Annotated in this window: 168 protein-coding genes and 1 tRNA gene (1 of these 169 only partly in view); 93 read left to right on the forward strand and 76 right to left on the reverse strand. The window is 68.9% G+C overall.

Going from position 1 to position 175,685, the window contains the following annotated elements; all coding sequences use genetic code 11:
* Positions 1-296: the 3' portion of a TIGR03557 family F420-dependent LLM class oxidoreductase gene (locus ACIQF0_RS35955; protein ID WP_401037228.1), read on the forward strand. The gene continues 655 nt to the left of window position 1, outside the view; the window shows 296 of its 951 coding nt (coding positions 656-951); its start codon lies off the left edge, out of view; its stop codon occupies positions 294-296.
* Positions 297-383: 87 nt separating this feature from the next.
* The gene (locus tag ACIQF0_RS35960) at positions 384-716 is read left to right on the forward strand and encodes a hypothetical protein (protein WP_401037231.1); all 333 of its coding nucleotides are present in this window, start codon (positions 384-386) and stop codon (positions 714-716) included.
* 74 nt (positions 717-790) lie between these two features.
* Here the strand turns inward: ACIQF0_RS35960 and tuf are convergent, their stop codons facing one another.
* Positions 791-1,972, reverse strand: a complete 1,182-nt coding sequence (gene tuf / locus ACIQF0_RS35965; RefSeq protein WP_360043855.1) for an elongation factor Tu — start codon at positions 1,970-1,972, stop codon at positions 791-793.
* Between the two features lie 220 nt (positions 1,973-2,192).
* Positions 2,193-3,050 carry a LysR family transcriptional regulator gene (locus ACIQF0_RS35970; RefSeq protein WP_401037234.1) on the reverse strand — a complete coding sequence of 286 codons (858 nt, stop codon included), beginning with the start codon at positions 3,048-3,050 and terminating at the stop codon, positions 2,193-2,195.
* Between the two features lie 70 nt (positions 3,051-3,120).
* Here ACIQF0_RS35970 and ACIQF0_RS35975 point away from each other — a divergent pair, with 70 nt between their 5' ends.
* The 6 genes from ACIQF0_RS35975 to ACIQF0_RS36000 all read left to right on the forward strand — a co-directional run bounded on the left by ACIQF0_RS35975 (position 3,121) and on the right by ACIQF0_RS36000 (position 7,075).
* The gene (locus tag ACIQF0_RS35975) at positions 3,121-4,116 is read left to right on the forward strand and encodes an FAD-binding oxidoreductase (protein WP_401037236.1); all 996 of its coding nucleotides are present in this window, start codon (positions 3,121-3,123) and stop codon (positions 4,114-4,116) included.
* Positions 4,117-4,121: 5 nt separating this feature from the next.
* Entirely contained in the window at positions 4,122-4,742 is a 621-nt protein-coding gene (locus ACIQF0_RS35980; protein WP_401037238.1) for a response regulator, read from the forward strand.
* Positions 4,743-4,818: 76 nt separating this feature from the next.
* Positions 4,819-5,181 (forward strand): ATP-binding protein, encoded by a 363-nt coding sequence (locus ACIQF0_RS35985; protein WP_401037241.1) that lies wholly within the window; start codon positions 4,819-4,821, stop codon positions 5,179-5,181.
* A gap of 16 nt (positions 5,182-5,197) precedes the next feature.
* A complete protein-coding gene (locus ACIQF0_RS35990; RefSeq protein ID WP_401037243.1) occupies positions 5,198-6,223 on the forward strand; it encodes a PAS domain S-box protein in 1,026 nt (341 codons plus the stop codon).
* Complete coding sequence (locus ACIQF0_RS35995) at positions 6,220-6,588, forward strand: response regulator transcription factor (RefSeq protein ID WP_360043872.1); 369 nt, start codon at positions 6,220-6,222, stop codon at positions 6,586-6,588. Before ACIQF0_RS35990 ends, ACIQF0_RS35995 begins: the two co-directional genes overlap by 4 nt.
* Before the next feature lie 103 nt (positions 6,589-6,691).
* On the forward strand, positions 6,692-7,075 hold the full coding sequence (locus tag ACIQF0_RS36000) for an STAS domain-containing protein (protein ID WP_360043875.1): 384 nt from the start codon (positions 6,692-6,694) through the stop codon (positions 7,073-7,075).
* 18 nt (positions 7,076-7,093) lie between these two features.
* On the opposite strand, the gene ACIQF0_RS36005 is transcribed toward ACIQF0_RS36000, so the two are convergent.
* The 7 genes from ACIQF0_RS36005 to ACIQF0_RS36035 form a co-directional block, all read right to left on the reverse strand.
* The gene (locus tag ACIQF0_RS36005; RefSeq protein WP_401037247.1) at positions 7,094-8,239 is read right to left on the reverse strand and encodes a glycosyltransferase; all 1,146 of its coding nucleotides are present in this window, start codon (positions 8,237-8,239) and stop codon (positions 7,094-7,096) included.
* 36 nt (positions 8,240-8,275) lie between these two features.
* Positions 8,276-9,370, reverse strand: coding sequence for a nucleotide disphospho-sugar-binding domain-containing protein (locus ACIQF0_RS36010; RefSeq protein ID WP_401037250.1), 1,095 nt, complete (start codon positions 9,368-9,370; stop codon positions 8,276-8,278).
* A 9-nt stretch (positions 9,371-9,379) separates the two neighbouring features.
* Positions 9,380-9,898 carry a TetR family transcriptional regulator gene (locus ACIQF0_RS36015; RefSeq protein ID WP_401037253.1) on the reverse strand — a complete coding sequence of 173 codons (519 nt, stop codon included), beginning with the start codon at positions 9,896-9,898 and terminating at the stop codon, positions 9,380-9,382.
* A gap of 78 nt (positions 9,899-9,976) precedes the next feature.
* A complete protein-coding gene (locus ACIQF0_RS36020) occupies positions 9,977-10,897 on the reverse strand; it encodes a hypothetical protein (protein ID WP_401037254.1) in 921 nt (306 codons plus the stop codon).
* Positions 10,898-11,040: 143 nt separating this feature from the next.
* Positions 11,041-13,800: an AAA family ATPase gene (locus ACIQF0_RS36025; protein ID WP_401037257.1), complete on the reverse strand. Its 2,760-nt coding sequence runs from the start codon at positions 13,798-13,800 to the stop codon at positions 11,041-11,043.
* Positions 13,801-13,886: 86 nt separating this feature from the next.
* Positions 13,887-14,816, reverse strand: a complete 930-nt coding sequence (locus ACIQF0_RS36030; RefSeq protein ID WP_401037260.1) for an LCP family protein — start codon at positions 14,814-14,816, stop codon at positions 13,887-13,889.
* Complete coding sequence (locus ACIQF0_RS36035) at positions 14,813-15,319, reverse strand: SigE family RNA polymerase sigma factor (protein ID WP_401037263.1); 507 nt, start codon at positions 15,317-15,319, stop codon at positions 14,813-14,815. The genes ACIQF0_RS36030 and ACIQF0_RS36035 overlap by 4 nt, the downstream gene beginning before the upstream one ends.
* A gap of 162 nt (positions 15,320-15,481) precedes the next feature.
* Here ACIQF0_RS36035 and ACIQF0_RS36040 point away from each other — a divergent pair, with 162 nt between their 5' ends.
* Positions 15,482-17,095 (forward strand): ricin-type beta-trefoil lectin domain protein, encoded by a 1,614-nt coding sequence (locus ACIQF0_RS36040; protein ID WP_401037265.1) that lies wholly within the window; start codon positions 15,482-15,484, stop codon positions 17,093-17,095.
* Here ACIQF0_RS36040 and ACIQF0_RS36045 read toward each other — a convergent pair.
* The 4 genes from ACIQF0_RS36045 to ACIQF0_RS36060 all read right to left on the reverse strand — a co-directional run bounded on the left by ACIQF0_RS36045 (position 17,092) and on the right by ACIQF0_RS36060 (position 22,650).
* Complete coding sequence (locus ACIQF0_RS36045; protein ID WP_360043901.1) at positions 17,092-17,895, reverse strand: SAM-dependent methyltransferase; 804 nt, start codon at positions 17,893-17,895, stop codon at positions 17,092-17,094. The genes ACIQF0_RS36040 and ACIQF0_RS36045 overlap by 4 nt on opposite strands.
* A 58-nt stretch (positions 17,896-17,953) precedes the next feature.
* Positions 17,954-18,988 (reverse strand): tol-pal system YbgF family protein, encoded by a 1,035-nt coding sequence (locus ACIQF0_RS36050; protein ID WP_401037268.1) that lies wholly within the window; start codon positions 18,986-18,988, stop codon positions 17,954-17,956.
* The gene (locus ACIQF0_RS36055) at positions 18,981-19,460 is read right to left on the reverse strand and encodes a sigma-70 family RNA polymerase sigma factor (RefSeq protein ID WP_401037270.1); all 480 of its coding nucleotides are present in this window, start codon (positions 19,458-19,460) and stop codon (positions 18,981-18,983) included. Before ACIQF0_RS36055 ends, ACIQF0_RS36050 begins: the two co-directional genes overlap by 8 nt.
* Before the next feature lie 118 nt (positions 19,461-19,578).
* On the reverse strand, positions 19,579-22,650 hold the full coding sequence (locus tag ACIQF0_RS36060; RefSeq protein ID WP_401037273.1) for a TIR domain-containing protein: 3,072 nt from the start codon (positions 22,648-22,650) through the stop codon (positions 19,579-19,581).
* A gap of 274 nt (positions 22,651-22,924) precedes the next feature.
* Between ACIQF0_RS36060 and ACIQF0_RS36065 the strand changes: the two genes are divergently transcribed.
* On the forward strand, positions 22,925-23,404 hold the full coding sequence (locus ACIQF0_RS36065) for a DUF4262 domain-containing protein (protein ID WP_401037275.1): 480 nt from the start codon (positions 22,925-22,927) through the stop codon (positions 23,402-23,404).
* On the opposite strand, the gene ACIQF0_RS36070 is transcribed toward ACIQF0_RS36065, so the two are convergent.
* Positions 23,362-24,360 carry a helix-turn-helix transcriptional regulator gene (locus tag ACIQF0_RS36070; RefSeq protein ID WP_401037278.1) on the reverse strand — a complete coding sequence of 333 codons (999 nt, stop codon included), beginning with the start codon at positions 24,358-24,360 and terminating at the stop codon, positions 23,362-23,364. The two genes, ACIQF0_RS36065 and ACIQF0_RS36070, sit on opposite strands and share 43 nt — an antisense overlap.
* 82 nt (positions 24,361-24,442) lie before the next feature.
* Between ACIQF0_RS36070 and ACIQF0_RS36075 the strand changes: the two genes are divergently transcribed.
* Positions 24,443-24,916: a VOC family protein gene (locus ACIQF0_RS36075; protein WP_401037281.1), complete on the forward strand. Its 474-nt coding sequence runs from the start codon at positions 24,443-24,445 to the stop codon at positions 24,914-24,916.
* Here ACIQF0_RS36075 and ACIQF0_RS36080 read toward each other — a convergent pair.
* The 5 genes from ACIQF0_RS36080 to ACIQF0_RS36100 form a co-directional block, all read right to left on the reverse strand.
* Entirely contained in the window at positions 24,900-25,070 is a 171-nt protein-coding gene (locus ACIQF0_RS36080) for a hypothetical protein (RefSeq protein ID WP_401037284.1), read from the reverse strand. The two genes, ACIQF0_RS36075 and ACIQF0_RS36080, sit on opposite strands and share 17 nt — an antisense overlap.
* A gap of 128 nt (positions 25,071-25,198) precedes the next feature.
* Positions 25,199-26,566 carry an NAD(P)/FAD-dependent oxidoreductase gene (locus ACIQF0_RS36085; protein ID WP_401037286.1) on the reverse strand — a complete coding sequence of 456 codons (1,368 nt, stop codon included), beginning with the start codon at positions 26,564-26,566 and terminating at the stop codon, positions 25,199-25,201.
* Positions 26,567-27,784, reverse strand: a complete 1,218-nt coding sequence (locus tag ACIQF0_RS36090) for an MAB_1171c family putative transporter (RefSeq protein WP_401037289.1) — start codon at positions 27,782-27,784, stop codon at positions 26,567-26,569. It abuts the gene before it with no gap.
* A complete protein-coding gene (locus tag ACIQF0_RS36095; protein WP_360043930.1) occupies positions 27,771-28,328 on the reverse strand; it encodes a hypothetical protein in 558 nt (185 codons plus the stop codon). The genes ACIQF0_RS36090 and ACIQF0_RS36095 overlap by 14 nt, the downstream gene beginning before the upstream one ends.
* Positions 28,329-28,392: 64 nt before the next feature.
* A complete protein-coding gene (locus ACIQF0_RS36100) occupies positions 28,393-29,100 on the reverse strand; it encodes a hypothetical protein (protein WP_360043933.1) in 708 nt (235 codons plus the stop codon).
* Between the two features lie 241 nt (positions 29,101-29,341).
* Here ACIQF0_RS36100 and ACIQF0_RS36105 point away from each other — a divergent pair, with 241 nt between their 5' ends.
* Positions 29,342-30,244 (forward strand): GGDEF domain-containing protein, encoded by a 903-nt coding sequence (locus ACIQF0_RS36105; RefSeq protein WP_401037292.1) that lies wholly within the window; start codon positions 29,342-29,344, stop codon positions 30,242-30,244.
* 3 nt (positions 30,245-30,247) lie between these two features.
* Here the strand turns inward: ACIQF0_RS36105 and ACIQF0_RS36110 are convergent, their stop codons facing one another.
* Positions 30,248-31,558, reverse strand: a complete 1,311-nt coding sequence (locus ACIQF0_RS36110; RefSeq protein ID WP_360043939.1) for a DUF2252 domain-containing protein — start codon at positions 31,556-31,558, stop codon at positions 30,248-30,250.
* A gap of 303 nt (positions 31,559-31,861) precedes the next feature.
* On the opposite strand from ACIQF0_RS36110, the gene ACIQF0_RS36115 reads away from it, so the two are divergent.
* The gene (locus tag ACIQF0_RS36115) at positions 31,862-32,641 is read left to right on the forward strand and encodes a hypothetical protein (protein WP_360043942.1); all 780 of its coding nucleotides are present in this window, start codon (positions 31,862-31,864) and stop codon (positions 32,639-32,641) included.
* A 2-nt stretch (positions 32,642-32,643) separates the two neighbouring features.
* On the opposite strand, the gene ACIQF0_RS36120 is transcribed toward ACIQF0_RS36115, so the two are convergent.
* Both ACIQF0_RS36120 and ACIQF0_RS36125 read right to left on the reverse strand, forming a co-directional pair.
* The gene (locus ACIQF0_RS36120; RefSeq protein ID WP_401037295.1) at positions 32,644-34,713 is read right to left on the reverse strand and encodes an ArnT family glycosyltransferase; all 2,070 of its coding nucleotides are present in this window, start codon (positions 34,711-34,713) and stop codon (positions 32,644-32,646) included.
* Positions 34,710-35,927, reverse strand: coding sequence for a glycosyltransferase (locus ACIQF0_RS36125; RefSeq protein ID WP_401037298.1), 1,218 nt, complete (start codon positions 35,925-35,927; stop codon positions 34,710-34,712). Before ACIQF0_RS36125 ends, ACIQF0_RS36120 begins: the two co-directional genes overlap by 4 nt.
* Positions 35,928-36,078: 151 nt before the next feature.
* Here ACIQF0_RS36125 and ACIQF0_RS36130 point away from each other — a divergent pair, with 151 nt between their 5' ends.
* From ACIQF0_RS36130 to ACIQF0_RS36140, 3 genes are read left to right on the forward strand one after another with little or no spacing between them, the layout of a single operon-like run.
* Positions 36,079-36,744 carry a response regulator transcription factor gene (locus ACIQF0_RS36130; protein WP_360043951.1) on the forward strand — a complete coding sequence of 222 codons (666 nt, stop codon included), beginning with the start codon at positions 36,079-36,081 and terminating at the stop codon, positions 36,742-36,744.
* Positions 36,741-38,084, forward strand: a complete 1,344-nt coding sequence (locus ACIQF0_RS36135; protein WP_401037301.1) for an ATP-binding protein — start codon at positions 36,741-36,743, stop codon at positions 38,082-38,084. Before ACIQF0_RS36130 ends, ACIQF0_RS36135 begins: the two co-directional genes overlap by 4 nt.
* A 51-nt stretch (positions 38,085-38,135) precedes the next feature.
* Positions 38,136-40,220 (forward strand): M6 family metalloprotease domain-containing protein, encoded by a 2,085-nt coding sequence (locus tag ACIQF0_RS36140; RefSeq protein WP_401037303.1) that lies wholly within the window; start codon positions 38,136-38,138, stop codon positions 40,218-40,220.
* Here the strand turns inward: ACIQF0_RS36140 and ACIQF0_RS36145 are convergent.
* Both ACIQF0_RS36145 and ACIQF0_RS36150 read right to left on the reverse strand, forming a co-directional pair.
* The gene (locus tag ACIQF0_RS36145; protein WP_401037305.1) at positions 40,217-40,690 is read right to left on the reverse strand and encodes a hypothetical protein; all 474 of its coding nucleotides are present in this window, start codon (positions 40,688-40,690) and stop codon (positions 40,217-40,219) included. The two genes, ACIQF0_RS36140 and ACIQF0_RS36145, sit on opposite strands and share 4 nt — an antisense overlap.
* Before the next feature lie 56 nt (positions 40,691-40,746).
* Positions 40,747-42,141: an LLM class flavin-dependent oxidoreductase gene (locus ACIQF0_RS36150; protein WP_401037307.1), complete on the reverse strand. Its 1,395-nt coding sequence runs from the start codon at positions 42,139-42,141 to the stop codon at positions 40,747-40,749.
* Between the two features lie 64 nt (positions 42,142-42,205).
* Here ACIQF0_RS36150 and ACIQF0_RS36155 point away from each other — a divergent pair, with 64 nt between their 5' ends.
* On the forward strand, positions 42,206-42,688 hold the full coding sequence (locus tag ACIQF0_RS36155) for a MarR family winged helix-turn-helix transcriptional regulator (RefSeq protein WP_401037310.1): 483 nt from the start codon (positions 42,206-42,208) through the stop codon (positions 42,686-42,688).
* Here ACIQF0_RS36155 and ACIQF0_RS36160 read toward each other — a convergent pair.
* Positions 42,685-43,434: a hypothetical protein gene (locus ACIQF0_RS36160; RefSeq protein WP_401037313.1), complete on the reverse strand. Its 750-nt coding sequence runs from the start codon at positions 43,432-43,434 to the stop codon at positions 42,685-42,687. The two genes, ACIQF0_RS36155 and ACIQF0_RS36160, sit on opposite strands and share 4 nt — an antisense overlap.
* A 103-nt stretch (positions 43,435-43,537) precedes the next feature.
* Between ACIQF0_RS36160 and ACIQF0_RS36165 the strand changes: the two genes are divergently transcribed.
* Entirely contained in the window at positions 43,538-44,047 is a 510-nt protein-coding gene (locus tag ACIQF0_RS36165) for a YbaB/EbfC family nucleoid-associated protein (protein WP_360043978.1), read from the forward strand.
* Between the two features lie 17 nt (positions 44,048-44,064).
* Entirely contained in the window at positions 44,065-44,898 is an 834-nt protein-coding gene (locus ACIQF0_RS36170; protein WP_401037317.1) for a hypothetical protein, read from the forward strand.
* Positions 44,899-44,929: 31 nt separating this feature from the next.
* On the opposite strand, the gene ACIQF0_RS36175 is transcribed toward ACIQF0_RS36170, so the two are convergent.
* Positions 44,930-45,640 (reverse strand): hypothetical protein, encoded by a 711-nt coding sequence (locus tag ACIQF0_RS36175; RefSeq protein WP_401037318.1) that lies wholly within the window; start codon positions 45,638-45,640, stop codon positions 44,930-44,932.
* Positions 45,641-45,666: 26 nt separating this feature from the next.
* On the opposite strand from ACIQF0_RS36175, the gene ACIQF0_RS36180 reads away from it, so the two are divergent.
* Genes ACIQF0_RS36180 through ACIQF0_RS36195 form a run of 4 tightly spaced genes read left to right on the forward strand, consistent with a single transcriptional unit; the run spans position 45,667 to position 52,385 of the window.
* Entirely contained in the window at positions 45,667-46,617 is a 951-nt protein-coding gene (locus ACIQF0_RS36180) for a hypothetical protein (RefSeq protein WP_401037320.1), read from the forward strand.
* On the forward strand, positions 46,599-49,580 hold the full coding sequence (locus ACIQF0_RS36185; RefSeq protein WP_401037322.1) for an enterotoxin A family protein: 2,982 nt from the start codon (positions 46,599-46,601) through the stop codon (positions 49,578-49,580). The genes ACIQF0_RS36180 and ACIQF0_RS36185 overlap by 19 nt, the downstream gene beginning before the upstream one ends.
* Positions 49,577-50,134 carry a hypothetical protein gene (locus tag ACIQF0_RS36190; protein WP_401037325.1) on the forward strand — a complete coding sequence of 186 codons (558 nt, stop codon included), beginning with the start codon at positions 49,577-49,579 and terminating at the stop codon, positions 50,132-50,134. Before ACIQF0_RS36185 ends, ACIQF0_RS36190 begins: the two co-directional genes overlap by 4 nt.
* 34 nt (positions 50,135-50,168) lie before the next feature.
* Positions 50,169-52,385, forward strand: coding sequence for a type VII secretion system-associated protein (locus tag ACIQF0_RS36195; protein ID WP_401037327.1), 2,217 nt, complete (start codon positions 50,169-50,171; stop codon positions 52,383-52,385).
* Positions 52,386-52,561: 176 nt separating this feature from the next.
* On the opposite strand, the gene ACIQF0_RS36200 is transcribed toward ACIQF0_RS36195, so the two are convergent.
* Positions 52,562-53,338, reverse strand: a complete 777-nt coding sequence (locus tag ACIQF0_RS36200; RefSeq protein ID WP_401037330.1) for a hypothetical protein — start codon at positions 53,336-53,338, stop codon at positions 52,562-52,564.
* Between the two features lie 222 nt (positions 53,339-53,560).
* Positions 53,561-53,635, reverse strand: a tRNA-Arg gene (locus ACIQF0_RS36205).
* A gap of 165 nt (positions 53,636-53,800) precedes the next feature.
* On the opposite strand from ACIQF0_RS36205, the gene ACIQF0_RS36210 reads away from it, so the two are divergent.
* Positions 53,801-54,709 carry a cation diffusion facilitator family transporter gene (locus ACIQF0_RS36210; protein WP_401037333.1) on the forward strand — a complete coding sequence of 303 codons (909 nt, stop codon included), beginning with the start codon at positions 53,801-53,803 and terminating at the stop codon, positions 54,707-54,709.
* 262 nt (positions 54,710-54,971) lie between these two features.
* Here the strand turns inward: ACIQF0_RS36210 and ACIQF0_RS36215 are convergent, their stop codons facing one another.
* Positions 54,972-59,210, reverse strand: coding sequence for a GH92 family glycosyl hydrolase (locus tag ACIQF0_RS36215; RefSeq protein ID WP_401037336.1), 4,239 nt, complete (start codon positions 59,208-59,210; stop codon positions 54,972-54,974).
* A gap of 151 nt (positions 59,211-59,361) precedes the next feature.
* Between ACIQF0_RS36215 and ACIQF0_RS36220 the strand changes: the two genes are divergently transcribed.
* Complete coding sequence (locus tag ACIQF0_RS36220; RefSeq protein ID WP_401037339.1) at positions 59,362-60,531, forward strand: ROK family protein; 1,170 nt, start codon at positions 59,362-59,364, stop codon at positions 60,529-60,531.
* Between the two features lie 220 nt (positions 60,532-60,751).
* Here the strand turns inward: ACIQF0_RS36220 and ACIQF0_RS36225 are convergent, their stop codons facing one another.
* A complete protein-coding gene (locus tag ACIQF0_RS36225) occupies positions 60,752-62,626 on the reverse strand; it encodes an acyl-CoA dehydrogenase family protein (RefSeq protein ID WP_401037341.1) in 1,875 nt (624 codons plus the stop codon).
* Positions 62,627-62,740: 114 nt separating this feature from the next.
* A complete protein-coding gene (locus ACIQF0_RS36230) occupies positions 62,741-63,283 on the reverse strand; it encodes a LuxR C-terminal-related transcriptional regulator (RefSeq protein WP_401037343.1) in 543 nt (180 codons plus the stop codon).
* A gap of 149 nt (positions 63,284-63,432) precedes the next feature.
* Between ACIQF0_RS36230 and ACIQF0_RS36235 the strand changes: the two genes are divergently transcribed.
* The 3 genes from ACIQF0_RS36235 to ACIQF0_RS36245 are packed head-to-tail and all read left to right on the forward strand — an operon-like array spanning position 63,433 to position 66,412.
* Positions 63,433-63,609: a hypothetical protein gene (locus ACIQF0_RS36235; RefSeq protein ID WP_401037345.1), complete on the forward strand. Its 177-nt coding sequence runs from the start codon at positions 63,433-63,435 to the stop codon at positions 63,607-63,609.
* A 2-nt stretch (positions 63,610-63,611) separates the two neighbouring features.
* The gene (locus ACIQF0_RS36240; protein ID WP_401037347.1) at positions 63,612-64,955 is read left to right on the forward strand and encodes a hypothetical protein; all 1,344 of its coding nucleotides are present in this window, start codon (positions 63,612-63,614) and stop codon (positions 64,953-64,955) included.
* A gap of 29 nt (positions 64,956-64,984) precedes the next feature.
* Entirely contained in the window at positions 64,985-66,412 is a 1,428-nt protein-coding gene (locus tag ACIQF0_RS36245) for a glycoside hydrolase family 19 protein (protein WP_401037349.1), read from the forward strand.
* Positions 66,413-66,470: 58 nt separating this feature from the next.
* Here ACIQF0_RS36245 and ACIQF0_RS36250 read toward each other — a convergent pair whose 3' ends face one another.
* Positions 66,471-67,691, reverse strand: coding sequence for a hypothetical protein (locus ACIQF0_RS36250; RefSeq protein ID WP_401037351.1), 1,221 nt, complete (start codon positions 67,689-67,691; stop codon positions 66,471-66,473).
* 95 nt (positions 67,692-67,786) lie between these two features.
* On the opposite strand from ACIQF0_RS36250, the gene ACIQF0_RS36255 reads away from it, so the two are divergent.
* Positions 67,787-70,651, forward strand: coding sequence for a BTAD domain-containing putative transcriptional regulator (locus ACIQF0_RS36255; protein WP_401037354.1), 2,865 nt, complete (start codon positions 67,787-67,789; stop codon positions 70,649-70,651).
* A gap of 57 nt (positions 70,652-70,708) precedes the next feature.
* Here ACIQF0_RS36255 and ACIQF0_RS36260 read toward each other — a convergent pair whose 3' ends face one another.
* Both ACIQF0_RS36260 and ACIQF0_RS36265 read right to left on the reverse strand, forming a co-directional pair.
* Positions 70,709-71,413 (reverse strand): DUF305 domain-containing protein, encoded by a 705-nt coding sequence (locus ACIQF0_RS36260; RefSeq protein ID WP_360044038.1) that lies wholly within the window; start codon positions 71,411-71,413, stop codon positions 70,709-70,711.
* A complete protein-coding gene (locus ACIQF0_RS36265; protein WP_360044058.1) occupies positions 71,413-72,237 on the reverse strand; it encodes a DUF3105 domain-containing protein in 825 nt (274 codons plus the stop codon). The genes ACIQF0_RS36260 and ACIQF0_RS36265 overlap by 1 nt, the downstream gene beginning before the upstream one ends.
* Positions 72,238-72,406: 169 nt before the next feature.
* On the opposite strand from ACIQF0_RS36265, the gene argS reads away from it, so the two are divergent.
* The 6 genes from argS (at position 72,407) to rho (ending at position 81,038) form a co-directional block, all read left to right on the forward strand.
* Positions 72,407-74,044 carry an arginine--tRNA ligase gene (argS, locus tag ACIQF0_RS36270; RefSeq protein ID WP_401037356.1) on the forward strand — a complete coding sequence of 546 codons (1,638 nt, stop codon included), beginning with the start codon at positions 72,407-72,409 and terminating at the stop codon, positions 74,042-74,044.
* The gene (gene lysA / locus ACIQF0_RS36275; protein WP_401037358.1) at positions 74,045-75,463 is read left to right on the forward strand and encodes a diaminopimelate decarboxylase; all 1,419 of its coding nucleotides are present in this window, start codon (positions 74,045-74,047) and stop codon (positions 75,461-75,463) included.
* A 3-nt stretch (positions 75,464-75,466) separates the two neighbouring features.
* Positions 75,467-76,783 (forward strand): homoserine dehydrogenase, encoded by a 1,317-nt coding sequence (locus tag ACIQF0_RS36280; RefSeq protein ID WP_360044046.1) that lies wholly within the window; start codon positions 75,467-75,469, stop codon positions 76,781-76,783.
* A complete protein-coding gene (gene thrC, locus ACIQF0_RS36285) occupies positions 76,780-77,832 on the forward strand; it encodes a threonine synthase (protein ID WP_401037360.1) in 1,053 nt (350 codons plus the stop codon). Before ACIQF0_RS36280 ends, thrC begins: the two co-directional genes overlap by 4 nt.
* Positions 77,829-78,683 (forward strand): homoserine kinase, encoded by an 855-nt coding sequence (gene thrB, locus ACIQF0_RS36290; protein ID WP_401037363.1) that lies wholly within the window; start codon positions 77,829-77,831, stop codon positions 78,681-78,683. Before thrC ends, thrB begins: the two co-directional genes overlap by 4 nt.
* Before the next feature lie 321 nt (positions 78,684-79,004).
* Positions 79,005-81,038: a transcription termination factor Rho gene (gene rho, locus ACIQF0_RS36295; protein WP_401037366.1), complete on the forward strand. Its 2,034-nt coding sequence runs from the start codon at positions 79,005-79,007 to the stop codon at positions 81,036-81,038.
* A gap of 597 nt (positions 81,039-81,635) precedes the next feature.
* Here the strand turns inward: rho and ACIQF0_RS36300 are convergent.
* Complete coding sequence (locus ACIQF0_RS36300) at positions 81,636-82,022, reverse strand: hypothetical protein (RefSeq protein WP_401037367.1); 387 nt, start codon at positions 82,020-82,022, stop codon at positions 81,636-81,638.
* Between the two features lie 243 nt (positions 82,023-82,265).
* Here ACIQF0_RS36300 and rpmE point away from each other — a divergent pair, with 243 nt between their 5' ends.
* From rpmE to prmC, 5 genes are all read left to right on the forward strand, one after another.
* Positions 82,266-82,478 carry a 50S ribosomal protein L31 gene (gene rpmE / locus ACIQF0_RS36305; RefSeq protein ID WP_191301393.1) on the forward strand — a complete coding sequence of 71 codons (213 nt, stop codon included), beginning with the start codon at positions 82,266-82,268 and terminating at the stop codon, positions 82,476-82,478.
* 85 nt (positions 82,479-82,563) lie between these two features.
* A complete protein-coding gene (gene prfA, locus ACIQF0_RS36310; protein WP_401037370.1) occupies positions 82,564-83,628 on the forward strand; it encodes a peptide chain release factor 1 in 1,065 nt (354 codons plus the stop codon).
* A 22-nt stretch (positions 83,629-83,650) separates the two neighbouring features.
* On the forward strand, positions 83,651-84,859 hold the full coding sequence (locus ACIQF0_RS36315) for an acyl-CoA thioester hydrolase/BAAT C-terminal domain-containing protein (protein WP_401037372.1): 1,209 nt from the start codon (positions 83,651-83,653) through the stop codon (positions 84,857-84,859).
* Between the two features lie 11 nt (positions 84,860-84,870).
* Entirely contained in the window at positions 84,871-86,256 is a 1,386-nt protein-coding gene (gene lpdA / locus ACIQF0_RS36320; RefSeq protein ID WP_319977829.1) for a dihydrolipoyl dehydrogenase, read from the forward strand.
* A 20-nt stretch (positions 86,257-86,276) separates the two neighbouring features.
* A complete protein-coding gene (gene prmC, locus ACIQF0_RS36325; protein WP_360047874.1) occupies positions 86,277-87,143 on the forward strand; it encodes a peptide chain release factor N(5)-glutamine methyltransferase in 867 nt (288 codons plus the stop codon).
* A 5-nt stretch (positions 87,144-87,148) separates the two neighbouring features.
* On the opposite strand, the gene ACIQF0_RS36330 is transcribed toward prmC, so the two are convergent.
* Both ACIQF0_RS36330 and ACIQF0_RS36335 read right to left on the reverse strand, forming a co-directional pair.
* Positions 87,149-87,472, reverse strand: coding sequence for a hypothetical protein (locus tag ACIQF0_RS36330; protein ID WP_319977827.1), 324 nt, complete (start codon positions 87,470-87,472; stop codon positions 87,149-87,151).
* Complete coding sequence (locus ACIQF0_RS36335) at positions 87,469-89,022, reverse strand: hypothetical protein (protein WP_401037376.1); 1,554 nt, start codon at positions 89,020-89,022, stop codon at positions 87,469-87,471. Before ACIQF0_RS36335 ends, ACIQF0_RS36330 begins: the two co-directional genes overlap by 4 nt.
* 338 nt (positions 89,023-89,360) lie before the next feature.
* Here ACIQF0_RS36335 and ACIQF0_RS36340 point away from each other — a divergent pair, with 338 nt between their 5' ends.
* Positions 89,361-90,314 (forward strand): TIR domain-containing protein, encoded by a 954-nt coding sequence (locus ACIQF0_RS36340; RefSeq protein WP_401037379.1) that lies wholly within the window; start codon positions 89,361-89,363, stop codon positions 90,312-90,314.
* 108 nt (positions 90,315-90,422) lie between these two features.
* Here ACIQF0_RS36340 and ACIQF0_RS36345 read toward each other — a convergent pair whose 3' ends face one another.
* The 9 genes from ACIQF0_RS36345 to ACIQF0_RS36385 form a co-directional block, all read right to left on the reverse strand.
* Positions 90,423-91,016: a hypothetical protein gene (locus ACIQF0_RS36345; RefSeq protein WP_401037382.1), complete on the reverse strand. Its 594-nt coding sequence runs from the start codon at positions 91,014-91,016 to the stop codon at positions 90,423-90,425.
* Positions 91,013-92,227, reverse strand: a complete 1,215-nt coding sequence (locus tag ACIQF0_RS36350; RefSeq protein WP_401037384.1) for a hypothetical protein — start codon at positions 92,225-92,227, stop codon at positions 91,013-91,015. The genes ACIQF0_RS36345 and ACIQF0_RS36350 overlap by 4 nt, the downstream gene beginning before the upstream one ends.
* A complete protein-coding gene (locus ACIQF0_RS36355) occupies positions 92,224-92,526 on the reverse strand; it encodes a hypothetical protein (RefSeq protein ID WP_401037386.1) in 303 nt (100 codons plus the stop codon). The genes ACIQF0_RS36350 and ACIQF0_RS36355 overlap by 4 nt, the downstream gene beginning before the upstream one ends.
* Positions 92,523-93,002, reverse strand: coding sequence for a YbaB/EbfC family nucleoid-associated protein (locus tag ACIQF0_RS36360; protein ID WP_401037388.1), 480 nt, complete (start codon positions 93,000-93,002; stop codon positions 92,523-92,525). Before ACIQF0_RS36360 ends, ACIQF0_RS36355 begins: the two co-directional genes overlap by 4 nt.
* Complete coding sequence (locus ACIQF0_RS36365) at positions 92,999-93,751, reverse strand: ESX secretion-associated protein EspG (protein WP_401037390.1); 753 nt, start codon at positions 93,749-93,751, stop codon at positions 92,999-93,001. The genes ACIQF0_RS36360 and ACIQF0_RS36365 overlap by 4 nt, the downstream gene beginning before the upstream one ends.
* Positions 93,748-95,001: a hypothetical protein gene (locus ACIQF0_RS36370; RefSeq protein WP_401037393.1), complete on the reverse strand. Its 1,254-nt coding sequence runs from the start codon at positions 94,999-95,001 to the stop codon at positions 93,748-93,750. Before ACIQF0_RS36370 ends, ACIQF0_RS36365 begins: the two co-directional genes overlap by 4 nt.
* 22 nt (positions 95,002-95,023) lie before the next feature.
* A complete protein-coding gene (locus ACIQF0_RS36375) occupies positions 95,024-95,557 on the reverse strand; it encodes a DUF3558 family protein (protein WP_401037395.1) in 534 nt (177 codons plus the stop codon).
* Positions 95,557-95,988, reverse strand: a complete 432-nt coding sequence (locus ACIQF0_RS36380; protein ID WP_401037398.1) for a hypothetical protein — start codon at positions 95,986-95,988, stop codon at positions 95,557-95,559. Before ACIQF0_RS36380 ends, ACIQF0_RS36375 begins: the two co-directional genes overlap by 1 nt.
* A gap of 174 nt (positions 95,989-96,162) precedes the next feature.
* The gene (locus ACIQF0_RS36385; RefSeq protein WP_401037401.1) at positions 96,163-97,431 is read right to left on the reverse strand and encodes a hypothetical protein; all 1,269 of its coding nucleotides are present in this window, start codon (positions 97,429-97,431) and stop codon (positions 96,163-96,165) included.
* Positions 97,432-97,546: 115 nt separating this feature from the next.
* On the opposite strand from ACIQF0_RS36385, the gene ACIQF0_RS36390 reads away from it, so the two are divergent.
* Both ACIQF0_RS36390 and ACIQF0_RS36395 read left to right on the forward strand, forming a co-directional pair.
* Positions 97,547-98,197, forward strand: coding sequence for an L-threonylcarbamoyladenylate synthase (locus tag ACIQF0_RS36390; RefSeq protein ID WP_319977819.1), 651 nt, complete (start codon positions 97,547-97,549; stop codon positions 98,195-98,197).
* Positions 98,198-98,278: 81 nt separating this feature from the next.
* Positions 98,279-99,421 (forward strand): glycosyltransferase family 4 protein, encoded by a 1,143-nt coding sequence (locus tag ACIQF0_RS36395; RefSeq protein ID WP_093592693.1) that lies wholly within the window; start codon positions 98,279-98,281, stop codon positions 99,419-99,421.
* Between the two features lie 9 nt (positions 99,422-99,430).
* Here the strand turns inward: ACIQF0_RS36395 and ACIQF0_RS36400 are convergent, their stop codons facing one another.
* Positions 99,431-99,817: a hypothetical protein gene (locus tag ACIQF0_RS36400; protein ID WP_401037404.1), complete on the reverse strand. Its 387-nt coding sequence runs from the start codon at positions 99,815-99,817 to the stop codon at positions 99,431-99,433.
* A 123-nt stretch (positions 99,818-99,940) separates the two neighbouring features.
* Here ACIQF0_RS36400 and ACIQF0_RS36405 point away from each other — a divergent pair, with 123 nt between their 5' ends.
* The 12 genes from ACIQF0_RS36405 (at position 99,941) to ACIQF0_RS36460 (ending at position 112,485) form a co-directional block, all read left to right on the forward strand.
* The gene (locus ACIQF0_RS36405; protein WP_401037407.1) at positions 99,941-100,708 is read left to right on the forward strand and encodes a BTAD domain-containing putative transcriptional regulator; all 768 of its coding nucleotides are present in this window, start codon (positions 99,941-99,943) and stop codon (positions 100,706-100,708) included.
* A 49-nt stretch (positions 100,709-100,757) separates the two neighbouring features.
* On the forward strand, positions 100,758-101,204 hold the full coding sequence (locus ACIQF0_RS36410; protein WP_093592702.1) for a hypothetical protein: 447 nt from the start codon (positions 100,758-100,760) through the stop codon (positions 101,202-101,204).
* Positions 101,205-101,353: 149 nt separating this feature from the next.
* On the forward strand, positions 101,354-102,130 hold the full coding sequence (gene atpB, locus ACIQF0_RS36415) for a F0F1 ATP synthase subunit A (protein ID WP_360047850.1): 777 nt from the start codon (positions 101,354-101,356) through the stop codon (positions 102,128-102,130).
* A 64-nt stretch (positions 102,131-102,194) separates the two neighbouring features.
* Complete coding sequence (locus ACIQF0_RS36420) at positions 102,195-102,449, forward strand: ATP F0F1 synthase subunit C (RefSeq protein ID WP_093592708.1); 255 nt, start codon at positions 102,195-102,197, stop codon at positions 102,447-102,449.
* Positions 102,450-102,473: 24 nt separating this feature from the next.
* Positions 102,474-103,022: a F0F1 ATP synthase subunit B gene (locus ACIQF0_RS36425; protein WP_401037410.1), complete on the forward strand. Its 549-nt coding sequence runs from the start codon at positions 102,474-102,476 to the stop codon at positions 103,020-103,022.
* A 3-nt stretch (positions 103,023-103,025) separates the two neighbouring features.
* A complete protein-coding gene (locus tag ACIQF0_RS36430) occupies positions 103,026-103,859 on the forward strand; it encodes a F0F1 ATP synthase subunit delta (RefSeq protein WP_401037554.1) in 834 nt (277 codons plus the stop codon).
* A gap of 46 nt (positions 103,860-103,905) precedes the next feature.
* On the forward strand, positions 103,906-105,552 hold the full coding sequence (gene atpA / locus ACIQF0_RS36435; RefSeq protein WP_401037413.1) for a F0F1 ATP synthase subunit alpha: 1,647 nt from the start codon (positions 103,906-103,908) through the stop codon (positions 105,550-105,552).
* A gap of 8 nt (positions 105,553-105,560) precedes the next feature.
* Positions 105,561-106,475 (forward strand): F0F1 ATP synthase subunit gamma, encoded by a 915-nt coding sequence (locus ACIQF0_RS36440; RefSeq protein ID WP_360047845.1) that lies wholly within the window; start codon positions 105,561-105,563, stop codon positions 106,473-106,475.
* Positions 106,468-107,904 (forward strand): F0F1 ATP synthase subunit beta, encoded by a 1,437-nt coding sequence (gene atpD, locus ACIQF0_RS36445; RefSeq protein ID WP_360047844.1) that lies wholly within the window; start codon positions 106,468-106,470, stop codon positions 107,902-107,904. Before ACIQF0_RS36440 ends, atpD begins: the two co-directional genes overlap by 8 nt.
* 165 nt (positions 107,905-108,069) lie before the next feature.
* Positions 108,070-109,236, forward strand: a complete 1,167-nt coding sequence (locus ACIQF0_RS36450) for an aromatic acid/H+ symport family MFS transporter (protein ID WP_360047843.1) — start codon at positions 108,070-108,072, stop codon at positions 109,234-109,236.
* Between the two features lie 16 nt (positions 109,237-109,252).
* Positions 109,253-110,758 carry an ABC transporter transmembrane domain-containing protein gene (locus tag ACIQF0_RS36455; protein WP_401037417.1) on the forward strand — a complete coding sequence of 502 codons (1,506 nt, stop codon included), beginning with the start codon at positions 109,253-109,255 and terminating at the stop codon, positions 110,756-110,758.
* Complete coding sequence (locus ACIQF0_RS36460) at positions 110,755-112,485, forward strand: ABC transporter ATP-binding protein (RefSeq protein WP_401037419.1); 1,731 nt, start codon at positions 110,755-110,757, stop codon at positions 112,483-112,485. Before ACIQF0_RS36455 ends, ACIQF0_RS36460 begins: the two co-directional genes overlap by 4 nt.
* Here ACIQF0_RS36460 and ACIQF0_RS36465 read toward each other — a convergent pair.
* Positions 112,482-113,708 carry a hypothetical protein gene (locus ACIQF0_RS36465; RefSeq protein WP_401037422.1) on the reverse strand — a complete coding sequence of 409 codons (1,227 nt, stop codon included), beginning with the start codon at positions 113,706-113,708 and terminating at the stop codon, positions 112,482-112,484. The two genes, ACIQF0_RS36460 and ACIQF0_RS36465, sit on opposite strands and share 4 nt — an antisense overlap.
* The gene (locus tag ACIQF0_RS36470) at positions 113,699-114,187 is read right to left on the reverse strand and encodes a SigE family RNA polymerase sigma factor (protein ID WP_360047836.1); all 489 of its coding nucleotides are present in this window, start codon (positions 114,185-114,187) and stop codon (positions 113,699-113,701) included. The genes ACIQF0_RS36465 and ACIQF0_RS36470 overlap by 10 nt, the downstream gene beginning before the upstream one ends.
* 106 nt (positions 114,188-114,293) lie before the next feature.
* On the opposite strand from ACIQF0_RS36470, the gene ACIQF0_RS36475 reads away from it, so the two are divergent.
* Together ACIQF0_RS36475 and ACIQF0_RS36480 are read left to right on the forward strand one after the other, a co-directional pair.
* Positions 114,294-114,659, forward strand: coding sequence for a F0F1 ATP synthase subunit epsilon (locus ACIQF0_RS36475; RefSeq protein ID WP_089921576.1), 366 nt, complete (start codon positions 114,294-114,296; stop codon positions 114,657-114,659).
* Positions 114,660-114,681: 22 nt separating this feature from the next.
* The gene (locus ACIQF0_RS36480) at positions 114,682-115,113 is read left to right on the forward strand and encodes a DUF2550 domain-containing protein (protein WP_360047835.1); all 432 of its coding nucleotides are present in this window, start codon (positions 114,682-114,684) and stop codon (positions 115,111-115,113) included.
* Between the two features lie 475 nt (positions 115,114-115,588).
* Here the strand turns inward: ACIQF0_RS36480 and ACIQF0_RS36485 are convergent, their stop codons facing one another.
* Positions 115,589-116,161 (reverse strand): cob(I)yrinic acid a,c-diamide adenosyltransferase, encoded by a 573-nt coding sequence (locus tag ACIQF0_RS36485; RefSeq protein ID WP_360047834.1) that lies wholly within the window; start codon positions 116,159-116,161, stop codon positions 115,589-115,591.
* Positions 116,162-116,196: 35 nt separating this feature from the next.
* On the opposite strand from ACIQF0_RS36485, the gene murA reads away from it, so the two are divergent.
* A complete protein-coding gene (murA, locus tag ACIQF0_RS36490; RefSeq protein ID WP_330272875.1) occupies positions 116,197-117,465 on the forward strand; it encodes a UDP-N-acetylglucosamine 1-carboxyvinyltransferase in 1,269 nt (422 codons plus the stop codon).
* On the opposite strand, the gene ACIQF0_RS36495 is transcribed toward murA, so the two are convergent.
* Positions 117,455-117,742 (reverse strand): hypothetical protein, encoded by a 288-nt coding sequence (locus ACIQF0_RS36495; protein WP_401037426.1) that lies wholly within the window; start codon positions 117,740-117,742, stop codon positions 117,455-117,457. The genes murA and ACIQF0_RS36495 overlap by 11 nt on opposite strands.
* Positions 117,743-117,845: 103 nt before the next feature.
* Here ACIQF0_RS36495 and ACIQF0_RS36500 point away from each other — a divergent pair, with 103 nt between their 5' ends.
* Together ACIQF0_RS36500 and ACIQF0_RS36505 are read left to right on the forward strand one after the other, a co-directional pair.
* The gene (locus ACIQF0_RS36500; protein WP_360047832.1) at positions 117,846-119,840 is read left to right on the forward strand and encodes a protein meaA; all 1,995 of its coding nucleotides are present in this window, start codon (positions 117,846-117,848) and stop codon (positions 119,838-119,840) included.
* A gap of 17 nt (positions 119,841-119,857) precedes the next feature.
* Positions 119,858-120,616, forward strand: a complete 759-nt coding sequence (locus ACIQF0_RS36505) for an enoyl-CoA hydratase-related protein (RefSeq protein WP_360047830.1) — start codon at positions 119,858-119,860, stop codon at positions 120,614-120,616.
* Here ACIQF0_RS36505 and ACIQF0_RS36510 read toward each other — a convergent pair.
* The gene (locus tag ACIQF0_RS36510; protein WP_401037429.1) at positions 120,531-121,385 is read right to left on the reverse strand and encodes a helix-turn-helix transcriptional regulator; all 855 of its coding nucleotides are present in this window, start codon (positions 121,383-121,385) and stop codon (positions 120,531-120,533) included. The genes ACIQF0_RS36505 and ACIQF0_RS36510 overlap by 86 nt on opposite strands.
* Positions 121,386-121,487: 102 nt before the next feature.
* Here ACIQF0_RS36510 and ACIQF0_RS36515 point away from each other — a divergent pair, with 102 nt between their 5' ends.
* The gene (locus tag ACIQF0_RS36515; RefSeq protein ID WP_401037432.1) at positions 121,488-122,186 is read left to right on the forward strand and encodes an SDR family oxidoreductase; all 699 of its coding nucleotides are present in this window, start codon (positions 121,488-121,490) and stop codon (positions 122,184-122,186) included.
* On the opposite strand, the gene ACIQF0_RS36520 is transcribed toward ACIQF0_RS36515, so the two are convergent.
* Positions 122,183-122,590: a hypothetical protein gene (locus ACIQF0_RS36520; RefSeq protein ID WP_401037435.1), complete on the reverse strand. Its 408-nt coding sequence runs from the start codon at positions 122,588-122,590 to the stop codon at positions 122,183-122,185. The two genes, ACIQF0_RS36515 and ACIQF0_RS36520, sit on opposite strands and share 4 nt — an antisense overlap.
* On the reverse strand, positions 122,587-123,165 hold the full coding sequence (locus ACIQF0_RS36525; RefSeq protein WP_401037438.1) for a DJ-1/PfpI family protein: 579 nt from the start codon (positions 123,163-123,165) through the stop codon (positions 122,587-122,589). Before ACIQF0_RS36525 ends, ACIQF0_RS36520 begins: the two co-directional genes overlap by 4 nt.
* A 109-nt stretch (positions 123,166-123,274) precedes the next feature.
* Here ACIQF0_RS36525 and ACIQF0_RS36530 point away from each other — a divergent pair, with 109 nt between their 5' ends.
* Complete coding sequence (locus ACIQF0_RS36530; RefSeq protein ID WP_360047822.1) at positions 123,275-124,192, forward strand: helix-turn-helix domain-containing protein; 918 nt, start codon at positions 123,275-123,277, stop codon at positions 124,190-124,192.
* Here ACIQF0_RS36530 and ACIQF0_RS36535 read toward each other — a convergent pair.
* Positions 124,183-124,719, reverse strand: a complete 537-nt coding sequence (locus ACIQF0_RS36535) for an NUDIX hydrolase (RefSeq protein ID WP_360047820.1) — start codon at positions 124,717-124,719, stop codon at positions 124,183-124,185. The genes ACIQF0_RS36530 and ACIQF0_RS36535 overlap by 10 nt on opposite strands.
* 54 nt (positions 124,720-124,773) lie before the next feature.
* Here ACIQF0_RS36535 and nucS point away from each other — a divergent pair, with 54 nt between their 5' ends.
* Positions 124,774-125,433 (forward strand): endonuclease NucS, encoded by a 660-nt coding sequence (gene nucS, locus ACIQF0_RS36540; RefSeq protein WP_093592765.1) that lies wholly within the window; start codon positions 124,774-124,776, stop codon positions 125,431-125,433.
* On the opposite strand, the gene ACIQF0_RS36545 is transcribed toward nucS, so the two are convergent.
* Positions 125,434-125,643, reverse strand: coding sequence for a hypothetical protein (locus tag ACIQF0_RS36545; RefSeq protein WP_401037442.1), 210 nt, complete (start codon positions 125,641-125,643; stop codon positions 125,434-125,436).
* A gap of 192 nt (positions 125,644-125,835) precedes the next feature.
* Here ACIQF0_RS36545 and ACIQF0_RS36550 point away from each other — a divergent pair, with 192 nt between their 5' ends.
* The 4 genes from ACIQF0_RS36550 (at position 125,836) to ACIQF0_RS36565 (ending at position 130,607) form a co-directional block, all read left to right on the forward strand.
* The gene (locus ACIQF0_RS36550; protein WP_360047890.1) at positions 125,836-127,527 is read left to right on the forward strand and encodes a sodium:solute symporter family protein; all 1,692 of its coding nucleotides are present in this window, start codon (positions 125,836-125,838) and stop codon (positions 127,525-127,527) included.
* Between the two features lie 11 nt (positions 127,528-127,538).
* Positions 127,539-127,775 (forward strand): hypothetical protein, encoded by a 237-nt coding sequence (locus tag ACIQF0_RS36555; RefSeq protein ID WP_401037444.1) that lies wholly within the window; start codon positions 127,539-127,541, stop codon positions 127,773-127,775.
* A 227-nt stretch (positions 127,776-128,002) separates the two neighbouring features.
* Complete coding sequence (locus tag ACIQF0_RS36560) at positions 128,003-129,013, forward strand: hypothetical protein (RefSeq protein ID WP_401037447.1); 1,011 nt, start codon at positions 128,003-128,005, stop codon at positions 129,011-129,013.
* Between the two features lie 88 nt (positions 129,014-129,101).
* Positions 129,102-130,607, forward strand: coding sequence for an aldehyde dehydrogenase family protein (locus tag ACIQF0_RS36565; RefSeq protein ID WP_401037450.1), 1,506 nt, complete (start codon positions 129,102-129,104; stop codon positions 130,605-130,607).
* Between the two features lie 22 nt (positions 130,608-130,629).
* Here the strand turns inward: ACIQF0_RS36565 and ACIQF0_RS36570 are convergent, their stop codons facing one another.
* Positions 130,630-131,622 (reverse strand): ABC transporter substrate-binding protein, encoded by a 993-nt coding sequence (locus ACIQF0_RS36570; RefSeq protein ID WP_401037453.1) that lies wholly within the window; start codon positions 131,620-131,622, stop codon positions 130,630-130,632.
* Positions 131,623-131,767: 145 nt separating this feature from the next.
* Between ACIQF0_RS36570 and dhaK the strand changes: the two genes are divergently transcribed.
* The 6 genes from dhaK to ACIQF0_RS36600 all read left to right on the forward strand — a co-directional run bounded on the left by dhaK (position 131,768) and on the right by ACIQF0_RS36600 (position 137,572).
* Positions 131,768-132,760 carry a dihydroxyacetone kinase subunit DhaK gene (dhaK, locus tag ACIQF0_RS36575; protein ID WP_401037455.1) on the forward strand — a complete coding sequence of 331 codons (993 nt, stop codon included), beginning with the start codon at positions 131,768-131,770 and terminating at the stop codon, positions 132,758-132,760.
* 1 nt (position 132,761) lies between these two features.
* Entirely contained in the window at positions 132,762-133,388 is a 627-nt protein-coding gene (dhaL, locus tag ACIQF0_RS36580; protein WP_401037458.1) for a dihydroxyacetone kinase subunit DhaL, read from the forward strand.
* Entirely contained in the window at positions 133,385-134,092 is a 708-nt protein-coding gene (gene dhaM / locus ACIQF0_RS36585) for a dihydroxyacetone kinase phosphoryl donor subunit DhaM (RefSeq protein ID WP_401037460.1), read from the forward strand. Before dhaL ends, dhaM begins: the two co-directional genes overlap by 4 nt.
* A 32-nt stretch (positions 134,093-134,124) precedes the next feature.
* Positions 134,125-134,319, forward strand: coding sequence for a hypothetical protein (locus ACIQF0_RS36590; protein ID WP_401037462.1), 195 nt, complete (start codon positions 134,125-134,127; stop codon positions 134,317-134,319).
* Positions 134,320-135,159: 840 nt separating this feature from the next.
* Positions 135,160-136,935, forward strand: a complete 1,776-nt coding sequence (locus ACIQF0_RS36595) for a 3-hydroxyacyl-CoA dehydrogenase family protein (protein WP_401037465.1) — start codon at positions 135,160-135,162, stop codon at positions 136,933-136,935.
* 43 nt (positions 136,936-136,978) lie between these two features.
* Positions 136,979-137,572 (forward strand): DUF3558 family protein, encoded by a 594-nt coding sequence (locus tag ACIQF0_RS36600; RefSeq protein WP_401037467.1) that lies wholly within the window; start codon positions 136,979-136,981, stop codon positions 137,570-137,572.
* Here ACIQF0_RS36600 and sigJ read toward each other — a convergent pair.
* Entirely contained in the window at positions 137,569-138,438 is an 870-nt protein-coding gene (gene sigJ, locus ACIQF0_RS36605; protein WP_401037470.1) for an RNA polymerase sigma factor SigJ, read from the reverse strand. The two genes, ACIQF0_RS36600 and sigJ, sit on opposite strands and share 4 nt — an antisense overlap.
* A gap of 71 nt (positions 138,439-138,509) precedes the next feature.
* Here sigJ and ACIQF0_RS36610 point away from each other — a divergent pair, with 71 nt between their 5' ends.
* A complete protein-coding gene (locus ACIQF0_RS36610; protein ID WP_401037472.1) occupies positions 138,510-138,881 on the forward strand; it encodes a hypothetical protein in 372 nt (123 codons plus the stop codon).
* On the opposite strand, the gene ACIQF0_RS36615 is transcribed toward ACIQF0_RS36610, so the two are convergent.
* On the reverse strand, positions 138,878-139,084 hold the full coding sequence (locus ACIQF0_RS36615) for a zinc ribbon domain-containing protein (protein ID WP_360047801.1): 207 nt from the start codon (positions 139,082-139,084) through the stop codon (positions 138,878-138,880). The genes ACIQF0_RS36610 and ACIQF0_RS36615 overlap by 4 nt on opposite strands.
* Before the next feature lie 32 nt (positions 139,085-139,116).
* On the opposite strand from ACIQF0_RS36615, the gene ACIQF0_RS36620 reads away from it, so the two are divergent.
* Positions 139,117-139,410 (forward strand): hypothetical protein, encoded by a 294-nt coding sequence (locus ACIQF0_RS36620; RefSeq protein WP_319977781.1) that lies wholly within the window; start codon positions 139,117-139,119, stop codon positions 139,408-139,410.
* Between the two features lie 3 nt (positions 139,411-139,413).
* On the opposite strand, the gene ACIQF0_RS36625 is transcribed toward ACIQF0_RS36620, so the two are convergent.
* Both ACIQF0_RS36625 and ACIQF0_RS36630 read right to left on the reverse strand, forming a co-directional pair.
* Positions 139,414-140,106: an alpha/beta fold hydrolase gene (locus tag ACIQF0_RS36625; protein WP_401037476.1), complete on the reverse strand. Its 693-nt coding sequence runs from the start codon at positions 140,104-140,106 to the stop codon at positions 139,414-139,416.
* Positions 140,106-140,651, reverse strand: a complete 546-nt coding sequence (locus ACIQF0_RS36630) for a GNAT family N-acetyltransferase (protein WP_401037479.1) — start codon at positions 140,649-140,651, stop codon at positions 140,106-140,108. The genes ACIQF0_RS36625 and ACIQF0_RS36630 overlap by 1 nt, the downstream gene beginning before the upstream one ends.
* Positions 140,652-140,675: 24 nt before the next feature.
* On the opposite strand from ACIQF0_RS36630, the gene ACIQF0_RS36635 reads away from it, so the two are divergent.
* Entirely contained in the window at positions 140,676-141,203 is a 528-nt protein-coding gene (locus tag ACIQF0_RS36635) for a histidine phosphatase family protein (RefSeq protein WP_401037482.1), read from the forward strand.
* A gap of 103 nt (positions 141,204-141,306) precedes the next feature.
* Here the strand turns inward: ACIQF0_RS36635 and ACIQF0_RS36640 are convergent, their stop codons facing one another.
* Together ACIQF0_RS36640 and ccrA are read right to left on the reverse strand one after the other, a co-directional pair.
* Positions 141,307-142,731 (reverse strand): chromosome segregation protein, encoded by a 1,425-nt coding sequence (locus ACIQF0_RS36640; protein WP_401037485.1) that lies wholly within the window; start codon positions 142,729-142,731, stop codon positions 141,307-141,309.
* A gap of 36 nt (positions 142,732-142,767) precedes the next feature.
* On the reverse strand, positions 142,768-144,081 hold the full coding sequence (gene ccrA / locus ACIQF0_RS36645; protein ID WP_360047793.1) for a crotonyl-CoA carboxylase/reductase: 1,314 nt from the start codon (positions 144,079-144,081) through the stop codon (positions 142,768-142,770).
* Positions 144,082-144,246: 165 nt separating this feature from the next.
* On the opposite strand from ccrA, the gene ACIQF0_RS36650 reads away from it, so the two are divergent.
* Together ACIQF0_RS36650 and ACIQF0_RS36655 are read left to right on the forward strand one after the other, a co-directional pair.
* Positions 144,247-144,606 (forward strand): SPW repeat protein, encoded by a 360-nt coding sequence (locus tag ACIQF0_RS36650; protein ID WP_319977776.1) that lies wholly within the window; start codon positions 144,247-144,249, stop codon positions 144,604-144,606.
* A gap of 61 nt (positions 144,607-144,667) precedes the next feature.
* Positions 144,668-145,225 (forward strand): TetR/AcrR family transcriptional regulator, encoded by a 558-nt coding sequence (locus ACIQF0_RS36655; RefSeq protein ID WP_401037489.1) that lies wholly within the window; start codon positions 144,668-144,670, stop codon positions 145,223-145,225.
* Here ACIQF0_RS36655 and mce read toward each other — a convergent pair.
* Positions 145,197-145,634, reverse strand: coding sequence for a methylmalonyl-CoA epimerase (gene mce / locus ACIQF0_RS36660; protein WP_401037492.1), 438 nt, complete (start codon positions 145,632-145,634; stop codon positions 145,197-145,199). The genes ACIQF0_RS36655 and mce overlap by 29 nt on opposite strands.
* Positions 145,635-145,759: 125 nt before the next feature.
* Between mce and ACIQF0_RS36665 the strand changes: the two genes are divergently transcribed.
* The 5 genes from ACIQF0_RS36665 (at position 145,760) to ACIQF0_RS36685 (ending at position 150,821) form a co-directional block, all read left to right on the forward strand.
* Positions 145,760-146,950 carry an acetyl-CoA C-acetyltransferase gene (locus ACIQF0_RS36665; RefSeq protein ID WP_401037557.1) on the forward strand — a complete coding sequence of 397 codons (1,191 nt, stop codon included), beginning with the start codon at positions 145,760-145,762 and terminating at the stop codon, positions 146,948-146,950.
* 11 nt (positions 146,951-146,961) lie between these two features.
* Positions 146,962-147,912: a methylmalonyl Co-A mutase-associated GTPase MeaB gene (meaB, locus tag ACIQF0_RS36670; protein WP_360047787.1), complete on the forward strand. Its 951-nt coding sequence runs from the start codon at positions 146,962-146,964 to the stop codon at positions 147,910-147,912.
* Complete coding sequence (locus ACIQF0_RS36675) at positions 147,909-148,517, forward strand: hypothetical protein (RefSeq protein ID WP_401037494.1); 609 nt, start codon at positions 147,909-147,911, stop codon at positions 148,515-148,517. Before meaB ends, ACIQF0_RS36675 begins: the two co-directional genes overlap by 4 nt.
* 151 nt (positions 148,518-148,668) lie before the next feature.
* Entirely contained in the window at positions 148,669-150,177 is a 1,509-nt protein-coding gene (locus ACIQF0_RS36680; protein WP_401037497.1) for a GAF domain-containing sensor histidine kinase, read from the forward strand.
* A complete protein-coding gene (locus ACIQF0_RS36685; protein WP_360047783.1) occupies positions 150,168-150,821 on the forward strand; it encodes a response regulator transcription factor in 654 nt (217 codons plus the stop codon). Before ACIQF0_RS36680 ends, ACIQF0_RS36685 begins: the two co-directional genes overlap by 10 nt.
* A 4-nt stretch (positions 150,822-150,825) precedes the next feature.
* On the opposite strand, the gene ACIQF0_RS36690 is transcribed toward ACIQF0_RS36685, so the two are convergent.
* From ACIQF0_RS36690 to ACIQF0_RS36730, 9 genes are all read right to left on the reverse strand, one after another.
* Positions 150,826-152,343, reverse strand: coding sequence for an alpha/beta hydrolase (locus tag ACIQF0_RS36690; protein WP_401037500.1), 1,518 nt, complete (start codon positions 152,341-152,343; stop codon positions 150,826-150,828).
* A 10-nt stretch (positions 152,344-152,353) separates the two neighbouring features.
* Positions 152,354-153,871, reverse strand: coding sequence for an alpha/beta hydrolase (locus ACIQF0_RS36695; RefSeq protein WP_401037503.1), 1,518 nt, complete (start codon positions 153,869-153,871; stop codon positions 152,354-152,356).
* Between the two features lie 13 nt (positions 153,872-153,884).
* Positions 153,885-155,378, reverse strand: a complete 1,494-nt coding sequence (locus ACIQF0_RS36700) for an alpha/beta hydrolase (RefSeq protein WP_401037506.1) — start codon at positions 155,376-155,378, stop codon at positions 153,885-153,887.
* A gap of 225 nt (positions 155,379-155,603) precedes the next feature.
* Positions 155,604-156,578, reverse strand: a complete 975-nt coding sequence (locus ACIQF0_RS36705; RefSeq protein ID WP_401037508.1) for an ABC transporter substrate-binding protein — start codon at positions 156,576-156,578, stop codon at positions 155,604-155,606.
* A 16-nt stretch (positions 156,579-156,594) separates the two neighbouring features.
* Entirely contained in the window at positions 156,595-157,632 is a 1,038-nt protein-coding gene (locus ACIQF0_RS36710) for an ABC transporter permease (RefSeq protein WP_401037510.1), read from the reverse strand.
* Entirely contained in the window at positions 157,632-158,396 is a 765-nt protein-coding gene (locus ACIQF0_RS36715) for an ATP-binding cassette domain-containing protein (protein ID WP_401037512.1), read from the reverse strand. Before ACIQF0_RS36715 ends, ACIQF0_RS36710 begins: the two co-directional genes overlap by 1 nt.
* The gene (locus tag ACIQF0_RS36720) at positions 158,393-159,391 is read right to left on the reverse strand and encodes a class I mannose-6-phosphate isomerase (protein ID WP_401037514.1); all 999 of its coding nucleotides are present in this window, start codon (positions 159,389-159,391) and stop codon (positions 158,393-158,395) included. The genes ACIQF0_RS36715 and ACIQF0_RS36720 overlap by 4 nt, the downstream gene beginning before the upstream one ends.
* Positions 159,392-159,420: 29 nt before the next feature.
* Complete coding sequence (locus ACIQF0_RS36725; RefSeq protein ID WP_330272916.1) at positions 159,421-160,404, reverse strand: LacI family DNA-binding transcriptional regulator; 984 nt, start codon at positions 160,402-160,404, stop codon at positions 159,421-159,423.
* Positions 160,405-160,550: 146 nt separating this feature from the next.
* Positions 160,551-161,261, reverse strand: a complete 711-nt coding sequence (locus tag ACIQF0_RS36730; protein WP_401037517.1) for a BTAD domain-containing putative transcriptional regulator — start codon at positions 161,259-161,261, stop codon at positions 160,551-160,553.
* Positions 161,262-161,624: 363 nt separating this feature from the next.
* Between ACIQF0_RS36730 and ACIQF0_RS36735 the strand changes: the two genes are divergently transcribed.
* From ACIQF0_RS36735 to ACIQF0_RS36765, 7 genes are all read left to right on the forward strand, one after another.
* Complete coding sequence (locus ACIQF0_RS36735) at positions 161,625-162,563, forward strand: hypothetical protein (protein ID WP_401037519.1); 939 nt, start codon at positions 161,625-161,627, stop codon at positions 162,561-162,563.
* Positions 162,564-162,803: 240 nt separating this feature from the next.
* Complete coding sequence (locus ACIQF0_RS36740) at positions 162,804-165,011, forward strand: GH92 family glycosyl hydrolase (protein ID WP_401037521.1); 2,208 nt, start codon at positions 162,804-162,806, stop codon at positions 165,009-165,011.
* 28 nt (positions 165,012-165,039) lie between these two features.
* Entirely contained in the window at positions 165,040-167,286 is a 2,247-nt protein-coding gene (locus ACIQF0_RS36745) for an ATP-binding protein (protein ID WP_401037524.1), read from the forward strand.
* A 95-nt stretch (positions 167,287-167,381) separates the two neighbouring features.
* Positions 167,382-168,176, forward strand: a complete 795-nt coding sequence (locus ACIQF0_RS36750) for a hypothetical protein (RefSeq protein WP_401037526.1) — start codon at positions 167,382-167,384, stop codon at positions 168,174-168,176.
* Between the two features lie 78 nt (positions 168,177-168,254).
* Positions 168,255-169,166, forward strand: coding sequence for an ABC transporter ATP-binding protein (locus tag ACIQF0_RS36755; protein WP_401037528.1), 912 nt, complete (start codon positions 168,255-168,257; stop codon positions 169,164-169,166).
* The gene (locus ACIQF0_RS36760; RefSeq protein ID WP_401037531.1) at positions 169,163-170,206 is read left to right on the forward strand and encodes an ABC transporter permease; all 1,044 of its coding nucleotides are present in this window, start codon (positions 169,163-169,165) and stop codon (positions 170,204-170,206) included. The genes ACIQF0_RS36755 and ACIQF0_RS36760 overlap by 4 nt, the downstream gene beginning before the upstream one ends.
* A gap of 50 nt (positions 170,207-170,256) precedes the next feature.
* Positions 170,257-170,580, forward strand: a complete 324-nt coding sequence (locus ACIQF0_RS36765) for a DUF3817 domain-containing protein (protein ID WP_093592884.1) — start codon at positions 170,257-170,259, stop codon at positions 170,578-170,580.
* On the opposite strand, the gene ACIQF0_RS36770 is transcribed toward ACIQF0_RS36765, so the two are convergent.
* Genes ACIQF0_RS36770 through ACIQF0_RS36780 form a run of 3 tightly spaced genes read right to left on the reverse strand, consistent with a single transcriptional unit; the run spans position 170,552 to position 173,187 of the window.
* Positions 170,552-171,592 carry a phosphotransferase family protein gene (locus ACIQF0_RS36770; RefSeq protein ID WP_401037534.1) on the reverse strand — a complete coding sequence of 347 codons (1,041 nt, stop codon included), beginning with the start codon at positions 171,590-171,592 and terminating at the stop codon, positions 170,552-170,554. The genes ACIQF0_RS36765 and ACIQF0_RS36770 overlap by 29 nt on opposite strands.
* Complete coding sequence (locus ACIQF0_RS36775) at positions 171,589-172,644, reverse strand: phosphotransferase (protein ID WP_401037536.1); 1,056 nt, start codon at positions 172,642-172,644, stop codon at positions 171,589-171,591. The genes ACIQF0_RS36770 and ACIQF0_RS36775 overlap by 4 nt, the downstream gene beginning before the upstream one ends.
* A gap of 45 nt (positions 172,645-172,689) precedes the next feature.
* The gene (locus tag ACIQF0_RS36780) at positions 172,690-173,187 is read right to left on the reverse strand and encodes a MarR family winged helix-turn-helix transcriptional regulator (protein WP_093592887.1); all 498 of its coding nucleotides are present in this window, start codon (positions 173,185-173,187) and stop codon (positions 172,690-172,692) included.
* A 51-nt stretch (positions 173,188-173,238) separates the two neighbouring features.
* Here ACIQF0_RS36780 and ACIQF0_RS36785 point away from each other — a divergent pair, with 51 nt between their 5' ends.
* The 3 genes from ACIQF0_RS36785 (at position 173,239) to ACIQF0_RS36795 (ending at position 175,438) form a co-directional block, all read left to right on the forward strand.
* Entirely contained in the window at positions 173,239-173,544 is a 306-nt protein-coding gene (locus ACIQF0_RS36785) for an MTH1187 family thiamine-binding protein (protein ID WP_401037539.1), read from the forward strand.
* Between the two features lie 101 nt (positions 173,545-173,645).
* Entirely contained in the window at positions 173,646-174,470 is an 825-nt protein-coding gene (locus ACIQF0_RS36790; protein ID WP_401037541.1) for a hypothetical protein, read from the forward strand.
* On the forward strand, positions 174,467-175,438 hold the full coding sequence (locus ACIQF0_RS36795; RefSeq protein WP_401037543.1) for a tetratricopeptide repeat protein: 972 nt from the start codon (positions 174,467-174,469) through the stop codon (positions 175,436-175,438). Before ACIQF0_RS36790 ends, ACIQF0_RS36795 begins: the two co-directional genes overlap by 4 nt.
* Positions 175,439-175,685 lie beyond the last annotated feature (247 nt).

A 175,685-nucleotide genomic window follows, 5' to 3' on the forward strand; every position in this document is an offset into this window, starting at 1 on the left:
CCGAGGAGGACGCGGTCGCCACCGCACACCGGTTGTGGCCCAACGACTGCCTGCCCGGCGAACTGGCCCAGGTGCTGCCGACGCCCCGCCACTTCGAGCAGGCGTCGGAGCTGGTGACGCCCGAGATGATCGCGAAGGCGATCCCGTGCGGCCCGGATCCCGAGAAGTACGCGGAGAAGGTCAGGGAGTTCGCCGAGGCCGGGTTCGACGAGGTATACGTGCAGCAGATCGGGCCGAACCAGCAGGAGTTCTTCGAGTTCTGGGCGAAGGAAGTCGTGCCGCTGCTGGACGTGTGACGGGCTAGGATCGCGGCATGACCACCAGAAAGGGCCATGCCGCCTAGGCGCCCCGTCCGCGAGCAGCGGACCAGTCAGATCCCCCGATTGTCTTCGGCCGCCCTGCGCGCGATCGCGACGATCGAGCGCACGCACCTGACACCAGGCGAGACCGCCGAGGCACTCGACGGCTGGGCACGGTTCGTGCACGGCCCCGTCCGTGCCATCACCGGCTATGAGCCCGACGACTGCCCCTGCCCTGGTTGTGAGCGGGACGATCCCGTCGTTCGCCGTGCGGCGTTGGGGACGGTCCTGCGTGCTCTGCCGGGCAGACCGGCTCGTGAGTTGCGCGCACTCGTCCGGCCGCTCGACGAGCTCTACCTGGCCCGCTCGCTCCCCGTCCCCGAACACGCCCACATCCGTGCGTTGCTCAACGCGTGAAAGCGCGGCGGGACAAGGATGTCCCGCCGCGCTCCAAGGCAGCGCGACCACCTTCTCGGGCCGTCACCGCCGCCTTATACGAGGATCTCGCCGACCGTGCCGGCACCCACGGTCTTGCCGCCCTCGCGAATCGCGAAGCCCAGCCCGGTGTCCATCGCCACCGCCTTGCCCAGCTCCACCGTGACCTCGACGGTGTCACCTGGCAGGGCCAGCGTCCTGTCGAGCTCCACCACGCCGACGACGTCGCCGGTGCGGAAGTGGAACTGCGGGCGGTAGTTCGACGCGATGCCCGTGTGCCTGCCGCCCTCGGCGTGCGAGAGCAGGTACACGGTCGCGCGGAACCGGGTGTGCGGCGCGACGCTGCCCGGCAGGGCCAGGACCTGGCCGCGCCGGACGTCGCCGCGCTTCACCCCGCGCAGCAGGATCGCGGCGTTGTCTCCCGCCTGGGCCTGCTGCATGGGCTTGCCGAACGTCTCGATGCCGGTGGCCACCGACGACACGGCGTCGCCGAGACCGAGCACCTCGACCTGGTCGCCGAGGCCGAGCACGCCGCGCTCCACCGCGCCGGTCACGACGGTGCCGCGGCCGGTGATGGTCAGGACGTTCTCGATCGGCATCAGGAACGGACCGGAGATGTCGCGCTCCGGCACCGGCACGTGCGAGTCCACGGCGTCGAGCAACGACACCACCGACTGCACCCACTCGGGGTCGCCCTGCAACGCGCGCAGGCCCGACACCCGCACGACCGGGGTGGCGTCGCCGTCGAAGCCGTACTGGGAGAGCAGGTCGCGGATCTCCAGCTCCACCAGGTCGAGCAGCTCCGGGTCGCTCACCGCGTCGGCCTTGTTCAACGCCACCACCACGTACGGCACGCCCACGCGGTGCGCCAGCACCACGTGTTCGCGCGTCTGCGGCATCGTGCCGTCCTCCGCGGACACCACGAGGATCGCGCCGTCCAGCTGCGCCGCCCCTGTGATCATGTTCTTCACGTAGTCGGCGTGGCCGGGCATGTCGACGTGCGCGTAGTGACGCGTCGGCGTCTCGTACTCGACGTGCGCGATGTTGATCGTGATGCCGCGGGCCAGCTCCTCCGGCGCCCGGTCGATCCGGTCGAACGCCGTGAAGGTCGTGCCCGAAGGGTCCTTTTCGGACAGAACCTTGGTGATGGCCGCGGTCAGCGTGGTCTTGCCGTGGTCGACGTGCCCCATGGTGCCGATGTTGAGGTGCGGCTTGGCGCGCACGAACTCTTGCTTCATTGTCCTATGTCCTCGGGAGTCACAGCTGGAGGTTCAGAACCGATGGACCGCTACAACCCTCCTCCAGTGGTCCTGAAGGATGGACTGGAGAAGGGTCAGAGTCGGGCGCCGGCCAGCTGTGCCAGGACAACGGCGAGCGCGTCCGCAGGAACACCTGCGTACGTGTTGTGCTCAGCCGTCAGGAACATGCGTTGATCGTGACAGGCGGTCTGATCCGCTGTCACCTGGTTTTCGCGAGCCCGATCAACGCCCGCGCTGCCGGGCTGTGCGGACCCTCCGCGCGCCAGGCGAAGGCGAGCCGGCTGTGCGGCACGGGATCGGTGATCCGCACGGCGTGAAGGTCACCGACCATCGACTCCGCCAGGATCGCCGGACCGAGCCCGCGCTGCGCCAGCGTGATCACCATTGGCGGCGCGGAGGCCTCGAACGCGATCCGCGGCCGCCGTGATCCGCACGCCGCGTCCAGCGCGCCGCGCAACCCCGTGCCTGGCGGCAGGCTGATCAACCCGCGTTCCAGCAACTCGTCCAGCGGCACGGACTCCCTGCCGTGCCAGGGATCCGAGGCGCAGACCGCGGCCACGAGCGGTTCGTCGGCCAGCACCCGGACCGACAGCCCCTCCGGCTCCCGCCCCGCGTAACCGACGAGGGCGAAGTCCAGCTGACCGTCCACAAGGGACGAGATCAGCGCGTCGGAGTTGGCCTCCGCCAACGTGATCTCGACAGCGGGGAACGAAGAGTGGAACGCCGAGAGCAGCTCGGGCAGGTCCATGATCCCGCAGGACACGACCATCCCGACGCGCACGGCACCGCGCACCAGCCCGGCCATCTCCTCCACGGTCCGCCGCGCCGCCTCCACCGATCCCAGCGCCGCCCGTGCCAACGGCAGCACGGCCGCACCGACGTCGGTCAGCGTGACGGAGCGCCCCGACCGGTCCAGCAGGTCGTGCCCGAGTTCCCGCTCCAGCCGTCGGATCTGCGCGCTGACGCCGGGCTGCGCGACGTGCACCCGTTCCGCGGCTCGCGTGAACGAGCCCGACTCCGCGACCGCGACGAAGTACTCCAGCTGCCGAAGCTCCATAACTAACGATTATAGAGACCAGCACAACCAGATCTTGGACTTATAACACCAGGCCAGCGAAGCTGAAGACATGCAGATCTTCCATCCCGGAGACACCGGCTACGACGAGGAACGCAGCGGTTTCCAGACCGGGCTCCGCCACGAACCACAGGTGATCTTCGCCGTGGAGAACGAGCAGGACGTCGAGGAAGCCGTCGGCCACGCCGAGACCCACGGCCTCGAGTACGCGATCCAGACCACCGGTCACGGCCTGACCACGGCCACGACCGGCGTCCTGATCTCCACCAGGCGCATGAACGACGTCGAGATCGACGTCGGGACCGGCACCGCCAGGGCCGAAGCCGGCGCGGTGTGGCAGCAGGTGATCGAGAAGGCCGCGCCGCACGGCCTCGCCCCGCTCAGTGGCGACGCGAGCGACGTCGGTGTCGTCGGCTACACCCTCGGCGGCGGATTCAGCGTGCTGGCCAGGGAGTTCGGCTTCGCGAGCGACCGCGTCCGCAGGACCGGGAAGGTCGGCGACGTCGTCACCGCCCTGGAGTTCGAGCTCCTGCCGATCGACCAGGTCCACGCGGGCGAGATGTTCTTCGAGGCGCAGCACGCGCCCGAGGTGTTCGAGGCGTTCCACGGCTGGGACCTGCCGGACCACGTCACCCCCGCGCTCACCACCCTCGGCGACGTCGTGCGCGTCACCTTCGCGAGCACGAAACCGTTCGACGTCGACCACCTGCGCGTCGCACCCGCGCTGAAGGAGGAGTTCAGCGCGAAACCGTTCGCGCAGGCAGCCGGCAAACCACTGCCGCCGCACACCTATCAGGGCGACAACGTCCTGCTGAGCGACCTGCCGTTGGAGGCACTGCACAACGCCAGGGAGGCCGCCGCGCGCTCCAGCGCCGAGATCTTCCTCGGCGTGCTGCCGCTCGGCGGGGCTCTCAAGACCGAGGCCACCCACCTCGTCAAGCTCATCTCACCCCGGCTGGGTGTGGAGGAGCAGCACGAAGAGGTGTTCGACCAGCTGCGACCGTTCGTGGTCGGACGGTCGCGGAACTTCCGTTACGCCGTAGGCTGACCGGTATGACCAGTGTGGTTCTCGTGGAGGACCACGACATGGTGGCCGAGGCGATCGGACAGGCGCTGGAACGGGCCGGGTTCACCGTGATCGCCCGTGCGTCCAGTGTCGCCACCGCCCTCGCGGAAACCGTCCGCAGGAGTCCCGACGTCGTCCTCCTGGACCGCCGGCTGCCCGACGGCGACGGCACCGCGCTGATCCCGGACCTCGTCCGGGCCGGCGCCAAGGTGCTGGTGCTGACCGGCGAGGCGACGGCGTCGGTCGCCGCCCGCGTCGCCGAGGCCGGTGGAGCGGGGCTGATCCTCAAGTCGGCACGGCTGGACGACCTGGTCGAGGCCGTGCGCAGGGTCGCGGCGGGCGAGGTCGTGTTCGACTCGCGGCTGCTCGCGGGGGTGCTCGACCGGCTGACCGGCCGGGTCAAGGCCGCCGGTGCCACGCTCACCGCACGCGAGCAGGAGACGTTGTTGCTGCTCGCGGACGGTGCGGGCACCGACCAGATCTCGACCAGGCTCGGCGTCGCCCGCAACACCGCGCGCAACCACGTGCAGCGCGTGCTCGACAAGCTCGGCGCGCGTTCGCAGCTCGAAGCGGTGTCGATCGCCCGCCGCGAGGGCCTGCTCGACTGATGCACCTGCACCAGACGGCCTGATCCATCTGCGTCTGCCCAGATCAGTGCCGTTGGTGCACCGTGGTGGAGTGGCCATGGGTCCGCTCATCGAAGCCGTCTTCTCCCTCCCGGAGAACGACCGGCGCGGCGGCGTGGCACTGGCCAGGGACTTCGCCCGCCGCACCGCGCTCGTCTGCGGCTATCGCGGCAACCACGAGGACGTCGTGCTCGTCGTCAACGAACTCGCCACCAACGCCGTCCGCCACGGCAGCGGCCGCCCCGTCGTGCGTCTCTTCGTGGGCGAAGAACAGGTGCTGGTCGAGGTCGCGGACGACGCCGCAGACCTCGGACCCCGCGCCGGCGGCTGGGGCCTGCAACTCGTCGCGACGCTCGGCGAGAGCTGGGGCGTCACCGAACGGGCAGGTCAGAAGGTCGTCTGGTGTGAGCTGACGGCGTAGGCCGCAAGATGAGGCCGTGCAACCGGACGCCTGGCGCGACAGCGATCTGTTCCGCCTGCTCGTGCAGGGGGTCCGCGACTACGCGATCTTCGCGCTCGACCCCCGCGGGCACATCGTGAGCTGGAACGCCGGCGCCGAGCGCATCAAGGGCTACACCGCCGAGGAGATCATCGGACGGCACTTCTCGGCGTTCTACCCGCCGGAGGACGTCAGCTCCGGCAAGCCGGAGTGGGAGCTGCGGGTCGCGAAGGCCGACGGCGCGATCGAGGACGAGGGCTGGCGGGTGCGCAAGGACGGCACCCGCTTCTGGGCGAACGTGATCATCACGGCGCTCCACGACGACGCCGGTGAGCTGCGCGGGTTCGGCAAGGTCACCCGCGACATGACCGAACGGCGGCGCTCCGAGCAGCAGCTCACCGACCGGCGCCGGTTGCTCACCCACCTCGTGGAGGCGCAGGAGCAGGAACGGCAGCGCATCGCGTGGGACGTCCACGACGACACCATCCAGGCCATGGTCGCCGTCGACATGCGGCTGCAACTGCTCGCCCGCAAGCTGCCGGAGGAGCACCGCGAGATGGTCGGGCAGCTCGACGGGGCGGTCCGCGCCACCATCAGCAGGCTGCGCAACCTGGTGTTCCGCGTTCGCCCGCCCGGTATCGAGCGCCAGGGTCTGCGCGACTCGCTGGCCGCGTACCTCGCCGACACCTCCATGGTGGGGGAGATCCGGTACGGGCTCGACCGCGAGCCGGGTGGTGACGCGGCCATCACGATCTTCCGCATCTGCCAGGAGGCGCTGACCAACGTCCGCAAGCACGCGCGTGCGTCGTCGACCGTCCTCGATCTGTCCACTGTGGACCGGGGATTCCTGGTCCGGGTCGTGGACGACGGCGTCGGGATCGCCGGCCTCGACCTGAACACGAGCCACTTCGGCCTGATCGAGATGCGGGAGCGGGCGGTGGCGTCCGGAGGCTGGTGCACCGTGATGGCACGCGAGAGCGGGGGCACTGTCGTCGAGTTCTGGCTGCCGGACGTGCGGCCGTGATCGTCCGCGTGCTGATCGCCGACGACGATCCCCTGATCAGGGACGTTCTGCGCGACGTGCTCGACGACGAGCCGGACCTGGAGGTGGTGGCGGTCGCCGCCGACGCCCGCGAGGCCGTCGAGCTGGCCGAACGGCACGCGCCGGCGGTCGTCGTGCTCGACGTGCGGATGCCGTTCGGCGGTGGCTCGCACGCGGCGTCCGAGATCCTGCAGCGTGCGCCCGGCACGAGGATCCTGGCGTTCTCCGCCTACACCGACGTGGGCGCGGTCGACGAGATGCGCCGTGCGGGCGTCACGGACTACTTGGCCAAGGGTGTGCGCAACACCGAACTGGTCGCCGCCGTCCGGCGGTTGGGAGGACGATAGGTTGTGATGGGGAAGCAACGGCCGTAACGTCGGGGCGGTAGCCGGGTTCAGCAGCGTGCTCGGAGTCCGAGTCTCGTGCGCCTTCGGCCACCGGGGAGTGCTGGTGAACGAAGAAGAGTTCAAGGAATCGCCGCTGCTCACGGTCCGTGCCGCGACTGTCGCAGGGATCGTGGTCATCGCCGTGGAAGGTGAGATCGACGTCGACACGGCCGACGAGGTGCTGGACGCGGTGCGCCGCGCCTTCGTGACCGCCGGGCCCGCGCTGATCGCCGATTTCACGCAGGTCAGCTTCTTCGGCTCGACCGGCATCTCGACGTTGATCACGGCCCACGAGCTCGCCGACGAGCTGGGCAAGAAGCTGCACGTCGTCGCGCCGCAGCGGGCCGTGAGACGACCGCTGCAGGTCACGGGCGTCGCGGACGTCCTCGCGCTGCACGACTCCGTCGAGGACGCGTTGTCGGCGTTGAAACCGGTGCCCAGCGAGTAGGCACCGGTTCGCAGATCGTCAGCCGGCCAGTTCGACCAGCTTCGGCACCACGTCGTCGGGGTGCGGCATGGCGGCGATCTCCGCGGCGATGGCGGCGTTCGCTGCCCGAACTTCGTTGTCCTTCAACAACTTCTGTGCGGTCTCCTGCACCGCGTCCGCCGTGAAGTCCTCGCCGACGAGCCGGCCGCCCAGGCGGGTGTCCTCGACGATCTCGGCGTTGCGGAACTGGTCGGCCCCCTGCGGCAGGATCAGCTGCGGGAGGCCGTTCGTCATCGCGGCGACCGTGGTGCCGGCGCCGCCGTGGTGCACGACGAGATCTGCGTGCGCGAGCAGATCCGCCTGAGGCACCCACGGCAGCACGTGCACGTTGGCCGGCACGTCGGTCAGCACGGACGGGTCGACCTGCGGCCCGGTCGCGACCAGCACCTCGGCGTCCACCCCGGACACCCCGGCGATCGCGGTCTTCAGCACGTCCGGGCTCGAGAACGCGGTGCCGAACGTCAGGTAGACGAGCGGCCTTTCGTGCGCCACGACCCAATCGGGCAATTCGCCCGGCTCGGCGAAGGGAACCGGACGCATCGGAATTCGATCCACGTCCGAGAGATGGTCGAGGTCCTGCAAAGACGGCGGGAAGACGTCCAGATAAGTCGATCCGAGTCCGTAATGATGCCCATCGGGCAACGTGATGCCGAGTTCGGCGACGTACTCCAAAAGGAGGTCGCTCATTGCCTCCGGAACGAGGTTCTCGTCCATCTTGCCGAAACCGTGGCACACCGCCGGAATCCCGGCGCGCATGGCGGCGAGGCCGGCACCTGGGTTGATGAGCTCGAAGACGACCAGGTCGGGCTTGTCCCGTTCGAGCACCGGCTCCAGATCGTTCACGAAGGCCCTGGGCAGCAACGACCCGAACGCGTCGACGGCCGTCTGGCGCAGCATGTCGCGCCGGAACTCGCCCGTGCCGTGCAGCTCGTTGGCCTGGCGGAACGCGTCCCAGATGCTGATGCCCGCGTCGACCACCGTCAGCCCCAGCTTTTCCACAGTCGCGTGGAATCCCGAGTCGACGGCGTAGAGAACGTCATGTCCTTGCGCTCGCGCGGCGATCGCGAGCGGGAGTATCGGATAAACGTGTCCGTGTGAGCCTAGGCTCGAGAAGAGAATGCGCACCCGGCCAGATTAGGTGCTCTTCTTTTCCTTCGGGAGTCAATCCCGCGAATCTTGACCCCGATGCCGGATACTTTCCCACTGCCGAGCCAGGTCGGAGGGTGAGGTCATCGCGGCGATCTCCGCGCGCACCTCACCCGCCGCTCGCTGCAGCTTCGAGTCCTCGACGAGCCGGGTGAGCAGCTCCGGCGTGACCTCCCGCGGCTCGGCCCGCAGCCCCGCTCCACGCCCGGTGATCGCGGTCGCGTGCACGGTCCGGTCGCCGGGCCCCGGCTCGACGAGCTGCGGCACCCCGGCCGCGAGCGCGCCGAGCAACGTCCCCGCGCCGCCGTGGTGCACGATCCCGTCGCAGAACGGCAGCACGCGTGGAATCGGCACCCACCCGACCGTCCGGACGTTGCCGGGCAGCCCTTCGGTGCGTTCCGGCCGCACCAGCACGAACTCGGCGTCCACCTGCTCGGCCACCTTGACCACGGCCGCCATCCTCCGGCCCGCGCCAGGACCGGGCGCGGTGCTCCTGCTGACGAGGATGCGCGGCTTGCCGGAGGGTTCGGCGAGCCACTGCGGCACCTCACCGTCACCGCTGTACGGGACGAACCGCATCCGTTCGCCACCGGGGAACTCCGCGAGCGACGGCGGTGCCGTGCGCAGAACCGTTGCGGGAGAACGCACTCCGGCCTTCATCCGCGCACCGACCGCGGCCGTCAGCTCCAGTCCGTCGAACAACGACACGTCGTGCACGATCGAGGGCACGCCCAGCGCGGACCCGGCGGCCGCGAGCGGCTCGTGCACCACGACGTCCGGCTTCCACGTCCGGGCAAAGGCCTGCAACGGCGCTGTCATCGCGTCACCGACGGTGCCGAACAGCCGTGACACGAAGTCGAGCCGGCCGCTGCCGCGCAGTTCCCTCTTGGCCACCAACGGATGCGTCAGCATGATGCGCAGCGCGATCGGTCCGAAGCGGACGTTCGCGGGAACCACGTCCTCGACGTGCAGGCCGGAGTCGCGCACCCGGAGCGCCTCACCACCCGTGGCGACCACGACCTCGTGTCCCGCGTCGCGCAACGCCAGGGCCAGCGGCATCAACGGGAAGACGTGACCCAGGAGGGGAGCGGCGACGACGAGAACACGCATGGATCCAGGCTACGTCTCCACCAGCCGGCGCACGGCGTCCTCGACGGTCCGCCGCCGCTCCCCGTGATCGGCGCATCCCGCGGTGGTCGACCACGTCGACGCGATCGCCAGCACCAGCTGCAACAGGTGCTCGGCGCTGAACCGCGACGACACCAGTCCGGCCTCCTGCGCGGAACGGATCGCCTCGACCTCGGTGACCCGGCTGACGCGGCCGCGCCGTTCCAGCCGCTGCCAGGTCGCGAGCCGGGCGAACTCCGGGTGCCGGTGCTGCAGGTCGTACAGGCGAGCGGCGTATCCGGGCAGGTCACGGGCGTCGAACTCCACGGCGGCCGCGCTCACCACCTCGGACTGCACGGCGTCGAACAGCTCGTCCTTGCCGCCGTAGTAGGTGTAGGCGAGTCCCGCGGAACACCGCGCGATGCGGGCGATGCGTTCCATCCGCGCCCCGGCGATCCCGTAGGCGGCGAACTCGACGAACGCGGCGTCCAGCAACCGGCGGCGGGTGCGTTCCCGATCGCGGCTGGGCATGGAACCCAGGCTATGGCGAAGGGCCGCACCCCTGAAGGGATGCGGCCCCGAAACCGGGCGCTACCGGAACTCCGAGAGCTACTTGGCCATGTCGAACCAGTTGAAGCCCTCGACCATCTGACGGGTGGTGTCGCTGACGTAGCGCTGGCCGGTGAGCTCCCAGCGCGTCACGGTGCGGTAGGTGCCCGGCTCCAGCGACTCGTCCTCGCGGGTGTTCTCGTCGTCCTTGACCGGCACGTACTCCTTGATGGACCGCTTGGTCAGGGTGACGTCGAGCGACTCGTACGCGGACTGCGTGTAGAGGTAGTTGCCCTCACCGCTGTCCTGCGCGCGGCCAGGGTCGGCCAGCTTCAGCTGGATCGTGCTGCCGTTGAACGAGCCGGTCGCGGACACGACGGTGACGATGTGGCCGCCGCTGCGCTGCAACGAACCGGCGGTGGGGCCGGCCTTGTAGCGGCCGTAGACGAGCTGCAGCGGGCCCTCGTTGAGCTTCTTCGCGAGCTCACCGGCGAAGTCCGGGTTCTCGTGGGTGCTCACGGCGCCCGCGGAGGTCGTCCACCCGGCGTCACGGGCGGGCTTGGTGGCGATGTCCCACGCCTTGCGCAGGTTGGTGAGGTTGGTGCCGCCGTTGTACTTCGCGTCGACGCCGATGCGCCCGATCGAGTTGGTGATGACGCTGTAGTCGGCGGGGTCCTTGGGGTTGAGGTTGCCGACCTTGGTGGTCAGCCAGCCGACGGGGGCGTCCTTCTCGTGGCCCCAGTAGTGCAGGACGTTGTAGAGGGAGGCCGGGCCGCAGTACGCGTTGCCGTTGTTCTCCAGGCCGGCGCGGAACTGGTCCACATCGCTGACGCCGCACTTCTTGACGTTGAACTCGCTGCCGGCCAGGTCGGAGGCGCCGACGCACGGCGGCGGCGTGCCGATGATCGGGTCCGCCACCGCGGTGGCGGGAGCGACGACGGCGGTGAGAGCGGCGGCGGCGATCAGAGCGTTGCGGATCATTTCGTTTTCCCCTTTGAGTTCCTGTGTTCCCCTGCGGTGACACAAGATTCGCCGAGGCGAACCCCCAAAGGCATGAGGGGAGATCCCTCAACCCTCCTGCGGAAAAGATGGGTGTATCAGGCACACCCCCACGTCGCTCTGTTCTAGGCGAGGACGCGGGCGAGATCCCTGCGACCTGCGATTCCGAGCTTCGTGTAGATCCGGCCGAGGTGGTTCTCGACGGTCTTGGGCGTCACGAACAGCTCCTGCGCGATCTCCCTGTTCGCCCGGCCTGCCGCCGCCAGGTCGGCCACGCGCCGTTCGGACGCGGTCAACGCCTCCGCGCCCAGGGTGATCTGACGTCGTGGCCGGTCGCCGAGCGCCTCCAACGCCTCGACCGCCCGCGTCTGCAGCGTTGCCGAGCCGCATGTCCCGGCCAGTTCGATCGCCCTGTGCAACGGCTCGCGCGCGTCCGTCCGGCGTCGGTCGACCCGGAGCGCTTCGCCCAGGTCGACCAGCGATCGAGCGAGCTCCAGGCGGGAAGGCGACGCCTCCAGCACGGTCACGGACTCGGTCAGCAGCTCCAGCCGTGCGTCCGCGTCGGCGTTCGAGAGCAGCCGCAGGGCCGCGCCCACCTCGGTCGCCGCGCCCCACTTGCGGGCCACGTCGAGCTGTTCGGTGGCCAGTTCCAGCGCGAGTTCGTGCTGGTTGAGGAGCAGTGCGGCGCGCGTGGCCACCGCACGCCACGGGATCGTCGGCGGATCCACGTGCACCTCGTGCATCGCGTCGCGCTGGCGGTAGGCCTGGGACATCGCACGCCGTGCGTCACCCTCGGCCAGTGCGATCAACGCGCGCACTTCGTGCAGCCAGATCATCGGCATGGTCAGCCGGGCATCGGCGTGCTTGCTGTCGAACGCCGTGATGAACGCGTTGGCCGCCGCGACGTCGCCTCGTTCAAGGGCCGCGTAGACCGCGAAGTGCGTCGAGGTCGCGCGCAGGCTGATCACCTCGGACACCGGGTCCTCGTGCGCGACGGCGGCCAGCGCGCCCTCGGCCTCCGCCTCGACGACCTGCATGTTGCCGCAACGCCAGTTCAGGAACAGCGACGCGTTCGCCACCATCGCGAACTCGATCGGCGAGCCGTGCGCCCGCACCTTCAACCTGGCTCGCTCGATCTCGTGCCGTGCGGTGTCCACGCCGTCTGCGGCCATCAGCGCCAGCAACGCCACCAGCCACGCGACCATGGCGTCCGTGCTGCCTGTCGCGTCGTCCAGGTAGGCGCCGTTCGCGAGCGCGCGCGTCGCGGTCGTGGCGACCTCGTCGTGCGGCCACACCTCGTAGCGGCCCATCTGTGCGAGGAGGCCGAGCAACGTGCGTTCGTCCGGGGTGCCGCCCGGGAGGCCCGCGTAGCCGCTGAGGTGCGCTGACGCGACCTGGCGCTGGTCTGGGAGGAACGAGCGGAACACCGCGAGCCGTGCTTCGAGGTGCAGCCGTGACTCGCCGTCCGGGCGAGCCGCGATGGCCTCGGTCAGTTCCGCGATGGCCGCTGCCGGGCCTTCCAGCGCCGCCGTGGCCGAGGCCGCCGCTGCCACCAGTTCCGCGTCCGGAAGTCCTTGTGCCGCGGCCTTCAGGTGCCGGTGCGCGTTCACGGCGTCGCCGACCCGCAGCAGCGCGCGCCCGAGTTCCGCGCGTAGTCCCGCGTCGCCCGGCTTCTCGTCCACCGCCCGCGCCAGATGTCCTGCGGCGGTGCGGGGATCTCCGGCCGAGAGCAACGTCGCCGCGGCTTTCCTGAGCACCTCGGCGGCGTTCGGCAGTGTCCCTTTGGGAGCGTGCACGAGATGCGCGGCCACTCGGTCGGCCGGGGCGTGCGACTCCTGCAACGACTTCGCAGCGCGCGCGTGCAACGAGGCGCGCGCGATCGGCCCGAGACCGGTCAGCACCGCTTCACGCACCACGGGATGCACGAACTCCAGGTGCTCGCCGGTGATCAGCACGTTCGCCGCCGTCAACGCCTCGACCGCGGCCGGGAGATCACCGACTTCCGCCAGTTCCGCCGCCTGCCACGGATCGGCGTGCGTGCCGAGCACGGCGACCGCGCCCGCGAGCGCCACCGCTTGCGCGGGCAGCCTTCCCAGCGTGGCGCGGAAGACGGTGCTCGGCCCGAGCGTGCCGACCTTCTCCGCCGTCGCGGCGTCGTCCAGCGGCAGCCCGAGCGCCGCGAGTTCGTCGACCAGGACGCCGGACAGGAACGGGTTTCCGCCGCTGGCCTCGTGCAGCGCGGTGATCACCTCGGGGTGCCCGCCGACCAGCGCGCTGAGCGCGTCCGTGGTGAGCGGGCGCGGCAGCAACCGGTCGGCGGACACGCTGAGCTGCGCGAGCGGCCCGAAGTTGTCCATCGGCGGCCGGGTCGCGACGACCAGCGCGATCGGCAGGTCCGCGATCCGGCGGGACAGGTACACGAGGAACTGCAGCGACGAGTGGTCCGCCCAGTGCGCGTCGTCCACCGTGATCAGCAGCGGGCGGGTGGACGAGAGGTCCACCGCGACCCACCACAACGAGTGCAGCGTGCGGGCGAGCTCGGCCTGACTGGGGTCCAGCGCGGCGTCGTCCAGGGCCTTCAGCGCCGCCCCGGACGGCCCGGCGAGGATCTTCTCGCGCAGTGCGCCGGAGTACCGCGACACCGACCGCTCGACCATCTGCCGGACGACGCCCCACGCCATGGCGCTCTCCAGGCCGTCACCGACGGCCTGCAGCCGCCCGAACCCACGCTCCTTGGCCAGCTCACGGCACTCGTGCACGAGCCTGGTCTTGCCGATGCCCGCACGGCCCTCGATGACGACGACGCGACCCTCACCACGGGTGGCTGCGTCCAGAGCTTCACGAATGTGCGCGATCTCGGAGTCACGTTCAAGTGGTTCACGCACGAATTGATCGTAGCGGCCGTCCGGCGGGCTACATGCAGGTCATCGGCTGCGCAGAAGGGCGACTTGATGCTCCATTGGAGTGATCGTCAGTTCACGCAGCTGTCCCCGCCGGAGTTGTCGCCCTTGTCGAGGGCCTTGTCGACGAACTCCCTGGCCTTGGCCGGATCGACCTCGTAGCCGAACACGGTCTCCCGCTGCACGGGCTCGTCGACCGGCAGCGTCGTCACCCCGATCGCCATCGGACCGGTGAACCGCTGGGCGAACTCCAGCACGTCCCAGCCGTCGTCCACCTTGATCGACCCGCTGGCGCCGCGCGCGAGGGCTAGGGCCTTGTCCTTGGTGATCTGCGAGGCCAGCCCGACGAGGAACATCTGCTGCCGCTTGGCGCGGTCCAGGTCGCCGTGGGGCAGGCCGTGGCGCTGGCGCAGGAAGGCGAGAGCCCACTCGCCCTGGAGCACCTGCTTGCCGGCCGGGAAGCCGACCTTGGTGATCGGGTCGCTCGCCGCCGCTTTCAGGCAGACCTCGACCCCGCCGACGAGCTGCGAGATCGGGCCGAAGTCCGACATCCGCAGGGCGGCGTAGTGGTCGACCTTCACCCCCGTCGTCTTCTCGACGGCCGCGGTCAGCTTGGCCGGGTTCTCGGCGAACAGACTGTTGAGCTTCACGCCGTCCACGAAGATGTCCCGTGGCAGCGACACGACCATGACCGCAGCCCCGTCCCCTCGGAACCGCGCGAGCAGCAACGCGTCGGTGTTGCCGACGTCGTCAGCGCCGATGAGCAGAACGTTCTGCGCTTCCGCGCTGGGGGACACCGCGGGCGGAGCGGCCTCGGTCTTCTTGATGGTCGTCGGGATGACGACGGCCGCGGCCGCAGCGGCGGCGGTCAGCGTCGCGACACCGACGATCAGGCCGAGCGGCTTGCGCTTCTTGGCCTTGTGCAGGTTGGCCAGCACGGTCCGGGAGTCCACGCGCTCCTCGGCCTCAGCGGCGATGGCCTGGCGGATCAGGTCGTTCATGAGTGCACCCCCAGGGTGGCGGACCGGGCGAGTTCGTGAGTGCGCAACGTCTGCAGCGCACGAGAGAGTTGGCTGCGCACGGTCGATTCCGCGCACCCGAGCACCTGTGCGATCTCCGCGTCGCTGCAGTCCTCGTAGAACCGCAGTACCAATGCGGCGCGTTGCTTGCGCGGCAGGATGGCGATCCGTGCGCGCATTGCCTCGCGTTCGGCGTGCGCGTCGGCCGGATCGGCCATCGACGGCACGTGCCCGGCGAGCTCACTGCGTTCCATGGCGATCTCTCGAGCCGCCCTGCGGTGCCGCCACGACAGGTAGTCGTTGGTCACCATGCGCTTCACGTAGAGATAGGGCGCGTCCATCGCCCCGATGCGTTCCCACTTGCCCTGCGCGCGCATGAGCACGTTCTGCACGATGTCCTGCGCCAGGTGTTTGTCGCACGTGATCGCGGTGGCATAGCCCAACAGCCGATCCAGCCGATCAGCGACGAACTGGTCGAACCCCACGCCGCCCCCTTCTCCTCTGTGGTCGCTTGCGGATCGGGAAACCCCTCCCACCGCTCGATCCGCTGCATCGACTTGTGTGGTCCAGCCCACAGATGTCTCGGTTTGGACGGATTTCGGTGTGAATCCTTTTCATGTTCACGTCCATGGACGAACCTTCACCCCATGCGCATCATCCCTGCACTCGCGCTGTTGTCGCTGCTCCTCGTCCCCGTCGACGCGGTCGCGGCCCCCAACGGCAACTACTACCTGCAAAGCGCCGTGACCGGCCAGAACGCCGCCGTGTCCGGCTCCTCCGTGGTCCAGCACCGCCCCAAGGGCAACGAGGACCGCCAGCAGTTCTCCTGGAACGGCAGCACGCTGTCCGAGGGCGGCCAGTGTCTCGGCCGCAACGGCGACGCCGCCCAGGTGGTCAGCTGCTCGAGCGCCGAGGCCCAGTGGACCGGGCTCCTCGACGACCAGGACAGATACCGCTTCAAGGACCCCGGCGCCGACCGCTACCTGATCGCGTCCGGCACCGACCAGATCCGCGTCGGCACCGGCAACGACACGTGGTTCCTCACCCCGGTCAACCCCGTCCGCGTCCAGACCCCCGCCGACCCGCGCCTGGACGAGATGACGTTCCTGACCGCGCACAACGCCTACGCGAACGGCGTCGACGGCGGCTTCATGTTCGCCAACATCGCCCCGAACCAGTCGCGCGGCATCGTGCAGCAGCTCAACGACGGCGTGCGCGGCTTCATGCTCGACATCCACCAAACCCCCGACGGCGCCATCCTCTGCCACAACAGCTGCACGGCCGTCAGCAAGCCCGTGGCCCTGAACGTCGACATCCAGCGCCTCGTCGACTTCCTGAGGTCCCGCCCCACCGAGATCGTCACGGTCTTCCTGGAGGACTACGTCTCGGCCGACGTCCTGCGCTCCGAACTCGCGCGCGTGAACGGCCTGAACGACGTCCTGTACCGCGCCGAGGGCGTCCGGGAGAACGGCTGGCCGACGTTGTCGCAGATGAGGGCGTCCGGCAAGCGTTTGCTCATCTTCACCGACCACGGCCGCGACGGCCGCGAGAACTCCGGCGTGCTCTACCAGCGTGACTGGACCGTCGAGAACTACTGGTCGATGGGCTCAGGAGCCGGCGCCTCCGACTGGTCCTGCTACTCCCGCTGGGGCGAGAAGCCACTGACCGCGACGGAGGCCGGCTTCCGCCCGTTGTTCGTGATGAACCACTTCCGCGACGTCCCGATGCAGGGCACGGTGTCCACCGACAACTCGAAGTTCGTCAACCGGGCCCAGCGCTTCTGCGAACCCGCGGCCCGCAAGACCCCGAACTACCTGGCCGTCGACTTCTACCACCTGAACACGCCGTCACTCCCGGCCGAACGCCACCCGTCCGGCACGGGTTCCGTCGAGCTGTCGGCGAACTCCGCGCTCTGCCTGGACAACAACGCCGGCGGCACCGAGAACGGCAACCCCGTCCAGATCTGGGGCTGCAACAACTCCTACGCGCAGAAGTGGCGCGTCGTCGCGGACGGCACGATCGCCATCTCCGGCAAGTGCCTCGACATCGACAACGGCGGCACCACCAACGGCACGATCGTCCAGCTGTGGCAGTGCAACGGCACGGGCGCGCAGCAGTGGCGCGTGCGGTCGGACGGGTCCGTGCAGAACCCGCAGTCGGGGCTGTGCCTGGACAACCCCAACGCGTCCACCACTCCCGGCACGCGCCTGAACATCTGGAGCTGCAACGGTTCCGCGGCCCAGGCCTGGAAGTTCCGCTAGGCCTTGCGGCCGATGCCCACGTAGACGTCCGCAGGGCCGCCTTCTCCGGCCGGGCCGAGTTCCGGGTGCCACTGAGGCGCCGAGACGACGCCCGGCTGGAGGAGTTCCATGCCGGCGAACATCGGCTCGAACTGGTCGTGCGAACGGAAGTACATCGGGTCGCGGCTGTGCTTCATGGCGTCGACGACGGCGCCCATCTCCTGCGGCTTGAAGTCGGCAGTGAGGTGCGACAGGGCGATCAGGCTGCCGGACGGCATGGCGTCGCGGTAGCGGGCGACGACCTCAGCCGGGCCCTTCTCGTCCGAGACGAAGTGCAGCACGGCGACCATGAGCAGGCCGACGGGCCGGGAGAAGTCGATCAGGTTCTTCACGACCGGGTCGGCGAGGACGTCGTCCGGGCGGCACATGTCCGCCTGCACGACGCCCGCGTTGTCGTTGCCCTCCAGGATGAGCTGGCTGTGCGAGACCGCCACCTCGTCGTAGTCCACGTACACGACTCGTGCGTCCGGGTTTTCCTGTTGCACGATCTCGTGGACGTTGCCGACCGTGGGGATGCCTGAGCCGAGGTCGAGGAACTGCGTGATGCCCTGCTGCATCATCAGCAGGACGGCACGGCGCATGAAGGAGCGGTTCGACGAGGCGATGGCACGGCCGTCGCGCAGGACCTGCAGCACCTTGTCACCGACTGCGCGGTCCGACGCGAAGTTGTGCCCGCCTCCCAGCAGGAAGTCGTAGACCCGTGCCGCGCTGGGCACGTCCGTGTTGATTCCCGCGGGCACCCAGGAGAAAGGCTCGGCCATGCCGAAGAACTTACTCGAATGCGTGCAAGCGTGTGGCGTCCCGGATCGGGTGAAAGCGTCATCCAGAACGCGCGCACCGGGCCGAAACCTGCTCTGCCAGCACAGATGCGCCGGCGCGCCGGGCTTCCTGGCCCAGCCGGCGCAGCTGGTCGTCGGCGCGTGCCGAACGCAGGTTCCGTGCGGACGCCACGGCTTCGCCGGCGAATTCGGTCGCCACAGCTATGTCGCCGAGCGCGAGATGATTGCGGGCCAACGCCGTCAACGCGAGAGTGCGGGCCCGGCCTTCGCCATACGTGCCGACCTTTGTGGTGAGCGAGGCGATGGCCCGCTCGGGATCGTCCACCGCGCACCGGTCTGCCCACGCGTTGTGCGCTGCCACGACACCGAGCTGGAACGCCCTCAGGGCGTCGTCGGGTGCGTTGTGGTGCAGGAACATCCGGCCGGCCCGGGTCAGCACGGAGGCGATCAGCGACTCGTTCTCCGCCTGGCGCGCCAACGTCAGAGCCCTGGCGAAGTGCGGCAGCGCGACCCCGGGCTGTCCGCTGTCGAACGCCGTCCAGCCCGCCAGCTCGTAGACCTCGGCGACGGCGGCCCACGTCGGAGCGTCGCCGACGAAGATCATCGGTTCGACGGCGGAGAGGTGCTCCAGAACCGAGGCGTGGCAGGCTATCCCGCCGTAACGCCGGTCCAGCGCGCGCAACGCCTGAGTGCGCGCCGCGATCACCTCCGGCGAGACGCGAACCAACGGCATCCCGGACGGCAGCCAGTCGAACGTGGGCGCGCCGACCAGGATCCGAGCCGCGTGCTCCAGAAACCGTTGCCGCGTCTCGGAGTTGTCCCTGATCAACTCCGCTGCCTCGGGAAATCCGTCCGCCACGGCGGCCAGGCACCACTGCGCGGCCTCGGCCGTCTCGCCCAGGGCGAACAGGACGTGCGCCAGCCGCACGGCCGCGTCACCGAGGCGTTGGTCGGCGGCGACCCGGAAGTGCACGGCCGCCTCGCGCAGGCGACCGGCCCGTTCCGCGGCCTCGCCCAGGCGGTACATCCGCTCGACGGCCTCGTCGAGCTCGAACTGGCTCAGCAGCTCACTCATCACTGCCTCCGAGAATCCGCCGCAGCTCGGCCCGGCCGCGGGTGAGGTGTGTGCGCACGGTGGACTCGCCGACCATCAGCACCACGGCGATCTCGCTGACCGAGTACCCGAGCAGGTGATGCAACGCCACTGTCTCGCGGTGCCTGGGGGACAGCTCGCGCAACGCGGAGTGCAGCGCCTCCACGTCGTGCACGGGCTGAACGACCTCAGGCACCTCGGCGAGCGGCGTTTCGTGTCCGTTGCGCTGCTGCCACCGCCGCATGAGCCGTATCGCGACCTTGAGCACCCACGCCTCGGGCTTGTCGTACGCGTGGATGTCGCCCCATCGGTGCCGTGCGATCACCAACGCGTCCTGCGCGATGTCCTCGACGACGCGAGTGTCGCCGCTCAAAGCCGTCAGCGTCCTCGTGACCACGGGCAGGCACCCGCGGAAGAACTCGGCGAAGCCCTGATCCGGCTCCGGTGTGCTCAACGGCCTTCCCTTCAGCGTCCGCTCACGTCGTTCACCGCCCTGAGGCGACCTTCAACGGTGACAGGCGCTGAAACCAGCCAAGGCTGACAGCCAAGGCCGAATTCACCCGTTCGGAGTCCTACGGGAGCAGATGACGGAAGGCGTTGACCAGCAGCATGCGTTGCTGGTCGACGTCCAGACCCTCTTCCGGCAGCGGCCGGAACTCCTTGTTGCCCTGGGAGCCACGCGGGCCGTAGGACTCGACGCGGACCGCGATGTCCACGACGTCGGAGGTGAGTTCCACAGTGGACTGATCGTCCGGGATCGGCTCGTTCTGCTGGTAGAGCTCGTAGGTGAACCGCATCCCGATCGCGCCGTCGAACGTGGCCTGCTCGGTCGGCAGCTGCATCGCGTCGAACACCGACCGGTACAACGCGGCGCCGGTGAGGTGCAGCGGGGTCATCACGACGTGCGTGGTGCCGAGGTCGTGGCTGCGCACCGAGATCGCGACGGTCGGGCCGTCCGGCGTCGGCGGGACGGGCTGCGGGAACACCGGGAGCTCCGACTTGCGGTCGGAGCGCCAGATCGCCACGAGGCGGTCGGCGGCGTCCACGAGGTCGATGTGCTTGCGCGGCGCGAGAAGCGCGGGCAGCGGTTCCTCGTCGAGCCGCACGATGAACAGGAACGCGCGGCGGCGCGTCATCTCCAGGTTGAACGCACCCGTCCACTCCTTGGCGACCCACTCGCGGTGCGGGGTGTTCGCCGACCACAGCAGGACGTAGTAGTCGGAGGTGGCCAGCGCCTCGTCGATCGCGGCCATCACGTTGTCGCCGGGCGCGATCTCGTTCTCGTCCAGGTAGGCGTTGACGTTGCGCGCTTCCAGTTCGGCACGGAGTTGCTCGGCGTGCGGACGGTCCTTGCCGGCGAACGACAGGAACACCTTGGGGCGGGTTTCGAGCGGCACGGGGTCTCCGTTCTTCCTGAGTCTTCTGCGCAGCGGGCCCGCTGAGGTCTGAACGCCCGCGTCGCCGTGCAGGGACCAGCACGCCCAGTCGGCCGGGTGCCGGTCGGCGACTTCTCTCAGTGCGTGCTGCAGAGCGCGATCTCTCGGGAGCTTCGCCAGATGGCGGTCGAACGCGTCGAGCACCTTCCGCGTCACCTCGTCGCCGGTCCGCCACCGGGCCGCGACGACCGAGGCGGCGCCCGCGCTGATGGCCGCGCGGACGAACCCGGCTCCTTCGTCGTGGCCGCGTTGCTGCGTCATGCCGGACTCGCAGGCGCCGAGCACGACCGTGCCGCACGCGCTGAAGTCCAGCTTCCCCAACGCTTCCACGGACATCCGGTCGTCGCGGAACTCCAGCCACGACTGGCCGGGGTTCATGCGGTCGTTCGTACCGTGGGCGTCGATGCGGACGCGGGGGAAGCGGCCCAGATTCCGTTGCAGCTCAGCGGCTTTCCGGAAGAGCGCCGTCTCGTCGCCCCGTTGCCCGCGCGAGCGGCGGTGCAGCGGGCGCAGCGCGGACAGGCAGGGCAGGCTGGACAGCGCGTGGGTCACGCCGAGGTGGCGGTTCGTGCCGGGGACGGGCAGGCCCGCCAGCGGGACGTCCGCGAGAACGTCACCCGCCACCACCGCGATCCGGGTGACCTTGGGCGGCAGGGCCTCGATGACGTCGTCCAGCGCGATCAGGCGGGCCAGCTCGCCGAGCAGGGTGCCGAGGATCGCGTTGTCGTACTTGGGTTTCCACGACTTGAGCCGGCGGATCGTGTCGGTGAGATCGCCGATGTGGACGTCGGTCGTGACGTGCGTGATCCCGCGGCCGATGATCACGTGGTGGAGCTGGTCCGGTGTCGCGTGCATCATCCACACGACCTGGTCCTTCGGCAGCCGCCTCGTGGTCCTGGCGAGCCAGCGCCTGGACGCCGGCAGGTCGGCGAAGCTCGGGAGGTTGCGGGGCTCGGTGAGGATCGCCGCGCCCCGGGCAGCCTCGACGGCGACCACCAGGCCCGCCAACGCCTTGCGGCCGTCACGCCGGACGCGGCGGACCGCGGCGCGCACCCGGCCGTCGTGTTCGTCGGGGGCGGCGCGCAGCATCCGGAGCTTGCCGCTGGGGCCGTCGTGGTGGTCGGCGGAGTTCTCCTCGATGCGGTGCGACTCGGCCCAGTGTTGTGCGGCAAGGTCTTCGTGGCCCGCGTCGGCGAACGTGTCGCCGAGTTTGCGCAGTGCCAGCGCGGTGAGCTCGGCGTGACCCGATCGGCTCGCGACCTCGAAGTGCCGCGCGGCCTGTTCGAGCCGGCCCTGCGCGTAGGCGAGTTCGGCGGCGGTCAGGTGCCACAGCGGGGAGTTCCCCTCGCCCAGCATGCCTTCCGCCTTGAGCAGCTCGTCCTCGGCGATCAGGCGGCGGACGTGACTGAGCCGCCGTTCCGGCCGGAGCGTCTGGGTGGCGTCCGGGAGCTGGGCGATCACCTCGGGCCCGGCCGCGGCGACCAGCAGCGGGAAGAGCCGGCGGGCCGCGCCGGCCTGCCTGGTCATCACCAGCAGCACCGTCAGCTCGTAGAGGACGGCGAACCTCAGCGCGGCCTCGATCTGGTAGCTGGTGAGGCATCTCGTCATCAACGCCAGCGCTTCCTCGTACCGGACCTCGCGCCGCAGCGCGGCGGCCCGTCGCAGGAAGTCGGCCGGATTCCGTGGAGCCTGACCGCCGATCTTCGTGACGCGGGTGCCCCTGCGCACGTCCAGCAGGACCCGGTCCCGGCCGATGTGCTCCAGCTGTTCCGGGCGTCCGGCGCGGCGGAAGTGCCGTTCGGCGGCGTCGAGTTCGCTTTCCGCGGTGGGGTAGTCGTAGCGGTCCGCGGCGGCCAGCGCGGCCACTCGCGCGAGCCTCGCCTGTTCCAGTTCGGTGAGCTTGAGCTTCCGCAGTGCGCGCACGTCCCGCTCGGCCGCGACGTGATCCGTCGCGGCACTGCGGATCTGGGCTCGGAGGACTCTCAGCGTGATGTCGTTGCCCGCGCTCAGATATTCGTCGCAACGTTGCGCGGCCCTGGCGACCGCGCCGAGGTTGAGCAGCGTGGCGCAGTGGTCGTGGGCGACGAGCGGACTGATCTTCGCGGCCTTCGCGTAGGCGAGGTCGACGCCGAGCACGTTGCCGCGCAACGCGGCGGACCGGGCGGCCTTGACCGCGTCCGCGAGTGGGGTGCCGGGTTCTATCTGCATTCAAAGCCCTCTGCGGAGGACATAGCGGGGTTGTATCTCGCCCATTGCTCCATCTGATCGGGCGCGACCACGATGCCCGCGGCCGCGCCAAGCACAGCCGCGACCAACGCGATGAAATGCGTTCGTTGGCGCATGCACGATCCTCCGTGCGTCGCAGATTAACGATCCAGACGGCCCACAGATCGTTTGTCCGCTTTCTGTCAATGAACTGCTCAAACGATCTTGTCGGTGCTCCTCGGCACACTGGATCCACCACCGATCCGAGGAGACCGCCATGTGCTGGGACTGCGACCACCCCGCCGACCGCATGGAAGAACACCTGGCCACGTTGCGCCGCTGCATCGACGCGCGAGGCTGGGCCGTGCAGGCGATAGAACGGGACCGAGCCCATCCGCCCTGGGCCTACACCGTGGGCCTCACCCCGCGCGGCCTGCCGGAGCTCGTCGTGACGGGAATGCCTGTCCTGGAAGCAGGTCGCCTGCTCGACGACATGGCCGAGCACCTCGCGCACAGCTGCCTGCCCGCCCCCGGCCGCCGCTTCACCGTGCCCGGCGGCCCGCTGCTGGAGGTCGTCCGCGTGGCGCGCCCGTGGGCCCACCTGCTGGTGTCCGCACGGCTGTACGGCGAGGGCATCCAGGCCCTGCAACTCGTGCACGCCGACGAGTCCGGGCACTGGCCGTGGGACCGCTCGTACGAGGGCGTGGTGGGAGGTCAGCCGGTGCTGGGCGTGAGAGCGGGACCACCAGGCGGGTGAGCCTCGCCCACCGAGCGGCTGATCCGCTCACCCAGCCCCCGCAGGTGCTCCACCAGTTCGTCCGGCCCGTGCACGACGAAGTCGCAGCCCAGCGAGGTCAGGCGGAACGCGAGGTAGTCGATCGTGTCCTCGCCGCTGTGCCACGAGCACGAACCGTCGTCGAGGGCGATCAGGTCGCAGGCGTTGTCCGCCAGCCGGGCCCGCGCCAGTTCCACCGGTAGCCGCAGGGTCGCACGGGCCCGGAAGGTCGGCGCCGAGTCGTACATCTTCCGCGTCACGAACTCCGTCGCGTCCCCGCCGGGCGGCACGCGCGGAGCGAAGCGAGCCCCGGTGGCGAGCGCGGAGGAGACGCGGTCCAGCCGGAAGATCCGCCAGTCGTCCCGTTCCACGTCGAAGGCGAGGAGGTACCAGCGCCGGCCGAGCGCTACCAACCGAACTGGCTCCACGTGCCGCTTCGAGACCACGTTCTCGTTGGCCACGTAGGCGAACCGCACCCGTTCGCGGGCGGCGACCGCGCCGGCGATCACGGTCAGCTGGCCGGGGTCGACCAGTGAGGCCTCCGAGGGTGCCGCGGGTGCGGTGGCCGAGGTCAGCGACGCGACCCGCCGGGCCAGCCGGGGCGGCAGCACCTGCTGCAGCTTCGCCAGTGCGCGCAGCGACGCCTCGGCGATGCCCGCCACCGGTTGCCGCGCGGCCGTGCGCAGGCCGACCGCGATGGCGACGGCCTCCTCGTCGTCGAGCAGCAGCGGTGGCATCGCCGCACCCGCGCCGAGCCGGTAGCCGCCGAGCGCACCCATCGACGCCTCGACGGGATAGCCGAGGTCGCGCAACCGGTCGACGTCACGCCGCACCGTCCGCGGCGTGACCTCCAACCGGGCAGCCAGTTCGCTGCCGGGCCACTCGCGGGGCGTCTGCAACAACGACAGCAGGCGCAACAACCGGGCCGCATCACTCATGCCGCAAACCTAGGCCAGAACTAGGACCGATCTCGTCCTACATGCGCCATACGGTCACTCCAACGAGCAAAGGGGAGACCAAATGGACGTCGTGCCCGAGGGCTACCACACCGTGACGCCGTGGCTGATCACCGCGGGCCGCACGGCCGAGCTGATCGACTTCATCACGGAGGTGTTCGACGCCACCGAACTCGGCCGCGTCGGCGAGGCACCGCGGATCGGCCACGCCGAGGTCCGCGTCGGCGACTCGGTCGTGATGCTGTTCGACGTGCCGGACTGGCCGCCCACACCCGCGTTCCTGCGCCTCTACATCGCCGACGACGCGACCGTCCTCAAGCGCGCCGTGGCACTCGGCGGCAGGATCGTCACCGAGCCCACGGAGCTGTTCTGGGGTGATCGGGTCAGCCGGTTCGCCGACCCGTTCGGCAACCTGTGGTGGCTGCACCAGCGGGTCGCGGAGCCCACCGAGGCCGAGCTGGCCGAGCGGATGCAGGACCCGGTCTTCGTCGAGGCCATGAAGTACGTGCAGAGCGCGGACTTCACCCCGCGGACGTGACCCGGTCCTCGGTGTCGCGGTGGCGGCCGAGCCCCGCGGCGTCGAACTCGTCGTGGTGCTCGCCCTTCGCGACACCGAGCCGCCGAAGCGTGCGCGAGATCGGCGAGACGTCGGGCACCGGGCCGTCCTCTTCCCGCACCAACGGTCCGAGCACGCCGCGGCCCTGTTCCCCGGACCTGGGCCCGTTGCGAGCCGGTGCCGCCGAAGAACTCCGCGTCCACGAACGCGACCGGCCCGCGCAGCGACCACTCGGCCAGCTGCCCCGGCTCGCGAAAGGACCGGTCAGCCGGTGACCCTGTCGCGTTCGTCCGCGGTCAGCGTCGGCTCCGGCGAGGCCGACCGCGGTCCGCGCAGGGTCGCCCAGACCATCTTGGGACTGACCAGGTTCGCCATCGGCGCGGACAACGTGAACGCGTCCAGGAACGCCCGAGTCACCGCGGCCTCCGTGGTGGCCGTGCGCACCAGACGATCCACGTAGCGCTGCAGAACCCGCCCGGCCAGCGGCAACGGCTTCCCGACCGCGCCCGGATACAGGATGTCCTGGTTGGTCGCCATCGCCCAGGCCCCGTCGACGACCTTGCCGATGCCGCGCTGGATCTGCTGGGCCGAGTGCCCGGCGGCAAGACCGGCGTCCAACGCCTGCGCGCTCTGCGCCGCGATCGACATCCCGTGCCCGTACACGGGGTTGTAGGTGGCCACCGAGTCGCCGAGAGCCAGTAGGCCGGAAGGCCAGGACTTCAAGCGCTCGAAGAACATCCGCCGGTTCGCGGTGCTGTGCGACCCGTACACCGGCGACAGCGGTTCGGCCGAGGCGATCAGTTCACCCACGACCGGATTGCGCACCGACCGGGCGAAGCCGACGAACTCAGACTCGTCGGTCGACGGCTCACCGCCGCGCGTCCCGGACAACGTGACCAGCCACTTCCCGTCCTCGATGGGCAGCAGGGTCGCGGTGCACCCGGGATGCGGGTCACGCGGGTTCGCCTGCACGTTGACGATCGGGAAACCGGAGGACGCCGTCGGCGGCGCCTGGAAGATCCTGGTGGCGTAGGCAAGTCCGGAGTCGACGCTCTCGGAGTGCACGGCGGGCAGCCCGAGATCGACCAGCCACGCGGGCAACCGGGAGCCGCGGCCGGTCGTGTCCACGACCAGGTCCGCCTCCAGCGACACCTGCTCGTGCGAGATCCGGTCCTCGACCAGCACCCCGGACACCGCGTTCCGATCACCGAGCAGCGACACCGGCTCGGTCCCGGTCAGCACGGAGATCTTGTTGTCCCGCAACGCCTGGCTGCGCACGACCCAGTCCAGCAGCCCGCGGCTGCACGAGACGATGAACTGCATCTCGGGGAACCGCGGCACCCAGCCCTGGGCGCTCAGCGACACCAGGTCGTTCGGCACGCCGATCCGGTGCGCGCCGGCGGCGAACAACGCGTCCAGCGTGCCCGGCAGCAACGACTCGATCGCCCGCGCGCCACCGGACATCAGCAGGTGCGCGTGCCGGGCCTGAGGCACGCCGGAGCGCGGCGCGGGGCCGTCCGGCAGCTTGTCGCGCTCCACCACGGTGACCTCGTCCACGTGCCGGACGAGGACGGACGCCGCGAGCACGCCCGCGAGCCCGCCGCCGAGCACAACGGCGTGTGTGGGTGCCATCTAATCCATTCCCCCTGCTGCTTCCACGCGCGCTGCGTCGGCGACGGCGGCGTCGACTATCGGCGAGTGCTGGTACGCACGCGAGATCCGGACCCACCGGTCGTGCTCGGCGGCGAGGTCGGTGCCGTCGACGATCTCCGCGGCGGGACGGCGCTTGGGGGCCCGGGAACGGCCACCCGACGAGCCCGCGGCCCGCAGCTGGGCGGCCTCCACGACGGCGGCCACCTCGTCCTTGGCCAGTGAGGCGTCGCGCGCGAGAGAGGTCGCGGCCTCTCCGACGGTCAGGTCGAAGTACGGCGTGAGCGCCCAGCGCCAGTCGTTGAGCTCGATGATCTGCCGGCGCACGCGGTGGTGCGGGTTGAGGAACTTGCCCGGCGCCACCAGCACGATGCCGGGGTTCACGTGCACCAGCGCGCGGTGCAGCGGCCGCAGCGCGAAGTACGTGCGCCAGCGCCGCACCCACAGCGAGGGCGACGGGCGGCGCGGGCCGAAGACCGGCAGCGCCATCGCGATCACCAGCGGGAAGATCGCCAGCGACGCCATCAGCGGCGCGGCCAGGCTCAGCACGTCGAAGCTGCGCTCACCGAACCAGTTCATCAGCAGCACGAACAGCTTGATGACCGCGAACGCCACCGGGAACAGCCCGGTCGCGCTGTACCAGCGCAGGCCGCGGGCGAGCCAGGGGCGGGCGGAGATCGCCTCGTCCCTCGCACCCTGCCAGCAGTGGTAGGCCTGGCCGCCGCAACCGACCGCGGACGCCACCAGGTAGATGAACAGGAACACCGCCACCGTGGGCTGCGTCGCGTAGAAGGTGTCGAAGTCGACCTGGCGTTCCTCGTCGACCTCGGACTTGAAGAACAGCACGATCATCGCCGCGATGATCGAGCCGTAGCTGACGACGATCAGCCGGACCCGTTGCCACGCCTGGACTGCCGGATAACGCCAGAACAGCACGAGCGCGAACGACGACCCGGCGAAGCCCACCACCAGGCTGTAGACGAGCAACGCGGCGAAGTTCGGCACGCCGCTGACCCAGTTGATCCAGGTGATGTTCGCGGGCGCGGCGAAGAGGATGGCGAACGCGGAGAAGGAGACCGTGGAGATGAGCGCGACGACACGGGGGCTGCCCCAGCTCGACCGCAGTGCGCGGATCTTGTACGCGAGGAGGAGCAGACCGACGATGCCGCACGAGAGGTAGATCAGGTTAAAGATCGCCACGACGCACCCAGCGAGATCTTCCTTCGAGAGACTCGGCCACCCGGCGGACGTGCGCGGGCTCCTCGGTGGTGGCCGTGTCGGCCCACACCCGGTGTTCGGTCAGGCGTTCCAGCAGGTGGTCGGCGAGGTTCTCGGCCTCGCGTTCCTCGTCCTCGGTCAGCGTCGTGCGCCCGGCGATGATCTTCGCCATCCGCGGCAGCAGGTGCGGCGCGAGCTTGCGCATGCCCTCGTCACGGGTCAGGGCGACGGGCTGGTGCTTGAGGAGCACGTGCGCGAACTCGTGCAACAGCACGTGCAGGCGGTGGTACCAGGACGGCGAGTCCGCGCAGATGACGAGGTACGTGCCGTTCTCCAGCAACGCGGTCGCGCCGCTGAGGCAGACCGCGTTCGTGATCGCGGCGAAGCGGACGTCGACGGGACGATCGAGCCGCTCACCCATGAGCTCGCAGACCCGGCGGCTCGCCTCCTGGTGCGTGGCGTCGGGCGGCAGGCCGAGGTCTCGCGCGACCTCGTCGACCAGCTTGCGCAGTTTCCTGCGGTTCACCCGTCGCCTCCTCTCGATGTCGTCTGCAGCGGTCCAGGCTGAGATCTTCACGCCGGCGTCGTCATCAAGTGTGGTCCGCGGAGGTGCGACGGCTGTTCAGCGGGAACGACCACCCTTCGCCGACTTCGAGCGCCTGCCGGAATCCTTCTACCGCAGCGGCCCTGGCCTGAGGGGACAGATCGCCGGTGCGTTCGGCCAGACGGGTGACGAACTCGACGACGCCGAGTTCGCGCAGTGCCAGGAAGTCTGTCAGCTCCGAGTCGACCCGTGCGGCCAGGTCGTCGTCGAAGAAGTACGCCGGGTCGGCGCCGAAGTGGTCGGCCAGGCCGAGGATGTGCTTGAGCCGCGGGTTGTCGCTGGTGTTGCTCAGCAGTTCGCGGATGTAGCTGGCGGAGATGCTGCCGAACTGGCCGGACGAGCTGATCGACGCCGCGACCTCCTCCGGCGACCACGGCCCGCGGTCCGGCGGGTGCACGGCCTCGAAGAGCGTGCTCACGGCCGTCGGCCGCCATCCTGGCTGTTCCGCGGGGTGCAGTTCGCGGCGTCCGCCAAGGAACACCGCGGGGTGCACGCCGAGCGCGCCGGCGAGGTCGACGATGGCCTGGCAGGTCGGGTTGTCCTTCACACCGAGCCGCAGCTGCGAGATGTAGCCGTGCCCGATGTCCCCGCCCCGGGACTTCACCGCGGCGGCGAGGGCGACGTTGGTAACCTTGCCCCGTCCGTCGGGCGGGTTGTTGCACAGCTCGTTGAGGACCTCGGTGAACGGCCTCACGCCACACCTCCGCTGGAGCGACTCAGGGCCAGCGATCATTCCACTGTTGTGGAACCAAGAGAGCATATGACATCACAGGGGTTGAATCCACCTGTCCGTAGTCCTATGATCACACTCCGCCGCTTGCACTGATGTGTCGCGTTTGATCCGAACGACGTCACTTCAGTTGAAAGAGGCAGATCGGGCCAGTCAGAGCTGCAGTCTGGGGGGACTCATGGCGACTGTGCGAATGGGGTCACCGGTGGACCACGGTTCTCTGCGCCTGCACGACGAAAGCGCTCCCACGCGCTGCGGTTCGTGCGCACAACCAGTCGGCGCCTGGGCGACGGACCGCCTCACGGGCCTCCTCGGCCGATGGGGCTGGGACGACCAGGCACCCGCGACGTACCGCCGCGCCCAGCGCCGGTGGGAGCAGGTCGCGCTGCTCATGATCGACCTCGACCGCTTCAAGAAGATCAACGACGAATACGGCCACCCCGCAGGCGATGTCGTGCTCACCGACGTGGCCGCGGTGCTGGCGGCCCACACGCGCCCGACGGACCTCGTGTGCCGCTACGGCGGCGATGAGTTCCTCGTGCTGCTGCCCCGCACCACGGGCGGAGAAGCCGCCGCCGTGGCCGAACGGATCCTGCGCGGCATCCGCTCACTGCAGACCGAGATCACCACGAACGACGGCTACCACCTCACGCTGCACGGCCAGACGGCGTCCATCGGCGTCGCGGCGCACGTCCCGAGCGCTGAGGGCACGCTGATCGACCTGGTCCGCGACACCGACGCGGCACTGCAACGCGCGAAGCGAGGCGGCCGGGCGCGCGTCCAGCTGCACGACCCGAGCGCGTTCGCCGCCGAGCGCGCCGCCGACTCCTCGGCCCTGCATCACCTGCTCGCGTTGCAGGACCTGATGAGCAGCGACCAGCTGCCGCAGGTCCTGGTCGCGCTGTCCGACGGCGCCAAGGCGGCGGAAGACCTGGTCCCGGTCCTCGGCACGAGGGTGATCGTGACGCTGGAACGCCTGCAGGACAACGGTTTCGTACTCCGCCGCGCGGCCCGCTACGAACTGACGGCCGCCGCCCGCGAGTGGATCACGGACGTGCTGCCGGCCGTCGCCGCGTGGACGAACCGCCACCACGGCCTCGTCCACTGACGCTCAGGCCGTCGAGCCGACACCCTTGATCCGGCCGTCCCGGAACGCGTCCACGAACAGCCGGTGGTCCTCCCGCGTCTGCCGCGCGTAGTCGAGCGCGAACTCGACGATGGCGTCGGTGAAGGCCTCCTCACGGTCCCCGATGACCGAGGCGATGGCCTCCTCGCACTGGAAGTCGACGAGGGTCTGGGACGAGTCCGAGTCGGCGACGCAGTGCATCTTCGCGGTGGCGCGGCCCAGGTAGCCGAGCACGGGGAGCATGTCGGAGGGCTCGGTGAGGTCGGACCAGTCGAGGTCGGCCTCGTAGGGGGAGAGTTCGGCGACGACGTAGCCGACGCCGTCGATCTCGGTGTGGCCCAGCCACGGGTCGGCGTGGGCCTGCAGGGCCCGCTGGGAGACGGCGGTGCGGTGGCCGTGGTCGGTGAAGTACTCGCGGATCCTGCTGTCGGAGACGATGCGGCTGGGGGCGGCGATGTTCGCCTGCTTCATGGACAGCACGACGTCGTTCTCCAACGCCTGGGAGCGGCCCTCGACCAGGATGTTGTAGGCGTGCAGGCCCGCTGAGCCGATGCCGAAACCGCTGCGGCCCACCACGTCCTTGACGGCGTAGGTGCGGCTCGACGCGCGCTTGCCGGTCGGGATGGTGTCCAGGTAGGACGCGAAGGCGCGGGCGACGGACTCCAGCGTCTCGGACGACAGTTCGTGGGTGCCCTCGCGGTCGCGGCGGAAGCGGCGTTCGTAGTCGACGATCGCGGTCTTCTCGTCCAGCAGGCCGATGCGGGTGGCCAGGCGGGCCCGTTGCAGGACGCGGTGCAGGGCGCCCTCGGTGCTGTCGAGGCGCAGGCTGAAGAGCTCGTCGTTCGGGTGCTCGGCGAACGTGCGGACCTGGGCGACGTACGCGGCGACGTACGTGCGGATCAGGTCGGTGATCACGCTGTCCGGGAGGGCCTTGCGCCAGCCGAGCAGGGCCATCGAGGCGGCGAAGCGGCGGAGGTCCCAGGTGAACGCGCCGAGGTAGGCCTCGTCGAAGTCGTTGACGTCGAACACCAGCGTGCCTTCGGAGTCCATGTAGGTGCCGAAGTTCTGCGCGTGCAGGTCGCCCTGGATCCAGATGCGGCTGGTGCGCTCGTCGGTCCACTCGTCGGGCAGTTCGGCCATGTCGGCGTAGAACAGGCAGGCGCTGCCCCGGTAGAACGTGAACGGCTCGGCCGCCATCTTGCGGAACTTGTGCCGGAACGCGGCGGGGTCGGCGGCCATCAGGCCGGCGAAGGCCTCCTCCAGCACGCTCACGATGCGGTCGCCGCGATCAGTCATGGTGCATCCCAACACGCGAATGTCCGAGAGAGAAGGCGGGCGCGCGCAAATTCGCCGGCAGTTCGGTCCGAGTTGGCCGCGAAACCTGGCCAAACCGGAAGAGCGAGCAGGAATCGAGAAGCCCGGACGAGGACGGCACGCCTAACGTCGCGGGCATGTGCTTCATGTTCGGTGCGAGCGAGGAACAGATACGCAGCGTGCTCGCGGACGAAGCGAGTCGTGAGGAGGAAGTGCCGGTCACCGCTCCCGAAGACTGGTCGCGGGACTAGGGATCGCGTTCATGTCCGGGGCGAGACTCCGGACATGAACGGATCGATGTCGCGCCGGAGCATTCTCGCCGCGGGTGTGGCGGGCTCAGCGGCGGTTCTGCTCGGCACCGGGAGCGCCTCCGCGGCGACCCTCGTCACCCAGAGCGAGATCAACTCGCAGCCGACCTTCTACGAGGTGAACGGCGCCGCGTCGTCGTTCCGCTACGACCCGGGGTTCTACGCCCGGCTGGAGACCTGGCACGTCCACTGGCGGAACTGGACGCCGTACCACTGGACCGCGCCGCACAAGATCTACTCGTACGGCGCCTACGTGAACAAGGAGGGCATGCACGGCGAGGGCAGGGCGTTCGACCTCGCGCGCATGCTCATCACGAACCGCGACACGGGCGCGACGTTCACCGCTTTCAACGGCCGCTACGACCAGTGGAAGAACTCCACCGGCGACGCCCTGCGCACCGCCCGGATCCGGTACTGGGGAACGATGGCGTCCCTGCACTACCACTTCCGGCATGTCATCTCGTACCTGGACAACGCCGAGCACCACAACCACGCCCACATCGACAACGCGATCTCGGGCAGCGGCGACTCCAGCTTCAACACCGGCTCGGCGACCCAGACGTACTTCGTCCAGGCCGCCTGCCAGTACATCTGGGGCATCACCACCGGCATCGACGGCGACTGGGGCCCGCAGACGCAAGCGAACTCCTCAGCGGCCCTCGCCCGCGCCGGTTCCGACGGCGCGATCACCACCCAGAGCCGCTGGCTCGCCTTCTGCAAGGCCAGTGCGCAGCAGGCCTGGGCGCTCGTGCCCTGACCTCACGCACGGCACTCCAGCAGTTCCATCCCCGACCCACCGCCATAAGCGCTCGGGTCCACTGTGGAGCAATGCGCGGTGATCCACTCCTGGCGGCCGTTGTCCCCCCGGCCGCCAGGTCCGCGACCGCCCATCTGGTCGCCGCCGCCGAGCACGAACTTGAGCTTGCCCTCGGCGACCCACGACTGCAGCTGGTCGACCGACGGCGCGTTGTCCGAGCCGGAGAACCCGCCCATGCCGATCACGACCTCGTCCGAGCCCATGATGAACGGCCCTGCCATCTGCGCGGAACCGGCGACCGCCAGCGTGATCTCCGCGCCGCCACTGTTCTCCTTGGCGTAGTTGAGGATCCGCTTCTGCTCGTCGGTGAGGGTGGTCTGGCCGCCAGGGCCGCCCATTATCGGTCCCCGGTTTCCCCGGCCGGTGGGCGGCTGCGTCCCGTTGGGCAGCTGCGTGCCGCTGGGTGGCTGCGCCCCGTTGGGCGGTTGCTGCCCGTTGCGGAAGATCTGGAAGCCCCCGTTACCGCGCTCGTTAGGCCCAGCCGCGGGCATCACGCCGTTGGAGCTGGCTGTCGCGGCGACGGCGGTCGACCACACGGCAGGTACCAGCAGCATCGCGACCACCGCCGCCACCAGCCCGGCCCGCCGCAGACCCACCAGCAGCACCACGACGGCGACCGCGGCGACCCCGAGCACCGCCCATCGCGTCCAGCCGTGGAACGAAGTGTCGCGCGAGACCAGGACGAACGCCCACCCGGCCGTGATCGCGACCGACAACGGCAGGAGGAAGCGCACGAAACTCCTGGCACGCCAGAACATCACGATCCCGGCGGCGCCGATCGCCGCGACGGCCGGCGCGAGCATCGTCGTGTAGTACGGGTGGAAGATGCCCTGCGCCAGGCTGAACACCAGCGCTGTCACCAGCAACCAGCTGCCCCACATGAACCAGCCGGCGCGTTCGGCCGGAACACCCGGAACCCCGCGCCGCCACCGCAGCACGCCCGCGACGGACACCACGACCAGGACCAGCAGGCACAACGGCAGCAGCCACGAGATCTGCCCGCCGACCGAGGCGTCGAACATGCGCGTGATGCCGGGCTGACCGCCGAACATCCCACCGCCGCCGGGGCCTCCGAACTCCATCGGGCCCTGCCCGGACGGCATCTGGCCGGACGGCAGCTGACCCGAGGGCAGCTCACCGGGCGCCATGCCGCTGCCGCCGGGGTTCCCCTCACCGCCGAACACCCGCCCCAGGCCGTTGTAGCCGATGATCAGGTCCCACGCGCCACCGTCCGTGCTCCCGCCGATGTACGGCTTGGCGCCCGGCCAGAACGCGTGCAGCGCCACCCACCAGAACGACGACGCCACCAGCACCCCGCCGGCCGCCAGCAGGTCGAGGATCCGGCGCTTCACCGGCGCGGAGGTCCCCACCAGGTAGGCCAGCGCGAACCCGGGCACCACGATCCACGCCTGCAGCATCTTGGTCAGGAACCCGCAGCCGATGAAGAAGGCGCACCACAGCAACCACTTCGTCCGCGGCCTGCTCTCCGCGGACTGAACCGACCGGGTGAAGGCGTAGGCGGAGGCGACGAGCAGCAACACCAGCAACGTGTCCGGGTTGTTGTCGCGGTTGATCGCCACGGTGATCGGCGTCAGCGCGAGGATCAGCGCGGCGAGCAGCGCCACCTTCTCGTCCGCCCACAGCCGGACGGTGCGGTGCAACAGGAACACCGCCGCCACGCCCTCGATCACCTGCGGCAGCAGCACCGCCCAGCCGTGGAACCCGAAGATCCACACGGCGATCGCCTGAGGCCACAACGACATCGGCGGCTTGTCGACCGTCACCACGCCGGCCGGGTCGAACGAGCCGAACAGGAAGTTGGTGAACGACGTCGACATGGACTTCGCCGCCGCCGCGTAGTACGAGTTGCCGACCTGTCCGGCGCCGATCGCCCACACGTACAGCGCACCGGCCAGCGCGCAGATCGCCACGAGAGCCCAGACGGGCCAACGGGGTGAACGCGAGCCGGTCGGCACGTCGGCGGGGGCGGCCACTTCGGCCGTGGCGGTCATGCCTGGTCCTTTCGGTTGTCCCGGCGGAACACCCAGCTCCGCAACAGGAAGAAGCGCCCCGCGGTGCCCAGCGCGGAAGATCCGAGCAGCACCACCAGTTCGAGAGTGCGGGGCGGGTCGGGGGAGACCGCGTGCAGCACGAGCAACGCGGCCGAGGTGAACGCGTAGTAGAGCCCGAACACCACGAGGCCCTGCAGATGTGTCTTGCCACGGGCGGTGTTGCGGGCCGTGAAGGTGAAGCGGCGGTTGGCCTCCGTGTTGAACAGGGTGGTGATGACCAACGCCACCAGGTTGGCCACCAGCACCGGCCACCACAGCCGGAAGACCCCGTACAGAGCCAGGTTCGCGAGCGTGGAGATCACGCCGATCACCGCGAACGAGAGCACCTGCCAGGAGAGCCCGCCCTCGCTGCGGCTGAGCACGGCGTCCGGGTGGATGGCACGGGGCTGAGGTCGCCGGGGCAGACCGTTCACCCGTGCGGTGCCGTTGGCCTTCGCACGAGCCACGCGGATCAACCCCTTGATGTCGTCGATGGCGGTGCCGACGACGTCGACCCGGCTGTCCACGTCCTCGACCCAGTCGACCGGCACCTCGTGCACGCGCAAACCGTTGTGCTCGGCCAGAAGCAGCAGCTCGGTGTCGAAGAACCACGCCTCGTCGCGGGCCTGGCCGAGCAACGGCCGGACGACCTCGGTGCGCGCGGCCTTGAAGCCGCACTGGGCGTCGCTGAACTTCGCGCCGTGCGTCAGTCTGATCAACGCGTTGTAGGCGCGCGACACCAGTTCCCGCCGCGGTCCGCGCACCGTGCGCGAGCCCGGTGCCAGCCGGGAGCCGATCGCCAGGTCCGAATGGCCGTTGAGCAACGGCGCGACCAGTGGCAGCAGCCCGTCCAGACCGGTCGACAGGTCGACGTCCATGTAGACGACGACCGCGGCCTCGCTGGCGCCCCACGACTCCCGGAGCGCCAGCCCGCGACCCTTGCGGTCGAGGTGGTGCACGCGCACCCGCTCGTACTTCTGAGCCAGCTCCCAGGCGACCTCCAGGGTCGAGTCCGTGCTCGCGTTGTCCACGACCACGATCGACCAGTCGAACGGGAACTGCTCGGTCAGGAACGCGTGCAGCACGTCGACGCATCCCGGTAGTGCGCGTTCCTCGTTGTAGACGGGAATCATGATGTCCACCGTCGCCGTGGCCTGTGCAGTGCTCACCGCCATGTCATCTCCGTTCCACTGTGGACACAGCTGTGACCGTTGTGAGACCGAGCCTGCTGACGTTGTCGTGAGAACGTCCTTGGCTTCTGCTGAGAGAATCGTTAGAGCGCATACACACAGCTCGCTCACAGCGAAGAGCCCTACCGTCTTCCGCATGCGACTGCTCGTGGTGGACGACGACCCGGACGTGCGGGACAGTCTGCGGCGCAGCCTCGAGTTCGAGGGCTACGAGGTCACCACCGCCGCGGACGGGGCCGAGGCACTGGTCCGGCTCGCGGGCGCCGACCTGGCGATTCTCGACCTGATGATGCCGAATCTCGACGGTTCGGAGGCCTGCCGGCGGTTGCGCGCGGCCGGGGAACGCCTGCCCGTGCTGATGCTCACCGCCCGCGACGCGCTGGGCGACCGGGTCACCGGCCTGGACGCCGGCGCCGACGACTACCTGGTCAAACCGTTCGCACTCGAAGAACTGCTGGCCAGGGTCCGCGCGCTGCTCAAGCAGAACCGGCGGCGCACGGCCCCGCGGACGCTCCAGTTCGCCGACCTGGGGATGGACCCGGACGCCCGCGAGGTCGTGCGCGGCGGCACGTGGCTCGACCTGACCCCGACCGAGTTCGACCTGCTCGCGGTCTTCCTGGGCAACCCTGAGCGGTTGCTGACCAAGCAGCACCTCAAGCACGCCGTGTGGGGCAAGGACAACGGCACGAACAACCTCGACGTGTACATCGGCTACCTGCGCCGCAAGACCGAGGCCGGCGGCCGCGCCCGCCTGCTGCACACCGTGCGGGGCATGGGTTTCATCCTGCGCGAGTCGCCATGAGCGGTCCGGTCCTGCTGCGCAGCAAGCTCGCGTTGATCACCGCGTGCGTCGTGGCGGTCGCGATCGCCGGAATCAGCGTGGTCACCTGGCTCGCCACCGAGCACAACCTCCGTTCCCAGCTCGACAAGTCGCTGCTCGCGAGCGTGCCGCCGCGGATCGGCCAGCCGCTGGAACCGGGGGAGCGCCGCGAGTTCAAGATCCGTTGCGACCAGGGCGTTCCGACAGAGGGACTGCAACAGGTCCTGCAGGGCATCCAGACCCTGAACGCCGACGGCGGCACCTGCGCGCCGCCCGGCGTCGACCCGGTCGTCAACCTCCCCGGCGACTTCGTGACGACACCGACGTTCCGCGACGGCATCACCAGGTCCGGCGCCGAGGCACGCGTTCTCCTGCAACCGATGGACACCGGCGAGGTGCTCATCCTGAGCCGCAGCACCACCGAGATCGACTCCACGCTGACCACGCTGGGCGGAGTCCTGGTGGCCGTCTCGATCCTCGGCGCGCTGCTCGTGGCGGGCACCGGACTCTGGCTGACCCGCCGCGCCCTGGACCCGATGGAACGCCTCACCGAGACCGCCGAGCACATCGCGCGCACCCAGGACCTGACGACCGCGATCACGGTCGACGGCCAGGACGAGGTGGGCCGCCTGGGCCGCGCCTTCACGTCGATGACCGCCGCGCTGGCCGACTCCCGCCGCCGTCAGAAGGACCTCGTCAACGACGCCGCGCACGAGCTGCGGACCCCGTTGACCAGCCTGCGCACCAACATCGACCTGCTGGTGCGCAGCGAACGAACCGGCCGCGAACTGCCTCAGCGCCGCGAGGTCCTCGACCGCCTGCAGGCCCAGAGCCAGGAGTTCGGCGACCTCGTCACCGAACTGGTCGTGCTCGCCCGCGACGAACACGAACTGGCCACCGAGCCCGTCGACGTGGCCGCGGTGATCGACAGGGCCGTCGAACGCGCCCGCGGCCGTGCCCACGACCACCTCTTCGACGTCGACCACGCGGACTGGTCGGTCGTCGGCGACGCGGGCGCGCTGGAACGCAGCGTGCTCAACCTGCTCGACAACGCGGTGAAGTTCTCACCGGCCAGTTCCACGATCACCGTCCGCTCGAAACCGGGCTGGCTCACCGTCAGCGACGAGGGACCGGGAGTGCCGTTCGAGCACCGGAACTCGGCGTTCGAACGGTTCTGGCGCGCGCCCGACGCCCGCGGCCTGCCCGGATCCGGCCTGGGGCTCGCGATCGTGGCGGACGTCGTGGCCGTGCACGGCGGCAGCGTGCGGTTCGTGCCGAGACCGCGCGGTGCGTCGGTGCGAATCGAGCTGCCCGCCAACTGATCAGACGATCGGCGCTGGTTCGCACGGGCCGTTCTGCACCACGGTGGTGGTATGGACCGCAGACACCGGCGCCCTGCCCTGCTGATCACCGCGTTCCTCTCGGTCGCGATGTTCACCGCCGGCAACTCCGCCGCAGCTCCCCCGGAAGAACCGTCGAACCACTGGCAGTACGACCACTGGCCGCAACAACAGCCGTGGCAACAGTCCCGGGACACCGCGCGTGTGCTGGCGCAGAACGGATTCCCCGGCCCGATCGACCCGCAGAACTGGGTCAACCCCGACCACATGACGTGGGAACGGGACTACAGGAAGATTCCCGGTACCAACTGGGCCGACCCTGCGGTCAAGGGTTCGGTGCGCACCTTCAAGGGCGCGCTGGTCCTGCTGGACTACCCGAACCAGCCGTTCGTCGTCACGCAGGCCAAGAACTCCACGGTGTTCGGCAACCCGAGCGCCGAGGCCAGCGACGTGCCGCGCGCCCAGGTCGGGCAGTTCTACCAGGACTTCCTCAACAAGCCGAACGGCCTCAACCGCGGCCACACCGTGCACGAGTACTGGATGGAGACCTCCGGCGGGCGCTACGGCGTCGACCTGAAGGCGTTCGGCCCGTACACGATGCCGGGCAAGGACCACGAGTACGCCATGGAGTTCCAGGGCGGAACCGCCTGTCCCGCAGGCGATTCCTGCAACCGCAACATCCGCACCGACGGCCGGGCCGCGTGGGTGGCCGACGTCGGCGCCGAGGTGCCCGCGGGCTACGACTTCACCTACTACCTGTCGGCGGGCCAGGACGAGTCCGGTACCTGGCAGGAGTTCGGGATGATGAAGTTCCGGACCAAGGAGGACGTGACCGACGCCTTCGGCCCGCCGGACCCCGCGCTGCCGAACTGGTCGAACACCCGGTACGTGGACTGGACCTCGTGGGCCGCGGGCTCGTCGATCTGGCCCAACGCGGGCGGCGGCTCGTCCACCCAGGCCGAGAGCTCCGGCCAGGGCGTGTACGCGCACGAACTGAGCCACATCCTCGGCATCGGCGACAACTACAACAACCCGTACGGCAGCCCACCGCGCCGTGACTACAGCGGCCCGTGGGACATGCTGTCGCGCGGCTCGTTCAACGGACCCGGCGGCCCGCACTCCCGCTGGACCATCCCGGCGACCGGTGGCGCGTCGCTCGGCGCGCAGCAGACGTTGCGCAACAAGATCAAGCTCGGCATCGTGGACGAGAAGAACGTCCTGCGGTTGTCGCGCGAAGCCCTGGCCGGCTCCGGCACGGTCATCGCGAAGATCACCGCGCGCGAGGTCAACCCCGGCAGCACCGGCCTGACCGGCATCAACCTCGCGCTGGGCACGGGCGACAAGACCCCGTCCTGCAACGTGTCCACCAACCCCTTCTGCGACGGCGGCGGCTACAACAACTACACGCTCGAGGTCGTGGACCGGATGGGCGCCGACTCGTTCACCCCGGACTCCGGCGTGATGCTGGCCAAGACCAAGAACGCCGACGCGGCGCCGTTCACGTGGGTGATCGACGCGAACCCGCAGGACATCGGCATGACCGACTACGTCCTGCCCGACGGCACCAGGGTCCCGATCACGATCGGCGACTACCGCCAGCTGTCCGACGCGCTGCTGCACGCCGGCACGAACTCCGGCAGCGAGTTCGAGTTCGTCGACACGGCCAACCGCCTGCACTTCTACGTGCTGGACCTGCAACGCGACTCCCGTGGCGTGCTGTCCTACACAGTGGCGGTCCGGTCGCTGGACGGCGCGGGCCCGCAGCAGCGCGGCGTGCGGGTCAATCCGGCCGCCGCCCGTGTGGGTGCGGACGGCGTGGCGACGTGCCGCTTCCCGTTGACCAACACCGGCCGCACGGCACCTCCTGGTGGACAGCACCCGGAGCCCGTCGACCAGTACCTCAACGGTGACGTCTACCGCGTGACGGCGAAGGCGGAGAACGGCTGGACCGTGTCGGTGCCCAACGCGCTGGCCACGGCCAAGTTCGGCGCGACGGTCGACGTTCCGGTGCACGCGCAGCGGGGCAGTGGGCCGGTCATGTCCAAGGTGACGCTCACGGCCGTGTCGGAGAGCAATCCCGCCAGGTCCGCGACGTCCACCTGCACGGTGACCGGCTAACGGGGACGGCTCCGGACCGGCCTGCGCCGGTCCGGAGCTTGCCGCTGCGGAACCGGCCCTGACGTCAGCATCACGAAGCACACCAACAGCAAGATGGTGCCGCACGCCAGCCACGTCAGCGTCTGGACCGTGGAGACCGGGGCGATCACGCCGATGCTGAACAGCAGCAACGGCATGCCGAGCGAGTAGCAGACACCGGCCGCGAACGTCCGCCCCGAGCCGTTGACCAGCAACGGAACCGCGGCGATCCCGGTCAGCACCGCGAACAGCAACCACGCGTACGTGAGCCCGGTGTGCAGCGCGATCGTGACGTCCAGGCCGTCCTTCGCGCGGATCGCGGACTCCGTCTCGGCCGCGTGACTGAGCCCGACGGCGGCCCTCGTCCCCGCGGCGACGGCTGTGAGCAGCAACGACGCCCCCAGGATGGTGCGACCGCGCCGGACGGGATCGACTCGCTTCCTGGTGTCCACGAACCCAGTCTGTTGGCAGGTCCCGGTCGCGCGGCGCCGCACACGCCCAAGTGCACTCAGTGGTGGTACGCGATTCGGGCCATCGGCTCGATCAGTTGATCCTCCTCGTAGGACAGGTGGGAGAGCAGCGTGTCCGTGAGCAGGTCCACCGATTTCTGCACCTCACCGATCCGCTGCGGCTCCGCGACCGTGGCCACCAGCGCCGCGTCGAGGCGTTCGAGCACCTCGTGGATCACCTGGTGCTCCTCCGACAGCCGGTCGAGGACCGGCCCGAGGCGCGCGTCGCCCTCCCTGAGCTGCGGGTAGAGACTGGTGTCCTCGAGCGTGTGGTGGATCGTCACGAGCCGGCAGTAGGTCTCGCAGTACGCGCCCATCGTCCAGTTGTTCTGGCGCATGGTCATCGTGTTGATCTCGGACCGCGCCTCGCCGATGCCGATCATGCCGTCCGCGGCCTGTTTGACGACCGAACGGATCTTCTGCAGTTCGTCGCGCAGGTGGTTGTGGACGCCGACCAGTTGACGGCCCATCGCCCTGCCCGAAGCGGTGTAGACGGCGTCCGCTTCAGGCGCCGGGCCTTTTGGGCGCGTCGACTCGTCCCACAGGAGTTGTGAACCGCGTTCGTTCTGCACGATCTCGCGCACGGCCGGTGCGACCTCCTCTGCGAACGCGCGCAGCTCGTCGTCGGTGTTGACCATCAGGATGAAGCCGCTCATACCGTCGTTGAGTGCCAGTTCGGCGAGTTGTTCCGCGGTGAACTCGGAGCCGATGTTGTAGATCCGGCGGATGTCCTTGGGCTCACGCCCGGCTTCTTGCGCGGCCTCGTCGATGATGGCGTTCATCGTCTTGAGTTGTTGTGGTGGCGCGTATGGACTCGACGGCAGCCAACCGTCGGCCAGGCGGCCGGTGAGCTGAAGCATCCGCTTCTTGTAGGCGCCCAGCCAGATGCCTATGTCGTGCGCGGGGAACGGTCCGGGGCGCGCGCCGTTGAGCGAGTAGTGCTTGCCGTGCAAGCGAACGCCGCGACCGGGTGTCCACAGTGCCCTGATCACCCCGATGGCTTCTTCGAGTGCCTCGACCGACTCGGCCGGGGTGCGATGCGGTCCGTCCATGGCGGCGATGGCGTCCCAGAACGCGCCCGCGCCGAGCCCCAGCTCCACGCGACCACCGGTGATGACGTCAAGACTCGCCGCCGCGCGCGCAAGCACGGCCGGCGGCCGGAGGGGCAAGTTCGCGACGTTGGGGAACACGCGGACGTTGGTGGTGGACGCGGCGATGACCGACAACGACGTCCACGTGTCGAGGTTCGCGGCGTTGTAAGGGTGGTCCTGGATGCTGACGAGCTCCAGTCCGAGCACGTCAGCGGCCTGCGCGAGCCGCAACGTGTCCTCGAACCGCCCGGCGTCGGGCGGCAGGAACACCCCGAACTCGAGTGGGTGGCCGTAATCTGTCATGCCGAAAGTATGCCACGCAGATGTTCTGCCTCGCAGACGTTCTGCCCGGGCTATCATTGGCCGGGTGACCGCGCTTGAGGACGACTTCGGCTGGACCCTCGGTGTGGTGTTCCGCGCCTTCGTGAAGGCGACGAACCAGGCCGTCGGCGACCTCCCCGGCGGCCACCGCGGCTACCAGATCCTCACCGCCGCCACCCGTGACCAGCCGGAAAGCCAGTCCGCGCTCTGCCAGCAACTGGGCATCGACCGCACCGTCATGACGTACCTGCTCGACGACATGGAGCGAGCGTCGCTGGTCGAACGCCGCCCCGCGCCCGCCGACCGCCGCACCCGCCTGGTCGTGGCGACCGACGTGGGCCGTGCGCGGCTGGAAGAACTGGATCTCCGGCTGTCGCACGCCGAGGCGCACGTGCTGTCCGGGCTGTCGGCTTCGGACCGGGAGACGTTCAAGGGGCTGCTCTGCCGGCTGGCCGGGCACGTCAACGAGCTGGACCCGGTGCCGAGCGCTTGCGCGGCGGTCCAGGACATCGCGGCGAGCACGTCCTAGCCGATCCGCAGCCTGCTGGTGAGCCAGACCCGGAACGCGCGGTGGTTCACCTTGACGCTGATCCGCGCGAGGTCACCGTCCGGTCCCGCGACCGGCCGGCCGGTGTCGTCCAGCACCACGCGTTCGCGGCGCAGCGCTACGAACGGCAGCTGGAGTGCGGTGGCGAGAGTGAGCCCGTCCGGGCTCCGCGAGGCCTCCGGCTCCTGCACGGTGTCCGGCAGCACGAGCTTCGGCAGGTTCCCACCGGTCAGCAAGGCCTTCGCCGCGGCAGGGTCGCGCCGGAAGTTCGGCACGGAGACCTCTTGCGTGACGACCAGCCGTGCGGCCAGGGCCGGATTTCCGGTGAGCAGCGCGGCGATGTTCGTCGCCGGTCCAAGGCCTGCCCAGCGGACCGGTCCGTCCGCGCTCGCCACGACCCGTGCCACCGCCTCGGCCGGCCGAGGCGACTCGGCGTGAAGCACCGGACCGGCGACGACCGGTACGTCCGTGCGCCCGAGCCGGTCGAGCAGATGTCTGACGAACCGCGCCCGGCCGTCGTTCGCGGTGATCACGAGCGCCAGCGCCGGTTCGGTAGCGGCCACGACCAGCGCGACGGCACCGTCCGGGCCGCCGACGTCCGTGTCGACGATCAAGGGCGCGCCCTCCTGCGACGGGGGGAACGGCTCGCCCGCCACCGTCTGCGGCAGTCCGAACCGCTGTGCGAGGCCCACCAGTCGCCGGCGTTCCCGGTTCAGCTCCTCGCTCATCGCGTCCTTCCTCGTGGCACGTCGATCAGGACGTTCGCACAACGCGTCCGGCGCGGTTGTGGAATCCTTTGGACCGTACGGCCGAACGTGAACTGGGGGACAGGTGAAGACGCCCGAAGAGTGGATGCGGGACTTCGAGGCGAAGATCGCCGACGCACAGGCGAAAGCCGCGGCGGTCCAGGAAGGACTGGCGCAGGCGGGCGGTTCGGCGTCGTCGAACGACGGGGCGATCACGGTGACCGTCGCGCCCAACGGTGCGCTGACCGGCCTTGAGCTGACCGCGGACGCGATGCGGAAGTCGCACGCGCAGTTGTCCGGCGAGATCCTCGAGATCGCGCGCAAGGCGCAGCGCGGTGCGGCGGTGAAGGTCGCCGACACGTTCGCGGCCGTCGAGGGCGAGGGCTCCGAGACCTATCGCATGATCACCGAGTACCTGCCGCCGCCAGAGGAAGAAGAGCAGCCGAAGCCGGCGGGGTACGCGTTCAACGAGGAGTACGAGGAGCGCGCCGCGACCGCAGCGCCGCCGCCTCCGCCGCCCGTTCGTCGTCCCGCGCCACGTCCGAGCGACGATGACGACGACTTCGGCGGCGACTCGATCTTCAAGAAGCAGTAGAGCGGTCTGGGGGAGCAGTGGCAGAGGAGAACAGCACGACCACGTGGTCGACCGGCGCGGGTGTCGTGGACAGCGTCGCCGGCTTCGTCGACTCGCTGACGTCGGAGTCCGAAGGCGAAGGGCCTGACGTCATCGACGTCGCGCTCGGCGGTGCCGGCGTGGTGGTGGACGTGGTCGCCACGATGGCGAACCCGTTGGGAATGCTGGCATCCGCGGGTGTCGGCTGGTTGCTGGAGCACGTCGACTTCCTGCGCGAGCCGCTGGACGCGTTGCTGGGCAACCCCGACGAGATCAACGCGAACTCCGACCAGCTCAAGCAGGCCGCGCTGCAGATGAAGATGGTCGCCCAGGAACACCGCGAGGACATGCGGTCGGTCGCCGACTGGCAGGGCGACGCGGGCGACGCGTTCAAGCGCGAGATGGAACAGATGGCGGGCGAGTACGACGCGCTCGGCAAGACCATGGACGGGACCGCGGCGATCTACGCGTTGTCCGGCGCGCTCGTCTGCGAGTTGCGGTCCCTGGTGTTCGGCTGGATCTCCGACCTGATCGGCGAACTGATCGCGAGCGCCCTGATCGCCGCCGCGTCGGCCGTGGTCACGCTGGGCAGTTCCATCGCCGCGTTCGCCGGCTACGCGGGCACGCGCGCCGCCATGATGGCGACCAAGATCGCAGGCAGGCTGTCGAAGCTCGCGTCCGCGATGGCGCGCTTCGGCGGCCGCATGGCCAAGCTGGCGGAGAAGATGGAGGGCCTGGTCAAGGGCTTGGAGCGGTTCGCGGAGTACGGCGGCTACGCCAAGTCCGCGTACGACGCCGTCAAGCCTTACGACATGCCTCCCGCCAACGCCTGATGACCGGCCGGACTCGGGGGTCCTCCTCTCATCACGGCGGTAGCTCGCACAGCAACAGCACACCGACGCCGTCGACACCGTCGTCCTCGCCTTCGCCGGGCGGTGTCGGTGGCCGCGGTACCCGGATGGACCCGGACGCCGTCGAGTCGCTCGGCGGCAAGATCACCAGCCGCGGCGACCAGGTCCGTTCCTCCGTCGCGAGCAAGCTGAACATCAATGCCACCTCGGGCAGCGCGGGCGTGTTCGGCCAGGTGGCGATGCAGCACGCCGACAAGGCGATCCAGACGGCCCGCGGCGGCGCCGAGCAGGCAGCCGCCGCCGCGGACCACGCGGGCACCAAGACCAGGGAGACCGCTCGCACCGCGCGCGACGCCGACCAGTCGGTCGCGTCGTCGATGAACCGCATCCAGCCGAAGGCGCCGGCCCAGACCTCCGGCAACTCCTCCAGCAGCACACCTTCTTCCTCTTCGTCGTCTTCGTCCGCGGGCAACCGAGCCTCGGCACCGCCCACGATGGCGGGCGGCACCTCGAGCAACGGCCCCGCCAGGACGCCCTCCCCGTCCGGCCCGCCGGTGAAACCGCCCGACAGGCCAGGCGGCCCCACGACCACGTCGGCGACCGCTCCGGGCAGGCCTTCGACCCCCGCGGCACCGCCTGGCGGACGCCCTTCCGCGCCCGGACTGTCCCCGTCCGCTGCCGGTGGCGCACCACCGCACACTCCGAACCCGGCGAGTCCCGGCACGGCACCGGCCGCGGGTGGACAGGGCCGTGCACCCGCAGCCGGGCTGCCGGCGGGTGGCGCGCCTCGGCCTGGCGGTCAGGGTTCCGGCATGGCACCGGCTGCGGGTGGACAGGGGCGTGCGCCTGCAGGGGGTGCGCCTCGCCCGGCCGGCCCGGGCTCTGGTGTGGCAGCCGCTGGTGGTCCGCCCGCCGGAGGACAGGGGCGTGCGCCTGCGGGCGCCCCGTCTGCGGGTGGTGCGCCTCGTCCGGGCGGCCCGAGTTCTGGTGTGGCAGCCGCTGGTGGTCCGCCCGCGGCTGCACAGGGCCGCGCGCCTGCCGGAGGTCCACCTGCTGGTGGCGCACCTCGTCCCGGCGGTCAGCCACCTGGCACGGCATCGGCCGGCGGTTCGCCTGCGACTGGTCAGAGGCGCGCACCTGGTGGCGCTCCGCCCGTCGGCGGGCAGGCGACCGGTGGCCAGACCCGGCCGCCGGGCATGCCCGCGCACCCCACTGGCACAGCCGGTCCGGGAACGCCCGCTCCTGGCGGGCCCGGTCGAGGCGCACCTGGTCAGGTCCCCGGCGCACCCGGCCAGACTCCAGCGCAGGCCCGCTCGAACCCCGGCGGACCGCCTCCTCACACCTCTGCTCAAGGTTTCGGCGGTCCGGGAACGCCCCATCCCCACGGCCCTGGAACTGCGGGGGCGTTCGGACCGAACGCCCCCGGACGCAACGGCCCGATGCCGGGCGGCGTCCCCGGCGGGCAGGGCACGCGCCCCGGCACACCCCTGGGTGGTCACGGCACGTCGCCCGGTGTACCTGGCACGCGTCCCGGCACAGATCCGAACGGCAACGGCGTGCCGCCTGGGGGACCTGGCACGCGTCCCGGCGGTCCGGGGATGCAGCCGGGAGGCCCAGGCATGCGCCCCGGCGGACCTGGTGTGCCGCCTGGTGGTGCGCACAATCCGCCAGGTCGCCCCGGGATGCCCGGCGACGGCCTGAACACCCGCCCCGGCGCACAGCAGGGTGGACAGAGCCCTCACCCCGGCACACAGCCCAGGGGGCAGAACACCTACCCCGGCTCCCACCCCGGCGTTCCGAACGGCCCCGGCGCTCGTCCTGGCGGCCCGCCTCCGGGCTTCCACCAGCAGGCCCCGGCGGGGCACGCTCCCCCCGCGCACCGTCAGCCCGGCGTCCCAGCGCACGGCAACGCGCCCGTTCCGCACGGTGGCGAGCGGCGTCCCGGTGTCACGCCGCAGTCGTTCGCGCCTCCGGGACGTCCTCAGGGCGCGCCACCTTCCGGCCCGCCGGGCATGCGGCACCCCGGCACCACCGACACCCGGCCGGCACAGGGCACGCACCAGCCCACGCCGGCCACGCACCAGCCCACACCGGAAACGCACCAGCCGGTGCCGGACGCCCACCAGCCTCCGCCGGTCGTTCCGCACCCGTACTACGAGTCGCCGTCCTCGAGCCCCGACGGCGAGCCGCCGGTGGCCATGCGGCACCTCGACTCGTCCAGGTACGGCGTGGACCCGTCGAAGGTCGAGTACCGGGACGTCCCCGGCTGGATGCGGGACGAGAACGCCCTCTACCGCGGCGACACGCGCTCGCCGGAGGAGATCAAGGCGGCCGGTGGGTTCGACGTGCCGCGGCAGGAGGAGAAACCGGATTTCCTCAAGCACGTAGACGGGCACACCAACGCGTTCGTCAGCACCACTTCCGAGCAGCACGTGGCGATGGAGCGGTCCGGCGTCGGCGAAGGAAAGGTGTACGTCGTCAAGGCGCCGGGCGGCATCATGACCGACGCGACGCTGCAGAACGTCAGCCACGGCCGCAGTTACGACGAGAGCGAGACGCTCTTCCCCGGTGGCATCGACTGGCGTTACGTCGAGGGCTGGCACCAGGTCCGGTACGAGACGGGCGGGCGGGTGCTCGGGCCGTTCGTGCCGAACCCGGACTTCGTCGGCCACCGGACCACCTCTGACAGCACCACCGCGCAGGCGGACCAGCACCACGCGGACACCCGCGAGGACCGGACGCCTCCGGCCAGGGAACCGGTCACGCCGCAGCACAGCGACACCCCGGCCAAGACCGACACCTCCGAACAGCGCCCGCAGGGGCCGACGCAGCCGCTGCCGTCCCAGCCGCGCCAGTCGGACCTGCCCCGCCCCTCCATCTCGGAACGGCTCAGCACCGCGCCGCCGTCCCAGCCGACGCCGCACCGGCAGCCGGCGAACGAGTCACCCGACCACGCCGGCCGTCCGTTCACGCAGTCGGCGCTCGACCGCCTGAACGGACAGGAATCCGCAGACCGGCAGACTCCCCACACCCCGCGGGACACGCCACCGCAGAGCGACCCCCGGCCCGAGGCCGCGCGGACCGACGTGCCGCACAAGCCCGAGGACCGCCACCACCAGGACATCCCCCAGGACCGCCACCACCAGGACCCCGTCCAAGACCGGCCCCAGGACCGTGCGGACCAGGCCCCGCCTGAACGCTCGCAACACCAGGACACGCAGGACTCGCCGAGGCACGACGACACACCGTCCGAACAGGACGATCGCGGTCGCCCCGGCGAAGAACCTCCGCAGCGCCCGCAGAAACCGCTGAGCGACCGCCTCCACTCGCTCAGCGAGAATCTCGACCCGGTCGTGCGCGACCACGTGCGCAGCACCCCGGCCGGCATGTCGATCTTCGACAGGACGACCGACAACGGCGGGTACTACACGGCCGAGGCGCTGCCGAGGATTCCCGGCCACTTCGTGGTCGACGTGCACAGCACCGCGCAGAACGCGCAGGTGGGCAACCACCCGCTCAGCCCGAGGGACGTCGCTGACGTCATCCGCGCGAACCCCGACTACAAGGGCGATCCGATCACGCTCGTCGGGTGCGAGGCGGGCAACCGCGACAACGGGTTCGCGGCACAACTCGCCCAGGAACTCGGCGTGCCGGTCACGGCGCCGAACACGGACGCCTGGGTCGACTACAACGGCAACCTCTTCGCCACCAGCAACCGGGACGGCGAGCCCGGCTGGCCACCGAACGGCGAGTGGCGCACGTTCGGCCCCGACGGAACGCAGAACATCCACGAGGGTCCCTACCCGCCAGGGCACACGCCCGAATGGGGCGACGAGACGCCCGAGTTCGCGCCCGTGGCGGAACGGCGCGGTGAGCGGGAGGACGACTTCCGCGACGTGCGCGACGAGAACCGCGAGAAGCGCGAGGAGGGCCTGGACTCGGTTCGCGAGCTCACCGGCCGCAACCCGAGCACGGACGCGGAACGACGCCCGCACGAGCGCACTCTCTCAACGGCGCGCTACCGCAGCGATCTCGGCGGCGAGTCGGCCGACTTCTACAACTTCAGCGGCAAGCAGCACGACTGGAGTCCCGCGGCCGAAGCACCACAGCAGCCGCCGAAGAACGAGCGCCTCTTCGAGACGTCCAACGCCACCTCGTACGACCCGGAGAGCGGGGCCTGGCGCGACGGCACCGGCACCCCCAGGGTCAACGACTCGGAACCGAAGATGTTCGAGGACCTCGCGCGGCACCAGCTCGCCGAGTACAGCGGCCTGTCCCGCAACGAGGTCGACACTGCGTTGCGCGAGGCCAACAAGCTGGTCGACAGGCTGGACAAGGAAGACCCGAACTACTACCGCGACGGCTTCAAGGGCGAGGTCCAGCGCACGCAGGACCGCATGTCCCTCGCGATCGACGAGCTGAACAAGCGCGCGGAGGCGAGGGCGGAGGCGAACGGCACGACGCACACGCCGTTCTCCGCGGCGGACATCTCAGGCGACCTCCGCATGGTGGTGGACCTGCCGTCGGCCAAACGCGACGGAACCCCGGCCGAGTTCCAGATCTGCCTGTCGTGCCAGAAGATCATGCTCGCCTACGAGCGCGTCTTCCCGAACATGCGCCTGGAAGTCATCAACCGAGCTGGAGAAAGGCTCTACCCGCTGTGAACCAACCGACCGACAACCCGAGCGCGCGCATCGACGCGATCTTCGACGGCGTCTGCGCGAACGGTCTGCGTCGCGGGTCCGTGGCAGGCGCGTCCGACGACCAGATCGACCAGATGGCCGCGGACCAGGGCGTGGAACGCGTTCCCGAGGCGGTGCGCCAGGTTCTGCGCATCATGGGTGTCCGATCAGGACTGTGGCTGGCCGGCACCGCGTTCGGGGTCGACGCGATGACCGCCGAACGCAAACGGCACGTCGTCGCCACGCTCAACGGCCTCGACCACGAACTGACCGACCCGCGCGGCCTGCTCGCTCTCACGGCGCACCAGGGTTACGCGTACCACGTCGTCGACGGCGCCGACCTCGACCAGGATGACCCGCCCGTCTGGGACGTCGTCGAAGGTGAAGGCGCACGCAGGGCTTGGGGCAGCGTCAGCGACTGGTTCGCGGGCACCGCGCCGAACGTCGCCGATCTCCGCGACGTGCTGGAGATGATGGAGGAGATGGGCAAGCAGCCGCCGAAGTGGGCCGAGTTCGTCGAGACGCGCCAGTCGTGACCGTTTTCCCGTTGTGCGGCAAGGAGTGAGGGACGTGCAGTTCGACATCGCGATCGACGGGAACGAGGCGTTCCGGATCGAACCCGGCACGGACGCGACGACCGCGCGGCACGAGACGGTGCTCGGCGCCGCGGTGTGGCGTGTCACCGACGAGGGCGTGGCGCCAACGGAGCTGGATCCGTTGCAGAGCAACGTGAGCAACGAACGGCTGGTCCTGCTCCGCGAACTGTCCCCGCTGCCCGGGGCGTGGCCGCAGTACCCGTCGCTGCCTGCCGGCGACACGATGCCGCGCACCAACACCTCGATCTTGGGCCGTGTCGAGGAAGCCCTCGTCGCACACGCTCCGGAGGGCTGGCAACAGATCGAGCTCCAGTGCCGTGCGCTCGGCCGCCGCATGGAGGTTGCGGCGACGGTCACCGTCGACGGCACCACCCACGTGTGGGCGCCGCCGGTGATCGTCAGCCAGTGGCTGCACCGATTGCGGTTGCGGGACTTCCGCAACAGCCTCGGCACGTGGTTCGCCGCGGGCTTCACCTTCGTCGCGGGAGGTGAGACCACTCGCCAGTTCTCGATCGAGGGCCGGCCGGAGTGGCTGCTCCCGCCGGACTACGGCTCCGCGCTCCAGCACGCCGCCGACGAACTGCGGCTGCTGCCGAGGCGGCCGGAAGCCGTGCCGGACTGGATGTGGCACGCCGCGGGCAAGATCCAGCAGGTCGGCCGGGTCAGCGCGCTCGAACCGCGGCAGCAGGAGACCCGACTCGAACTGGCGCGCCCCTTCGACGTGATCGAGGACGGCAAGGGCACCTGGTACCGGCCGATGATCGGTTCCAGGGAACAGTTTCTGGTGCTGCGCTATCTGGAGAGCGCTCCTGTCGTCCTGTCGTCACGCGGCTCCGCGAAGGACCTCTTCACCGGCGGTGACGACCTGGTCGTACCGCTCGCCTACCGGACCGACGGCCGCTGGGTGTGGCCCGAGAGCGTGTCGTACCACCTGCGCGAGCACGAGATCCCGCCGTCGATGGAACTGGTCGACCACATCCGCCAGCAGCGCTACGAAATCCCCGTCGTCCCGGAGATCGCGAAGGCCCGCGCGGCCGCACTCGCGATGGGCAGGCCGTTCGACGAGAAGCAGGTCGAGGCCGCGTTCCGCAAGGCACTGGCCCCACTGCTCCTGGTGATCACCCGCGTCCAGACCAGTCCGCGCTTCTACAGCCTGGAAGGCCACCGCGACCAGTCGTGGTGCCTGGTCCGTGATGGCGACTTCTACGAGGTCTACTGGGCCGAGGGCGACCGCGGGGACAAGCGCGAACGGTTCGCGGACGTCCGCAACGCCGTCACCTACCTGACCGGCCAGCTCATCGAGAACCAGGACGCGCTGCGGTTCGAGATCGACGAGGAACTGCCGGCCTGGCAGTCGCCGTACCAGGTGACCTCCGAGCACGACCCGCGGCTCGACACGATGACAGGCGTGCGGCTGACCCAGGTCGAGGACCTGTTCGTGCACCGCTACGGCGATCCCGGTGGCAACCTCGCCTACGAGAGTCCGATCGAGTCGGATCGTGAGCACCACCTGTACCGCCTCAAGGGCCCGTGGACCCTGATCACCGCTGTCGACCCGACCGGCGTCCGCGCCTACGTCCTGCCGAAGCCGTTCGTCGAGTACCCCGACTACATCGACGACTTCACCCTGCACCCCGGTCTGCCCCCGGTCTCGGACTCCCTGCGCGACCAGGCCCGCCGCCAGGTCCCCGACTCCTGGCTGTGGTGCGCCGACCCGGAGGTCAACCCGAACTACATCGAGGGCATCCCGGACGCGACGCTGTTCGGCGCGTACGCGGTGAACGCGGACGGCGAACTGACCGGCGAGACCTACCTGAACCCCAACTACCGCCCAGGTCCGCAACGGCGAGGCTTCCCAGAACCCTTGGCGGACCTGGACGTGGTGCTCGGCTACGTCGCGTCCGGATGGGCGCCACAGCAACGCCTGCTGACGGCGACGCTCGAGGCGAACCTGATCGCGGAGACCGACGGCCAGGGCAACCTGCGCATGGGTGTCACCCCGGACGGACGCCGCTTCATCGCGGTGTGGACGGCACCGGGCCACCTGCCGCAGGATGCCGCCTCACCGATGGAGACCACGGGCCGCGAACTGACGCCGGTGCTGGCCGGTGGCGTGCTGGTGATCAACCCCGGAGGCCAGCTCGGCGTGGAGTTGCCGGGCGACGACCTGATCGCCGCACTGAACGCCTGACGACGGCGCGCTGCAGCGGCGGACAAGACGACAGGGCCCGGCCGATTCGGCCGGGCCCTTCGCCATCCGGTTCGCCTGTCAGCCCGAACTGGATCGAGCCAGGTCGAGGAGCCACCACGCGGAACCGGCGAGCACCGTGATGACGGCCAGTGCGAACAGCGGTCGGTCGTGCGGGGCTACGCCGGGCTCTCCGCGACGGCGAGGTAGTCCGTGTAGATCTGCGGCGAGCCCGAGAACGAGGCCAGCTGCTTCCACTCCTCGTACATCTGCTTGGTGTCGCGGTGGGCCGCCGCGAACTCCGCGGCCTCGCCGGTGGCGATGTCGGGCTCGGGGTAGAAGACGTCCAGCGCGTCCAGGCTCGCGATCTCCATCATCATCACGTACTGGTCGAGGCGGTTGCCCCGCTCGCCCTTGAGCACGTGGAACCGCCAGTCCGGGTAGTCGTCGATCCGGTGGTGGTTCTCGGCGATGAAGCGGTCGAACATCTCCTCGGTCACACCGGCGCGCAACGCCAGGTTGTGGATCCCGACGACCCTGGCGACGGGCTCCTCCCCAGGGCGGTCGCGGTAGCGGGGGCCGGGCGTGACCGTGCTCCGCGGGTTGTCGGCCAGCAGCCGGTAGTCGGTGAACAACGTGGGCAGCTCACCGAACGTGCCCAGCCGCCGCCATCGCGCCAGCACGGCCTCCGCCTCGGGATGCCCCGCCCAGAACAGCCGGGCCGGCTCGGTCTGCTCACCCCGGGCCGTGACGTAGCGGTCGCGCTGCTCGGCGCTCTCGATCTCGTACAACATCAGGTACTGCCCGGTCCGCTCCCCGCGCAACCCGCGCAGCAGAGTCCACCGCCACCCCGGGTACAAGGGCAGGTGAACGCCTTCACCACGCACGAAGGTCTCGAACTCCTCCGGCGTGACACCAGCCTCGGTGTCGATGGCGATGTACTGAAAGGTGAACACCGACGAGCGTCCCATTACGTCCAATCCTCGGTCCGAGAAAGGGAACGCGCGTCCGACGAGCACGACTCCCCTGCACCGCATCCTGCCAGCTGCTGCCAGCCCGGGAAGGCGTCACCGAGCTGACCGTGGGCATGGTCGAAACAGCAGGAAGGGCCGCCACCGAGATGGTGACGGCCCTTCCTGAACGCTGTTCTGTCGGTAGCTACGAGGCGCCGATCTGGATGGTGCCCCCGGCAGGATTCGAACCTGCGCTCCCGCCTCCGGAGGGCGGTGCTCTATCCCCTGAGCTACGGGGGCTCGAAGAGCGCCCGTAGCTACCAACGTGGAAGATCCTAGCGCACTCGCGCGACTGTGTTTCACACCCACCCCCAGCGGTGGTGGAGCGTGGCCTTCGTCACCACTCCGCGGGAGTGGGAATAGGTCGGATTGCACTCATGCGCATATCGCTATATGTTCCGAAGCATGGGTCATGGCCACGGACACGGATCGGCGTCGGCTAGCGGGCAGCACGCCGGCAAGCTGTGGATCGCGTTCGGCATCGGCGCGGTCTTCATGGTGGTGGAGTTCGTCGTGGGGTTCGCGACGTCCTCGCTCGCCCTGATCTCCGATGCCGCGCACATGCTCACCGACGTGCTCGGGGTCGGGATGGCGCTGGCCGCGATCATAGTGGCCGCTCGGGCCAAGGCCGGGAAGAACCGCACGTTCGGCTTCTACCGGGCCGAGGTGCTGGCCGCGCTGGCCAACGCCGTGCTGTTGTTCGGCGTGGCGGGCTATGTGATCTACGAGGCGGTCGGGCGGTTCCAGGACCCGCCCAGCGTGCCGGGGTGGCCGGTTCTCATCGCGGCGACGCTCGGGCTCGCGGCGAACCTCGTCAGCTTCAGCGTCCTCAAGGAGGGCGCGAAGGAGAGCATCAACGTCAAGGGTGCTTATCTGGAGGTGCTCGCTGACCTGATCGGGTCGGTGGGTGTGCTGATCTCGGCGCTGGTGACGATCACGACGGGGTGGAAGTACGCGGACCCGATCATGGGTGTGCTGATCGGCGTGTGGGTGTTGCCGCGGACGTACAGCCTCGCCAAGAACGCGCTGCACATCCTGTTCCAGCACGCGCCTGAGCGGTTGGACGTCACCGAGATGCAGAAGGCGCTCACCCAGCTGCCCGGGGTCACGGAGGCGCACGACCTGCACGTGTGGACGCTCACCAGCGGGATGGAGGTGGCTTCCGCTCACCTCACGACCGCGGAGAACGCCGACCACGAGAACGTGCTGAAGGCCGCTCAGTCGTTGCTGGCGACCAGGTACCACATCGAGCACGCGACGTTGCAGGTCGAGGGTGGCACGTCAGCGCAGCGGTGCCGGGAGCTTTCGTGGTGAGCCGGGCAGGTCGCGGATTCCGTCCTTAGTGGACTGCGCGCCGGTTCGTGACGGAACGACAGGTGTGCGTGGTTGTGGCACCGCGACCCACACCCGGCCTCGTTCGAACGGCACCACAAGAGCCTCCCCAGTCACTGCGGACGAACCGTCAAGATCTCATCGAAGTATGTCTTAAAGGGATAGATCCTTTCAGGTGAACGGGAAAGGCCGCGTTCCGTGACGGAACGCGGCCTTCCTCAGTGCAACGTTGGTCAGTTACGCGTTACAGCCCAGCGCACTGTCCTGCCTTCGGCCCCTTCACGTCGTTCGCGAAGCCGTTGTTCGACGGGTCGGGGGTGTTGCCGGTGCAGGACAACGGGCCGCCGACCGAGGTCGCCGCCACCACTGACCTGGTCTTGTTCGACGTCAGTGACACAGGGCCACCAACCGTCGAGTTCTCGACCGCGACTTCGGTCGTGGAGCCGTGCACCGACACCGGACCGCCCACGCGAGTGCCCACGAGCACCACGGAGGCCGCGTTCGCCGCCGACAGCGGGCCCTTGATCTCTCCGCCGAAGACGTAGAGCGTGGCACCGCTCGCGACGGTCACCGGGCCGTTCACCGTGGCACCGTCCACATAGGTCACGCCCTTGACCTGCAGCGGACCGTTGACGGTGCCGGTCACCGTGGTGGTGGCCGCCGGCAGCGGCTTCGACATCAGCTCGAACTCGGCCAGGGCCACGTCGCCGGAGAACTCCAGCCGGTAGAAGTTGTACCGGCCCGGCGACGCGATCTTGAACGAGCGCGTGTACTGCTGCCACTGGAAGTTCTCACCGGAACGCTTGTCGACCGTCGACCACGTCTTGCCGTCGTAGGAGCCCTTCAGCTCCCAGGCGGAGGGCGACGTGCCCGTCTTGGCGTTGGTCAGCGTGTAGAACTCCGCCTTCTCCTTCACGTCCGCGGCCTTGAAGTCGAACGAGCGAACCACCGCGGAGGTCGAGGAGTTGTTGTCCACCAGAGCAGCGGTGGACACACCGGAAGCGACATCGCGCAACGGCGTCGGGACCGCGTCACCGGTGGTGATCGAGTCCGGCACGTCGTTGACGCCCGTGCCCCACTTCGAAGGCTGCGGGCCCATGTCGAAGTCGATCGTGGCACCGGCCGCGAGCACGTCGTGCGGCAGCGACGTCTTGTTCCACGCCTTGCCGTTGACCTTCACGCCCTGCACGTAGACGTTCTTCGCGTTGTTCTTCGGCGCGTTGATGACGAGCTTCTTGCCGTTCTCCAGCTTCACGGTCGCCTTGGTGAACAGCGGCGAACCGATCGCGTAGGCCGGCTTGCCCATCTGCAACGGGTAGAAGCCCAGCGACGAGAACAGGTACCAGGCCGACATCTCGCCGTTGTCCTCGTCACCCGCGTAGCCCTGGCCCTGCTGCGAGCCCACGTACAGGCGCGACAGGATCTCGCGCACCTTCTCCTGGGTGCCGGAGGGCTTGCCCGCGTAGTTGTACATGTAGGCGATGTGGTGCGACGGCTGGTTGGAGTGGCCGTACTGGCCCATCCGCACGTCCCGCGCCTCGATCATCTCGTGGATCACGCCGCCGTAGCCGCCGGGGAACTTCGCGGTCTCCGGCAGGGTGAAGAACGAGTCGAGCTTCTGCGCCAGCTTGTCCCGCCCGCCGTACAGGTTCGCGAGACCCTGCCCGTCGTGCGGCACCGTGAACGCCATGTTCCAGCCGTTCGTCTCGGTGTAGTCGTAGCGCCAGTCCTGCGGGTTGTACTTCGCCGGGTCCTCGACGCGCCACGAGCCGTCGACGTTGCGGTTCTGGAAGAACTCGATCCGCTTGTCGAACGTCAGCACGTAGTTCTGGGCGCGGTTGAGGAAGTACTCGTACTCCTCGGCGTACCGCTTCTCGCCCGTCTTCTCGTGCAGCGCCTTCGCCATCGACGCGATGCCGAAGTCGTTGACGTAGCCCTCGATCGCCCACGACCACGCCTCGTCCAGCTGGTCGTTGCCGGTGTAGCCGAGGAAGATCGAGCGGTCCATGCCCTTGCGGCCGACGTTGTTGCTCGGCGGCACGACGGACGCGTTCTTGATCGCGGCGTCGTAGGCGGCCTTGATGTCGAAGTTCGACACGCCCTTCAGGTACGCGTCGGCGAACGCCACGTCGGAGCTCGTGCCGGTCATCAGGTCCGCGTAACCGGGGGAGGACCAGCGCGAGATCCAGCCACCGTCCTTGTACTGCTGGACGAAGCCCTCGGCCATCTCACCCGCCTGCGACGGGGTGAACAACGAGTAGGCGGGCCAGGTCGTGCGGTAGGTGTCCCAGAACCCGTTGTTGACGTAGACCTTGCCGTCGACGATCTTCGCGCCCGTCTGCGTGGGCGTGCTCGGACCGGTCGCCGGCGCCACCGGGGACGCGTACTTGGTCTTGCCGCCGACGTTCTCGAAGCCCGAGTTCGGGTAGAGGTAGAGGCGGTACATGTTGGAGTACAGCGTGATCAGCTGCTCTTCGGACGCGCCCTCGACCGAGATGATGCCGAGGATCTTGTCCCACGCGGCCTGCGCGCGGTCGCGCACGGCGTCGAACGTGTCGGACGCCGAGACCTCCTGCTCCAGGTTGGACTTCGCCTGGTCGACGGAGATCAGCGAGGTGGCGATCCGCAGCTCGACGGTCTTGTCGCCGAACGAGAAGTAGCCGCCCACGTTGTCGCGGCCCGCGCCGGTCAGCCGGCCGCTCGCCGTGACCGCCTTGTCGACCTTGCCGTAGACGAACAGGCGAGTCGCGCCGGTGGAGAGGCCGCTCTTGACGTCCGAGTAGCCCGTCACGACACCGGAAGCGGCGTCGAGGGTGACACCACCGAGGTTGTTCACGTTGTCGAACACGAGGTTCTTCTGGCCCGTGTCGGCGAACGTGAACCGGAAGACCGCCGCGTGGTCCGTCGGCGCGATCTCGGTCTTCATGCCGTTCTCGAACGTCACGCCGTAGTAGTGCGCCTTGGCGATCTCGTTCTCGTGCTTGAACGGCAGCGAACGCAGCGCGCGGTCCTGGGTCGGCGCCTTGTCCGAAGGCATGACCTGGAACGTCTGGCGGTCACCCATCCACGGGCTGGGCTCGTGGGACGTCGTGAACGCCTGCAGCGTCGGCAGGTTCTGCGCGTTGTTGCGCTGCGCGTACTCGTACAGCCAGCTCTGCGAACCCGCGTTGGTCATCGGGGTCCAGAAGTTGAAGCCGTGCGGCACCGCGGTCGCCGGGAAGTTGTTGCCCCGCGAGAACGAGCCGTTCGAGTTCGTGCCACGCGTGGTCAGCACGTAGTCGGAAGGCTTCGCGTACTGCTTGGTGACGACGTCGCCGATCCGGATGTCGTCGAACCAGGCACCGAACTCCGTCGGGCCCTTCGGACCGTCGTAGGCGACCAGGATCCGCTTGATCGTCTTGCCGGCCGCGACGGCGCCGATCGTGGACGCCACCTTGTTCCACTGGTTGGCGTACAGGAACTTGCCCGCGCCCTGACCCTGCGGAGACAGCGTCGCGCCGTGCTGGTCGACCGCCTTGAGGTCGCTCAGGTACGTGCCGTCGGAGAACGCGAGGTCCACCGTCGAGTACGTGCTCGGGTAGTTCAGGTTGTCGTTCACGAAGTCCGGGAAGATCATGTACGACAGCTCGGTCTTGGCGGTGACCGGCACGTTGACGTCGAAGACCTTGTTGTAGCTGTACGCCCGGCCCTCGGTCGTGTGCTTGCCCTGAGCGCGGAACGCCTTGACGCCCGTCCAGCCCGCACGCGACTTGGACGTGTAACCGCCCGTGGGGCCGGCGCCGACGACGCTGCGCATGTTCGGCGCGACCGGGGTCGTGGAGCCGTCGGAGAGCTGGACCTCGGCGAGCTGCACGATGTCCGTGGGGCCGGCGTTCAGGGTGATGTCGAGCTTGTACCAGGTGAACGCCGCCGGCGAGGCGATGTCGTAGGTCTTGGTCTGGAAGCGCTCGGCGAACGTCTCACCGGTGCGGGTGTCGACCACGGTCCAGTCGGTGCCGTTGTTCGAGCCCTGCAGCGTCCAGTTCTTCGGGTCGCGCTCCGGGGCGTCGTTGGCCGAGGAGAGCGCGTACTTCTTGATCGTCTGGGCGCCCTTGCCGGTGAAGTCGAACGTCGCCCAGCCCGTGGTGGCGAAGACCAGCCACTTGGAGTTGATGTTGAGGTCGTTGAGGTTGGCCGCGACCTCGTTCGACCCGGCGTTCTCACCGTTGGCCTGCACCGTCGCCTGGTCGGCCACGTTGCCGGGAATGCCGCTCGTACCGTCCGAACCGATCACACCCGCCGACTTCGGGTTACCCGCCGCGTCGGTCTCGACGGTGTTCGACCACGACGGTTGTGGTTGACCGTCCTCAAAGGACGACGAAAAACCCACTCCTGGCTCCTCTGGTGCGGCGGCCGCGTAGCCGTTGGTGACGCCACACACCAGTGTCGCAGTGATCGCAACGCTCAACAGAGTTCTGGTTCGTCTCTTCCCCAGTTGCCTCATTGCAACCCTTCCGCCGCCTAGCCTGCCCCTTTTGGGTGGGAGCGTTTCGGCACCTGACATCGTTGTCAAGGGACAAGACGGGAATTGTCGCGCAACCTGTCTTCTCAACAGTTGCGCGCACGGCCAGTCGATCAAGATCTAGAATCGGCCGGTGAGCGACCGCAAGCCGCCAGAGGTGGGTACACCAGCGGGCATGCGCGTGCTCAACCAACGCGCTGTGCTCGACCGGTTGCGCCGTCTGGGTGCGGCCACGCGCCCCCAGATCGCCAAGGACACCGGACTGTCCAAACCCACCGTCGGGCAGGCGCTGGTCGACCTCGAACGCCACGGCCTCGTGCGCCCGACGGGCCGCACCACCACCGGTCCTGGGCGCTCCGCGGTGGTCTACGAGCCGAATCCCTCCGCCGGGTACGTGCTGGGCGTCGACATCGGCCGCGAACGGATCCGGGCGGCGCTGGCCGATCTGGGCGGGTCCGTGGTGGCCCGCGTGGACGTGCGCAACCGCAGCCGATCGGCTGCCGCCCTCGTGCGCACGGTGACCGACCTGGCCGCACGCACGGTGGCGGACGCTGGGATCGCTCTCACGGACGTCGTGGTGAAGGTGATCGGCAGTCCTGGCGTGATCGATCAGCGCTCGCGGGTCGTGCGGCACGCGCCGCAGCTGCCCGGCTGGGAGTCGCTCGGCGTGCTGGACGGGCTGGAATCGGCGCTCGGGCCCGTGATGGTCGTGGAGAACGACGCGAACCTGGCCGCGTTGGGGGAGCACGTCTACGGGGCGGCCAAGGACGCGCGCGTGTTCGTGTGCGCGACGGTCGGCACCGGCGTCGGCATGGGCATCGTCGTGAACGGCGCGTTGTTCCGCGGCGCGCACGGGGCGGCCGGCGAGGTCGGTTTCCTGCCGTACGGGGAGTCCGCTTCGGACGTCCGTCGTGGACAGTTCGAGGACGCGGCGTCGGCGGGATCCGTTGTGGAGCTGGCGCGGGAACGCGGGCTGACGGCGCGCTCGGCCCGTGAGGTCTTCGGTCTCGCGCGCAAAGGCGACGATCAGGCGTTGGAAATCGTGCGGCTGGAAGCGGAACGGCTCGCGTTCCTCGTCGCCGCCGTGGCCGCGGTGATCGATCCGGAACTGGTCGTGCTGGGCGGTGGCGTCGGGTCGAACGTCGACCTGTTGCTCGCACCGCTGGAGGCCGCGCTGCGCACGATGACCCCGCTGACGCCCCCGATCGTGGCGGGCTCGCTGGGCGACGGCGCGGTGCTCTCCGGAGCAATCGCGATGGGCCTTGAGGCCGCACGTGAATTGGTCTTCGAAGTTACTCTCTGAGAGTAGTTGAGTAGCTCTCACCTGGTAATTCACTCAATTGTCGTAACTGTTAACGGCGTTATGTGGCTTAGCGTTACCGGCACCTCCACCTGGAGGGTTGTGTCCTTCCGTTGCAAGGGGAGTCGGTAGGGGGATGCGGGGGACGTAGCCCCCTACCGGCCGTGCACTGGGCAGGTGCCGCGCCCGCACCACCATCAGCCTGCCCAGTGCAGCAACGGGACTACCGGGGCGTCGGGCGGTGGACGTTCTCCGTCGTCGACTCGTGGTGGGTGGAGTCCGCGATCCACGCCCCCGGGATGGACGCGTCGAGCACGCCGTCCTCCAGCCACGTGTAGTCGCCGTCGAGAACCTGCCTGGCCAGGACCACGTCGCTGTCGTCGGTGTTCTTCCAGAGCTTCTCGAACAACTCGTCGACCCGGACCCGCGCCTGCTTGGCGAACGCGTCCGCGAGCGCCTGCGCGTTGGGGTTCGAGTCCTGCGCCGCCCGCACGCACGCGGCGCTGATCGCGAACAGCTCGGCCCCGATGTCCACGATCCGGCTCAGGAACCGCTGCTTGCGCTCCATCTTCCCCTGCCACCGCGACATCGCGTAGAACGTCTGCCGCGCCAGCTTGCGCGCCGACCGTTCGACGAACCGCAGGTGCTTGGCGAGCGGCCCGAACTCCGTGTAGCCGGCCGGGGTCTGGCCCTTGCCGACGACGAGCGTGGGCAGCCATTTGGCGTAGAACCCGCCTGCTTTCGCCGCCGCCTTCATCTTCGCGTTGCGGTCGGCGTCCGGGTCGATGATGTCGCCGGCCACGGACAGGTGCGCGTCCACGGCCTCGCGCGCGATCAACAGGTGCATGATCTCGGTCGAGCCCTCGAAGATGCGGTTGATCCGCAGGTCCCGCAGGACCTGCTCGGCCGCGATGCCGCGTTCTCCGCGCGCCGCCTGGCTCTCCGCCGTCTCGTAGCCGCGGCCGCCGCGGATCTGGACCAGTTCGTCCGCCACCAGCCACGCCTTCTCGGACGCGTAGAGCTTCGCGAGGGCCGCCTCGATGCGGATGTCGTGCTTGCCGGCGTCCGCGAGCTCGGAACTGAGGTCCAGCACGGCTTCCAGCGCGTACGCGGTCGCGGCGATGTAGGCGATCTTGCCCGCGACGGCCTCGTGCTTGCCGACCGGCAGACCCCACTGGATGCGCGAGCCCGACCACTCGCGGGCGATCTTGAGGCACCACTTCGCGGACCCGGCGCAGAGGGCGGGAAGGCTCAGCCGGCCGGTGTTCAGGGTGGCGAGCGCGATCTTGAGACCGGCGCCCTCCTTGCCGATGACGTTCTTCTTGGGCACCCGGACGTGGTGGAACCTCGTCACGCCGTTCTCCAGGCCGCGCAGGCCCATGAACGCGTTGCGGTTCTCGACGGTGATGCCCTCGGCGTCGGCTTCGACGACGAACGCCGTGATGCCCTTGTCCGGCACCTGGGCCATGACGACCAGCAGATCAGCCACGACACCGTTGGTGGTCCAGAGCTTCACGCCGTCGAGGATGTAGTCGTCGCCGTCCGGCTTGGCGATGGTGCCGAGCCGGGCCGGGTCCGAGCCGACGTCCGGTTCGGTGAGCAGGAACGCGGTGATCTCGCCCTTGGCGCACCGGGGCAGGAACTCCTGCTTCTGCTCAGGGCTGCCGAACATCGCGACGGGCTGCGGGACGCCGATGGACTGGTGCGCCGACAACATGGCGCCGATCGCGGGGCTGGCGGAGCCGACGAGCATCAGGGCCTTGTTGTAGTAGACCTGGGTCAGCCCGATGCCGCCGTACTCGGGCTTGATCTTCATGCCGAACGCGCCGAGGTCCTTGAGGCCCTTCAGGACGTCGTCGGGGATCTGGGCGTCGCGTTCGATGACGGTGTTGTCGATGTGGGACTCGGTGAACTTCCGGAGCTTCTCGAGGAACGCCTCGCCGCGTGCGCGGTCCTCGGCGGTGCCGCTCGGATGCGGGTGGATGAGGTCGATGCGGAAGTGACCGAGGAAGAGCTCCTTGCCGAAACTCGGTCGCTGCCAGCGGGTTTCCCGTGCTTGTTCGGCGACCTGCCTGGCCGCGCGCTCGTCGACGGTCATGGGTTACCTCCCAGTAGGTGTGACCCACGTTACTCGGGGGTATGCGGATGTCCACCTGCTCGCGGGGTGAAACCAGGTAACGGAAGTCCGCCCTTTCCGGGGCGGCCTCGCGCACTACAGCCAGCCGCGCCGAGCGGCGAGCTGACCGGCCTGGAACCTGCTCCGCGCCCCCAGTCGTCCCATCACGCCGGCCATGACTCGCCGCACCGACCGTGCGGAGGTGCCCAGTCGTGCCGCCGCCGCGTCGTCCGTGGAGCCGGCGGCGAGCAGGCGCAGCACGGTCCGTTCTTGTTCTGTCAGCCCGTTCTGCGCCGGAACGTCGGCGGCCATCGCGCTCGCCCACAGGTGGTCGAACCACGCCGCCAGCAGCGCGACCGTCTCCGGTGACGTGATGGTCACCGGAGACGTGCCCGGCACCACCGCGACGGCCGCGTCGCACAACACCAGTCCGGACGGCAGCCCCGCGTAGGTGCGCACCTGGTCGTGCCCCCGCAGGAAGGCGGGCACCGACGCGCGGTCCACGTCGTCCGGGTACAGGACGCGCACCGGCGTCCCGCGGGGCAGCAGGCGGACGTCCACCAGTTCGTCCGCGTCACCCGACATGCACAGGTCGATCCGGGCCTGTGCTCGCATCAGCACTTCCTGCACGTTGTCCATGCCGAAAAGGCTATGAAGCCGTCCGGGACAAAACCTGCAGACGACCTGCATGGCACCTGCACGCCTTTGTCCTGATCCGGCCACGGCGTTTCCGGACGTGCGGAAACCCTTGTCCCGCAGCACATTCGCCCGGCAAAGTTCACCCCACGATGTTCCTGATCGAACGAAATCTGAAGTGCGAAATCAATGCGGACGCGATCGAGCGGTCACAGCTTCTGAATCCTCGGATTCGCGTCGACGAAAAAGGTTCCCAGGTCGTGGCGATGGTGCCTGCCGCGACGAGGGAACAAGCCGAATCGATCGCCACGGAAATCTTGGGAGATTAGTCATGCGCGGAATCAAGCCGGTGCTCGCCGCCGTCGTCGCCAGCATCTCGCTCGCCCTCATGCCGATCGGGGCCGCCCAGGCCGCCCCGGCGACGCCGAGCTTCGGAGCCCAGATCGACCCGTACTCGCCGTACGACGGCCAGTCGACGTGCGAGGCCAGCGCCAAGGCCGGTCCGATCGGGGTGCGGGACCTGCTCAACGCCACCTACGGCACGCACACCGCGGGCATCAGCCGCAACTGCGACGGCAGCGTCAGCGAGCACCACGAGGGACGGGCCCTCGACTACCACTTCAACTACTTCGACGCCGCCGACCGCGCCAAGGCCGACGACTTCCTGAACTGGGTGCTCGCCGCCGACCAGCACGGCAACACGCACGCCATGGCCCGCCGCCTCGGCGTCATGTACATCATCTGGGACAACAAGATCTGGGAGGCCTACCGGCCGAACGCGGGCTGGCAGCCCTACTCCGGTGACAGCCCCCACCGCGACCACGTCCACATCAGCTTCAGCTGGTCGGGTGCGCACAAGCAGACGTCGTGGTGGACGCAGGCCGCACCTCAGGTCGGCCGGATCGGCGCCGTCGTCAACGGCACGCTGAACGTCAAGGAGGGCAACCTCTTCTCCGCGTGGGTGCCGCAGATCGGCAACGTCGCGAAGTTCGAGATCGACGGCGACCGGATCGGCGTGCTCACCACCGGCGGCGAGGTGCTGGTCAAGGACGGCGACCTCTACGCGCCGTGGGTCTCGCAGGTGGGCGGTGCCAAGGACTTCCACCTCGCCGGTGACCGGATCGGCGTGCTGCGCAACGACAACTCGCTGGCCGTGAAGGACGGCACGCTCTACGCGTCCTGGACCGAGCAGACCAGCAACGTCAAGGACTTCGACCTCACCCCGAACCGCCTCGGCGTCGTGTTCACCGACGGACTCGCGAGCGTCAAGGAAGGCGACCTGTACGCGGGCTGGGTCAACCAGCTCCCCGGCGCCAAGGACATCGAGCTGGCCGGCGGCCGCATCGGCGTGCTGCGGGGCGACAACTCGCTGGCCGTGAAGGACGGCACGCTCTACGCCTCCTGGACCGAGCAGACCGGTGACGTCGCGAACTTCGAACTGACGGGCAACCGCATCGGCGTCGTTTTCACGAACGGCATCGCGAGCGTCAAGGAGGGCGACCTCTACGCGGGTTGGGTCAACCAGCTCGGCGGCGCCAAGGACGTCGAACTGTCCGGTGACCGGATCGGCGTGCTGCGGGGCGACAACACGTTCGCGGTCAAGGAAGGAACCCTCTACTCCTCCTGGACCGAGCAGGCGAGCCCCGTCACGCAGGCCGACCTCACCCACCGCTGACCACCACCTCGCAGACAAGGACCAGGAACATGAGCAAGAAGATCGCGGCCGCGCTCGTCGGAACGGCCATCGCCACCACCCTGCTGGCAGGCGTCGGCGCCACCGCGGCCCAGGCCGCCGAGGCCGGCCCCAGGATCGGCGTCCTGATCAACGGCACGCTGAACGTCAAGGAGGGCAACCTCTTCACCTCCTGGGTGCCGCAGATCGGCAACGTCGCCAAGTTCGAGATCGACGGCAGCAGAGTCGGCGTCCTCACCACGGGAGGGGAGGTGCTCGTCAAGGACGGTGATCTGTACGCCCCGTGGACCACCCAGCTCGGCGGTGCCAAGGACTTCCACCTGGCGGGCAACCGGATCGGCGTGCTGCGCAACGACAACTCGCTGGCCGTGAAGGACGGCGACCTGTACGCGGGCTGGACCGAGCAGACCGGTGACGTCAAGGACTTCGACCTCACTCCGAACCGCATCGGCGTCGTGTTCACCGGCGGCCTCGCGAGCGTCAAGGAGGGCGACCTCTACTCGGGCTGGGTGAACCAGCTCGGTGGCGCCAAGGACATCGAGCTCGCCGGCGGCCGAATCGGTGTGCTCCGCAACGACAACACCCTCGCCGTGAAGGACGGCACGCTGTACGAGAGCTGGACCGAGCAGACCGGTGACGTCACGGACTTCGAGCTGACGCCGAACCGCATCGGCGTGGTGTCCGGCAACGGCACTGCGACCGTCAAGGAGGGCAACCTCTACGCGGGCTGGGTCAACCAGCTGGGCGGCGCCAAGGCGATCGAACTGGCGGGCGACCGGCTGGGCGTGCTGCGCACCGACAACTCGTTCGCGGTGAAGGAGGGCTCGCTCTACGCCTCCTGGACCGAGCAGGCGAGCCCGGTCAGCCAGGCCGACCTGACGGCGCCGGCGAGCGCTCCCGGCCAGGTCGTCACGCTGCAGGACCTGCGCAACATCTACGGCACGATCCCGAACGAGGCCACCGTGCAGCAGGGCCTGGAGTCGCTGAACGCCGAGATGATCCGGGGCGGCATCACCACGCCGGCGCGCAAGGCGGCGTTCCTCGCGACGCTGCGCAACGAGAGCGGCTTCCGCTACAACGCGGTGGAGGGCGGTGTCTCGGCCACGTACAAGGGCCGCGGCTACATGCAGCTCACCTCCGAGGCGAACTACCGCGGCGCCGGCGCGCACCTCGGCGTCGACCTGCTCGGCAACCCGGAGGCCGCCGCCAGCCTGCAGTACAGCGCCTCGATCGCCCGCTGGTACTGGACGGTCGCCCGCTCCGACTCGAACAACGCCGCCGACCACTACGACATGGGCCTGATCTCCCGCTACGTCGGCTACGCGGCGAGCTCCGCCGAGGACGCCGAGCGGTGCGCCGACTTCAAGTCCGCGCTGCGCTACTTCAACGGCGGCTCGCTGCCGGTCGGGGAGGGCGCGATCACCTGCTACCGCCACTGACCCGAAACGACACGAGGCCACCTCACCGCGGTGAGGTGGCCTCGGCCTTTGTCCGGAACTACCTGCGGTGCGTCACATCTCCCTGCGAGACGGAAGGCGCCTGGGTCGTCCAGGACGCCCAGAGCGTGCCCTCCTTGACCTGGAACGCCCCGTGCGTCTGCCGCACCCCGACGCGGTTGCCGGACAGCTCCACCGCGGCGGCGTCGCGCAGCTGGTCGACCCAGTCCGCGAACAGGTCGCCGTCCTTGACCCGCAGCAGGCCGCCGGAGAGCACCACGCCGACGCGGGTGGGCGTGAGGTCGAAGTCCACGACGTCACCGGTCTGCTCGGTCCAGCTCGCGTAGAGCGTGCCGTCCTTCACCGCGAGCGACCCGTTCGTCCGCAGCAGGCCGATGCGGTTGCCCGCCAGTTCGATGTCCCGGGTCCCGCCGAGCTGGTCGACCCAGCCCGCCGACAGGCCGCCGTCCTTGACCGTCGCGACGCCGTTGCCGAACACCACACCGATGCGGGACGGCGTGAGGTCGAAGTCGACGACGCCGTTGGTCTGCTCGGTCCAGCCGGCGTGCAGGTCGCCCTCCTTGACGGCGAGCGTGCTGTCCGTGCGCAGGACACCGATCCGGTTTCCGGCCAGGTGGAAGTCGCGGGCGTTGCCCAGCTGCGGCACCCAGTCCGCCCAGAGCGTGCCCTCCTTGACGATCACGTCGCCAGAGGTGGTGAGCACGCCGATGCGGTTGCCGTCGATCTCGAACTTCACCACGTCGCCGCGCTGGGGCACCCACTGCTCGTGCAGCGAGCCTTCCTTCACGTGCAGCGTGGACCCGGTCAGCACGCCGACGCGGCCGATCCGCGGCTCCAGGTAGGGCTCGGCGGCCGCGCGCGCCACGGGCAGCCAGTCCTGGTAGCGGGTGGTGCCGTAGGAGGCCTTCCACTTCGGCAGCCACGAGTCGCCCTGCGCCTTGTAGGCCTTCTGCGCCTCCTGGGCGTTGCAGGACGGCGTCAGGTAGCAGGAGTTGATCGTGCCGCCGGCCACGCCGAACTGGAAGAGACCCTGGTCGAGCTGGCCGTTCTCGTTCCTGTGCGTGGCGTCCGGGCGGCAGTGCGACTCGGTCATGCCGACGGCGATCGCCTGGACCAGCGCGTCGCCGGTGAAACCGGCCTGGTCGGCGTGGTAGGCGCACACTTCTGGGCCGCTGTCGGCGGCCAGCGCGGCGGTGGGCACGGCCGTGAGCGCGAGCGGCACAGCGGCTGCGGCGAGCAGGGCGCCCAGTCGTCGGGACATGGTGTTCCCCCAGTTGAGATGTGCTCCGGACGGTGTGGCGAGAACGCTAAACACCCACCCTGCACGAAACCTGTACGGCTATCGTCGTGACCGTCATGGAGATCGGAATCCTGGGGTCGGTCGAGATCTGGCACGGCGGCGAGCGCCTCGCCGCCGGGGCGCCGCAGCAGCGGTGCGTGCTCGCCGTGCTGGCGCTCAACGCGGGGCAGGGCGTGTCCGTCGACCGGCTGGCCGAGGCCGTCTGGGGCGAGGAACCGCCGGGGGACTGGCGTGGCGTCGTCCACGGTTACGTGTCGCGGCTGCGCAAGGTGCTCAAGCCCGCCGGACTGGAGATCGTCCGCCGCTCACCGGGCTACGCGCTCGACGCCGAGGTCGACCTGCACCTGTTCCGCAAGCTCGTCGCGGACGCCCGCGGATCGGCCGATCCCGCGTCCGGCCTGTTCAAGGCGCTGGCGTTGTGGCGCGGCACCCCGTTCGACGGTGCCGCGGGCTCGTTCGTGCTGGACCGGCTGCGGGACGGGCTCACGCAGGAACGGCTCGGCGTCGTCGAGGAGTGGGTCGAGCACGAGCTGCGGCTGGGCAGGCACCGCGAGGTCATCGGCGACCTGACCGTGCTGTGCGCCGAACACCCGTACCAGGAGAAGCTGGTCGGCCTGCTGATGCTCGCCCTGCACCGCAGTGGGCGGCAGGCCGAGGCGCTGCGCCGCTACGACGAGTGCCGGCGCCTGCTCGCCGACGACCTCGGCGTGGATCCCGGTGACGACCTGCGCGCGCTCTACGAACGCGTCCTGCGCGCGGACCCTGGGCTGAACCCGGCCCCCGCGGACGTTCCCGCCGCGCCGGTCGAACCGGTGCGCGCCCCGGACTCGCTGCCGTTCGACGTCCCCGACTTCACCGGTCGCGCGCTCGAGCTGGAACGCCTGGTCGAACTCGTCGCCGGACGGGGTGGCGTGATCTCCGTCGACGGCATGGCGGGCGTCGGCAAGACCGCGTTCGCCGTTCGCGCCGGGCACGCGCTCGCCTCCCGCTTCCCCGACGGCCGGTTGTTCGTCGACCTGCACGGTTACACCCCTGACCGGCAGCCCGTGACCGCCGAGGCCGCGCTGGGCGTGCTGCTGCGGTCGCTGGGACTGCCCGGCACGGAGATCCCGGCCGGGCTCGACGACCGCGTGGCCACCTGGCGCACCGCGATGGCCGGGCGGCGCGCGCTGGTCGTGCTGGACAACGCGTCGGACGCGGCTCAGGTCCGTCCGCTCGTCCCCGGCTCACCGGGCTGCGCGGTGATCGTGACGAGCCGTCGCCGGCTGCCCACTTTGGACGGTGCGGTGCCGCTGTCCCTGGACGTTCTTCCCGCAGTGGAAGCGGAAGAGCTGTTCCTGCGCGTGGTCGGCGAGGATCGCGGACCGGGCGCGGCCGAGCTGGTGTCGCTGTGCGGCTACCTGCCGCTGGCGGTCAGGGTGGCCGGCGCCCGGCTGCGGCACCGTCCACGATGGACGGTCGTGGACCTGGTCGAGCGGCTTCGCGTGGAGCAGCAACGATTATCGGAGCTCGCGGTGGACGACCGGGGCGTCGCCGCCGCGTTCACGCTGTCCTACGAGCACCTGGAACCCGCGCTGCGCCGCGTGTTCCGGTTGCTCGGCCTGCACCCCGGCGTGGACTTCGACGCGCACGCCGCCGCCGCGCTGACCGGTCTGCCGCGCCCGCGCGCCGAGGACGCGCTGGAGGACCTGCTCGACCACCACCTCCTCGAACAGCAGGTGCGCGACCGCTTCCGGTTCCACGACCTGTTGCGCGAACACGCCCTGGGGCTCGACGGTCCGAGAGAAGACGCGGACGTCCGCGTCCTCGACTACTACCTGGCCGTGGCGCACCGCGCGACGAACGTGCTGCAACCCGGCCGCCGTCAGGTGGACCCGGAACTGGCGCACCCGCCGTCGTCCCTGCCCGTCGTGGCCGACCTGCCCGCGGCCTCCGCGTGGTTCGCGGTGGAACACCCGAACCTGGTGGCGGCCGTCGCCCACGCCGAACGCCGTGGCGTCGAACGGCTGGTGCGCGACCTGCCCCGCAACACCGGGCACTACATGATCATTTCGCACCGCATCGACGACCTGATCGTGACGCAGGAGGCCGGCCTGGCCGCCGTGCGCAGGCTGGGCGACCCGCGCGAGGAGGCGCTGAGCCTGTCGCACCTCGCGCTGTCGTACTACATGGCCTGCCGCTATCGGCTGGGCGTGCGGCACGCGACGGCGAACCTCGAGGTGGCGCGCTCGCTCGGGGACGAGGTGAACGAGGGGTACGCCCTGGCGATCCTGGGCCTGCTGCACCAGCGGCTCGGTGAGTTCACCGCCGCCCGCGACTGCAACGCCCGAGCCGTCGAGCTGCGGTCGAACAGCACCGACTACCGCCTGGTCGCCATCTGCGTCGGGAACCTGGGCCGGATCGCGCTCGCGGCGGGTGACCTCGACTCCGCGTGGGCGTACCTCAGCAAGGCCCTGGTGCGCAGCCGGGAGATCTCCGAACGCAGCGAGGAGGCGTCCGTGCTGTCCGGGCTCGGCGCGACCCTGAGCAGGCAGGGCGACCACGAGTCGGCGTTGCGTCACCTCTACGAGGGCCTGGAGCTCGCGCGGGAGGTCGGCAACACCGACTACGTGGTGCGGGGACGGATCAAGCTCGCGGAGGGGCATCGGCGGGCAGGGCACCTCGAACGGGCGCTGGCCGTGGCCACCGAGGTCGTCGACGACCTGCGCAAGGGCGTGCTGGTCGACCACCTGGCGAGCGCGTGGAACGTGCTCGGGCGCGTGCAGAGCGATCTCGGCGTGCCCGCGTCGGCGTCGTTCGAGAACGCGCTGGAGCTCGCCACCCGGATCGAGTACCGGATCGAGCTCGCCCACGCCCTGCGGGGCCTGGGACGCGCGGAGGAGGCCGCCGCGCACTACCGCGCTATGGGCGTTGCGCAGTAAGCGAAAGGGCCGCCCGGTGAACGGACGGCCCTCTCACAGCGAACGAGTGACACCGGGTCACGGCAGCGGTGCGGCTCCGCGCTTGGCCAGGTAGTCCTTCATCAGCTCGGTCTCGGCGGACTGCGACTTCAGCATGTTGTCGGACAGCGTCCGCACGAACGGCATGCCGGCGGCGGTCGAGGCGTACTCGGCCATCGGCGCCCCGCCCATGTGGTGGCGGAGCATGAGCTGCAGCCAGTAGACGTCGAAATCGCGTCCGGCCGGCATGGTGCGCAGCTTGGTCAGTTCCTCGGTCGTGGCCATGCCGGGCATCAGCGGCTTGCCCGCTTCCGGCGTGCTGGCGCCGTGACCGTGGACTCCCGCGGCGTCCATCCACTTCATGTAGACGCCGGAGACGTTCTGCTCGTGCTCGTTCCACATCATCAGCCAGCCCTTCATCCGCCCCACCTGTTCGAGCTGGGTGGAGGCGATGTCGAACGCGAGCTGGCGGATGTCCGGTTCGGTCGAGCGGTCCCTGGCGACGTTCGCCATCTGGATGCCCTGCAGGTGGTGCATGGACATGTCCTGGCAGAAACCGACGTCCACGGAACCGGAGGCCGGGGCCGCGGCGGAGCTGGACGAGCCGGGGAGTTTCACGAGCAGGCCCACCGCCGCGCCCAGCAGGAGCACGGCGAGGACCGCGGCGCCGATCACGAGGGTCCGAGCCACCCCTGAGGGGCGGTCGGACACCTCGGTCTCGTCGGTGTCGGTGGGGTCGGACATCAGCTCGACGGGGGCGTCGAGACGGTGCCCGACGCGGGCGGCGTGCTGGCGTTCGGCTGGCCCTCGGTCTTGGACTCGTCCTTGCCGCCGTCCATCGGCACGGCGTCGGCGCCCGGCTTCTCGGCCACGAACGGGGCCGGGTTCGACAGGAACTGCGGGTTCTCGCAGGACGCGCCGACCTCGGGGTAGGTGTTCGGGTTGCGCAGCAGCGACGAGATGAACTGGTCGACGCGCTCGTCCTCGACGTTGTCCAGCTTCAGCTGGTGGCCCCAGGACTGCAGCGAGACCGGCTTGTCGAGGCCGGGGAACGGCGAGAGCGCCATGTACGGGATGCCCTCGACCTTGACCTTGAGCTTGTTGAGGGCGTCGTCCTTGACCTGGTCCGGGTTGTACGCGATCCAGACCGCGCCGTGCTCCAGGCCGTGGACGATGTTCTCCGTGCGGATGGCCTTGTCGTAGACGACACCGGTGCAGTCGGCCCACGTGGCGTCGTGCGGTCCGCCGAAGGCAGGAGTCTGGTCGTAGGCGACGCGCTGGGTCGCCTCGACGTGACGGGAGCCCTTGTACTCCTTGACCACGATGCCCGCGAGCTGCGTCGACGGGTCCTTGTTCGTGTCCGAGGGCTTCCACTTGGCCAGGGCGGCCTCTTTGACGTTGTTCGCGTGGATCTGCGAGTACGCATATCCGAAAACACCGCCCGCGAGGCCCAGCACTGCGATCACTGCGATGATCGTGCCCCACGGCTTAGGCTTGCTCGCCACCACCGAGGAACGGGCTGCGGCCACGCTGTTGCGTGTGGCCTTCGTCTTCTTGCCGCTGGTCATGTCCGCCTCAGATGTCGTCCTGGTCAACCGGCGCCAGTGTAGGGACATCGTGTCTGATCACTGTCAGCGCAGGGCGATACCACGTCCGCGTTAACACTTGCCGTCTCACCCTCCGAGACCCGGTAACCCGGTCGAGACCTGCGACAACGCTTCTCTAAACTGTTCCAGCGTGACCCCTGAAGCGCTCGCCGATCTGGTCCGGACCACGGTTGCCCAGTTGCTGGCCGACCGACGCCTGGACGCCTCTGCTCTTCCCGAGCGGGTGACGGTCGAGCGCCCCAGGAACCCCGAGCACGGCGACTACGCCACGAACATCGCGCTGCAACTCGCCAAGAAGGCCGGCGTGCAGCCGCGCGAGTTCGCGACGTGGCTGGCCGAGGCCCTGCTGGCCCAGCCCGCCATCGCGAAGGCCGACGTCGCCGGTCCCGGCTTCCTCAACCTCACGATCGCCACCGAGGCCCAGGGAGCGATCGTCCGCGCGGCGCTGGAGTCCTGGTACGGCACCGGCACCGAGCTCGCCGGCAAGCGGATCAACCTGGAGTTCGTCTCCGCGAACCCCACCGGCCCCATCCACCTCGGTGGCGCGCGCTGGGCGGCCGTCGGCAGCGCTCTCGGCGAGGTCCTGCGGGCCCGTGGCGCCGAGGTCGTCCGCGAGTACTACTTCAACGACGCCGGCGCGCAGATCGACAGGTTCGTCCGGTCGCTGATCGCCGCCGCGAAGGGCGAGCCGGCCCCCGAGGACGGCTACGCGGGCACGTACGTCAGCGACATCGCCGCCGAGGTCCTGCGCCGCGAACCGGGTGCGCTGAGCGACCCCGAGACGGTGCGCGCGGTCGGCGTCGGGCTCATGTTCGAGGAGATCAAGAGCAGCCTGCACGACTTCCGCACCGACTTCGACGTCTACTTCCACGAGGACTCGCTGCACCAGAGCGGCCGCGTGGACCAGGCGATCGCGAAGCTGAAGGCCAACGGCTCGCTGTACGAGAAGGACGGCGCCTGGTGGCTGCGGTCCACGGACTTCGGTGACGACAAGGACCGAGTCGTCATCAAGAGCGACGGCGACCCGGCGTACATCGCGGGCGACATCGCGTACCTCGTCGACAAGCGCGGGCGCGGCTTCGACCTGTGCATCTACATGCTCGGCGCGGACCACCACGGCTACATCGCGCGCCTCAAGGCCGCGGCGGCCGCCCTGGGCGACGACCCGGACAGCGTCGAGGTGCTGATCGGCCAGATGGTCAACCTCGTCAGCGACGGCCAGCCCGTCCGGATGAGCAAACGCGCGGGCACCGTCATCACGATGGAGGACCTGGTCGACGCGGTCGGCGTGGACGCGGCGCGCTACGCCATGATCCGGTCGAGCGTCGACTCCAGCCTCGACATCGACCTCGACCTGCTCCGCAGGCAGAAGGCGGAGAACCCGGTCTACTACGTGCAGTACGCGCACTCGCGCATCGCGAGCGTGCTGCGCAACGCCGTCGAGCTCGGCGTCACGCGGGGAGACGACCTCTCGCTGCTGGTGCACGAGCGGGAAGGCGACCTCATCCGCACTCTCGGTGAGTTCCCCAAGGTGGTGGCCACCGCCGCTGAGCTGCGCGAACCCCACCGGGTGGCGAGGTACCTCGAAGAACTCGGCGGTTCCTTCCACCGCTTCTACGACCGCGAGCGGGGCTGCCGCGTGCTTCCGAAGGGCGACGAAGAGGTCACCCCGTTGCACCAGGCGAGGCTCACGCTCTGCGCCGCGACCATGAATGTTTTCGGAGCGGGCCTCGGCCTGCTCGGCGTCACCGCACCGGAGCGAATGTAAATGCGAGCACATCCCGCTGGACCTCGGCACGCCGACGTCATGGCACCCGGCAACACCGCCGGAGACCGCCCCTCGACCGCCGACCAGCTCGACTACCTGCACCCGACGGTGTGGCCGCGCAACGCCTCCCGCAACGCTTCCGGCGTCGTGGAGCTGGCGGGCGTGGACGTGCGCGGGCTCGCGGAGCAGTACGGCACCCCGTTGTTCGTCATGGACGAACAGGACTTCCGCGCGCGTTGCCGCGAACACGCCGAGGCGTTCGGCGACCCGACTCTCGTGCACTACGCCTCGAAGGCGTTCCTGAGCGTGCAGGTCGCGAAGTGGGTGGCCGAAGAGGGCCTCTCGATCGACGTCTGCAGCGGCGGCGAGCTCGCCATCGCTCTGCGCGCGAACTTCCCGGCCGAGCGCATCGCGTTGCACGGCAACAACAAGAGCGTTCCCGAACTCGTCGCGGCGGTGGAGGCCGGCGTCGGCGGGATCGTGCTCGACTCGTACCACGAGATCGCGCGCCTCGACCAGATCGCGCGCGACCGCGGTGTGGTGCAGAAGGTGCTGATCCGCGTGACGGTCGGCGTCGAGGCGCACACGCACGAGTTCATCGCGACCGCGCACGAGGACCAGAAGTTCGGCTTCTCGCTGTCCTCCGGCGACGCGGCCGAGGCGGTGCGCCGCGTGCTGAAGGCGAGCGGCCTCGAGCTCGTCGGCCTGCACAGCCACATCGGCTCGCAGATCTTCGACGCGTCCGGCTTCGAGGTCGCCGCGCGCCGCGTGATCGGCCTGTTCGCGGAGATCCGCAAGGAGCACGGCGACGTCCCGTCGTTGAACGTCGTCGACCTCGGTGGCGGTCTCGGCATCGCCTACACGCCGGACGACGACCCGCCCCCGCCCGCGGAGCTCGCGCGGCAGCTGCACAACATCGTGCAGAAGGAGTGCGAGCACAACGGCTTGGAGATGCCTCGAATCGCGGTCGAGCCCGGCCGCGCGATCGTCGGCCCCGGAACGGTCACCGTGTACGAGGTCGGGACGATCAAGGACATCGAGCTGGACGGTGGCGCGCGCCGCCGGTACGTCAGCGTCGACGGGGGCATGAGCGACAACATCCGCACTGCTCTGTACGACGCGGTCTACGACTGCAAGCTCGTTTCGCGTGCCGCCGAGCCCGAGTCGAGGGCCGTGCTGTGCCGTGTCGTCGGCAAGCACTGCGAGTCCGGTGACATCGTGGTGCGCGACTGCTGGCTGCCCGATGACCTCGCGCCGGGAGACTTGGTTGCGATCGCCGCCACAGGGGCCTACTGCTACTCGATGGCGAGCGGGTACAACCGACTTCCACGGCCCGCGCTCGCCGCGGTGACCGACGGAGAGGCGCGGCTGCTGCTGCGTCGCGAGACCGAGGACGACCTGTTCCGGCTGGAGGTGTAGGCAGTGTCAGTCAAAGAGGCGGGCCCCGTGAAACCTATTCGTGTCGCGTTGCTCGGGTGCGGCACGGTGGGCACGGAGGTAGTCCGGCTGCTGACGGACCAGGCCGAGGACCTCACCCAGCGCATCGGCGCGCCGGTTGAGCTCGCGGGCATCGCCGTGCGCAGGCCGAACAAGCACCGCGAGGTGCCGGAGCACCTGCTCACCACGGACGCCGCGGCGCTGGTGAAGTCGGACGACGTGGACGTCATCGTCGAGGTCATCGGCGGCATCGACCCGACGCGCGGCCTTCTGCTGGAGGCGCTGCGCAACGGCAAGTCCGTCGTCACGGCGAACAAGGCGCTGCTGGCCGAGCACGGCCCGGACCTGTTCGAGGCGGCCGACGCGTCGGGTGCGGACCTCTACTTCGAGGCCGCCGTCGCCGGCGCGATCCCGTTGCTGCGCCCGTTGCGGGAATCCCTTGCGGGAGACCGGATCACGCGCGTCATGGGCATCGTGAACGGCACGACGAACTTCATCCTGTCCGCGATGGACGCCACCGGCGCGGGCTACCACGAGACGCTCGAGGAGGCCTCGCGCCTCGGTTACGCCGAGGCCGACCCGACCGCCGACGTCGACGGGTTCGACGCCGCGTCGAAGGCCGCAATCCTTGCGTCCCTTGCGTTCCACACGCGCGTGACGGCGTCGGACGTCTACCGCGAGGGCATCCGCGCGGTGTCGGCGGCGGACATCGCGGCCGCCAAGGGCCTCGGTCGCACGGTGAAGCTGCTCGCGATCTGCGAACGCGTCACCAGTCCGTCCGGTCAGGAATCAGTCGCGGTTCGAGTGCACCCGGCCATGATCCCCAGGACGCATCCGCTGGCCTCGGTCAACGGCGCGTTCAACGCGGTGTTCGTCGAGGCAGACGCGGCGGGGGAGATGATGTTCTACGGGCAGGGTGCCGGTGGCGCCCCCACGGCGAGCGCGGTCGTCGGCGACCTGGTCGCCGTGGCGCGCAACATGGTCGCGAGCGGACACGGTCCGCGCGAGTCGGCCTACGCCGCGCTTTCCGCGCAGCCCATGGGGAACACGCCGACCCGCTACCACATCAGCCTCGACGTGGCCGACAAGCCCGGTGTCCTCTCCCAGGTCGCCGCGGTGTTCGCCGAGCACGACGTGAGCATCGCCGCGGTGCGCCAGGAAGGCCGCATCGAGGACGCCAGTCTCGTGATCGTCACGCACGCGGCTACCGACGCCGCGCTGCGGTCCACTGTGGACAAAATCGGTGGCCTCCCCGTGGTGCGGGACGTCGTCAGCGTCATGAGGGTGGAGGGCGAAGAGTGAGCGCTGTCAGAGCTGGCTGGCCCGGTCTCATCAACGCCTACCGGGACCGCATCGAGATCCCCGAGGGCGCCGAGGTCGTGACGCTGCACGAGGGCGGCACGCCGCTGGTGCACGCGCGGCGCCTTTCCTCGCTCACCGGTTCGGACGTCTGGGTCAAGGTCGAGGGTGCGAACCCGACCGGCTCGTTCAAGGACCGCGGCATGACCGTGGCGATGACGTACGCGCTCGCCTCCGGCCTGAAGGCGGTCATCTGCGCCTCCACCGGCAACACGTCCGCCTCCGCTGCCGCCTACGCGGCCAAGGCGGGCCTGACGGCGGCCGTGCTCGTGCCCAGCGGCAAGATCGCGATGGGCAAGCTCGCGCAGGCCGTCATGCACGGCGCGAAGATCCTGCAGATCGACGGCAACTTCGACGACTGCCTGGAGCTCGCGTCCAAGACCGCAGCCGAGTACCCGGTGACGCTGGTGAACTCGGTCAACCCGGTGCGGCTCGTCGGCCAGCAGACCGCCGCGTGGGAGGTCTGCGACGTGCTCGGGCAGGCACCGGACGTGCACTGCCTGCCGGTCGGCAACGCGGGCAACATCACCGCGTACTGGAAGGGCTACACGTCCTACGACCAGGGCCTCCCGAAGATGTTCGGGTTCCAGGCGGCCGGTGCGGCTCCGCTCGTGTCCGGTGAGCCGGTGCCGAACCCGGAGACCATCGCGACCGCGATCCGGATCGGTTCGCCGGCGTCGTGGACCGGTGCGATCAACGCCCGCGACTCCTCCGGTGGCCTGATCGACGCCGTCACCGACGAGCAGATCCTGGCCGCGTACCGCCTGCTGGCGTCGTCCGAGGGCATCTTCGTCGAGCCCGCGTCGGCCGCGTCCATCGCCGGTCTGCTGATGACCGCCGAGGACGGCAGGCTGCCGCGCGGATCCACGGTGGTGTGCACCGTCACCGGTCACGGTCTGAAGGACCCCGACACGGCGTTGCTCGGCACCACCGAGGTCGAGCCGGTCCCGGTCGACCCCGGCGCCGTCGCGCACGCGCTGGAGCTGGCGTGAAGTTCCTCGTCTCCGTCCCCGCGTCGACCGCGAACCTCGGTTCGGGGTTCGACGCGCTGGGCATGGCGCTCGGCATGTACGACGACGTGGAGGTGGCCGGTGGCGAAGGCGTCGACGGCCTCTCGATCACCGTTGACGGTGCTGGTTCAGGCGACGTCCCGCTCGACGAGACCCATCTCGTCGTGCGGGCCGTCCGCGCCACCGGCTACACCGGTGGACTGGCGCTGAGGTGCCGCAACACCATTCCGCACGCACGGGGACTGGGCTCGTCGGCGGCCGCGATCGTGGCGGGTGTCGCAGCCGGGTTCACCCTGTTGGGTCGCGAGTTGGACACGGACGCGTTGCAAATCGCCGCCGAGTTCGAGGGGCACGCGGACAACGCGGCCGCGTCGTTGTTCGGCGGCGTTGTCGTTGCGTGGTCAGAGGGAGAGCGCTACCGCACGGTGCGGATGGATGCCGACGCACGCGTGCGCCCGTTCGTCCTCATCCCGTCGCAGGAGTCGTCCACCAAGACCACTCGCGGCCTGCTTCCGGCCGAAGTGCCGCACGCGGACGCCGCGCACGCCGCCGGGCGCGCTGCCCTGGCAGTGCACGCGCTGACGTCGGATCCGACGGTTCTCCTTGCGGCTACTGAGGATCGACTCCACCAGAACTACCGCGAGCCCGCATGGCCGGACACCGTTCGGGTGATCAACGATCTTCGCAAGCTCGGAGTTCCCGCCTGCGTGAGCGGAGCGGGACCCACCGTGATCGCCTTCGGTGATCTTCCTCCCGAGGTCGACGTGCACGGCTTCGACGTGCGGAGACTCGACGTCGACGCCGCCGGCGTGCGCGTTCGTCCATTGGACTGACACGCCCGACCCCGGTTGTTGCATGGTGGGGGACCGGCGTCTACTCTCGGGGGCGATCAGTCACCGCGCGCACGGGCGCCGGTGTCGCGCTCGGACACTCGTTCCGAGTCGCAATCCTTTTGCGTTCCGGCTCTGTGCCGTGCGGGCGGGGCGAACGCAAAAGAGGCACCCGATCGCCGTGTGATCTGAGAAAAGTCCCGTGCTTGAGGGAAGCCGTCGTGCTTCCGTCTTCATCGGACTTGACCGCCGTTCCCCGCTGAGAGTGGGAAGGCGGGTCCGCTGGGCCGCGTAGGAGGCGGGGCCTGGTCAGGAAGGACATGTGTGACCAACACCGATTTGCTGAGCAGCGAAGTCGCAGCTGCCGCTGGTTCTGGAGCCGAGGAGAACGCTCTGTCCACCCCATCGAACGGCACGACGCCGCGCCGCCGCGCGGGTCTGTCCGGCATGGTGCTCGCTGAACTGCGCGAGCTCGCCGGCCAAATGGGCATCACCGGAACCGCAGGCCTGCGCAAGGGCGACCTGATCGCGGCCATCAAGGAGAAGCAAGGCTCCGGTGCGCCCGCCAAAGCCGAGAAGCCCGCGAAGGCCGAGAAGGTCGCCGCGAAGGCCGAGGCTCCTGCCGAGAAGCCCGTGAAGGCGGCCGAGAAGGTCGTTGAGAAGCCTGTTCAGCAGCAGCTCGAGGTAGCCGAGAAGCCGGCCGTCGCCGACTCCGGTGCCTCCGACGACGCTCGCTCGTCCGAGGACGGGGGGCGCCGTGGAAACCGTCGCCGCCGTTCCGGCCGTGGCGGCGGCAACGCCGAGGGCGAGAGCCAGCCGCAGCAGGAGCAGCGTTCCGAGCGTCCTGAGCGGGGCGACCGTCCTGAGCGTGCGGAGCGCCCCGAGCGTCAGGACCGCGCTGAGCGTTCCGACCGCGGCGACCGCGCTGAGCGTGGCGAGCGTCAGGACCGTGGCGAGCGTTCTGACCGTGGCGAGCGCTCTGAGCGTTCCGACCGCGGTGACCGCAACGAGCGCGGCGGCCGTGACCGCAACCGCGACCGTGGCGAGCGCAACGACCGTGGTGACCGCGGAGGTGACCGCCAGGGTGGCGGCCAGCCCGACGGTGACGACGACGGTGGCCGCCGTGGCCGCTTCCGCGACCGCCGCCGTCGTGGTGGCCGTGGCGAGGAGCAGGGTGGCGGCGGTCGTGTCGACCGCGAGACCGAGGTGCGCGACGACGACGTCCTGCTCCCGGTCGCGGGCATCCTGGACGTGCTGGAGAACTACGCGTTCGTCCGCACGTCGGGCTACCTCGCCGGCTCGAACGACGTCTACGTCTCGCTCTCACTCGTCCGCAAGTACGGCCTGCGCCGCGGCGACGCCCTCACCGGCGCCGTCCGCCAGCCGCGCGACGGCGAGCAGCAGCGCCAGAAGTTCAACCCGCTGGTCCGCGTCGACAAGATCAACGGCCTGGACCCGGAAGAGGCGCGCAACCGCCCGGACTTCACCAAGCTGACGCCGCTCTACCCGAACGAGCGTCTGCGCCTGGAGACCGAGCCGCACATCCTCACCACCCGCGTCATCGACCTGGTGATGCCGATCGGCAAGGGCCAGCGCGCCCTCGTCGTGTCGCCTCCGAAGGCCGGCAAGACCTCGGTGCTGCAGTCGATCGCGAACGCGATCACGACGAACAACCCCGAGTGCCACCTCATGGTCGTCCTGGTGGACGAGCGTCCCGAAGAGGTCACCGACATGCAGCGCTCGGTGAAGGGCGAGGTCATCGCCTCGACCTTCGACCGCCCGCCGTCGGACCACACGACCATCTCCGAGCTCGCGATCGAGCGGGCGAAGCGCCTGGTCGAGATGGGCCACGACGTGGTTGTTCTTTTGGACTCGATCACGCGTCTCGGTCGTGCGTACAACCTGGCGGCGCCGGCTTCCGGCCGCATCCTGTCCGGTGGTGTCGACTCGACGGCGCTGTACCCGCCGAAGCGCTTCCTCGGTGCTGCTCGCAACATCGAGGGTGGCGGGTCGTTGACCGTCATCGCCACCGCGCTGGTCGAGACCGGCTCCGCCGGTGACTCGGTGATCTTCGAAGAGTTCAAGGGCACGGGTAACGCCGAGCTCAAGCTCGACCGGAAGATCGCGGACAAGCGGACGTTCCCGGCTGTCGACGTCGACTCTTCCGGTACTCGTAAGGAAGAGCTGCTGCTGTCGCCTGACGAGATGGCTGTCACGCACAAGCTGCGTCGGGTGCTGCATGCGCTTGACGGGCAGCAGGCCATTGATCTGCTGCTGGACCGGCTGCGGAAGTCTCGTACCAACATCGAGTTCTTGATGCAGGTTGCCAAGACGACGCCTGGGTCTGAGCAGGACTGACCCTGGTTGGCTGGTGTGTGAGTTTCACGTGAAAAGACCCCCGGTGCTGGTCACCGGGGGTCTTTTTGTTGGGGTTCACTCGAATGCCGAGGGGGCGGTGGGCGTGGGTTGGGTTGCGAGGGGACCTGGCAGCTGATTCCTGGGGCTCCGCCCCAGACCCCGCCAATCTGATCAAAAGCCGGGGTCCACGCCACACGCGGGTAGATGGCACGCCTGTTGCTTTGGGCGGAGTTGCGTTGCGTAGAGGGGCGCGTTGGTGGGGTGGCTTCGTCACGAGCCATACCAAGAGCGGGCCACACCAGGTCAGGGGTGTCAACTCGACGAAAAGCGTGTCGAGTTGACACCCCTGACCTGGTGCAGCAAGAGCTGTGGCACGACTCGTGACGAAGCCACCCCACCCGGACCGCACGGTAAAGACGGCTCGCCTTCGGCATCGCGGACGGTCGCACGCTGCCGTGACCGCGTGCTCTGACTGCTCGCCTTCGGCATCGCTGGAGTGTCAGACCTCGTCGCTAGGTTGGGTCGCGGGGGATCCAACTTTCAAGGGGACCCCTGCGTCAGCCTGCGTTTGTGCTGGTCAGGCCCCTCAGTGGCTGCCTAGCGGCACTTCGTGGTCTGGCGGCTCTCGTCGTTCTGCACCAGCGCCTGGAACGCCAGGCCCAGCAGTACCGGCAGGCCCACCACCGTCGCGGCCATCGCGGGTACCTCCACCGCGCCCTCCACGACGCCCAGCACCAGTACTGCTGCCAGGTACGGCCACCGCAGCCACGTGCGTTGCCAGGTTCGCTTCCAGCGCACGCCGCCGGACACCGCCGCGGCCACTGCCACGCCGGCTCCCACCACGACCGGTGACAGCGGCACCGTGGTCCAGGATGCCGTGACCAGCCCTGCCGACCCCATCAGGCCGAACACGGCGGCGGAGAACAGGAACGGCACTGCCAGCCACATGTGCTGGTTCATCGGCCGCTCTGAGGTGCAGAACACGGCACACAGTCTGATGGAGACCCGCCAACAACATGGAGTTGTATTTGGCCGAACGGCCACACCTTGCGCCGAACGGCGTATCACGGAGGTTAAGCGGCTGTGACTTAAGCCACGGGGGAGCTTCGGGAACAACCGCGTTTTTGCACGTGTTGAACGGTCTGGCAAACTAAATGGTCGAGTCCGGCTCCGGTTCACCCGTTCACCAACAGGGACCCGGCGGCCATCCTTGAAAGGGACAAGATCTTGAAGACTGGCATCCACCCCGAGTACACGGTCACCGAAGTGACCTGCAGCTGCGGCAACGCGTTCACCACGCGCAGCACGACCTCGGCGTCCGAGGTTCGCGTCGAGATGTGCTCCAACTGCCACCCGTTCTACACGGGCAAGCAGCGCATCCTGGACACCGGCGGTCGCGTGGCGCGCTTCGAGGCGCGTTACGGCAAGCGCAGCAAGTAGCTGCTTTCACGGCGCCTGACCTCGGCCTTCTGGCCGGGGCGGGCGCCGTCGCCGTTTCCACGGAAACCCAACGAAAGCAGGAGACGTGTCGCAGTCGCTGGACAGCTTGCTCGCCGAGTACGACGAGCTGGAGAAGAAGCTCGCCGATCCCTCCGTGCACGCTGACCAGGCGGGAGCGCGCAAGCTCGGCAAGCGGTACGCCGCGCTCGGGCCGATCGTGCAGACGGCGCGGCAGATCGAGCAGGTCAAGAACGACCTGGAGGCGGCCAAGGAGCTCGCCGCCGAGGACCGGTCGTTCCAGGAGGAGGTCGAGCAGATCGAGGGGCAGCTCCCCAAGCTGGAGGAGAAGCTCAACGAACTGCTGCTGCCGCGTGACCCGCACGACGGCGACGACGTGCTGCTGGAGATCAAATCCGGTGAAGGGGGCGAGGAGTCCGCGCTGTTCGCCGGGGACCTGCTGCGCATGTACACGCGGTATGCGGAGCGGCACGGGTGGAAGGTCGAGATGCTCGACGGCACCGACTCCGACCTCGGCGGGTTCAAGGACGTCACCGTCTCCATCAAGACCAAGAACGCGGTGCCGGACGGGGTCTGGAGCCGGCTGAAGTGGGAGGGCGGCGTGCACCGCGTGCAGCGCGTGCCCGTCACCGAGTCGCAGGGGCGCATCCACACCTCCGCGGCCGGCGTTCTCGTGTTCCCGGAGACCGAGGAGACCGCCGCGGTCGAGATCGACGAGAAGGACCTGCGGATCGACGTCTACCGGTCGTCCGGCAAGGGTGGTCAGTCGGTCAACACCACCGACTCCGCCGTGCGCATCACGCACCTGCCCACCGGCATCGTCACGTCGTGCCAGAACGAGCGCAGCCAGTTGCAGAACAAGGCTCGCGCCATGCAGGTGCTGCAGAGCCGGCTCGTGGCCCTCGCCGAGGAGCAGAAGGCGCAGGAGCAGTCGGACGCGCGGCGCACCCAGATCCGCACCGTTGACCGCAGTGAACGGGTGAGGACCTACAACTTCCCCGAATCACGCATCTCCGATCACCGGGTTGGGTACAAAGCGCATAACCTGGACCAGGTGCTCGACGGAGACCTGGACGCGGTGGTGGACGCACTCGCCGCCGCTGACCGGGCAGAACGGCTCGCAGGCGGGTAATCCGACGTGGGAGGGGCGCGTTGTGGCCGAGATCCTGGTAGATCCACAGACAGCGCCTCTCGACCAACCGGTCGACGTGCTCGTGGTGGGGCTGAAGGCCGGTCAGACGGCCACCGTGCAGCTCTCCACGGGTGATCGCGCCTCTCACGCCGTGTTCGAGGCTGACGACCGTGGTGTCGTCGATCTGACGCGGCACGCACCGCTCGATGGCAGCTATCGCGGCGTTGACCCGATGGGGTTGTTCTGGTCGTTGGAACGCACCGGCGGCAAGGCCGGCCCCACCGTGCTGTCCGTCGAGGGCGTGGGAGACCGCGTTCTCGAACGGCTCGCGGTGCCAGAGGGCGTCGAACGGCTGGAGGTCCGGGAGAACGGGCTGGTCGGCACGCTGTTCGCCCCTGAGGACGACGGAGGCGAGCTGCCGGGCGTCATCGTGCTCAGCGGGTCAGAAGGCGGCATCCACGAGACTGACGCGGCGCTGCTGGCCGCGCACGGGTTCGTCACGTTCGCCCTCGGCTACTTCGGCATGAAGGGCCTGCCCGAGAACCTCGTCGACATCCCGCTCGAGTACTTCGGCAAGGCCATCGACTACCTCTCCGAACGCGCGGGCGAGATCGGTGTCATCGGCGGGTCGCGCGGCGGCGAGCTGGCGCTGCTCGTCGGCGCGACGTTCTCGCAGGTCAGTGCTGTGGTGAGCATCGTCGGCAGCGGCGTGGTGACGCAGTGCATCGGGCCGGGCGCCAACCTGCTGCAGAAGCTCTCGTACGAGGCGGCGTCGTGGACGTGGAAGGGCGAGCCGCTGCCGTACCTGCCCTACGACATCGGCGACGAGCTGCGGGCGCGGATCGTCAACGACGAACCGGTGCCGTTGCGGCTCGCGTTCAGCACCGAGGACGGCATCCCCGAGGACACCGAGATCCCCGTCGAACGGATCGTCGGGGGTGTGTTGCTCATCTCGTCCGGACAGGACGACGGGTGGCCGTCAGCCGACCTGAGCGAGGTCGCGATGCGGCGGCTCAAGGACCACGAGCACCCGTTCCCGTACGAGCACGTCGTGTATCCCGAGGCAGGACACCTGATCGCGGGCCCGCCGCACCGGCCGGCCACCGACGTGACCTATCCGGGGCCCGGTGTCACCTTCTCGGGTGGTGGTGTTCCGCGCGCCACCGCACATGCTCAGGCGAACGCCTGGAAACGGACGGTTGAGTTCTTGCGGGAGCAGCTCGGGAGCTAGGTTGTGTGCTTATGAGCGCACACTTTGATGTCGTGGTCGTGGGTGCGGGTCCCGGCGGGTACGTCGCCGCGATCCGTGCGGCTCAGCTCGGGCTGAAGACCGCGATCGTCGAGGAGAAGTACTGGGGCGGCGTCTGCCTGAACGTCGGCTGCATCCCTTCGAAGGCCCTGCTGCGCAACGCTGAGCTCGCGCACATCTTCACGCACGAGCAGAAGACGTTCGGCATCAAGGTCGACGGCACCGTGAGCTTCGACTACGGCCAGGCGTGGCAGCGCAGCCGCAAGGTCGCGGACGGGCGCGTCAAGGGCGTGCACTTCCTCATGAAGAAGAACGGCATCACCGAGTACAACGGGTGGGCCAACTTCACCGACGACCACTCGCTGACCGTCGGGGACGAGACGATCACGTTCGGCCACGCGATCATCGCCGTGGGCGCCACGACCCGGATGCTGCCGAACACGCAGAAGTCCGACCGCGTCGTGACCTACGAAGAGCAGATCATGACCGAGCAGCTGCCCGACTCGATCATCATCGCGGGCGCCGGCGCGATCGGCGTCGAGTTCGCCTACGTCATGCACAACTACGGCGTGAAGGTCACCATCGTCGAGTTCCTCGACCGGATGGTGCCGCTCGAGGACGCCGAGATCTCCGCCGAGCTGCTCAAGCGCTACAAGAAGCTGGGCGTCGACGTCCGCGTCGGCACGCGGGTCGAGTCGATCGACGAGTCGGGCGAGAAGGTCCGCGTCACGGTGTCGAAGGACGGCGCGCAGGAGGTCCTCGAGGCCGACAAGGTCATGCAGGCCATCGGTTTCGTGCCGCGCGTCGAGGGCTACGGCCTGGAGAACACCGGCGTGAAGCTGACCGAGCGCGGCGCGATCGACATCGACGGCCGCGGCCGCACGTCCGTGCCGCACATCTTCGCGATCGGCGACGTCACCGCGAAGCTGATGCTCGCGCACGCCGCCGAGTCCATGGGCATCATCGCCGCGGAGACCATCGCGGGCGCCGAGACCATGGAGCTCGACTTCGTGATGATCCCGCGGGCGACGTTCTGCCAGCCGCAGATCGCCTCCTTCGGCTACACCGAGGCGCAGGCCCGTGAGAAGGGCTTCGACGTCCAGGTCGCGAAGTTCCCGTTCACCGCGAACGGCAAGGCGCACGGCCTCGGCGACTTCGCCGGGTTCGTGAAGCTGATCAGCGACGGCAAGCACGGCGAGCTGCTCGGCGGCCACATCATCGGCCCCGAGGCGACCGAACTGCTGCCCGAGCTCACGCTGGCGCAGCAGTGGGACCTCACCGTCAACGAGGTCGCGCGCAACGTCCACGCGCACCCGACGCTGTCGGAGGCCGTCAAGGAAGCGGTGCACGGCCTGGCCGGGCACATGATCAACTTCTGAGGTAGTTTTCGCATCTGATGATGAACCGGCAACCGCTCCGCCTTGCCGTCTCCGAGGCGGCCAAGATCCTCGCCGAGGCGGGTGTGGACAGTCCGCGCGTCGACGCGGAGTACCTGGCCGCGCACGTGCTCGGGGTCGAGCGCGGGCGGTTGCCGCTCATCCCGCTGGTCGATCCGTCGGTGATCGACCAGCTGCACAAGCTCGTTCTCGTTCGTGCGTCGCGCATTCCGCTGCAGCACATCCTCGGCTGGTCGCCGATGGGCACCATCACCGTCGAGGTCGGGCCTGGGGTGTTCGTGCCGCGGCCCGAGACCGAGCTGCTGATGGAGTGGGGTCTGAAGGCGCTGGCCGGCGTTTCGTCGCCCGTCGTGGTGGACCTGTGCACGGGAACGGGCGCGCTGGCGTTGTCCATCGCGGCCGCACGCCCGGACGCCGTGGTGCACGCGGTGGAGATCGATCCGCAGGCGATCTCGTGGACGCGGCGGAACGCGAACGCGCGGGTGGCCGCCGGGGACACGCCGATCCGGCTGCACTCGGGGGACGCCACCGATCCGTCGCTGCTGTCCGATCTGGACGGTCTGGTGGATCTCGTGGTGTGCAATCCGCCTTACGTGCCAGAGGGAACGCCCGTGCAGCCCGAGGTCGGTGAGCACGACCCGCACCACGCGGTGTTCTCCGGTGCGGACGGGCTGGACGTGATCCGGCACGTCGTGCGGGCGGCGGCGCGCTGGCTCAAGCCCGGCGGGTCCGTCGGCATCGAGCACGACGACACGCAGGGGGAGTCCGTTCCGGCGCTGCTGGCCGCGCGCCGGGTGCTCGCGGACGTGACCGAGCACGCCGACCTGGCGGGGCGGCCCCGGTTCGCGACCGCCCGCAAAGTCGGTTAGATCTACTAGAAGAGCGCGTCGAAGGCCTTGGACAGGTCCTTCATCTGCTCGCCGAGGCCGCGGTCCGCCAGCTTGTCCATCAGGTGGTCCGCGACGTCCTTGCTGGGCTTGGGTTTGCGGGCCTCGGCGCGAAGATCGTCCACCGTCTCGATCGTGGACGTGGGAGCCTGCGTCTCGGTCAGGTCCTCGCGCAGTTCGTCGAGCAGCCGCAGCACGGCGCTGACGTCCTTGATGTGTCCGATGTGGACGTCCCCGGTTCTGGCGCGTCCACTGGTGCCGATGTTGCTGCCGATCACCGGCCCCTGGATCTCGAAGTTCCGCTCGTTCATGACTTACCCCTGGTCGTGCCGGCGTTGCCCGTGCGTGCCTTGCCGGCCGTGGCGATGTTGCTGGAGATCACCGGGCCCGTGATGTGCACGTTGTTGCTCGTCACCTGCATGGCCTGTTCCATGAACTCGGTGACCGAGATCCCCTTGCTCTCTAGGAACTCGCCCAGCGTGCGCAACAGCCGTGACTCCAGCACCTTGATGTAGCGCTCGACGTCGGTGAGCTGGAAGTAGTTGTCGACCTGGCTCATGCTCGCGAGCTCGCGCAGGCTGTTGCTGGCGCCGTAGCGTGCCGCGACGAACGTGCCTTCCGCCTGGTGGATCGGGTTCATCCAGCCCACGGCCGTGGCGAACCGCTTCGGCAGCGACGCGGGGAACTTCAGCAGGTCGACGACCGCCTCGAGGAACGGGCGCATCGACTGCTCGGGCAGGACGTCGATCTGCCGGTGGTGGGTGTGGATCGGGTACAGGATGCAGGGAGTCCACTCGACGTAGAGCATCTCCTCGTCGAGCCCGAACGTCAGGTACGCCGAGACGACGACGTCGCGGTCCCACGTCTCGACCTGGAACGAGCGGAAGTAGCGCATCCACTCCATCGGGCCGGCGATCAGATCGTCCACAACGGACCTGCGGACCGCTGCCTCCGGTGAATGATCCTTGTTCGGCAACACGATTCGCGCTTCGGCGTCGTCGATGTGGTCGATCAACTCGACCGAGGAGATGATGACGCGGTCACCGGTTTTGAGGCCGCGCAACCGATGCCCCGGTGAGAGCGAAGGTGAACGTCCCGTCTTGACCAGTTCGCTCGTGATGCGGTCGTACAGCTCCACCAGGGCGAATCCGGGCAGTGGGGCGTCGGTCTTCTCCTTGGCGAGCTTGAGAGGCAGCGCCATCGACCAGGGTTCGAACATCGTGCCGGAGCCGACGAACGGGCGGTAGCCGTGATAGACGATCACCTGCGCGTGGTCCGCGTCGTCAGGTTCGGCGTCGTCCTCGGTCGGATAGAGCGCGAGCGCTTCGGCGTAGTTCGAGTGCCCAAGCTCCCGGAACTTCCACTCGTTTCGCCACAGGTCCTCCTCGCCCCGGCTGGTGCGGAAACCGGCGCGCCGGAAGCTCTTCGTGACCAGCAGCCAGGTCACCACCCGATCGCTCAGCAGCAGCGCGAAGATCAGCACGATCGCGATGATCAAGGTCGCGAGCACGCCGTCGCTGCTCTCCTGCTCGCACACCTCGTACCTGGGCCTGCAGTACTCGCTGTCGGCGGCGAGCTCTGCCATGAACTTGTACAGCACGAAGAAGAGCGCGATCGCGCTGGCGATCGCGCCGAGCACGACCGGCCCGCGCGTGTGCGGCGCGGGCTTCTTCGGACGTGTGAGCGTCAAACGCGCACCGGTCCCGACCGCCACGATCGAGGCGGCCACCAGCCACCACACGAGCAGCGTCCCGTCCGCGGCGAACAGCACCACGACCGCCAGAGCCAGCAGCAGACCGTCGCGCACCTTGCGCCGCGTGCGTGCCGCCACCGCCTCCCGCAACACCGCGCCGGAGTTCACTCCTGGCGACCGCGGAATCGACCGAGTGGCCTCGACGAGGTACTCGCGAATGGCCGAGTCCGCGAACTCCTCGTCGCGGTGAGCGGCTCCGCAGAGGAAGCGGGTTGTGTCGTCGCGTAACTTCGGAGAATCGTTTCCCGTCGTTGCCGCGGGAGTTGACATTGTCCTGTCCACTTTCTGTCATTGAAATCGAGCACTCTGTGTTTGTGCTGGTCAGGGACATGGTGAGACAACGAACAACATGCAATTCGTACCGTTGCTGGCACAATAGTCGTTCCTGATCGGAATGGGATAGGGGTGGCCGAATTGCACATTGTCAATGCGCCGAACGAGGGCAAATGACGCGCTTCTCGGACGCGCCGCCGATCCGTTGCTTCCTGAGCTACGCCCGCCAGGACGACGTGGTGATGGACTTCGTCGGTCCATTCGCCACAGCGCTGCGCCACTACGCCTACGCGGACCGGGGCCGCTCGCTGGAGATCTTCCTCGACCGCGAGGCCATCGGCTGGGGAGACCTCGTCCAACCGACCCTGCGCTCCGCCGTGCGCGGCACCACCGTGCTGATCCCGGTGCTGACCCGCCGCTACTTCGACCGCCCGTACTGCCGCGAGGAGCTGTTCCTCTTCTACAACCAGGCTTTCGTGGACGGCGTGCGTGGCCTCCTGCTCCCCGTAGTCCTGCTCGGCGCCGACCACCTGACCGAACACAACCCGGACCTGGCCGTGCAACTGGTGGTCGAACGCCAGCGCCGCAGCGTCCGCGAGGCCTGGATCGAGGGCCCGTCGTCCCCCGCGTGGCGCCGCACGATGCTCGCACTGGCGTCAGAACTCGTGGACAACGTGGAGGCCGCCGAACGCACGCTGCTCACCGGGTTCGCTCCACCGGATGTCGACGTTCCCGCGGTGCTGGCCCAGTTCTCCCACGACGTCCAGACCGTGATCCACGCCTGCGGCAAGGTGGTGGCGGACTTCCAGGCCCTGCTGGGCGTCGACTGGCCGGCACTGGCCTCCGCCGCCGTGCGCCTGCGAGACGCCGGCCGCACGTTCGAACGCCAAGCCTTCGAAACGGACCGAGCCCTGCGCTCAGCCGGCGTTCCGTCGCCCGCGCGCTTCGCGGAACTGGACGACCTGGTGCCAGGCGTGGAAGCCCTCCTGGCGTCAACGCACCGCCTGGAGGCATCCGACGTACCGATCCGCCGCACGATGATGGTGTTCCGCGAGGGCCTCACCGCCCTGCGCAGCGGCCTGCGAGTCGTGGAGTCCTGGACGGAGTGGCCAAATCCTGGCCAATAATCCGTCGTTTGGGCCCGTTGGTAGCAAACGGTCGTATGTTCTCCGCGGGGAGGGCACGCGGTCACGCGCTATGAGGATCCGCCGCCTCGCGCGTGACCGCGTGTACGCCTACCGCTCTGTGGGCGCGGGTTCGCGCACCGGGAGCCAGGCGACGAGGAAGACGAACACGCCGTTCACGAGCACGGCCAGCAGGAGCATCAGGTTGAACCCCAGGTTGACCTTGCCCGGCTCGAGTTCACGGACGAACCCCGCCTCGTCCACGACCACGTCGACCTCGCGGCCGGCGTCTTCGACGGTGTAGCCGATGCTGGGCCAGTAGGTCAGCGTCCTGCCACCGCAATCCAGCTCGTTGGACCACTGTGTGGAGCCGCGGCTGCTCGAATGGCTGTCCACGCTGATGACCTTGCAGTGCACCGGTTCCCCGAACGCGGTGAGCCACAGCGAATGGCCGCCCGTGTTCACCGCGAACGCGGTGACGACACCGATCGCCAGCGCCGTGAACATCGGCCACTTCTCCGGGCGCCGGTAGCCGCTGAGCGCGGCGCCGTAGCCGATCAGGCAGACGGCCGCGACGAGGATGAAGACGACCATCAGATTGCTGGCGGGAGTGTTGGGCAGGAAGCTGCCCACCACGACGGCCGTCAGGAACAGACAGGCGACGAGCAGTCTCTTCGCTCGAAGGGGAGGCCTGGCACCGATCATTCGTCCAACGACCCTTGCTGTCTCGGGAACGTCCTGCCCTGGCTCTCCAGCTCGTCGTACTTCGCCCACTCACGCAGGTGATCAGCTGTCGCCTTCGCGATCCAGCCCCCGTCCTCGACGTTGGGCATCGAGTGCGGCGTCACCGAGCCGTCAGGGCGGGTGGCCGGTTTGTAGGGCGTGTAGGCGCCGCCCACTTCCTGCAACGGTTGCGACGGCTGCGGGACCTTGTTCTGGTACGGCTCCTCGTACTTGTTCTTCCAGACGTTGCCGGCGTCGCTGTAGCCGTCCTTGAACTCGTTGCCCGCCTGCTTGAGCTTGTCGCCGGCCTCGCTGAGCTTCGGGCGCGAGTTTCCCCAGTCCTCAAGCCGCTTGCCCGCATCGGCGAGTCCGTCCCCACGCGTGGAGGGGGCGTGGGGAGCCCGGGGCCCACCGCTTCTGCCGAACCGGCCGAGTCGCTTGAGCACATCACCGAGCTGCCCGAAGAGGCCCTTGAGGCGACCCATGATCCGAGTGATGAGTTTGACCAGCTTGGCCAGTTGCTGGGTGATCTTGCCCAGAACCGCCGCGCCGCGCCCGACCGCCCACGCGGAGAACGCCGCGAGAGAGCTGCCGAGCGAGACCCACGACGACGCGAGAGCGATGACCGCGTTGCGGATCACCTCCCAGACGAACAGGGCGATGAGGTCGCGGATCATCCCGCGGATCGCCGCCGTGATCGTGCCTGCCTTGGCGATCTCCGACGCGACGAACGTGCAGGTCTTCGACACCGCGGCGATCTCGGCGGCCAGTTCCCCCTGGCTCTGCCGGAACTTCTCGGCCGTCGTTCCCTGCTCCCAGCACGGCAGTTCGCTCTTGACGGCCCTGTCCTGCTGATCGCCGATCTCGTGGAGGTCGGCCGCGACCTGGTTCCAGGTGGTGACGGCGGCTTTGATCTTGTCGCCGTTGCCCGCCAGCCAGTCCAGTGGCTCGCGGAGGAAGCTCAGGTGCTCGATCAGCCAGCCGATGCCCGCGGTGGCCAGGGACCCCAACGGATCCATCCACATGCCGAGCCCGTCCAGGGCCAGCGCGGCGGCGTTCATCCCGAACTCGAGGAAGTCGCCCTCGCCCAGGCGATGTGCCGAGTCGATGGTCTGGATGAGCGACTCGGCCACGCCACCGCCGGCGACGTTGTCGGGGTTCGTCCAGCCGTCACCGAAACCTGTGAAGGTCATCGCGGCCCTTCAAACCTGGTGCGGTTGGCGTCCTCGTGCGATGAGTACGTGTCCGCTGTTGCAGCGGTGTCCTCAGCTGCCGCGCCTACTGCGGTAGCAAGTTCCCTGATGGCTGCGGTCGTGCCCTGCGCCCACTCCTGCGCGCCCGAGGCGAAGAAGGACAGCAGCTGGCCGAACGTGTCGCCACCGAGGTCGACGGCAGCCGCTTTGTTGGCCGCGGCGTCGAGCGCGTCCTCTCGCATCCGCTGACCCTTCGCGAACTTGAGCAGCTCCGTCGGGTCGACTCCGAAGCCCGTCACCGGAGCACGCTCCCGAATCCGTCCTCGTCGTCATCCGTCGGACGTTGTGGCCGTGGCGCGGGTTTCTGGGCCGGGTCGTTCCACGAGACTTCGCGCATCACCTGGCCGTCCTCAGGCGGTGGCGGCGCTTCCTCTTCCTCGGGCTGCGGGATGAAGCTGCGCAGGAAGTCCATCGCCTCGGTGCCGCCGAACTCCGGCTCCACAATGGACGCCACCTGCTCGGCGGACTGGATCTGGGCCTTCTGCACGGTCTGCATCACGAGCTGGCTCAGCTGCACGTGCGTCAGGCGCATCGCGACGGGCGAGAACTCGATGTGCTGCAGCGCGCCGTTCGGTGCGACCTGGACGGTCACCGCCTCGTTGGGGGAGGCGACGGTGCTGCTGGCCTGCTGGATCTGGTCCTGCATCTGCTGGGAGCGTTGCTGGAGCTGCTGAGCCCTGGACTCCAGGTCCGCGATCATCTGTTCCGGGTTCATCGTTCGCTCGTCGTCGCCAGGACCTGCCCGAGGTGCCGTGCCAGGCCCATGTTGTCGGCAGGGCCGATCGTGAACCAGCCGGTGCGTGCGGGCACGTTGGCGTAGCGGCCCGCCTTGGTGTCCACCCAGGTGACCGGCGGGAAGTCGCGCTTGGTGCGGCCCTGTCCCATCTGCACGAGGAAGTGACCGTTGCCGATGGCAGGGCCCGTCAGCATCTGCTTGGCGAGCCTGACGTCGTCGTTCTCCGTCGTCCGCACCGCCTGCCGGAAGCCCTCCTGTTGCTGGGGCTGGGCCTCGAACGCCTGGGCCGGCACCGTCACCGGCTTGCCGGGACCGGGGCGCCCCGGCGGCATCGCGTTCGCGAGGCTGGTGGCGATCTCGTTGGGCTGCACCAGGTTCAGCGTGACGGTGGTGTCCTCCTGCGTCACCAGCACCGCATACCCACCGCGCGCTACCACGCTCGCGCGAACCAGCTTCTGCTGGTTCATGTCAGGGATGCAGAGGGCGATCACGCGGAGTTCGGGGCGCGCCAACAGGTTCAGCGCGTCCTCAAGATCCGGCTCGGGCCGCCCGCGCCGCGCCAGCTTGCGGCGTTCGAGGTCGGCGTGCACAGCGGACTTGATGCGCCCGCGTTCGTCGTGCGTCTCGCCGTGCTGGCTGACGTCGAAGGGATAGGGAACGCTCCCCGCCCGCAGGTCCTCCCAGAGAACCTCGAACGCGGGCAGGGAGAGCTGCGCGATCTGCCTCATCCGCCGATCACCGGCGGCGCGACCATGCGTTCGTCGTCGAAGAAGTCGTCGGTGGGCACGAGGTAGTTGGACTTGTGCTCCTTGTCCTCCTCGCCACCGCCCTTGCCCGCACCGGCGCCACCCCCGGCACCCATGCCACCGGCAGCGCCACCACGACCGGCCGCACCGGCGCCCGCAGCACCGGCACCCGCGCCACCACCGGGACCACCCGCGACTCCGGCGCTGCCACCGGGCGTCGCGGGACCGAAACTGCCCATGCCCCGGCCGGAGCCGCCGACGCCCGCCATGCCGCCGGGACCCGTGCCACGACCGCCACCTGCGCCGCCACCAGAGCCACCGCCGCCGGGCCCACCTCGTCCCATACCGGGACCGCCGCCCGGAGGCCTGCCCTGCGTGCCGCCGCCGGGCGGTCGCACACCGGGAGGCAGCATGCCGGGCGGGGTGAACGGGGGCCGGTTCTGGCCGCCGGGGTTGTTCTGGTTGTTGTTCCCCGGCTGCAGCGACGGGTCCTTGACCTGAGGCGCGGCCCACGCGGTGTTGGTGGTGCCGTTGCTGGAACCCGGAGGCGTGGAGGGCATGCCCGTGTTGCTGCTGTTGCTGAACTGCTGATTGGCGTTGACGTTGCTCAGGCTGTGCGAGCTGTTGGTGCTGCTCGTCTGCGTGACGCCCTGGTCCTGCGTGACCTGCGGGGTGGATTCCATGGCGGGCATGGACATCGCCGCCGACATCATCGTGTTGTCACGCGTCTGCATGACCCGCACGGCTTCTTCCTTCGCACCCTGCTGCTCGTTGTGCGTCGAGATCATCTCGACGGGCGCGCCCACCATGGCGACCGGATTCAGAGGGCCGCCTGCCAACGCCCACTTGCCCGCGATCTTCAACGGGTTGAACTCGACGGGAGCGGGCATGCTCTTGTTGGCCTGGACCGCGGCCTCGCGCTGCTGCTCGATCGCGCCGGCCGTGCGGGTGAAGCCCTCGCCGGTCTGATCCGCGAACGTACCGATCTTGCCCAGCGCCGTTCGGACTCCTTCGGCAGCCCGTCCTGTCCACGCGCTCTGCGAGCCGTTGATCAGGATGTTGAAGTCGGTCGCCAGCTCCTTGAACGCCCCGCCGAACGTTCTCCACACATCAGCTGCCGCTGTCGCGGTTTCAGGAGCGTAGTTCTGGGTGACCAGGCCCTTCATGTGTTCGTGCTGCTGGCCTGGATAGTTGTCGTTCGGTGTCGGAACAGCGGCTTTGATGGGCGCCATGAGAATCCCCCCTCGGGCGTCGTTACGGCAGCTTCGGTGCGATCAGGTCGGCGGCCTTCGATGCACGCGCGCACGCAGCCGCGGTGTCACCAGACGCAACTTTGACGACTGAGATGATTACAACGGACGATGTTTCGCTGGCGCCGACGGCGATGGCGCAGGTGTCCTTGGACCCGTCCTGGGCCTCCGCCTTGGTCGCGGTGAACTTGCCCACCTTGATGTCGTAGACCTTGTCGCCCTGAATGTTCAGGTCCTTCACGCCCTTGTTGGCGTAGATGCCCGCGTTGATGCCGCCGTTGCCGGGGATGGTCCAGTCGCAGGTGTCGGCAGAGCCGATCTTTCCAGCCTCGCCAGGTAGCTTGAATCCGAAATCGGCTGCCTCGGAATCGGTGAAAAGTTCGCACGGCTTGAGCGACTGCAGGCCGGATGAGGCGTTGCTGCTCGTCGGAGTGTCAGCACCCGTAGTCGGGGCTGGTGTGGCCTGACCCGTCGTGCCAGTGCAACCGGAACTGAGTCCGGCGAGCCCGATCAGCGTGGCGATGAGGATGCGCTTCATTACTTCCCGTCGAGTTTCGTTAGAGAGTCGGAACCGGCCTGGTCGACGTTCTGGTAGGAGGCACGGCTCTTCTCGATCTGCGTCTTCAGCGACTCGATGGCGCGAGCGACGTCCTCGATCTGCTTGATCGCCGCCGTGCCGAAGTCTGTGTTGGATGCGGCGATGTGCTCGGCGTATCCGCCGCCGAGTTTCATCTGGACGCTGAGCTGTCCTCGCTTCTGAAGGATCTTTGCGAGTTCGTCCTGCATCTCGGTGAGCTTCTTGATCATCGCGTCGACCAGGTGCGGGTCGACGGACAGCTGCTGGGTCTCCACTGCGACGGCCACAGCCTTGCCCGCGTCCATGATCGCGCTCAGCCCGCTGCCGAAGATGCCGTCCCAAGTGCCCCCAGAGGCCCTGTCGGCGAAACTGCCTGTCTTACCGCTTGTCACTACTTCCCCAGACACAGAAGCTCGACCCTCCCCGTTGCGCTCTGTGGTCGACCCATGACCTTACAGTTGTGCGGCCGTTTGGGGGATGAGTTGAACTACTCAACCTGTTTGGGTTAAAACTTCATGCTGGTCAGCAGGGTTTTGAACGCGCTAAGTGAGAACGCAGGCACAGCTTCAGCGGATCAGCCCGGCCTCCGCGATCGCCTGTGCCGCCGGAACGAGCAACTCGCGGCGTTCCTCCTGCGTGGGTTTCTCGGCGAGAGGGCCCCTGATGCTGACGCCGACGTGGCCGACCTGGAACTGGAGCGTCCAGTCGGACCCGAGCCTCAGCATGCAGGTTCGGCCGGTGCCGACGGACGGGGTCACGGTGACCACGTCGACGATGTCGGGCCTGGACACCAGGCCGCACAGCAGGGTGTTGTGCTCGGTCGCGATCTGCTCGTTCTCCCGGACGGACAGCGAGACGTGCAGCTCGCGGTACTCGGCCTCGTTGAGGTTCCCGTTCGGCACGATGTTGTGGCGCTCGCAGGAGATCTGGCCCTCCCACTCGGGGCCCCGGCTCGGCGCGGCCGGGTAGAACGTGGCCTCCGTCATCGCCGCTTCACCCGAGTGCGCTGGGAAGGACTTCCGGAACGCCGTCCTGCTCATGGCCTCGCACGGGTTCTTCACCTTGCCGAGCAGTCCTGAGTAGACGTGGCGCATCGGGGCGGTGGGGCCTTTGGAGACTGCGGACTTCACCAGCGGCTCGAGTGCGATCGCGAACGTCTGGACGTCCATCGTGCCGTACGGCCCTGGGTGGTACGTGTCGATGTAAATGTTGATCAGCAGATCGGGCTTCCACACGTCGATGCGCTGCGTATTGGTTTCAGCGTTGTTCCACTGGATCAGCGACACGCCGTCCTCGGAGCGTGGGGTGCCAGGTCGTCGTGGTCCACCGGTCTGCAGGAAGGCGAGGTCTTCCGCGGTGTTGAACGGCGTCTGGTGCACGCTCACGCTGAGCCGGTTCCCGTTCGACAGCACGTAGGCGCAGTAACTGGCGGAGTCCGCGGAGCTCTGGGCGACCGCGGCACCGGGTGGTACGTCGCCGTCGAGGTGTTCGTGGGTGATGCTGTTCTTCGGGTCGAGCGAGACTCCGAGTCCTGCCAGCTGGTCGATCGTGATCACGGAGCAGGCGTCGTACAGGGCGGTGTCGCCGAACTTCAGCGGCCGGCCGTCGCCGGGCGCCTGTGTCAGCGTGATCTCCTCCGCCTGCTGCGCCTGTGCCGGTTGCGGGTGCCGGCTGGTGAGGTACTTGACGCCGAACACGCCAGCCGTCGCGACGAGCAGTGCTGCCAGGCCGATCGAGATTCCGACGATCAGGATCGTGCGCGGCTTTGGCGGCGTGGGTGGTGGTGCGCCCACGGGTGCCCACGGGTTCGGTGGCTCTGCGTGCTGCTGGTCCATGATCTCCCCCAGATCTGAGCAAACCGTTCAAAATTAGCTCCTCTGGGCGCTGCCCCGCAGGCAGTTAGCCGGGCCTTGCGTCACCCCGTCGGGGCGGCTGACTAGGCTCACCGAGGTGAGCACGGTCTACGACTGCAGCGAACCGGGCAATCGCGCGGCGGGTCTTGCCGCTGCCGCCGGCGCGGTGCGGAGCGGGCGCCTTGTCGTCCTGCCCACCGACACCGTCTACGGGATCGGCTGCGACGCGTTCGACGCGGAAGCCGTCCGGAGTCTTCTCGACGCCAAGGGGCGCGGGCCCGACATGCCCGTGCCCGTGCTGGTCGGGTCCTGGACCACCATCGACGGGCTGGTTCTCAGCGTGCCGCGGCAGGCGCGTGCGCTCATCGAGGCCTTTTGGCCCGGTGGGTTGAGCATCGTGCTGCCGCACGCGCCCAGTTTGGCGTGGGACCTGGGGCAGACGCGCGGCACGGTGATGCTGCGCATGCCGTTGCACCCCGTTGCCCTGGAGTTGTTGCGCGACGTCGGTCCGATGGCCGTGTCCAGCGCGAACAGGACCGGGCACGCCCCGGCTTCCAGCGCGCAGGAGGCTCGCGACCAGCTCGGCGACGCCGTGCCCGTGTACCTCGACGGTGGACTCAGTGGCGAGAACGTCGCCTCGACCATCGTCGACCTCACCGGGCCTGACGCGCTGATCCTGCGCGAGGGCGCGGTCACCAAAGAAGAGGTCAACGAGGTGCTCGGCATCGAGGTCGAGGTCGCGCGGTAGCGAGCGGCTGCCACAATTGATCATGGTCGCCGCGAGTACCGTGGCGAGCACCCCGAACACCCCCGATTGATTGGTAGGCCCGTGGGGCCCGCATCCTCGTTCGTCCTTCCCGTGCGCGAGTACCTGCTCGTCGCGTTGATTGCTGCCGTGGTGACGTTCCTGCTCGTGGGCCTGGTGCGCGCGATGGCGTTCCGGCTCGGGGCAGTGGCCTACCCGCGGCAACGCGACGTGCACGTGCAGCCGATGCCGCGCATGGGTGGTGTCGCCATCTACGGCGGCGTGCTGTGCGGCATGTTCGTGGCACACCAACTGCCGGTGCTGCGGGCGGCGTTCGACTTCTCCAACGACCCGTGGGGCGTCATCGTCGCGGGCGGCGTCATCGTGCTCGTGGGCGCGATCGACGACAGGTTCGAGCTCGACTCGCTCACCAAGCTCGCCGGCCAGGTCACCGCCGCGGGCATCCTCGTGTTGTTCGGCCTGCAGTGGATGATCGCGTGGGTGCCGTGGGACGGCGGCGCGACCATCTCGCTCGACCAGAACCAGGGCGCTCTGCTGACGGTGTTGCTCGCCGTCACCATGATCAACGCGATGAACTTCGTCGACGGCCTCGACGGACTGGCCGCGGGCATCGGCCTCATCGCCGCCGCGGCCACCGCCGTGTTCTCGATCGGTCTGCTCGTCGAACGCCAGGGCGCCGTCGAGGCCTACCCGCCCGCCCTGATCGCCGCCGTGCTCGCGGGCGCGTGCCTCGGCTTCCTGCCGCACAACTTCAACCCCGCGCGCATCTTCATGGGCGACTCGGGCTCGATGCTCATCGGCCTCATGCTCGCCGCCGCCACCACCAGCGCGTCCGGCAAGATCAACCAGGCCACCGGCAGCGCGGCCGACCTGCTCGGTCTGCTCTCGCCGCTGATCGTTGTCGCCGCGGTGCTGTTCGTGCCGCTGCTCGACCTGCTGATGGCGATCATCCGCCGCACCCGGCGCGGCGAGAGCCCGTTCTCACCGGACAAGATGCACCTGCACCACCGGCTCCTGGAGATCGGGCACTCGCAGCGTCGCGCTGTGCTGCTCATCTACTTGTGGGCCGGCGTCCTGGCGTTCGGCGCGGTGGCGCTCACGCTGTTCGACCCGATCATCGTGGCCACGTGCTTCGTCATCGGGCTGATCGTGACGTTCGTGGTCTCGGTGATCCCGCGGCTCCGGGACGCCCGCAGCAAGTCCTGACGAGACACGTCAGAGCGGGTGCGCGACGCAAGGGCGCCCCAGCAGTTTGAACGTGCCGTCGTCCTGCAGGGACCATCCCTCGGAGCAGTGCTGCCGGCCATCGGCGTAGTCGCGGTTGACCGGGGTGATGTAGATGAGGCCCACACCCCACTTCTGCGTGGGCGAGACATCGCTGTAGTCCGGGCCGAACACCCTGAAGTAGCCGTAGAACGACAGGTAGGTGCTGAGCGTGCTGACGCCGGCGGTGACGTTTCTGACGTGGCCGCCGCTGCCGCTCGCCACAACGGTGATGCCGCCGCTGGTGCCGCCCTCGTCCGCGTGTGCCGCAGGTGAGGCTGCGAGAAGTGCGGCGGCCGCAGCGGTCAGTGCGATCGCAGTACGTCGGGTCCTGCTCATCGGTTTCCCCCTCGACATGTCGCTTGCCAACGGGAGCGACGGTAACTATCCGTTGCGCCAATTCACCTACATGAGGTGTAGGCGAATGGACTAGCGTCGATGGCGGTTGACTTGCCTGGGGGGATGACAGCCATGGAGAGCTGCACGTTCGGCCTGCTCGGAGAACTGTCGATCGACGACGGCGCGGTGGACCTGAAGGCGCGCAAGCTGCGCAGTCTGCTGGTGGCACTGCTGCTCAGACCAGGCAGTCCCGTCCCGGACACCGAGCTCATCGACTGGATCTGGGACGCACCGCCGTCCCGCGCGAACTCGACGCTGCAGGTCTACGTCGTGCGGCTGAGACATGCGTTGGGGCGCTTGGGGTCGTTGGTGTCACGCAGCAGCACGGGCTATCGGATCGACGTGGACACCGATCAGGTCGACCTGCACAGATTCCGCCGTCTGGCGATGAGCCGCGACGTCGATGCGCGCACCGAACTCGGCGACCTCCGTGAAGCTCTGTCGCTCTGGCGCGGACCGGCGCTGGCGGATGCGACGTCGGAGGCGATGCGGTTCGAAGCCGACCGGCTCGACGAGGAACGACTCGTCGCGGTCGAGCGCAGGATCGAGCTGGAGATCGAACTGGGTGCGCACCGCGAGCTCGTCCCCGAACTGCGCGCGCTGACCCGGCGGCACCCGCTGCGGGAACGGTTCGCGGAGTTCCTGATGGTGGCCTTGCACCGAGGCGGGCGTTCGGCGGACGCGCTCGCCATCTACCGGGATGTTCACCGGATGTTCGCGGACGAGCTGGGAGTACACCCCGGACGGCGGCTGGCCGAGCTCCACGATCAGATCCTGTGCGGCCGGGAAATTGGTACGTCATCTTGTTTGGGGCCGCTTAACCGTCGTTAATCGGGGGCTGCCCGCAGGCGCTGCAATGCGAGTTCCTAGACTTCGGGACATGAGCGACGCGGACAAGGCCGTCACGCACGAGCTGACCGTCCAGCGACTCGCCGGGGAAATGTTCCGCGAGGCCGCGTGGGCCGCGCTCGGCACGTTTGTCCTCGGTGTCGTCGTGTCAACTGTGATCTGGGGGACCGCTGGTCTCTTCGGATCATTGATCGGTGGTGCGATCGCCATCGGTTCGAGCCTTGCCACGTTGTTGTTGATGCGCAAGACGGCGGCGCTTGATCCGATGTTCGTCATGGTCGCCGCACTCGGCGGATTCATGGGCAAGCTGATCGTGTTGCTACTGGCGGTGATCCTGCTGCGCAACCAGCAGTGGCTTGAACCCAAGGCACTCGGAATCACCCTGGTGGCGACGGTGCTCGTGACGTCGTTCCTGGAGGCAAGAGCCTCCAAGCGCAGCCGTAGTCAGATGGTGGTCCCCGCCTCCGAAGGCGCCTAGACCTGCTGATATGGTCCGCGCAGACCAGGGACACCCGATAGCAGGGGTGCCTCTGGTAGTCGCTTGCGAACCGTAAGGTACGTTAAGTCCAGATCGTGACGATTCCCCCGGCGGAGTGAACGCCGGCCGGGAGAACCGGAAGGAACACAGTGACCAAGTTGCTGGCTTCGGGGAGTGAGTTCGTCGCTCCAGGCGTGAAGGACTTCTTCCTCCCGCCGATCTTCGGCTCGGTCACGAAGCCGATGGTCCTGCTGGTGCTGTCGATCGTGATCATCGGGGTCTTCTTCATTGTGGCGACCCGCAACCTCAAGGTCGTTCCCGGGAAGTTCCAGTTCGCCGCCGAGTCGGTTTACGACTTCGGGCGCAACAACATCGCCCGGGAGCAGATCGGCGCGAAGGACTTCAAGCCCTTCGTCCCGCTGATCCTCACCATCTTCTGCTTCGTCCTCGTGAACAACCTGTTCGGGCTCATCCCGATCGTGCAGTTCCCGACGATGTCGCACATCGGCTTCCCGCTCGCCGTTTCGTTGCTCGTCGTTTACCCGGTGTACCACTTCGTCGGGTTCAAGCGGCACGGCTTCGTGGGCTACTTGAAGCACCAGACGATGCCTCCGGGCGCGCCGTGGTTCGTTCTCCCGCTGCTGATTCCGATCGAGTTCATCCAGAAGTTCATCCTGAACCCGATCACGCTGGCGGTCCGAGTTTTCGCGGCCATGTTCGCGGGTCACCTGCTGCTGCTGGTTTTCACCCTGGCCGGTGAGTTCCTGCTGCTCAATGGCGGGCTGACCGTCATCGTGGCGCCGGTGTCCTTCGCCTTCGCCATCGCGCTGACCTTCCTGGAGGCACTGATCATGTGCCTGCAGGCCTACATCTTCGCGCTGCTGTCTGCCAGCTACATCGGCATGGCGCTGGCAGAAGAGCACTGAGTAACAGCACAAAGCCTCCGATCCGCGAACACTCGCGGGCCGAGTTGGAAAGGGAACAGCAACAGTGAGCGCTCTCCAGATCGCCCAGGCCTTCGACGGAAACATCAACCCGGGTCTTGCGGCCATCGGTTACGGCCTCGCCGCGATCGGCCCCGGCATCGGTGTCGGCCTGATCTTCTCCTCGGTCATCAGCGGCACCGCCCGCCAGCCCGAGGCCCGCGGCGTGCTGCTCGGCCTCGCGTGGACCACCTTCGCCATCGTCGAGGTCCTCGCGCTGATCGGCTTCGTCGTTTACTTCATCGCGACCGCCGCGGCCTAACCCTTCAACGCGTTAGGAGACGTCGTGTACGACACCCTGATCCTGGCTGCGGGGGACGAGGTCAATCCCGTCATCCCGCATCCGGCAGAGATCATCCTCGGTCTCGTCGCGTTCTTGCTCCTGCTCTTCGTCGTCAAGAAGTTCGTGTCGCCGCGCTTCGAGGCGCTGTACGCGGAGCGGACGGCCAAGATCGAGGGTGGCATCGAGAAGGCGGAGCAGGCTCAGGCCGAGGCTCAGCGCACTCTTGAGCAGTACAAGGAGCAGCTGGCCGAGGCTCGCGCCGAGGCCGCGCGCATCCGCGACGACGCTCGGGCCGAGGGCCTGCAGATCGTCGAGGAGCTGCGTGAGCAGGCGCAGGCCGAGTCCTCGCGCATCATCGCGCAGGGCCAGCACCAGCTGGACGCTCAGCGCGCCCAGATCGTCGCGGAGCTGCGTGCCGACCTCGGTCGCACCGCTGTCGAGCTGGCGAGCAAGGTCGTGGGCGAGTCCCTCGAGGACGACACCCGCCGCCGTGGCACCGTCGACCGCTTCCTCAACGAGCTGGACGCCGTCGCGGCGCCCGCGAGCAAGTAGAGGCTGCCGATGACGTTGCATGCCGCAAGTCGTGAAGCTCTGGCAGCCGCGGAACTGCGGCTGCTGGAGCTGGCCGACGCCACCACGTCGACGGACGACCTCGCCAAGCTCGGCGAGGAGCTCTTCGCCGTGCTCGGCCTGCTGGTCGGACAGCGGTCGCTGCGCGGCGCGCTCGCCGACGCCTCGTCCGAGGCCGCTGGTCGTGAGCAGCTGCTCAACGGCCTGTTCGCGGGCAAGGTGAGCGACGCGACGCTGCAGGTGCTGGTCGCTGTCGTGACCGCGCGCTGGTCCAGCCCGCGCGAGCTCGTCGACGGTGTCGAGTCGCTCGCCCGCACCACGCTGCTGGTGCGTGCCGAGCGCGACGGTCAGCTCGACTCGACCGAGGACGAGCTGTTCCGGCTCGGCCGCATCGTTGCTGGTTCGAACGAGCTCGAGCTGCTGCTGGCGGACCCCGCCGGTGACGCCTCCGGCAAGGTCGTGCTGGTCGACTCCCTGATCGAGGGAAAGGTCAGCCCGGTCACCAAGACGCTGGTGGACCAGCTGGTCCGCAACCCGCGTGGGGTGCGTGTGGCGGACGGGCTCTCCGAGCTCGCCGACCTGGCGGCCAAGCGCCGTCAGCGTTCCGTCGCGCACGTCCGGTCCGCGGTGGCGCTGACCGCCGAGCAGGTCGACCGCTTGACCGCGACGCTGACCACGATCTACTCGCGCCCGATCGCGCTGCACGTGGAGGTCGACCCCGCACTGGGCGGCGGCCTCACGATCAAGATCGGCGACGAGATCATCGACGGAAGCATCGCCGGCCGGTTGGCGGCACTGCGCCGCAATCTCGCCAGCTAGCCCCCGAGCCCTTTCCCAAGAACGAAGAAGTGAGAGCAGGAACGACATGGCGGAGCTGACGATCTCGTCGGACGAGATCCGCAGTGCGATCGAGAAGTACGTCTCGAGCTACTCCCCGGAGGTCTCCCGGGAAGAGGTCGGTACCGTCTCCGAGACCTACGACGGCATCGCCATCGTCGAGGGCCTTCCGGGCACGATGACCAACGAGTTGCTCGAGTTCCCCGGCGGCGTCCTCGGCGTCGCGCTGAACCTCGAGGTCCGCAACATCGGTGCGGTCATCCTCGGTGACTTCGACAAGATCGAAGAGGGCCAGGAGGTCCGCCGGACGGGCAAGGTCCTGTCCGTGCCGGTCGGCGACGGCTTCCTCGGTCGCGTCGTCAACCCGCTGGGCACGCCGATCGACGGCCTCGGTGACATCGTCGCGGACGACACCCGCGCCCTGGAGCTGCAGGCGGCGTCCGTGCTGCAGCGTCAGCCGGTGTCGGAGCCGATGCAGACCGGCATCAAGGCCATCGACGCGATGACCCCGATCGGCCGCGGTCAGCGTCAGCTGATCATCGGCGACCGCAAGACCGGCAAGACCGCGGTCTGCATCGACACGATCATCAACCAGAAGAAGGCCTGGGAGTCGGGCGACCCGAAGCAGCAGGTCCGCTGCGTCTACGTCGCCATCGGCCAGAAGGGCTCCACCATCGCGGGCGTCAAGGCCGCGCTGGAGGAGGCGGGCGCACTCGAGTACACGACGATCGTCGCCGCCCCCGCTTCTGACTCGGCCGGCTTCAAGTGGCTGGCGCCGTACACCGGCTCCGCCATCGGCCAGCACTGGATGTACCAGGGCAAGCACGTCCTGATCATCTTCGACGACCTGACCAAGCAGGCGGAGGCGTACCGCGCCATCTCGCTGCTGCTGCGCCGCCCGCCGGGCCGTGAGGCCTACCCCGGCGACGTCTTCTACTTGCACTCGCGTCTCCTCGAGCGTTGCGCGAAGCTGTCGGACGAGCTCGGCGGCGGTTCGATGACGGGTCTCCCGATCATCGAGACCAAGGCGAACGACGTGTCGGCGTACATCCCGACCAACGTCATCTCGATCACCGACGGTCAGTGCTTCCTCGAGTCCGACCTGTTCAACGCCGGTGTGCGTCCGGCCGTCAACGTGGGTATCTCCGTTTCCCGCGTCGGTGGTGCCGCGCAGATCAAGGCGATGAAGGACGTCGCGGGCTCGCTGCGTCTCGACCTGTCGCAGTTCCGCGAGCTGGAGGCCTTCTCCGCGTTCGCGTCCGACCTCGACGCCGCGTCGCGCGCCCAGCTGGACCGCGGTGCCCGTCTGGTCGAGCTGCTCAAGCAGGGCCAGTACTCCCCGGTGCCCGTCGAGGAGCAGGTCGTCGAGATCTTCGCGGCGACCAAGGGTCACCTGGACGACGTCCCCGTCGCCGACATCCGTCGCTTCGTGGCCGACTTCAAGGACTCGCTGCGCCGCAACCACGCGGACCTGCTGAGCTCCATCGTGGAGACCAAGAAGTTCCCCGAGGACTCGCAGAAGCGCGTTGTCACCGCCGTGGCCGAGTTCAAGAAGCAGTTCACCGCTTCGGACGGCACGACGATCGTCAACGAGGCGCCCGAGAAGGCGATGGACGCCGACAAGGTCGCCCAGGAGTCGGTGAAGGTCCACAAGCCCGAGCCCACCAAGAAGTGATCTGAGCCATGGGCGCACAGATTCGGGAGCTCCGCCAGCGGATCCGAACGGTCAACTCGACCAAGAAGATCACGAAGGCGTACGAGCTCATCGCCACGTCTCGCCTCGCCAAGGCGCAGACCAGGGTCGCGGCCTCGCGCCCCTACGCGGACGAGATCACTAACGTGCTCTCCGCGTTGGCCGAGGCCTCGGCGAACCTCGACCACCCGTTGCTGACGGAACGCAAGAACCCGAAGCGCGCCGCTGTCCTCGTCGTCACCAGCGACAAGGGCATGTGCGGTGGTTACAACTCCAACGTTCTCAAGGCCGCCGAGCAGCTGATCGAGCTGCTCAAGTCCGAGGGCAAGGAGCCGGTCCTGTACGCGACCGGCCGCAAGGCCATCGGGTTCTACAACTTCCGCCGCCGCGCGGTCACCGCGTCGTGGAGCGGGTTCTCCCAGACCCCGCACTACGTCAACGCCGTCGAGGCGGGTGACGCGCTGGTGGAGGCGTTCCTGGAGGGCACGGAGAACGGTGCACAGGGCGTGGACGAGATCCACGTCGTGTACACGGAGTTCAAGTCCATGCTGAGCCAGACGCCGACCGCCAGGCGGATCGCGCCGATGGACGTCGAGTACACCGGTGAGACCCCCAAGGGCCCGCGCGCGGTGTACGACTTCGAGCCCAGTGCGGAAGCGCTGCTCGGAGCGATGCTGCCCAAGTACGTGAAGACGCGGCTGTTCTCCGCCATGCTGGAGGCGGCGGCTTCGGAGTCGGCAGCTCGTCGTACGGCCATGAAGGCGGCGACGGACAACGCGACGGAGCTCGTGCGCAACCTCAGCCGGGCGGCGAACTCGGCCCGTCAGGCCCAGATCACCCAGGAGATCAGCGAGATCGTCGGTGGCGCCTCCGCGCTTACCGGTGGCGCAGGAAGTGATGAGTGACATGAGTGCTACTGCCACCACCACCCGCACCGGCCGTGTGGTCCGGGTGATCGGTGCGGTCGTCGACGTGGAGTTCCCGCGCGACGCCGTGCCGGAGCTGTTCAACGCTTGCCACGCCGAGATCACCTTCGAGGCGGTCGCCAAGACGCTGACCCTCGAGGTCGCGCAGCACCTCGGCGACAACCTGGTCCGCACCATCTCGATGCAGCCGACCGACGGTCTGGTGCGCGGTGCGACCGTGACCGACACCGGCAAGGCCATCTCGGTCCCCGTCGGCGACGTCGTCAAGGGCCACGTCTTCAACGCCCTCGGTGACTGCCTCGACGTCCCCGGCCTCGGCCGTGACGGCGAGCAGTGGGGCATCCACCGCAAGGCGCCCGCCTTCGACCAGCTCGAGGGCAAGACCGAGATCCTCGAGACCGGCATCAAGGTCATCGACCTGCTCACCCCGTACGTCAAGGGCGGCAAGATCGGCCTGTTCGGCGGCGCGGGTGTCGGCAAGACGGTGCTCATCCAGGAGATGATCACCCGTATCGCGCGTGAGTTCTCCGGTACGTCGGTGTTCGCCGGCGTCGGTGAGCGCACCCGTGAGGGCACCGACCTGCTGCTCGAGATGGAAGAGATGGGTGTTCTCGCGGACACCGCTCTCGTCTTCGGTCAGATGGACGAGCCGCCCGGCACGCGTATGCGCGTCGCGCTGTCCGCTCTCACGATGGCGGAGTACTTCCGCGACGTGCAGAACCAGGACGTGCTGCTCTTCATCGACAACATCTTCCGGTTCACCCAGGCCGGTTCCGAGGTGTCGACCCTGCTGGGCCGCATGCCTTCGGCCGTGGGTTACCAGCCGACGCTGGCCGACGAGATGGGTGAGCTCCAGGAGCGCATCACCTCGACGCGCGGCCGGTCGATCACGTCGCTGCAGGCCATCTACGTGCCCGCGGACGACTACACCGACCCCGCCCCGGCGACGACCTTCGCCCACCTGGACGCGACGACGGAGCTTTCCCGTCCGATCTCCCAGAAGGGCATCTACCCGGCCGTCGACCCGCTGTCGTCGTCGTCTCGAATCCTCGAGCCGTCGATCGTCGGCGAGGAGCACTACCGGGTCGCCCAGGAGGTGAAGCGAATCCTGCAGAAGTACAAGGAGCTGCAGGACATCATCGCCATCCTCGGTATGGACGAGCTCTCCGAGGAGGACAAGGTCCTCGTCGGTCGCGCCCGTCGTCTCGAGCGCTTCCTCGGCCAGAACTTCATCGTGGCCGAGAAGTTCACCGGTCAGCCCGGCTCCTTCGTGCCCATCAAGGACACGATCGAGGCGTTCGACCGCGTGTGCAAGGGCGAGTTCGACCACTACCCGGAGCAGGCGTTCTTCTCCTGCGGCGGGCTGGACGACGTCGAGGCCAACGCCAAGAAGCTTGCCGGTAACTGAGGCTCGCTGACTTCCGAAGGGCCGTCCCTCCATTGTGGAGGGGCGGCCCTTCGTCATGTCCGGAGCACATGACGTTTCCGGTGGATGGAAATCGCACTCCCGGCGCAGGGCCCTGACGTCGCACGATGCTCGGCATCACCAGGCCTCAGCGAGGAGGAAGTGCGCGTGAACAAATGGGTGTTGCCGCTGTGCTGGACCGCTGTCCTGCTCGACGGCTTTGACCTCGTGGTGCTCGGCACGGTGATTCCCTCGCTGTTGCAGGAGAAGCTGCTCACGACGGCGAGCGCCAGCGCGGTGTCCACCGCCGGGCTGGTCGGGATGATGCTGGGCGCGCTGATCATCGGAACCATCACCGACGTCATCGGGCGGCGCAAGGTGATGATCTACGCCGTGGCCGGGTTCTCCGTGTTCACGCTGGCCTGTGCGTTCGCGCCGGACGCGACGACGTTCGGGATCCTGCGGTTCCTCGCCGGGCTGGGGCTCGGCGGATGTCTGCCCACGGCCATCGCGCTGGTCAACGAGGCCCGGCCGCAGCAGGGCGGGCGGGCCACCACGCTGATCATGACCGGCTATCACGTCGGTGCGGTCATCACGGCGCTGCTGGGGATCGTGCTGATCCCGCAACTCGGCTGGCGGTCCCTGTTCGTCGTGGGGGCGCTGCCCGCGCTGGTGCTGATCCCGTTGATGGTCAGGAACCTGCCGGAGACGGTGGCGCGCAGGGCTCCCGCGCTGGAGGCGGTCGGGTCGCTGTTCAAGCCGGGCCTGCGCAAGGCCACGATCGCGTTCTGGGTGGCCTCGTTCATGGGGCTGCTGCTCGTGTACGGGCTCAACACCTGGCTGCCGCAGATCATGCGCAGCGCCGGGTACGAACTCGGAACGGCGCTCGCGCTGTTGCTGACGCTCAACATCGGTGCGGTGATTGGACTTCTGGTCGCCGGCGCGGTGGCGGACCGGATCGGGATCAGGCCCGCGGCCATCGGGTGGTTCGCGGCGGCGGTGGTGTTCCTGGCGTTGCTGAGCATCAAGCTGCCCGGCTTCGGGGTGTACGTCGCCGTGCTTCTCGCCGGGTTCTTCGTGTTCAGCGCGCAGGTGCTCGTTTATGCCTACGCGGGGCGGGTTTACGAGGAGAACCGGGCCACCGGCATCGGGTGGGCCGCGGGCGTTGGGCGCTTGGGCGCCATCAGTGGGCCGCTGTTGGGCGGCGCGTTGCTCACGGCTGGTTTGGCGCACCCGTGGGGCTTCTACGCGTTCGCGTTCGTTGCTGCGTTGGGCGCAACGGCCGTTGGTGCGATTGGGCTGAAGGCGAAATCGGTCGTGGCGCAGCCCGGCTGATGGCAAGGTCAGGTGCATGGCCCGACATGCCCCGTACGACGATCCGGGAGACCCGGATCTGCGCTCGCCCTGGCGGTACCTGTGGTGGCTGGTGCTCGCTCAGCGCGGGCGGGTGCTCGCCGGGGCGTGGTGGGGCACGTTGTCGATGTGCGGGCTGATCCTGCCGCCTTACCTGATCTCTCAGGCCATTGAGGACGGTCTGCGAGGTGGAGACCGCGTCGCGCTGGTGTGGTGGTGCGCCGCCCTGCTCGCGGTGGCGGCCACGCTGGCCTTGATCTTCATCGGCCGGCATCGCACGATGACGCTGGTGCGGACCGACGCCTCGTTGCGCACGGCGCAGCTCGTCGTCCGGCACGTGACGCGTCTCGGTGGTGTGGTGCGGCGCAAGCTGTCCACCGGGGAGCTGACGTACCTGCAGAACGGGGACACGGCACGGATCGCGCACGCCCTGACCAGTACCGGGCCCGGAGTGGGGGCGGTGGTCGCGTACGTCGCCACGGCCGTGTTGCTGGTGCGGATCTCACCGCTGGTCGCGGTCGTCGTCCTGCTCGGCGTGCCGGTGCTCGCTGTGATCACCGGGCCCGTCCTGCATCGGCTGCACGCCGTGGAGGCCGGGTATCGGCAGCGGCAGGGGGAGCTGAGCTCACAGGCGGGCGACATCGTGGGCGGCCTGCGGGTGCTGTCGGGGATCGGTGGGAAGCCGGCGTTCGAGGCGCGGTTCCGGGCCACGTCCACAGAGGTCCTCGGCGACGGGTACCGGGTGTCGGCGTGGCTGAGCTGGGTGCAGGCGCTGACGTGGGGGCTGCCGGCGTTGTTCCTCGCCGTGGTCACGTGGATCGTGGCGCGGATGGTGGTGAGCGGAGCCATCTCGGTCGAGGAGATGGTCGCGGTGTACCTGTACGTCACCACGCTCACCGTGCCGGTCAGCTTCTTCCTGGAGGGGGCGGACGCGATTCCCCGAGCGCTGGTGTCGGCGGGGAGGGTCGTGGACGTGCTCCGGTTGAGGCCGGAGGAGAAGGACGACGGTGCTGAGCAGCTGGACGTGAAGACCGGCGCGTTGACCGTGGTCGTCTCGGCGAACGCGACGCTGGCCAGGGAGGCTGTCGAACGGCTGCCCGCGGTGGTGGCGGACAACGACGACTACCTGTTCGCGGGAACGGTGCGCGAGGCGGTGTCGGTGGGGGAGCACGGTGATCACGAGCTCGACGCGGCGTTGCACGCGGCGGCCGCGATGGACGTTGTGGAGGCGTTGCCGGACGGGCTCGACTCGCACCTGGAGTCGCAGGGGCGCAACGTGTCCGGCGGCCAGCGGCAACGCCTGCGGCTCGTGCGGGCGTTGCTGAGCGAACCGGAACTGCTCGTGCTGGTGGAGCCGACGTCCGCGCTCGACGCCGTGACCGAGGCCGTGGTGGCGAAGAGGGTGCGGGAGAGGCGCTCGGGACGGACCACGGTCGTCGTGTCGTCGTCACCGTTGTGGGCGGGGCAGGCGGATCAGGTCGTGCACCTGGAGGAGAGCCGATGACGAGGCTGCCCATCGCGGACCGTCGCGAGGTGCGGCGGGCGGCCGTGCGGTTGCTGCGGGGTGAACGGCCCGCGCTGGCCGTGGTGCTGGTGCTCACCGCGCTCTCGGCGCTGGCGGGGCTCGTCGGGCCGTACCTGCTCGGCAAGATCGTCGGCGGGGTGGAGGAAGGGTCCCTGACGCTGTCCACTGTGGACGGCCTCGCGCTGGGGGTGCTCGGCGCGGCCGTGGTGCACCTGTTGCTGGTGCGGTACAGCGCTTTGCTGACGGCCAGGCTCGGTGAGCGGTTTCTGGCCTCGTTGCGCGAGGAGGCGGTGACGCGCACGCTGGCGTTGCCCGCGCGGGTGGTGGACCGGCTGAGCACCGGTGATCTGCTCACGCGCGTGACGAGTGACGTCGGCACGGTCGGGCAGGCGTTGCGGGACAGCGTGCCCGAGGTGCTCGCGGGCGCGACGCACCTCCTGGTCGTGTTCGTCGCGGTGTTCTGGCTGGACCCGGTGCTCGGCCTCGTCTCGCTGGCAGGAATGCCGTTCGTGGTGTGGGTGGTGCGCTGGTACCTGGTCCGTGCGCGCGACGCGTACCTCGCGGAGAGCGAGGCCAATGGGGACGTCGCGGAGATGTCCGCGGCGGTCGGCGAGGGCAGCCGGACGATCGAGACGTACGGGCTGCGTGATCGGATGGTGGCGGCCGCGGACGGCATCGTCGCGCGCTCGTACCGGGCACGGCTGAGAACTCTCCGGCTGAGGAACGTGCTGTTCCCGGTGACCACCTTCGTGAACATGCTGCCGACCGCGCTGGTGCTTGTCGCCGGGGGTTTCCTCTACGCGGCCGACGGCATGCGGATCGAGGTCGTCATCACGGCGGTGCTGTGGGTGTGGCGGCTGGTCGAGCCGATGGACCGCATTCTGTTCTGGGTGGAGTTCCTGCAGCGCGGTGGCGCGTCGTTCGCACGCATCGAGGGGATCGGGGCTCACGTCGAATCGCCTGCGTCCGTCAGGGAACCGGACGGCGATCGCATCGAGGTGAGCGGTGTCCGTTACTCCTATGTGGACGGCCACGAGGTGTTGCACGGCGTCGATCTCGTGGTGCAGCCCGGAGAACGGCTGGCGATCGTCGGCGTCTCCGGTGCGGGCAAGTCGACGCTGGGCAGGTTGATCGCGGGGGTGGACCGGCCGGCCGAGGGCTCGGTGCTCGTCGGCGGAGTGCCCGTCGCGGATCTCGCGGCGGCCGGTGAGCAGCGGATCGTGCTGGTGACGCAGGAACATCACGTGTTCATCGGCACGGTCAGGGAGAACCTCGCGATGGCGGCTCCGGACGCGCCGGACGAACGGCTGCTCGAAGCGTTGCGCACCGTGGGCGCGCACTGGTTCGAAGAGTTACCGGAAGGCCTCGACACGGTTCTGGGCGCGGGCGGGGTGGAACTGGATCCGGCGCAGGCACAACAACTCGCGCTCGCACGGGTCGAGGTCGCTGATCCGCACACGCTCGTGCTGGACGAGGCGACGTCCTCGCTCGACCCGGCCACGGCCCGGCATGCGGAGCGCGCGATCGCGGCCGTGCGGGAGAGCCGCACGGTGATCGCGATCGCGCACCGGCTGCAGACCGCGCGCGACGCCGACCGGATCGCGGTCGTCGACGCGGGTCGGGTCGTGGAGTTGGGCTCGCACGACGATCTGGTCGCCAGGGACGGCACCTACGCGACGCTCTGGCGTTCGTGGCACGGCACCTAGGGGAGCTGGACCACCTTGGGAACGCCCTGCTGGCGCACGGTGACCTCCTTGGTGCCGCTGGGCGCCAGCCAGGCGTGGTCGCGTTCCTGCGGACCGATGACGGCGTTGAAGTCGGCGACGATCGTGCCCTGGCCGTCGGGGAGAGGCAGCACCGCTGGCTCGCCCTTGACCGCCTTGCCGCCGAGCACAGGCGCGCTGAACGTGCCGTCCGGCTGGTAGAGCGCGCCGTACAGGTCGCCGTACGACTCGAACATCAGGGCGTAGCGGCCGTCAGGCAGCCACGCGCAGACGCTCCAGTCGCTGGTCGCCTCCCAGCTGACGACGTAGTCGAGCAGCGCACGCTTCTGCAGTTCTCGCTGCGCCGTGGTCACGTCCATTCCTGGCCACGCGCCCTTCTGCTCCGGAAAGTCCGTGGCGCAGAACCGCCCGTTCCAGCCGAGGCCGGGATGGGGCACGAACTGCTGGTCCGGCTTCAGGTCGCCGGTGATGATCGCGGCCTGGGTGAAGTCGTCGGGCTGGGGCACGGAGTCGCCGCGCACGAACACAGGCCGTTCGTCGATCGGGGCGACGGTGAAGACCACGCCGTCCTCGTCGTGGGGCGCGGAGGCCCAGGTGCGGGCCAGGCGGTGGTCGGGGCCGCGCTTCGGATTCTGCGACCAGGACACCGTCTTGCCGAGGGTCAGCACCACGTACTGGTCGCCGACGGGGCCGAAGCGGTAGAGCCCGGCCTCGCGGTCCCGCGCCTCCGAGAGCACGACCTCGCGGTCCACCACTTTGCCGTCGGCCACGAGGCCGACGAGCGTCGCGGGGTGCTCGGAGGTCCGCACCCGCACCTCCTGCGCGACCAGGGCCGCGGGACCGGTCGGCGTCTGCCCGGTCCAGAACACGTTCGGCTTCGATGAGACTTCGGTCACGGGCTCGTCCCGCTTCCACGGCTCGTCCTTCTGCGCCTCACTCCACAGGTGCGACGCGGTCGCGATGAACTCGGCGTCGCCGGCGAGCGGCCCGGTCGTCGCCGCGGTCAGCCGCGGATCTGCCGGTAGTTCTGCCGACCGCATCAGCACGGCTCCCGTCGTCACGCCCGCGAGCAGCGCCACCGCCGCGGTCACCGTCACGAGCTTGCGCGTGTGCCTTCGTCGTCCCCCGGCCATCACGTCCCCCACGAATCCCGGCCGCACGTCCAGTTCCGAGGTCGCGGCCTCCATTGCCTGCTTCAGTTCCACGTCAGCACCTGCTCACCCATCAGTTCCCGCATGCGGGCGAGGCCGCGCGAGGTCTGGCTCTTGACCGTGCCGAGGCCGCAGCCGAGCGCGCGGGCGGTCTCGGCCTCACTGAGGTCGTCGAAGAACCTCAGCACCAGAACGGCGCGCATCTTCTTCGGCAGTTGCGCCAGCGCACGCACCACGCTGTCCGCGTCCACGACCTGCTGCTCGTGGCCGTGAGCCGTGGGGACCGCCCCCAGTTCCAGCGGTGCCTCCGGCTTGCGCGAACGCCGTCGCCAGCGGTTCGCGGCCGCGTTGGCCAGCGCGGCGCGTGCGTAGGCTTCGGGAGAGGTCCTGATCCGGCGCCACTTGCCGTACATGCTCATGAGGACGTCCTGCAGAATGTCCTCAGCGGCGCCTTTGTCTCCGCCACACAGCAGGTAGGCGGTGCGCAACAGTGCCTGCGAGCGCAACGCCACGAAGTCCTCGAAGTCCTGCATGTCCCCCCTTCGGCGGTCGTCGAAGGTACTGACACCGGGCGGGGCGGCAAGGTTGTCAGGCGACCGTTTAGACTCAGTTCGACTCCAGACGACGAGGGAGATACGCGTGGCCGAGATGACCGTTGAACTGGTCGCCGTTGAACGCCGTTTGTGGTCCGGTAAGGCCACCTCTGTTTCGGCGCAGACCACCGAGGGCGAGATCGGCATCCTGCCCGGTCACGAGCCCGTGCTCGGCCAGTTGGTCGAGGGAGGCGTGGTGCGCGTGCGCACGACCGACGGTGGCCTGGTCACCGCGGCCGTGCACGGTGGCTTCCTGTCCGTGACCGGCACCGGCGTATCGATTCTCGCCGAGGACGCCGAACTGGCGGGCGAGATCGACGTGGACGCGGCGCGCACAGCGCTGCAGGACGCGGACGACGCAGAGCGCGCACGTGCGGCAGCGCGCGTGCGGGCCGTGGAACAGTCGGCCTGAGACCGGGCACGAGGCCGCAGCCGTGGGGATCACCGAGATTGCCGGCCTGATCCTTCTTGGGGTGGCGATCGTCATCGCCTACTTCGCCTGGCGCCGCATCCGGCTGCTGCGTGAGGGTGGCGTGCACGTCGCGCTGCGCAGTCAGTTCGATGATCGCGGGCGTGGCTGGCACTTGGGCGTCGGGCACTACCGGGGCGACAAGTTCGCCTGGTTCCGGGTGTTGTCGCTCGGGTCCGGGCCGAATCAGCTGATCACTCGTGATGGGCTGGAGATCGACGCTCGGCGGGAGCCGACTGGGCCTGAGGCTTACGCCATGCCTGTCGGGGCCACTGTGCTGAGGTGTCGGTCGGTATCTGGTGAGGTTGAGATCGCCATGGGGCCGGATGCGCTCACCGGGTTCTTGTCCTGGCTTGAGTCGGCGCCGCCTGGGCGGTCCATTCCTTGGGCTTCTTGATTTGGCATGACTGAGGGCGCGTTCCTGTGGGGACGCGCCCTTTTTGTTTGCGCGGGTGCGGGTCGGCTTGCGGGCCGTGCGTTCCAGCGGGGTTGGTCGCGTTCCGTGCGAGAGGTCGCCTTGCGAGGGTGCTTGCGCGGGTAGTGACGAAGTGCGGGGTTGCGATTGGGGCTTGACCTTGAGCCTCTAGCTGGGCGCGTAGTCGGCCTCAAAGACCGGGGTGAAGAGCGCCCCGGCCGAGCCCAGACAGGGTGGCACCCAGCCCCTCAAGGTCAAGCCCCAATCGCCATGAGCGGGGTGCACCGCTACCCAGCCCTGAAGGTTCAGACGGCTCGCTTCGCATCGCCACGCCAGGATTCGTACGTGGTTGCCTTGCGAGGGGCCGCTGCCTGTTGGCACCGCGCGGGGCCAGTTGCGTTGTTGCAAGGGGGCCGCGTGGGTCGGGTTGCGGGCGTTCGTCGCGTTCCAGCGTTTGTCAGGCGTTTTCGCCTGGCTGCCAGAGCACGTCGCCGTCCGGGTTCGCCACCCGCGCCAGGATGAACAGCAGGTCCGACAGCCGGTTCAGGTATTTGGCGGTCAGGATGTTCGTGTGTTCCGGGTCGGCCTCGATCAGTGACCACGCTCGGCGTTCTGCTCGGCGGGAGATCGTGCGTGCCTGGTGCAGGAGGGCTGCTCCTGGGGTGCCGCCGTTCAGGATGAACGAGTCGAGTTTGCCCAGGCGTTCGTTGAACGTGTCGCAGTAGCTCTCCAGGCGGTCCACGTAGGCCTGGGTCACGCGGAGTGGGGGGTACTTCGGGTCGGGGACGATTGGAGTGCAGAGGTCCGCTCCGACGTCGAAGAGGTCGTTCTGGACTTTGCGCACCACTTCGAAGACGTCCGGTGCCAGCTGGCCGAGGGCCAGGGCCACGCCCAGGGACGCGTTCGTTTCGTCCACGTCCGCGTAGGCCTCGATGCGTGGTGAGGTCTTCGGGACGCGGGAGAAGTCGCCCAGGCCGGTCGTGCCGTCGTCGCCGACCCGCGTGTAGATCTTGGTGAGATGTACCGCCATGACCGGCACTCTATGGGCGTACGTAGGATTGCCGCGTGAGCGAGCATTTCCGGGTACACGGTGGCGCAAGGCTGGTCGGCGAAGTTGATGTCGTCGGCGCCAAGAACAGCGTGCTCAAGCTGATGGCCGCTGCCCTGCTGGCTGAGGGTACGACGACCATCACCAACTGCCCGGACATCCTCGACGTGCCGCTGATGGCGGACGCGTTGCGCAGTCTTGGGTGCGAGGTCGAGCTCGAAGGTGACGTGGCGAGGATCACGACGCCGCAGGAGCTCAGTCATCGTGCCGATTCCGAGGCGATGGGCAAGCTGCGGGCGTCGATCTGCGTGCTGGGGCCGCTCGTCGGGCGGTGCAAGCGCGCGGTCGTGGCGTTGCCCGGTGGGGACGCGATCGGGTCCCGGCCGTTGGACATGCACCAGAGCGGTCTCGAGAAGCTCGGTGCGCGGACCTGGATCGAGCACGGCTGCATCGTCGCCGAGGCCGAGGGGCTGCACGGCACGCAGATCTGGCTCGACTTCCCGAGCATGGGTGCCACCGAGAACATCCTGATGGCGGCGGTGCTGGCCACCGGGACGACGGTCATCGACAACGCCGCGCGCGAGCCCGAGATCGTCGACCTCTGCCTGATGCTCGTGCAGATGGGCGCGAAGATCGAGGGCGCCGGCACGTCCACGCTCACCGTTCACGGCGTGACCGAGCTCAAGCCGACCGAGCACCGCGTCATCGGCGACCGGATCGTCGGCGCCACGTGGGGGTTCGCCGCCGTCATGACGCGTGGTGACGTGCGGGTGCGTGGCGTGAACCCGCACCACCTCGACCTGGTGCTGGAGAAGCTCCGCATGGCGGGTGCCGAGGTCACCGTCTACGAGGGTGGCGAGGACGAGGGGTTCCGCGTCGTCATGGAAGGGCGGCCCAAGGCCGTCGACTTCGTGACGCTGCCGTACCCCGGCTTCGCCACGGACAACCAGCCGTTCGCGATCGCGCTGTCCACGGTCTCCGAGGGCACCGCGATGATCACCGAGAACCTGTTCGAGTCCCGGTTCCGGTTCATCGACGAGATGATCAGGCTCGGGGCCGACGCGCGCACGGACGGTCACCACGCCGTGATCCGCGGCATCGAGAAGCTGTCGAGTGCCCCGGTGTGGGCATCGGACATTCGCGCTGGTGCGGGGCTCGTTCTCGCCGGTCTGTGCGCGGACGGGGCCACCGAGGTCTACGAGATCTTCCACATCGAGCGCGGTTACCCTGGGTTCGTGGAAAACCTCCGCAAGCTCGGCGCCGACGTGGAACGCGTCAGCTCCTGAGCACCAGCCGCGCGTTCGCGACGTCCGCCGGGAACACCATCACCCGGTAAGGCGCGTTTCGCGAGCGCGTGGCACGCACCCCGTTCCTCTTCAGCTTCTGCACGAGGACGATCGCCGCCTCTTCGGTGGGCACGACCGCCACCTCGTTCAGCAACCCGAAGTCCGTGCCGTCCAGATCCGGTACGGGCCGCTTGTCGTTGCCCGCGAAGTACCTCAGTACCAGCGCCAGCAAGCCGAGAACGCCGAAGACGACCGCAGTCTGGTAGAAGCCCGTCACCTCTTCATCATGCTCCCAGTGGTCACGATTCAGTGAGCAATCGCACGCGCAGCAATGGTTACCGGCCAGTACGCTCCGGGGAACGACGATGTGGGAGGTTGCTGTGCCGTACCCCGCTGACCGGGAGCGCGACCGCCCTTGGGTGATGCGCACGTACGCGGGCCACTCCTCGGCCGCGGCTTCCAACGCGCTCTACCGCCGGAACCTGTCCAAGGGGCAGACCGGACTCTCCGTGGCGTTCGACCTGCCGACGCAGACCGGCTACGACCCCGACGACGAGCTCGCGAAGGGCGAGGTCGGCAAGGTCGGCGTGCCCATCAGCCACATCGGCGACATGCGGCAGCTCTTCGACCAGATCCCGCTCGCCGGCGCCAACACGTCGATGACGATCAACGCGACGGCCATGTGGCTGCTCGCCATGTACGTCACCGTGGCCGAGGAGCAGGGCGCGGACCCGTCGGCGCTCGCCGGCACCACGCAGAACGACATCATCAAGGAGTACCTGTCCCGCGGCACGTACGTGTTCCCGCCGGGGCCGTCGCTGCGGCTGATCACCGACATGGTCGCGTGGACCGTGTCGAACGTGCCGAAGTGGAACCCGATCAACATCTGCAGCTACCACCTCCAGGAGGTCGGCGCGACGCCGGCGCAGGAGGTCGCGTACGCGATGTGCACGGCGATCGCCGTCCTGGACTCGGTGCGCGACTCCGGTCAGGTGCCGCAGGAGAAGTTCGGTGAGGTCGTCGCCCGCATCTCCTTCTTCGTGAACGCCGGTGTGCGGTTCATCGAGGAGATGTGCAAGATGCGCGCGTTCGCCCAGCTGTGGGACGAGATCACGCTGGAGCGCTACGGCGTCGAGAACCCGAAGCACCGCCGGTTCCGCTACGGAGTGCAGGTGAACTCGCTGGGGTTGACCGAAGCCCAGCCCGAGAACAACGTCCAGCGCATCGTGCTGGAGATGCTCGCGGTCTCGTTGTCCCGCAACGCCCGTGCGCGCGCGATCCAGCTCCCGGCGTGGAACGAGGCCCTCGGCCTGCCGCGCCCGTGGGACCAGCAGTGGGCGTTGCGCATGCAGCAGGTGCTCGCCTACGAGACGGATCTGCTGGAGTACGACGACATCTTCGACGGCTCGCCGGTCATCGAGGCGAAGGTGAACGAGATCCTCGCCGGTGCCCGTGAGGAGATCGACCGCGTGCAGGCGATGGGCGGCGCCGTCGCGGCCGTCGAGTCCGGCTACATGAAGTCGAACCTGGTGTCCTCACTGGCGGATCGCCGCCGCCGCGTCGAGGCGGGCGAGGACATCGTGGTCGGCGTCAACAAGTTCGACACGACCGAGCCGTCGCCGCTGCAGGCCGAGGGCGCGAACTCGATCGAGACCATCGACCCGATCGTCGAACTGCACGCCGTCGAGGCGATCCAGCAGTGGCGGGCAAACCGCGACAACGCTGCGGTAGAAGCATCTTTGGACGCTCTGCGCGAAGCCGCGAAGACCGACCGGAACCTCGTCGAGGTGACGTTGGCCTGTGCGCGCGCCGGAGTCACGACGGGCGAATGGTCGCAGGCATTGCGTGAGACTTTCGGCGAATACCGTGCCCCCACAGGCGTTTCCGGCGCCTCGGCGTCCGGCGAGGCGGGCTCGGAGATCGCCCGCGTGCGTGACCGGGTGCGTTCCACCGGCGAGGAGATCGGCGAGCGTCTGCGCATGCTCGTCGGCAAGCCGGGCCTCGACGGCCACTCCAACGGCGCCGAGCAGGTCGCCGTGCGCGCCCGCGACGTCGGCTTCGAGGTCGTCTACCAGGGCATTCGCCTCACGCCGTCGCAGATCGTCGCCGCGGCCGTGCAGGAGGACGTGCACGTCGTCGGCCTCTCGATCCTGTCCGGCTCGCACCTCGAAGTGGTGCCAGCGGTGGTCGACGGCCTGCGCGCGGCCGGCGCCGGGGACATCCCGGTGATCGTCGGCGGCATCATCCCGCCGGACGACGCCGCCAAGCTGCGCGATCGTGGCGTGGCGCGGGTGTTCACGCCCAAGGACTACGAGCTGACCGAGATCATGGACGAGATCGTCACCGTGATCCGAGAGGTGCGTTCTCTCTCGTAGGGCCTTAGTGTCGCGGAATGGTTGACGTTTCGCGGGACGGGTCCGTCGTCCGGATCACGATGAACCGCGCGGCCAAGCGCAACGCGCTGTCCGCCGAGCACCTCACGGAGCTGCTGGACGCGTTCCGCGAGGTGCGCGCGTCGGACGCCGCCGGGATCGTGCTGGCCGCCGAGGGGCCGGTGTTCTCCGCCGGGCACGACTTCGCGGACGTGCACGCGCGGGACGAGGAAGGTGTGCGGCTGCTGCTGGAGCTGTGCACCGTGCTGATGAAGACCATCCAGTCCGCGCCGCAGGTGGTGATCGCGCGCGTGCAGGGGCTGGCGACGGCGGCCGGGTGTCAGCTGGTGGCCTCGTGCGACCTCGCGGTGGCGGCGGACACGGCCGGGTTCTCGTTGCCCGGCGGCAAGGCCGGGTGGTTCTGCCACACGCCCGCGGTGCCGGTGGCCCGGTCGATCGGGCGCAAGCGGTTGATGGAACTCGTGCTCACCGGCGACGTGATCGACGCGGCGACGGCTGTCGAGTGGGGGCTGATCAACCGCGCTGTGCCGGCGGAGGAGTTGGACGCGGCCACCGACGAACTGCTGGCACGCGCCACGCGGGGGAGCCGGGCGTCGAAGGCCATCGGCAAGCGGACCGTCTACGCGCAGCTCGACCGGCCCGAGATCGACGGGTACGAGATCGCGCTGTCCGTCATGGCCGAGACCTCGCAGTCCCCGTCAGCCAAAGAGGGACGGGCGTCGTTCCTGGAGAAGCGGCCGCCCGTGTGGCCCGACTAGTCGCGAGAAGCCGCAGCGCGTCGGCGTTCGGGCCCGGCTCCGCCTGGTAGACCACCAGGAACTGGCCGGGCGCCTCGCGCACGTCGAACGAGTGGTAGCTCAGGTGCAGCGGGCCGACGGCCGGGTGCAGGAACTCCTTGGCGTCCTGGGTCTTCCCGCGCACCTCGTGCTGTTCCCACAGTTCCTTGAACACCGGGTTCTGGTTCAGTTCCGCGACCATCCGCCGCAGGCGCGGGGACTTCGGGTCCGCGGTGTGCCGCAGATGCCCGACGGTGCTCTGCGCGACCCAGTTCCAGCGCGGGTAGAAGCTCGCGGCGGCGGGGTCGAGGAACGTCATCCTGGCCGCGTTGTCGGCAGGCGTGAACGGCTCGTACAGGGCTTCGGCCAGCGCGTTCATCGCGAGGATGTCCAGCAGTGAGTTCATCACGAACGCCGGCATGTCGTGCATGCCGCTCATGAGCTGCAGCAGTTCCGGGCTGACCTTGTCCGTGGCGTGGCCTTCGTCGGCGACGACCCCGGCCAGGCGGTGCAGGTGCGCGCGGGCGTCCGTGTCGAGGCGGAGCGCGCGGCTCAGGGCGTCGAGGACCTGTGCGGACGGGTTGGTCTCGCGGCCCTGCTCCAGGCGCGCGTAGTAGTCCGCGCTCACGCCGGCCAGGACGGCGACCTCTTCGCGTCTGAGGCCTTTGACCTTGCGCTGGGTGTGCGAGGGGAGGCCCGCGTCCTCCGGGTTGACGCGGGCGCGGTGGGCTTTCAGGAACTCGCCGAGCACGTCTCCGAGGTTATTCGCTCGGCCCGCACTCTGCCTGGGTGTGGCACACCTAGGCAGAAGGTGTCCTGGTTGAGGCCGATTTCCGGCGCGAATGTTGTGGCCATGAGCAAAGTCGTGTTGATCAGTGGAGCTTCCAGCGGCATCGGCGAGGCCACGGCCCGAGTGCTGGCGGCGGCAGGACATCAGGTGTTCCTCGGAGCACGGCGGGAGGACCGGCTGGCAGCGCTGGCGGACGAGGTCGGCGGTGCCTACGCACCGCTGGACGTGACGTCCCGCGCGTCGTTTCAGTCCTTTGTGGACGCCGCGGTGGAGCGGTACGGGCGAGTCGACGTGCTGGTGAACAACGCCGGCGTGATGCCGTTGTCCCTCATGGACTCGTTGAAGGTCGACGAGTGGGACCGCATGGTGGACGTGAACATCAAGGGCGTGCTGAACGGCATCGCCGCCGTGCTGCCCCGGTTCGCAGGCGGCGGGCACGTCGTGAACGTCGCCTCGGTCGGCGCGCACATGGTCATGCCGACCGCCGCCGTGTACTGCGCGACGAAGTACGCGGTGTGGGCGTTGTCCGAGGGACTGCGTCAGGAGCGCGACGACCTGCGCGTCACCGTGATCTCGCCCGGTGTCACGGAGTCCGAGCTGGCGGACACCATCACCGAGGACTTCGCGGCGTCGTTGATGGAGGACTTCCGCAAGCTCGCGCTGCCGGCGTCCGCCATCGGTGACGCCATCGCGTACGCGATCTCGCAGCCGGCGGAGGTCGACGTCAACGAGATCGTCGTGCGGCCGGTTTCGCAGCGTTAGGCGCCGGTGGTCGATCCCGGCCGGAGGATCATCAGCACGGTCACAGTGGCCCACAGCAGGTTGAAGATCCCCGTGTACATGGCCAGGTGCTTGATGTCCTTGGTCTTCAGCGCCTTCTCCTGGCCGGGAAGGATCTTCAGGGCCAGCACGAACGCGGCGGCGGTGGTGAGCGCGATCGACACGATCACCCAGGGGTGGCCGGTCACGCCCATCACGCCGGCCGTCGCGAACCCGAAGACCGGCACCGAGATGCCGATCAGGGCGTAGACGCGGCAGATCCGGTGCAGCAGTTCGGGATTGCCGGCCGTGGTCACCGCCTTCGGGAACATGCTGGCGGCGACGGTGACCGGGCCGATGGCGATGATGGCGGCGAGGACGTGCAGCGAGAGGAAGAGCTTGCTCACGCGGCCCTCCACGCGGTGCCGCGGCGTTCGTGGGCGAACAGCTCCTCGACCTCCAGGGCCTGCTGGGCGCCGAGTTCGCGGTCGATCAGGTGGATGCCGAGGTCGACGCCCGAACTGACGCCGGCGGCGGTGACCAGGTCGCCGTCGTCGACGATGCGCGCACGAATGGCGTTCACGCCCATGGACTCCAGTGCGTGCAGGCCGAGGTGGTTGGTGGTGGCGTTGCGGCCCTTGATCAGGCCGGCGATGCCCAGCAGCAACGACCCTCCGCACACGGTGGCGATGATCGCCTTCGTGTCCTTCAGCGCGGGTCCGAGCGTCGCGGCGCCCGCGCTGAGCAGGGCGAAGATCTCTTCCTCCTGGAGTGCTGCCGCTCCGGGGACGACGATGACGTCGGTGCCGGGGTCGAGCCGGGCGGTCGCCTTCAGGGACAACAGGCCGAGGCCGGCCGGGACCTCGCGCGCACCCTCGACCGTCACCAGTTCGGTCCGGACCCCGCCCGCGGTCAGCGTCTCGTACGGGCCGATCGCGTCCAACGGGTCGAAGCCGTCGAACAACACCACTTGAGCTTTCACTTCGTTCACTCCTCGCTTCGGTGATCAAAACGGTAGGAGCGGGAGGCCGTGGCGAGAACTGGCTGGAATGCCATGTTCCAACGGATTCTCGCCAGCTACGGTGGTGGACGTGCACGAGGTGGCAGTGGTAGCGATGGACAGCGTGGTCCCGTTCGACTTCGCGACGCCGGTCGACGCGTTCAACTGGGTCGGGCGGTACAGGGTGCGGGTCTGCGGTCCGAAGAGGACTGTCGACGCGGGCTGTTTCGAGATCAAAGTCCCGCACGGCTTGGAGTTGCTGTCCGAAGTGGACACGATCGTCCTTCCTGGCCACGATCCGCGCATGGTCGTGCCGAAGCCGTTGATCGACGCGTTGCGGCAGGCGGCGGCAAGAGGTGCGCGGATCGCGTCGATCTGCACCGGGGCGTTCGTGTTCGCGGAGACCGGCCTGCTCGACGGGATGCGGGTGACCACGCACTGGCTGGGCGCCGAGGAACTGGCAGAGCGGTTTCCGGCGCTGGAGGTCGACCCGGACGTGCTCTACGTCGACAACGGGCAGTTCCTCACGTCCGCGGGCGCCGCGGCGGGGCTGGACCTGTGCCTGCACATGATCCGGCGCGACCACGGGTCCGCGGTGGCGGCCGACGCGGCGCGGTTCGCCGTGATGCCCCTGGAACGGGAAGGCGGGCAGGCGCAGTTCATCGTGACGCCGCCCGTGACGCCTCAGGGTGCGGAGCTGGAGCCCGTGCTGCGGTGGATGGAGGCCAACGCGTCGCTCGAACTGACGCTGGAGGACCTGGCGAAGCAGGCGGGCATGAGCACGCGGACGTTGAACCGGCGCTTCCGCGAGCAGACCGGCACGACGCCGCTCCAGTGGCTGCACCGCGCGAGAGTTCGCCAGGCGCAGCACCTGCTGGAGACGACCAGGGATCCGGTGGAGCTGATCGCGAGCCGCGTGGGCTTCGGCTCGGCCACGGCGTTCCGCGACAGGTTCAAGCGGATCGCCGGGACCTCACCGCAGAGCTACCGGGCGGCTTTTCAGGGCTGAGAGTGCTCGTGCAGCAGGAGAAGCGTGTACGCGGCGATCGACTGGGCGTCGGTGATCTCGCCCTTCGCGATCATCGACTCGAAGTCGGCGCGCGGGAACCACGCCGAGCGCATGTCCTGCTCCTCGTGCTCCCGCTCGTGGAAGCCCTCGGTGAGCTGGGTCGCGAGGAAAACGCGCCCGCGCTGCGACGACATGCCCGGCGCGACGTCGAGCAACCCCAGCTCGATCATCTTCCCGGCGCGCAACCCGGTCTCCTCGCGCAGCTCACGAGTAGCGAGCTGCAGCGGGTTGGAGTCGGCGCGGTCCGGCGCGGTGCCCTGGGGGAACTCCCAGCGGCGCAGGCCGATCGGATACCGGAACTGCTCGACGAGCCGCACGCGCTCGCCGTCGAGCGGGATGATCAACGCGAAGTCGGGCTTGTCGACCACGCCGTAGATACCGCTCGAACCGTCCGCACGCTGGATCTCGTCCTCGCGAACGGTCATCCACGGGTTTACGTACACCTGACGGGTGCCGAGGCTTTCCACGCCACGGACCGTACCTAACGTCGGCATTCTGGACACACCCCGTAGCCTGTCGCGGTGCGTCTCGTCATCGCTCGCTGCAAGGTCGACTACGTAGGCCGGCTCACCGCCCATCTGCCCATGGCTCAGCGACTGCTGCTGATCAAGGCTGACGGCTCTGTGTCGATCCACTCCGACGACCGCGCGTACAAGCCGTTGAACTGGATGAGCCCGCCCTGCTGGCTGATCGAGGACCCGGACATCTGGACCGTGCAGAACAAGGCGGGGGAGAAGCTGATCATCACCCTCGAAGAGGTCCTGCACGACTCCAAGCACGAGCTCGGCCCGGAGCCAGGCCTGCAGAAGGACGGCGTGGAAGCCGACCTGCAGAAGCTGCTCGCCGAGCACGTCACCACCCTGGGCGACGGCTGGTCCCTGGTGCGCCGCGAGTTCCCGACCCCGATCGGCCCGGTCGACCTGATGTGCCGCGACTCCGCGGGCAAGTCGGTCGCCGTGGAGATCAAGCGGCGCGGCGAGATCGACGGCGTCGAGCAGCTCACCCGGTACCTGGAGCTGCTCAACCGCGACCCGCTGCTGGCTCCTGTGCAGGGGGTGTTCGCGGCGCAGCAGATCAAGCCGCAGGCGCGGGTGCTGGCCGAGGACCGCGGGATCCGGTGCGTGGTGCTGGACTACGACGCGTTGCGCGGGATCGAGCCGGACGAGTTCCGGCTTTTCTGATCAGCCGCTGTCGAACATGCCGACGGCCTGGATCGCCGCCGAGAGCGAGTGATTCGGGCCTGAGGTCTCGTGCGCGAGTCTGACCGCCCACATCGGTCTGCCCGCGACGACCAGTTCCATGAGTTCCGCGAGCGTTTCGTCAGGCAACGACTCCAGCAACGCGAGTGCGGCGGTGTCGCGCGCGTCGGCGTGCGATTCGAACTCGGTCACGACGTGAGTCTCAGCGAACGGGCTCCCGCCCGCACGCGGGTTTTCGCGCGCCCCGACTTCAGTGAGCGCCCCAGATCAGCTCGTGGTTTGGTGATCAACCACACGGGGTAGGAACTCGCTCACCTGGAGTACTGTCCTCTCCTGGTCGGTTATGTTCGACTTTGTTGAAAGTCTTGGAGGTGGGCAGTGTCGATGTCGGTGCTGGCCGAGGCGGACCTGCGGCTTGACGCGGGACCGATCGACTACGCGTTGCTCGTCATCTACTTCGGAGTGGTTCTCGGCATCGGCGTGATGGCACGACGATCCGTCTCCTCCAGCCTGGACTTCCTGCTGTCGGGGCGGTCGTTGCCCGCGTGGGTGACCGGGCTGGCGTTCATCTCCGCGAACCTCGGCGCGCTCGAGCTGATGGGCATGACCGCGAACGGCGCGCAGTACGGCATGGCGACCGTGCACTACTACTGGATCGGCGCCATCCCCGCGATGGTGTTCCTCGGTCTGGTGATGATGCCGTTCTACTACGGCTCGAAAGTGCGCAGCGTTCCCGAGTTCATGCGCCGACGGTTCGGCAAGCCGGCTCACCTGGTCAACGCCATCAGCTTCGCCGTCGCGCAGATCCTGATCGCGGGCATCAACCTGTTCGCGCTCGCGGTGATCATCGACGCGCTGCTCGGGTGGCCGTTGCCGGTGTCCATCGTCGTCGCGGCGCTGGTGGTGCTCGCGTACACGACGCTCGGCGGTCTGTCCGCCGCCATTTACAACGAGGTGCTGCAGTTCTTCGTCATCGTGGCCGCGCTGGCGCCGTTGACGATCATCGGTCTGATCAAGGTCGGTGGCTGGCAGGGCATCGTCGAGAAGATCAGCGACCAGGAGCAGCTGTCCGCGTGGCCCGCGACGGAACTCACCGGCATCAACAGCCCTGTGTGGAGTGTCGTCGGGTTGGTGTTCGGTCTCGGCTTCGTGCTGTCGTTCGGTTACTGGACGACGAACTTCGCCGAGGTGCAGCGCGCGATGAGCGCCAAGTCGATGTCCGCGGCCAAGCGCACGCCGATCATCGGCGCGTACCCGAAGGCGCTCATCCCGGCGATCATCATCATCCCCGGCATCATCGCTGCGATCATCGTGCCGGAGATGGCGCAGCTCAAGGCCGGCGACACGAGCAGTGGCGTGGTCTACAACAACGTCTTGCCGCTGCTCATGCGCGACCTGCTGCCCAACGGCATCCTCGGCATCGCGATCACGGGTCTGCTGGCGAGCTTCATGGCCGGTGTGGCGGCGAACGTCAGCTCGTTCAACACCGTCTTCACGTACGACCTGTGGCAGGACTACATCAAGAAGGACCGGCCGGACGAGTACTACCTGCGCGTCGGGCGGTTGGCTACGGTCGGCGCGTGCGTGCTCGCGATCGGCACGGCGTTCATCGCCGCGGCGCTCGGCGGGTCCAACATCATGGACTACATCCAGGCGCTGTTCTCGTTCTTCAACGCGCCGCTGTTCGCGACGTTCATCCTCGGCATGTTCTGGAAGCGGATGACGCCGACCGCCGGTTGGGTCGGTCTGCTCGCGGGCACGTTCACCGCGATCTTCATCTACGTGATCTCGGAGCCCTCGTTCGGCATCGAGCTGCTGGAGCTGCCCGGCCAGGGCGCGAGCTTCCTCGGCGCGGGTCTCGCGTTCGTGGTCGACATCGTCGTGAGCTTCGCGGTCAGTCTCGTCACGCGGCCGAAGCCGGACAGCGAGCTCGGTGGGCTGGTCTACAGCCTGACGCCCAAGGAAGACAGGGCGCACTCCACCACCGGTGAGGACGCCGGCTGGTACCGCTCGCCGGCCCTGCTCGGCGGCGGAGTGCTGGTCCTGACCACTGCTCTCTACTTCATCTTCGGCTGAGGGAGGCTGCCATGAGGTTGTTCGACCTGCGACTGATCATCGCTTTCCTCTTCGGCCTGTACGGCGTTGTACTGGTCGTCATCGGTCTCGCGTTCACGACCGACGAGGACCTGAAGAAGGCCGAAGGGGTCAACATCAACCTGTGGGCGGGCATCGCCATGGCGGTGCTGGCGGCGGTGTTCGCCGCGTGGGCGACGCTGCGGCCTCAGTTCGCGGAAGCGGACAAGCAGCCGCTCAAGGAGCTATGACTGGGGACGACCAGGGTAAACAGGGTTGAAGGCCTCGATCGTCCACGCGTCGAGCCAGTTGAATGCGCGGCGAATTCGGTTTCGCACGTCTCTCCTTCTGTCGGGGTCTTCACCCTGTACATCGCGTCGATCTTCTGAATCGTTCCCGTAGCGCTGGGTGACATGTGCCACGGGACAACTCGGGGTACCGCCCACGAACGCACGCAAAGGGCACTACCGTGCACGTCGTGCCTCGTTTTCGTGCCACCGCTGTGGTCGCCGCCGCCGCGCTGCTGATGGCCGGCTGCGCGACCGGGCCGGGTCTTGCCAAGACCAACTCGCCGCGCCGGACCGTGCAGGCGGGTGCGGACGCGAACACGACCGATCCGTCGACCAAGCCGTCGGCGCAGGCGGGCAAGCCCGTCGACCCGGCATTCGCGGCGGAACGGCTGCGGCTGATCAACCCGTGCGCGTTGATCGACAAGGACGTGCTGCAGACGGTCGGCACGCCGTCGAAGTACACGAGCAGCTCGTACACGCGCTGCTCCAACTACATGAAGGACAAGGGCGGCAAGACGCTCAACTTCACGCTGGACATCGGGTACTCGCTGACGTCCACCGAGGTGAAGAACGCGACCAAGCAGATCGCGAGCCTCAAGAGCGGCGAGCAGAAGCTGAGCGGCACGTCGTGCTTCATCTGGGTCTTGACGCAGGAGAACCCGGCGCAGGCCGTGCGGATCCAGGTGGGCACCAGCAGTGACGGCAGCGAGGCGTGCGAGCCGGGACGCAAGGTGCTCGAAGGCGTGGTGCGCAAGCTCAAGGGCAACCCGCAGAAGTACAGCCCGCCGAAGGGCTCGCCGGTCGAGGTCGACCCGTGCACGATCGTCGACAAAGCGACGCTCTCGCCCGTGCTCGGTGCCTCGCCGCGTGCGCTGCCGTTCGGTCTGCACCAGTGCTCGTGGACGGGGCAGAGCGCGCAGATGCAGATCGAGTTCAAGACGGCGCGCATCCCGAAGGACGGCAAGTTCGACACCAGGTCGGTCGAGACCGATCTCGGCGGCGGGCTGAAGGGTTACCAGGCGTTCAAGGACGGTCCGTTCCCGACGTGCGAGCTGGTGGTGGTCCGGACGAAGGACCAGAGCGACGCGGGTGAGATCGTGGAGTTCATCGTCGCGGCCTCGAAGGAGAAGGAAATGGATCGCTGCCAGGCGGCGCAGGCGTTCGCCAAGGCGGTTCTTCCTGCCCTGCCCCAGGCCTGACGGCTCCCTCCACGGGACCAGGCGGGGGCTGAAAGTTCTTCGAGTACGCGTTAGTGTCGAGGTTACTGGCGAGTACCGGAGGAGTCCTATGACGCAGACCGCTTCGAACAGCGCGCTGTCGGCCGATGGCGAGCAGCGGCGGTTCGCATCACTGGACCCGCGCACGGGCGAGGTCGTCGCGCATCACCCGATCCACACGGCCGCCGAGGTCGAGGACGCGGTGTCGTCGGCGCGCGACGCCGCCGCGTGGTGGGCGGGCCTCGGGTTCGAGGGGCGCAAGACCAAGCTCGACGCCTGGCGCAAGATCCTCTCTCAGCGCGCGGACGAGTTCATCGCGTTGATCAGCTCGGAGACGGGCAAACCCGCCGACGACTCCCGCGTCGAGGTCGCGCTGGTGATGGACCACCTGCACTGGGCCTCGCGGCATGCCGGCCGTGTGCTGGGCAAGCGCCGGGTGTCCTCGGGCATGCTGATGTTCAACCACGGCGCGACGCTGGAGTACCGGCCGTTGGGCGTCATCGGCGTCATCGGGCCGTGGAACTACCCCGCGCACACGCCGATGGGTTCGATCTCCTACGCCTTGTCCGCGGGCAACGCCGTCGTGTTCAAACCGTCGGAGTTCACGCCGGGCGTTGGCACGTTCCTCGCGTCGACGTTCACCGAGGCGGTGCCGGAGTACCCGGTGTTCCAGGTGGTCACGGGCTTCGGTGAGACGGGCGCGGCGCTGGTCGGCGCGGGCGTGGACAAGATCGCGTTCACCGGTTCCACCCGTACCGGCAAGAAGGTCATGGCCGCGGCCGCCTCGTCGCTGACGCCGGTGCTGGTCGAGTGCGGTGGCAAGGACGCGTTGATCGTCGACTCGGACGCCGACCTGACCGCCGCCGCCGAGGCCGCGATCTGGGGTGCGGTGTCCAACGCCGGCCAGACGTGCGCGGGCGTGGAGCGGATCTACGTGGCCGAGGACGTCGCCGACGAGTTCACCGAGATCGTCGTGAAGCGCGCGAAGAAGCTCAAGCCGGGTGGTGAGCCGAACGCGAACCTCGGGCCGATCACGATGCCGTCGCAGGTGGAGATCATCCGCGAGCACGTGCAGGACGCGCTGGACCGCGGCGGCAAGGCGCTCGTGGGCGGGCCGGACTCGATCAGGCCCCCGTACGTCGAGCCGGTGGTGCTGGTGGACGTGCCGGAGGACTCGCTGGCGGTCACCGAGGAGACCTTCGGGCCGACCGTGGTGATCAACCGGGTGCCGAACGCGCTGGAGGGTGTGCGGCTGGCGAACCAGTCGAAGTACGGGCTGGGTGCCGCCGTGTTCTCGAAGGCGCGTGGCGAGGAACTGGCGTCGGAGTTGCGGGTCGGGATGGTGTCGATCAACTCGGTGCTGACCTACGCGGCGATTCCCGGGCTGCCGTTCGGCGGTGTCGGCGACTCCGGCTTCGGGCGCATCCACGGCGAGGACGGGCTGCGCGAGTTCTCCTACGCCAAGGCCGTGACGAAGCTGAAGTTCAAGTCGCTGATCAACATGGCGACGTTCGACAGGTCCTCCATGGCGGGCAAGCAGATGCTGCGCCTCGCGCGGACGCTCTTCGGTCGCTGAAGAGCGTCCGCGGCGTGAGCTCTCAGACGCCGAGCTGTGTCTTCATGTCGTCCAGGACCACGTTCGCGGCGAGCACGCCGAGGCCGAGGAAGTAGGTCTCGTCGAGGACCGGCTTGGCCTTGCCCGCCTTGACGGCGTTCAGGCCGGTCCACAGTGGACCGCCGAGCACCGAGGGCTGCGCGGTCTTGGCCGGGTCGCCGTAGGTGGAGTAGAGGATGAAGTCGCCGTCGGCCTTGCCGATCTGCTCCGCGCTGACCTCGGCGGCCAGGTCGTCCACCTGGGACGAGGTCGGCTGCCCGATCTTGGCGTCGATCAGGATCGTGCCGATGAACGACTTCTTGGCGTACAAGCGGATGCGGCCCGGCATGAAGCGCAGCGCCGTGACGGTCGGGCGCACACCGAGCTTCTTCTCGATGGCGTTGCCGGTCTCGGTGGCCTTGTTCGTGTACTCCTCGAGCATCTTCGCGGCGTCGGCCTGGCGGTCGAGCGCGGCGGCGTTGAGCAGGAAGTTCTCCTTCCAGACGTAGCCGGGGCGCACGCTGAACACCGTCGGGGCGATCGCGGAGAGCTTCGGGTAGAGGGCCTCCGCGCGCAGCTGCGAGCCCAGGATCAGGTCCGGGTTCAGCTTGGTGATCGCTTCGAGGTTGAGGTTGTTGGTCGTGCCGACGTTCTCCGGCGTGCCGCCCTTGTCGCCGATGTAGGACGGCATGGTCGGTGAGCCGTCGGTGTAGGCGATGCCGACGGGCTTGATGCCGAGCGCCACGACGTTGTCGAGCTCGCCCGTGTCGAGCACGATCACTCGTTCGGGTTTCTTCTCGAGCTTGGTCTCGCCCATCGCGTGCTTGATGGTGCGGGGGAACTCGCCGGGCTTCTGCGTCGTGCCGAAACCGTTGCTCAGTTCGTACGCCTTGCCGAAGTCCTCGCCACCTTGGGCGACGGTCGGCTTGTCCGGCGTGCTGGAGCAGGCGGTCAGGGTCAGGGCGACTGCTACGAGCAGCGCTGCTCTCTTCGACACGACGTTGTTCCTCCACTACGGAACGTGATGTTGACCTGCATTTGTTAGGGCGGCCTAACGGTAGCGGGGTCCTTTGCCTGTTCCGAGTGTCAGACCCCCGGAGTAAGAAGGAACACGGTCACCGACTTCTCGGGAGGGCTGTTCTATGAAGAAGATCATCAACGATCCGGAAACCGTGGTGCGGGACGCGCTGCGGGGGATGCAGGCCGCCCATCCCGATCTGCTGGCCGTGCACCAGGACCCGGCGGTCATCGTGCGGGCCGGTGGGCCGGTGCAGGGCAAGGTCGCGATCATCTCGGGTGGAGGGTCGGGCCACGAACCGTTGCACGGCGGGTTCGTCGGGCGGGGCATGCTCGACGCGGCCTGTCCTGGCCCCGTGTTCACGTCGCCGACGGCGGACCAGGTGGTCGACGCCGTGGCGCGGACGGACGGCGGCGCGGGCGCGTTGCTGATCGTGAAGAACTACACCGGCGACGTGCTGAACTTCGAGATGGCAGGTGAGCTGGCGGAGTCCGAGGTCAGGTCGGTCGTGATCGACGACGACGTGGCGGTGAAGGACTCGTTGTACACGGCCGGGCGCCGGGGTGTCGGCGGCACGGTGCTGCTGGAGAAGATCGTCGGCGCGGCGGCGGAGCGCGGTGATGATCTGGCGGCGTGCGAGGCGCTGTCCCTGAGGGTGATCGCGTCGGTGCGTTCGATGGGTCTGGCTTTGACGTCGTGCACGGTGCCGCACGTGGGCTCGCCGTCGTTCGAACTGGCCGACGACGAGATGGAGATCGGCATCGGCATCCACGGCGAGCCGGGCCGGCAGAAGGTTCCCGTGGGCACGGCGTCCGAGATGGTGGCGGCGTTGCTGGAGCCGATCCTGTCGGACCTGCCGTTCTCGTCGGGGGACCGGGTGCTGCTGTTCACGAACTCGATGGGCGGGACGCCGCTGATCGAGCTGTACTTGGCGCACGGCATCGCGGAACAGCTGCTGGCCGATCGGGGGATCGTCGTGGAACGCAGGCTGGTCGGCCCCTACATCACGAGCCTGGAGATGCAGGGCATGAGCCTCACACTGCTTCGGCTGGACGACGAGATGATCTCCCTGTGGGACGCGCCGGTCCACACGCCCGCGCTGCGCTGGGGAGTCTGAAGTGGGTTGCACGGCAGCGGACGTCGTGACGGCACTGCGAGCCGCCGCGGCTGTCGTCCAGGAGCACCGCGACGAGCTGGTGCGCCTGGACCAGGCGATCGGCGACGCCGACCACGGCGAGAACATGAGGCGCGGCTTCACCGCGCTGCTGTCCCGTTTGGACGCCGAACCGCCGGACACCCCGGGCAAGGTCCTGAAGCTGGTGGCCACCACGCTGATCTCCACGGTGGGCGGAGCGGCGGGCCCGTTGTACGGCACCGCTTTCCTGCGCGCGTCGGCCGCCGTGGGCGACGCACCTGAACTCGACGGCGCTCTGATCGCCCGCGCCTTGCAGGGCGCGCTGGACGGCGTGTTCGCACGCGGCAAGGCCGTCGTGGGCGACAAGACGATGGTCGACGCCCTCACCCCAGCCGTGACAGCGGCAGCTTCTGCCGAGGGCTCGGTGTCCGCCGCCCTCTCCGCGGCAGCCGACGCGGCAGCGGAAGGGGCGGAGTCGACGGTCCCGATGGTGGCGCGCAAGGGCCGAGCCTCCTACCTGGGCGAGCGCAGCGCCGGCCACATGGATCCGGGCGCCAGGTCGACGTCGTTGCTACTCCGCGCCTTCGCGGACGCGGCGGCCAAGGCATGACGGCGGCCGCGGACACCGGCCGCGTGGGCCTGGTAGTCGTCTCGCACAGCGACATGCTGGCCAACGGCGTGGCGGAGTTGGCCGCTCAAATGGCTCCCGACGTCTCCGTGCTTCCCGTGGGCGGCACGGACGAGGGCGGCCTGGGCACCGACTACGCCTCAGTCGTCGAGGCCCTGGCGGACGCAGACTCCGGCGCGGGCGTGGTCGTGCTCTACGACCTGGGCAGCGCCAAGATGACGGCCGAGATGGCGGTGGAATCGGCAGACGACCCGTCCCGCTACCTGGTGGTCGACGCACCCCTGGTCGAAGGCGCGGTAGCCGCGGCAGTCGCCGCCCAGGGAGCCGCTTCCCTGGCCGACGTGGCCACCGCGGCAGAGGGTGCGTCCGGCGAGGCCCCGGTAGCCGCACCCAGCCGCCCCGCCCTGCACCTGGTACCGGACGCGGTGTCGGCGGAAGTGCTGCTGACCAACGAGGTCGGCCTGCACGCCCGCCCGGCAGCCTTGCTGGCCCGCACCGTGGCCGAACTCGACGCCGACGTCGTCGTCCGCTACGGCAACGAGGAGGCGAACGCGGCCAGCGTGCTGGCGCTGATGGGTCTGAGCGCGCCCGGCGGCAAGTCCATCACCGTGGTGGCCACGGGCAAGGACGCGGGCGAGGCGGTGCGCCGCATCGAGGAGCTGGCGGAGAGGGGGTTCGACGACTAACGGCCACTGCGGCCGCGCGCCGCGAGGTGCGGGTGGGCTGGTGGGAAGCCGACTGCGAGGTGTGCGCGGGCTGGTGGAACGGCCGTGAGGTGTGGGCGGGCTGGTCGAGCTGGCTGCGAGGCGCGGGCGGGCCGGCGGAAGCGGGCTGCGCGGTGTGTGAGTGGCTGGTCGAGGGTGGAGCCGCGAGGTGCCCGATGATGTCGCGTGAAGGCGGCTGCGCGGTGTGAGTGGCGTTGGTAGTAGGCGGAAAGGTCGTAAGTGTGGACGTCCACGCCGTTCACCCAGGACCGCGTCCGTCGTGGCGTCGTAGAAGCGGGCGATGAGCTTGTCGAGGGTGGCTGACCGAGAGCGGAGGGCCGCGATGCGTGGGCGGCTGGCTGCGAGCTGTAGCGGCTGGTCGAGAGTGGGCTGTGAGGTGTGAGCGGCTGGTCGAGGGTGATGCCGCGCGGTGTCCGATGGCGTTGCGTGGAGGTGGCCGCGTGGTGAAGCCGTACCTGGACCTGAAGGCGTTGCCCCGAACCAGCCTGGCTCATCCGGCGCTGCCGGGTTCGGTCTCAACGTGGGTCGCCGCGGCAACTGTCCCGACCGCGCTGATCCCGAGGCGGCCGCAGGCCCCTGGATGGTCCCCGTCCCGCAGAGTTTGATGGCACTCGCGCGCATAGCAGCGCATCCTGGCCGTGCTGGCTCCATCCAGCTCGTGGTCCCCACGGCGGCGACCCCTGACCGCGCCGGCTCCGGCGCGACGCGCGCCTCCACAGCGATTCCTGGCCGCACCGACTCCGATACGGCCCGCATCCCCACCGCGGTTCCCAGCCCCGCCTGTTCCGCTGCCGCCCGCGAGCCCCAAGGCCGTCCCCAACCGGACCGCCCCCGACTCGGATGGCGCAACTCCGCGTTCACCCACCTGGGTTCATCAGGCAAAAGGCCGTGTCTAGGCGTTTGCTGGACCGATAACTGTTTCGATCCTGATGGCGAAGCTCACGGCTCCCGCCAGCGCGAGGAGTGGCATAGTCGCCCGCAAGTTACTCCTTGGTAGCCCACGCTTTACCCCGCTTGGGAGGTCTGCAGTGGCGCGCGAAATCAACACCGTCGGAGTCGTCGGCTTCGGAACCATGGGCGCGGGCATCGTGGAGGTACTCGCGCGCACCGGGCTCTCGGTCAAGGTGGTGGAAGTCGACGCGGCCGGTGTCGAGCGCGGGCTCGGGCACCTGGAGCACTCGACGAAGCGGGCCGTCACGCGGGAGAAGCTGACCGCGGACGAGAGCGCCGCGCTGCACGGCCGGGTCACCACGAGCCTCGACCTGCAGAGCTTGAAGGACTGCGATCTCGTCATCGAGGCGGTGCCGGAGAGCGTCGAGCTCAAGGCGCGGATCTTCCGTGAGCTGGACGAGATCCTCGCGCCCGAGGCGATCATCGCGTCCAACACGTCGTCGCTCTCGATCACCGAGATCAGCGTGGTGACGAAGCGGCCAGGCAAGGTCGTGGGGCTGCACTTCTTCAACCCGACGCAGGTCCTCAAGCTGGTCGAGGTCGTGCGCACGGTCGTCACGGAGCCGGACGTGATCACCGACGTGGTCGCATTCACCGAACGGCTGGGCAAGTCGCCGGTCGTGATCGGGGACCGGGCCGGCTTCATCGCGAACGCCCTTCTCTTCCCGTATCTCAACCACGCGGTCAAGATGCTGGAGTCCCGGTACGCGACGCGCGAGGACCTCGACGCTGCCATGCGGTACGGCTGCGGTTACCCGATGGGACCGTTGGCGTTGCTGGACCTCATCGGTCTGGACACGGCGTACGAGATCCTCGACACGATGTACCACCAGTCGCGCAACCGGTTGCACTCGCCGGCGCCGCTGCTCAAGCAGATGATCACGGCGGGGCTTCTCGGCAGGAAGACCGGCCGCGGTTTCTACACCTACGACGGGCCCGACTCGCCGGTCGTCGTCAAGGACGTGCAGACACCGTCCGAAGTGGACAGCGCGACGCAGACCCGTGAGGTTCAGCGGGTCGGTGTCATCGGCACGGGCACGATGGCGACGGGCATCGCCGAGGTGTTCGCCAAGCGCGGGTACGACGTCGTGCTGCGGGCGCGCGGTCTCGACAAGGCGGAGAAGGCGATCGGCGCGGTGCGCAAGTCGCTCGACCGCGCGGTCGGCAAGGGAAAGCTGTCGGAGCAGGACCGCGACGCGACGCTCGCCCGCATCTCGCCCGCCGTGGAGTTCGTGGAACTGGCGGACTGCGACCTGGTCGTCGAGGCGGTGGCCGAGGAGATCGGGATCAAGAAGGAGGTCTTCGCGGCGCTCGACGAGGTGTGCAAGCCCGGCGCGGTGCTCGCGACGACCACGTCCTCGCTGCCCGTCATCGAGGTCGCGGCCGCCACGAGCAGGCCGGCGGACGTCGTGGGCCTGCACTTCTTCAACCCCGCGCAGGTCATGAAGCTGGTCGAGATCGTGGAGACGATCTCCACGGGCGCCGACGTGGTCGCGACGGCCCGCAAGATCTGCCTCGACCTCGGCAAGCACCCCGTGCACTGCGGTGACGTGGCCGGTTTCATCGTGAACGCGCTGCTCTTCCCGTACCTCAACGACGCGGTGAAGATGCTGGAGGCCCACTACGCCGAGGGCGACGACATCGACAACGCCATGAAGGTCGGCTGCGGATTGCCGATGGGACCGTTCGCGCTGCTCGACGTCGTCGGCCTGGACGTGTCGCTCGCGATCCAGCGCACGCTCTACAACGAGTTCCGCGAGCCCGGCTTCGCGCCGGCGCCGCTGCTGGAACACCTGGTCACGGCCGGTCGCCTCGGCCGCAAGACCGGCAAGGGATTCCGCGACTACTCGTGAGCCGCTAACAGGGGCACCATGTCGCGTCTGGCATGGTGGTGGCATGCGGCGACTGGTGCTCCTGTTGGCTGTCCTCGTGCTCGCGTCCGGCTGTGCCCGTGCGACCGTCGGGGGCAGTCCGGTCGCGCAGGCGCCGCTCGACGTCACCTCCCCGTTCGACCAGGAGGGCTCCACGGATCCGAGCACGGACCCGAGCGAGTCGCAGGACCCGGAGAGCTCGCCGATCGACGGTGAGATCACGCCCACCTGCGCCAAGCTGAAGTGGACCGACCTGCCCTACCCCGGCGCCAAGGCCGAGACGCCGCCCACGCAGATCAACTACGACTCGACGTTCGAGGAGTCGTGCCGGTGGACGACGAAGATCGACGACGTCGAGGTCGGCGTCTCCCTGCGCTACCGCGAGGGCAAGCAGATCACGATCGAGCGCACCACCGGTGACTGGGACGTGAAGGGTCACAAGGTCATGTACCTGGACCGTTCCGACGAGCAGGACGTCGAACCGTCGTGCGTGCTGGCCCTGCCCTACAACGGTGGCGGGCTCGGGATCATCATCATCGACTCGTCCGGCAAGTTCGGCAGCGTCTGCGACCAGGGCCGCAAGGTCGCCGAGGTGCTGATCGACCGCGAGACGGCCTAGTTCTCTCCCGCGGTTCGCCAGGGCTTCAGCTTGTCCGGGTTGCGCACCGCCCAGATCCTGGTGATCCGGTCGTTCTCCACCTCGATCGCCGCCACCGTCACCGCGACACCGTCGTACGTCGCCACCAGGCCCGGCCTGCCGTTGACCGTCCTGGCGAGGATCGCCAGATCCGGCGCCACCTTCCCGATGCCGACGAGGTAGCGGGCGATCTGCTCGCGGCCTTCCACCGGTTTCAGCACCGTGGCGACCTGGCCGCCGCCGTCGGCGATCATGACGGCCGCCGGGTCCAGCACAGCGATCAGGGCCCGGATGTCCTGCGCCTCCCACGCCTGCTTGAAATCCCGCACCACGTCCGCCTGCCGCGTGGCCGGGATCTCGTCGCGCCGCGACGCGCGAATCCGCCGCCGTGCGGACGTGGCCAGTTGCCGGCACGTCGCGGGGCTCCTGCCGACGATGTCCGCGATCTCCGCGAACGGGAACCGGAAGACGTCGTGCAGCACGAAGCTGACCCGTTCCGCCGGGGTCATCTGCTCCAGCACCACCAGGAACGCCATGGTGACCGACTCGTCCAGGGTGACGCGGTCCGCCGGGTCGGGCCCACCGCCCCATTCCTCCCGGTCCGGGAGCGGCTCTGGGATCCACTCGCCGACGTAGCGTTCCCGCCTGGCCCTGGCCGACCCCAGCAGGTCCAGGCAGATGCGACCGGCCACCCTGGTCAGCCACGCTCCGGGGGACTCGATGGCGTCCCGCTGGTCCGGTGACAGGGCGTACCACCGCGCGTAGGTCTCCTGCAGCACGTCCTCGGCGTCGGCCAGCGAACCCAGCAGGCGGTAGGCGAGGTTCAGCAGCTGCCGCTGTTCGCTCACGATCGCGTGCACACCAGGATCAGCCAACGTCCCCCGCCTCACATTTCCGGCCGCTGCGTCGTCGGACCTTCATGGCCACGCAAACCACCGCAAAACCCGCCAACCTCAAGCTCCTGCACGCCACCGTCGCTCTGCAGACCGCGGCCGTCTTCGTTCAGTCCATCACCGCTGGGCTGATGATGACCCTCCCGTACGGACACGTCCTGCACAGCGCCGGCTCGTACACGTTGTGGGTCGTGACGGTCGTCCACGTCGTCGTCGCGGTTCTCGCGTGGCGGCCGGGCGGCGGGTCAGCCCGGCCCATCTGGTACGCCGTGGGCTTTCTGGCGCTGATCACCGCTCAGGTGTACATCGGCGTGTTCCACCTCACGGCCCTGCACGTTCCCCTCGCCGCGGCGCTGCTCGTCGCGAGCGTGCTCTACCTGCTCCGGATCAGGCGCTAGCCGCAGCAGCCTCCACCGCAACAACCGCCGCCGCCACCACCGGCCGCGGCCTGCTGCGTGCCGCCGATACCGGCCATGGACAGCAGTTTCACCGTGTCGGGATGACCCTCGGGGCAGTTCGCCGGCGAGGACGACTCGCTCATCGGACGCTGCACGTCGAAGGTGTCGTCGCAGGTTCGGCAACGGAACTCGTAGGTCGGCACGGGCCGATTCTACGAGCGGTTAACGTGTTGTCGTGCCACGTCGTAACAGCCCCAAGCCAGAAGAATCCCGTCCCCTTGGAGGGGGCGTCGGCTGGGCGCGCGCCGAGTCAGGCCCGGACGGTGACTGGCTGGTCCGCGCCATCTCGGGCGCGCAGGCCCAGAAGACCTACCGCTGTCCCGGCTGCGACCACGAGATCCGCCCCGGCGTCGCGCACGTCGTGGCGTGGCCGGCGGAGGACACGGGTTCGGTCGAGGAACGCCGGCACTGGCACCAGACGTGCTGGGACTCGCGCGGCCGGCGAGGCCCGACCGCGCGCCGCTGGTAGTGGCTAGAGCCCGACCTGCTCGCGCCACCGCTCCAGCCGGGCCAGGAACTCCTCCGGCTGCTCGACGGGCGGCAGATGTCCCGCGTCCTCGATGCGTTCGCTCGTCGCGTGCGGCAACGTCACGGCGAGCTTCGCGGCCACGTCGGGCGGGGTGAGCTTGTCGTGTTCGCCCACGAGCACGAGCGACGGGACGTCCAGCGACTCCAGCACGTCCGTGGAGTCCGGCCGCTTTGCCATCGCGCGCTGCCACCACGCCACGTCCTCGGCCCGCTGCTCCAGGATCATGGTGCGCACGGACGCCCGTGCGGTGTCCGAGGCGCTGGGGCCGAGCAGGTTCGGCAGCATCGCGTCCGCGAGCCAGTCGCCGACGCCCTCGCGTTCGACGCGGTCCGCCATCGCGTGCCGGTTCGCGACCGCTTCCGGCGCGTCCGCGGTGTGCTTGGTGTCGACGAAGATCAGGCCTCGCACGCGTTCCGGTGCACGCCTGAGCAACGCCATCGCCACGTAGCCGCCCATCGAGCAGCCGCCGAGCACGACGCTGTCGAGCTTCCGTTCGTCGAGCACGCCGAGAACCTGCGACGCGACGGTGTCGAGGTCGGGTTCGCCGTGGCCGCGCAACGACGGCGTCAGCGCGCCCGGCACGTCCCACATCCGCGCGTCGAGCGGAAAGGCGTGCAGCAGCACCAGATCGTCCATCAGCTCTCCCACTCCGACGCCAGCACCGACCACACCTCGAGGTCCTGGCGAACCCCGTGGTGCGGGAAGTACGAGCGCAGCACGCCGTCCCTGCTCATCCCGAGCCGCCGCGCGACCGCGATGCTGGGCGCGTTCTCCGACGACACCTGCCACTCAACCCGATGCACGCCGCGCTCGCAGATCGCCCAGTCGATCAGGATCCGCGCCGCCCGCGTGATCAGCCCCTTGCCCGTCGCGGCCGGCTCCAGCCAGCACCCGACCTCGGCGCGCCCCTGCGGGATCTCCATCACGCGGAACAGCACGCCGCCGACCAGCTCGCCGTCGAGCCAGATCCCGAAGATCCGCCCGGTGTCGGCCGCCGCCTTGTCCGCGTAGCTCTGCAGGAGCTCCCGCGCGCTCTCCAGGTCCTTCGCCTTGTCCGCGAACCCGATGTGCTGCCCGATGAACTCCCGGCCGCGCTCCATGTGCGCGAAGAACTCCTCGGCCTGCCACGGGTCCAACGGCCTGAGCTCGGCGCCGTCGACGCCCAGCGGTTTCGCGAACATCCTGTTCCCCCAAGATGGTGTGTTGTGTCCACACGAATCGTATTGGTGCGTCATGCGGAGTCCGTCCGGCCGCTGCCGGGTGAGCCCGACTACGACGAGCGCCCGCTCACCGACAACGGCTTGGTGGCGGCGGAGTCGCTGGTTCCGCGCCTCGCCGCGTACGCGCCGGCGGCGGTGCTGTCGAGTCCGCAACGCAGGGCCGTTCAGACGGTCACGCCCGCCGCTGACGCGCTCGGGCTCGCCGTGACGACCTGGGCCGAGCTGCGGGAGTGGGAGTCGGGGCTGGTGCCGAGCGCGGACTGGGAGACGCCGTACACCTACAGCTGGGCTCATCCCGGCTTCGCCCACGGGGAGGGGGAGAGCCTCGACGCGCTCACCGTGCGGGCGGGGAAAGCGTTGGCGCGCATGGGTGAGGAGTACCCGGACGGGACAGTGCTCGTCGGGTCGCACGGGACGTTCCTGACACGTGCGCTGATCGCGGCGGGGCTGCCCGCGGACTGGGATCTCTGCCGCACCATGCCGATGCCCGCGATCTACGAAATCACCGTCTGACCTGCGCGGACCCGAAATTGTCGGTGCCGGCTGGGATAATTGAAATCAGGGGTCCCCCTGGGCGGGGGACCCCTGCGTGAGCTTGCGGTACGAGCCTGCTGCGTCAGGACTTCTTGGCCGTCTGCGGGCGTGCGAGCTTGGCCGTGGGGCCGTCGACCTGGGGCGTCTGGGCCTGTGACGCCTGAGCCTGAGCCTGAGCCTGCGATGCCTGGGGCTGAGGCGTCTGGGCCTGGGAGCCCTGCGCCGGCTTGTTCTGTGCCGAGGGCGTGGCCTGCTGAGCCGGGGCGGCCTGCGTGGGCGCCTGAGGCTGGGCGGACTTGTTCGGCGTGGCAGGAGCGGCCTGAGTCTGGGCGGCCTGAGTCTGGGCGGCTTGAGTCTGGGCGGGCGCTTGTGGCTGAGCCTGAGGTGACGCGGGCCGTGCCGGAGACTGAGCGGCCTGCGGAGACTGAGCGGCCTGCGGTGCCTGAGCGGACTGGGCCGGCACCGGAGCGCCACCCTGTCCTTGTGCGGGAGCCGGAGCCGCCGGCTTCTCCTCGTCCACCGGGTCGAGCAGCGGCACGACCTCCTGCAGCGCCGTCCGCACGTTGTGGAGCTGGTGCGAGAGGCGGTTGCGGAGGTTGCGGAGCTGGTCGACGCGCTGGGTGGCGGCGGTGGTGCGGCGGTTGGCTTCCTCGGTGGCCTCGCGGACGCGGCGGTTCGACTCGTCGGTCGCTTCCTGGATGCGCGCGGTGGCCTCGGAGATCGAGTCGTGGCGGCGGCGGTTCGCCTCTTCGGTGGCCTCGCGGACGCGGCGTTCGGCGTCGGCCTTCGACGTGGTCTGCTCGGTGGTGATCGCGGCGCGGACTCGGGCGGCCTCCTCGGCTGCCTCGCGCAGGCGGCGGTCGGCCTCGCCCTTGGAGTTGGCCTCCTGGGAGGCGAGGGTGGCCATGGCCTCGGAACGGCGGGCGGCCATCGCGATCTCGAAGTCCTCTTCGACGGTCACGCGGCGCTGCTCGGACTCGTCGGCGATCTTGCGGGCGGCGGACTCCGCCTCGGAGACGATCTTCTCCGCCTCGTTGCGCGCGGTTTCGAGAACGCCCTTGTGCTCGGACTCCATGGCGCCGCGGCGCTCGTCGAGTTCGGCGATGAGCTTCTCGTAGCGCTGGCGCAGCACACCCGCGTCGGCCTCGGCCTTGGCGCGGATGTGCCCGCCCTCCGCTTCGGCACGGGCCTTGATCTCGTTGGCCTCGTCCTGGGCCAGCCGCAGCATGCGCTGGAGGCGCTCGGAAAGCCCCTCCAGCGTCGTCGGCGGCAGCGACAGGCGCTCCACCTGGTTGCGCATCTCGGTGATCTCCGAGCGTGCGGCTTCCAGCTGGCGCGCCAGATCTGACGTCTGGGAGACGGCGGCATCGCGGTCCGCGGCGAGCAGCCGCAGGTCCGAGTCGAGGCGTTCGAGATGATCCTCGACCTGAGCGCGGTCGTAACCGCGCTTGACGATGTCGAAGCCGGATCCCAGTGGGACGAGGTCACGGTCGTCGGCGAGGCCCATGCCCCTCACGCTACCCGTTCGGGTAACCCCAGAAGGTCACACACCCCGGAATCGATTGATAGCTGTGAGGTGTTGCGCGCGTAGTTCGTGATCCAGCACACCAAGACCTTCTTCGGGCGCAAGGCAGAGCACGCCGACCTTGCCCTGGTGTGCGTTGCGGTGCACGTCGTGTGCTGCCTGGCCCGTTTCGTCCATTGAGTACACCTTGGACACTGTCGGGTGGATCTTCCCCTTGGCCACCAAGCGGTTCGCCTCCCACGCCTCGCGGTAGTTCGCGAAGTGCGAGGAGATGATGCTCTTGAGGTTCATCCAGAGGTAGCGGTTGTCGTACTGGTGCATGTAGCCGGACGTCGACGCGCACGTGACGATCTTGCCGCCCTTGCGCGCCACGAACACCGACGCGCCGAACGTCTCCCGGCCGGGGTGCTCGAACACGATGTCCGGGTCCTCGCCACCGGTCAGCTCACGGATGCGCGCGCCGAACCGCTTCCACTCGCGCGGGTCCTGCTCGTGCTCGTTCTTCCAGAACTTGTAGCCCTCCGCCGAACGATCGATGATCAGTTCGGCGCCCATGGAACGAACGATCTCCGCCTTCTCCGGCGAGGACACGACGCAGATCGGCGTGGCGCCACCGTTCAACGCGAACTGCGTGGCGTACGAACCCAGACCGCCGGACGCGCCCCAGATCAGGACGGTGTCGCCCTGCTTCATGTTGCCGCCGTTGGTCGACACCAGCTGGCGGTACGCGGTGGAGTTCACCAGGCCCGGCGACGCGGCCTCTTCCCACGTGAGGTGCTTCGGCATCGGCATCAGCTGGTTCGACTTCACCAGCGCCAGGTCGGCGAGACCACCGAAGTTCGTCTCGAAGCCCCAGATGCGCTGCTGCGGGTCGAGCATCGTGTCGTTGTGCCCGTCCGGTGCCTCCAGCGGCACGTCCAGACAGTGCGCCACGACGCGGTCGCCCGGCTTCCACGCCGTGACGCCGGGGCCGACCCGGACGACGACGCCGGCCAGGTCCGATCCCACGACGTGGTACGGCAGGTCGTGGCGGCCGCCCAGCTTCTTCAGGAAGCCGAACGTGGACACCGGCTCGAAGATCGAGGTCCACACGGTGTTGTAGTTGATCGCGGAGGCCATGACGGCGACCAGCGCCTCACCCGGCCCGAGTTCGGGCGTGGCCACCTCGTCGACGTGCAGCGACTTGCGAGGGTCCTTGTCCCTCGTCTCCAGGCCCGAGAACATGTCGGCCTCGTCCGCGCGCACTGTCACGCCCCGATAGCTCTCCGGAACGTCCAACGAACCGATGGCGTCCAGCTCGTCGGCCAGGATCGCGTCAAGGATCTTCTGCACGGCGGCATTCCTTCCCTAGTGAGGGATAGTCGCAGGTTGCCGGAGGTTACTCAGGAGTAACCGATTCAGAATCCCGCTTGTGAGGGATTCCACTCGGAAGAGTTGACCGGGCGGCCAACCAAGGAGGAGCATCGAGGGTGTCCGAGAAAGAGAGAGGTGGTGGAGATGACCAAGGCGTGGACCAGGTGGCAGGACTGGACCGAGGTGGCGATCGGTGTTCTGGTGCTGCTGTCTCCGCTCGTCGTGGACACCTCGAACGCGGCCATGTGGACGATGATCGTGCTCGGCGCGCTCATCGCGATCGACGGACTCGTCGACCTCGCCATGCCCGCGATGATCTACGGGGAGTACGTGCAGATGGTGCTCGGAGCACTGCTGTTCATCTCTCCGTGGGTGATGAGCTACAGCGACCTGATGGCGGCCTCGTGGGTCTCCTGGGTCGGTGGCGTGCTCACCGTTGCCGCGGGGGCGCTGGCGATGCCCTCCGCGAACGCGGCGCACTCGGCCGCGGCCCAGCCGCACTGATCAGCCGGAAACCTGTGGGCCCGAGAACGTTCTTGGGCCCACGCACTCGTGGAGGAGACGCGTGGAGGATTCGGCCAAGGAACGCATCCTGGCCGCGGCCGAGGAACTCTTCGCCGGCGGAGGCTTCGACGCCACCCCGACCTCGCGGATCGCCGAACGCGCCGGCGTGCCCAAAGGCCTGGTGCACTACTACTTCAACCGCAAGAAGGACCTGCTCGCCGCACTCGTCACGAGGCTGCCGGACAGCACGGTCGACCACCGCCGGATCGTCGTGGCGGGAGACATCGCCGAGTCGCTCAGAAGACTCGTCGCCGCACTCGACGCTCGCTTGAACGCCTCACCGCTGCTGTCCCACCTGTTGTGGCGTGAAGCGGATACGCATTCGGCGGTCAGAGACGCCATGCAGGCGCGCTACGAGAACGTCGCGGCGCAGATCAAGCAGGTCATCCTCGCCGCGGGAGGCGCGGCGGTGGCGATCAAGGACGTCGAGGCGGCCGCGGCACTCCTCGCGCTGGCCGTCAGCTACCGGCATTCGGTGGCGCGGCACAGCGACGAGGAGGACCCGATCGACCGGGAACTGAGCTTCGTGGCTAACGCGCTGGCTCGACCAGCTCGATGAGCACGCCGCCCGCGTCCTTGGGGTGCACGAAGTTGACCCGGCTGTCCGACGTGCCGCGCCGCGCCTCCTCGTAGAGCAGGCGCAGGCCCTTGGCCCGCAGCGCGTCCGCCGCGACGTCCACATCGGACACCCGGTAGGCGAGCTGCTGCAGGCCCGGCCCGGAGCGGCCGATGAACTTGGCGATCGTCGAGTCCTCGTTCAACGGCGCCAGCAGCTGGATGGCGGTGCCGGCGTGGTCGCCCGGCGCGTGCAGCATCGCCTCGCGCACGCCCTGCTCCTCGTTGACCTCCTCGTGCGCCACTTCGAGGCCGAAGTTGTCGCGGTAGAACGCGATGGCGACGTCGAGGTCGGGCACCGCGATGCCCACGTGGTCGATCGCGGTCACGAATCGAGCGATGTCTGCGTTCATAGCGGGGAAGGGTAACTACGTGATCGGTGCAGGTGCTCCTGTGCGGGGTCTCACACGATTACCGCCCAGTAGCCCCAGGTATGGTGCCTAGTTAACGACCGTTCGCTCTTCCAATGGAGGCAGTTGTGTCCGGTTCCGTGATCGTCGCCGGGGCGCGTACCCCGATGGGCCGACTGCTGGGATCGCTCAAGGACTTCTCGGGCGCCCAGCTGGGTGGCGTCGCGATCAAGGCGGCACTGGAACGCGCGGGCGTGGCCCCCGAGCAGGTGCAGTACGTGATCATGGGTCAGGTGCTCACCGCCGGCGCGGGCCAGATTCCCGCCCGCCAGGCCGCGGTCGCCGCCGGCATCCCGATGAGCGTGCCCGCGCTGACCATCAACAAGGTGTGCCTGTCCGGCATCGACGCGATCGCGCTGGCCGACCAGCTGATCCGCGCCGGCGAGTTCGACGTCGTCGTGGCCGGTGGCCAGGAATCGATGACGCAGGCGCCGCACCTGCTGCCGAAGTCGCGCGGCGGGTTCAAGTACGGCGACGTGACGATGCAGGACCACATGGCGCTCGACGGCCTGTTCTGCGCGTTCGACCAGGTCGCGATGGGCGTCTCGACGGAGAAGTACAACGGCCGCTACGGCGTCACGCGCGAGGAGCAGGACGCGTTCTCCGCGCGGTCGCACCAGCTCGCCGCCAAGGCCGCGGAGAACGGTGTCTTCGAGGCCGAGATCGCACCGGTCTCGATCCCGCAGCGCAAGGGCGACCCCGTCCTGTTCAGCACGGACGAGGGCGTGCGCGCCGACACCACCGCCGACTCGCTCGGCAAGCTGCGCCCGGCGTTCGCCGCGGACGGCACCATCACCGCGGGTTCGGCGTCGCAGATCTCCGACGGCGCGGCCGCTGTGATCGTGATGAGCAAGGCGAAGGCCGAGGAAATGGGCCTCGAGTGGATCGCGGAGATCGGCGCCCACGGCGTCGTCGCGGGCCCGGACGCCTCGCTGCACGAGCAGCCGTCCAACGCCATCAAGGCCGCGTGCGCCAAGGAGGGCATCGACCCCGCCGACCTCGACCTGATCGAGATCAACGAGGCGTTCGCGGCGGTCGGCATCGTGTCCTCCCGTCAGCTCGGAATCTCCGAGGACAAGGTCAACGTCAACGGCGGCGCCATCGCGCTGGGCCACCCGATCGGCATGTCCGGCGCCCGCATCGCCCTGCACCTCGCACTGGAGCTGCAGCGGCGTGGTGGCGGCGTGGGTGCGGCGGCGCTGTGCGGTGGTGGTGGTCAGGGCGACGCTCTGATCATCCGCGTGCCCTCCAAGGCCTAGTGTCCTTGGCCGTGGCCACAGCTGTTGACGTAGCAGGACTGGTCGACCGCGCGCGTGACGGCGAACCGCGCGCGGTCGCCAGGCTGATCTCCCTGGTGGAACAGGGGAGTGCGCAGCTGCCGCTGGTGGCGGCGGCCCTCGCCCCGCACACCGGGCACGCCCAGGTCATCGGCATCACCGGTGCTCCCGGCGTCGGCAAGTCGACCTCCACGAACGCGTTGGTGCGTGCTTTCCGCGAGCAGGACAAGCGCGTCGCGGTGATCGCCGTCGACCCGTCCAGCCCGTTCTCCGGCGGCGCGCTGCTGGGCGACCGCGTGCGGATGGGCGACCACGCCACGGATCCCGGCGTCTTCATCCGTTCCATGGCCACCCGCGGCCACCTCGGCGGCCTGTCCTGGGCGACCCCGCAGGCGTTGCGGGTCCTGGACGCCGCCGGGTTCGACGTGATCATCGTGGAGACCGTCGGCGTCGGTCAGTCCGAGGTCGAGATCGTGGCACTGGCCGACACGACGCTCGTGCTCCTCGCGCCGGGCATGGGCGACGGCATCCAGGCCGCCAAGGCGGGCATCCTGGAGATCGCGGACGTCTTCGTGGTCAACAAGGCCGACCGCGACGGCGCCGACCAGACCGCGCGCGACCTCAAGTACATGATCTCGCTGGGCCGCAGGGACCGCGAAGGCCCGTCGTGGCGCGTCCCCGTGGTGAAGACGGTGGCAGCGCGCATGGAGGGCCTCGACCGCGTGGTCGAGGCGATCACCGAGCACCAGTCGTGGATGGCCGAGCACGGCGAGCTGACCGAACGCCGCCTGCGTCGCGCGGGCGCCGAGATCGAGGCGATCGCCGTCGAACGCGTCCGCACCCGCTTCGGCCCCGTCGACCAGCTGGCCAAGCGCGTGGTCGAGGGTGAACTGGACCCGTTCGCCGCCGCGGAGCTGTTGATCAGCGGTAACCTGCGGCCATGACCGCTTGGGGAGCGCCTCCGCCTGTCGTCATCGACCTCGGCAAGAGCGACACCCGCAAAGTCCTGATCGGCGGCTCGGTCGCCGGGATCCTGGGCATCCTCGCCCTGGTCGGCGCAGTCACCGCGTTCGTGGACGGTGAACCGGTGGGCGGCAGCATCGCCGCAGTCATCGGCATCGCGTTCACCTTCATCGGCGTGATGGCCGTGGTGAAGTGGAAGACCATCTCCCGGCCGCGCAAGCTGATCATCGAGCAGCAGGGCATCCGCCTGGACGACCCGCAGGGCGTGCCGTGGGCCGTCGGCTGGCAGGAGCTGGGCGCGATCTCGATCTCCCGGACCCAGGAGCGCGCGGTCCAGCTCGCGGACGCACTGGTGCGCAGGACCCTGGTGCGCGTCGACCTGCATCCGCGCGATCCGCAGCAGTTCCGGCCCGCGCACCCGACGATGGAGTCGCTGTGGGAGTTCCACCGGGTGCAGAACGGGTACCGGCTGCCGCTCGGTGACTCGGCGGGGTTCATCGCGCCGCTCGACCACGGGCTGCGGACCTTCGCCCCGCAGATCTACCGCGGCGTCATCGACGAGGGCTTCACGGTCGGTCTGCACTGAGCCGCCTGGCCCCTCCAAACAAGACGCACCTCTACTCTCAGTAGTCCCAAAGTTCACTGTTTGCAGTGATGGTCTCCCCCTTGACTACGGTGTGGAGTTACCCTCAGTCGTTCGTACGGTGTCACTTCTATCCCCCCAAGGGGTGAAGGCCGTGGGCGGCAACGTGAGCACGGAACAGCGAGTGCTGGACGTCGTGCTGTCGTTCGCCGAAGTCGACACCCTCCCGGATCTGCTCCGCCACACCGTCGAGTCGGCCTGTGAGCTGATCGGGGCCTCCTACGGCGCGCTGGCCGTGATCAACACCCACAAGGAGCTCACGGAGTTCACCGCCCACCACGACGGGCAGGTGCAGATCACGTCCGGTGATCCGCGCTCGATCGGCCTGGCGGACTTCCTGGGGGCACCGATCAAGGTGCACGGCGAGACGTTCGGCAACCTCTTCCTGAGCGGCAAGGCGGCGTTCAGCAACCAGGACCGCGACATCCTGACCGCACTGGCCACGGCGGCGGGCAGCGCCGTGGAGCACCTCGACCGCTACGAGCAGACGCGCAAGCGTGAGGTGTGGCTGCGCGCCGCCGCCGAGGTGACCACCAACCTGCTGATGGGCACGGACGGCCGTGACGCTCTCTACCTGGTGGCGAAGACAGCGCGCACAACGGCCAACGCCGACTTCGCGGCCGTGGTGCTGCCCGACCACACCGGTGACCTCGTCATCGAGGTGACCGACGGCGGCAGCTACGACGCCGAGGGCATGCGGGTGCCCAAGGAAGGCACGGTCACCTACCGGGTCTACGAGTCCGGCCAGGGCGAGTGCCACGCGGAGGGCAAGGTGTCCGCGGTGCCGGGGCCGTGCGCGGTCGTGCCGCTCAAGATCGGGAAGCGGACGATCGGCGTGCTGATCCTGTCCAAGCCCGAGGGCGAACCCGGCTTCGACGATCCCGACCTCATCGAGGCCTTCGCCGCGCAGGCCGCGCTGGTGCTGGAGTTCACGCGGGCGCGGGGCGACACCGAACGGCTGGCGGTGCTGGAGGATCGCGACCGCATCGCCAGGGACCTGCACGACCTGGTCATCCAGCGGCTGTTCGGGCTCGGCCTCGGGTTGCAGGGGCTGACCGGGACGAGCAGGCCCCAGGTCGCCGAACGGATCACCGGGTTCGTGGAGGAGGTCGACCGCACGATCCGCGAGATCCGCCGCACCATCTTCTCCCTGCAGGAACCGCCGGCCGGGGGCACCAGCCTGCGCGGGCAGCTGCTCAACGTCGTGCACGAGTCCGCACGGCTGCTGGGGTTCGAACCGGACGTGTCGCTCGAAGGCCCGTTGGACACCGTGGTGCCGGACCAGGTCAGGCCCGATCTGCTGGCCACGCTCCGAGAGGCGCTCACGAACGTGGTGCGGCACGCGAGAGCGCAGCACGTTGCCGTCGCCGTGAGCGTCGATCGCACCGTGACGAGTCTTGAGCTCATGGTCAAGGACGACGGCCGAGGCTTGCCGTTGGCTGACGATTCCGGCGGGGCGCCCCAGCACGCGGGCGGGCTCGCGAACATGGCGGCTCGGGCGCGGCGCCACCACGGCGACTGCGCGGTCGACTCGATCCCCGGAGCCGGGGTGAGCGTCACCTGGTTCGTTCCACTGGTGCTGCAGGAGGCGAGATGGCGATAGCGGTGCTGGTGGTGGACGACCACGAGATCGTGCGGCGCGGGCTGGTGCAGTTGCTGGCGCAGGCGGAGGACGTCCAGGTCGTGGGCCAGGCGGACAGCGCCGCGGCCGCTATCGCGCAGGCCCCGCGGCTCAAACCCGACGTGGCGATCATCGACGTGCGGCTGCCCGACGGCGACGGTGTCACGGTGTGCCGGGAGATCAGGAGCCTGGTGCAGCCGCCGCCCGCGTGCCTGATGCTCACGTCCTATTCGGACGATGAGGCGTTGTTCGGCGCGATCATGGCGGGCGCGTCGGGGTACATGCTGAAAGAGGTGTCCGGCAACGATCTCGTCGCCGCCGTCCGCACCCTCGCCTCCGGCGGCTCGCTCCTGCACGCCGGAGTCACGGCCACCGTCCTGCAACGCCTCCGCGGCGGCCCCGAGGAAGATCCGCGCTACGCCGCGCTGAGCCCGCAGGAACGCCGCATCCTCGACCTCATCGCCGAGGGCATGACGAACCGGCAGATCGCGAACCGCCTGTTCCTCGCGGAGAAGACGGTCAAGAACTACGTGTCGTCGCTCCTGCACAAGCTCGGCTTCGACCGCCGCACCGAGGCGGGCGTCTACGCGGCACGACGCAGACGTACCCACCCCGGCGCTTTCTAGACGATCACCAGCCGGCCTGTGCGGCCAGCTGCTGTGCCTTGGCGAGCGGGTTTCCCTTGCTCTCACCGGGTGCCGGCAACGGCACGCCGGGACAGCTCAGGTCCTTCGCCGGCACCACGCCGTCGACGAGGTAGCTCTCCACCACGTCGCTGACGCAGTCGTTGCCGAACCCGTAGATGCCGTGGTCACCCTCGTCCTTCACGGTCAGCATCCGCGAATTGGCGAACCCGGCGTGAGCCCGTTGCGCGCCTGCGAGAGGCGTCGCGGGGTCACGCACCGACTGCACCATCAACGCGGAGTCGACGCCCCTTCCGTTGGGGCGCTTGAGTTGCACGTCCGGGCGTTCCCACCACGCGCACGGGCCGGTGATCTGGTACCCGCCGACGAGCGAGTACTGCCGGACGCTCTTGTTCCCCTCGCGCTCCAACGACTTCCGGTCCCCGCGGAACGGGGTGTCGTTGCACAGGATCGACATCTGCGTGCCCATCAGCGCGTCCGGGTACTGCTGGGGCGCGGCCAGTGACATGGGCAGCGTGCCCGCGATCAGCGCGACCAACTGGGCCGTGCCCTCGAACGAGTCCTTGCTGTAGAGGCCCGCGAAGATCACGGCGTCCAGCAGGACCGGCGTGACGACGGTGCCGTCCGGCAACGTGGCGGGCTGCTCGACCAGCCGTGCGCGCGTGGTCTCGTAGCTCTGCCGCACCTCCTCGGCGGTCTTGCCGAGGTGGAACACGTTGTCGTACTTCGCCACCCACGGCAGGAAGTCCACGCGGAACCGGAGTTCCGACCCGGCCGGGAGGTTGTCGAAGACCTTCTGCCACGACTGCGTGAACTCGGTGTTGGAGTCGAGGACGATCTTGTCGAGGGTCTTCGGGAAGTAGGTGGCGTAGTAGGCGCCCATCCAGCTGCCCGCGGAGTAACCGAGCCAGCTGACCTTCTTGCGGCCGATCACCTGGCGCAGCAGGTCGAGGTCGCGCACGGTCTGCTCGGTGGTGATGAACCTGCCGAGCTCACCGGACTTGGTCTGGCAGAACTTGGCCTGCAGCTCCATGCCGCCGTAGAGCAGGTCGAGGTTGGCCTTGCTCCGGTCGCGCCAGTCGGTGGCGAGCCGGTGCTGGTAGGAGCCGCACGTGACGTTGTCGCTGCCGCCGGTGCCGCGCACGTCGATGCCGACGATCTCGGCGTTCTCACTGAGCTTCGGCCGGTTCAGGTAGACCAGCGGCAACGTGCGACCGGCGCCACCGGGGCCGCCGGGGTTGGTGAAGACCGTGCTCTTCGCCTTGCCGTTCAACGGAACCGTGCGGCTGACCGCGATGGTGATGGTCTTGCCGTTGCGCGGGTTGTTCCAGTCCATCGGTGCGGTGAAGCTGCCGCACTGCAGCCGTTCGAAGCCCGGCTCGTCGGTGCACCGCTGCCACTTGATCTCCTGGCGCGCGAACTCCGTGCTCGCCGAAGCCTGGGGTGTGGCCAGAAGCGTCGTCGCCACGGTCACGGCGGCCGCGGCCGCCAACTGCTTTCTCATCAGAACCCCCTCACCAGCCGAGCCGGGTTGCCAGCGTGCGTGCCTGCTCCAGCGTTCCGGCCTGCTGCTGACCCGGCTCGGGCAGCGGCACGCCGGGACAGGACAGGTCGCCGGCCGGCGTCACGCGGTCGACGAGGTAGCGCTCGACCACGTCGTTGACGCAGTTGTTGTCGAACCCGTAGATGCCGTGGTCGCCCTCGTCCTTCACGGTCAGCAGCCGCGATCCGGCGAACCCGGCGTGCGCCTTGCGCGCACCCTCGATCGGCGTCGGCGCGTCGCGTTCGGACTGCACCATCAGCGTCGGCGTGACGCCGATTCCGGTGGGCTGCTTGAGGGTGACGTTCGGCCGGTCCCAGAACGCGCAGGGGCCCATGAGCTGGTAGTAGCCCAGCAGCGGCCACTTGGCGCCGTCCCGCACCGCGTCGCGTTCCAGGTACCCGCGGTCGCCGCGGAACTCGTTGTCGTTGCAGATGATCGAGTTCATCGTGCCGGTCGCCGCGTCCGGGTAGGACGCCTGCACGCTCATCGGTGCCGGCACCGTGCCGGCCAGTTCGGCGAACTTGCGCGCGGTGCTGTCGAACGCGTACTTGCTGTACTGGCCCTGGACGAGCACCAGGTCCAGCGTGACCGCGTAGTACGTGCCTTCTGGCAGGGTGACGGGCTGCCGGGCGAGCTTCGCGCGCGTCCGTTCGTAGCTCTGCCGCACCTCTTCGCCGGTCTTGCCGAGGTGGTAGATGTCGTCGTACTTGGCGACCCACGGCGCGAAGTCGACGCGAAATCGCCGCTCGAACCCCATGCCGAAGTCGCCGAACACGGAGTTCCACGTGCCGGTGAACTCCGTGTTGGAGTCGAGCACGACCTTGTCGAGCGTCTTCGGGAAGTAGGTGGCGTAGTAGGCGCCCATCCAGCTGCCACCGGAGTAACCGAGCCAGTCGACCTTCTTGCGGCCGATCACCTGGCGCAGCAGGTCCAGGTCCTTCACGGTCTGCTCGGTGGTGACGAACTTGCCGAGCTCACCGGACTTGGTCTGGCAGAACTTGGCCTGCAGCTCCATGCCGCCGTAGATGAGATCGAGGTTGGCCTTGCCGCGGTCCCGCGGATCCGTGGAGCCGAGCGTGTCGAACCCGCCGCAGGTGACGTTGCTGCTGGCACCCGTGCCGCGCACGTCGATGCCGTAGATCTCGGCGTTCTCGCTGAGCTTCGGCCGGTCGAGGTAGACCAACGGCAGCGTGCGTCCCTCACCGCCCGGCCCACCGGGATTGGTGAAGACCGCGGTCTTCGCCTTGCCGTTCAACGGAACCGTGCGGCTGACCGCGATGGTGATGGTCTTGCCGTTGCGCGGGTTGTTCCAGTCCATCGGCGCGGTGAACTCGCCGCACTGCAGCCGTTCGAAGCCCGGCTCGTCGGTGCACTGCCGCCAGGTGATCTTCTGATCGGCCAGGCCGGTCGCCGCCTGAGCCTGTGGGGCGATGAAGAGCGATGTCGCTGTGACGACGGTGAGTGCCGCCGCGATCTTCTTGCGGTACATGCGTTTCCCCCTCCTACCAACCGAGCCGGGTGGCGAGCTGCTGTGCCTTCGCGAGCGAGTTCTGCCCGCTCTGCGCGCCGGGAGCGGGCAGCGGAACGCCGGGGCACTTCAGGTCCGCCGCGGGCGTCACGCCGTCGACGAGGTAGCGCTCGACGACGTCGTTCACACACGGGTTGCCGAAACCGTAGATGCCGTGGTCGCCCTCGTCCTCGACGGTCAGCAGCACGGAGTTCTTGAAGTTCCGGTGTGCCCGCTGCGCCTGCTCGATCGGCGTCGCCGGGTCGCGCACCGACTGCACCATCAACGTCGGTGCGACGCCGATTCCGGTGGGCTGCTTGAGCTTCACGTTCGGCCGGTCCCAGAACGCGCACGGGCCGGCGACCTGGGTGTAGCCGACGAGCGGCCACTTGGCGCCGTCCTGGGCGCCATCGCGCTCCAGGTACTTCCTGCCGCCCTGGAAAGGCGTGTCGTTGCACAGGATCGAGTAGGCGGTGCCCAGCTGGGCGTCCGGATAGCCGGCCAGCGTCTTCGCCTGTGGGGACACCGCACCGGCCAGTTCCGCGAGCCTCTGCGCGCCGTCGGCGAAGCTGTCCTTGGTGTAGAGCGTGGTCCGCAGCACGAGGTCGAGCGTGACGCCGTTGTACACGCCGTCCGGTCGCGTGACGGGCTGCGCGTTCAGCTTGGCGCGGGTGCGTTCGTAGGACTGGCGAACCTCCTCGCCGGTCTTGCCCAGGTGGTAGACGCTGTCGTACTTCGCCACCCACGGCAGGAAGTCGACGCGGAACCGGCGTTCGAAGCCCATGCCCCAGTCGTCGAAGATCGGCTGCCACGGCAGGGTGAAGTCGACGTTGGAGTCGAGCACGATCCTGTCGAGCGTCTTGGGGAAGTAGGTGGCGTAGTAGGCGCCCATCCAGCTGCCGCCGGAGTAGCCGAGCCAGCTGACCTTCTTCTTGCCGAGCACCTGGCGCAGCAGGTCGAGGTCCTTCACCGTCTGGTCGGTGGAGACGTACCTGCCGAACTCGCCCGACTTGGCCTGGCAGAACTTCGCCTGCAGTTCCATGGCGCCGTAGAGCAGGTCGAGGTTGGCCTTGCTGCGGTCACGCGGATCGATCTGCCCGTCGGTGTTGAAGCTCCCGCACGTGACGTTGCTGCTGGCGCCGGTGCCGCGCACGTCGATTCCGATGATCTCGGCGTTCTCGCTCAGCTTGGGCCGGTCGAGGTAGAGCAGCGGGACCGTGCGGCCGGGGCCACCGGGACCGCCGGGGTTGGTGAAGACCGTGGACTTCGCCGTGCCGCTCTTCGGCGTCAGGCGGCTGACCGCGATGGTGATGGTCTTGCCGTTGCGCGGGTTGTTCCAGTCCATCGGTGCGGTGAAACTGCCGCACTCCAGTCGTTCGCCGCCCGGCGGAAGTCCCGGCGTTCCCGGGTCGAAGCACTGCTGCCACTGGATCTGCTGTGCTGGTGCTGCCAGCGCCTGTGGTGCGATGAGCAGGGATGTTGCCGTCACGACGGCAAGTGCCGCTGCGATATTCCTTCGTAGCATTCGAGCCCCCTCCAATGTGCCTACAGCTCATCGGTTTTCGGGACTCCGAACATCCGCTGAAGGATGACTGGCTCGTACGACTTGGGTCTTAGGCCAACGCGGCCAAGCGGCCATGACATGCGTCATCAAGGCTCCGAAAGGCCGAAGGGCCGTCCCCTAGGTGGGAACGGCCCTTCGTGACGCGGAAACTCAGCAGGATTCCTTGTAGAAGTACTTCGAGTTGGCCGACGCGTCGTCCTTCGTGATGGCGACGAGGTCCGTCTCGATGTTGCGCTTGTTCTCCTTGCCGTCGATCGCGGCCAGGGCCTGCTCGACGCCCTGCTTGCCGATCGTGGCGGGGTCCTGGGCGATCAGGGCCTGCACGGTGCCCGCCTGGAGGTCCTGCACCTGCTTCGGCGAGGCGTCGAAGCCGACCAGGTTCACCGCGCCGGTCTTGCCCGCGTTGCGCAGGCCGGTCGCGGCACCCTCACCGCTGTTGAGGTTGGTCGCGAACACACCGATCAGGTCCGGGTTCGCCGCCAGCGTCGCGGTCACCTTCGAGGCCGCGGTGGCGGGCTCGTTGTCGGTGTACTGCTGGCCGATGTACTTGAGGTTCGGGTAGGCCTTGATGGCGTCCTCGAAGCCCTTGGCGCGCGCGTCCGTCGTCGACGTGCCGGCCTTGGTGTTGAGCACCAGCACCGAACCGGTCTTGCCGGCGGCGAGCTTGTTCAGCGTCTCGGCGGCGAGCTTGCCGCCCTGCTCGTTGTTGGACGAGATGGAGGAGACGCCGATCGAGGTGTCCTGGAGCTTGGTGTCGACCTCGACGACCTTGATGCCCGCGTCCTTGAGCTGCTTCATCGGGCCGGCCATGGCCTTGTCGTCGGTCGGCGCGATCAGCACGGCGGCGGGCTTCGACGCGAGGATGCCCGTGACGATCGGGGTCTGCTGGGCCGCGTCGAACTTGGCGGGGGCCTGCGTGTCGAACTCGTAGCCCGCGGCCTTGGCCGCGCCCTCGAACCCGCACTGCATCGAGATGTAGAACGGTTCCGCCGAGATGCCGGGGATCAGCACCAGTTTCTTGTTCGCGGCCGAGTTGCCCGAGTTCGAGTCACCAATCTGCCCACCCCCGCCACACGCGGCGAGCAGGAAAGCGGCTGAGACAGCCACTGCGGAGCGGATCTTCATTGGTCCAGCACCTTTCCTAACGTTGGTTGCGCGCCCGCCGCCGTGTCTGGTCCAGCCACACGGCGGCCACCAGCACGATCGCCACGGCGATCGGCTGCCAGAACTCCTTGACCCCGATGATCACGAGGCCCTTCTCCAACACGGCCGGGATGAACACGCCGAAGACCGTGCCCAGCACCGAACCCATGCCGCCGAAGATGCTCGTCCCACCCAGGACGACGGCGGCGATCGCGTTCAGGTTGTCCGTCTCGTGGCCGGTGACGACCGCGACGCGGAAGAACGCGTTGCCCATGAACCCCGCGAGACCCGCCAGGGTGCCCGCGAGCAGGTACACCTTCGTCAGGTGGCCGCGCACCGAGATGCCGACGCGCCTGGCCGCCTCCTCGTTCGAGCCGACCGCGTAGGTGTACCGGCCGAAACGCGTGGTGGACAACAACAACGCGCCGAGAGCGGTGACGATCGCCGCGACGATCACGATGTTCGGGATGCCGAAGTACGTGCCGGAACCGAACGTCGTGTTCAGCTTGTCCGGGATGCCGGAGACGTTGGAACCGTTGTTCAGCAACAAAGCCGCGCCCTGCGCCGCACCGAACGAACCCAGGGTCACGATCAGCGGCGGAATCTTCGCCCGCGAGATCAGCAGACCGTTGAGCAGGCCCCAGACCGCGCCGCTGACCACGGCGACCAGCAGGCCGAACGCGATCACGCCCCAGCCGGCGTTCGTCGCGTCGCCACCGGACACCGAGTTCATCGCCAGCGCGCTCGACACGGACGCGAACACCAGCACCGAGCCCACGGACAGGTCGATGCCGGACGTGATGATCACGAACGTCATGCCGACCGAGAGCACCAGCAGCACCGCGGTCTCGGCGAGCAGGAACTGCAGCGTGGTCACCTGGAAGATCGCGTCCGGGCGGATCGCGCCGAACGTGGCGACCAGCACGAGCAGCACCAGCCCGATCCAGAGCGTGTTCGCCCCGGTCAGACGCTTGAGCAACGGGGTGCGCTGCTCGTCCGGCAGAGTTGACATCGTTGTCTTCTCGTCCGTGCTCATTACGCCGCGTCCTCCTGAGTGAGCGCGCCGGTCATCGCGCCGACGAGCTCTTCCACGCTGGTGTCCGAGGCCTTGAAACGGGCCACGCGCCGGCCGAGGCGCAGCACCTCGACGCGGTCGGACACCGACAGCACCTCGGGCATGTTGTGCGAGATCAGCACCACCGCGACGCCCTCGTCGCGCACGCGCTTGATCACTTCCAGCACGCGTTCCCGTTGCACCACACCGAGTGCGGCCGTCGGCTCGTCCATGAACACGAGCTTCGACGCCCACGCCACCGACCGCGCGACCGCGACGGACTGGCGCTGGCCACCGGACAGCGCCGCGATCGGCACGTCGATGCTCTGCAGCGTCGCGCCGAACCGGGAGAAGTGCTCGGCGGCCTGCCTGCGCATCGCCTTCTTGTCCAGCACGCCCAGGAGGCCGAGGACGCCGGGCTTGAGGATCTCCCTGCCCAGGAACATGTTCGCGGCCGGGTCGAGGTCCGGCGCGACCGCGAGGTCCTGGAACACCGTCTCGATGCCCAGGTCGCGGGCGCTGTTGGGGGAGTCGAGCACGAGCGGTTCGCCGTCGAACAGCAGCGTGCCGCCGGTCGGCTGCTCCACCCCGGACAGGCACTTCACCAGGGTGGACTTGCCCGCGCCGTTGTCGCCGATCAGCGACACGACCTCACCGGGATGAGCGGTGAACGCGGCACCGCGGAGAGCTTCCACGGTGCCGTAGTTCTTCGTGAGATCACGAGCCTCCAGCAACGGCTGGCTCACGGAATCACATCCTCCACAGTGGACAAAACGGGTGGACGGCAGCGGATCGCCACCAGGTCACCGGTCAGACCGAGCTCGCCGGCCGCGTGCGGCACGACGACGGTGCTGCCCTTGTGCACCTCCAGCTCACCGAGCTGGCCGGAACCCTCCAGCACGACCACCACGGCGAACGACGGCTCCAGTGCGAAGGAGCCCTCCACGTGCAGGCGGTCGGCCTGGAAGAACGGGTCCGCGTCGTGGCCGAGCAGATCGACCGACGGCGCCCACTTCTCGGACGTCTGCCGCACCAACTCGTCGAGCTTGCCGCTCCAGCCCCGCCGGTCCACGCAGTCGAGCGCGACGTCGTAACCGAGGCCGAGGTGGCCGATGTCGCCGTTGGCGAGGAAGCCCTGCCACTCCAGCGTCACCGAGAAGTCCGTGGGCTGCTGCAGTTCGACGATGAACACGCCCTCGCCGATCGCGTGCGGCACACCGGCGGGCACGAAGACCGTGTCGCCGGGCCGGACGCAGACGGGGTTGAGCGCGTCGAGCATCGCCGTCGTGTCCTGCGTGGCGACCCAACCGGCGACCACGTCGGCAGGCACGTCGTCGCGGAATCCGATGTAGACGGTCGGGGTCGACCCCGTCGTGCCCACGACGATCCACGCTTCCGTCTTGCCGTGGCGGCAGTTCAGGTGAGAGGACGCGAAGGCGTTCGACGGGTGGCAGTGCACGGGCAGGCGCTGGCCCGCGTCGAGCAGCTTCACCAGCAACGCCGTGTCGCCGCCGAACTTGGCCGCGTGGTCCGCGCCTAGCCACCCCGTCGGGTCGGCTTTCACCGCGTCGCGCAGGAGCACGCCGTTTGGCAACGTTGTCAACCCGGCGTCGTCGCGGCCGTAGAGCGTCGTCGTCGACGCCACCCAGTCCTCGGGGCCGAAGTCGCCACTGGTTCCGCCGCGCAACGCGGCGATCGCCTCACCGCCGCGGTAGAACTGCTTCGGCTGGTTGGCGGGCAAGTTGACAGGCTGGTGGAGAACACCAGAACTCACGCGTGGACCTCCCCGGATCCTCGTGGCACCAAGCGCACCGGCAGCACGACGCGGCGCGGTGGTGAGTTGTCGCCGTCCAGTCGGGCGAACAACAAATCGGTGGCCGCCTTGCCGAGCGCGCTCGCGTCGTGCGCGATCACGGTCACCGGCGGCGACAACAGGTCGGCGAGTTCGAAGTCGTCGAAGCCCACGAGAGCGGGCCTTTCCGCGACGCCCGCGAGCGCGCGCAGGATGTACACGGTGATGCGGTTGTTGCCCGCCACGATCGCCGTCGCGGGCTCCCGCATGCTGTGCAGGCGCTGCAACGTGGTCCTGACGCTGCTTTCGTCGTGCGGCCCCATCGCCACGAGTTCCTCGTGGTAGCCGATGCCCGCGCGCACGCAGCCCTCGCGGTAGCCGCGCAGGCGCTCGTTGGCGGTGAAGATGTCCGGCGCGTCCCCGAGGAACGCGATGCGGCGGTGCCCGTGCGAGGCCAGGTGCGTGACCGCCTCGACGGTGCCACCGATGTTGTCCACCAGCACGGTGTCGGCCACGACGTCGCCCGCGGGCCGGTCCAGGAACACCACGGGCGTGCCCGCGCGCATCTCCGGCACCAGGTAGCTGTGCTGGAGGCCGGCGGGCACGATCAGCAGCCCGTCGACCCTGCGCGAGCAGAACTCCAGCGCCAGCTCGCGCTCGCGGCTCGGATCCTCGTCCGACGACCCCGAGATCACCTGTCTGCCGCGCAAACGGGCGATCTCCTCGACAGCGCGCGTCACGCCGGAGTAGAACGGGTTGCCGACGTCTTCCAGCACCAGCCCGATCGTGCCGGTGGACGAGCCTCGGCGCAGGTTGCGGGCACTCAGGTTCCGCCGGAACCCGAGCTGGTCGATGGCCGCCAGCACGCGCTCGGCGGTGGACGGGTGCACGCCCGGCTCGTCGTTGACCACGCGCGAGACGGTCTTGATGCTCACGCCCGCGAGCCGCGCGACGTCGTTCATCGTCGCGCGACGTACCTTGCGCTGACCGGCTACGGGCCCGCTGGGGGACAACGTTGTCATAGTGGGCGTATCTCACCCCGGCCTTACGCCCTTGTCAACCGTTTCCTTACCGGTCAAGGGCGCTGCCCCGCGTCAACGCCCATGGCTCACAGCGCCGCCTGAGACGCGACGAGCCGGGTCATGTGCGAGGACGGCGTGACGCCCAGTTCGCGGTGCAGGAGCGCGCGGTACTGCTGGTAGTGCCGCAGCGCGGAGCCGTAGTTGCCCTGGGCGAGATGTGCCGCGATCACCGTCCGGTGCGCGGTCTCCCTGACCGGGTCGATGGAGATCGCGGTGAAGGCGGCTTCCAGTGCGGCGAGGTGCGCGCCGGCCGAGATGAGGTGCTGGGCGACCGCCTCCAGCGCGTGCAGCCGGACCTGCTCCCACCGGCGTCGTTCGGGGGCCAGCCAGTCGTCGGTCCAGTAGGGCAGCAGGTCGCGGGACAGGGCACCGACCAGGTCCTCCGCTCCGGGGGTGGCGGAGCTGACGACGAGATGCGCGGTCTCGACCGCCCGGCAGAAGTCGACGGTCAGCGCGGGCGACAGCCGCAGCCGGTCCACCGAGGGCTCGACCACCGGCCGTTCGGTCGCCCGGCGCAGGTGCCACAGCGCCTGCCGCACGTTGGCCGTCGCCCGTTGCCTGCGGCACTCGGGCCACAGCTGCTCGGCGGCGGCCTGCCGGCTCACCGCGTCGCCGTGGTGGATCGCGAGGTAGGCCAGCAGCCGCTGCGCGCCCTTGGGCAGCACGACGTCACCGCATCCGGCGAGCAGCTCGAACCGGCCCAGCAACACCAGATGCGCGTCATCGGCTTCTCTCATCGCGGTTCCTCCCTCGGCCGTCCCGAGCATCACCCGGCGCCGTCTCCAGGGCATCTCTCACCCACCTGTCGCGGTGTCCTGCCGACTGCCGGTCGGCGGTGGGCACTCAGTCGTGCGGACTTGACCACCACCCGGTCGGGAACGGGCGGCGACGGCGCGTCGCCGGTTCCCCTGCCGTTCGCCCGGCACCCGTAACGCCAATGGCCCAACGGAACCCGCTCGGCCCAGTCCAGCCCATCGAGTGACGCCGACGGCGCGGTGACGGCGGTGCGCGCGTCGCGAAGACCTGCCGGAGACGGCCGCCCCGGAGCGTGTGCAGCGGGCCGCCCAGGCCCGGACGACATCCAGCACAGGAGCGCGACCATGACGGACGGACAGATCAAGAGCGTCGACATCCGGATCGCCCCGGAGGACCTCAAGACCCTGAAGGACAGCGGCTACAAGCTCTGCTTCGCGAAGAAGGTCAACGAGACCTACAACGTCGTCTGGCAGTCCGCGGACAGCTACCTCCACGAGAACACGTTCTCCTGGCAGCCGCTCTACCACCTCTTCGGCAGCAACACGTTCCAGGGCAACGTGAGCGTGCGCGTCGCCACCAACGAGGTCGCCGTCGGCCTCGGCGACCAGTCGACGCTGGACAAGGAGGGCATCCTCGGCGATGCGGTCACCGGCGGCCCGAAGACCGGTATCACGCTGGTCAACGAATTCGGCAAGATCCACCCCGGCCTGTCGGCGTACTCGACGGACATCAACGGCAACAGCACGACGACCCCCATCTACGTCGCCGAGAACCCGATCGTCTCGGGCAGCGACCTGCTCACACCGGTGGAGGCCGTGCAGGTGTGGTTCGAACAGGACGTCGCCACGGGCACGATGTTCAGCGCGGCCAGGTCCAACGCCGTCGACATCGACCTGACCACGACCAACTCGGCGATCCGGCTCTACAGCGGTGGCGCGTGGACGACACCGAAGTCCAGCGCGCTCTACGTGGACCCGGTGACGATCCTGACGATCGTGGCCGGCCTGACCGCGGCCGTCATCGTCCACGACCTCGCGACGAAGATCGCCTCGAAGCTGACCGGCGTCTACAAGGACATCAAGGTCGACGTGACGGCGGCGGACGGCAAGAGCGTCAAGATCGTGTACAGCGAGCTGCCGCGCCTCACCGGGGCACGGCAGGCTCAGACCCGGTTGTTGCTCCAGAACCCGACCATGCTCGACCAGCTCTCGGAGTTCACCCTGGAGGCGTTCGCGCAGCTCGGCGTGGGGTACACGACGCTGAACGCGATGTCGGCCCGCTGACGGCACCGATGTCCGGAACCGGACAAGTGATCGTCAAGGGCTTGACCTGGACCGTGTGCGCTCAGCGATGATCTGGTGACGGACAGCGTTCTCAGCCCGCGCGGGTCCGGCGAGTAGGCCCCCGGGCCGGGGTGCGCATGCGGCGGCGGTCGCACCCCGGCCCGGTCCCTCCCGGCAACCACCCGACCGGACCACAGCGCCACCCCACACCACCCCAAGATCCCAACTAGGGTGAAAGTCGTGGACGCACTGGATCCCATTGAGTCGGTCAACACCTTCATCGGCACAAAGGACGAGGGCAACACGTTCCCCGGCGCGTCCATGCCGTTCGGCAAGGCGCATTCCAGCCCGGTCGGCTCCCACTACGCCGGCTACCGCTACGACGACCAGCAGATCCGGGGCTTCGGGCACTTCTTCCTGTCCGGCGCGGGCTGCTGGGAGCAGGGCGGACTGGTGCCGATCCTCCCGGTCACGCAGCTGCCGCAGATCTTCGACCACAAGCGGTACGCCAGCGGCTACACGCACGACGGCGAGATCGGCAAACCCGGTTACTACAAGGTCAAGCTGGACCGGGACATCACCGTCGAGTGCACGGCGACCACGCGCGCGGGTGTGGAGCGGTACACGTTCCCCACCGGCGTCCAGGGCACGCTGCTCGTCAACGTGGGCCAGGCCAACGACAAGGAACCGGTCAGCGCCAGTTCCGTCAGGGTCGTCGGCGACCGGACGATCGTCGGAACCGTGGAGACGCAGGCGTTCTGCGGCGGCCGCCCGTACCTCACGCACTTCGTCACCAGGTTCGACCGCCCGTTCGCGCAGTTCGGCACGTGGGGTCCGGCAGGATCCAAGCCGGGCCAACGGGATTCCGCCGGCGGCGCCGGGCTCAGGGGCGCCTGGGTGACGTTCGGCCCCGGCCCGGTCACGGCGACCACCGCACTGTCCCAAGTGGATGAACAGGGCGCGGCGAACAACCTGGAGACCGAGACCGGCGGCAGGACCTTCGACGACATCCGCAACGAGGCGCAGGAAGCCTGGCGCGCGGAGCTCGGCTGCATCGAGATCGAGACCGACGACTGGGACGAGCGCGCGGTCTTCTACACCGCGCTCTACCACGTGCTGCTCCAGCCGCTGACCGGCAGCGACGCGGACGGCAGGTACCGGGGCTTCGACAACCAGGTCCACCAGGCCGACGGCTGGACCTACTACGAGTACTACTCGCTGTGGGACACCTACCGCGCGCACAACCAGCTTCTGGCGCTGCTGCGCACGAAACGCTCGCAGGACATCGCACGGAGCATCCTGGCCATTCACGAACAGGGCGGCTGGCTCCCGCGTTGGGCGTACGCGAACCAGGAGACGAACTGCATGACCGGCGACCCGGTCACGCCGTTCCTGGTCGACCTCTGGCGCTTCGGCCACCTCAAGGGCTTCGAAGAGCAGGCGTACCAGGCGTTGGTGCAGAACGCCGACGGCGTCCCGCCGCAGAGTTCCCGTTTCCAGGGCAGGTCCGGCAACCCGAACTACCTCGCGAACGGATTCGTCCAGTACGACAAGCGCTTCCCGAAGAAGGGCCAGGACACCGATCCGCACCACGGCGCGTCGGCGACCCTGGAGTACGCGCTGGCCGACGCCACGCTCGCGATCATGGCCGCGGAACTGGGCCACGCCGAGGACGCGGAACGGCTCCGCAAGCGCGGCCTCAACCACCGCACCCTCTGGGACAACAGCGTCACGGACCGGGGCTTCACCGGGTTCCCGCGACCGAAGCTGCAGGGCGGCGCGTGGCTCACCCCGTTCACACCGCAGGGCCCGGAAGGGTTCCACGAGGGGACGGCGTGGCAGTACCAGTGGCTCTGCCAGCACGACATCACCGGCCTGATCACGGCGCTCGGCGGCAAGGCCGCGGCCGAGGCGCGGCTGGACGACTTCTTCGCGTACCCCGATCTGCTGGTGGACCCAGCGAGGACCGTCCGCGAGAAGTGGGTCGTGGGGCCGTACGACTACTACAACCAGTTCAGGTACAACCCGAACAACGAGCCCGATCTGCACGCGCCGTGGATGTACGCGCTCATCGGCAAGCCGGAGAAGACGTCGGTGGTCGTGCGGGCCGCGCAGACGTTGTTCGTCAACGGACCGGCGGGTGTCACGGGCAACGACGACCTCGGCACGATGTCGGCCTGGTACGTGTTCAGCGCGCTCGGGATGTATCCGGCCGTGCCGGGGACCGGCGAGTTCGTGCCGCACGCTCCCAAGTTCACGAAGGCCGTGGTCCATCTGGAGAACGGCAAGGACATCGTGATCAAAGCAGAGGCGGCCGACGTCACGAAGACGCAGGTGGTGCAGCGAATTCGCAGCGGCTGGCGCTCCAGGACGAAGGATCGGATCGAGCTCGTGGAACTGCGTTCGGGGACCACGCTGGAGGTCGACCTCCGCACACTTTCCAATTGAGACGTCGGAACGGTCGTAGTCTCGTGCGATGGGCATCTGCGCGAGCTGCGGCACGGGCTTCGCGCCCCTGCCCTCGCGGGCGCGCTATTGCTCGAACGCGTGCCGTCAGCGCGCCTACCGTCAGCGTTCCGCCGGAACGTCCACTGTGGTCACGGAGCTGCCCCGCTACGACGACGCGTTCGTCGGCAGGGAGAGCGAGCTCGCGGAGCTGCTTTCGTTGCTGCGCAAGCACAGGATGCTCACGCTGGTCGGACCGGGCGGGGTCGGCAAGACGAGGCTCGCGGCCGAGCTCGCCGGACGTGCCAGACGCACCGAGGTCCGCACCGTCGAGCTGGGCAGGCTGAGCCGGCCGGAACAGGTGGTGCAGGCCGTCGCGGAAGCCGTTGGGGTGTACCAGCACGCGGGTGTCGCGCTGCGGACCACGTTGCTCCAGGAACTGACCGGCCGCCGAATCTTGCTGCTCGTCGACAACTGTGAGCACCTCGTCGAAGAATGTTGTGCCGTCGTGGACGCGCTCCTGTCGCGGTGCCCGCACGTTCAGGTTCTCGCGACCAGCCGGGAAGCGCTGAGATCCGTCGGCGAGGTCGTCTATCCGCTGCACGGCATGGAAGCCGACGCGGCGAAGTTGTTCGCCGAACGCGCCGGAGCCGGCGGTGACCACGACGCCATCGCGGCGATCTGCACTCGCTTGGACGGCCTGCCGCTGGCCGTGGAACTGGCCGCGAAACTCTCTCGATCGGTGCCGCTGCCCGAGCTCGCGGACCGCCTCGACCACCGCCTCGACCTGCTGAGCGACGCCGGCGAGCAGGTGCGGCACCAGAGCCTGCGTGCGGCCATCGCGTGGAGTCACGACCTGCTGACCGCGCCCGAGAAGGAGCTGTTCCGGCGGCTCGCGCTGCTGCCCGGCGGGTTCGGGCTGGAGATCGCCCAGGTCGTGCACGGCGGCGCGGTGATCGGCCTGCTCACGGCGTTGCAGGCGAAGTCGTTGGTGGTGCGGGAGAACGACGGCCGGTTCCGGATGCTCGAATCGGTTCGCCTGTACGCCGCTGAACGGCTCGAAGAACACGGCGAGCACGAGGTGACGGCCGAACGGATCGTCGAATGGCTGTGCGAGAAGGGCGAACCCGCCGTCTCGTCGTCGATCCTCACGCCGGAGCAGGTGAAGGCACAGCACCAGGAGTACGACAACGTGGCGTACGCGTTCGCCCATCTGGTGGTATCGGAGGACGACCGGCGGCTGATGCTCGCCACGATGCTGCTGCGGGTGTGCTTCGACCGCGGCTACTTCGCCGAGGCCGGCGCGGTGCTGATGCAGGTGCTGGACCAGTCGCCCGCCGACGCCCGCTACCGGATCCTCGCGCTGGAGTACGCGTCCCTGCTGGCGGGCCACGACCAGCGGCACGACGAGGCGGTGAAGTACGCCATCGAGGCGGTCGAGACGGCGGAGGCCGGCGGGCAGGACCTGATCAGGTGCCGCCTGTTCCGGACGTTAGCGAGCGCTTACGACGGCATGGGCGACGTGGCGAACACCGCGTGGGCGTTGCGCCGATCGATCCAGCACGGCGTGCGCAACGGCAACGACGTGAGTGTGGCCGTGTCCAGCCAGAACCTCGGCTGGCGGCTGCTCGTCCAGGGTGACGTGGACGCCGCCGCCGTGCTGATCGAGGGCGCGTTGCCGGTGCTCAGACTCCATGCACGGCAGGACGTCGTGGCTGTCGCGGTGCACACGTGGGGCTGCATCGCGTTGGAACGGGGGGATTTGGCGGCGGCCGGCGCCCGGTTCGCCGAGAGCGCGCGCATGACGGCGACCACGCCGCGGGCCGTGCTGGAGTCGGTGGAGGGCCGCGGCCTGGTCGCGATGCTGTCCGGACGTCACGAGCTCGGCGTGCGACTTCTGGCAGCCTGTCAGCAGATGCGCACGTCGTGGGTTGTTCCGTCCGAAACGTGGTGGCGGCGGAAGATGGACGCCGCGCTCGACCTCGCGCGGGAATCCTTGTCTCCGGCGGCTTTTCAGCGGGCGCTCGGCGCGGGCCGGGCGATGGACGTGCGGCACGCCCTGGAAACCGCGCTGGACAAGGAGATCGTGCAGCGCCCGGTGCTCAGCGACCGGCAGCGGATGGTCGTCGAACTGGTCGCACGGGGTTTGACGAACGCGCAGGTAGCGGCCACACTCGGCATCTCGCACCGCACCGTGGAATCCCACGTGCACAACGTGAAAACGGCGTTGAATCTTTCGTCTCGCGCACAGCTCACGGCCTGGGCCCAGTCGCACTGACGCGTCCAACTGAGACGTAACGCTGCGGTTCATCCGGATGACTTCGCGCCCCCTGCCGTTCATTGTGAGGACGACTACGGAAGGGGAGGGGTGACGTGGAACCGTTCCGCCTGCTGCACCCCGACCTCGTGCCCCAGCAGCGCGAGTCGCTGCAGCACGCCGCGTCCACGCTCGTCCAGATGGGGCTCGACGACACCGTGCTCTCGGCGTCGCCCGTGCACCAGCGCCTCGCGCGCGTGGTGCTGGCGAGCAGCGGCGTCATCGAGTGGACGCCCGGCTACTGGGTCCAGGACGACACCCTCGACGAGCGCTTCGGCGTCGTCCGGGTCGGTGGCGACCGCGGCGGGATCTTCCTCTCCGGCGTCCTGATCGCCTACCTCGACGTGCTGGAGAACGCGGCCAGGATGGGCACCTCGATCACCGAGGACTCCTGGCGCACCCTGCTCTGGGCCCCGACCGCGCTCTTCGACCACGTGCTGCGGCGTCCCCAGGTCGGCATGACCGTCGTGACGCCCGGTTGCGGCGCCGAGGACCTGCCGTTCGAACGCACCCAGGCCGGCCAGCGCCTCTACCTCGCGCTGATGCAGGCCGTCCGGTTCGCCGTCACCGGCGTGCTGCGCGCCCAGGACGACCGCACGCTCGTCGAGGACTGCGTGACGCTCGCGACCGCGTGCCTGCGCGCCGCGGCGGTGGCGCTCGCGTTCGCCTGCGACGTCCCCGGCGGCCTGGCGCTGCCGGTCGTGGAGACCGCCGAGCACCGCTACCTGTGGCAGGTGATCGGCGAGGTCCGCGCCGCGGTTCCGCGCGCTCGCTTCGAGCAGTTCGCGGCGGCTCTACGCAGGTTGAACGACGCGTACACGGCGTGTCCACTGCTCGTCGCAGGCGGCTGACCCACTTCGTCTCGACTTGGCTCCGACTTTCGTCGTTTCGCCACGCGAACCGATCAGCGCTGACCTACCGTCACGCCCATGACGGAGGAACGGTCGGCGGTCGTGGTGCGGGACATCCGCAAGAGCTACGGCGACCTGAAGGCGGTGGACGGGGTTTCGTTCACCGTGGCCGAAGGCGAGTTCTTCGGCATCCTGGGGCCCAACGGCGCCGGGAAGACCACCACGCTGGAGATCGTCGAGGGGCTGCGCAAGCCCGACAGCGGTGAGGTGCGGTTGCTCGGCGAGAGCCCGTGGCCGCGCAACGTGAAGTTGTTGCCGCGCATCGGTGTTCAGCTGCAGGCGACGTCGTTCTTCGACAAGCTGACGGCCAAGGAGCAGCTGCAGACGTTCGGCGCGCTCTACGGCGTGAGTCACGGCACGGCCGCGGACATGCTGGAACTGGTCGGCCTCGCGGACAAGGCGAACGAGCAGGAGAACAAGCTCTCCGGCGGTCAGCGCCAACGGCTTTCGATCGCGTGCGCGCTGGTGCACGACCCGGACATCGTGTTCCTCGACGAACCGACCGCCGCCCTCGACCCGCAGGCCCGCCGCAACCTCTGGGACGTCCTGCGCGCGATCCAGGAGCGCGGCAAGACCATCGTCTACACCACGCACTACCTGGACGAGGCCGAGATCCTCTGCGACCGGGTGGCCATCATGGACACCGGCAGGATCCTCGCGCTCGACCCGCCGGCCGTGCTGGTGCGCGGCCTCGACGCGCCGACCCACGTGACGCTGCAGAAGGGCGTTCTGTCCGTTGTGGACGCTTCCGCGCTCGACGGTGTCGACGAGGCGCAGGAGGACGAGGTGTCGCTGACGCTCTCCACGCGCCGCCCCGCTCCCGTGCTGTCCGCTTTGGCCGAACGGGGCGCGCTCGACGGACTTCAGGTCCGCACGGCCACCCTCGAAGACGTTTTCCTCAACCTGACGGGTCGGGAGTACCGCGCATGACCGCGTTCAAGACGCTCTCGGTGGCGATGCTCAAGGGATTCCTGCGGGACAAGGTGACGTTGTTCTTCACCTTCCTGTTCCCGTTGATGTTCCTCGTCATCTTCGGCCTGATCCTGCGCGACGTCGGCGCGGACAAGACGAGGATCGCGGTCGTCGGCGACGGCCCGATCGTGTCCGCGCTGCGCGACAGCGGTGCGTTGGAACTGGAGCCGTACAACGACGAGAACTCCGCGGTGCAGAAGGTGAAGGACGGCGACCTGCCCGCCGCGCTGATCATCCGCGGGCAGCAGCTCGACGTGCGGTTCGCGCAGAGCGACCAGGTCAAGTCCGCGACCGTGCTCGGCATCATCAACGGGTTCGTGGACAAGGCGAACCTCGCCGCGACCGGTCAGCCGCCGACCTTCACGTTCGCCGCGGAGAAGGTCGAGGACGCCTCGCTCAAGCCGATCCAGTACCTGACGCCGGGCATCCTGTCGTGGGGTGTGGCGGTGTCGGCGGTGTTCGGCGCGGCGCTGACTCTCGTGTCGTGGCGCCGCAAGCAGGTGCTGCGGCGGATCCGGCTGGCGCCCGTCTCGGCGGGTTCCGTGCTGTCGTCGCGGATCCTCGTCAGCGCCGGCGTCGCGCTGGTGCAGGGCGCGACGTTCATCGGCATCGCCTCGCTGCCGGTGTTCGGGCTGAAGCTCTCCGGGCAGTGGTGGCTGGCGATTCCGTTGCTGCTGCTGGGAACCATCGCGTTCTTCGCGCTCGGCATGCTCGTCGGCGCGTTCGCCAAGACCGAGGAGGCGGCGTCGGCGGCCGCGAACATCGTGGTGCTGCCGATGGCGTTCCTGTCCGGCACGTTCTTCCCCGTCGACCAGGCGCCCGCGTGGCTGCAGACCGTGTCGAAGATCTTCCCGTTGCGGCACATGAACGACGGCATGCTCGACGTGCTGGTGCGAGGCAAGGGGATCGAGGCACTCGCGATGCCTGCGGCGATCCTCGTCGGGTTTTCGCTGGTGGTCGGATTCATAGCCTCCCGCGTCTTCAAATGGGAGGAATAGGACAGGGGTGGTTGCCGTGTGCCGCCCGTCACGGTTCATGATGGGGAACCATGACGTTCTCCAGCGTGGTCGGACGGTTCCGCATCCTCGCCCTGGCCGAGGCCATCTCCTGGGCGGGCCTGCTGCTCGGGATGTTCTTCAAGTACGTCGTCGTGCAGAACGAGATCGGCGTCAAGGTCTTCGGCCCGATCCACGGCCTGATCTTCGTCGGCTACGTGCTGGTGACGCTGATGGCCGTTGCGCCGCTGAAGTGGGACGCGCGCACGACGGTCCTCGCGCTGTTCGCGAGCATCCCGCCGTTCGGCACGGTGATCTTCGAGCGCTGGGCCTCGAAGACCGGCCGCCTCAGCGAGCCGGCCGCCGAACAGCTCTGAGCTCCGCTTCGGGGTAGCCCGTGTGGTAGATCCGCTCGGACTGCTCGACGTTGTCCAGGAACTGCTGCGCCTTCACCGCGTTGTGCAGGTGTGACGCGGCGCGGGCGACGTCGAGCGCTTCGAGCGGCCTGCTGTCCGGTCTGAGGGCGAGCCACGCCTCGCTCCACACGCGGCGGACGTGGTCGTGGATTTCCGGCCGGGTGAACTCGATGATCCGGCAAGCGTCGAGCGCCGGGTGACCCCAGACCGCGTCGGCCCAGTCGATGATCGCGCCCGTCCTGTGCCAGTTACCGGGGTGGAAGTCGCCGTGGGTGAGGGTGTCCGGCAGGCCGAAGCCCGGCATCGGCACCGCGGTGGAGCGGATCCGCGGCTCTCCTGCCAGCGCGTGCTGCACCGCCACCCAGCGCGGCACGATCCTCTCGACGTCCTCGGGCGTGACGTCCCAGCAGTTGCCGCCCGGTTCGTCGCCGAGCAGAACCCGTTGCGGCGCCGAGGCGATGAGCTTCGGGACCAGCGTGAGGTCGACGTCCGCGACCATCTCGATCACCGCGCCCTCGTCGCTGAAGAACGGTGGCACGGCCTTGAGCCACACCGGTCCGTCCGCGGTGGGCAGGCGGTGCACGACCGACATGCCCCAGGTGCGCACCTGGACGGCGGGCCCGGTGCGGCCGACCTGGGTGTCGGCCCACGCGACCAGTTCCGACGGGCCGCCGCGGCGTGCCCACGGCATCCGGTGCTCCGCGTCCTGTTCCGGCTCTTCCGCCGCGTGGAACTGCGCTCTGCCGGGTTCGCCCAGCGCCTCGACGTGATAGGTCACGAAGCCGCCGCACGGCCTGTCGCCACCCTCGGCCGAGATCAGTCGCAGCACGTGCGTCGGGACGCCGAGCAGGTGTTCCAGGGCGTCGTTGACCGGTTCCACGTGGTACCAGTCGAGCGTCGGCACCTCGAACGCGTCCAGGCGGCCCGCGAACCCGCCGGGCGCGCTGACCAGGGCGGTGACCGTCCTGCTCATCCGGCGACGAGCCTCAACGCCTCGCGGAGTTCGACCTGCGGATCGCCCTCGTGGTAGATCCGCTCGGACTCCTCGATGTTGTCGAGGAACTCCTGGTACTTCACCGCGTTGTGCAGCCGGGACGCGCGGGGTGCGATGGCCAGGGCTTCGAGCGGCCTGCTGTCCGGCCTGAGCGCGAGCCACGCCTCGCTCCACACGCGCCGGATGTGGTCGTGCAGTTCGGGCTTCGCGTACTCCATGAGCCGGCACGCGTCGAGCGCCGGGTGCCCCCAGACGGCGTCGGACCAGTCGATGACCACGCCGCTGCTTCGCCAGTTGCCGGGGTGGAAGTCGCCGTGCGTGAGGGTTTCGGGCAGACCGAAATCCGGCATCGGCACCGCGGACTGCTGGAGTCGTGGCTCGCCCGCGAGCGCGTGCTGGACGGCGACCCAGCGCGGCACGACGTCGTCGACCTGCTCGGCGGTCAGCTGCCAGCAGTTCGCGCCGTCGGCCTGGCTGAGCAGCACGCGTCCCGGTGCGCCGGCCAGCACTTCGGGCACCAGCGTGGGGTCGTGGGCGGCGACCGTCTTGATCACCGCGCCCTCGTCGGCGAAGAACGGTGGCACGGCCTTGAGCCACACCGGTCCGTCCGCGGTGGGCAGGCGGTGCACGCTCGACAGGTTCCAGGTCCGCACCTGGACCGCGGGGCCGGTGCGGGTGATCACCGAGTCAGCCCACTCGACCAGTTCGGACGGACCGCCCAGACGTGCCCACGGCAGGCGGTGCTCGGCGTCGGGTTCGGGTGCGTCGACAGGTTCCAGAAGGCTGTGATCAGGCTCTTCGTGCGCTTCGACGTGGTAGGTGACGATGCCGCCGAACGGCACCTTGCCGCCCTCGGCCGAGAGCAGCCGCAGAACGCTCGTCTCCACACCGATCAACTCCCGCAGAGCGGTGTTGATCGGCTCCACGTGGTTCCAGTTCGGTGTCTCGACCGGGATCGCTCTGGTGCGCCCGCTGAATCCGCCGGGGGTGCTGACGAGTGCGATGATGGAGCGGTCCGGTCGATCCCACATGGGCCCATCAGGCCACAGATCGGCCTGCGCTCCCAAACGGTTTTCTCAGTCCTCGAAGTCGCCGCTCGCCCGGCGGACCTTGGCGAGCAGATCCGTGAGCTGTTCGGTCTGCCGGTCGGTGAGGCCCTTGAGCCCCAGGTTGACGTCGACGACGGCCGCGGTCGCGCTCTCCCGGCGCTGCAGGCCCGCGTCGGTGATCTCGACCAGCGTCGTGCGGCGGTCGGTCGGGTGCGGTGTGCGGCGGACGAGTCCGTCGCTCTCCAGCCGGTCGACGATGTTGGTCACGCTCGTCGGGTGCAGCTGCAGGCGCTCGCCCATGACCCGCATCGGCAGCGCGCCCTTGCGGGAGAAGTACAGCAGTACCAACGCCTCGTAGCGCGCGAACGTGAGTCCGTGCGGCTTGAGGGCTGCGTCCACGGCGGACTGGATGATTTGCTGGACACGCATGACGCTCGTGACGGCGGCCATCGACGTGGAGGAACCCACCCGGTCGTCCCACAGTTCGGCCGCGCGGGCGATCGGATCGAACGGCAGCGGTGTCATGGGCAACGAAGCTACCAGTCAGTACTACCCGTGGATCATCAGGAGGCACGTGTGCTTGTCGCGTTCAGCGTCGCTCCGTCCGGTTCGGACGAGACAGGAGGCGTCGCGAAGGCCGTCGCCGAGGCGATCCGGGTCGTGCGGGAGTCCGGCCTGCCCAACGAGACGAACGCGATGTTCACTCTGATCGAGGGGGAGTGGGACGAGGTGATGGACGTGGTCAAGCGCGCGACGGAAGCCGTGCAGGCCAGTGCCTCGCGCGTGTCTCTCGTGCTCAAGGCGGACATCCGGCCCGGCTACACCGGTCAGCTCAGGGCCAAGGTCGACCGGATCGAGGAGCACCTCTCCGACACGCCCTGATCCGATCCGGTTCCGGCACGTCTCCTCGGATGGCCGAACGCTCTACGCCGGCCCGGTGAGTGCACCCGTGCAGCGGCGTTCGCTGGGTTAGCGTGTCGGGCGTGGACGCGAGACAACTGTGGTTGCGGTTCGAGCCCTACCACGACGTCACGTACTTCACGCCCGAATCCCGCGCGGCGACCGACGCGCTGGGCTGCAAGGGCGGCTGGATGGGCTACTTCGGCATGCGCGCCGCACCGCTGGGCGCCGCGTCGCCGGAGCTGGTGACGGCGGTCTTCTACAACTTCGCGCCGCGCATGGTCTCCCGTGCGCTGCCGGACGCGTGGGCGGTCGCCTCGCCGTCCGAGTACCTGCGTGTTCGGCTGGCGGGTGCGGACGGCGCGTTGCGTCGTCTGCTGGGTTCGGTGGACACGCCCGAAATCGCCGAGGCTGCTGCTTTGGCTCGTGTGGCCGCTATGGCGGCGCCTCTCGCCGGGCGTCCGTTGGCTGCCGCGAACCGTGCGCTGCCGTGGCCTGCCGAGCCCCACCTGGAGTTGTGGCACGCGTGCACGATCCTGCGCGAGGCCCGCGGCGACGGTCATGTCGCTGCGCTGGTGGCCGCCGGCGTGGGACCGTGCCAAGCGCTTGCGCTCTATGCGCGTGAGCATTCCCTCGATCCGGCATACATGCGCACCGCGCGTGGTTGGACTGTCGAAGAATGGGAAGCAGTGGAAGGCCTGCCCGGTGACCTTCCATCGGTGGAACGAGCCACGGACTCGGCCGCTCTGAGTCCGTGGGAAGCACTGGGTGAAGTTGGTACGACGCGGTTCATCGACCTGATGACACCGCTGGCTCTACGCATCGCCTCAGCCAACGAGGCGATGCGCGTCAACCCGATGGCCCTGGACCCGGTCCGGGAACTAGCCGTGCCAGGATGGAACACGTGACAAGGCCTGATCCTCGCAAGACCGCCGCACTGTCCGCCGCGCTCTCGGGCGCCGTCGATCTCGGCGCCCTGAAGGCCCGCGCCGACGCTGCCCGCACGGCCGCCGCCACGCCGGCCGCCGCCGGCGCCTCCGCTCCCGACAACGGCTCCGTGCCGTGGATCGTGGATGTCACCGAAGCCTCGTTCCAGGCTGTGGTCGAGCAGTCCCTGCAGGTGCCCGTCGTGGTGCTGCTCGGGGCCTCCTACAGTCCTGAGTCGCAGCAGCTGGCTTCGTCTTTGACCCGGTTCGCGTCCGCTTCCGGTGGGGCGTGGATTCTTGCCCGCGTCGATCTGGAGGCCTCGCCTCGGATCGGGCAGGCGTTCGGGGTGCAGTCCGTGCCCACGACCGTCGCCGTTGCTGCTGGTCAGCCCATTGACGCTTTTGCCGGGCCCATTGACGACGGTGAGTTGTCGCAGTGGATTGCTCGGTTGTTGGATGCTTTGCGGGAGCGGTTGCCTGGGATTCGGGCCGGGGAAGCTCGGGCCGGGTCGCCTGTGGTGGCTGAGGACGAGGTTGTCGAGGATCCTCGGATTGTTGCTGCTGAGGAGGCCTTTGAGCGTGGGGATTATGTTGCCGCTCAGGGGTTCTACTCGGAGATTCTGGCTTCTGAGCCTGGGCATGAGCTGGCCAAGGAAGGGCTTGCGCAGGCTCGGTTTGCTGAGCGGGCTGAGGCTGTTGATCCTGCTGTGATCGCCAAGGCTGATTCCTCGCCTGAGGATGTCGACGCTCAGTTGGCTGCGGCTGATGCTGAGGTTGCCGGGCAGTTGGTCGACGAGGCGTTTGCTCGGCTTGTCGGTACTGTTCGGCGGGTTTTTGGGGATGATCGGGATCGGGTTCGGGTGCATTTGGTGGGGTTGTTCGAGTTGTTCCCCGCCGATGATGCTCGGGTTGCTGCTGCTCGGCGGAGTTTGGCTTCTGCGTTGTACTAGCGTTCCCCGGCTTGCTTGCGGCCTGGTCGCTTTGCGTGCTTCCCCTGGGGGCTCTGCCCCCAGACCCCCGGCAATCTGATCGGGGGGTCCGCGCCACACGCGGGTAGATGGCACGCCTGTTGCTTTGGGCGGCCGCCGGTTGGTTAGAGGGTTGCGTTGGCGGTGGGGTCCCGTCACGAGCCGCACCAAGAGCGGGCCACATGCAAGAAGGGTTGTCAAACGGACGAAAAGCGTGTCCGTTTGACAA

The sequence above is a fragment of the Lentzea sp. NPDC092896 genome, assembly GCF_044754905.1.
Classification (GTDB): Bacteria; Actinomycetota; Actinomycetes; order Mycobacteriales; family Pseudonocardiaceae; genus Lentzea.

Excerpts from the sequence above, each read along its gene's own strand:
- tuf (WP_360043855.1), bottom strand. The coding sequence starts at position 1,972 with ATGAAGCAAGAGTTCGTGCGCGCCAAGCCGCACCTCAACATCGGCACC.
- ACIQF0_RS35970 (WP_401037234.1), bottom strand. The coding sequence starts at position 3,050 with ATGGAGCTTCGGCAGCTGGAGTACTTCGTCGCGGTCGCGGAGTCGGGC.
- ACIQF0_RS35975 (WP_401037236.1), top strand. The coding sequence starts at position 3,121 with ATGCAGATCTTCCATCCCGGAGACACCGGCTACGACGAGGAACGCAGC.
- ACIQF0_RS35980 (WP_401037238.1), top strand. The coding sequence starts at position 4,122 with ATGACCAGTGTGGTTCTCGTGGAGGACCACGACATGGTGGCCGAGGCG.
- ACIQF0_RS35985 (WP_401037241.1), top strand. The coding sequence starts at position 4,819 with ATGGGTCCGCTCATCGAAGCCGTCTTCTCCCTCCCGGAGAACGACCGG.
- ACIQF0_RS36010 (WP_401037250.1), bottom strand. The coding sequence starts at position 9,370 with ATGCGTGTTCTCGTCGTCGCCGCTCCCCTCCTGGGTCACGTCTTCCCG.
- ACIQF0_RS36015 (WP_401037253.1), bottom strand. The coding sequence starts at position 9,898 with ATGCCCAGCCGCGATCGGGAACGCACCCGCCGCCGGTTGCTGGACGCC.
- ACIQF0_RS36020 (WP_401037254.1), bottom strand. The coding sequence starts at position 10,897 with ATGATCCGCAACGCTCTGATCGCCGCCGCCGCTCTCACCGCCGTCGTC.
- ACIQF0_RS36030 (WP_401037260.1), bottom strand. The coding sequence starts at position 14,816 with ATGAACGACCTGATCCGCCAGGCCATCGCCGCTGAGGCCGAGGAGCGC.
- ACIQF0_RS36040 (WP_401037265.1), top strand. The coding sequence starts at position 15,482 with ATGCGCATCATCCCTGCACTCGCGCTGTTGTCGCTGCTCCTCGTCCCC.
- ACIQF0_RS36045 (WP_360043901.1), bottom strand. The coding sequence starts at position 17,895 with ATGGCCGAGCCTTTCTCCTGGGTGCCCGCGGGAATCAACACGGACGTG.
- ACIQF0_RS36050 (WP_401037268.1), bottom strand. The coding sequence starts at position 18,988 with ATGAGTGAGCTGCTGAGCCAGTTCGAGCTCGACGAGGCCGTCGAGCGG.
- ACIQF0_RS36060 (WP_401037273.1), bottom strand. The coding sequence starts at position 22,650 with ATGCAGATAGAACCCGGCACCCCACTCGCGGACGCGGTCAAGGCCGCC.
- ACIQF0_RS36065 (WP_401037275.1), top strand. The coding sequence starts at position 22,925 with ATGTGCTGGGACTGCGACCACCCCGCCGACCGCATGGAAGAACACCTG.
- ACIQF0_RS36070 (WP_401037278.1), bottom strand. The coding sequence starts at position 24,360 with ATGAGTGATGCGGCCCGGTTGTTGCGCCTGCTGTCGTTGTTGCAGACG.
- ACIQF0_RS36075 (WP_401037281.1), top strand. The coding sequence starts at position 24,443 with ATGGACGTCGTGCCCGAGGGCTACCACACCGTGACGCCGTGGCTGATC.
- ACIQF0_RS36085 (WP_401037286.1), bottom strand. The coding sequence starts at position 26,566 with ATGGCACCCACACACGCCGTTGTGCTCGGCGGCGGGCTCGCGGGCGTG.
- ACIQF0_RS36110 (WP_360043939.1), bottom strand. The coding sequence starts at position 31,558 with ATGACTGATCGCGGCGACCGCATCGTGAGCGTGCTGGAGGAGGCCTTC.
- ACIQF0_RS36115 (WP_360043942.1), top strand. The coding sequence starts at position 31,862 with ATGAACGGATCGATGTCGCGCCGGAGCATTCTCGCCGCGGGTGTGGCG.
- ACIQF0_RS36120 (WP_401037295.1), bottom strand. The coding sequence starts at position 34,713 with ATGACCGCCACGGCCGAAGTGGCCGCCCCCGCCGACGTGCCGACCGGC.
- ACIQF0_RS36125 (WP_401037298.1), bottom strand. The coding sequence starts at position 35,927 with ATGGCGGTGAGCACTGCACAGGCCACGGCGACGGTGGACATCATGATT.
- ACIQF0_RS36130 (WP_360043951.1), top strand. The coding sequence starts at position 36,079 with ATGCGACTGCTCGTGGTGGACGACGACCCGGACGTGCGGGACAGTCTG.
- ACIQF0_RS36135 (WP_401037301.1), top strand. The coding sequence starts at position 36,741 with ATGAGCGGTCCGGTCCTGCTGCGCAGCAAGCTCGCGTTGATCACCGCG.
- ACIQF0_RS36140 (WP_401037303.1), top strand. The coding sequence starts at position 38,136 with ATGGACCGCAGACACCGGCGCCCTGCCCTGCTGATCACCGCGTTCCTC.
- ACIQF0_RS36150 (WP_401037307.1), bottom strand. The coding sequence starts at position 42,141 with ATGACAGATTACGGCCACCCACTCGAGTTCGGGGTGTTCCTGCCGCCC.
- ACIQF0_RS36160 (WP_401037313.1), bottom strand. The coding sequence starts at position 43,434 with ATGAGCGAGGAGCTGAACCGGGAACGCCGGCGACTGGTGGGCCTCGCA.
- ACIQF0_RS36185 (WP_401037322.1), top strand. The coding sequence starts at position 46,599 with ATGCCCGGCGACGGCCTGAACACCCGCCCCGGCGCACAGCAGGGTGGA.
- ACIQF0_RS36210 (WP_401037333.1), top strand. The coding sequence starts at position 53,801 with ATGGGTCATGGCCACGGACACGGATCGGCGTCGGCTAGCGGGCAGCAC.
- ACIQF0_RS36215 (WP_401037336.1), bottom strand. The coding sequence starts at position 59,210 with ATGAGGCAACTGGGGAAGAGACGAACCAGAACTCTGTTGAGCGTTGCG.
- ACIQF0_RS36225 (WP_401037341.1), bottom strand. The coding sequence starts at position 62,626 with ATGACCGTCGACGAGCGCGCGGCCAGGCAGGTCGCCGAACAAGCACGG.
- ACIQF0_RS36230 (WP_401037343.1), bottom strand. The coding sequence starts at position 63,283 with ATGGACAACGTGCAGGAAGTGCTGATGCGAGCACAGGCCCGGATCGAC.
- ACIQF0_RS36235 (WP_401037345.1), top strand. The coding sequence starts at position 63,433 with ATGTTCCTGATCGAACGAAATCTGAAGTGCGAAATCAATGCGGACGCG.
- ACIQF0_RS36240 (WP_401037347.1), top strand. The coding sequence starts at position 63,612 with ATGCGCGGAATCAAGCCGGTGCTCGCCGCCGTCGTCGCCAGCATCTCG.
- ACIQF0_RS36245 (WP_401037349.1), top strand. The coding sequence starts at position 64,985 with ATGAGCAAGAAGATCGCGGCCGCGCTCGTCGGAACGGCCATCGCCACC.
- ACIQF0_RS36250 (WP_401037351.1), bottom strand. The coding sequence starts at position 67,691 with ATGTCCCGACGACTGGGCGCCCTGCTCGCCGCAGCCGCTGTGCCGCTC.
- ACIQF0_RS36255 (WP_401037354.1), top strand. The coding sequence starts at position 67,787 with ATGGAGATCGGAATCCTGGGGTCGGTCGAGATCTGGCACGGCGGCGAG.
- ACIQF0_RS36260 (WP_360044038.1), bottom strand. The coding sequence starts at position 71,413 with ATGTCCGACCCCACCGACACCGACGAGACCGAGGTGTCCGACCGCCCC.
- ACIQF0_RS36265 (WP_360044058.1), bottom strand. The coding sequence starts at position 72,237 with ATGACCAGCGGCAAGAAGACGAAGGCCACACGCAACAGCGTGGCCGCA.
- lysA (WP_401037358.1), top strand. The coding sequence starts at position 74,045 with ATGCGAGCACATCCCGCTGGACCTCGGCACGCCGACGTCATGGCACCC.
- lpdA (WP_319977829.1), top strand. The coding sequence starts at position 84,871 with ATGAGCGCACACTTTGATGTCGTGGTCGTGGGTGCGGGTCCCGGCGGG.
- prmC (WP_360047874.1), top strand. The coding sequence starts at position 86,277 with ATGAACCGGCAACCGCTCCGCCTTGCCGTCTCCGAGGCGGCCAAGATC.
- ACIQF0_RS36330 (WP_319977827.1), bottom strand. The coding sequence starts at position 87,472 with ATGAACGAGCGGAACTTCGAGATCCAGGGGCCGGTGATCGGCAGCAAC.
- ACIQF0_RS36340 (WP_401037379.1), top strand. The coding sequence starts at position 89,361 with ATGACGCGCTTCTCGGACGCGCCGCCGATCCGTTGCTTCCTGAGCTAC.
- ACIQF0_RS36345 (WP_401037382.1), bottom strand. The coding sequence starts at position 91,016 with ATGATCGGTGCCAGGCCTCCCCTTCGAGCGAAGAGACTGCTCGTCGCC.
- ACIQF0_RS36350 (WP_401037384.1), bottom strand. The coding sequence starts at position 92,227 with ATGACCTTCACAGGTTTCGGTGACGGCTGGACGAACCCCGACAACGTC.
- ACIQF0_RS36360 (WP_401037388.1), bottom strand. The coding sequence starts at position 93,002 with ATGAACCCGGAACAGATGATCGCGGACCTGGAGTCCAGGGCTCAGCAG.
- ACIQF0_RS36365 (WP_401037390.1), bottom strand. The coding sequence starts at position 93,751 with ATGAGGCAGATCGCGCAGCTCTCCCTGCCCGCGTTCGAGGTTCTCTGG.
- ACIQF0_RS36370 (WP_401037393.1), bottom strand. The coding sequence starts at position 95,001 with ATGGCGCCCATCAAAGCCGCTGTTCCGACACCGAACGACAACTATCCA.
- ACIQF0_RS36375 (WP_401037395.1), bottom strand. The coding sequence starts at position 95,557 with ATGAAGCGCATCCTCATCGCCACGCTGATCGGGCTCGCCGGACTCAGT.
- ACIQF0_RS36385 (WP_401037401.1), bottom strand. The coding sequence starts at position 97,431 with ATGGACCAGCAGCACGCAGAGCCACCGAACCCGTGGGCACCCGTGGGC.
- ACIQF0_RS36400 (WP_401037404.1), bottom strand. The coding sequence starts at position 99,817 with ATGAGCAGGACCCGACGTACTGCGATCGCACTGACCGCTGCGGCCGCC.
- ACIQF0_RS36405 (WP_401037407.1), top strand. The coding sequence starts at position 99,941 with ATGACAGCCATGGAGAGCTGCACGTTCGGCCTGCTCGGAGAACTGTCG.
- ACIQF0_RS36410 (WP_093592702.1), top strand. The coding sequence starts at position 100,758 with ATGAGCGACGCGGACAAGGCCGTCACGCACGAGCTGACCGTCCAGCGA.
- atpA (WP_401037413.1), top strand. The coding sequence starts at position 103,906 with ATGGCGGAGCTGACGATCTCGTCGGACGAGATCCGCAGTGCGATCGAG.
- ACIQF0_RS36440 (WP_360047845.1), top strand. The coding sequence starts at position 105,561 with ATGGGCGCACAGATTCGGGAGCTCCGCCAGCGGATCCGAACGGTCAAC.
- atpD (WP_360047844.1), top strand. The coding sequence starts at position 106,468 with ATGAGTGACATGAGTGCTACTGCCACCACCACCCGCACCGGCCGTGTG.
- ACIQF0_RS36455 (WP_401037417.1), top strand. The coding sequence starts at position 109,253 with ATGGCCCGACATGCCCCGTACGACGATCCGGGAGACCCGGATCTGCGC.
- ACIQF0_RS36460 (WP_401037419.1), top strand. The coding sequence starts at position 110,755 with ATGACGAGGCTGCCCATCGCGGACCGTCGCGAGGTGCGGCGGGCGGCC.
- ACIQF0_RS36470 (WP_360047836.1), bottom strand. The coding sequence starts at position 114,187 with ATGCAGGACTTCGAGGACTTCGTGGCGTTGCGCTCGCAGGCACTGTTG.
- ACIQF0_RS36485 (WP_360047834.1), bottom strand. The coding sequence starts at position 116,161 with ATGGCGGTACATCTCACCAAGATCTACACGCGGGTCGGCGACGACGGC.
- ACIQF0_RS36505 (WP_360047830.1), top strand. The coding sequence starts at position 119,858 with ATGGTTGACGTTTCGCGGGACGGGTCCGTCGTCCGGATCACGATGAAC.
- ACIQF0_RS36515 (WP_401037432.1), top strand. The coding sequence starts at position 121,488 with ATGAGCAAAGTCGTGTTGATCAGTGGAGCTTCCAGCGGCATCGGCGAG.
- ACIQF0_RS36550 (WP_360047890.1), top strand. The coding sequence starts at position 125,836 with ATGTCGGTGCTGGCCGAGGCGGACCTGCGGCTTGACGCGGGACCGATC.
- ACIQF0_RS36555 (WP_401037444.1), top strand. The coding sequence starts at position 127,539 with ATGAGGTTGTTCGACCTGCGACTGATCATCGCTTTCCTCTTCGGCCTG.
- ACIQF0_RS36565 (WP_401037450.1), top strand. The coding sequence starts at position 129,102 with ATGACGCAGACCGCTTCGAACAGCGCGCTGTCGGCCGATGGCGAGCAG.
- dhaK (WP_401037455.1), top strand. The coding sequence starts at position 131,768 with ATGAAGAAGATCATCAACGATCCGGAAACCGTGGTGCGGGACGCGCTG.
- dhaM (WP_401037460.1), top strand. The coding sequence starts at position 133,385 with ATGACGGCGGCCGCGGACACCGGCCGCGTGGGCCTGGTAGTCGTCTCG.
- ACIQF0_RS36600 (WP_401037467.1), top strand. The coding sequence starts at position 136,979 with ATGCGGCGACTGGTGCTCCTGTTGGCTGTCCTCGTGCTCGCGTCCGGC.
- ACIQF0_RS36610 (WP_401037472.1), top strand. The coding sequence starts at position 138,510 with ATGGCCACGCAAACCACCGCAAAACCCGCCAACCTCAAGCTCCTGCAC.
- ACIQF0_RS36625 (WP_401037476.1), bottom strand. The coding sequence starts at position 140,106 with ATGGACGATCTGGTGCTGCTGCACGCCTTTCCGCTCGACGCGCGGATG.
- ACIQF0_RS36630 (WP_401037479.1), bottom strand. The coding sequence starts at position 140,651 with ATGTTCGCGAAACCGCTGGGCGTCGACGGCGCCGAGCTCAGGCCGTTG.
- ACIQF0_RS36640 (WP_401037485.1), bottom strand. The coding sequence starts at position 142,731 with ATGGGCCTCGCCGACGACCGTGACCTCGTCCCACTGGGATCCGGCTTC.
- ACIQF0_RS36650 (WP_319977776.1), top strand. The coding sequence starts at position 144,247 with ATGACCAAGGCGTGGACCAGGTGGCAGGACTGGACCGAGGTGGCGATC.
- mce (WP_401037492.1), bottom strand. The coding sequence starts at position 145,634 with ATGAACGCAGACATCGCTCGATTCGTGACCGCGATCGACCACGTGGGC.
- ACIQF0_RS36675 (WP_401037494.1), top strand. The coding sequence starts at position 147,909 with ATGACCGCTTGGGGAGCGCCTCCGCCTGTCGTCATCGACCTCGGCAAG.
- ACIQF0_RS36685 (WP_360047783.1), top strand. The coding sequence starts at position 150,168 with ATGGCGATAGCGGTGCTGGTGGTGGACGACCACGAGATCGTGCGGCGC.
- ACIQF0_RS36690 (WP_401037500.1), bottom strand. The coding sequence starts at position 152,343 with ATGAGAAAGCAGTTGGCGGCCGCGGCCGCCGTGACCGTGGCGACGACG.
- ACIQF0_RS36695 (WP_401037503.1), bottom strand. The coding sequence starts at position 153,871 with ATGTACCGCAAGAAGATCGCGGCGGCACTCACCGTCGTCACAGCGACA.
- ACIQF0_RS36705 (WP_401037508.1), bottom strand. The coding sequence starts at position 156,578 with ATGAAGATCCGCTCCGCAGTGGCTGTCTCAGCCGCTTTCCTGCTCGCC.
- ACIQF0_RS36710 (WP_401037510.1), bottom strand. The coding sequence starts at position 157,632 with ATGAGCACGGACGAGAAGACAACGATGTCAACTCTGCCGGACGAGCAG.
- ACIQF0_RS36725 (WP_330272916.1), bottom strand. The coding sequence starts at position 160,404 with ATGAACGACGTCGCGCGGCTCGCGGGCGTGAGCATCAAGACCGTCTCG.
- ACIQF0_RS36730 (WP_401037517.1), bottom strand. The coding sequence starts at position 161,261 with ATGAGAGAAGCCGATGACGCGCATCTGGTGTTGCTGGGCCGGTTCGAG.
- ACIQF0_RS36735 (WP_401037519.1), top strand. The coding sequence starts at position 161,625 with ATGACGGACGGACAGATCAAGAGCGTCGACATCCGGATCGCCCCGGAG.
- ACIQF0_RS36745 (WP_401037524.1), top strand. The coding sequence starts at position 165,040 with ATGGGCATCTGCGCGAGCTGCGGCACGGGCTTCGCGCCCCTGCCCTCG.
- ACIQF0_RS36755 (WP_401037528.1), top strand. The coding sequence starts at position 168,255 with ATGACGGAGGAACGGTCGGCGGTCGTGGTGCGGGACATCCGCAAGAGC.
- ACIQF0_RS36760 (WP_401037531.1), top strand. The coding sequence starts at position 169,163 with ATGACCGCGTTCAAGACGCTCTCGGTGGCGATGCTCAAGGGATTCCTG.
- ACIQF0_RS36765 (WP_093592884.1), top strand. The coding sequence starts at position 170,257 with ATGACGTTCTCCAGCGTGGTCGGACGGTTCCGCATCCTCGCCCTGGCC.
- ACIQF0_RS36770 (WP_401037534.1), bottom strand. The coding sequence starts at position 171,592 with ATGAGCAGGACGGTCACCGCCCTGGTCAGCGCGCCCGGCGGGTTCGCG.
- ACIQF0_RS36775 (WP_401037536.1), bottom strand. The coding sequence starts at position 172,644 with ATGTGGGATCGACCGGACCGCTCCATCATCGCACTCGTCAGCACCCCC.
- ACIQF0_RS36780 (WP_093592887.1), bottom strand. The coding sequence starts at position 173,187 with ATGACACCGCTGCCGTTCGATCCGATCGCCCGCGCGGCCGAACTGTGG.